We start from the raw sequence: 227,153 nt of genomic DNA on the forward strand, positions 1-227,153 counted from the left end.
CATGGGGGAAGGGGGCGTTGTCGTCGCTGTGGCTGGAGTCGCCGTCGTCCCAGACGACGACGAGGCCGAGGTCGCGGACGGGGGCGAACATGGCGGCCCGGGTGCCCACGACCGCCCGTACCGAGCCCCGGCGTACCGCGAGCCACTGCCGATAGCGCTTCTCGGGGCCGGATTCGGCGGTCAGCAAGGCGTGCCTCCCCGCGCCGAGCGTCTCGGTCAGGGCCGCGTCGACCCGTGCGGCGGACCGCCCGTCGGGGACGACGACGAGTGCGCCGCGCCCGGAGGAGAGGGTCGCCGCGACGGCCCCGGCGATCTCCGCGGGCCAGTGCGGTCCGGGCAGGGCGGTCCACACCGCGCGCGGGGCGCCGCCCTCGGCCAGGGCGCGCAGGAAGGCGGGACCCTGGCCGTACCGCTCCCAGGTGCCCGGGCCCGGGGGCGGGGGCGGGGGCAGCGGGCCCGGGGAGGGCTTGGCCTCGGCCCTGCCGTTGCGGGGCGGGACGGCGAGCTGGAGGACGTCGGCGAGGCTGCCCGCGTACCGGTCGGCGACGGCTCGGCAGAGGGCGAGCAGCTCGGGCCCGAGGACCGGCTCCGGGGAGACCACGGAGGCGAGGGCGGCCAGCGCGCCCTGGTAGTCGGAGTCGGCGCGGCGCTCGACGATGAAGCCGTCGATCAGACCGCCGCCCTCGCGCCGCCCGCCCTGGACGTTGCGCCCGCCGGCCCCGAACCGGACCCGCACCCGGACGCCCGGCTGTGCGTCGGCGTCCAGCTCCTGGGGCACCGCGTAGTCGAAGAACTGGTCGAGGTGGAGGACGCCCTTGTTGACCAGGACACGGGCGACGGGCAGCTCCTCGGCGAGGGCCGCGCCGCGCCAGGTCCGCGGCTTGGCGCGCGGCACCTTGGCCCGGCGCACGGTCTCCCGGATCAGCGCAAGCTGCTCCGGCGGCCCGGCACCCGGTTCGGCGGACTGCTCGTTCTCGCTGCTCACAGCTGCATTCCTACCAGAGGGCACCGACAGTCCGGAGAGCACGGAAGCCGTGGGGCACGGCAGCGGGGCCCGGCCACCGCGTTCGGTGTCCGGGCCCCGCAGTCACTCAGTGCCGATGCTCGTACGGCCCTTACAGACCCGCGGCCGCGCGCAGCGCGTCCACGCGGTCCGTGCGCTCCCAGGTGAAGTCCGGCAGCTCCCGGCCGAAGTGGCCGTACGCGGCGGTCTGGGCGTAGATCGGACGGAGCAGGTCGAGGTCCCGGATGATCGCGGCCGGGCGGAGGTCGAAGACCTCGCCGATCGCGTGCTCGATCTTCTCCGTGTCGATGGCGGCGGTGCCGAAGGTCTCGACGAAGAGACCGACCGGCTCGGCCTTGCCGATCGCGTACGCGACCTGGACCTCGCAGCGGGCGGCGAGACCGGCGGCCACGACGTTCTTCGCGACCCAGCGCATCGCGTACGCCGCGGAGCGGTCGACCTTGGACGGGTCCTTGCCCGAGAAGGCGCCACCACCGTGGCGGGCCATGCCCCCGTAGGTGTCGATGATGATCTTGCGGCCGGTGAGGCCCGCGTCGCCCATCGGGCCGCCGATCTCGAAGCGGCCGGTCGGGTTCACCAGGAGGCGGTAGCCCTCGGTGTCGAGCTTGATGCCGTCCTCGACGAGCTGCGCGAGGACGTGCTCGACGACGAACTCGCGGATGTCGGGCGCGAGCAGCGAGTCCAGGTCGATGTCGGAGGCGTGCTGCGAGGAGACGACCACCGTGTCGAGACGGACCGCCTTGTCACCGTCGTACTCGATGGTGACCTGGGTCTTGCCGTCGGGGCGCAGGTAGGGGATGGTCCCGTTCTTGCGCACCTCGGACAGCCGCCGGGAGAGGCGGTGGGCGATGTGGACCGGGAGCGGCATGAGCTCCGGGGTCTCGTCGCAGGCGTACCCGAACATCAGGCCCTGGTCGCCCGCACCCTGCTTGTCGAGCTCGTCCTCGTCACCCTCGACCCGCTTCTCGTACGCGGTGTCGACGCCCTGCGCGATGTCCGGCGACTGGGCGCCGATCGACACCGAGACGCCGCAGGAAGCACCGTCGAAGCCCTTTTTGGAGGAGTCGTAACCGATCTCCAGAACCTTGTTGCGCACGAGGTTGGGGATGTCGGCGTAGGCCTTGGTGGTGACCTCGCCGGCGACATGCACCAGACCGGTGGTGATCAAGGTCTCGACGGCGACACGCGAGGAGGGGTCCTCGCGCAGGAGGGCGTCGAGAATCGTGTCGCTGATCTGGTCAGCGATCTTGTCGGGGTGACCCTCGGTGACAGATTCCGAGGTGAAAAGGCGGCGGGACACATCGCTCCCTGGGGTTGCAGCGGCTGCTGGCTGATCATGGGTGGTACGTCCGAGAGCTGCGCTCGGCGCGTACCGTCGGCCAGTTTATCGGTCACTTCCGGCGATCGGGCCAGGTGTCTCGCCCTTTGGGAGGTTCGTGAGGTGCGCCACACAGAGAACCAGTAGGACAATTCACCCCGCCCGGCCGTCTTTTTCAGCGTTATGAGGCGTTTTCGCTCGGCCGAAGGGCTGAAGCGGGATTCGACTGGAACCTGACGGAAACCAGATCCCAGATCGTGTCGGCGAGGGATTCCTTGGGGCCGTACGGCACCGGGGTCTCCTGGCCGTCGGCGGCGAGGACGACCGCTTCGTTCTCCTCCGAGCCGAAGGTCTTGCGCTCCCCCACCTCGTTGACCACGAGGAGGTCGCAGCCCTTGCGGCGGAGCTTGGCCCGGCCGTTGGCCAGCACGTCGTCGGTCTCGGCGGCGAATCCGACGACGATCTGGTCCGGCCGGGCCCGCTCCCCCGCGACCTCGGCGAGGATGTCGGGGTTCCGGACCAGGGTGAGCCCGGGCGCCTCCTCGCCGTCCTTCTTCTTGATCTTGCCGGTGGCGTACTCGGAGGGGCGGAAGTCGGCCACCGCGGCCGCCATCACCACGACGTCCGCGTCGGCGGCGGCCTTCACCACGGCCTCGCGGAGCTGGACGGCGGTGCCGACCCGCAGGACGTCGGCCCCGGCCGGGTCGGGCAGCCCGGTGTTGGCCTCGATCAAGGTGACCCGGGCCCCCCTGGCCACGGCGGTGCGCGCCAGCGCGTAGCCCTGTTTGCCGGAGGAGCGGTTCCCCAGGAAGCGCACCGGGTCGAGCGGCTCGCGGGTGCCGCCGGCGCTGATCACCACATGGCGGCCCGCGAGGTCGGGCACGGGAACCCCGCGCGCCAGCACCCGGCGGCAGACCTCGAAGATCTCGCCGGGGTCGGGCAGCCGACCCTTGCCGGTGTCGACGCCGGTGAGCCGCCCGACGGCGGGCTCGATGACGACGGCGCCCCGGCGGCGCAGGGTGGCGACGTTCTCCTGGGTGGCCGGGTGCTCCCACATCTCGGTGTGCATGGCGGGGGCGAAGACCACCGGACAGCGGGCGGTCAGGAGCGTGTTGGTGAGCAGGTCGTCGGCGAGCCCGTGGGCTGCCTTGGCCAGCATGTCCGCGGTGACCGGGGCGACCACGACCAGGTCGGCTCCCTGCCCGATCCGTACGTGCGGGACCTCGTGGACGTCCTGCCAGACCTCGTCGGACACGGGGTGGCCGGAGAGTGCCGACCAGGTGGCCGCGCCCACGAAGTGCAGCGACGCGGCGGTCGGGACGACCCGTACGTCGTGGCCCGACTCGGTCAGCCGGCGCAGCAGCTCGCACGCCTTGTAGGCGGCGATGCCCCCGCTGACCCCCAGGACCACCTTCGGCTTGTCCACTGCGTCTCCCCGCACTCGGCACCGTAACGGCAACATGTGCGTCCCATGCTGCCTCACCGCGCGCGGCCCGTTCATCCGGCCCCGGACACACTCCAGGCCCGGCGGACGGGCCGCCGGGCCTGGAGTGAAGGTGCTGTGGTGCTGCTGCGTTACTGCGCGGGGCCTTCGATGGCCTCGGAGGTCAGCAGGCCCGCGTTGATCTCGCGGAGCGCGATCGACAGCGGCTTCTCGTGCACGTGGGTGTCGACGAGCGGACCGACGTACTCGAGGAGGCCTTCACCGAGCTGCGAGTAGTACGCGTTGATCTGACGGGCGCGCTTGGCCGCGTAGATCACCAGGCTGTACTTCGAGTCGGTGGCCTCGAGGAGCTCATCAATCGGCGGGTTGATGATGCCCTCGGGCGTGGTGATGGAAGAGGACACTCTCTGCCTTCCGAAGGGGGTGTAGATCAAAGATCCGAGTGATCTTGACGATCGCCGGGATCTAGGCCTGAAGCATCAAGGCTAGCAGCTCGCGTGCCACATCCTCGACGGAGGTGTTGACGAGCGTCGTATCGAACTCCGCCTCGGCGGCCAGCTCGACCTTGGCGGCGTCGAGCCGGCGCTCGATGACCTCGGGGGCCTCGGTCCCCCGGCCGGTGAGCCGGCGCACCAGCTCCTCCCAGCTCGGCGGGGCCAGGAAGACCAGACGCGCGTCGTCCATCGACTGGCGGACCAGCCGGGCGCCCTGGAGGTCGATCTCCAGCAGGACCGGCTCGCCCGCCTCCAGGCGGTCCAGCACGGCCCGGCGGGGCGTGCCGTAGCGGTTGCCCGCGAACTCGGCCCACTCCAGCAGCTCGCCGTTGGCGATGAGCTTGTCGAACTCCTCGTCGTCCACGAAGAAGTAGTGGACGCCGTTGCGCTCCCCGGGGCGCGGCTTGCGTGTCGTCGCCGACACGGAGAGCCAGACCTCGGGGTGCACGGAGCGCATATGGGCGACGACCGTGCTCTTGCCGACCCCCGAGGGGCCGGAGAGCACGGTCAGCCGCGGACGTACGTCCGGGGGTACGGGGGACGTCCCCCGGGATGTTGCAGCCATGGAGCGATTATCCAGGTTCTCAGGAGTGCCTGAGAACGTCAGGCGGGACTACCGCCGAACTCACGCTCCAGGGATGCGATCTGGTTGGAGCCAAGACCCCTGACCCGGCGGCTCTCGGAGATGCCGAGACGCTCCATGATCTGCTTGGCGCGGACCTTGCCGACGCCCGGCAGGGATTCCAGCAGTGCGGAGACCTTCATCTTCCCGATGACGTCGTTCTCCTGGCCCTGCTTGATGACCTCGTGGAGGGAGGCGCCGGAGTGCTTGAGTCGATTCTTGACCTCGGCCCGCTCCCGGCGAGCCGCGGCGGCCTTTTCGAGCGCGGCTGCGCGCTGTTCAGGGGTAAGGGGCGGAAGAGCCACGCCTACGTCACCTCGGATGTCGATCTGTCGGATACGGACCGGCGGGGAAGCTGGACGCAGCCCCACCAGGTGAGAGCCGGACACGCTGTGCTCGGCCGCTCTTCGACGGAGACTAGCGCCAAGGGCCGCTGTAGTCAGCGAGAACGGACGAAAAGTCCTGGTCAGCTGTGGCCGACCAGGATTTTCCCGACATATCGACCAGGTTTCCCGTCAGTAATTCGTCAACACGCTGTAAACGTGTCAGGGTCAGCTGCCGGATACGGCGGCGCGGACCTCGTCCGCGAACCGTTCGGCTGCTTCGCGCAGCCCTGACGCGTCCGGGCCGTGGCGCAGCACGCCCCGGCTCACGCTGGGCACCACGTTGCCCACCGCGTCGCCGAACACCGCCGGAAGATCCGCCGGGGTCGCCCCCTGGGCGCCGATGCCGGGCGCGAGCAGCGGCCCGTTGATCGCCAGGTCCACCCCCGCGTCGCGGAGCGTCGCGCCGACCACCGCGCCGACCGAGCCGAGCGGAGCCGCCCCCTCGTTCTCGGCGGCCATGTGGTCGAGCATCAGCTGGGCGAGCGAGCGGCCGTCGGCGGCCGTGGCCCGCTGGACCTCGGCGCCCTCCGGGTTGGAGGTGAGGGCGAGGACGAAGACGCCCGCGCCGGAGACGGCGGCGGCGTCCAGCGCCGGGCGCAGCGAGCCGAAGCCCAGGTACGGGGAGACGGTGACCGCGTCGGAGAAGAGCGGGGAGTCCTTGTCCAGGTAGGTCGCCGCGTAAGCGCCCATGGTGGAGCCGATGTCGCCGCGCTTGGCGTCCATCAGAACCAGGGCCCCGGCGGCGCGGGCCTCCTCGACGGCCTTCTCCAGGACGGCGATGCCGCGCGAGCCGAACCGCTCGAAGAACGCGGACTGCGGCTTGAGCACGGCGACCCGGTCGGCCAGCGCCTCCACAACGGTCCGGGTGAAGCGCTCCAGACCCGCGATGTCGTCGTTGAGGCCCCAGGAGGTGAGCAGGGACGCGTGCGGGTCGATGCCGACGCAGAGCGGCCCGCGGGTGTCCATGGCGTGGCGCAGGCGGGCGCCGAAGGGTTCGGGGGTCATAGGGCGGCCTTCTTCCGGGTCTCGGCGCCGACGGCCTCGGCGAGGGTAGCGTACGGGGAGGTGGCGAGCCGGGCGGCGAGGCCCTTGTGGATCGCGCGGGCGTAGAAGGGGCCTTCGTAGATGAAGGCGCTGTAGCCCTGGACGAGGGTGGCTCCGGCGAGGATGCGCTGCCAGGCGTCCTCGGCGGTCTCGACGCCCCCGACGCCCACCAGGGTGATCCGGTCCCCCACCCGGGCGTACAGGCGGCTCAGGACCTCCAGCGAGCGTGCCTTGAGGGGGGCGCCGGAGAGTCCGCCGGTCTCGCCCAGCAGCTCCGGGCCCGACTTCAGGCCGAGGCCCTCGCGGGCGATGGTGGTGTTGGTGGCGACGATGCCGTCCAGGCCCAGCTCCACGGCGAGGTCGGCGACGGCGTCGACGTCCTCGTCCGCGAGGTCCGGGGCGATCTTGACGAGCAGCGGGACGCGCCGGGTGGTGACGGTGCGGTCGGCGGCCTCGCGTACGGCGGTGAGCAGCGGCCGCAGCGACTCGGTGGCCTGGAGGTTGCGCAGGCCGGGGGTGTTGGGCGAGGAGACGTTGACGACCAGGTAGTCGGCGTGGGCGGCGAGGGCCTCGGTGGACTTCACGTAGTCGGCGGCGGCCTCGGCCTCGGGGACGACCTTGGTCTTGCCGATGTTGACGCCGACCGTGGTTCGGAAGACGGGGTTACGGGCGGCGAGGCGGGCGGCGACGGCGGCGGAGCCCTCGTTGTTGAAGCCCATGCGGTTGATCAGCGCGCGGTCGGCGACGAGCCGGAAGAGGCGCTTCTTGGGGTTGCCGGGCTGCGGTTCGCCGGTGACGGTGCCGATCTCGATGTGGTCGAAGCCGAGCATCGCCATGCCGTCGATCGCGACGGCGTTCTTGTCGAAGCCGGCGGCGAGGCCGAAGGGGCCGTGCATCCGCAGGCCGAGAGCCTCGGTGCGCAGCTCCTGGTAGCGGGGGGCGAGGGCGGCGGCGGCGAAGGTGCGCAGGACGGGGATCCGGGCGGCGAGGCGGATCCAGCGGAAGGCGGCGTAGTGGGCCTGCTCGGGGTCCACCCGCTTGAAGACCAGCCGGAAGAAGAGCTTGTACATGAAGAGATGTCCTTGGTGCTCGGTGTGATCGACAGGGCTCGCAAAGAGGGGGACACCGTTTCCGGTGTCCCCCTCTCGGGCGGCTAGTCGCGCGCCGCTGTCAGATGCTCGGCGTGTTCCTGGAGGGAACGGACGCCCACGTCGCCGTGGTTGAGGGCGTCGATGCCCTGGACGGCGGCGGCGAGCGCCTGGACCGTGGTCAGGCACGGCACGGAGCGGGAGACGGCCGCGGTGCGGATGTCGTAGCCGTCGAGGCGGCCGCCGGTGCCGTACGGCGTGTTGACGATGAGGTCGACCTCGCCGTCGTGGATGTGCTGGACGATCGTCTTCTCGCCGTTGGGACCGGGGCCCTCGGACTGCTTGCGCACGACGATGGCGTTGATGCCGTTGCGCTTGAGGACCTCGGCGGTGCCGGAGGTGGCCATCAGCTCGAAGCCGTGGGCGACCAGCTCGCGGGCCGGGAAGATCATCGAGCGCTTGTCCCGGTTGGCGACCGAGATGAACGCGCGGCCCTTGGTGGGCAGCGGGCCGTAGGCGCCGGCCTGCGACTTGGCGTACGCCGTGCCGAAGACCGAGTCGATGCCCATGACCTCGCCGGTGGAGCGCATCTCCGGGCCGAGGACCGTGTCGACGCCCCGGCCGTGGATGTCGCGGAAGCGCGACCACGGCATCACGGCCTCCTTGACAGAGATCGGCGCGTCCAGCGGCAGGGTGCCGCCGTCGCCGGTCTTCGGCAGCAGGCCCTCCTCGCGCAGCTCGGCGATGGTCGCGCCCAGCGAGATGCGGGCGGCGGCCTTGGCGAGCGGGACGGCGGTCGCCTTCGAGGTGAAGGGGACCGTGCGCGAGGCGCGCGGGTTGGCCTCCAGGACGTACAGGATGTCGCCGGACAGCGCGAACTGGATGTTGATCAGTCCGAGCACGCCGACGCCCTTGGCGATGCCTTCGGTGGAGGCGCGCAGCCGCTTGATGTCGAAGCCGCCGAGCGTGATCGGGGGCAGGGCGCAGGCCGAGTCGCCGGAGTGGATGCCGGCCTCCTCGATGTGCTCCATGACGCCGCCGAGGTAGAGCTCGTGGCCGTCGTAGAGGGCGTCCACGTCGATCTCGATGGCGTCGTCGAGGAAGCGGTCGACCAGGACCGGCCGGGTGGGGCTGATCTCGGTGGACTCGGAGATGTACGAGGCGAGGCGCGTCTCGTCGTACACGATCTCCATGCCGCGGCCGCCGAGGACGTAGGACGGCCGTACGAGGACGGGGTAGCCGATCTCGTCGGCGATGGCCTTGGCCTCGGCGAAGGTGGTGGCGGTGCCGTGCTTGGGCGCGGGCAGTCCGGCCTCGGCCAGGACCCGGCCGAAGGCGCCGCGGTCCTCGGCGGCGTGGATCGCCTCCGGGGAGGTGCCGACGACGGGCACGCCGTTGTCCTTGAGTGCCTGCGAGAGGCCGAGCGGGGTCTGGCCGCCGAGCTGCACGACGACACCGGCGATCGGGCCCGCCAGCGATTCGGCGTGCACGATCTCCAGGACGTCCTCCAGGGTGAGCGGCTCGAAGTAGAGCCGGTCGGAGGTGTCGTAGTCGGTGGAGACGGTCTCCGGGTTGCAGTTGACCATGACGGTCTCGAAGCCCGCGTCGCTCAGGGCGAAGGAGGCGTGCACACAGGAGTAGTCGAACTCGATGCCCTGGCCGATGCGGTTGGGGCCCGAGCCGAGGATGATCACGGCCGGCTTGGTGCGGGTCGCGACTTCGCTCTCCTCGTCGTAGGAGGAGTAGAAGTACGGCGTCTTCGCGGCGAACTCGGCGGCGCAGGTGTCGACCGTCTTGTAGACCGGGCGGATGCCGAGCGCGTGCCGGACCTCGCGGACGACGTCCTCGCGCAGCCCGCGGATCTCGCCGATCTGGGCGTCGGAGAAGCCGTGCCGCTTGGCCTCGGCGATCAGGTCGGCGTCCAGGCGCTCGGCGGAGGCCAGCTCGTCGGCGATCTCCTTGATCAGGAAGAGCTGGTCGACGAACCAGGGGTCGATCTTCGTGGCGTCGAAGACCTCCTCCTGGGTGGCTCCGGCGCGGATCGCCTGCATGACGGTGTTGATGCGGCCGTCGGTCGGGCGGACCGCCTCGGCGAGCAGCTCGGCCTTGTCGCCGACCGGGCCGGTGAAGGCGAACTGCGAGCCCTTCTTCTCCAGCGAGCGCAGGGCCTTCTGGAGGGCCTCGGTGAAGTTCCGGCCGATGGCCATGGCCTCGCCCACCGACTTCATGGTGGTGGTGAGGGTGGCGTCGGCGGAGGGGAACTTCTCGAAGGCGAAGCGGGGGGCCTTGACGACGACGTAGTCGAGGGTCGGCTCGAAGGAGGCTGGGGTCTTCTCGGTGATGTCGTTGGGGATCTCGTCCAGGGTGTAGCCGACGGCCAGCTTGGCGGCGATCTTGGCGATCGGGAAGCCGGTGGCCTTGGAGGCGAGCGCCGAGGAGCGGGAGACGCGCGGGTTCATCTCGATGACGATGACCCGGCCGTCGGTGGGGTCGATGGCGAACTGGATGTTGCAGCCGCCGGTGTCGACGCCGACCTCGCGGATGATCGCGATCCCGACGTCGCGCAGCCGCTGGTACTCGCGGTCGGTGAGCGTCATCGCCGGGGCGACGGTGATGGAGTCGCCGGTGTGGACGCCCATCGGGTCGAAGTTCTCGATGGAGCAGACGACCACGACGTTGTCGTTCTTGTCGCGCATCAGCTCCAGCTCGTACTCCTTCCAGCCGAGGATGGACTCCTCCAGGAGCACCTCGGTGGTCGGGGAGAGCGTGAGGCCCTGTCCGGCGATGCGGCGCAGCTCCTCCTCGTCGTGGGCGAAGCCGGAGCCGGCGCCGCCCATGGTGAAGGAGGGGCGGACGACGACGGGGTAGCCGCCGAGGGTGTCGACGCCGGCGATGACGTCGTCCATGGTGTGGCAGATGACCGAGCGGGCGGACTCGCCGTAGCCGATCTTCTCCTTGACGGCTGCCACGACGCCCTTGAAGAGGTCGCGGTCCTCGCCCTTGTTGATCGCCTCGACGTTGGCGCCGATGAGCTCGACGCCGTACTTCTCCAGGACACCGTTCTCGTGCATGGAGATCGCGGTGTTCAGGGCGGTCTGACCGCCGAGGGTGGGCAGGAGCGCGTCGGGGCGCTCCTTGGCGATGATCTTCTCGACGAACTCGGGGGTGATCGGCTCGACGTAGGTGGCGTCGGCGATCTCCGGGTCGGTCATGATCGTCGCCGGGTTGGAGTTCACCAGGATGACGCGCAGGCCCTCGGCCTTGAGGACGCGGCAGGCCTGGGTGCCGGAGTAGTCGAACTCGGCGGCCTGGCCGATGACGATCGGACCGGAGCCGATGACCAGGACGGACTGGATATCGGAGCGCTTAGGCACGCTGGCCCTCCATCAGGGAAACGAAGCGGTCGAAGAGGTACGCGGCGTCGTGCGGGCCGGCAGCCGCCTCGGGGTGGTACTGGACGCTGAACGCGGGCCGGTCCAGGAGCTGGAGCCCCTCGACGACCTGGTCGTTCAGGCAGACGTGGGAGACCTCGGCGCGGCCGAACTCCGTGTCGGACACCTTGTCGAGCGGGGCGTCGACGGCGAAGCCGTGGTTGTGCGCGGTGACCTCGACCTTGCCGGTCGTGCGGTCCTGCACGGGCTGGTTGATGCCGCGGTGGCCGTACTTCAGCTTGTAGGTGCCGAAGCCGAGCGCGCGGCCGAGGATCTGGTTGCCGAAGCAGATGCCGAAGAGCGGGGTGGAGCGCTCCAGCACGCCGCGCATGAGGGCGACGGGGTGGTCGGCGGTGGACGGGTCGCCGGGGCCGTTGGAGAAGAAGACGCCGTCGGGCTGGACCGCGTACACCTCTTCCAGGGTGGCGGTGGCGGGCAGGACGTGGACCTCGATGCCGCGTTCGGCCATCCGGTGCGGGGTCATGCCCTTGATGCCGAGGTCGATCGCGGCGACGGTGAACTTCTTCGTGCCGATCGCGGGGACGACGTACGCCTCCTTCGTCGCCACTTCGGCGGAGAGGTCGGCGCCGGTCATCTCGGGGGCCTGGCGGACCTTGGCGAGGAGGGTGCCCTCGTCGGGGATCGCCTCGCCGGAGAAGATCCCGACGCGCATCGCGCCGCGCTCGCGCAGGTGGCGGGTGAGGGCGCGGGTGTCGACACCGCTGATGCCGACGACGCCCTGGGCGGCCAGCTCCTCGTCCAGCGAGCGCTGCGAGCGCCAGTTGGAGGGCTTGCGGGCGGGGTCACGGACGACGTAGCCGGAGACCCAGATGCGGCCGGACTCGGGGTCCTCGTCGTTGACGCCGGTGTTGCCGACGTGCGGGGCCGTCATGACGACGACCTGGCGGTGGTACGAGGGGTCGGTCAGCGTTTCCTGGTAGCCGGTCATGCCGGTGGAGAACACCGCTTCGCCGAAGGTCTCCCCCACGGCCCCGTAGGCGCGGCCGCGGAAGGCGCGGCCGTCCTCCAGGACGAGTACGGCGGGGGTCTGTGCCCCCCGGGTGGAGAGGGTCATCGTGCGGTGCCTTCCGTCGTGGTGCTGGTGAGTTCGGTGGCGGCCGGGGTGCTGGTGAGCCGGTTGACGGCGTCGACCCAGGCCTGGTGCTCGGCGGAGCGGTCGGAGCGGAAGCCGGAGTCGATCAGCTTCTCGCCGTGCGCCCAGGTGATGATCAGCAGGCCGCCCTCGGGGAGGACCTTGCCGGCGAGCGCCTGGTCGAGGCGGGCCTCGCGCAGGGCGTCGGCCGGGATGAAGAAGTCGGCCGCTCCGGGGCGTACGACGTCCAGGCCGCGGGCGGTGAGCGTCAGCTCGGTACGGCTGCGGGTGCCGAGGCCGTGCGCGACGATCCGGTCGAGCCACTGCCCGGCGGTGGTGGAGGCGTGGTAGCGCCCCTGGAGCGTCAGCAAAGTCTCGTCGCCGGCGAAGTCCTCGGGGGTGGCCGGGAGCTCCGGCAGGTCCGACTGGAGGCTGGCGCGCCACTTCCAGCCCTGGCGCATCAGCCAGTAGACGAGGGCGATGAAGACGAACAGGCCGACCACCCAGGCGATGCGGGCGGCCCAGTCCGTCACTTCCGCCGACTTCTGCTCGGCGGCCAGGTGGTACAGGGGGGTCAGAGTTGTCACGCGAGCTTCCCGTCGACGACCGTGGCACGGCCCCGCAGGAAGGTGTGGGTGACACGGCCCGGCAGCTCACGGCCCTCGTAGGGGGTGTTGCGGCTGCGGGACGCGAAGCCCGCGGGGTCCACTGCTCCACGGTATGCCGGATCGACCAGAGTGAGGTTGGCGGGCTCACCCGCCGAGACGGGACGGCCGTGTCCTTCGAGCCGGCCGATGGCCGCGGGGCGGAACGACATGCGGTCGGCGACGCCCGCCCAGTCGATCAGACCGGTGTCCACCATCGTCTGCTGGACGACCGAGAGCGCGGTCTCCAGGCCCACCATGCCCATGGCGGCCGCGGCCCACTCGCAGTCCTTGTCCTCGTGCGGGTGCGGGGCGTGGTCGGTGGCGACGCAGTCGATCGTGCCGTCGGCCAGCGCCTCGCGCAGGGCCAGGACGTCGGCCTCGGTGCGCAGCGGCGGGTTCACCTTGTAGACCGGGTTGTAGGTGCGGACCAGCTCGTCGGTGAGGAGAAGGTGGTGCGGGGTGACCTCGGCGGTGACGTTCCAGCCCTTGGACTTGGCCCAGCGGACGATCTCCACGGAGCCGGCGGTGGAGAGGTGGCAGATGTGGACGCGGGAGCCGACGTGGGCGGCGAGGAGGACGTCGCGGGCGATGATCGACTCCTCGGCGACGGCGGGCCAGCCGCCGAGTCCCAGCTCGGCCGAGACGATGCCCTCGTTCATCTGGGCGCCCTCGGTGAGGCGGGGCTCCTGGGCGTGCTGGGCGACGACGCCGTCGAAGGCCTTCACGTACTCCAGGGCGCGGCGCATGATCACGGCGTCGTCGACGCACTTGCCGTCGTCGGAGAAGACCTTCACCCCGGCGGCCGAGTCGTGCATGGCGCCGAGCTCGGCGAGCTTCTTGCCCTCCAGGCCGACGGTGACGGCGCCGACGGGCTGCACGTCGCAGTAGCCGGACTCCTTGCCGAGCCGCCATACCTGCTCGACGACGCCGGCGGTGTCGGCGACGGGGAAGGTGTTGGCCATGGCGTGCACGGCGGTGAAGCCGCCGACGGCCGCGGCCTTGGTGCCGGTGAGGACGGTCTCGGAGTCCTCGCGGCCGGGCTCGCGCAGATGGGTGTGGAGGTCGACCAGGCCGGGCAGCAGGATCTGCCCCTCGGCCTCGATCACGGTGGCGCCCTCGGCGTCGAGGCCGGCGCCCACCTCGGCGATGGTCTCGCCGTCGATCAGGACGTCCTGCGGCTCGCCGCCGAGGATCCGCGCACCGCGGATGATGATCTTGCTCATGGTTACTTGTTCTCCTCGGTACGGGCGGGGGCGGCGGACAGCGCGGTGTCGGAGCCGCCGAGCAGCAGGTAGAGCACGGCCATGCGGATGGAGACGCCGTTGGCGACCTGCTCGACGACCGTGCAGCGGTCGGAGTCGGCGACCTCGGCGGTGATCTCCATGCCGCGGACCATCGGGCCGGGGTGCATGACGACGGCGTGTTCGGGCATCTTCGCCATCCGCTCGCCGTCCAGGCCGTAGCGGCGGGAGTATTCGCGCTCGGTCGGGAAGTAGGCGGCGTTCATCCGTTCGCGCTGCACACGCAGCATCATCACCGCGTCGGACTTCGCCAGCACGTCGTCGAGGCTGTAGCTGACGTCGCAGGGCCACTGCTCGACGCCCACGGGGACGAGGGTGGGCGGGGCCACCAGGGTGACGTGCGCGCCGAGCGTGGTGAGCAGGTGGACGTTGGAGCGGGCGACGCGGCTGTGCAGGATGTCGCCGACGATCGTGATGCGGCGGCCGTCCAGGTCGCGGCCGAGCCCGGCGTCGGGCCCGACGAGCCGGCGGCGCATGGTGAAAGCGTCCAGCAGGGCCTGGGTGGGGTGCTCGTGGGTGCCGTCACCGGCGTTGACCACGGCCCCGTCGATCCAGCCGGAGGTGGCGAGCCGGTAGGGGGCGCCGGAGGCGCCGTGCCGGATGACGACGGCGTCGGCGCCCATCGCCTCCAGGGTCAGCGCGGTGTCCTTGAGCGACTCGCCCTTGGAGACCGAGGAGCCCTTGGCGGAGAAGTTGATGACGTCGGCGGACAGCCGCTTGGCGGCCGCCTCGAAGGAGATGCGGGTCCGGGTCGAGTCCTCGAAGAAGAGGTTGACGACGGTACGGCCGCGCAGGGTGGGGAGCTTCTTGATCGGCCGGTCCGCGACCCGGGCCATCTCCTCGGCGGTGTCGAGGATCAGGACGGCGTCGTCGCGGGTGAGGTCGGCGGCCGAGATGAGGTGACGCTTCATCTGGGGTTCTCCGGGTGGCTGGAGGGGGTTTCAGGCATGCGGGCGCGCAGAAGGGCGCCGTACGTCCCCACAGGGGCGTACGGGAGGGTTCGGGCTACTGCGCGTCCGCGGGGGCGGCCTGCTTGACGCCGAGCAGCACGGCGTCGCGGCCGTCCTCCTCGGCGAGCTGGACCTTGACTGTCTCCCGCAGCGACGTGGGGAGGTTCTTGCCGACGTAGTCCGCGCGGATCGGGAGCTCCCGGTGGCCGCGGTCGACGAGGACCGCGAGCTGCACCGCGCGGGGGCGGCCGATGTCGCCGAGCGCGTCGAGGGCGGCGCGGATCGTGCGGCCGGAGAAGAGCACGTCGTCGACCAGGACGACCAGGCTGCCCTCGATCCCCTCGCCGGGGATGTCGGTGCGGGCCAGGGCGCGCGCCGGGCGCAGCCGCAGGTCGTCGCGGTACATGGTGATGTCGAGCGATCCGACCGGCGTCTTCCGGCCGGTGATCTCTTCGAGTTTGTCGGCGAGCCGACGGGCGAGGAACACGCCCCGGGTCGGGATGCCGAGCAGCACCACGTCGTCGGCGCCCTTGGCGCGTTCGACGATCTCGTGGGCGATACGGGTCAGCACACGGGCGATGTCGGGGGCCTCGAGAACGGGGCGCGCCGCGTTGCCGGTGGCGTCGTGCTGTGCGTCCATAAGAAACGGACCTCCTTCTCCGCCTCACGGGACGGATCGTTAAAGGACGTCGAATTTGCGTCATCCACGCTACCAGGGCTTGCGCCCGGCCCTGGCCCCACCCCAGGAGGTGCCGGTCCGGACCATTCGGCTTGACGCATCCAAGTAACGCTGCGTAACCTCACAGTGAGTTACCAGCCACGCGGCGGAGCCGCACACTGTTCCAGCGTCCGGGGAGCCATATGTCCAGCGAATACGCAAAACAGCTCGGGGCCAAACTCCGTGCCATCCGCACCCAGCAGGGCCTTTCCCTCCACGGCGTGGAGGAGAAGTCCCAGGGTCGCTGGAAGGCCGTCGTGGTCGGTTCGTACGAGCGCGGCGACCGAGCCGTGACCGTGCAGCGCCTCGCCGAGCTGGCGGACTTCTACGGGGTCCCGGTGCAGGAGCTGCTGCCCGGCACGACGCCCGGCGGGGCCGCCGAGCCGCCGCCGAAGCTCGTCCTGGACCTGGAACGCCTCGCCCACGTCCCGCCGGAGAAGGCCGGTCCGCTGCAGCGCTACGCGGCGACCATCCAGAGCCAGCGCGGTGACTACAACGGCAAGGTGCTCTCGATCCGCCAGGACGACCTGCGCACGCTGGCCGTGATCTACGACCAGTCGCCGTCCGTGCTGACGGAGCAGCTCATCAGCTGGGGCGTGCTGGACGCGGACGCGCGCCGCGCGGTCTCCCACGACGAGAGCTGAGCGAGCGGGGCCGGGCCCCACAGAAGAAACGTGCCGCCGGGTGGGCGGGGACCTTAGGGTTCCCGCCCACCCGGCGTCTGTGTGCCCGAGGTCGCCCCGGGTACACCGAAGGGCCCACAGCCGGTCGGCTGCGGGCCCTTCGTGGTGTGCGGCCGCATCGGGGCCGCCGGGGGCTACTGCTCCCGGCGGAGGTTCGGCTTGAGGTCCTTGAAACGGGCCAGCAGGCCGTTCACGAAGGACGGGGAGTCATCGGTGGAGAACTCCTTGGCGAGCTGGACTGCCTCGTCGATCACCACGGCGTCCGGGGTCTCGTCCATCCAGATCAGCTCGTACGCACCGAGCCGCAGGATGCTCCGGTCGACGACCGGCATACGGTCGATCTCCCAGTCCACGGCGTAGGTGACGATGAGGTCGTCGATCCGGTCCGCGTACTGCGCGTACCCCTCGACGAGCTCCATCGTGAACTCACCGACCGGCGGCTGACGGTCGTCGGTCCGCGAGTGCCGTACCCAGTCCGCGAGGACGCTCTGCACGGACTCACCGCGCTGGTCGGCCTCGAAGAGAATCTGGAAGGCGCGCTTGCGGGCCTTGTTCCGGGCGGCCACGGTTAGCTGTTCACCCGGCCGAGGTAGTCGCCCGAGCGGGTGTCGACCTTGATCTTCTCGCCGGTGGTGATGAAGAGCGGCACGCCGATCTCGTAACCGGTCTCCAGCGTGGCGGGCTTGGTGCCGCCGGTGGAGCGGTCGCCCTGGACGCCCGGGTCGGTGTGCTGGATCGTCAGCTCGACGGCGGCGGGCAGCTCGACGTAGAGCACCGCACCCTCGTACTGGGCGACGGAGGCGGTGAAGCCCTCGATCAGGAAGTTGGCGGCGTCGCCGACGGCCTTGCGGTCGACCATGAGCTGGTCGTACGTGTCCATGTCCATGAAGACGAAGTATTCGCCGTCCATGTACGAGAACTGCATGTCGCGGCGGTCAATGGTGGCCGACTCGACCTTCACGCCGGCGTTGAACGTCTTGTCGACGACCTTGCCGGAGAGCACGTTCTTGAGCTTGGTGCGCACGAAGGCAGGGCCCTTGCCGGGCTTGACGTGCTGGAACTCGACGACGGACCAGAGCTGGCCTCCGTCGAGCTTGAGCACCATGCCGTTCTTGAGGTCGTTCGTGGAAGCCACGGTTGCGGAATCTCCTGGACTGAAGCTGGTGGAACGACCGAGGATCCGCGCTAGAGCGCGAGCAGCTCCTTGGTCGTCATGGTGAGTAGCTCGGGTCCGCCGTCCGCCTCGGGGCGCACGACGAGCGTGTCATCGATCCGGACACCGCCCCGGCCCGGGAGGTGGACCCCCGGTCCGACGGTGACCGGCACACAAGCGTCCAGTTTACCCATGGCTGTCGGTGCCAGTTGCGGGTCCTCCTCGATTTCGAGCCCCACACCGTGCCCGGTGCTCGGCTGAAGGCCCTCTCCGTGCCCCGCGGACTCCAGCGGATGCCGGGCCGCACGGTCCACGTACCGGTAGGCGGCACCGGGCGCCAGGGCCTCCCTGCCTGCCCGCTGAGCGGCGAAAACAAGGTCGTACAGCTCGATCTGCCACTCGGCGGGGGCGGTGCCGATGACGAAGGTGCGGCCGATCTCGCAGCGGTAGCCGTGGTAGCTCGCGCCGAGGCGGACGGAGAGGAAATCTCCCTCCTCCACCCTGCGGTCCGAGGGCCGGTGGCGTCCCTGGCCGGAGTTGGGTCCGGTGGCCACGGAGGTGACGAAGGCGGGGCCGTCCGCGCCGTGGTCGACGAGGCGGCGCTCCAGTTCCAGGGCGAGGTGGCGTTCGGTGCGGCCGACGAGGATCGATTCGAGGAGTTCGCCCAGGGCCTGGTCGGTGATCTCGGCGGCGATCCGGAGGCAGCCGATCTCCTCCTCGTCCTTGACGATCCGCTGCTGTTCCACGGTGAAGCCCAGATCGGCCAGGGCCAGGCGCGGGGCGGACTTCCCCATGGCCCGGTGCCGGGCCACGGTCAGGTCGTGCTCCTCGACGGCGAGCGACTCCGCCCCCGACGCGGCGGCGAGACCGGCGGCGGCGACCACCGGGTCCTCGTCCGGGGCGGGCAGGAGGTCGATCCGCAGGGCCTCGTCGGGCCGCCCGTGGGCGCCTTCGCCGGCCGGGGCGCGGGGGCAGAGCAGAACGTCCTCGCCGGGGCCGAGCAGCAGCACGGCGCCGGGGGGCGCTCCGCCCGCGAGATAGCGGACGTTGGCGGGGCGGGAGACCAGGGCGGCCGCGGAACCCGCGGCGGCGCACCGGTCGCGGAGCAGCCCGCGTCGGACGGCGTGCACCTCAGACATGGTTCGAGCGTACGAGCGGGTGCGGTGGCCCGCCCGGCCAGCGCACCCACCCGGGGGCCCGTCGCTACCAGGCGGGCGGACTCGCGATGGAACGGGCCAGCACGTCGTCCAGGACACGGGCGGTGGTCTCGACGTCGTACGTGGAGTTGTCGATGATCGGGAGGCCGGAGCCGTACCAGCCGGCCATCCGGCCGTGGATCCGGGCGACCTCCTCGTCGGAGAGGCGGCGGTTGCCGCTGCGCGCCGCGTTGCGCTCCAGGACGATCTCCAGGCCGGGCAGCAGGACCACGGGCAGCAGACCGGGGCCCACATGGCGCTTCCAGCCGCCGAGGCCGACGACCGGGCGGTCGGGGAAGACGGCGTCGTCGAGGATGCAGGAGATGCCGTTGGCGAGGAAGTTGCGGGCGGCGAAGCCGCAGGTACGGCGGGCCAGCCGGTACTGGGCCTCGGAGTGGTCGTTCCAGCCGGCCTGCGGGTCGGCGAAGCCGGAGCGGACCCATTCGCGCACGTCGTCGAGGGAGACATGGGCGGTGGGCACCCGGCGGCGGGCCGCCCAGAGCTTGGCGACGGTGGTCTTGCCCGCGCCGGCCGGGCCGATGAGCAGCACGGCGAGCGTCGCGCCGCCGGTGCCGGGCTCGGCGGGGGGTGCGGGCAGCGGAACGGGGCCGCCCGGGGGCAGCTGGACGTGTCCGGTGTGTCCGACGGCCTCCCTGGCGGGGGGCGTGGGGCCGGTGCCGCTCCAGGCGGGGCCCGGGGCCTGGCCGGGTGCGGGCGAAGGCTGAACGTGTCCGGGGGCGGGAGGAGCCTGGCCGGGGGCCGGCGGGGGCGGGGCCTGGCCGGGGGGCGGAGGCGAGGGCAGTGCCTGGCCGGGGCCCGGGGGCGGCGGGGATATCGGGGGCGGGCCGGGGTGGCCGGGCTGCTGGGCCTGGTACGGCCGGCCGACGTGCCCGCTACCGGGTCCGTGGGGCGGCAGCGGGGCCCCCACTGCGTGCTGCATCCGGTGCCACTCCGTCTCGTCACTGCAACTGGCGCTGCTGGGAGGGCTACCGTACCTTCCCGGGCCGTCTCGGGGTGAACGGCCCGGGAGGGTACGAAGTGCCCGTCGGCCGCGCGGCGGGCGGACGGGAACCGCGGGGTGTCAGTCCGTCAGTTCGTCGGCCAGGGCGCGCAGGGCGAGCCGGTAGGAGCCGATGCCGAACCCGGCCACCGTGCCCGTGGCCACCGCCGCGACCACGGAGGTGTGCCGGAACTCCTCGCGGGTGTACGGGTTGGAGATGTGCACCTCGATCAGCGGGGCGGTGCGCTGGGCGGCCGCGTCCCGCATGCCGTACGAGTAGTGCGTGAAGGCGCCCGGGTTGAGAACGACCGGAATCGATCCGTCCGCCGCCTCGTGGAGCCAGCGGATCAGCTCGCCCTCGTCGTTGGTCTCCCGTACGTCGACGTCGAAGCCGAGCTCCTTGCCGAGCACGGTGCAGGTCTCGACGAGTCCGGCGTAGGAGGTGGCCCCGTAGACGTCGGGCTCGCGCGAGCCGAGCCGGCCGAGGTTGGGGCCGTTGAGGACGAGGACCCTGCGGGTCACGCGGAGACCTCCCCGTAGGCGGCGAGCAGCACGGCCGGGTCGGGGCCCTCCAGGACGGTGGGCTTGCCGATGCCGTCGAGGACGATGAAGCGCAGCAGGTCACCGCGCGACTTCTTGTCGACCTTCATGTTCTCCAGCAGCTTGGGCCACTGGTCGCCGCGGTAGGTGAGCGGCAGGCCCACCGACTCCAGGATCGTGCGGTGCCGGTCGGCGGTGGCGTCGTCGAGGCGTCCGGCGAGCCGGCCCAGCTCGGCGGCGAAGACCATGCCGATGGAGACGGCCGCGCCGTGACGCCACTTGTAGCGCTCGTTCTTCTCGATCGCGTGGCCCAGGGTGTGGCCGTAGTTGAGGATCTCGCGGAGGCCGGACTCCTTGAGGTCGCTGGAGACCACCTCGGCCTTGACCCGGATGGACCGCTCGATCAGCTCGGCGGTGTGCGGCCCGGAGGGCGTACGGGCACCCTCGGGGTCGGCCTCGACCAGGTCGAGGATGACGGGGTCGGCGATGAACCCGGCCTTGATGACCTCGGCCATGCCGGAGACGTAGTCGTGGACCGGCAGCGACTCCAGCGCGGCGAGGTCGCAGAGGACCCCGGCGGGCGGGTGGAAGGCGCCCACGAGGTTCTTGCCCTCGGCGGTGTTGATGCCGGTCTTGCCGCCGACGGCCGCGTCGACCATGCCGAGCACGGTGGTGGGGACGGCGATCCAGCGGACCCCGCGCAGCCAGCTGGCGGCGACGAATCCGGCCACGTCCGTGGTGGCCCCGCCGCCGATGCCGACGATGACGTCGGTGCGGGTGAAGCCGGTCTGGCCGAGCGCCTTCCAGCAGTAGGCGGCGACCTCGACGGTCTTGGCCTCCTCCGCGTTGGGCAGCTGGATCGCGATGGCCTCGTACCCCTGGGCGGCGAGGTCCTCGCGGACCGCCTCACCTGTCTCGGCGAGCGCCTCGGGGTGCAGGACGGCGACCCGCTTCGCGCGGTCGCCGATGAGCTGGGGCAGCTCGCCGAGGAGCTGGTGGCCGACGAGGACCTCGTACGGGTCGGAGCCCGCGGAGCCTGCGACCTGGATGCGGGTGGGGCCCTGCTGCGTCATGCCGGTGTTCTCCACGCCGGGGGCGGCTTCGCCCTCCGGCAGTTCCAGTGCGTCGATGATCGCCTGGGCGACCTCTTCGGGGGTGTTCTCGTCGGTCGCGACGACGGTACGGGCGACCTCTTCGTACAGATGGCGACGGGCGTCCATCAGCTCGCGCCACTGCCGGCGCGGATTGACCGCGAGCAGAGGACGGGCGGCGCCGAGCCCGACGCGGCGGACGGCCTCGTCCACGTCCATGGAGAGGTAGACGACCGGCCGGCCGGCCAGCAGCTCCCTGGTCGCCCCGTCCAGGACGGCTCCGCCACCGAGGGAGAGGACGCCCGGGTGCCCGGCGACGGCCGCGGCGACGGCCCGGCGCTCCAGAGCACGGAAGTGCTCCTCGCCCTCGTCGTAGAAGATCTCCGCGATCGGCTTGCCGGCCTCGGCGACGACGTCCGCGTCGGTGTCCCGGTAGGTGGTGCCGAGCCGGGCGGCGAGCAGTTCGCCGACGGTGGACTTGCCGACGCCCATCGGGCCGACGAGGACGACCAGGGGGCCGCTCATCGGATCTGGAGGTGGTCGAGGTACGACTGGACGTTGCGGCGGGTCTCGGCCACGCTGTCACCGCCGAACTTCTCCGCGACCGCGTCGGCCAGGACCAGGGCGACCATCGCCTCCGCGACGATGCCCGCCGCCGGGACGGCGCAGACGTCGGAGCGCTGGTGGTGGGCCTTGGTGGCCTCGCCGGTGGTGACGTCCACGGTGGCCAGGGCGCGCGGCACGGTCGCGATGGGCTTCATCGCGGCGCGGACGCGCAGCAGCTCGCCGGTGGTGAGGCCGCCCTCGGTGCCGCCGGAGCGCCCGGAGGTGCGCCGGATGCCCTCATCGGTGGCGACGATCTCGTCGTGCGCCTTCGAGCCGGGAACCCGGGCCAGCTCGAAGCCGTCGCCGACCTCGACGCCCTTGATGGCCTGGATGCCCATGAGGGCCGCGGCGAGCCGGGCGTCCAGGCGCCGGTCCCAGTGCACGTGCGAGCCGAGCCCGACGGGCACGCCGTACGCGAGCACCTCGACGACGCCGCCGAGGGTGTCGCCGTCCTTGTGGGCCTGGTCGATCTCGGCCACCATCGCCTCGGACGCGTCGGCGTCCAGGCAGCGGACCGGGTCGGCGTCCAGCTTCTCCACGTCGCCGGGGACCGGGACGACGCCGTACGGTGCCTTGGCCGCGGCCAGCTCGACGACATGGCTGACGATCTCGATGCCCGCGGTCTCCTTGAGGTAGGAGCGGGCGACGGTCCCGAGGGCGACGCGGGCGGCGGTCTCCCGGGCGCTGGCGCGCTCCAGGACCGGCCGGGCCTCGTCGAAGCCGTACTTCTGCATCCCCGCGAGGTCGGCGTGGCCGGGCCGGGGGCGGGTCAGCGGGGCGTTACGGGCGAGCTGGGCGAGCTCCTCGGGGTCGACCGGGTCGGCCGACATGACCTGCTCCCACTTGGGCCACTCGGTGTTGCCGACCATGACGGCGACCGGGGAGCCCATGGTGAGCCCGTGGCGTACGCCGCCGAGGAAGGTGACCTCGTCCTTCTCGAACTTCATCCGCGCGCCGCGGCCGTAGCCGAGCCGTCGCCGGGCCAGCGCCTCCGCGACCATCTCCGTGGTGATCGGGACACCGGCGGGAAGACCCTCCAGCGTCGCCACCAGTGCGGGTCCGTGCGACTCCCCCGCGGTCAGCCAGCGCAACCTGCTCAACGGTGCTCCTCATGCTCGCGCCTGAAATCCAACGGCGCCACAGGGTGCGCGGCCCTGGCCCGCCACCCCCGATCCTCCCACGAACGGAGGCACGATCCGGTCGCCGGTCCAGCAGACGGACCGGCGACGGGCGTGGACGGGACGATCAGCGGGAGGCGAGCGCGGCTTCCCCGGCCTGCCGCATGGCGGCCAGCGGCGCCGGGACCCGGCCGGTCATCTGCTCGACCTGGAGCAGTGCCTGGTGAACCAGGAGGTCGAGCCCGCCGACGACCGCCCCGCCGTGCGCGGACCAGGCGGCGGCGAGCCGGGTGGGCCACGGCTCGTACAGCACGTCGAAGAGGATGCCCGGAGCCTCGGGCACGGAGCCGGTGAAAGCGTCCGTCGCACCCGCGGGGGTGGTGGCGATGACCAGGGGTGCGCCCAGTGCCGCCGCCGCGTCCGCCCAGTCGGCGGTGATGACGTCGACCCCGAGCCGCTCGCCCCAGCCGCGCATCTCGGCGGCCCGCTCGGGGCTGCGCACGTACGCCGTGACCGGCCCGGCGCAGACCACGGCGAGCGCGGCCAGCGCGGAGGAGGCGGTGGCGCCGGCGCCGAGGACGGCGGCGGATTGCACCTTGTCGACGCCGCGTTCCCGCAGGGCGGCGACCATGCCGGGGATGTCGGTGTTGTCGCCGACCCGGCGGCCGTCCTCGGTGAACACGACCGTGTTGACGGCCTCCACGGAGGCGGCCGTCGCGCTGACCTCGTCCAGCAGCGGGATGATCGCCCGCTTGAGCGGCATGGTCAGGGACAGCCCCGCCCAGGAGGCGTCAAGACCCTCGATGAATCCGGGCAGCGCCGCCTCGTCGACCTCGAACCGGTCGTAGGACCAGGTGTCCAGGCCGAGTTCGGCGTAGGCGGCGCGGTGCAGGACCGGGGAGAGGGAGTGGGCGATGGGCGAACCGAGGACGGCGGCCCGGCGTGGCACGCTCACTGGCCGGCCTTCCCGTCCTCGTACTCCCGCCGGTTCTTCTCGTGCTCTTCGTTGGTCTCGGCGAAGACGGTCTTGTCCTCGTTGATCGAGACGAAGTAGTACCAGGGGCCCGGTGTGGGATTCATGGCCGAGTGCAGGGCGTCCGCACCCGGGTTGCTGATCGGGCCGGACGGCAGACCGATGATCTTGTACGTGTTGTACGGGTCGTCGATCTTCCGCAGATCGTCGACGGCACCGATGTCCAGCGTGCTCTGGCCCTTGATGTAGTTGACCGTGGAGTCGAATTCCAGCCGTCCGACGGTCTCCATGTTGCCCGGCTTGAGCCGGTTGTAGACGACCCGCGCGACCTTGTCGAAGTCGTGCTTGTACTTGCCCTCGACCTGCACGAGGCTCGCGACGGTGATGAGCTCCCACGGAGTCTTCAGCCCGAGCTTCTTCGCGCTGCCTTCCAGGTCGAGCTTGCCGTACTCCTTGTTCGCCCGCGAGACCATCCGCTTCAGCGCGTCCTCGGGCTTGGACCCCTTGGCGACCGGATAGGCCGCCGGATAGAGGAATCCTTCCAGCGGGTCCTTCACATCCGGGTTGTCATCGGCCCAGTCGGGCAGCCCCAGCGACTCCGCCTTCGTCTTGGCGATGTCGGCCGTGGTGCCCTTCTTGAGCTTGAGCCGCGTGTCGATCAGCTCGTAGACCTTCGCGTTACGGGTCCCTTCAGGGATCACGAGCGCGTTCTGGCTCTTCGGATCGAGCATCAGCGTGATCGCGCTGGCCGCCGACATCTCCTTGTTCAGGAGGTAGACCCCGGCCTGGAGCGACTTGCCCTTCGGGTTGTCGTTCTGCGCCGCGACGAACGCGTCGGAGGACTTGATGACGCCCTTCTTGCGAAGGATGTTCGCGATGTCGTACCCGAACGCGCCTTCGGGGATCTCGACCTCGACCTGCTCACCGCTGCCCGACCCCGCGTAGTCCGCCGGGGCGCCGAACTGCTTCTGCCAGAAGGTGTAGCCGACGTAGGCGACCCCGCCGAGGCCGCCGACCAGGACGACGGAGACCACCAGGCAGGCGCAGCCGCTGCGGCTCTTCTTCTTGCCCTTGCCGCCCCGGCGCTCTTTGCCTCCGCGGTCACGGCGCGAGGAGCGTGATCCGTCGTCGTCCGGGTCATCGTCGTCGTCGCGCGGCTCACGGTCGGCCGGGTCGTCCGCACCGGTGAAGAAAGGGTGCGTCTCCTCCTGCGGCTGATCCGGATCCCAGTCCGTCGACCCCTGCTGGTGAGGCTGCTGTTGCTGGGGCTGCTGCTCGGGCGCGGCCTCGCGGCGGCCCGGGGGCTGCGGCGGAGGGTAGGCCTCCGGCGTGCCGTAGTAGTCCTGGCCGGTGTCGTAGCCGCCGGGGTGCTGCGCGTACGGGTCCTGGGGCTCGGCCCCGTACGGCATGGCGGCCTGCTGGCCGGTGTCCCAACCGCCGTTGTACTGCGGCTGGGCACCGGGCTGCTGGGCGTACGGGTCCTGGGGCGTGCCGTACTGCTGGTGGTTCTGGTGCTGATGCTGGTGGTTCTGCTGCTGGCCGTACTGCTGATGCTGGTCGTAGGGCTGCTGCTGGTGACCCTGGTACTGCTGGTGGTTCTGGTGCTGCTGGGCGTACGGGTCCTGCGGATAGGACTGCTGCTGGTCGCCGTACTGGCCCTGGCCGTGGGCGGCCTGGCGGCCATCCCATCCCTGGTCCCCGTACAGGGGATCCTCGGGATGCCACGGTTCGGAGCCGGGGCCCCGGCCATACTCAGTCATCGATCCCCTAGAGCCGCGAGACGACGTTCCGTCTCTTCGCTTCGCTGTGCGGTTTGTTCGAACACCGCCGCATCGCGCGGAACGTTACCGTATCGCGATCAGACAACCACTTCGACGCCCTCGCCCGGGGGATTACCTGACGCCCGTTCGGACTCCAGAGCGTTCTGAAGGATCACCACAGCGGCAGCCTGGTCGATGACAGACCGGCCTTTCTTGGACTTCACGCCCGAGGCGCGCATGCCCTGGGCGGCCGTCACTGTGGTCATCCTCTCGTCCACCAGTCGCACCGGAACCGGCGCGATGGACCGGGCGAACGTCTGCGCGAACTCCCGGACCTTGGCGGCCGCCGGGCCCTCGCCACCGCCGAGGGAGCGCGGCAGGCCGAGGATGACCTCGATCGGCTCGTACTCCTCGACGATCTGGCGGAGCCGCCGGTGGGCGGCCGGGACGTCGCGTCCCGGCACGGTCTCCACCGGCGTGGCCAGGATCCCGTCGGGGTCGCACGAGGCGACCCCGATCCGGGCGTCCCCGACGTCGACGGCGAGCCGTCGGCCGCGGCGCATCGCGGTCATCCCGGTCGTCACGCCGTCTCGGTGACGAGGCGTTCGACCGCGGCGACGGCGTCGCCGATCGCGGCCGGGTTCGTGCCGCCGCCCTGGGCGACGTCCGGCTTGCCGCCGCCACCGCCGCCGAGGGTCTTGGCTGCCGTGCGCACGAGGTCACCGGCCTTGAGACCGCGCTCGCGGGCGGCCTCGTTCGTGGCGATGACGGTGAGCGGGCGGCCGTTGGCCGTGGTGAACAGGGCCACGACGGCCGCGCGGCCGCCCTGGATGCGGCCCCGCACGTCCAGGACCAGCTTGCGCAGGTCGTCGGCGGAGGTGCCGTCGGGGACCTGGCCGGTGACCAGGGCGACGCCGCGGACGTCCTTGGCGGACTCGACGAGCCCGGCGGCGGCCGCGAGGACCTTCTCCGCGCGGAACTTCTCGATCTCCTTCTCGGCGTCCTTCAGCTTGCCGAGCATGCCCGCGATCTTCTCGGGCAGCTCCTCGGCGCGGCCCTTGACCAGCTCCTGGAGCTGGGCGACGACCGTGTGCTCCTTGGCGAGGAAGTTGTACGCGTCGACCCCGACGAGGGCCTCGATGCGGCGCACGCCGGAGCCGATGGAGGACTCGCCGAGCAGCTTCACCAGACCCAGCTGGGCGGTGTTGCCGACGTGGGTGCCGCCGCACAGCTCCTTGGAGAAGTCGCCGATGGTGACGACGCGGACCCGCTCGCCGTACTTCTCACCGAACTCGGCGATGGCGCCCTGCTTCTTGGCCTCGTCGATCGACATGACCTCGGCCTGGACGTCGAGTTCGCGCGAGAGGACCTCGTTGATCCGCTGCTCCACGTCGGTGAGGACCGTGCCGGGAACGGCGGCGGGCGAACCGAAGTCGAAGCGGAAGCGGCCCGGGGAGTTCTCGGAGCCGGCCTGGGCGGCCGTCGGGCCGAGCGCGTCGCGCAGCGCCTGGTGCGTGAGGTGCGTGGCGCTGTGGGCGCGGGTGATGGCGCGGCGGCGGGTGGCGTCGATGGAGGCGAAGACAGGGGCCCCGACCGTCACCTCGCCGACCTGGACGACGCCCTTGTGGACGTGGACGCCGGGGACCGGCTTCTGGACGTCACGGATCTCGATGACGGCACCGGTGTCGAGCCGGATGCGGCCGGTGTCGGCGAGCTGGCCGCCGCCCTCGGCGTAGAAGGGGGTGCGGTCCAGGACGACCTCGACCTCGTCGCCCTCCGTGGCGGCGGGCGAGGGGACGCCGTCGACCAGCAGGCCGACGATGGTGGACTCGCCGGCGAGGCTGGCGTAACCGGTGAACTCGGTGGCGCCGGCGGTGTCGGCGACCTCGCGGTAGGCGGAGAGGTCGGCGTGACCGGTCTTCTTGGCGCGGGCGTCGGCCTTGGCCTTGTCGCGCTGCTCCTGCATGAGGCGGCGGAAGCCGTCCTCGTCCACGGAGAGCCCCTGCTCGGCGGCCATCTCCAGGGTGAGGTCGATCGGGAAGCCCCAGGTGTCGTGGAGCAGGAACGCCTTGTCCCCGGCGAGGACCTGGCCACCGGCGGCCTTGGTCTCGGTGACCGCGGTCTCCAGGATGTTGGTGCCGCCCTTGAGAGCCTTGAGGAAGGCGGCCTCCTCGGCGAGGGCGACCGTCTCGATGCGCTTGCGGTCGGTGATCAGCTCCGGGTACTGGAGCCCCATCGTGTTGATCACGACGTCCACCAACTCGTTGACGACGGAGCCGGTGGCGCCCATCAGACGCATGTTGCGGATGGCGCGGCGCATGATGCGGCGCAGCACGTAGCCGCGGCCCTCGTTGCCGGGGGTGACGCCGTCGCCGATGAGCATCACCGACGTACGGATGTGGTCGGCGACGACGCGGAGCGAGACGTCCGTGGACTTCTCGGCGCCGTAGCGGACGCCGGTCAGCTCGGTGGCCTTGTCCATGACGACGCGCAGGGTGTCGGTCTCGTACATGTTCTGTACGCCCTGGAGGATCATCGCCAGGCGTTCGAGGCCGAGACCGGTGTCGATGTTCTTGGACGGCAGGTCCCCGAGGATCGGGAAGTCCTCCTTGCCGTCGCCCGCGCCGCGCTCGTACTGCATGAAGACCAGGTTCCAGATCTCCACGTACCGCTCGTCGTTGACGGCCGGGCCGCCCTCGACGCCGAACTCGGGGCCGCGGTCGTAGTTGATCTCCGAGCAGGGGCCGCAGGGGCCGGGGACGCCCATGGACCAGAAGTTGTCCTTCTTGCCCAGGCGCTGGATGCGCTCGGCGGGGACGCCGATCTTGTCGCGCCAGATGGCCTCGGCCTCGTCGTCGTCGAGGTAGACGGTGATCCAGAGCTTCTCGGGGTCGAGGCCGTAGCCGCCGTCCTCGACGGAGTTGGTCAGGGCCTCCCAGGCGAGCTGGATGGCCCCTTCCTTGAAGTAGTCCCCGAAGGAGAAGTTGCCGCACATCTGGAAGAAGGTGCCGTGGCGGGTGGTCTTGCCGACCTCTTCGATGTCCGGCGTACGCACGCACTTCTGCACGCTGGTGACGCGCGGGGCGGGCGGCTTGACCTCGCCGAGGAAGTACGGCTTGAAGGGGACCATGCCCGCGGGGACCAGCAGCAGAGTCGGGTCGTCCGCGATGAGCGACGCCGAAGGCACGGCAGTGTGACCGCGCTCCTCGAAGAAGCTCAGCCAGCGGCGGCGAATTTCAGCCGACTCCATCAGTGGTCCTCATTCCGGTCGTTCGATGTGTAGGGAAGCTTGCGGTACGTGTTCGGGCGCGCGGCGGGTTCGGGCGCTTCGACGGCCCAGTGCCGCTGTACGGGAAGGTCCGGGTCGGCCGGGGCCTCCAGGCCGAGTGCGCCGCCCAGTTCGGCTTCGCGCCGGACCATGCCCTCGCGTACGTCGAGGGCGAAGTCCTTGAGCTTGTGACCGGTCTCGATCGCCTTGTCCGCGGCCTGCGCCGCGAGGCTTTCGGGGGTCAGCTGCTTGAGCTTGCGGTTGACCTTGGTGGTGGCCCACACACCGGCGGCTGCGCCGGCGGTGAACCAGAACGTGCGGCGGAACATCGCTCGATCAGTCCTTCTGTCCGCGGGCGTTTCGGCGTTCGCGCCTGCGTTCGCGCGCCGAGGGTACGGTCCGGCCGACGATCACCGTACGGCGGGCGGAGCCACGGCCCCGCGCCGGTTCAGGTTCGGGCTCGGTACGGCGGCCGAGCGCCTGCCGTACGCCGTAGCCGAAGGCGGCGACCTTGACGAGGGGGCCGCCGAAGGTGGAGGCGACGGTGGTGGAGAGCGCGGAGGCGTTGGAGGTGACCTCCTGGACGTCGCTCGCGATGGCGTCGACCTTGTCCAGCTGGGTCTGCGCGGAGCGCACCGTCGCCGAGGCGTCGGCCAGCAGCGGAACGGCCTGTTCGGTCACGTCCGCGACGAGTTTGGTGGTCGCCCTGAGCGTCTGGGCGAGCCTCACCAGCACCACGGCGAGGAACGAGACCAGGATCGCCCAGAAGACGGCCACGAGGATTCCGGCCACCTCTCCACCGGACACAGTGCACCGCTCTCTGCTTCTCGATCGGCCCCTTCGGGGGCTTGTCTCCATCGGTGCCGCCCGGCTGCCGCCCGCGCGCCCGATCGTCGTCCCACGAGCCTATCGCGCCGCGCATCTCCTCCCCTACCGCATTCCCCGCGGGCCGGACGGGAGTTGTCCGACGAGATTGTACGGAGAGCTTTCAAGCCAGTACGCTCCGTGTTTCATGCGACGCCTGCAGGACCCCTGCCCGAATCCCGATGATCCTGACGCCCGTCCCGTGGCGGCGCCCGGCAACCTCCCGGCCGAACTGACCAGGTTCGTGGGCCGCGAGGGCGAACTGGCCGAGCTGGAAGGGCTGCTGGAGGAGTCCCGGCTCGTCACCGTCGCCGGAGTGGCGGGCGTGGGCAAGACCCGGTGCGTCATCCGGGTCGCCGCGCTCCGGGAGAAACGGTACTGCGACGGGGTTCTGCTGGCCGAGCTGTCCACCGTACGCGATGCCGACCTGCTGGAACACGCCCTGATCGACGCCCTGGGGCTGGCCGATCACACCAGCCGGCCGCCGCGCGCCGTCCTCGTCGATCACCTCCGCGAGCGCCGGACCCTGCTGGTGATCGACGGCTTCGAGCACCTCGTCGACGCCTGCGCCGATCTCGTCACCGATCTGCTGCGCCGGGCCCCGGGTCTCCAGGTGCTGGCGGCCGGGCGCTGCCCGCTGCGGGTGGACGGGGAGCGGACGTACCCGCTCGCCCCGATGTCCGACGGGGACGCGGTGGAGCTCTTCACCGAACGGGCGCGCGGGGTGCGGCCGGGCTGGGCGCCCGCGGCGGGCGAGCGGGCGGCCGTGCTGGAGCTCTGCCACCGCCTCGACGGGATTCCGCTGGCCCTGGAGCTGGCGGCCGGGCGGCTGCGCGCCCTCTCGGTGGAGCAGGTGCTGCTGCGCCTCGACGACCGGTTCCGGCTGCTGACCGGCGGCCGTCGCGGTGTGCCGCCGCGCCATCAGACGCTGCGGACGGCGATCGGCTGGAGCCATGAGCTGTGCACGCCCGAGCAGCGGCTGCTGTGGGCGCGGCTCTCGGTGTTCGCCGGGCAGTTCGACCTGGAGGCCGCCGAGTACATCTGCGGCGGGGCGGATCTGCCGGCCGACGCGGTGCTCGATGTGCTGGACGAGCTGATCGCGCAGTCGGTGGTGGAGCGCGAGGACGGCCCGGCCGGGGCCCGCTACCGGCTGCTGGACACGGTCAGCGAGTACGGGGCGCAGTGGCTGGCGGCGGCCGGGGACGCCCAGCGGCTGCGGCGCCGACACCGGGACTGGTTCCTGGGGCTTGCGACCTGGTGCGAGCTGGACTGGTTCAGTCCGCGCCAGGCGGAGGTGGCGGCGCGGATCGACAGCGAACTGCCCAATCTTCGCCGGGCGATGGAATGTTCGATGGAGAGCCCCGACGAGGTGCATCTCGCTCAGCACCTGGCGGGCACGCTGTGGTTCTACTGGACCGGCTGCGGGCGGCTGTCCGAGGGGCGGCACTGGCTGGACCACGTCCTGGAGGAGCCGACCCCGCACGATGCCGCCCGGCTGAAGGTGCTGTGGGTGCTGGGCTATGTGGCGGTGCTCCAGGGCGACGCGGTGGGCGCGATCTCGGCGCTCCAGGAGTGCCGGGAGGAGGCCGAGAGCTGCGGGGACGCGACGGCACTGGCGTACGCGGTGCACCGCACGGGGTGTCTGGCGATCGTGACGGACGACATGGAGCGCGCCGAGGAACTGCTGCGCGAGGCGCTCGGCCGGTACCGCGAGGTCGGCGAGCTGAACAGCAACGTCCTGATGGCGCAGGTGGAGCTGGCCATGGCGGTGGCGTTCCTCGGCGATCTGGACGCGGCGGCGGTGATCTGCGACGAGGTCCGGGAGATCTGCGAGGACCACGGGGAGCGGTGGGCGCTGGCGTACGCGCTGTACGTCCTGGCGTACGCGGCGCTGCGGCGGGGGCGGCCGGCCCGGGCGCGGCAGATGCTGGGCGAGTGTCTGACGATCGGCCGGACGTTCAACGACCTGCTGGGCACGGTGCTGTCGCTGGAGCTGCTGGCGCTGGTGACGGCGGTGGAGGGGGACGCCGGGGAGGCCGCCGTGCTCCAGGGTGCGGCGGAGGGGATCTGGCCGTCGGTGGGTCTGCAGCTGTTCGGCTCGGCGTTCTACGGGCGGCCCAGGGTGGAGTGCGAGGAGCGGGTGCGCCGGGAGCTGGGGAACGCGGCGTACGAGGAGGGGCTGCGGGCGGGCCGACGGCTGGATCCGGCCACGGCGGTCGACCGGGCCCTGGCCGGTGGCGGACCGGGCGCGCCGGGGGACGCGCCGGGCGCGGGCGGGGTGCCTGCGCCGGGCGGGCCCGGGGGAACGCGAAGGCCCGCCGCCTCCCGGATGACAGGGAGGGGCGGGCCGGAGCGCTGGTGAGAGCGGCTACGCCTGGATCAGCGGGCGTAGTACTCGACGACGAGCTGCTCGTCGCAGATCACCGGGATCTCCTTGCGGTTCGGGTCCCGGTCCAGGCGGAAGGCCAGGGCCTTCAGGTTCACCTGGAGGTAGCGCGGGGTCTCACCCTCGGTGTCGTAACCACCCTCGCGGGCCACCTGGAAGGGGACCTTGGAGCGGCTGCGCTCGCGGACCTGGACGATGTCGTCCGGGCGCACGCGGAAGGACGGCTTGTCGACCTTGCCACCGTTGACCTCGATGTGGCCGTGGACGACCATCTGACGGGCCTGGTAGATGGTGCGGGCGATGCCCGAACGCAGGACCAGGGCGTCGAGACGGCGCTCGAGCTCGACGACCAGCGCCTCGCCCGTCTTGCCTTCGGCCTTCTTGGCGCGGTCGTAGGCGCGCGCCATCTGGCGCTCGCTGATGTCGTACTGCGCACGCAGGCGCTGCTTCTCCAGCAGACGGACCTTGTAGTCCGAGTTCTGCTTGCGGCCACGGCCGTGCTCGCCCGGCGGGTACGGACGAGCTTCGAAGTACTTGACAGCCTTGGGCGTCAGGGCGATGCCGAGGGCACGCGACTTCTTGACCTTGGGACGCGACTGGTTAGGCACGTTCTCCAGACCTCCGTTGTAGTTAGGTTAGACTTACCTTACTCAAGGAGATCGCATGTCTCGCCCTGGGAACACCACTCACGTCACGGACAGCACAGACAGCGGCAGCACCTCAGAGGAGGATGCTGCTACGACGGAAGGCCGATCAGATCGTGGTCAGCCGCGTCCCAGCGGGCTAGAAAACACTCGGATGCCGTCAGCAGCCGAGCGCACACGAACTCTCGTACAGAGTACCTGCTCCGCGCTGCTGGTCGTACCGGGGCTGAATCTGGCCCGCGCCGAACCCCTGGTCCCGGACAGCCGGAGCGTGGGACCCGAGGGCGATGTGTTCCTCGAATTCGCCGCGGATTCCCCGGCCGTTCGGGCCGCGACGCACGCGCAGGGCGACGAGCTGACCGCCGTGCTGGAGATCACGGACGTCGCTCCGGTCTCCGTACCGCACCGGATCCGCGGTCGCGCCTGGATCTCCGGCTGGCTCACCTCCGTCCCCGGCATCGCCGAGCCCGGGCGGATGATGCTGCGCCTGGAGTTCGGCGAGGCATACGTGGACGACCTCTGGGGCGCCGAGGACATCGAGCCGGAGGCCTTCCGAGACGCGGCCCCCGACCCGCTGGTCCTCCACGAGGCGGAGCTGCTCCAGCACCTGGCCTCCGCCCACGACGAGCAGATGCGCACGCTGTGCGGTCTGCTGGGCGAGCGGACCGCCCGGGCCCTGGCGCCGAACCAGCCGGGCGCGGTGCCCGTGGCGCTGGACCGCTTCGGGCTGCGGGTGCGCTTCATCGAGAGCAGGGACGCGTGCTTCGACGCCCGCTTCGAGTTCCCCGAGCCGGTGCGGGACGTGACCGAGCTGCGCCGCGCCATGCACACCCTCTTCGAGGCGGCCGCGTCCTGACCGGCCGGCTCGAGGACCCCTACGCCTGCTCGCCGCCCTCGCCGCCCTCGCCGACGCGGCCGAGGCGCTCGCGGACGCGCTCGACGACGTCCGCGTACCGCGCCTCGGCGCCGTAGCGGGTGGGTGTGTAGTACTGCCGGTCCCGGACCGCGTCCGGGGCGTACTGCTGGGCGGCGATGCCGCCCTGCACATCGTGCGGATAGACATAGCCCTGGGCGTGGCCGAGCTTGGCCGCGCCCTTGTAGTGACCGTCGCGCAGATGGGTCGGGACGGGTCCGGCGAGCCCTCTGCGCACGTCGTCCTGCGCGGCGGAGATCGCCAGCGTCGCCGCGTTGGACTTGGGGGCGAGCGCCAGCGCGATGGTGGCGTGGCTGAGGGTGAGCGCCGCCTCCGGGAAGCCGATCATGGCGACGGCCTGGGCGGCCGCCACCGCCGTCGGCAGCGCGGTGGGGTCCGCGAGCCCGATGTCCTCGCTGGCCGAGATCATCAGCCGCCGGGCGATGAACCGGGGGTCCTCCCCCGCCTCGATCATCCGGGCCAGATAGTGCAGTGCCGCGTCCACGTCGGACCCGCGAATGGACTTGATGAGCGCGCTGGCCACGTCGTAGTGCTGGTCGCCGTCACGGTCGTACTTCACGGCGGCCCGGTCGACGGTCGCCTCGACCGTCTCCAGCGTGATCTCCGCCTCCTGCGTGGCGATGGCGGCACCGGCCGCGGCCTCCAGCGCGGTGAGCGCCCGGCGCGCGTCGCCGCCGGCGATCCGCAGCAGGTGCGCCTCGGCGTCCTCGGGCAGGGTGACCGCCCCGCCGAGCCCCCGCTCCTCGGTCAGCGCCCGGCGCAGCAGGGAGCGCAGGTCGTCGTCGGTCAGCGGCTCCAGGGTGAGCAGCAGGGAGCGCGAGAGCAGCGGGGAGATGATCGAGAAGTACGGATTCTCCGTGGTGGCGGCGATGAGCGTCACCCAGCGGTTCTCCACGGCGGGCAGCAGGGAGTCCTGCTGGGCCTTGGAGAAGCGGTGGATCTCGTCCAGGAAGAGGACGGTCTCCTTGCCGAAGCCACCGGTGGCGCGGCGCGCGCTCTCGATGACGGCGCGGACCTCCTTGACGCCGGCGGTGATCGCGGAGAGCTCCACGAATCGCTTGTTGGTGGCCTTGCTGACCACATACGCCAGGGTCGTCTTACCGGTGCCGGGCGGGCCCCACAGGATGACGGAGGACGCCCCCGCCGGACCGCCCCCGTCGCCGACGAGGCGGCGCAGGGGCGAGCCCGGCTTCAGCAGATGCTGCTGGCCGACGACCTCGTCGAGGGTGCGGGGGCGCATCCGGACAGCGAGGGGGCTGCTGGACGGGTCCTTCTCCTGGCGGTCTTCGGCGGCTGCGGTAAAGAGGTCGGGCTCCACGTCATGAAGCCTAAGCGACCCCACTGACAGGGCCGCCTACGGGAGTGGCCCGGCGATCAGCTGGTCCAGAAGTCCCACCAGCGGGTCAGGATCAGCATGCCGATGATCCCGATCCACATCACCGGAAGCACCCAGGGGAACTCGGTGAGCCCGTTCCGCAGCCAGGCCGGGGCCGGGAGGATGCGGTGCTTGACGTTGTGCGTGGTCACGTAGCAGAACATGACGATGGTGGCGACCCAGGCGAGGCAGCACCACAGGCAGAGCGAGTTGATGTTGTACAGCGACTGGTACTGGAGCCAGGTGCAGAAGCCGACACCGAAGAGCATCCCGGCGTTCAGCCCGAGCCAGAACCAGCTCCGGTACCGGGCACCGGCGAGCAGCCCCATCCCGACCGCGATGACCATCCCGTACGTGACCAGACCCAGCATCGGGTTGGGGAACCCGAACGCGGAGGCCTGGTCGCTCTTCATGATGTTGCCGCACGCGACGACGGGGTTGAGGCTGCAGCCGGGCGTGAAGGAGGGGTCCTCCAGCAGCTTGAACTTGTCGATCGTGATGACCCAGGAGGCCAGCAGGCCGGCCGCGCCGGTGATCACCAGAAGCAGGGCGAGACCGCGTCCGGCCCCGAAGGTGCGCTTGCGGCCGCCCTCGTCCTGATCGGAGGAGAGATCGTGGTCTACCGCTGCAGTCGTCATATCGCCGTTCCGTCACCGAGTGGTCAGCCGGGCAAGGTCATTGTGCCGCAACCCCGTACCGGCCCACCGTTCGATGGACATAAAGACGTACGTCGACGAAGGCCCCGACGGTCGGACTCGGACGGCCGCGAGGCCCCGACGACCGAGGATGGACGGCTTCCCGGTGCCGGCCCGTCGAAGCGGAGCCCATGACCGGCCCCCAACGGGGTGCGCCGTCAAGGGTGAACGCACGCTCGCCGGGTTGACGGCGGACGGAAAAGCGCGGCCGCCGGGACCCCGGCGGCCGCGCTTGCTTCCTTGCTCAGCCGAGCCTCTTCGCCAGCTCCGCCGCGGCCTCCGCCAGCGGTACCGCGGTCTGCTCGCCGGACTCCATGTCCTTGAGCTGGACGACGCCCTCGGCGAGATCCCGCTCGCCCGCGACCAGGGTGTAGCGGGCGCCCGAGCGGTTGGCGCTCTTCATCGCGCCCTTCAGGCCGCGGCCGCCGAACGCGAAGTCGGCGGCGATGCCCGCGCGGCGCAGCTCGGTGACGACGCCGAACAGCACCCGGCGGGCCTCCTCGCCGAGCGGGACGGCGTAGACGCTGGTGGTGGCGGGGAGGTCGAGCTCGACACCCTCGGCCTCCAGGGCGAGGACCGTGCGGTCCACGCCGAGCGCCCAGCCGACGGACGGCAGCTCGGGGCCGCCGATCATTTCGGAGAGGCCGTCGTAGCGGCCGCCGCCGCCCACCGCGGACTGCGAGCCGAGTCCGTCGTGGACGAACTCGAAGGTCGTACGGGTGTAGTAGTCGAGGCCGCGCACCAGCTTCTCGTCGTCCTCGAAGACGACCCCGGCCGCCGTGATCAGGGCGCGGACCTCTTCGTGGTACGCCTTGCACGCGTCGCACAGGTAGTCGCGGAGCTTCGGGGCGTCGGTCAGCTGCTTCTGGACGTCGGCCCGCTTGTCGTCCAGGACGCGCAGCGGGTTGATCTCGATGCGGCGGCGGGTCTCCTCGTCGAGGTCCAGGTCGCGCAGGAAGGTCTGGAGCGCCTCGCGGTAGACCGGACGGCACTCCTTGTCGCCCAGCGAGTTCAGCAGGATGCGGAACTGGCGCAGGCCCAGCGAGCGGTACGCCTGGTCGGCGAGGATGATCAGCTCGGCGTCCAGGACCGGGTCCTCGGTGCCGATGGCCTCGGCGCCGACCTGCGAGAAGTGGCGGTAGCGGCCCGCCTGCGGGCGCTCGTAGCGGTAGTACGAGCCGGAGTACCAGAGCTTGACGGGGAGGTTGCCGGCCTTGTGGAGGTTGGCCTCCAGGGCCGCGCGCAGGACGGAGGCGGTGCCCTCGGGGCGCAGCGCCAGCTGGTCGCCGCCCTTGGTGGTGAGGGTGTACATCTCCTTGGTGACGATGTCGGTGGACTCACCGACACCGCGTGCGAACAGCTCGACGTTCTCGAAGCCGGGCGTCTCGATGTAGCCGTAGCCGGAGTCGCGCAGGGGCGCGGAGATGGCCTCGCGCACCGCCAGGAACGTCGCGGAACGGGGCGGGGTCAGGTCGTACGTGCCCTTGGGGGCCTGAAAGGTGCTCACGTGATTACGTCTCTCGTCTACAGTCCTCGGCGCGGCGCCGCGTCCAGCCCGTTCAGATACGGGTTGGTCGCGCGCTCGCGGCCGATGGTCGTCTGGGGGCCGTGGCCGGACAGCACCACGGTCGAGTCGTCGAGCGGCAGGCACACACGGGCCAGCGACTCGAGCAGCTCGGCGTGGTCGCCGCCGGGCAGGTCGGTGCGTCCGACGGAGCCGGCGAAGAGCAGGTCGCCCGAGAAGAGGACCGGCGGAATGTCCGCGGCCTCGGGCATCCCGAACGTCACCGACCCCTTCGTATGGCCGGGCGCGTGCGAGACGCCGAACTCCAGGCCGGCCAGGGTCAGCTTCGCCCCGTCGGTCAGCTCCTTGACGTCGTCCGGCTCCCCCACGGTCAGCTCGCCCATGAGCGGCATCCCGATGGAGCGGCCGAGCGCCTTCTCCGGGTCGCTCATCATGTAGCGGTCCTCGGGGTGGATCCAGGCGGGGACGTCATGGGCGCCGCAGACGGGCACGACCGAGGCGACGTGGTCGATGTGGCCGTGGGTGAGAACGACGGCGACGGGCTTGAGCCGATGCTTCTTCAGCGCTTCCTCGACGCCCTGGGCGGCCTGGTGGCCCGGGTCGATGATCACGCACTCCTCACCGGCGGCGGGGGCGACCAGATAGCAATTGGTCCCCCAGGCCCCGGCGGGGAACCCGGCAATAAGCACGATCGTCCTTAATGTTCGGCGGAGGATGCGGCCCGCAGTACAAGGATGCGGCGGATCAGAGCCTACCGGCGCTCCTCATGACACAGGTAACCCATATACGGTACGGGCAGCTCAGGCCCCCATCCGACGATCCACGACGTAACAAGGAGCCCAACCGGTGTCCAGCAGCGAACAGCGGCGGCGGCAGCTCGCCCGGGAGAAGTTCGAGCGCCAGCAGAAGCGCCGGGAGGAAGCCCGCCGCAGGACGAGGCGCATCACCGCGATCGTCGCGGCCTCGGTGGCCGTGGTCGCCGTCGTGGGCGTGAGCGCGTTCGTCGTGGCGGGCAAGGACGACGACAAGGACAAGAAGAGCGATGCGGCGGCGAGTCAGAGCCCCACTCCGGAGCCTTCGGAGAGCGAGAGCAAGGCTCCGCTCCCCGCGATGAAGATCGACAAAAAGGCGAAGTACACGATGTCGCTCACGACGAGCCAGGGTGACATCGGGTTCTCGATGGACGCGGCGAAGACCCCGCAGACCGTGAACTCCTTCAAGGCGCTCGCCGACAAGGGCTACTTCGACGACACCAAGTGCCACCGGCTGACCACCCAGGGCATCTTCGTGCTCCAGTGCGGCGACCCCAAGGGCGACGGCACCGGCGGTCCGGGCTACAACATCCCGGACGAGAACCTGGACGCGCTCGGCAAGGCGGGCGGTGACGGCACGGTCGTCTACCCGCCGGGCACGGTGGCGATGGCCAATACCGGCCAGCCGAACTCCGGCGGCAGCCAGTTCTTCCTGGTCTACAAGGAGACGAAGCTCCCGCCCACGTACACCCCGTTCGGCACGATGGACGACGCCTCGCTGAAGGCCGTCCAGAAGGTCGGCGAGGCCGGGGTCGAGGGCGGTGCGGGCGACGGCGCCCCGAAGAAGGCCGTGACGGTGGAGAAGGCGACCGTCGAGAAGAGCTGAGCCCGCGCGGCACAGCGACCGGCAGGGAGAGGGGCCTCCGCCCGGGGCGGAGGCCCCTCTCCCTGCCCGAGCGGATAATTTCAGCCGCGCTGAGTGCGGACAGCCGGGCGGCCGGTCGCCTAGATTGGCGTTGTGCAGGGCGGGCGAGGCCCGCCCCAGGAAACTGTGGACGATGCCCGGGGGGCGAACCCCCTCGCAGGCATCAGGTGGAGGAGGCGCTGTGAGCAGCGACCCGTGGGGCCGCGTCGACGAGACGGGCACCGTGTACGTGCGTACAGCCGAGGGCGAGCAGGTCGTCGGATCGTGGCAGGCCGGTTCCCCCGAGGAGGCTCTGGCCTATTTCGAGCGCAAGTACGACGGCATTGTGGTCGAGATCGGCCTCCTCGAACGGCGGGTGAAGACCACCGATCTGTCGGCCAAGGACGCGACGACGGCCATCGACCATCTGCGGCAGCAGGTCGACGAGCACCACGCGGTGGGGGACCTGGACGCGCTGCGCAAGCGGCTGGACGCGCTCGTCGCGACGGTCGAGGCGCGGCGCGAGGAGCGCAAGGCGCAGAAGGCCAAGCAGACCGACGAGGCCAAGCAGGCCAAGGAGGCGCTGGTCGCCGAGGCCGAGGAGCTGGCGCGGAGCGAGCAGTGGCGGTCGGCCGGCGAGCGGCTGCGGGCGCTGGTGGACACCTGGAAAGGTCTCCCCCGCCTCGACCGCAAGTCGGACGACGAGCTGTGGCACCGCTTCTCGCACGCCCGCTCGGCGTTCTCCAAGCGGCGCAAGGCCCACTTCGCCGCGCTGGACGCCCAGCGCGAGGAGGCCCGCAAGGCCAAGGAGAAGCTGGTCACCGAGGCCGAGTCGCTGTCCGGCTCCACGGACTGGGCCGGCACGGCGGCGCGCTACCGCGACCTGATGACCGAGTGGAAGGCGGCGGGCCGCGCCCAGCGCGAGGCCGAGGACGACCTGTGGAACCGTTTCCGCGGTGCCCAGGACGTCTTCTTCGCCGCCCGCAGCGAGGTCTTCGCGGAGCGGGACGCCGAGCAGGGCGAGAACCTCAAGCTCAAGGAGGAGCTCGCCGCCGAGGCCGAGAAGCTGGTGCCGGTGAAGGACCTGAAGGCGGCCCGCGCCGCGTTCCGGTCCATCAACGAGCGCTGGGAGGCCATCGGCCACGTACCGCGTGACGCCCGCCCGAAGGTCGAGGGCCGGATGCAGGCGGTGGAGCGCGCGCTCCTGGAGTCCGAGGAGTCCGAGTGGCGCCGGACGAACCCGGAGGCGCGGGCCCGCGCCGCGGGTCTGACCGGTCAGCTCCAGGCCGCCGTGGACAAGCTGCGCGGCCAGATCGACACCGCGCGCGCCCAGGGCAACAACGCCCGCGCGGACAAGCTGGCCAAGGAGCTGGAGGGCCGCCAGGCGCTGCTGGACCAGGCGCTGAAGGGCCTGGAGGAGTTCGGCGGCTGAGAAGCCCGACAGGAAGGCCCCGGTACGCGCTGCGTGCCGGGGCCTTTCCGTTGTCGCTGTTACGGCCTGCGGGCGGACGTGACCCGGTAGACGTCGTAGACGCCCTCCACGCCGCGTACGGCCTTCAGGACGTGGCCCAGGTGTTTGGGGTCGCCCATCTCGAAGGTGAAGCGCGAGGTGGCCACGCGGTCGCGGGACGTCTGGACGGCCGCCGACAGGATGTTGACGTGCTGGTCGGAGAGGATCCGGGTGACGTCGGAGAGCAGCCGGGAGCGGTCCAGCGCCTCGACCTGGATGGCGACCAGGAAGACGGAGGACTGGGTGGGCGCCCACTCGACGTCGAGGATGCGCTCGGGCTGCTGCGACAGCGACTCCACGTTGACGCAGTCCGCGCGGTGCACGGAGACGCCGCTGCCCCGGGTGACGAAGCCGATGATCGGGTCGCCGGGGACGGGCGTGCAGCAGCGGGCGAGCTTGACCCAGACGTCCTCGACGCCCTTGACGACGACGCCGGGGTCCGCGTTGGCGCGGCGCTTGCTGCGACCGCCGTGCGAGGGCGGGGTGGACTCGGCGATGTCCTCGTTGGCCTCGTCGTGGCCGCCGAGGGCCTGCACCAGCTTCTGGACGACGCCCGCCGCCGCGACATGACCCTCGCCGATCGCCGCGTACAGCGAGGAGATGTCGGGGTAGCGCATCTCGTGGGCGAGGGTGACCAGGGAGTCGCCGGTCAGGATGCGCTGGATCGGCAGGTTCTGCTTGCGCATGGCGCGCGCGATGGCGTCCTTGCCCTGCTCGATCGCCTCGTCGCGGCGCTCCTTGGAGAACCAGGCGCGGATCTTGTTGCGGGCGCGCGGCGACTTGACGAAGCCGAGCCAGTCCCGGGAGGGCCCGGCGCCGGCCGCCTTGGAGGTGAAGACCTCGACCAGGTCGCCGTTGTCGAGCGTCGATTCGAGCGGGACGAGCCGCCCGTTGACGCGTGCTCCTATGGTCCGGTGGCCGACCTCGGTGTGGACGGCGTACGCGAAGTCGACGGGGGTCGCGCCGGCGGGCAGCGCTATGACGTCGCCCTTCGGCGTGAAGACGAAGACCTCGTTGCGCGAGAGGTCGAAGCGCAGGGACTCCAGGAACTCGCCGGGGTCCTCGGTCTCCTTCTGCCAGTCCAGAAGCTGGCGCAGCCACGCCATGTCGTTGACCGTGTCCTGGCCGCGCCCGGTGTTCTTGGGGACGTCGGTACGGACCTTGGAGGCGCCCGCGACGGCTTCCTGCTTGTACTTCCAGTGGGCGGCGATGCCGTACTCGGCGCGGCGGTGCATGTCGAACGTACGGATCTGGAGCTCGACGGGCTTGCCGCTGGGACCGATCACCGTGGTGTGCAGCGACTGGTACATGTTGAACTTGGGCATCGCGATGTAGTCCTTGAACCGCCCGGGCACCGGGTTCCACCGGGCGTGGACGGTGCCGAGCGCCGCGTAGCAGTCGCGGACGGTGTCGACGAGGACGCGGATGCCCACCAGGTCGTAGATCTCGGCGAAGTCGCGGCCTCGCACGATCATCTTCTGGTAGACGCTGTAGTAGTGCTTGGGGCGGCCGGTGACGGTGGCCTTGATCCGGGCGGCGCGCAGGTCGGACTGGACCTCGTCGGTCACTATGGCGAGGTATTCGTCGCGCTTGGGGGCGCGCTCGGCGACGAGGCGGACGATCTCGTCGTACATCTTGGGGTAGAGGATCGCGAAGGCGAGGTCCTCCAGCTCCCACTTGATGGTGTTCATGCCCAGCCGGTGCGCCAGCGGAGCGTAGATCTCCAGCGTCTCGCGGGCCTTCTTCTCCTGCTTCTCCCGCTTGAGGTAGCGCATGGTGCGCATGTTGTGGAGGCGGTCGGCGAGCTTGATGACGAGGACCCGGGGGTCCTTGGCCATGGCGACGACCATCTTGCGTACGGTCTCGGCCTGGGCGGCCTCGCCGAACTTGACCTTGTCCAGCTTGGTCACGCCGTCGACGAGCAGGGCGACCTGGTCGCCGAAGTCGCGCTTGAGGGTGTCCAGGCCGTACTCGGTGTCCTCGACGGTGTCGTGGAGCAGGCCCGCCATCAGCGTCGCCGGGTCCATGCCCAGCTCGGCGAGGATCGTGGTGACGGCCAGCGGGTGGGTGATGTAGGGGTCGCCGCTCTTGCGCTTCTGGCCCCGGTGCCAGCGCTCGGCGACCTGGTAGGCCTTCTCGATCTGGCGGAGCGTGGCCGTCTCGATCTTGGGGTCGTTGCCCCGGACCGTACGCAGCAGGGGTTCCAGGACCGGGTTGTACGGGCTGGAGCGCTGTACGCCCAGCCGGGCGAGGCGGGCCCGCACCCGGTTGGAGGAGCCGCCGGAGCGGGAGGCGGAGCCGGTGGCGGATCCGGACTTCGCGGGGGGCGCGGGGGGCGGGGGCTTGGGCGTGGCGGGGGCCGGTTTCCTGGCCGGAGGCTGCGCGGGGCCCGTCGTCCCGGCCGGTTTCGGCGGGGCCTCGGGGGCCGCGGGCTTCACGGGAGGAGCGGCGGGCTTCGCCGCCCGGGGGCGCGCGGAATCGGCGGCCGGCTCGGCGGGCGCGGGCGCCGGCGCGTTCGAGGGCGCAGCCTTCTCCGGCGTGGCGGGGGCCGCCACGGGCTTGTCGGGCTGCGGGGCGGCGGCTGACTGGGCCTCGTCTGGCAAGAGCGCTCCTCGTGCGGATCCGGGGTACCCGGAGAGCCCATGGTATCGATCCCCCGGCGGGACCTCGCCCGGGGACAGGGGACGGGAAAGCGGGCACCGGAACAGATCCGGCGCCCGCCCTTGTATACATCGTCCGCCGCACGACGTGCGGTCCCTGAGACAGCCGACTCGTCTTCGTCAGGTCACCGGGACGGCGGGTGAGGTCCTATCGCCATTCGAGGAGCGAGGCACCCTTGATCTTGATGATCTTGTTCGCGGCCACGTTGCCCCACGGCACCTTGATGGCGCCCGTCTTGCCGCAGCCGGCCTTGTGCCACTTGTCCCGGCCCTTGCTGTCGAAGCCGAGAACCTGAATGCACGGCTTCCCGCGGGTGGCGCTCCACTGGTACACCGCCTTGTACCCCGGGCGTCCGAAGATGGAGCACTGGTCCTTGGCGGTGCTCCACTTGCCCGGAACGCCGCCGGCCTTCTTCCACTTGCTGGGGCAGGCCGCCGCGAGCCCGATCGTCGATTCCGTGGCCGTCGGCGCCGCGCTCTGAGGAGCCTTGGTCTGCGGAGCCGCGATCGCCGGGGCGGTCGCGCCCGACAGCGCCGCAGCGGACATGAGAGCCACGGCCCCCGTGGCGAGCTTGTACGAGATCTTCATGAATCGTTCCCTCGGGTATAGCTAAACCCCCTTGCGGGGGTGGTCACCCCAGAGTCAACAACCATCACTTTGTTCCCACCAGCAACATCCAAGCCAACCGAACGCGCATCTGAGACAAACGTGGACCACCTGCTCCCAAGGAAAGAAAGCAGCAGCTCAGCAGGGTGGAGAACACAGAAGAGGGCTGCGGGTCCATGACCCGCAGCCCTCTTCCTTCTTCCTCGCTACGTTGCGCCTGCTATGACTCACGCTCCCCGTCTTCAGGCAGTGGCCGGAGAACAGTCGTCAGCCACTGTGATCGCGGACGGTCGTCAGAGCGAGATCAGCGCCTCCAGCGGGGTGCCGGCGAGGCCCGGCTCCAGGCGGGCGCGGCCCGCGAGGAAGCCGAGCTCCATGAGCACCGCGACCCCCGCGACCTGGGCGCCGGCCCGCCGGATGAGGTCCAGCGAGGCCTCGGCGGTGCCGCCGGTGGCGAGGACGTCGTCGATGACCATGACCCGGTCTTCGGCGTCGAGGTCCTCGGCGTGGATCTCGATCTCCGCGCTGCCGTACTCCAGCTCGTAGGTCTGGCTCAGCGTGGCTCCGGGGAGCTTTCCGGCCTTGCGGACCGGGACGAAGCCGATACCCGCCCGGACCGCGACGGGCGCGGCCAGGATGAAGCCGCGCGCCTCCAGGCCGACGATCTTCGTGGCGCCGTGCCGTACGCACAGCTCCGCGAGGGCGTCGGTGAGCGCCGTGAAGGCGACCGGGTCCGCGAGCAGCGGGGTGATGTCCTTGAACACCACGCCCGGCTTCGGGTAGTCCGCGACATCGCGGATCCGGCTGAGCAGCAGCTCCCTGAGGGATTCGGTGGTGCTCGTCATCGCTCAGCGCTTCCCGGGGGTGCGGTGCGACCGGGGGCGGCCGATCGCCGTACCCGCGGTCTCCGCGTCGTCGCGCAGGTCCTCGGGGCCGTCATCGGGGGACTCGCCCTTGGCGGCCGCGGCGGCCCGCTTGGCCAGGACCCGCTTCTTCAGCGCCTTCATCTGCGGGTCGCGTTCCTTGAGGTCGGCGACGAGCGGCGTGGCGATGAAGATCGAAGAGTAGGCACCGGCGGCGAGACCGACGAACAGCGACAGCGAGATGTCGTTCAGCATGCCCGCGCCGAAGACACCGCCACCGATGAAGAGCAGCCCGGCCACCGGCAGCAGGGCCACCACCGTGGTGTTGATGGAGCGGACCAGGGTGCTGTTGATCGACCGGTTGGCGATCTCGCTGTACGTGAAGCGGGTCTGCTTGGTGATGTCCTTCTGGCCCTCCTTGAGGCTGTCGAAGACCACCACCGTGTCGTACAGGGAGTAACCGAGAATGGTCAGCAGACCGATCACCGTGCCCGGGGTGACCTCGAAGCCGACCAGGGCGTAGACGCCGACCGTGATGGTGATGTCGTGGATCAGCGCGATGAGGGCGGCGACGGCCATCCGCCACTCGAAGGCGATGGCCAGATAGACCACTACCAGGACCATGAAGACCCCGAGACCGGTCCACGCCTTGTTGGCGATCTGCTCACCCCAGCTGGGGCCGACCAGGTCCGCGTTGATGTCCGCGGCGGGGATGCCGAGCTCGTCGGAGAGGGTCTCCTTGATCTCGTTGGCCTTCGCGGTGTCGACCTCGGTGATCTGGATGCGCAGACCGCCGTTGCCGAGCTCCTGGACGATCGCCATGTGCCCGGAGGCCTCGGTCGCCACGTCGGTGACCTGGGCCGTGGAGATCTGGGCCTTGGTGTCGGTCGTGAAGACCGCGCCGCCCTGGAACTCGATGCCCATCTTGAGACCGCCGACCGCCACGCCGATGATGGCCGTGATGGTGATCAGGATCGAGACGCCGTACCAGATCTTCCGGTTGCGGATGAAGTCGTAGCCGACCTCGCCGCGGTAGAGCCGGGCGCCGAGATTGCCGAGTCGCGACATCTCACGCCTCCTTCGGTTCGGTGGGGGCGTTCACACGGCGCGAGCGACGCAGCGGCGGCTGGGCGCCGAGCCGCTTCGGGTCCAGTCCGGACCACGGGCCGCCCTTGGAGAAGAACTTTGTCCGACCCATGAGCGTCATGAGCGGCTTGGTGAAGAAGAACACCACGACGACGTCGAGCAGGGTGGTCAGGCCCAGCGTGAACGCGAAGCCCTGCACCTTGCCGACGGTGACGATGAAGAGCACCGCGGCCGCCAGGAACGACACGAAGTCGGAGACCAGGATGGTGCGCCGGGCACGCGGCCAGGCCCGCTCGATGGCCGGGCGGAGCGTGCGTCCCTCGCGGATCTCGTCCCGGACGCGTTCGAAGTAGACGATGAACGAGTCGGCTGTGATGCCGATGGCGACGATGGCGCCACAGACGGCCGGGAGGTTCAGCGCGAAGCCGATGGCCGGACCCAGCAAGGACATGATCGTGTACGTCAGGACACCGGAGACCAGGAGGCTCAGGAGCGCGATGAACGAGAGTCCCCGGTAGTAGACGACCAGGTAGAGGACGACCAGCGCCAGACCGATGGCACCGGCGATCAGTCCGCCCTTGAGCTGCTCGCTGCCGAGCGCGGCGGTCACCGTGGTGACGCTGACTTCCTTGAACGTGAGGGGAAGCGCGCCGTAGGACAGGATGTTGCCGAGGTCCTCGGCCGACTGCTGGGTGAAGCTGCCGGAGATCTGGGCGTTCTTGCTGAGCGCCTGGCTCACCGAGGGAGCGGAGACGACCTCGCCGTCCAGAACGATCCCGAACTGGTTCATCGGCGGCTGCTGCTGGGCGAGCCGGCCGGTGATCGTCTGGAACTTCTTGGCGCCGGCGGAGGTGAACTCCATCGACACGATCCACTGGCCCGTGCGCTGGTCGATGGCGGCCTTGGCGTCGTCGACGTCACTGCCGGAGACCTCGGCCGGGCCGAGCACGTACTTCTCGTAGGAGCCCGGGACGTTCGAGCCGCAAGCGACGATCGAGTCGCTGGGCTTGGCGCCCTGGCCCGCCTCGGTCCGCTGCTTGGGGTCGGTGCAGTCGAGCTTGGTGAACTCCTCCTGGAGCTTGGCCGTGGCCGGGTCCGCGGAGGGCGACGCCTCGGGGGACTCCGACGCCTTCGGCTTGTCGGAGGCGCCGGGGGTCGGGTCGTCCTTCGTCAGGGCGCCGGTGACCGCGCGGCCCTGGGTGGTGGCACTCGCCGAGGGGGTGGCCTCCGAACCGGTGGCCTCCTCGCCCTGGGGCTTGTCCTCGTCCGTCGCCTTGTCCTCGCCCTGGGCGGACTCGCCGGGCTTCGGGGTGCCGGAGGCCGAAGGGCTGGCGGAGTCGGAGGGCTTGGGCGCCTCGGGGCCGCTCGCCTGCACCGTCAGAACAGGCCGGAAGTAGAGCTGGGCGGTGGTACCGACCTGCTCCTGGGCCTGCTTGGAGTTCGTCCCCTTGGGGATGTTGACGATGATGTTCTTGTTGCCCTGGGTCTGGACCTCGGCCTCGGAGACGCCCAGACCGTTGACCCGCCGCTCGATGATGCCGACCGCGGTGTCCATGTTGGTCTGGTTGATCGCGTTCGGCTTGCCGGGCTGGTTCTGCGCTTCCAGCGTGATCGACGTGCCGCCGGCCAGGTCGATGCCCAGCCGGGGTGTGGTGTGCCCGGACAGGAACATCCCGCCGGCGAGCGCGACCATGACGATGAGGATCAGCGCCAGGGCACGCCCCGGCCTGCCCTGACCGACGGCCGGCCCTCGGCCCTTCTTGGGTGCTGCCACCTTCTCGTTTCTCCCTGTCCAACCGCCCCGCGCCGGGTACGCGCCCGAGCGGCCACGAAGTGTAGTGGGGACCCTGCCCCCGCAGACGACCGCACGGTCCCGGGGACGCCCCGCGCCGGTGGGCGCGCGACGTCCCCGGGATCGTGAGAACTACTTGGAGTCGGCGTCGCCGTCGGTCTTGCCCCCGCCCTTGGCGTCCTTGACGTCCTCGGTCGCCTTGACGTCCTTGGCCGTGGCGTCCTCGGTCTTCTCGGCGTCGTCGGCCGCACCGTCCTTGCCCAGGTCGATCTTGGCGACCTCGGCGTCGCCGTCACCGGTCAGCGACGAGGCGTCGTCGGGAACGACGGTGCCGTCCGTGTCCAGCTCCGGGTCGTCGCCGTGCACGATGCGGTTGTACTCCGCGTCGTCCAGGACGGCGCCGATGGCGTTCTTCGCGTAGACGGCGTGCACGCCGGGGGCGACCTCGAGGAGCACGGTGTCGTCGTGGACTTCCTTCACGGTCGCGTACATGCCCCCGATCGTGCGGACGCCGGTACCGGGCTGCATGTCGTTGCGCATCTGCGCGGCCGCCGCCTGCTTCTTCTTGGCGGAGCGGGTCATCAGGAACATGGCCCCGATGAGCACGATGAAGGGGAGAAGAGTGATGAGATCCACGGGACGGGAATTCCTTCGCACGACCGCGACTGGAATGCGGCCTCTATATACGGGGGTGGGTACACCGACCGGTTAGGGCGGCATCGGCGGAGTCTAGATGAGTCCGCATCGATGGAACAACGCCCAGCATGGCACCCAGGTTCCTGTCCGCGCGAACCTGTGACGTATCACGCCCCGAACAGACCCTGTTGTCCCTTTACGCCGTGCTGCGGCGGGACCAGTCCCAGGTGGGCCCAGGCCGCGGGGGTGGCGACCCGGCCGCGCGGGGTCCTGGCCAGCAGTCCTTCCCGTACGAGGAAGGGCTCGGCGACCTCCTCGACGGTCTCGCGCTCCTCCCCCACGGCGACCGCCAGGGTGGACAGGCCCACGGGGCCGCCGCCGAACAGCTTCAGGAGGGCGCCGAGGACGGCGCGGTCCAGCCGGTCGAGTCCGCGGGCATCGACCTCGTACACCTTGAGGGCCGCAGCGGCGATCTCCCGGTCGATCGCTCCCTCCGCCTTGACCTGGGCGTAGTCGCGGACGCGGCGGAGCAGCCGGTTGGCGATACGAGGGGTGCCCCGGGAGCGTCCGGCGATCTCGGCGGCGCCCTCCACGTCGATGGAGACGTCCAGGAGTCGGGCGGAGCGGTGGACGACGCGCTCCAGCTCGGCGGGGGCGTAGAACTCCATGTGCCCGGTGAAGCCGAAGCGGTCGCGCAGCGGGGGCGGCAGCAGTCCGGCCCGGGTGGTGGCCCCGACCAGGGTGAAGGGGGGCAGTTCCAGCGGGATCGCGGTGGCGCCGGGACCCTTGCCGACGATGACGTCGACCCGGAAGTCCTCCATCGCCATGTAGAGCATCTCCTCGGCGGGCCGGGACATGCGGTGGATCTCGTCGAGGAAGAGGACCTCACCCTCCTGGAGGGAGGAGAGGATCGCCGCGAGATCGCCGGCGTGCTGGATGGCGGGGCCCGAGGTGATGCGGATCGGGGCGTTCATCTCGGCGGCGATGATCATCGAGAGGGTGGTCTTGCCGAGGCCGGGGGCGCCGGAGAGCAGCACGTGGTCGGCGGTGGCGCCGCGGGCACGGGCCGCCTTGAGGACCAGGTCGAGCTGTTCGCGGACCTTCTCCTGGCCGACGAACTCCTCCAGGTCCTTGGGGCGCAGCGCCGCCTCGACCGCGGTGTCCTCGCCGTCCGCGTCGGCGTCGACCAGCCGGTCGTCGAAGACCGGGCCGGTCGGCTCGTCGGTCTCGGGTCCGGTCTCGTCCCAGTTCATCAAGGGCCTCTTCGGTGGTTCGGTGCCGGTCAGCGTGCGCGGTTGAGAGTCTGCAGGGCGGCCCGCAGCAGCTGGGGCACGGGGGGTGCGGTGCCCTCCGCGGCGGCTGCCTCGGCCTGCGGGGCGACGGCGTTGACGGCCTCGTCGGCCTCGCGGCTCGCGTAGCCGAGGCCGATGAGGGCGGCCTGGAGCTGATCGCGCCAGCCCGAGGTGACGGGGGTGCCGATGCCCTGCTGGCCGATGTGCGCGCCGACCGGTTCGCCGAGCCGGTCCTTGAGCTCCAGCAGCAGCTTCTGGGCGCCCTTCTTCCCGATGCCGGAGACGGCGGTCAGCGCCTTCTCGTCGCCGGTGGAGACCGCGAGCCGCAGGGCGTCGGGGCTGTGGGTGGCGAGCATCGCCTGGGCGAGCCGGGGTCCGACTCCGCTGGCCGTCTGGAGCAGCTCGAACACCTGCCGCTCGTCGTCGTTCGCAAAGCCGTACAGCGTGAGGGAGTCCTCCCGGACGACGAGGGAGGTGGCGAGCCGCGCCTCCTTGCCGACGCGCAGGTCGGCGAGGGTGTGCGGGGTGCACTGGACGGCCATGCCGATGCCGCCGACCTCGATGACGGCCGTGGTCGGGGCGAGGGCGGCCACCGGGCCGGAGACGAAGGCGATCATGCGGTGCGGCCTTTCAGCGTGCGCGGGGCGCGGGAAGCGCCGGAGGTTCGGGGTGCGGCGGACGCACCGGGCGCGGGGGCGATGCCGGAGGTACCGGTCGCGCCCGAGGTCCGGCGGGTGCCGGAGGTCCCGGGCGCGCCGGAGGTCTGGGGGGTGCCGGGCGCGCCGAGGGTGCCGGAGGTACCGGTTACGCCGGGAGCGTTGCCGGACGATCCGGGCGTACGGGATGTGCGCGGCGTGCGCGAGACGCCGGTCGCGCCGGAGGTTCGGGGGGTGCCGGAGGCCCCGGGCGCGCCGGACGTGCGGTGGGCCGCCACCGCCTGCTGGAGCCGGTTCTGCGCGGGAGCCCGCCAGATGTGGCAGATGGCGAGGGCCAGGGCGTCGGCGGCGTCGGCGGGCTTGGGCGGCGCGTCCAGCCGGAGCAGCCGGGTCACCATGGCCCCGACCTGGGCCTTCTCCGCGCGGCCCGATCCGGTGACGGCGGCCTTGACCTCGCTGGGCGTGTGCAGGGCGACCGGGATGCCCCGGCGGGCGGCGCAGAGCATGGCGATCGCGCTGGCCTGGGCGGTGCCCATCACCGTACGGACGTTGTGCTGGGCGAAGACCCGCTCCACCGCCACGTAACCCGGGGAGTACTCGTCGAGCCAGGCTTCGATGCCCCGCTCCACGGCGACGAGCCGGTCGCCCAGCTCCGCGTCGGACGGGGTGCGCACGACGCCGACGCCGAGCATGGTCAGCGGGCGGCCCGCGACCCCCTCGACCACACCGACACCGCACCGGGTCAGCCCCGGGTCAACGCCCAGAACCCGCATGGAGCCCCCCTGTTCTCGCTGCTCGCGACGCCCACTCGTTCATCTGTTCCCGCAGGCTATCGGCTCGCACCGACAAAGCCTCGCAACCACATGACGACGGGCCGACGGGGTGTCCCCGTCGGCCCGTCGTACCGTGCTGTGCCGGCCGCGCCTCAGGCGTCGACCTTCTCCATGACCTCGTCGGACACGTCGAAGTTGGCGAAGACGTTCTGCACGTCGTCGCTGTCCTCCAGCGCGTCGATGAGCTTGAAGATCTTGCGGGCGCCCTCTTCGTCCAGCTCGACCTGCATGGTCGGCAGGAAGTTGGCCTCGGCGGAGTCGTAGTCGATGCCCGCCTCCTGGAGGGCGGTGCGCACCGCGACCATGTCGGTGGCCTCGCTGACCACCTCGAAGGCCTCGCCGAGGTCGTTGACCTCCTCGGCGCCCGCGTCGAGGACCGCGCCGAGGACGTCGTCCTCGGTCAGCTCGCCCTTGGGCACGATCACGACGCCCTTGCGGTTGAACAGGTACGAGACGGAGCCCGGGTCGGCCATCGAGCCGCCGTTCCGGGTCATCGCGACACGTACGTCGGACGCGGCGCGGTTGCGGTTGTCGGTCAGACACTCGATGAGCACCGCGACACCGTTGGGGCCGTACCCCTCGTACATGATCGTCTCGTAGTCGGTACCGCCCGCTTCGAGACCGCCGCCGCGCTTGACGGCGGAATCGATGTTCTTGTTCGGGACGGAACTCTTCTTCGCCTTCTGGATGGCGTCGACGAGTGTCGGGTTGCCATCGGGGTCGACACCGCCGGAGCGGGCCGCGACCTCGATGTTCTTGATCAGCTTCGCGAAGAGCTTGCCGCGCTTGGCGTCAATCACGGCCTTCTTGTGCTTCGTCGTAGCCCATTTAGAGTGGCCGGACATCTGCCTTCTCCTTCGCGTCACCAAAATCGAGTCGAACCCGAGAGATCCTACCGGGGTCCGCTCACTTCACTGCGCGCACCATGTCCACGAACAGAGCGTGCACGCGATGATCGCCGGTCAGTTCGGGATGGAACGACGTGGCGAGGACATTTCGCTGGCGTACGGCCACGATGTGACCGCCGTGCTCGGCGATGACCTCCGCCTCGGCCCCGACGGACTCCACCCAGGGGGCGCGGATGAACACACCCTCGACGGGGCCGTCGTCGATCCCGGCGACCTCGACCGAGGCCTCGAACGACTCGTTCTGCCGGCCGAAGGCGTTGCGCCGCACGATCATGTCGATGCCGCCGACGGTCTCCTGGCCCGAGCGCGGATCGAGGATCTTCTCGGCCAGCATGATCATGCCGGCGCAGGTGCCGTAGACGGGCATCCCGGCCCGGACCCGTTCGCGCAGCGGCTCCATCATGCCGAAGAGGACCGCCAGCTTGGACATGGTGGTCGACTCGCCACCCGGGATGACCAGGCCGTCGACCTCGGCGAGCTCCTCGGGGCGCCGGACCGGCCTGGCCAGGGCGTCAGCCGAGGCCAGGGCGATCAGGTGCTCCCGTACGTCGCCCTGGAGCGCCAAGACGCCGATCACAGGGGTGTCGCTCATCAGTGGTTACCAGCCGCGGTTGGCGTAGCGCTCGGACTCGGGCAGGGTGTCGCAGTTGATGCCGACCATGGCCTCGCCCAGGTTGCGGGAGGCGTCCGCGATGACCTTCGGGTCGTCGTAGAAGGTGGTGGCCTTCACGATGGCGGCGGCGCGCTTGGCCGGGTCGCCGGACTTGAAGATGCCGGAGCCGACGAAGACGCCCTCGGCGCCGAGCTGGCGCATCAGCGCGGCGTCGGCCGGGGTGGCGACGCCACCGGCGGAGAACAGCACGACGGGCAGCTTGCCCAGCTCCGCGACCTCCTTGACCAGCTCGTAGGGAGCGCGGAGGTCCTTGGCGGCGGCGTACAGCTCGTTGTTGTCGAAGCCGCGCAGACGCGCGATCTCGTTCTTGATCTGGCGCAGGTGGCGGACGGCCTCGACGACGTTGCCGGTGCCGGCCTCGCCCTTCGAGCGGATCATGGCCGCGCCCTCGGCGATGCGGCGCAGGGCCTCGCCCAGGTTGGTGGCACCGCAGACGAAGGGGGTGGTGAAGGCGAACTTGTCGCTGTGGTTGACCTCGTCGGCCGGGGTGAGGACCTCGGACTCGTCGATGTAGTCGACGCCGAGGGACTGGAGGACCTGGGCCTCGACGAAGTGGCCGATGCGGGACTTGGCCATGACGGGGATGGAGACGGCCCCGATGATCTCCTCGATCATGTTGGGGTCGGACATCCGGGCCACGCCGCCGTCCTTGCGGATGTCGGCGGGGACCCGCTCCAGGGCCATGACGGCCACGGCGCCCGCGTCCTCGGCGATCTTCGCCTGCTCGGCGTCGACGACGTCCATGATCACGCCGCCCTTGAGCTGCTCGGCCATGCCGCGCTTGACGCGGGCGGTGCCGGTGGCGGGGGACTCGGCGGACTGCGGGGTGCTGGGAAGCGTGGACACGGGACCTCACTCGGTGAAAGACGCTGGATACTGCATCGCCGAGCAAACGCTGTGGGAGCAGGCCACAGCAAGGGCCAATGAAGAGGCCGTGGATCGTTTTGGCCTGGGATCCGCCCGTATCTCAGGTACCCGGCCGGTCCGCGAGGGCCACCGGCGGGGCGTCGTCCATCTCGAAGGCGAGCGGGAACGGGGCGTGCCCGGCCAGCCGCAGGAGCCGGACGGTGCGGTGCCGGCGCAGGGCGCGGGCGGCGCGCACGGCGTCGTTGTGGAAGCGGCGGGCCATGGGCACGCGGCGTACGGCGGCGGCCAGTTCGGTGGCGGCGTCCTCGCCGCCGGGGATCTCCTTCACCGCGTCGACCTGGGCCGTTTCGCCGAAGACGGCGCGCAGGGCGGTGCTCAGTTCGCTCTCGGCGACCTCACGGTGGTCCTCCTCGGCCTGCCGGGCTGCGTGCGCGGCCTCGTACAGGACGATCGAGGCGGCCGGGTCCAGGACACCGGAGGTGGCCAGCTCCTGGGTGACCGAGGCGCGGCGCAGCAGTTGGGCGTCGAGGGCGGCGCGGGCGGCGTCGATCCGGGAGTGCAGACGGTCGAGCCGGCCGGCGGTCCAGCTGAGGTACACGCCGATCGCGATGAGCGCGAGGACGATCCAGACGATGAGGGTTACGGTCACGGGCCCACACGCTACCGTCGCCGGCGGCCCCCGCTTCAACAGGAGGCCGCGTACCGGGGCCCGGTCCCCGCCACCGTCGGCTGCGGGCCCCCGGAGCTCAGTCCCGCGCGGGCCCCCGGAGCTAGTCCCTCGCGGGCCTCCGGGGCTCAGTCCCGCGCGAGCCCGAACCGGGCCCGCAGCCCGGAGCGTTCGTCCGCCGCGACCGAGGCGGCCCCGTCGGTCACCGTCTCGTACACCGCGAGGATGTCGGCCCCCACCGTCGCCCAGTCGAAGCGCCGTACGTGGGCCTCGCCCCGCTCCCGTAGCCCCTTGCGGCGCTCCGGGTCGCCCAGCAGCCGGATCGCGGCCTCGGCCAGCGCGTCGGCGTCCTCGTTGGCGAACAGGTCGCCCGCCGCCCCCTGGTCCAGCACCTGCGCGAAGGCGTCCAGGTCGCTGGCGAGGACCGGCGCACCGGCCGACAGCGCCTCGACCAGGATGATGCCGAAGCTCTCGCCGCCGGTGTTCGGGGCCACGTACACATCGACACTGCGCAGCAGCCGCGCCTTGTCCTCGTCGCTGACCATGCCGAGGAACTCGACGCGCTCGCGCAGCTCCTTCGGCAGCGTGGCCACCGCCTCCTCCTCGTCCCCGCGCCCGGCGACCAGCAGCCGGGCCTCGGGGTGGGCGGCGAGGATCGCGGGCAGCGCCTTCATCAGGACGGGCAGGCCCTTGCGGGGTTCGTCGATGCGGCCGATGAAGCCGAGCGTCCGGCCCTGCCATTCCGCCTTCGGCTCGGCGTCGGCGAAGAAGCCGACGTCGACGCCGTTGGGGATGACGACGGCGTCCCCGCCGAGGTGCTCGACCAGGGTGCGCCGGGCGTACTCGCTGACCGCGATCCGGGCGCTGATCTTCTCCAGCGCGGGCTGGAGGATCGGGTACGCGGCGATCATCGCCCGGGAGCGCGGGTTGGAGGTGTGGAAGGTGGCCACGATCGGGCCCTGCGCCGCCCAGCAGGCCAGCAGGCCCAGCGACGGGGAGGTGGGCTCGTGGATGTGGATCACGTCGAACGTGCCGTCGTGCAGCCAGCGCCGTACCCGGGCGGCCGACAGGAAGCCGAAGTTCAGCCGGGCGACCGAGCCGTTGTACGGGACCGGGACGGCCCGGCCCGCCGAGACGACGTAACGAGGCAGCGGGGTCTCGTCGTCGGCGGGGGCCAGCACGGAGACCTCGTGGCCGAGCCGGATCAGGTGTTCGGCGAGGTCCCGGATGTGGAACTGCACGCCGCCCGGTACGTCCCAGGAGTACGGGCAGACGATGCCGATCTTCACGTGGGTTCCCCCCGGGGATCCAGGTCGTCCAGCCAGAGCCGCTGAAGCATGTGCCAGTCCTCCGGGTGCTCGGCGATCCCGCCGGCGAAGGCGTCGGCCAGCGCCTGCGTCATCGCGGAGGTCTTCTCGGTACGGGTGCCCTCCTCGGGCACCTCGACCGCCGGGTGGACGCGGGCGCCCATCACCGGCGTGCCGTCGTACCAGAGGGTGACCGGCAGCAGCAGGGCGCCCGTCTGCTGGGCGAGCAGCGCCGGGCCCGCGGGCATCCGGGCGGTGGCGCCGAAGAACGACACCTCGACGCCGGTCGCGGACAGGTCCCGGTCCGCGACCAGGCAGACCAGGCCGCCCGCGCGCAGCCGCCGGGCCAGGGTCCCGAAGGCGGCCCCGCCGCTGTGCGGCAGGACCTCCATGCCGAGGCCCTCGCGGTAGGCGACGAACCGGTCGTAGAGCGTCGCGGGCTCCAGGCGTTCGGCGACGGTGGTGAAGGGGACCTTGAGGTGGGTGGTGACCCAGGCGCCCGCGTGGTCCCAGTTGCCCAGGTGGGGAAGGGCGATGATCACGCCCTTCCCGGCGTCCAGGCCCTCGGTCAGGTGGTGGGCGTCCTTGACGTCGATGCCCTCCCTGATCCGCTCCGGGCTCCAGGTCGGCAGCCGGAACGACTCCATCCAGTAGCGCATGTAGGAGCGCATCCCGGCCTTGGACAGCTCGGCCAGCCGCTCCGGGCCCGCGTCCGGGACGACGCGCGCCAGGTTCGACTCCAGGCGCAGCACGCTCTTGCCGCGCCGCTTCCAGACCTGGTCGGCGATGGTCCGGAAGAGGCGGGTGGCGGCGGGCTCGGGCAGCGTCTTGACCGCGCTCCAGCCCAGTCCGTACAGCCCGTCGGTGAGCCGGCCCCTCAGCGCGCTCACCGGTCGGCCTCGCTCCCCTGCCCGGCGGACCCCGCGGAATCCGTGGCGGCCGGTCCCGTGACGGCCGCCTCGGCGGCGTCCGCCTCCGCCGACTCGCGGCGTACGGTCACCACCCGCTGGATCAGCGTCACGAGGCTGCCGACGGCGACGATCCACAGCGCGATCGGGAGCAGGACGTCGATGCCGGGGACGCCGAACGTGTGCAGTCCGGCGAGACCGGCGGCGACCAGCGAGATCACCAGGCGTTCGGCGCGCTCCACGAGGCCGTTGACCGCGACCGGCAGCCCGATCGACTCGCCGCGCGCCTTGGTGTACGAGACCACCTGGCCGCTGGCCAGGCAGAAGATCGCGACGGCGCAGAGGATGTTGTCGTCACCGCTGCCCGCGTACCAGAGGGCGAAGCCGGCGAAGATCGCCCCGTCGGCGACCCGGTCCAGCGTCGAGTCGAGGAACGCGCCCCACCGGCTGGAGATCCCGGCCTGCCGCGCCATGTTGCCGTCGACGAGGTCGGAGAAGACGAAGATCGTGATGACGATCGTGCCCCAGAAGAACTCCCCCATCGGGAAAAAGACCAGCGCACCTGCCATCACTCCGGCCGTACCGATGAGAGTGACCGCGTCGGGGCTGACCCCGAGGCGGAGCAGCAGAGCGGCGAACGGTGTGAGGACACGCGTGAAGAATGCACGCGCGTACTTGTTCAGCATGGCCTTCCCGAGGGTTCGGTTCGCCGGGCGGCCCCTTCGGCCACCGGCTGGCCCATCGTAGTCACGGCCGGTCCCTTCCACCGGACGGGCACCCGCCGCCGGGTGTCACCCGGCCCGTGCCCCGCCGTGTCCGGGGCGCGGTCCATGGACGAGGGCGCCCGTGCGCGAGATATGGACGAGGCCCCGTCGCGGTGCCAAGCTCGAAGGACCGCGGGCGTCGCCGAGACCGCCGCGGCGGCCTCTCCACCCCGTGACCACCGCTGCTCCGCGCGCGGTCGCCCTCCCCCGCACCGCGCCGTCGACCGGGAGGCACGCACCATGGGCGACAAGGCACACGCACACCCCGGAGCCGCCGGAGGAGCACCGGCGGCCGTCCGCCCCTCCGCCGTACGGAACGTGGTGCTGGTCGGCCCCAGCGGATCGGGCAAGACCACCCTGGTCGAGGCCCTGGCCCTGACGGCGGGGGCGGTGAACCGGGCCGGCCGGGTCGAGGACGGGGCGACCGTCTCCGACTACGACGAGATCGAGCAGCGCCGACGGCGTTCCGTACAGCTCTCGCTGGTCCCGGTGGCCTGGGACGGGTGCAAGGTCAATCTGCTGGACACCCCCGGCTACGCGGACTTCGTCGGGGAGCTGCGGGCCGGTCTGCGCGCGGCGGACGCGGCCCTCTTCGTCGTCTCGGCGGCCCAGGAGGCGCAGTCCGTGGCGGCGACCACCCGGGCCGCCTGGGAGGAGTGCGCGCTCGTCGGCATGCCGCGCGCGATCGTCGTCACGCACCTCGACACCGCCCGTACCTCCTTCGACGACATGACCCGGATCTGCGCCGGGAACTTCGGGGGCGACGACCCCGACGCCGTACTGCCGCTGTACCTGCCCGTGCTGGGTCCCGAGAGCGCCGACGGGCACGCCCCGCTGACCGGCCTCACCGGCCTGCTGAGCCGGCGGATTCTCGACCACTCCTCGGGCGAACGCACCGAGCTGCCGCCCGCGCCCGAGCAGGAGGAACCGCTGCGGGCTGCCCGGGACCGGCTGATCGAGGGGATCATCGCCGAGAGCGAGGACGAGTCCCTCATGGACCGCTACCTCGGCGGCGAGGACATCGACGTCGCGACCCTGATCGCCGATCTGGAACGGGCCATCGCCCGGGGCTCCTTCCACCCCGTCCTCACGGCGGCCCCGGCGGCCGAGGGCGCCCGCCAGGGCATCGGCACCGTCGAACTGCTGGAGCTGATCACGCGCGGCTTCCCGACCCCGCTGGAGCGCACCCCGCCCGTCGTCACCACCCCATCGGGCGAGCCCCGCCCCGCGCCGGTCTGCGACCCGGACGGCCCGCTGGTCGCCGAGGTCGTCAAGACGTCCTCCGACCCGTACGTGGGCCGCGTCTCGCTGGTCCGCGTCTTCTCCGGCACCCTGCGCCCCGACGACTCCGTGCATCTGTGCGGCCACGGCCTGGACGCCACGGGGCACGCCCCGCGCCCCTGCCACGAGGCGGAGATCCGCGTCGGGGCGCTCACCTCTCCGTTCGGCCGCCGGCAGCACGCGCTGGACCGGTGCGTCGCGGGCGATCTGGCGTGCGTGGCCCGGCTCGGCGAGGCGGAGACCGGCGACACGCTCTCCCCGGCCGGCGACCCGGTCCTGATCGAGCCTTGGTCGACGCCGGACCCGCTGCTCCCGCTGGCCGTACGGGCGCACGGCAAGGCGGACGAGGACAAGCTGTCGCAGGGCCTGGCCCGGCTGGTCGCCGAGGACCCCACGCTGCGCCTCGAACAGAATCCGGACACCGGCCAGGTCGTCCTGTGGTGCCTGGGCGAGGCCCACCAGGAGGTGGCCCTGGAGCGGCTGCGCAGCCGTTACGGCGTCCAGGTCGACGCGGAACCGCACCGGGTGCCGCTGCGCGAGACGTTCGCCGGGCGGGCCGCCGGGCGCGGACGGCACGTCAAACAGTCCGGCGGACACGGCCAGTTCGCGATCTGCGAGATCGAGGTGGAGCCGCTGCCGCCGGGCTCCGGCATCGAGTTCGTCGACAAGGTCGTCGGCGGTGCGGTGCCGCGCCAGTTCATCCCCTCGGTGGAGAAGGGGGTGCGGGCCCAGGCCGCCAAGGGGCTGTCCGCCGGGCACCCGCTGGTCGACGTACGGGTCACGCTGCTGGACGGGAAGGCGCACTCGGTGGACTCGTCGGACGCCGCGTTCCAGACCGCCGGAGCGCTCGCGCTGCGCGAGGCCGCGGCCGCATCCCGCATCAAGCTCCTGGAGCCGGTGTGCGAGGTGAGCGTCCTGGTCCCCGACGACTACGTGGGCCCGGTGATGAGCGACCTGTCGGGGCGGCGCGGCCGGGTCGTGGGCACCGAGCAGAGCGCGGGCGGGCGCACGCTCGTACGGGCGGAGGTGCCGGAGATCGAGGTCGGCCGGTACGCGGTGGACCTGCGCTCCCTGTCGCACGGCACCGGCCGCTTCGACCGCGCGTACGCCCGGCACGAGGCGATGCCGCCGCAGATCGCCGACCGGGTCCGCGCGGAGTCGGCGGACGGGTCCCCCGGCGCGTGACCGGCGCACTGTCGCACACGCCGTCCCGTTCACGCCGGTGACCGGTGGTGGTGTGATCCGGACGATACGCTGTGGTCGCAGCTCAGAAGGTATGCCGCGTACGGTAGTTGGGCACACCGCAGGAGCAGACGTGCGGCGAGTGGGGGCGACAAGGTGGCCAACGACGGATTCGACTTCTCACCCGGGGCCCAGATCCCGATCCAGGGCGCGGGCAGTCAGACCGTGGCGACCAACGCCCTGGCCTCGGCGGCGTACCGGGACAGTCCGGTGGAGACGATCCTCGACGCCAACAGCGAGTGGCACAAATCGCAGGTGAAGCCGGGCGCCTCCAAGCTCTTCAAGTCCGACTACTTCAAGCCGAATCTCGGTGAGGCGTTCGCCCGTGCCGTCCAGGAGCGCATGCTCGGCGGCGCCCGCAAGGCGCTCATCCAGTCCTTCGGCACGGACCCGCAGACCGTGGTGGAGCACTGCCTGTCGGCGAACAACCTGCGCAAGGCCCGCGACACCCGTCTCACCCTGGTGACCGTGGTGTTCGGCGTGCTGTTCCTGCCCGGCATGCTGGCCTGGGTGATCGCCTTCCGGATCCGGGACGCGCTCAACAAGTCCAGCGACCCGGCGTTCAAGGCCGTCGGCACGGTGCTGCTGGCCGCCTTCGGCGTGGGTGCGGTGATCCTGCTGGTGAAGCTGCCGCTGGACAATTTCTGGTACCTCTACCTCCGGGGCGCGATCGTCGCCCCGGTGATCGGCTGGGTGCTCGCCAAACGGATCGCGGAGACCTCGGCCCGGGACCTGCGGGCCCGCTGGGAAGGCCTTCTCTCCGGCACCGGGGTGATCGCGAAGATCCCGGAGGCGGTGCCCAAGAACCCCAACGAGACCGCGCGCGAGGCGCTGCGTCAGGGCCTGGAGAAGCTGTCGGCCGAGCAGCAGTCGAACGCCGTCTTCTACGCCGGCCCCAAGGGCGTCCTCGGCATGGGCACCCGCTGGGGCAGCTGGCAGCTGGCCGAGGAGCTGACCCCCAAGGACCCGACGAAGGAGATCCACCAGTTCCGCAGCTGGGACCTGATCCGGATCATCCACGACCAGCTGAAGATGCTGGAGCGCGGGCCGCTGAACACCGGCGGCTTCCCGAAGCCGTCCGTGAAGCACTGGATCGTCTCGCCCATCGGGGAGAACGCCGACGCCGTCACCCGCCCCGAGGGCGAGGACGTCGCCACCTTCCAGGTGAAGCCCCACGAGATACAGCGGATCTGCAACCACCAGCAGTTCGGCAGCGGTGACCGGCACTACCTGGGCGTCCAGTTCACGCTCTGGGACGGCCAGCTGGTGATCACCATGATGATCACCGTCACCGTGCTCCACGAGACGCTGCGCATCGAGGTCACCGGACATGCGCTCGGCCCGGTGCACGGACTGTTCCTCACCAAGCCGGCGGCGAAGACGAAGACGGTGAACAAGACCGTCCGCTTCTGGGAGACCCGGGACGTCCAACTGGCGCTGGTGGACGCCAAGGAGGTCGTCCGGCTGGCCCTGCGCGCGCCCCTGACCTGGTATCCGCCGATGCTGGACTACCTGGGCGGGAAGATCGTGCTGCCCGAGCCGTTCGGACTGCGGCACGCGTGGGCGGCCAAGCCGTGGAACCACCGCTTCATGGCGGACGACGCGATGCGTGCCGCCACCCCGGTGCTGCGGGCGGTCCACTCGGCGGCGATGCGGGTCCTCGCGGAGAACGGCGTCGACACGGAGCGCTTCGACAACCGCTCGGGCATACTGAGCGGCCTCGTCCAGGACCCGGCCCCGCGCAAGGCCGACGTCTACGACGCGTAGGTACGACGCGTACGGCAGAGGCCCCCGCCGCGGCGGGGGCCTCTGCGTTCGATGTCCTAGACGGCGGCGGGCCAGGCGTCGGCCAGCATCGCCCGGGTGTCGCCCAGCAGCTGGGGCAGCACCTTCGTGTGGCCGATGACCGGCATGAAGTTGGTGTCCCCGCCCCAGCGCGGCACCAGGTGCTGGTGCAGGTGGGCGGCGATCCCGGCACCGGCGACGGAGCCCTGGTTCATACCGATGTTGAAGCCGTGCGCACCGGAGGCGGCGCGCAGCGCGACCATCGCCCGCTTGGTGAAGTCCGCCAGCTCGGCCGTCTCCGGACCGTCCAGCTCCGTGTAGTCGGCAACGTGCCGGTAGGGGACGACCATGAGGTGCCCGCCGTTGTACGGGTAGAGGTTCAGCACCGCGTAGACGTGCTCGCCGCGCGCCACCACGAGCCCGTCCTCGTCGGATTTCGCCGGAATCGAACAGAACGGACAGCCGTCCTCGGCCCCCGGGCCGCTCGGCTTGTCCTGGCCCTGGATGTACGCCATCCGATGGGGCGTCCACAGGCGCTGGAATGCGTCGGGCGTCCCCACGCCGATCTGCTGCTCCGGCTCACTCGTCATGCCGATCAGCATATTGCGTCACCCCGGCCGAGCGTGTCGCCGGGGCCGCACCGCCCGGCCGCCCACGATGCTGAGGCGATGAGCGACCGAACCACCCCCGATCCACCCGCCCGGCTGACCCGCTGGGAGCAGCGCACGGAGGTGCCGCTCTTCCTCGCGGGGCTGATCTTCCTGACGGGGTACGCGGTCCGGGTGCTGACCCCGCACGACGCCGAACCCTGGAACGACATCGCGCTGATCCTCGTCTGGTCGACCTGGCTGCTCTTCCTCGCCGACTACGCGATCCGGCTGCACCTCAGCGGCCTGGGCGCGCGCTTCCTCCGTACGCACTGGCTCGACACCGTGGTCCTGCTGCTGCCGCTGCTGCGCCCGCTGCGGATGGTCAAGGTGTACACGGCGGTCCAGCGCCGCCACGACCGGCCCCGGCTGGACCTGTACGCGCGCGTGATGGCGTACGCGGGGGTGACGGCCGTCCTGCTCGGCTTCGCCGCCTCGCTCGCGGTCTACCACCTGGAGCACCGCGCCCCGGACGCCTCGATCCGCACGTTCGGCGACGCGGTGTGGTGGGCGTGCGCGACGCTCACGACGGTCGGTTACGGGGACGCCACCCCGGTCACGTTCTGGGGGCGGGTGGTCGCGGCGGGGCTGATGGCCTGCGGTCTGGCGCTGCTGGGCGCGGTGACGGGGTCGTTCTCGTCGTGGCTGATCCAGGTGTTCACCCGGGAGGACGAGAAGCGGCCCCCGGAGCGCGGGTAGCGCTCCAGGGGCCGTACCCCGATGAGGGGATCAGACCTGTACGCGGTCCTCGACGGCCTTCGCGATCTTGGCGATGGCCTCGTCGACCGGGATGCCGTTCTCCTGCGAACCGTCGCGGTAGCGGAAGGAGACGGCGCCGTTGGCCATGTCCTCGTCACCGGCGATGATCATGAACGGGACCTTGTTCTTCTGCTGGTTGCGGATCTTCTTCTGCATCCGGTCCGAGGACGCGTCCACGTCCACCCGCAACCCCTGCTTGCGCGCCTTGGCGGCGAACTCCTGGAGGTAGGGGATGTGGGCGTCGCCGATCGGGATGCCCACGGCCTGGACCGGGGCGAGCCAGACCGGGAACGCGCCCGCGTAGTGCTCCAGGAGCACGGCGAAGAAGCGCTCGATGGAGCCGAACAGGGCACGGTGGATCATCACCGGGCGCTGCTTGGAACCGTCGGGACCGGTGTACTCCAGGTCGAACCGCTCCGGCAGGTTGAAGTCGAGCTGCACGGTCGACATCTGCCAGGTACGGCCGATGGCGTCCTTGCACTGCACGGAGATCTTCGGGCCGTAGAACGCGGCGCCGCCCGGGTCCGGGACCAGGGGCAGGCCCTGCTTCTCGGCGACCTGGCGCAGCGTCTCGGTGGCCTCTTCCCAGGTCTCGTCGGAGCCGACGTACTTCTCCGGGTCCTTGGTGGACAGCTCCAGGTAGAAGTCGGTCAGCCCGTAGTCGCGGAGCAGGTTCAGCACGAAGGTGAGCGTGCGGTCGAGCTCCTCCGCCATCTGCTCCTTGGTGCAGTAGATGTGCGCGTCGTCCTGGGTGAAGCCGCGCGAGCGGGTCAGGCCGTGCACGACGCCCGACTTCTCGTACCGGTACACCGTGCCGAACTCGAAGAGGCGCAGCGGCAGTTCGCGGTAGGAGCGGCCGCGCGCGTCGAAGATCAGGTTGTGCATCGGGCAGTTCATCGGCTTGAGGTAGTAGTCCACCCCGTCGTCGAGCTGCATGGGCGGGTACATGCCGTCGGCGTACCAGTCCAGGTGGCCGGACTGCTCGAAGAGCTTGCCCTTGGTGGCGTGCGGGCTGTAGACGAACTCGTAGCCCTCCTCCTCGTGCCGGCGGCGCGAGTAGTCCTCCATGGCCCGGCGGATGACGCCGCCCTTGGGGTGGAAGACCGCGAGGCCGGGGCCGATCTGGTCGGGGAAGGAGAAGAGGTCCAGCTCGTTGCCGAGCTTGCGGTGGTCGCGCTTGGCGGCCTCCTCCAGGAACTCCAGGTGCGCCTTCAGCTCGTCCTTGGTGGGCCAGGCGGTGCCGTAGATGCGCTGGAGCATCGGGTTCTTCTCGCTGCCGCGCCAGTACGCCGCCGCGTTGCGCATCAGCTTGAACGCCGGGATGAAACGGGTGGTGGGCAGGTGCGGACCGCGGCAGAGGTCCTTCCAGCACAGCTCGCCGGTCTTGGCGTCGAGGTTGTCGTAGATGGTCAGCTCGCCGCCGCCCACCTCGACGTCCGCGCCGTCGTCCGAGGAGGCGGAGCCCTTGATGCCGATGAGCTCCAGCTTGTACGGCTCGTTCGCGAGCTCCTCGCGGGCGTCCTCGTCGGAGACCACACGGCGGGAGAACTTCTGGCCCCGCTTCTGGATCTCCTGCATCTTCTTCTCGATGGCCTTGAGGTCCTCGGGGGTGAACGGCTTCTCGACGTCGAAGTCGTAGTAGAAGCCGTCCTTGACCGGCGGACCGATGCCGAGCTTGGCCTCGGGGAAGAGCTCCTGCACGGCCTGGGCCATGACGTGCGCGGTGGAGTGGCGCAGGATGTTGAGGCCGTCCTCGGAGGAGATCTCCACGGGCTCGACGCTCTCGCCGTCCTGGAGGACGTACGAGAGGTCCTTCAGCTCGCCGCCGATGCGCGCGGCGACGACGGTGCGCTGACCCGGGAAGAGCTCACCGGCGGTCGTGCCCGTCGTCACCACGTGCTCTTCCCGCTCGGAATCGCGTTGGATGATCACACGGACGTCTGACACCGGTCTCTCCTGTCTGAGGGGGCACCCCGGCTCGCTCGGCCAGGGAGATACGAATCGTACCGAGCCGTACGCCCCCGACGCGAACGCCTTCCGGGCGGCCCTACGCCTCCTCCCCCGCGCACGCCTCCTCGAAGAAGTCGACGTTCTCCTGGAGCGCCTTCATCAGCCGGTCCCGTTCCGCCTCGTCGACCTGGACGGGCGCGACCTGCGAGGCCCCCGTGAGCCGCCGGAAGCCGCCCCGGTTCTCCAGCCGCCCCTCCACCCGCAGCGGCAGCCCCACGAGGTGGGCGTGGCCCGCGATGCGGTACGCCTCCTCGTCCAGCTCCACGCGGACGTGCGCGACCTCGGCACCGGCCAGCACCCGCAGCCGTACGATCCCGGCGCCGCGCGGCCCGGAGCGGCGCAGCCGGACCACCGCGCCGGTGAGCCGGACCTGCACGGCGGGTTCGTCGCGGAGGTAACGGGCCCCGGCGGCACGCAGGGCGGGCAGGTCGCCCGGGGAGAACTCCACGGGCGCGGGGCGGGCCGGGCAGCCGTCCGGGGTGCCCGCGGCGGGCGCCCACCGCAGATCGATCCGGGCCCCTTCCGAGCCGCGCACCAGGGCGATCAGCGCCTCGGTCAGCTCCCGGCCGACACCCGCGGCGACCGCGCTGTCGAAGGCCTCCATGCCGCCGGTGGCCCGCTGGTAGTCCACGGCCTCCCGGGTGGCGTGCAGGGCGTGGCAGAGCTGGACGGCGACGGCGCGCCCGGAGGCGACGGGGACGTACGCGGTGAGGCTGCGGCCGCCGGCGCCGGGCCCGATCAGGGCGTCGTCGAGGGCGGCCCGGGCCTTCCGGCGGTGCCGGGCTCCGTGGTAGCCGGCCCGGCCGCGGGCCGCGAGTGCCCCGGCCATGAGGACCTGCCGGGCCGCCGACCGCAGCTCCTCGGCCTCGGTCCAGCCCGCGGCCCCGGCCGCTCCGGCCGCCGATTCGGGGACCTCGCGCCACCAGCGGATCTCGTCGCTGGGCACGGCGAGGGAGACGAGGACGTCGCGGGCGGAGGGGTCGGCGCTGCGGCCGAGGGCGAGGAGTGCCTCCTCGACCAGCTCCCCGCTGTCGGGGAAGGCCGCGCTCTCGGGCACCAGCAGGCTGGTGGCCCCGGCGGCGGATCCGGGCGGGGTCCAGCGGCCGTAGCGTCCCGGCGCTCCCCCGCGCCGCTGCCAGCCGTGCCGGCGCAGGAGGGCCCCGAGGACGGCGGGGTCGGGCAGCTCGGTGCCCGCCTCGGCGAGCGGCGGGGGCCAGGGGCGGACGGTGGGGTGCGAGCGGGCGGCGGGCAGTCCCGCCGCGCCCGTGGGCTCGTCCATCGACCGGTGCATCAGGGTCTCCCTCCGGCCCCGACCCGGGCCATGATGTCGCAGAGTGCGCGGTCGTCGAAGATCCGCGAGGTCGGGATGCGCACAGTGGTCCGGTACCGGCCCGTCACCGCGTGGCCGGCCAGGTTGGTCCAGTAGCAGCAGTGGCGCAGATCGAGGCCGCCGGGCCCGGCGCGCAGCCAGTCGTCCTGGCTTCGGGGCACGATCATCACGACCAGGATCTTGTGCACCGTCACCGGGCTGCGGGCGAGTTTGACGAGGTGGGCGTTGTCGAGGGTGAAGGAGAACGCCCCGCCCGCCGGGTGCGGCGGTATCTGGTAGGTGCATTTGAGCTGCACCTTGATGGTCACCTCGTCGTCGACGGTGTGGGTGGGGGCGCCGTGGCTGACGTGCCAGTCGATGCCGTTGTCGGGGAAGGGCTGGGACAGGGAGCATCCCGCCGCCGCCGCGACGGCGTGCAGATAGCCCACCTGCAGGGTCTCCATGCAGGCGGTGGTGGCGAGGGAGCCGCGCAGCGGCGCGTCCGGCTGCTGCGGCGGCCGGGGCCCGAAGGGCTCGGCGCGGGCGGTTCCCCCGGGGTCGGGCTGCGCGAGCGCCATGGCTCCGTGTGCCTTCCGGGCGTGCCGATCGATGGCAGGTGGTCTGCCGGTGGGTTTCGTGGGCGGGACGGATCGACGGACGTCGGCGGCAACTGCCGGACGTCTCACCTGTGTTGTCACCGCATCAGACCGCCCGCAAACGGCGTATCCGGCAAACAGCCCGGGTATCACCGATATCGGGCAGAGGAATGATTCCATCTGCCGTGCGGGTGCGAGGAGTTCGGGGATGATGCACTGGTTCGAAGGGCCGCTGGCCGCTTTTGACACGGAGACGACAGGCGTGGACGTCGAGCAGGACCGGATCGTTTCGGCCGCTCTCGTCGCGCAGGACACCGCGGGCGGTCGCGTCCGCGTCACCCGCTGGCTGGTCAATCCGGGGGTTCCGGTCCCGCCCGGGGCGACCGAGATCCACGGGCTGACCGACGATCACCTTCAGCGCAACGGACGTTGGCCCGCCCCGGTGATGGACGAGATAGCCCGGGCACTGGCGGAGAGCTGCGCGACGGGCCGGCCACTGGTCGTGATGAACGCCCCCTTCGATCTGACGTTGCTGGACCGGGAGTTGCGGCGGCACCGGGCGTCGTCCCTGACGAGGTATCTCGACGGGGTGCCGATGCGGGTGGTGGACCCGCGGGTGCTGGACAAGCATCTGGACCGCTACCGCAAGGGCCGCCGCACACTCACGGATCTGTGCGCGCGGTACGAGGTGGTGCTCGACGGGGCCCATGACGCGGCGGCCGACGCGACGGCTTCGCTGGAGCTGGTGCGGGCGGTGTGCCGGCGCTTCTCGACCCGGCTGGAGCGGCTGTCGCCGTCGGAGCTGCACACCCTGCAGGCGACGTGGCACGCGGCCCAGGCGCGCGGCCTGGAGGCCTGGTTCGCGAAGAGCGGGACGCCGGAGGCGGTGGACCCGTCGTGGCCGCTGCGCCCGGAGCTGCCCGCCGCGGCGTGACGGCGCGGGTGGCCCGGACAGGTGCCCCGGACATGCGAAAGCCGGTCCGCGTGATCGTTGCGGACCGGCTTTCCCCGGTGGGCGATACTGGGTTCGAACCAGTGACCTCTTCGGTGTGAACGAAGCGCTCTCCCACTGAGCTAATCGCCCGGGAACGGGTTGAACCATACAGGGCGTCGCGGGCTTCGTTCAAACCGCTTCCGGCCGCGTTCTACTCAGGGCGTCCCGGCCGGGAAGTGAGTATCCGAGCGCATGTACGGGCCGGGCGGCCGGGTTCACACTCCCGTACATGGAACATGTGCCCCCGCCCGCCGAGGAACTGGCCCGCCTCGACCGTGAACTGGCCGAGCTGGACGCGCGCCGGGCCCAGCTGCTGACCCGGCGCGCCTGGCTGCTCGCCGCGCTGCGACCGCCCGCGCCGACGGCCGCCCCGGGCTGGAACCCGTCGGCCTGGGGCGCGCCTCCCTCCGGCCGGCCGGGCGCTCCGGCCCAGCCGTGGGGCTACGTTCCGCCGAAGCAGCCGTCCACGCCGCGCGGTGCGCAGAACGTGCTGCTGACGCTGGGCGGTCTGCTGCTGACGATCGCGGCCATCGCGTTCACGCTGGTGAGCTGGGGCTCGATGGGGATCGGCGGCCGGTCGGCCGTGCTGGCCCTGGTGACCGTGGGGGCCCTGGCCGCCCCGGCTGTGCTGCTGCGGCGGGGCCTGACCGCGACCGCCGAGGCACTGGCCGCCCTGGCCCTGGTGCTGACGCTGCTGGACGCCTACGCGGTCCACGCGGTGGCGGCCCCGGACACGGACGGGCTCGGTTTCACCGCCGTAGCCGCCGCGGTGCTCGCGGCGCTGTGGACGGCGTACGGGCTGGCGCTGGGCAAGCTGCACCTTCCGCTGCCCGCCGCCGTGGCCCTCGCCCAGTGGCCGCTGCTGTTCGGGGCGTGGGCCGCGGGCGCACCGGCGCTGGTGGTCGGGTGGGCGCTGCTGGCCACGGCGGTGCTGGACGGGGCGATAGCGCTGTGGGGCAAGGGCACCGGGGCGCGGGTCACGGCGTGCGTCGGCGGGTCGGTGATGGCGTTCTCGGCGCTGATCGTGGGCCTGACGCTCTCCGTGACGGCCTCCGGACCGCTCGGGGCTCTGGCACCCGGTGCGCTGCTGCTGACGGCCGCCGCGGCGGCCCTGGCCGGGGCATGGCGCGCGCCGAAGGGTTTCGCGCGGGCGGGCGGTGTGGTGGCCGGTCTCGCGGTGGTGGCCGCGGTGGGCGGCGTACCGGCGGCGGCGGTGCCGGAGAGCTGGGGGGTGCTCGCGTACCTGTCGGCCGGTCTGGCGCTGACGGCGGTCGTCCGGACCGGGCTGCCGAGGGACGCGGTACTCGGGGTGCTGGTGGCGTCGGCGGCGGTGGTGGGCGGAGCCCTGACGGGGGCGCTGCCGGGGCTCGCGGCGGTGCTGCTGGGCCCGGTGACGCTGCTGTCGGACGTGTGGGCGGGATCGCCCGGGAGCTTCCGTTCCGCGCTGGACCCGACGCTGCCGTGGACGGGCCTGGCCGCGGCCCCGGTGGTGCTCGCGGTGTCGGCCGGTCTGCTGGGGGCGGCGTACCGGTGGTGGCCGTCGCTGGCCCGGATCGCCGCGCCGCTGATCGCACGGGAGGAGCCGGGGACGGCCGGTGCGGCCGCGTACGGCGCGGGTCCGGCGGGCTCGGCGGGAGCACCGGGCACCGGGACGCCGGAGGCGGGCGGAGCGGCCGTTCCGGGGACCGGTGCAGAGCCGGGCGCCGGGACCGCAGGGACAGCCGGCACGCCGGCCCCGGGCGCACCCGGAGCGGCCGCTCCCGGGGTTTCCGGAGCGCCCTGGTACGCCGGAGGCCGGGCCGGAGCGTCCTGGTACGCCGGTGGGGCGCCCGCTGCCCGCAGGCGGCCGTCCGGGGCGGCCCTGCGCGGGGCGGCCGGTGCGGGGGCCGCGGTGCTGGGCTGGGGTGCGCTGTTGCTGGCCGGAGCCGTGCTGGATGTGCCGTACGCGGTCGCGGTGGCCGGGGAGACGGTCCTGGTGGCCGGTCTGCTGGCCCTGGCCGTACGCCGCGCGGGGACCGGCCGGGGCGCGTCGGCGGCGGTGCCGGTGACCGCGCTGGTGGTGGCGTTGGCCGCGGCGGTGAGCGCCGGGCTGCTGTCGCTGGCGTCCGAGGGGGCCTCCTACGCCGTCTTCGGCGCGCTGACGGCCCTGTTCGCCGGGGCGTCCGTCCGGGCTGGAGCCGGGGTGGAGCGTGCGGTGTTCGCGGTCGCCGCCACGGTCGGGGCCACCGTGCTCTCCGGGTTCGCGGGCCGCTCCCTGGGGCTCGCCCCGCACGAGGCCGCGCCGCTGATGCTCCTGGTGCCCGCGCTGACGGTGCTGTTCGGGGCAAGGCTGCGGCGGAATCCGGTGGCGTTGCCGGTGGAGCTGACGGGCGCGCTGGGTGCGCTGGTCGCGGTGGGGCTGGCGGTGCCGGACGCGCCGTTCCTGGCCCTGGTGCTCGCGCTGTGCGGTGTGCTGGCGGCGGGTGCGGCGGTGCGGCCGGAGCGGCGCCCGGTGGCGGGTTACCTCGCGGCGGCGCTGTTCGTGCTGGCCACCTGGGTGCGGCTGGCGGCATCGGAGGTGTCGTTCCCGGAGGCGTACACGCTGCCGGTGACCGTGCCCGCGCTGGTGGTCGGTTTCCTGCGGCGGCGCAAGGATCCGGAGGCGTCGTCGTGGACGGCGTACGGGCCGGGGCTCGCGGCGACGCTGCTGCCGAGCCTGACGGTGGCCTGGACCGATCCGGACTGGCAGCGGCCGCTGCTGCTGGGCGTGGCGGCGCTGGTGGTCACGCTGCTGGGTGCCCGGTACCGCCTCCAGGCGCTGCTGCTGCTCGGCGGGTCGGTGCTGGCACTGGACGGGCTGCACGAGCTGGCGCCGTACGTGGTGCAGGTGGCCGGGGCGCTCCCCCGCTGGCTGCCGCCGGCCCTGGCCGGACTGCTGTTGCTGGTGGTGGGGGCGACATACGAGCAGCGGCTGCGCGACGCCCGCCGGCTGAAGGAGGCGCTGGGGCGGATGCGGTGAGCCGTGCCGGTCGGGGCCGCTGTCCGCAGCGGCCCCGACCGGCGGAGGGGTGCGGGGAACGCAGAGGGCCCGGGAGACGGATTCCGTCTCCCGGGCCCTCTGTCCGGGTGGGCGATACTGGGTTCGAACCAGTGACCTCTTCGGTGTGAACGAAGCGCTCTCCCACTGAGCTAATCGCCCGGGCGCACCGCAAACATTACCCCATGTCAGCGGTGCTCCTGGACCGTCCCCGGGCTACTCGCTGATCTTCCACGGCATGGTGATGCCGAACTTCCAGACGTAGATCCCGACCAGCACCGCGACGATCACGAGCCCCACCGTCGTGAGGATGATGTTGCGCCGCCGGACCTTGGGATCGAGGGCCCGCTGCGCCGCCTCGGTGACCTTGCGCTTGGTCCAGCGCAGCACCAGTTGGGCCCAGACGAACTCGGTCGCCCAGATCGCCATGCCGGCGAAGATCACCAGCCAGCCGGGGCCGGGCAGCACCAGCATGAGCACGCCCGCGACCACGACGCCGAGGCCGACGACGAAGACGCCGACCTGCCAGCTCAGGTGCAGCGTTTTCGACGCTTTGATGAAGCCCGGCGCCCGCGAGCCCAGCTCGCGTTCCTCCCGGTCCGATTCCCCCGTGGCGGATGCCGGGGGCGCCTGCTCGGCGACCCTGTTCCGCTCGTCACTCTCCGCGTTCATGGACCCAACTTACCCGACCCGCCGCGGTCACACTTTTGTCACTGGAATGGACGCACAACTCAAAGTTACACGCCGCTGAGCGAGGGACCCGAAGCATCACAAATGGGTCAGAGGGGTTTACAACGCCACCGTAGGTGGCATGTCGATTTCGCCGACGTGCGAATCCCCGAGCGCACACTGAGCGAAAGGCCCTGGCGCTTATGAACACCACGGTCAGCTGCGAGCTGCACCTGCGCCTCGTTGTGTCGAGCGAGTCCTCACTGCCTGTACCCGCGGGCCTGCGGTATGACACGGCCGATCCCTATGCCGTGCACGCCACCTTCCACACCGGAGCGGAGGAGACGGTCGAATGGGTATTCGCCCGTGACCTCCTCGCCGAGGGGCTGCACCGGCCCACCGGCACCGGAGACGTCCGCGTCTGGCCATCTCGTAGTCACGGTCAAGGCGTCGTATGCATCGCCCTGAGCTCCCCAGAGGGAGAAGCCCTGCTCGAAGCTCCGGCGCGGGCCCTGGAGTCGTTCCTGAAGAGGACCGACGCCGCGGTTCCACCCGGCACCGAGCATCGTCACTTCGATCTCGACACGGAGCTCTCCCACATCCTGGCCGAGAGCTGAGCCAGGCAGAGAGCCGCTCGACGCCGTCCGACTCGGGGCGACGGCGTCGTGACGACAACCGCATAGGGCAGACACCGGCGCCGTCGCCGCGGAATCCACCGCGGCGACGGCGCCGGTGCGTCTCACCCCTCCCGCTCCCTCCCCCGGGCGCCGGAGGGGCTCGTTCCGTTCCCGGCCGGGCCCGCACCGGCCCGGGGGCCGACGGGCCGAGCCAGTAGAGTCAGCCGCCATCGGCAGGGGCCCGCCCGCCGGAGGCCAGGGAGCGAAGCGTGCTGATCCCTCACGACACCCGGATCGCCCTCGACACGGTGGTCGATCTGATGAACACCGCGCCGGAGAGCGAGCCGCCGCCGGACGGCACCGGGGACGGACCCGAGGACGGGCTCGCCGACATCCCCGCGCTGTACGCCTTCGCGGAGCGGCACCACATCAGCGGGGTCGGCACGCTCGGCGAGAAGGACCTGGCCGCCGTGCGGGACGTACGGGACCGTTTCGCCGAGGTCTTCGCGGCGCCCGACCCCCGTACCGCGGCCGACCTGGTCAACCGGCTCGTGGCGGCGGCCGGGACCACCCCGCAGCTCACCGACCACGACGGCTACGACTGGCACGTGCACTACTTCGCGCCGGACGCCTCGATCGCCGACCATCTCGCGGCCGACTGCGGCATGGCGCTGGCCTTCATCATCGTGGCGGGCGAGCAGGAGCGGCTGCGGCGCTGCGAGGCCCCGGACTGCGGGCACGCGTTCGTCGACCTGTCGCGCAACCGCTCCCGCCGCTACTGCTCCAGCCGTACGTGCGGGAACCGGCTCCACGTCGCGGCGTACCGGGCCCGGCGCAAGGAAGCCGCGGGCTGACGCCGTCGCCGACGCCACCCCGCGTGGCGGCGCGGCGCGTCACAGCATGAAGAGGTCGTGCAGGGCGGCCATCAGCAGCAGCACCCCGATGACCGTCAGGAAGATCATCAGAGGCGGCTGGGAGAGCGCGAAGAGGCAGCCGCGGGGCTCTTCGGCGGGGCGTGCGGGGGCTTCGCCCCGGGAAGTGTCCACCATCTCGGTGTGATCATGACGCACGCGTGGACAGGTTTGCGCTCAACCGGGGTCATTCCCGCGGGAGTTCACCGTCCCGTGGCCATCGGAAATCGCTCCGGCGTACGGGTCGCCGTCAGGCATTCGGCCCGAACGGGCCCGGGCGCCCCGGCCCGCCGGGCCCGCCGGGCGCGCGGTGCCTCAGATGCCGTGCTTCTTGAGGATCGCCTCGATGTCACTGAAGTCGTCGCCGGGCGCGGCGGCCTCCTGCTTCTTCTTCGGCTTCGCCGCCGTCACCGCGGGCCCGGCCCCGGCGCCCGCGCCCGCGCCGAGCGAGGGGGCGGAGGCGCCCGGGGCGACCGCCTCGTTGCGCCCGGCCGCCCGCGCGGCCTTGCGTTCCGCGCGGGTGGTACCGCTGCGGCGCTCGATGGCGCGGGTGGTCATGAACAGCAGCCAGGAGAGGCCGAGCACCCCGAAGCCGAGCCAGACGCTCGGCTTGAAGGCGATCCCGGCGACCCACTCGACGACCCCGGTCAGCACGAGCCCGATCGGGACGAGGGAGTAGGCGGCGATCCTCGTCGCCGTGAGGAACCGCTTGCGGTACGCGGTCACCGCGGCGATGCCCAGGCCGGCCGCCGACACCGCGGAACAGATGGTCTCGGCAAGCATCACGGCCTCCAGGCGCAGGGGGTACGTCCCTTCCATCCTGCACCGACGAGCGCCGTCGGGGCCACGGCGGCGGTCCACCTCAGGGACATTTCAGGGCCGGGCTCCTCCCCAGGGGGTGGGGTCCGGTGCGGATTGGGTCGCGCCCGCCCGGCCTGGAAGACTGGCCGCATGAGCGATTCCACCCCCGCGGCACCGGTCGTCCTCGACCTCTGGTGCGATCTCGAATGCCCCGACTGCCACCGCGCCCTCGACGACGTACGCGCCCTGCGTGCGCGGTACGGGGACCGCCTCGAGATCCGGCTGCGGCACTTCCCGCTGGAGAAGCACAAGCACGCGTTCGCCGCGGCCCAGGCCGCCGAGGAGGCCGTCGAGCAGGGCCGGGGCTGGCCGTACATCGAGGCCCTGCTGTCCCGGACCGACGACCTCGGCCGCGCGGGCGAGCCGGTGCTCCTCGACGTCGCCCGCGAACTGGGCCTGGACACCGAGGAGTTCGACACGGCACTGATCGACGGCCGGCATCTGCTGATCGTCGACGCCGACCACGCCGAGGGCAAGGCGATCGGCGTCACCGGCACGCCCACCTATGTGATCGGCGACGAGCGGCTGGACGGCGGCAAGAGCCAGGAGGGGCTGCGCGAGCGGATCGAGGAGATCGTCGACCGGACCCTGGCCGCGCGGGACCGGTAGCCGATGGTCGGGGCGGGAACCGGGCGACGGCTCCGGAGGACCGCCTACAGCGCCTTGGCCAGGTTGTACCGAGTCGTCGTGTAGCCCAGGGACTCGTACAGCCGCAGGGCCGGGGTGTTGGAGGCGAAGACGTGCAGACCGAGGCGGTCCACGCGCCAGGCGCGGGTGATGTCCTCGGCGAGCAGCATGAGGGCCCGGCCGTGCCCCCGGCCCCGGTGTTCCTCGCGCACCTCGACGTCGAAGACGTATCCGGCGGTGTCGCCCGGCTCCAGCTCCCGCAGGGCCGCCCACACATGGCCGACGACGACGCCGGCCTGGAGCAGCACCCGGAAGCGCATCCCCTCGGTCGCCAGTCCGTCCGGCAGGTGGGCCGCGTGGTCGGTCTCGGACTTGAGCCGGGCCTGCTCGGGCTCGACGCCGCGGTCGATCCAGTTCTGTGCGTACGTCCGCACGGCGTCCTGCCGCCAGGCGGCGAACTCCTCCTCGCTCATGTCGCGCGAGGTGAGGCCCGCGGGCAGCGGGGCGGTGTCCGGGCCGAGGTCCTTGACCATGTTGCGGCTGCGCTCGGTGTAGCCGAGGGCGGCCGCGAGGCGCCGGGCCGGGTCGTTGTCGGCGGGGACCTCCACCCGGACTCGCGTACAGCCCCACCCCCGCAGCACCTCCTCGGCGGCGAGCGCCGCGATGACGCCCCGGCCCCGTCTGCGCCGGGACTCCTCCACGCTGAGGGAGCGCAGCACGCCGGCGGTCGGGCCGAAGGCGTCGTCGGTGCTGATCGCGACGGAGCCGACGGGCCGCCCGTTGTCGCACACGTCATAGTGGCGGGCCCGCGCGCCGTCGGCGCCCTGCTGAAGCGGCCCGGACGGCCGGAGTGTCGTCGTCATCAAAGGTTTGTATCCCCTGGACGACACCCCGTCACGCGCTTTACGGGTCGAGGTCGTCGCCGGCCCGCTCGGCGAAGATCCGCATGGCCTTCGCCGTCACCGGTCCGATCTCCGGCGTCAGCTCCCGGCCGTCGACCCGGTGCACCGCCTGGATGTCGCGGAGGGTCGAGGTCAGGAACACCTCGTCGGCCTCGGCGAGGACGTCCATCGGCAGATCGGTCTCCTCGGCCCCGGTCCACTCCACGGTCAGCGCGCGGGTGATCCCGGCGAGGCAGCCGGAGGCGACCGGCGGGGTGTGGACGCGGCCGCCCAGGACGACGAACACATTGGAACCGGTGCCTTCGCAGAGCCGGTCGGCGGTGTTGGGGAACAGCGCCTCGGAAGCGCCCCTCTCCCGCGCCCGGGCCAGGGCGACGACGTTCTCCGCGTACGAGGTGGTCTTCAGGCCCGTGAGCGCGCCGCGTTCGTTGCGGGTCCAGGGGACGGTGATCACCGCGGTGCTGTCCGGGCGGCGGCTCACCCCGTCGAGGGCGACGACGAGGCTCGTCCCGTGGTCGCCCCGGTCCGAGCCGAGCGGGGACAGCCCGCCGGTGTAGGTGATCCGCAGCCGGCCCAGGGCGACGGGGTTGGCGTCGATGACCGCGGCGACGGCGCGGCGGACCTCGTCGTGGTCCGGGTCGGGCAGTCCCAGGCCCCGGGCGGAGCGGGTGAGGCGGTCGAGGTGCCGGGTCAGCGCGAAGGGGCGCCCCTCGCTCGTACGCACCGTCTCGAAGATGCCGTCGCCCACGGTCAGTCCGTGGTCGAGCACCGAAAGCCGGGCGTCGTCGGCGTCCCGCAGTCCGCCGTTGACCCAGATCCTCATCATGCGTCCCTTCCTGTCTCCTCGAACATCCCCGACGCTACAGCGAGCAGCCGGGAGGACTTGAGTTCGGTCTCGTCCCATTCGCGCTCCGGGTCCGAACCCCAGGTGATCCCCGCGCCGGTCCCGAATCGCAGGAGCGGCGCAGGCCCGGTCCGGTCGATCCAGAACGTCCGTATGCCCACGGCGAGCGATGCGGCGCCCCGGTCGGCGTCGACCCAGCCGATCGCCCCGCAGTACGGCCCTCGCGGCCCCTGTTCCAACTCGGCGATGATCCGCAGCGCGCTGGACTTCGGCGCGCCGGTGACCGAGCCGGGCGGGAAGGCCGCCGCGAACAGCTCCGGCCAGCCCGCCCCGTCGGCCAGCCGGCCCCGGACCGTGGAGACGAGGTGGACGAGGCCCGGGTGCTTCTCCACCACGCAGAGATCGGGCACCGTCACGCTGCCGGTGGCGCAGACACGGCCCAGGTCGTTGCGGACCAGGTCCACGATCATCACGTTCTCGGCGTGGTCCTTCTCCAGGAGATCGTCCTCGGTCCGGCCGGTGCCCTTGATCGGCCCGGACTCCACCGTCCGCCCGTCGCGCCGGAGGAAGAGCTCCGGGGAGGCGGTGGCGATCTCCACACCGTGGCCGGGCAACCGGATCGTTCCCGCGTACGGGGCGGGGTTGCCGCGGGCGAGCAGGGAGGCCAGGGCGTCGACGTCGGCGGCAGCCCCGCCGCCGGGGAGCGGTGCGGACAGCACCCGGCAGAGGTTGGCCTGGTAGACGTCGCCCGCCGCGATGTGTTCACGGATCCGCCGTACGCCCGCCGTGTAGGCGTCACGGTCCAGCGAGGAGGTCCAGTCCCCGGCAGCGGGCCCGCGCCAGGCTCCGGGCACGGGAGGGGGCACCGCTTCCCTGCGTACGTCGGAGAAGCGGGCGCACACGATACGCCCCTCGAAATCGGCTGATACCGCCCAGAAACCGGACGAGTCGAGCGCCGCGGGATCGTGGGTCACATCCTGCAGACCGGAGGCTATGAGGCCGTCGAAACGGGCCAAGGGGGCGAGGTCGGACACGCGAATGAGTCTAGGACGGTGCACGGTGACCTGCGTCGGGGCCAGGACCGGCCCGGGGTCGCCGCAGCACGCTGCACAAACGCGTTTTTGTACTGGCCCAGGAATCCGCTAGAGTTCAACACGTCGCCGGGACGCGCAAGCGGAACGGGAAAGACAAGCGGACGTAGCTCAGTTGGTAGAGCGCAACCTTGCCAAGGTTGAGGTCGCCAGTTCGAACCTGGTCGTCCGCTCGCAGAAGGTGGGGGATTCTTCCCGAGCTCCCGCCCCTGGTGGAGTGGCCGAGAGGCGAGGCAACGGCCTGCAAAGCCGTCTACACGGGTTCAAATCCCGTCTCCACCTCCAAGGACGATTAGCTCAGCGGGAGAGCGCTTCCCTGACACGGAAGAGGTCACTGGTTCAATCCCAGTATCGTCCACTGATCCGCAAGGATCACCGGTCCGTAAGGATCCCCGCGCGATTAGCTCAGCGGGAGAGCGCTTCCCTGACACGGAAGAGGTCACTGGTTCAATCCCAGTATCGCGCACGCAGTACACGGGCAGTAAACGCAGGTTCACCTGCGCGATTAGCTCAGCGGGAGAGCGCTTCCCTGACACGGAAGAGGTCACTGGTTCAATCCCAGTATCGCGCACCAGCAGGAACCCCCGGCCGTCTCCACGGCCGGGGGTTCTTTCGTCGTACGGTCCATCCGCCCTTACCGCCCTGCGTGGCCCGGCGCCCGGGCCACGCAGGGAGCGGCTCGGAACGGTTCAGGACGAGAAGAGCATCCGGCCGAAGCCCTTCTGGCGGTGGTGGCCGTAGTGCCCGCCGTGCTGCGGCGCACCCCAGGCCGGGGCGTGGGCGGCAGGAGGTGCGGCCGGGTAGGCCTGCGGCGGGGCGGGGGGCGCGGGCGGAGCCTGCTGGGCCCATTGGGACTCCAGGCGGGTCAGGGACTCCAGCTCGCCGTAGTCGAGGAATATCCCCCGGCAACCGTTGCACTGCTCGATCTGAACACCGTTGCGGTTGTAGGTGTTCATCTGCGCGTGACACTTCGGACACTGCATCATCGGCTCGGCTCCTCGCCCTCGTTGTGCCGTCGCCGGAATGTCTGCCCGGCCACGGTCCGTTCACCCTACGACGCGGGACCGGCGGCCAACTCGGGCGGCAACGTAGCGATTCGGGCACAGGATTCGATCATCAGCTGCTCATGCTCGTCCGGATCCCGTTGCTCCGCGGCGCACTTGGCGAGGGCGACGGCGGCCGTCTGCACCGTGAGCGCGCGGGCGGGGACGTCCAGTGCGGGCCAGGGGTCGCCGTCGCCGGGAACGGCCGGTCCCCCGGCGGAGCGGTAGGCGTTCAGGAAGGTGGACCAGTCCTCGGGGGCCAGGAGTCCGGCCGCGTACCAGGCGGCGGGCCGGCCGAGGTCCCAGGCGGGATCGCCCACCCCCGCGTCGTCCATGTCGATGAGCAGCCAGGGCCCGTCGGGGGCGGGGTGGCGGACGAGCTGGCCGAGGTGCAGGTCCCCGTGGCACAGGGAGCCGCCCCTCCGTACGGGAGCCGGGACCTCACCCCGCGCCCAGGCGGGCAGGCCCCGCCAGCCGGCCAGCACGGACAGGGCGGCCGGGCCGCGGGGTTCGACGGCCGGGTCACGGGGCAGGGCGGTCGCGTCGGCGGGCAGGGCGGTCGCGTCACCGGTCCCGCAGCGAACAGCGGTCGCGTCGACGTGGAGGGCCGCGCGCATCCGGGCCACGGCCCGGGCCGCCTTGGCCGGACCGCGCATCGGCGGCAGTGGGAACGGGGGCTTCGTCCGGTGGAGGCGGGCGAGCAGGTCGGCGGCCTCGGCCCAGGGGGCGGCCCCGGGGTCGGCGGGGTCCACGGGCGCGCCGAGCGGCCAGAGGGTGACCGGGCGGGCGGTGGGTGCGGGGGGCTCCGGGGCGGTGAGCGGCGGGAGCAGGATGCCGGTCAGCTGCGGGGCGGCGGCCAGGGCGATCCGGGCGGCCAGCGCCTCGCGGTCGGTGTCCGCGGCATGGGCCTTCGCGACGATCGCGCCGCTGCGCACCACCGTGCCGTCGGGCCGGTCCGCGAGGACCTGCGGCGGCTCGCACACGCACGGCGTCCGGGCGGGGTGGGAGAGACGGTGCGCGAGCGTGCCCAGGTCATGGACTACTGAGGTCTGGGTGGTGGTCAACGGCTCCCCCCGGCGGCGGTCGGCCCGGCCGTGGCACCGGGCCCGCCGTGAGCGTAACGCGCGAGACGGTCCCCGCCACGGCGGTGCGCGGGGTCGGCCCGTCGGCCCTTCGGGAAGCGCCTGCCCGGTCAGCCGGGAAGCCCCGGGCCTGGACGGTCAGGGAACGTCCGGGCCCGGTCAACCGGAAGGCACCTCGGCCCGGACAGCCGGGAAGCATCCGGCCCCGGACAGCCGGAGAGCACCTCGGCTCGGACGACCGGAACATCCGGCCCCGGACAGCGCGATGCCCGGTCAGCTCCCCAGCTGACCGGACAAACGCTGCCGTCCGCCGCACCCCCGTCCCCACGGGGCTGTTGGCCGGATGCGTGGGTCCGGACCGCTCTTCCGGACCCCGGGCGCCGCTCAGCGCCCCAGCATCACCGCCACGGACGACGCCTGTGTGACCACCGCTTCCCAGCCGCCGAAGACGACCACCAGCAGGGCCGCCAGGGGAAGGACCATCGCCGTCGCCACCAACGGGTGACGGGTGCCGGACGGACGGGCGCCGAACGAGGCGTACGCCTTGCGTCCCCGCATACGGACCACCGTCCGCGTTGCCGTGTCCGCCATGGTTCCTCTCCTGACCTGATCGGGAAGCGGCAGGCGTGACCTCGGGGGACGAGTGCTTCGCCCGCCGCTTGATCTCAACATTAGGTAAGCGGCGGGCACAGGGCGTCATGCCCGCGTACCGAATGGCGGGCCTCCCGGAGGATGAGTGGTCGTCGATCGGCGTACTCCCCTGGGTGGAGACGGCCCCCCGGAGGTTGGGGTCATCCCGGAGGGGCTCCGGGGCCCGTCGGGTGCACGGCCGGTGCGGCCCGGGGGCTCGGAAGGGCGCCGGCGGGTGACTTGCGCCGGCGGGTGACTTCACTCACGTCCGCCGCTCCCCGGTGGGCGGCCGTCCCGCGCCGGGACCACCGGGACACCTCCGCCCCGTATCCGAAGCCGGTGGTCACGTCCTGGGTGGCGGCCACGCCCCGGCGTTCCCTCGGTGATCCAATCCCCCTGCCCCGGTGGCCGTTTGGGGCGACCGGTCGGCCGACGGGCCCGGATCCCCCGCGCACTGACCTCTCTTCACTTCTCCCGCCCGGCACGGACAATCGAAACCCCGGCGAGGGCGCGGCCTCTGAGCGCGCCGGGCGCGGGGTACGTAAGCTGTGCCTCGTCAGGCGGACCAGGCAGCGGGGATGGGCAGACGATGGCGATGATGCGGCTCCGGCGCGAGGACCCGCGTCTCGTCGGCTCGTTCCGGCTGCACCGGCGGCTCGGCGCGGGCGGCATGGGCGTCGTCTACCTCGGCTCCGACCGGCGCGGCCAGCGGGTCGCCCTCAAGGTGATCCGGCCCGACCTGGCGGAGGATCAGGAGTTCCGTTCGCGGTTCGCGCGCGAGGTGTCCGCCGCGCGGCGGATCCGCGGCGGCTGCACGGCCCGGCTGGTCGCCGCCGATCTGGAGGCGGACCGCCCGTGGTTCGCCACGCAGTACGTGCCCGGCCCCTCGCTGCACGACAAGGTCGCCGAGGAAGGGCCGCTGGCCGCCGCGGAGGTCGCCTCGATCGGGGCGGCGCTCTCCGAGGGCCTGGTGGCGGTGCACGAGGCGGGGGTGGTCCACCGGGACCTGAAGCCGTCGAACATCCTCCTCTCCCCCAAGGGGCCCCGCATCATCGACTTCGGCATCGCCTGGTCGACCGGGGCGAGCACGCTCACCCATGTCGGTACGGCGGTGGGGTCGCCCGGGTTCCTCGCGCCCGAGCAGGTCCGGGGCGCGGCGGTGACGCCCGCGACGGACGTGTTCTCGCTCGGCGCCACCCTGGCGTACGCGGCGATGGCCGACTCCCCGTTCGGGCACGGCAGTTCCGAGGTGATGCTGTACCGCGTGGTGCACGAGGAGGCGCAGCTGCGCGGGGTGCACGACGCGTTGGCCCCGCTGATCAGCGCCTGTCTGGCGAAGGATCCGGAGGAGCGACCGAGCACGCTGCAACTGTCCATGCGGCTCAAGGAGATCGCGGCGCGCGAGGCGCAGGGGCTGCACGAGAGCCGGCCGCCCGTCCAGCGTTCCGCCCCGGACACCGAACGGCCGACGGGGCGGATGGCCGACCCGTACGCCGATGAGCACACCCGTCGTTCGGAGGGCCCGTCCGGCTCCCGCCCCCAGCCGGGCCGACGTGGCGCGCCGGTTCGTTCGGGGCCGCAGCGCACCGGTGGCTCGCGCCCGCAGCAGGCGTCGCGCAACACGACGCGTTCGGGTGGGAAGACGGGGAAGCGGCAAGGGGCTCCGGCCGGGACGAACGGGCGCCCGGGCACGCGTTCCGGGGGCCGCACGACCTCGGCGGGGCGGCGTCCGGCCAATCCGCGGCTGCTGCGTCAGCGGCTGGTGGTGTTCGTCGTGGTGACGTTGCTGGTGGCGCTGGGCATCGCGGCGGCGCAGGGCTGCCAGGGGCCGGCGCGCGGGCTGGGCGGGAGCGAGCGGCCGGGCGACGGGATGTCGCAGGCGCAGGCCGATGGGGCGCCGGGCGGTTCCGGGTCCGGTCTCGGTTCCGCCTCCGGTGCCGCTGCCGGGTCCGCGGTCCCGGAAGCCGCGGCGTCCTGACGCCGACGCCCGGACCGGCCGGGTTCGTCCGCGTTCAGTTCTCCGGGCGTCCCGTGGCCACCGCGTAGAAGGCAACCGCGGCGGCGGCGCCCACGTTCAGTGAGTCGACGCCGTGCGCCATCGGGATGCGGACCCATTCGTCCGCGGCCATCAGGGCCCTCGTGGACAGCCCGTCGCCCTCGGCTCCGAGCATCAGCGCCACCCGTTCCAACCGGTGCGGGGCGGCCTCGTCGATGCTGGTTGCCTTGGCGTCCGGGGTGAGGGCGAGGAGCCGGAAGCCGGCCTCCCGTACCGTTTCCAGCGACTTGGGCCAGGCTTCGAGCCGGGCGTAGGGGACGGAGAAGACGGCGCCCATGGAGACCTTGACGGAGCGCCGGTAGAGCGGGTCGGCGCAGTCCGGGGAGAGCAGGACGGCGTCCATGCCCAGGGCCGCCGCGCTGCGGAAGATGGCGCCGATGTTGGTGTGGTCGTTCACCGACTCCATGACCACCACCCGGCGTGCGGTGGCGAGCAGTTCGTCGGCGGCGGGCAGTGGCTTGCGCTGCATGGAGGCGAGCGCGCCGCGGTGGACGTGGTAGCCGGTGACGCGTTCGGCCAGCTCGGGGGCGACCGCGTACACCGGGGCCGGGACCTCGTCGATGACGTCACGCATCACGTCGACCCACTTGGCCGAGAGCAGCATGGACCGCATCTCGTACCCGGTCTGCCGGGCGCGGCGGATCACCTTCTCGCCCTCGGCGATGAAGAGCCCTTCGGCGGGTTCGCGCCGTCGTCGCAGCTCGACGTCGGTCAGGCCGATGTAGTCGCTCAGCCGCGGGTCGTCGGGGTCGTCGACGGTGATGAGTTCTGCCACAGGGTGATACTGCCTTGTCCGGTGTGCGGTGCCAACGCCCGGGAGGGAGTTGTGTAACCGCGGGTTACGGGGCGGGGGCGGGCTCTTGCCTACTCGGCCGCGTCCTCGGCGGAGGCGGGCGCGGAGTCCGGGCCGACCGCGACGACGTCGCCGATGACGATCACGGCGGGCGGGCGCACGTCCTCGGCGACCGCTCGCTCCCCGACGTCCGCGAGGGTCGCGTCGACCCGGCGCTGGGCGGCGGTGGTGCCCTCCTGGACGAGGGCGACCGGGGTGGCCGGGTCCTTGCCGTGGGCGATCAGGGCGGCGGCGATGGCGCCGATCTTGTCGACGGCCATGAGGAGGACGAGGGTGCCGCGCAGCCGGGCGATCGCCGCCCAGTCGACCAGTGAACGCGGGTCCTCGGGGGCGACATGCCCGCTGACCACGGTGAACTCATGGGCGACGCCCCGGTGGGTGACCGGGATTCCGGCCGCTCCGGGGACGGAGATGGTGCTGGAGATGCCGGGGACGACCGTGCAGGGGATGCCCTCGGCAGCCAGTGCCTGGGTCTCCTCCATGCCGCGGCCGAAGACGAACGGGTCGCCGCCCTTGAGCCGGACCACGGCCTTGCCCGCCTTGGCGTGCTCGATCAGCGCCTGGTTGATCGCCTCCTGGGCCATGAACCGGCCGTACGGGATCTTCGCGGCGTCGATGACCTCGACGTGCGGCGGCAGTTCGTCGAGCAGGTCGCGGGGGCCGAGGCGGTCGGCGATGACCACGTCGGCCTCGGCGAGGAGGCGGCGGCCGCGGACGGTGATCAGGTCCGGGTCGCCGGGGCCGCCGCCGACGAGCGCGACGCCGGGGGCGCGGGTGCGGTGGTGCGGGGCGGCGATGCTGCCGTCGCGCAGACCCTCGACGATGGCGTCGCGGAGGGCGGCCGAGTGCCGGGGGTCGCGGCCCCGGGGGGTGGTGTTGAGGACGGCGACGGTGATGTTCTCGATGCGGCCGGTGGCCGGGGTCCACGCGGTGGCGGCCTCGGCGTCGTCGGACCGGACGCACCAGGTACGGGTGCGCTCGGCCTCGGCGGAGGCGGCGTCGTTGGCCGGGGTGTCGGAGGAGGCGACGAGGGCGTACCAGGTGTCGGCGAGGTCGCCGTCCTGGTAGCGGCGGCGCTCCCAGCGGATCTCCCCGGCGTCTGCCATCGCCTCGACGGAGGGCGTGGCGGAGGGGGAGATCAGGGTGATGACGGCACCGGTGGCGATGAGCTGCGGCAGCCTCCGCTGGGCGACCTGTCCGCCGCCGATGACGACGACGCGGCGGCCGTGCAGGCGCAGGCCTACGGGGTACGCGGGGTGGTCGGCGTGACCTGAGCGGTCGGCGTGGTCTGCGTGCTCGGCCATGGCGGTACGGCTCCTCGTGCGGGTGCTGCGTTGCGTGCCGCTGCGGCGGTGGAGCGGCTGTGACGTGCGGGAAGTGGGGGTGCGGGTGGGAACACGATACGGGGTGGGGGTGGGTGGGGCGCCGGGGCGGGCGGGTGTGGGCGCCTACGGCGGGCCTACGGCGGGCCTGCTCCCCTGCCCCGCCCTTCCCGAAACCGGGGCTCCGCCCCGGACCCCGCTCCTCAAGCGCCGGAGGGGCTGGAATGGGGCCGGGGCGGAGTCGGGTGTTCTACTTCTCCGTCACGCCTGCCGAGTCGAACGTCGCCACCTCGTGCATCGCCCGTGCCGCGCTCTGCACGATCGGCAGTGCCAGCAGCGCGCCGGTGCCCTCGCCCAGGCGGAGGTCGAGGTCGACCAGGGGGCGCAAGCCCAGTTTGTTGAGCGCGGCGACGTGGCCGGGCTCCGCGCTGCGGTGGCCCGCGATGCAGGCGGCCAGTGCCTCGGGGGCGATGGCGCGGGCGACCAGGGCGGCGGCCCCGGCGCTCACGCCGTCCAGGACCACCGGCGTACGCAGGGAGGCTCCGCCGAGGAGGAAGCCCGCCATCGCGGCGTGTTCCAGGCCGCCCACCGCCGCGAGCACGCCGATCGGGTCGGCCGGGTCCGGCTGGTGGAGGTCGAGGGCGCGGCGTACGACGTCGACCTTGCGGGCGTGCATCTCGTCGTTGATGCCGGTCCCCCGGCCGGTCACCTCGGCCGCGTCGATCCCCGTGTAGACGCAGATCAGCGCAGCCGACGCCGTGGTGTTCGCGATGCCCATCTCGCCGGTGAGCAGCGCCTTGTTGCCCGCCGCCACCAGGTCCCTGGCCGTCTCGATGCCGACCTCGATCGCGGCCAGGACCTCTTCGCGGGTGAGCGCGGGGCCCGTCGTGAAGTCCGCCGTACCCGGGCGCACCTTACGGGGCAGCAGACCGGGGGTCGCGGGCAGGTCCGTCGCCACGCCGACGTCCACGACGCAGACCTCCGCGCCGACCTGGGCCGCGAAGGCGTTGCAGACGGCTCCGCCGCCGAGGAAGTTCGCCACCATCTGGGCGGTGACCTCCTGCGGCCAGGCGGTGACCCCCTGGGCGTGCACCCCGTGGTCACCGGCGAAGATCGCGACGGCCGCGGGCTCCGGGATCGGCGGCGGGCACATCCGGGAGAGCCCGGACAGCTGCGCGGAGATGATCTCCAGCATGCCCAGCGCACCGGCGGGCTTCGTCATCCGCTTCTGGCGTTCCCACGCCTCGCCGAGCGCCTTCGCGTCCAGCGGGCGGATCGCGGAGATCGTCTCCTGGAGCAGATCGTGCGGCTCGGCGCCGGGCAGCGCGCGGCGGCCGTACGTCTCCTCGTGGACGACCCAGGACAGCGGGCGGCGCTTCGACCAGCCCGCCTGCATCAGCTCGGGCTCCTCGGGGAACTCGTCGACGTAACCCACGCAGAGGTAGGCCACGACCTCCAGGTGCTCGGGCAGGCCCAGCGCGCGGACCATCTCCCGCTCGTCGAAGAAGCTGACCCAGCCGACGCCGAGGCCCTCGGCGCGGGCCGCCAGCCACAGGTTCTCGACAGCGAGGGCCGAGGAGTAGGGGGCCATCTGCGGCTGGGTGTGCCGGCCCAGGGTGTGGCGGCCGCCGCGGGTCGGGTCGGCGGTCACGACGATGTTGACCGGGGTGTCGAGGATCGCCTCGATCTTCAGTTCCTTGAACTGCTTCGCCCGGCCCTTGGGCAACGACTTGGCGTAGGCGTCGCGCTGGCTCTGGGCGAGTTCGTGCATGGAGCGGCGGGTCTCCGCCGAGCGGATGACGACGAAGTCCCACGGCTGCGAGTGGCCGACGCTCGGCGCGGTGTGCGCCGCCTCCAGCACCCGGAGCAGGACCTCGTGCGGAATCGGGTCGCTGCGGAAGCCGTTGCGGATGTCCCGGCGTTCGCGCATGACCCGCAGCACCGCTTCGCGCTCGGCGTCGTCGTAACCGGGGGCGGGCGGGGTGGCCGGCTGCTCGGCCGCCTCCACGGCCTCCACCCGCTCCGGCAGTTCCTCGGGCTGCGGTGCCTCCGCCTGCTGCGGCTCCGTGGGCTGCGCTTCGGTCGCCGGCGGCTCCGGAAGGAGCTCCGGCGTCTCGATGACCTCGGGGCCGGTGCCGTCCTCGGCGTCGGGCGCGACCACGTGGGCCGCCTCGGGCTCCGTCGCTGCCACTGCGGGCTCGACAGTGGGCTCGGGGGCGGGAACCGGGGCCGCTTCCTGCTGCGGCGCGTTCTCTCCGGCCGTTGCCTCGGCCACGGGCTCGGCGGCCTCGACGGGCTGGTCGACGGGCTCTTCCGCGACGGGCTCCGGCTGCACGGGCTCCAGCTGTACAGGCTCGGGCTGTACGGGCTCGGGGGCGAGCGGCGCGGCCACCTGGTCCTCCGCCGCGGCGGCCGCCGTAACCGCCGCCTCCGGAGTCTCGGCCACTGCTGCGGCCGGGGCCGGTTCGCCGGGCTGCTCCTGCTCGGGCTGCACCACGGGCTCGGGCTGTGCCACCGGCTCGACGACGGGCTGGTCCTGCACGGGAGTCTGGGCCTCCGGGGCGCCGGCTTCCACCGGGACTGCCTCTGCCTCGGGCTCCGGGGCCACGGCAACGACCTGCTGGGCCTCCACCGGCTCCGGCGTCTCCTGCGCGGCCGGTGCGGGTACTTCCGCCGGTTCGGCCGGGGTCTCCGGCTGGGCCTCCACCGGCTCCGGGACGAGGACCGGTCCGGCGGGGGGCATCGCCACCGCGACCGGCTCGGGAACGACCGTTTCTGCCGGGACGGCCTGTGGGGCCGGCTCGGGCTGCACACCGGCAGCGGGCTGCACCGGCTGGTCCAGCTGCTCGACCGGGGCGGCCGGGACCGCCGGGGCGACCGGGGCCACCAGGACGTCCTCGGGGGCGGGCACGGCCGCCTGCTCGGCCGGCTGAACCGGCGGGGCCATCCGGACCGGCTCGGCCGCTGCCTCGGTCTGCTCGGCCTGAACCGGCTCCTCAGCAACCGCCTCGGCCTGCTCGGCCACCGCAGGCTCCGTCACCGGCTGCTCGGCCGTGACCGCCTGCTCCGGCTCCACCGCGACCGGCTCGGCTGCCGGCTGCTCCGCAACCACCGGCTCGGCCACCGGCTCCGCGCCGGGCTGCTCCGGCTGTGCCCCCCACGGGGCGCCGGCCTGCGGCGGGATCTCGCCCAGCTGCGGGCCCGGCAGGGTCGAGGGGTCCTCGGCCGGGATGTCGAAGTACTCGGGGCCGGTCGTCGGCGGGCCCGCGTGGCGGGCGGGGGCGGCGGTCCGGGTGGCCCCGGCGGGGCCCCGGTCGGCCAGGGAGCGGACGACGCCGCCCTGCGTACCGCCGCCGTACGTCGGAGGGTCGGCGGCGGCCGGGCCCCGGTGCAGGGGGCGGCGGGCGGGGGCGGGGGCGTGTGCGCCCACCGGCGCGGGGGCGGGCGCCGGGATGCGTACCCCGTTGAGGTCCACGGAGCCGGAGTCGCGGCCACCGGACTCGTGCGTGCTGTGCGTTTCCACGGCAGGGGCCGCCTGGACCTGCTGCGCGGCAACCTGCGGCTGGGGCTGCACCGGGCCGTGGTCGGCCACCGGCGGCTGCGCTGTCGCGGTCTGCGCGAGGGGCTGGCCCTGCTGCGCGGGGGCGGGGGCGGCCTGCGGGTCGCTCCAGGCGCCCTGGGAGGTCGGCATCAGCAGGAGGTCGTCGTCCTCGGGGGTGTGCTCGGAGGGGTCGAGGAAGGTGTGCGCGTCCGGGGCGGGGATGCCCGGCTGCTCCACCATGCCTGCGTTCTCCGGCAGTCCCTCGCCCGGGATCTGGCCGGTGTCAGTCATGCGTACCCCTCGCCCATCGTCAGTGCTCCTTCGGCCCTTCACCCGGGACGCCGAACCACGGCACGCCGGTGCTCGTCATCAAGAACGAGCGGGCTCGCCGCGCGGCACGAAACGCCCGCGGGCTTCCTATTCTCGCGGCCGATCGCCGCCGCGACAGGCAGTTCTGCCACGGCTCACTGTGGACTGCGCCACGTTGCGCGTCCCCCGGGTTGTGCCGTACCACAGAGCGGACCAAAACAGTCCACTTTTCCGGACATTGACGAACGAAGCGACGAACGCCCGGGCGCGGTACAACAATCGGCCAGCCTACCTCGCGTACCGGGCGTAACGGATCAGGGGGCGAGGTCCGAACGCCCTGCGGAGAGAAGGAACACGACGGACCTCTCCCGCTCGGTCCACACCTCGGTGTCCAGGTCGACGGACTGGAGCAGCGAGCACTCGACGGTGTAGCCGTTGCCGGTGAGGGCCGCGCCGAGCGCCTCGGCCTCGTCCCGGTTGGAGGCGTGCGTGACGATGCGTTCCGGCCGCCGGTCGATGACGGCCCGGGCCACCGGCACTCCCCCGCCGCCGATCCGTACGACGTCGGGTTCGGGCAGCCTTTCCAGGATGTGCGGGGCGCTGCCGCGGACGACCTGGACGGGGACGCCGAAGGCACGGGCGGCGGCCTCCGTGCGGGCGCAGGCGGCCGGGTCGGCGTCCACGGCGAGGACCGCCGCGCCGAAGCGGGCCGCCTCGACGGCGAGGGCGCCGCTGCCGGAGCCGATGTCCCAGAGCAGGTCGCCGGTGCGGGGGCCGAGGCGGGCGAGCTGGGCGGCGCGCAGCCCGGGGAACTCGCCCTCGCCGGACTCCTGCATGCGTTCGGCCCCGGCGGCCCGGTAGGCCTGGGCGGGCAGGGCCCAGCCGCGTATCCCCTGGGGGTAGGCGGGCAGGCGGCCGGCGATCCAGGCGCCGGACGCGGTGGTCTCGGGTCCGCTGCCGATGACGATCACGACGTTGGGGTCGCGCCAGGTGTGGTCGGCGGCCTTGTCGGAGGTGAGGACGGTGACGCGTTCGCGGTCGCTGCCCAGCTCCTCGCAGATGACGAAGGTGCGGTGGACGCCGTCGAGGAGAAGGGCCAGTTCGGCGGGGCCCGCACCCGGTGAGGTGAGGACGGCGACCTTGTGGTGGGCCCGGCACACGTTGACCGCGCGGCGCAGGGTGCGGGGGTGGGCGACGACGATCTGGGCGTCGTCCCAGGGCATGCCGGCCCGGGCGAAGGCGGTGGCCACGGAGGAGACGGCGGGGACGACCTCGACCTCCAGGCCGTGTTCGCGGGCGCGCAGGGTGCGGACGACGCCGAAGAAGCCGGGGTCGCCGTCGGCGAGGACCACGGCGCTGCCGCGGTGTCCGGCGATCCTGCGGGCGGCGAGGTCGACGCTGCCGAGGCGGATGCGTTCGGCGTTCGGGGGCACTTCCGGCAGGGCGAGGTGGTGTGCGGCGCCGGCGACGAGCGTGGCGGCCGAGAGCGCGGCCGTGGCCGCTCCGGGCAGTGGCGAGCCGTCCCAGCCGATCACCGTGACCCGGTCGGCCATCGTCGTCTGTCTCCTGGGGTGTCGGAGGGGTATGGCGTTCACCCGTGCGGTGCGGGGCGTTTGCCTCGCGGAGCCGGGCAGGGGTGAGAGTACCTGGTCCGGGCCAAGGGCCCGCGGGTGGCCCACGACAGGCCTTCGGGCTCTACTTCCAGTCGTTGTACGTGCCGTAGCCGCCGGCGTCCGCGAGCTGTTCGGCCACCCCTTCGAGGTCCTCGGGGAGGAGCCCCCAGACGATCAGGTCGGTCCGGATGTCGGTCCAGCCGCCGTCGGTGCCGTTCTCGGTCCGGGTGCGGGCGATACGGGCGTTGCGCAGGACGCCCTCGCTGATGCAGCCGAGCTTCTGGGCGACCTGCTGGGAGGCGGTGTTGTCGGCGGGGGTGCGCAGCTCGATGCGTTCGAAGCCCTGGTCGCGGAAGAGCCATTCGGCTATGGCGAGCACGGACTCGGTGGCGTACCCCTCGCCACGGGCCCAGGGGGCGGTGATGTAGCGGACCTCCGTGGAGCGGGTGCGCCAGTCGGTGTTCAGGAGGCGGACGCTGCCGACGAGCCGCTGGGTGAGGAACTCGGTGACGGCGAGGGCGATGCCCTGGCCGCCGGTCCGTTCGGCAGGAGCGATCCTGCGGACCCAGCGTTCGGCGTCGACCTGGGCGTAGGGGTTCGGTCCGTCCATCCACGCGACGACCGCCTCGTCGTTCATCATCTCGATGTACGCGGGGATGTCGGCCATCTCGAAGGGGCGCATCACCAACCTGTCCGTGCTGATGGAGATGGACGGAAAGGTGGTAGTCATGCGCAGCTCCATGCCGAGGACCGGGTAAAAGCACAGCATGCAGCATCGGGTCCGCCTTGTGCATGGGCGGGTCGGCACGACGGAGCCCCGCGCCTCCGGCAGGGAGATGCGGGGCTCCGTCGGCAAGTGCCGGGCAGGGGTCAGGACTTGGCGGGGGCGCCGAAGGCCGGGACGATCGAGCCCTGGTAGGTGTCCTCGATGAACTTCTTGACCTCGTCGGAGTTGAGGAGCTTCGCGAGCTTCTCGACGCGCGGGTCCTTCTCGTTGCCGTCCTTGACGGCCAGGAAGTTGGCGTACGGGTTGCCCTCCGCCTTCTCCAGGGCGATGGAGTCCTTGCCGGGCTTGAGCTTGGCCTCGATGGCGTAGTTGCCGTTGATGACGGCGGCGTCCACGTCGTTCAGGGCGCGGGGCACGGTGGCGGCCTCCAGCTCCTTGAACTCCAGGCCCTTCTTGTCGGTGATGTCGCTCAGCTTGGCGCTGGTGCCGACGCCGTCCTTGAGGGTGATGAGGCCGTTCTCGGCGAGCAGCTGGAGGGCGCGGCCGCCGTTGGTGGTGTCGTTGGGGACGGCTATGGTCTGGCCGGCCTTGATGTCCTTGAGGTCCTTGACCTTGTCGGAGTAGAGGCCGAGCGGCTCCAGGTGGACGTTGACCACCGGCACGATGGTGGTCTTCTGCTTGGCGTTGAAGTCGTCCAGGTAGGGCTTGTGCTGGAAGAAGTTGGCGTCGACCTGGCCGTTCTGGGTGGCGGTGTTCGGCAGGACGTAGTCCGTGAACTCCTTGACCTCCAGCTTGAGGCCGTCCTTGTCCGCCAGGTTCTTCTTGACGAAGTTCAGGATGTCGGCGTGCGGCGTCGGGGACGCGGCGACGACGAGGGCCTTGGAGGTGTCGGCGTTCGCGCCGGTCTCGCTCTTGGACGCCGGGTCGGAGGACGTACCGCAGGCGCTGAGGCCGAAGGCGAGGGCGGCGGTGGCGGCGGCAGCCGCGGTGATCTTGATGTTCTTGCGCACGAAAAGTGCCTCTTTCTTGTGGTGGTGCGCCCGGACAAGGAGTTCGGGCTCGGTGGGGACGGAAAGTCTTGGGGGCCGGGCCTCAGGAGACGGTGCGGCCGCGACGGGCCAGCAGCCGGACGGTGAGGTCGCCGATCAGCTGGATCACGGTGACGATGACGATCAGCAGCGCGACGGTGATCAGCATGAACTGGTTGTCGAAGCGCTGGAATCCGTAGGTGACGGCCTTGGAGCCGAGCCCTTCGCCGCCGACCGCACCGGCCATCGCGGAGTAGCCGATGAGCACGATGAGGGTGGTGGTCACGCCCGAGACGAGCGAGGGCAGGGCCTGCGGGAGGAGCACCTTGCGGACGATCGTGGGGATGGAACCGCCCATCGACTGGACCGCCTCGACGAGCCCGTGGTCGACCTCGCGGATCGCCGTCTCGACGAGCCGGGCGAAGAACGGGATGGCGCCGACGGCGAGCGGCACGATCATCGCGGTGGGGCCGATGAAGGTGCCGACGACCCAGGTGGTGAAGGGGATCAGGGCGATCAGCAGGATGATGAAGGGCAGCGAGCGGCCGATGTTCACGATCACGCCGATGACCTTGTTGACCACCGTGTTCTGGAGCAGTCCGCCCTTGTCGGTGAGGACCAGCAGAACACCGAGCGGCAGTCCGCCGACGACGGTGACCAGGGCGGACCACAGCACCATGTAGAGGGTGTCGTAGGTGCCCTGGGTCAGCAGGGGCTGCATTTCGGACCAGGTCACTTGACGGCCTCCTTGGTGATCGCGGCGGGCGTCTGCTCCGGTACGGCGGGGGCTGCGGCGGTCGCGGCGCTCTCGCCGTCGACGACCTCGGCCTGGAGGCCCTGCTCGCGCAGGAAGCCGATGGGGACGACGTTCTCCTCGAACCGGCCGGGCAGCTCGATGCGCATCCGGCCGATCTGCTTGCCGCCGACGGTGTCCATCGCGGCGCCGAGGATCGAGATGTCGATGTTGTACGTCCGCGAGAGCTGGGAGATCACCGGCTGGGAGGCCGACTCCCCCTGGAAGGTGACGTCGACGACCGTGCGGTCCGGGCCGGAGGCGGTGCCGCCGACCGGGAACAGCTCCTGGGCCAGTTCGGAGCCGGGGGTGGCGAGGAGTTCGCCGACGGTCCCGGACTCGACGATCCGGCCGCGCTGCATGAGCGCCGCGGAGTCGCAGATGGTCTTGACGACGTCCATCTCGTGGGTGATGAGCAGGACGGTGAGGCCGAGCTGCTGGTTGAGGTCGCGCAGCAGCTGGAGGATGGAGCGGGTGGTCTCGGGGTCGAGCGCGGAGGTCGCCTCGTCGGAGAGCAGCACCTGGGGGTCGCCCGCGAGGGCGCGGGCTATGCCCACGCGCTGCTTCTGGCCGCCGGAGAGCTGTCCGGGGTAGGACTTCGCCTTGTCGGCGAGCCCGACCAGGTCGAGCAGCTCCTTGGCCTTGCGGGTGCGCGCCTGGCCGGAGACGCCGAGGATCTCCAGCGGCAGTTCGATGTTGTCCAGGACGGTGCGGGAGCCCAGCAGGTTGAAGTGCTGGAAGACCATGCCGATGCGGGTGCGCGCCCGGCGCAGCTCGGCGCTCGCCCGCCGGCCGCGGCCGGCGAGGGCGGTGAGGTCCTGGCCGGCCACCGTCACGGTGCCGGAGGTGGGGCGTTCCAGGAGGTTGACGCAGCGGATGAGGGAGGACTTGCCGGCGCCGCTCTGTCCGATGACGCCGTACACCTCGCCTTCGCGGACGTGCAGGTCGACGCCGTCGAGTGCGGTGACCTCACGGTCGCGCGACTGGTAGACCTTCGTGAGGCCCGTCGTGGTGATCACAGGGGGTTTCCGTCACTGTCGAGTGCGCGGCGCGGTGTCCGCCGGGCACGGGGCATTCGTCGAGGAGACTGTTCGGGCTGGTGGGCCGGGGTACGTCTCGGCATGGCTTCGGGCGGCGATCGGCCGGGGGTCAGCGCATGCGCGGGCGGGCTCGCTCCAGGGACTGCGAACGGCACAGGCTCGGGTCTCGCTTCGGGGCGCGAGGCTCAGCGGGGGCCCTCAGAAGGCGCGCATTCGACACATACAACGAGCACCGGGCGTGCTGATCGCCTCGGTCGCAAGGGTGCGGCTGCTCGTCGTGGTCATGGGCCCAAGTAAAACAGACGTGAGGTCGCCGCGATCCCGGCTGTCCGCATAGCGGACAGTGCTGGATGGCTGGACGCTTGCCTTCCGGTTAGACCGCCCGGCCCTGTGAATACGGCTTTGACCTGGGACGACGGGCATGATGCGGGAGTGTGTCCGATGGCGCCCGGCCCCTCGGGGAGCGGAACCTTGACCGCCGGTTGTGTTCAAGGCCACCCTCGCGCGGGCGGGGTGACAGCCGCCCGTGCGGCGGGCGGGGCCGCACGCGGGCGGGCGTTCCGTCCGTAATACCCTCGACTCATGCTTGACGCCCTGACGGTCGCGGTCGCCGTGACCGCGCTCGCCCTCGCCGCCTGGTGCGGACACGCCGCCTACCGGGACCAGCCGACGAAGGACTGGCATTTCATCGGGATGGCGGTCGTCTCCGTGCTGGCGCTGGCCCAGTTGGTGGTGGGCGTCGTGCAGCTGGCGCGCGGGGAGCGGCCGGAGCAGGGCATGGCGGTGTTCATCGCCTATCTGATCGGTTCATTCGCGGCGGTGCCCGCGGCCGGCTTCCTGTCGCTGACCGAGCGGACCCGCTGGGGCTCGGTCACGGTGGCGGCGGGCGCGGTCGTGCTGGCGGTTCTGGAGGTCCGGCTCTATGACATCTGGGGAAACTGACGTGAGCGACACCGACCGCCCCGAGGTGGCCACGGCCCCGAAGCCGGCCTTCGAACTGGGCACGGGACCGGGCAGGGTCCTGGTCTGGTTCTACGGAGTGTTCACGGTCGCGGCGGCCTCACGCTCGATCGTCCAGATGATCATGGACTTCGACCGGGCGCCGCTGGCGTACGTGCTCTCGGCCGTCGCTGCCGTGGTGTACGGCTTCATCACCTACTCACTGGTGCGCGGCGGGGAGAAAGCCCGCAGGGCGGCGCTGGTGTGCTGCGCGGCGGAGCTGCTGGGCGTGCTGGTCGTCGGCGCGTGGACGCTGGCCGAGCCGGCCGCGTTCCCGGACGCGACGGTGTGGTCGGACTTCGGGATGGGCTACCTCTTCATCCCGGTGATCCTGCCGGTCACCGGGATGATCTGGCTGCGCCGCGCGAAGACGGTGGCGGTCTGAGCCCGGGGCTCCACCCGGACCGTTCCGCCGGGCCTCGCGCGGCGTCCGGTCAGGCGCTGGCCACGAAGTCCCGGTCGGCGGCGTCCTTCTCCAGCAGGATCAGCTGTACGCCGTCGGCTCCGGTGACGGCGCCCACCTGCGCGTATCCGGCCTTCCGGTAGAGCCGCAGATTGCTCTCGCTGCGGTGGCCGCTGTGCAGCCGGTAGCGGGTCGCCGCCCGCTCGGCGGTCAGTGCCGATTCGGCGGCCAGCAGCAGCCGGGCACCGAGGCCGTGGCCCTGGAGCCGGGGATGGACGCAGAGCTTCCCGATCAGGCCCGTGCCGTCGGGGTCGGTGAATCCTCGGACCGAGCCGACGACTTCATCCCCGAGCCGGGCCACGAACACCAGGTCGTCGGCGACTTCGGCGCGCAGTGAGTCGAGGGTCTGGACGAGCGGGTCGATCCGGTAGTTGTCGTACAGCTCCGCCTCGCGCTGGAAGCAGAGGTACTGAAGTCTGAAGATCTGCTCGACGTCCTGTGCCGTCGCCGCCGAGATGGTCACGCTCATGCCCATGTGTGCACGCCTCCCGCTCACCTGTCCGCCGGTTGCCTACCGCTCCCTATCCCCGCACGGATGGGGCGACAACCTCCGCAGCCAGCATTCTGCGCAGACATCCAAGGCAACGGGAACGGATCGGACCCAAACTCCCCTGTGACATACCCAACTCCCCTGCGATTTCCCGGTAGGTCGGGTCGCCGGGGTCGAGTAACGCCTCCAGCAGCCGGGGGCAGCGTCCGGGCAGCCGGGCCATCGCGGAGCGCAGCGCCCGGCGTTCGGCGGCCCCGAGCGCGGCGCGTTCCGGGCAGTCGGCCGCCCCGGCGACGGGTTCCGTTCCGGCGTACGGGCGTTCCCGCCGGACCGTGCGCCGGCCGCGGCGGGCCTCGGCCCGTACGGTGTCGCGGACCCAGCGAGCGGCGTCGGCGGGCGCTCCTGCGGCGGCCGGGCGCTCCAGCAGCCGCACCCAGACGCTCTGTTCGAGGTCGGCGGGTTCGACTCCGGCGGCCGGGGCCTCGGCCCTCGCCTCCGCGCGCACCAGGGGTTGCAGGGCGCGGACGACGAGGGCGGTGGAGGAGTCAGGGTCGAGGTCATGATCGAGAAGCGTCATGCCCCGGCGGACGTGCCGGTGGGGGCGGCCGGTTGCTCCGGTCGCGCCGCACCACCCGACCGGGGCATGCGGGGGCGTACGGCTGACGGCGCGCCCCGCGTACCGGAGGCGCGCCGCCGCGTCAGCGTTCCGTGTGGTCCGCCGCGGCGAGCAGCGCCGTGTCCGGGTGGTCGGCGAAGATGCCGTCGATGCCGGTGGCGAAGTAGGCCGCGCAGGCGCCGAACACGTCCCCGTAGGCGTTGGGGTCGGTGCCGCGCCGGAAGTCGGCGGGCAGGAAGCTGTTCTCGTTGCGCAGGGTGTACGGGTGGAGCAGCAGGCCCTTGGCGTGCGCGTCCCGTACGAGCGTGGTCGGGGTGGTGAGCCGCCCCGAGGCGTCCTTGGGGATGACCAGGTCGAGGGTGGGGCCGATGCCCTGGGCGAAGGAGGCCATCCACTTCAGTCCGGCGGGCTTCACCAGGTCGGCGACCGTGCGCGGGTCGCCCGACTCGACGAAGTCCCAGGGGCGCTCCTTGGGGCCGGACAGCAGGACGATGCGCGGGGTGTCGACGAGCCGGGCCAGGCGCTGGACCGAGCCGGGCTCGAAGGACTGGAGGATGAGCGCGGAGTTCCGGCGGTCCCGGCCGTACCGGCGCAGCAGCCGGGCGAGCGGCTCCTCCAGGCCGAGGCCGAGCTTGCGGAAGTAGGTGGGGTGCTTGGTCTCGACGTACAGCCAGACGGGCTTTCCGCGCTTGCGGCCCTCCTTCTCGGCCCAGCGCAGGACCTCCTCGAAGGTGGGGATCGTCCACCGGCCGTTGTAGAGGGTGTTGTCGGGACGGTTGCCCGGGATGCGCTCCTTGGCCCGCAGGGTCTTGAGCTCGGCGAGGGTGAAGTCCTCGGTGAACCAGCCGGTGTAGGAGACGCCGTCGATGCTCTTGGTGGCCTTGCGGCCGGCGAACTCGGGGTGGTCGGCGACGTCGGTGGTGCCGGTGATGTCGTTCTCGTGACGGCAGACGAGATGGCCGTCCTTGGTCGGCACGAGGTCCTGCTCGACGATGTGCGCGCCCATGTCGAGGGCCAGCTGGTAGGAGCCGAGGGTGTGCTCGGGGCGGTAGCCGCTGGCCCCGCGGTGGCCGATCACCGTGGGTACGGGCAGATCGCGCAGCGAGCCGTGGCCGCCCGTGCCGTGGCCGCGGCCCTGCTCGGCGGCCTGGGCGGCGGCGGGCAGGCCGAGGGCCGCGGTGCCGAGGACCGCGGCGCCCAGAAGGGTCCGCCGGCCAGGGGTCTTCCGCGCACGCTCCGTCATGAATACTCCTCGCTCGGTGATGTCCGGGACCGGTCCAGCGAGGCCCGATCGTAGGCTGGGAGACGTAAGAGAGGACGGACCTTCGGCCAACGTGGCGGAAACACAGGTCAACACCGCGTATCCGCTCCGTGAACCCGATGTGCGATCAGCCCATACCCGCGAGTATCGTCCTCACCTGCACCGACCATCATCCGTCGGCACCGGCCACCGCCCGTGGGACCCGTTCCCGCGCGGCCGGCCCGGCCACGACACCGGAGGAACCGTTGTCCCGTCTCACGGTCATCAAGGCAGTGCTCGGACCGATTCTGCGCCTGATGTTCCGCCCCCAGGTGGAGGGCGCCGAGAACATTCCCGGGACCGGTCCGGTGATCCTCGCGGGCAACCACCTGACGTTCATCGACTCAATGGTCATGCCGATCTGTGTCGACCGGCCGGTGTTCTACATCGGCAAGGACGAGTACGTCACGGGCAAGGGGCTCAAGGGCCGGCTGATGGCCTGGTTCTTCACCGGCTGCGGCATGATCCCGGTGGACCGGGACGGCGGCCGGGGCGGCGTCGCGGCGCTGATGACGGGCCGCCGGGTGCTGGAGGAGGGCCAGGCCTTCGCGATCTACCCCGAGGGCACCCGCTCCCCCGACGGCCGGCTCTACCGGGGCCGTACGGGCATCGCGCGGCTGACGCTGATGACGGGCGCTCCGGTGATCCCGTTCGCGATGATCGGCACCGACAAACTGCAGCCGGGCGGCGCGGGTCTGCCCCGGCCGGGCAAGGTCACGGTGCGCTTCGGGGAGCCGATGGAGTTCTCGCGCTACGAGGGCATGGACCGCGACCGCTATGTGCTGCGGGCGGTGACGGACTCGGTGATGGCCGAGGTGATGCGGCTGTCCGGCCAGGAGTACGTGGACATGTACGCGACGAAGGCGAAGGCGGCCTGATTCCACGGGCCGTGCAGACGTGAGAAGGGCCCGCACCCCGGGGTGGGGTGCGGGCCCTTCGTCGTACACCCTTACGGGTGCTCGATGCCGTCCTCCAGCTTCTGGCCCCGGAGCAGGAACCAGGCGGCGACGGCCGCCGCCAGCAGGACCGCCGCGCCGACGCCCGCGGCCGACCGCAGTCCGTCGACGAACGCCTCCTGGGCCGCCGAGACCAGCGGCCCCGCCTGCGCGGCGGGCAGCGCCGCGGCCGATTCGACCGCACCGCCCAGCGACTCGTGCGCGGCCGACTCGACGTCGGCGGGGATGCCGGCCGGGGTCGGGAAGCCCCGGTAGACACCGGTGACGATGGAGCCGAGCAGGGCGATGCCGAGGGCGGCGCCCAGTTCGTACGCGGTCTCGGAGACGGCGGACGCGGAGCCCGCCTGCTCCTTCGGGACGCTGGAGAGGATGACGTCGGCGGTGACGGTGAAGGCGAAGCCCGCGCCGACGCCGACGACCAGCAGCATCGCGCCGAGCAGCGGATAGCCGGTGTGCTGGTCGAGCAGGGTCACACTGCCGAGGGCCAGACCGACCGCGGCCAGGCCGCCCGAGACGACGGAGCGGACCGAGAAGCGGCGGGCCGCGAATCCGGCCAGCAGACCGGCGGTCACCGCGCCGATCGCGGCGGGCAGTTCGGCGAGTCCGGCCTCCAGCGGGCCGCGGCCCTGGACCAGTTGCAGGAACTGGGAGAGGAAGAAGACCAGGCCCGACAGGCCGAGGATGGTCAGCAGGTCGGCGAGGACCGCGCCGGAGAAGCCCCGGTGGTGGAAGAGCCGCATGTCCAGCAGGGGTGCGGGCAGCCGCAGTTGCCTGCGGACGAACCAGGTCAGCGCGCCGACGCCGACGACGGCGGCCACGGCCGAGTCCCAGCTCACTCCGTGCGAGGCCGTCTCCTTGATGGCGTAGACGACACCGATCATGCCGACCAGGGAGAGCCCGACGCTGAGCATGTCCCACGGGCCGGGGGCCGGGTTCTTGGACTCGGGGATCAGCTTGATGCCGACGACCACGAGGACCGCCATCACGGGCAGGTTGATGAGGAAGACCGAGCCCCACCAGAAGTGTTCCAGGAGGAATCCGCCGACGACCGGGCCGACGGCCGCGCCCGCCGAGGCCATGGCGCCCCAGATCCCGATGGCGAGGCTGCGCTCGCGCGGGTCGTGGAAGAGGTTGCGGATCAGGGCGAGCGTGGACGGCATCAGGGTGGCGCCCGCGACACCGAGGAGCGCCCGGGCCACGATCATCATCTCGGGCGAGGTCGCGTACGCGTTGAGCACGGAGACCGCGCCGAAAGCCACGGCACCGATCAGCAGCAACTTCTTGCGGCCGATGCGGTCGCCGAGGCTGCCCATCGAGACGAGCAGGCCGGCGATGACGAAGGAGTAGACGTCACCGATCCAGAGCAGCTGGTTCCCGGTGGGCTCCAGGTCCTCGCTGAGGAACGGGGTGGCGAGACCGAGGACGGTGGCGTCCACGGCCACCAGCAGCACGGCGAGGACGAGGACGGCGAGCGCGATCCACCGCCCGGGGCGGCGTACCGCGTCCGTGGTGTCCGGGTTCTTCTCGGTGCTGATCATTGCTCCACGCTCCGGCGTGCTCCGCCGAGCAGCAGCTCGACGATCATGTACTGGAAATCCTGTGCGGCGACCCGGCCCGCCTGGATGGACCAGGCTCCGGTGCCGACGAGGCCGTAGAGGGCCTCGGTCAGCCAGGCGGGGGTGAGGTCGATACGGAACTCGCCGCGTTCCTGGCCGCGGCGGAAGAAGGCGGAGACGCGGGCGTCGGCCCGGTTCCAGCCCTCGTTGACCTCGTCGCCCTCGAAGAGCTGGTTCTCGTTGACGAGGAAGGACATCAGCCCGGCGCTGGGCTCGACGGCCGCGATGAGGCGGCGCAGCCCCTCCTCCGAGGTGCCCTCGTCGAGCCGGGCGGTGTCCAGGGCCGCCTCGAACTCCTGGAGGCCGAGGTTCTCCAGCGCCTTCACCAGGGCGTCGCGCCCGGCGAAGTGGCGGTGGAGGGTGGCCCGGCCGATACCCGCCGCCTTGGCGACCTCGTCCATGGTGGCGGTCGATTTACGGGTCAGCAGGGCGGCGGCGCTGCGCAGCACCTGCTCACGGTCGAGTGTCATGAGACGACCATAACCCATGTGAGACATTTTTGTCTCATCGAAGAGCGTGCGGGCTCACCCGGGGGCGAACCGGGCGCGGCGGGGTGGGACCGGGAAACAAAAAAGTGGCCGGAGGAAGAACCTCTCCTGGCCACTCTCAACTTATAGCGCATGGGGGGCCTTGCGGCAAGGCCCCCCAAATGCCGCAGAATCGTCCGCCGTAGCCGGGACGGGACGCCGCCCCCGTAACCACCCGCAGATCGGAACTGACGACGTGACACCCCTGACCACCAGCGCGTTCGACCTCCCCGACCGGCTCTCCCCCAAGGCCGACCCGGCGCTGATCGCCGAGGACGAGCAGCACTTCGCGGCGATCGCCCACTGCCTGGACCAGTCGGTCGCCGAGCTGACCGACCGGCTCGCGGCCGAGCGCCGGACGCCCGGCGGGGCGAGCCGGGCCGCGATGGACCGGGACGTGGAGATCCACCGGCTGACCGCCCGGCTGCGCACCCTGCGCCGGTTCGGCCTCGACCTGTGCCTCGGGCGCATGGTCCCCGCGGACGGCTCCGGTGCGCTGTACGTGGGACGGCTCGGCCTCACCGACAGCACGGGCCGCCGGCTGCTGGTCGACTGGCGCTCCCCCGCCGCCGAGCCGTTCTTCGGGGCCACCCACGGCGACCCGATGGGCCTGGTGAGCCGCCGACGCTACCGGTGGACCGGCGGCCGGGTCGGCGACTACTGGGACGAGGTGTTCGCGCCTGAGGGGCTCGCCGGGCATGCCGCGCTGGACGACCGGTCCGCGTTCATCGCGAGTCTGGGCTCCGCCCGGTCGGCCCGGATGCGCGATGTGCTGGGCACCATCCAGGCCGACCAGGACGCCGTCATCCGGGCGGGCTCCCGGGGCGTGCTCGTCGTCGACGGCGGGCCCGGCACGGGGAAGACCGTCGTCGCCCTGCACCGCTCCGCCTATCTGCTGTACGCCGATCCGCGCCTGGGCCACCGCCGCGGCGGCGTGCTGTTCGTCGGGCCCAACGAGCCCTATCTCGGGTACGTCGCCGATGTCCTGCCGAGCCTCGGCGAGGAGGGGGTGCAGACGTGCACCCTGCGGGACCTGGTCGCCGAGGGCGCGGCGGCGGGGCCCGAGAGCGATCCGGAGGTGGCCCGGCTGAAGGCGTCGGCGGAGCTGGTGGCGGCGGTCGAGCCGGCCGTCCGGTTCTACGAGGAGCCGCCCGCCGAGGGCGTACGGGTGGAGACGCACTGGTCCGACGTCTGGCTGAGCGCCGCCGACTGGGCCTCGGCCTTCGGGGCGCCGGACCCGGGCACGCCGCACAACCAGGCGCGCGACCAGGTCTGGGAGGAGCTGCTCACGACCCTGGTGGACAAGCACGAGGGCGATGCGCCCGAGGAGCACCTGCGCGCCTCGCTGCGGCGGAACCGGGAGCTGTTCGCCCTCTTCGACCGCGCCTGGCCGCTGATCGAGGCGGCCGACCTGGTCGCCGACCTCTGGTCCGTACCCGCGTATCTGCGTAAGTGCGCCCCCTGGCTGACCGCCGAGGAGGTCCGGCGGCTGCGGCGGGCGGACGCTCAGGCCTGGACGGAGTCCGACCTGCCGATCCTGGACGCGGCACGGCTGCGGCTCGGCGATCCGGAGGCGTCCCGGCGCCGGCGCCGCCACGAGGCGGCGGCCGCCGCCGAGCGGGAGCAGATGGACCGGGTCGTCGAGAGTCTGCTCGCCGACGAGACGCTGGCCGACGCCGATGCGGACGGCGAGGGGGCGCTGGTGATGCTGCGCGGGGAGGATCTGCGGGAGTCCCTGGCCACCGCCGACCGGCCGAGCGGGGTGGAGCCGGATGTGCTGGCCGGGCCGTTCGCTCACATCGTCGTGGACGAGGCCCAGGAACTGACCGACGCCCAGTGGCAGATGCTGATCCGGCGCTGCCCGTCCCGTAGCTTCACCGTCGTCGGGGACCGGGCGCAGGCCCGGAACGGGTTCCCCGAGACCTGGCGGGAGCGGCTTGAACGGGTCGGTCTCGACCGGATCACCCTGGCCTCGCTGACCGTCAACTACCGCACGCCGGAGGAGATCATGGCGGAGGCGGCGCCGGTGGTCCGGGCCGCGCTCCCGGACGCCAATGTGCCGGTCTCCGTCCGCAGCAGCGGCATCCCGGTCGCCCACGGCTCCGTCGACGACCTGGACACCGTTCTCGCCGACCGGCTCGCCGCGCACAAGGACGGGACCGCCTGTGTCATCGGCGCCCCGGACTTCCGGCCGACGGCCCGGGTGCGGTCGCTGACCCCGGAGCTGTCGAAGGGCCTGGAGTTCGACCTGGTCGTGCTCGTCGACCCGGAGACGTTCGGCGAGGGCGTCCGGGGAGCGGTGGACCGGTATGTGGCGATGACCCGGGCGACCCGGGAACTCGTGATCCTCACGCGTCCCTGAGGCCGCCGGGCCGGGTCGGCGGCACGGCTCGGCAGGCCGCCGGGCCGGGTCGGCGTCAGTGCCAGGGCAGCCCGGCGCGGTGCCGCCAGTACGCCTCCGGCTCCTCGACCAGGGCGTCGAGGCTCGCCCGCTGCTCGTCGTCCAGATCGACGACGGCGGCGTGCAGATTGCCGGAGAGCTGGGCGGCCGTGGCGGCGCCGGAGAGCACGACGCCCGCCCAGGGCTGGTGCAGGACGAGCGCCAGGGCTACGGCGTCGCCGCCCACCCCCGCGTCGGCGGCGATCTCCTGGAACACGGCGGGGGCCTCGTCCCCGGCGAGCCGCCCGTTGGCCATGCCCTCCTTGACGATCACGGTGAGCCCGGCGTCGTGGGCCTCGGCGAGCGCGGGCGCGGCCGAGGTCTCCAGGGCGTTGTAGGTGGCCTGGACCGTACGGAAGAGGGGCTCGCCGTCGACCGTGACGGCGAGGGCGGCCCGGATCGCGTCGGCCTGGGCGGGCCCGCTGGTGGAGAGGCCGACGGTGACGCCGTCGGCGGCCAGGGCGGCCAGCCGGTCGAGCAGTTCCTTGTCGGTGAGCGCCGGGCTGTCCGGGGTGACCGAGTGGACCTGGTAGAGGCTGAGCCGGCCCCCGAGGAGCTCGCGGGTCTCGGCGTACTGGCGCTCGAAGGTGGCGAGGCTGTGGTCCTTGACCTCGTGGTGCTCGGCCTCGACGCTCCAGTCGGCGGTGTAGGTGTAGCCCCATTTGGAGCCGACGACGAGGTCGGTGAACGAGGGCCGGGCGTCCAGCCACTCGGCGAGGAACTCCTCGGCGCGGCCGTAGGAGCGGGCGGTGTCGACGTACCGGACGCCCTGCGCGTAGGCGGCGTCCAGGAGCTCGTGGGTACGGGCGCGCAGGGCGTCGGGGTCGCGGTCGGCGGGCAGGTCGCGGTCCCGATGGAGGTTGATGTAGCCGGGCCTCCCTACAGCGGCCAGGCCGAGTCCGATGTGGGCGGTCGGGGTCGTCGCGGCGGCCAGGGCGGCGAAGGGCATCGCGGGCTCCTCGGGGTCGGGTTTCGGTTACTCCTACCCCGGTGAACGTAGCTCGCGACACCCTTCGTGGACCTCTTACGACACCGCCACCACCTGCTGCCCTTACCGGCGGGCAGTCGCCCAGGCGTGCTGGACCGCCAGGTCTTCCTTCACCTCGGCGAGCTGCACGGCGACGGCGGAGGGGGCCGTCCCGCCCCGGCCGTCGCGGGAGGCGAGGGCGCCCCGCACGTTGAGGACCGTGCGGACCTCGGGGGTGAGGTGCTCGGAGATCTTCGCGAACTGCTCGTCGGTGAGCTGGTCCAGCTCGATGCCGTGCTGCTCGCACTCCTTGACGCAGGCGCCGGCCACCTCGTGCGCCACCCGGAAGGGGACACCCTGCTTGACCAGCCACTCCGCGATGTCGGTGGCGAGGGAGAAGCCCGCCGGGGCCAGCTCCTCCATCCGCTCGCGGTTGACGGTGAGGGTGGCCATCATGCCGGTGAAGGCGGGGAGCAGGACTTCCAGCTGGTCGCAGGAGTCGAAGACGGGCTCCTTGTCCTCCTGGAGGTCCCGGTTGTACGCCAGCGGGAGCGCCTTGAGCGTGGCGAGGAGGCCGGTCAGATTGCCGATGAGGCGGCCGGACTTGCCCCGGGCCAGCTCGGCGATGTCCGGGTTCTTCTTCTGCGGCATGATCGAGGAGCCGGTGGAGAAGGCGTCGTGGAGGGTGACGAAGGAGAACTCCTTCGTGTTCCAGATGATGACCTCCTCCGCGATCCGGGAGAGGTTGACGCCGATCATCGCGGTGATGAAGGCGAACTCCGCGACGAAGTCCCGTGAGGCGGTGCCGTCGATGGAGTTGGCGACCGACCCGTGCTCGAAGCCCAGGTCGGCGGCGACCGCCTGCGGGTCGAGCCCGAGCGAGGAACCGGCGAGCGCCCCGGAGCCGTACGGGGAGACGGCGGTGCGCTCGTCCCACTGACGCAGCCGCTCGGCGTCCCGGGACAGGGACTGCACATGGGCGAGCACGTGGTGGGCGAAGAGGACGGGCTGGGCGTGCTGGAGGTGGGTCCGGCCCGGCATCGCGACGTCCGCGTTGGCCTCGGCGAGGCCGACCAGCGCGCTCTGGAGGTCGGCGATCAGGCCGCCGATGATCCGGGCGTGGTCGCGCAGGTACATCCGGAACAGCGTGGCGATCTGGTCGTTCCTGGACCGGCCGGCCCGCAGCTTGCCGCCGAGGTCGGGGCCGAGACGCTCCAGGAGTCCGCGCTCCAGGGCGGTGTGGACGTCCTCGTCGGCGATGGTGCCGGTGAACGAGCCGTCCGCGACGTCGGCTTCGAGCTGGTCGAGGCCCTCCTGCATCCGGGTCAGCTCGTCCTCGGTGAGCAGGCCCGCCTTGTTCAGGACACGGGCGTGGGCGCGGGAGCCGGCGATGTCGTACGGGGCGAGCCGCCAGTCGAAGTGGACGGAGGCGGACAGCTTGGCCAGCGCCTCGGCCGGTCCGTCGGCGAACCGCGCGCCCCAGAGCCGGACGTCACCGTTGTTGCTGCTCACTGCGTGCTCCTCAAGAACGAAGGCCCAGGTAAAGACATAAGCGAAGGCAGGGTGCGGATATGCGGCCGCCTCCCCGCCGCGTGACGTCGGGGAGGCGGCTGTACAACGAGAGGGAGTCAGGCGAGGTCGCGCTTGGCCGCGATCTTCGAGGAGAGACCGAAGATCTCGATGAAGCCCTGTGCCTTCGACTGGTCGAAGGTGTCGCCCGAGTCGTAGGTGGCGAGGTTGAAGTCGTACAGCGACTCCTCGGACTTCCGGCCGGTGACGACGGCGCGGCCGCCGTGCAGGGTCATCCGGATGTCGCCGGTGACGTGCTGGTTGGCCTCGTTGATGAAGCCGTCCAGGGCCCGCTTCAGCGGGGAGAACCACAGGCCGTCGTAGACCATCTCGCCCCACCGCTGCTCGACCTGCCGCTTGTAGCGGGCCAGCTCGCGCTCGACGGTGACGTTCTCCAGCTCCTGGTGGGCGGTGATCAGCGCGATCGCGCCGGGCGCCTCGTACACCTCACGGGACTTGATGCCCACGAGCCGGTCCTCGACCATGTCGATCCGGCCGATGCCCTGGGCGCCGGCCCGCTCGTTGAGCTGCTGGATCGCCTGGAGGACGGTGACGGGGCGGCCGTCGATGGCGACCGGGACACCCTCCTTGAAGGAGATGACGACCTCGTCCGCCTCACGCTGGAGGGCCGGGTTCTCGGTGTACTCGTAGATGTCCTCGATCGGCGCGTTCCAGATGTCCTCCAGGAAGCCCGTCTCGACGGCCCGCCCGAAGACGTTCTGGTCGATGGAGTACGGCGACTTCTTGGTGGTCGCGATCGGGAGGTTCTTCTCCTCGCAGAAGGCGATCGCCTTGTCCCGGGTCATCGCGTAGTCCCGGACCGGGGCGATGCACTTCAGGTCGGGGCCGAGCGCGGAGATGCCGGCCTCGAACCGGACCTGGTCGTTGCCCTTGCCGGTGCAGCCGTGGGCGACGATCCCGGCGTTGTGCTTGTGGGCGGCGGCGACGAGGTGCTTGACGATGGTCGGCCGGGAGAGGGCCGAGACCAGCGGGTAGCGGTCCATGTAGAGGGCGTTGGCCTTGATCGCCGGGAGGCAGTACTCCTCGGCGAACTCGTCCTTGGCGTCCGCGACCTCGGCTTCGACGGCACCGCAGGCGAGCGCGCGCTTGCGGATGACGTCCAGGTCCTCGCCGCCCTGGCCGACGTCCACGGCAACGGCGATGACCTCGGCGCCCGTCTCCTCGGCGATCCAGCCGATGGCGACGGAGGTGTCCAGGCCGCCCGAGTAGGCGAGTACGACGCGCTCGGTCACGGGTTTCTCCTTACGGTGCAATCACTGATGGGTATAACTATGCGGTCCTCCGTATTGTTTGTCAAAGCGGCAGGTCAGAGGGGCGCTCTTGACTGCATGGCGGAGAAATTCCGGCACTTTCGGTCCGGAGGGCACCTAGCATCGGCAGCCGAGCACGGGGAGCGGGGAGGGGCAGTGGTGGACGGCAGTTGCGGGCGGCGGGGCTGCAGAGGCGCCCGGCCCCCGGGTACCGGTGACGCCCCGCCCGAGGAACGCCGCCGGGCCGAACGGGGCGGGCCCGCCGGAAGTGCGCCGCTGGGCCGTACGGAGCAGGTCCGGTGGGGCCTCGGCCCCGGTCGCCGTACGGTCCGGAGCATGCGCAGATCACTGGTGACCGCCGCCGTTCTCCTCGCCCTGGCCGGCTCCCTCGGGGCCGCCCCCGCCTCCGACGCACCGCCCCTGCCGGACCGGCTGGCGGACACGGGCGGCGGCACGCAGCTGATCACCGCCGAGGCCCCGGACGCCGGGTCCACCACCGGCACGGTGACCTGGTGGGAGCGGCGCGGGGGCCGGTGGGCGGAGGCGGGGTCCGCGCCCGCGCGGTTCGGGGCGAACGGGCTGGCCGAGGGGGCGACCCGGGAGCAGGGCACCAGCACCACGCCGACCGGGCTGTACGACCTGCCGTACGCCTTCGGCATCGAGGACGCCCCGGCGGGGACGACGTATCCGTACCGGAAGGTGGACGACGACTCCTGGTGGTGCCAGGACAACGACTCGGTCGCGTACAACCGCTGGGTGGAACCGCGGCCCTCCCACTGCCGGGCGGCGGAGGCCGAGCACCTGGTCTCCTACGGCACGCAGTACGCCCGGGCGCTGGTGATCGGCTTCAACTACGAGCAGCCGGTGCGCAATCGGGGCGCGGGGATCTTCCTGCATGTGAACGGGCGCGGGGCGACGGCGGGTTGTGTGTCCGTACCCGCCGACGCCATGGCGGAGATCCTGGCCTGGGCGGAGCCGGAGCGGCGGCCGCACATCGCGGTCGGGACCTCGTCGGGCCCGACCGCGATCACGCGCTACTGAACGGAGCGGCTCAGCGGTCGTTCTGAGCGAGCCTCAGCAGATGGTCGGCCAGCGCCTGACCGCCGTGCGCGTCGCGGCTGATGAGCATCAGGGTGTCGTCGCCCGCGATGGTGCCGAGGATGTCGTGCAGTTCGGCCTGGTCGATGGCCGAGGCGAGGAACTGGGCGGCGCCCGGCGGCGTACGGAGCACCACGAGGTTGGCCGACGCCTCGGCCGAGATGAGCAGTTCGGCCGAGAGCCTGCGCATCCGCTCCTCCTTGGCCGAGCCGCCCAGCGGGGCTTGCGGGGTGCGGAATCCGCCCTCGCTGGGCACCGCGTAGATCAGCTCGCCGCCGGTGTTGCGGATCTTCACGGCGCCCAGCTCGTCGAGGTCGCGGGAGAGCGTCGCCTGGGTGACGCTCAGCCCGTCGTCGGCGAGGAGCTTGGCCAGCTGGCTCTGCGAGCGGACCGGCTGCCGGTTCAGGATGTCCACGATCCGGCGGTGGCGGGCGGTGCGGGTCTGCGGCACGGACGGCCCGCCGTGCTCGGATTCCTGCGCCTCGGTCATCGTCGTCGCCTCATTCTCCGGAGGGTCATGCTCCGGATCGTCCGTCCCCGTGTGCCGCGTCGAGAGCGCCCGGCAGGATCTCCAGGAACGCGTCCACCTCCGCGTCACCGATGATCAGCGGCGGCATGAGCCGTACGACATCGGGGGCGGGCGCGTTCACCAGGAGGCCGGCTCCCTGGGCCGCCTGCTGCACCTGCGGTGCGAGGGGTCCGGTGAGCACGATACCCAGCAGCAGGCCGCTGCCGCGGACATGGGATACCAGCGGGTGTCCCAGCGCCTCCACACCGTCGCGGATCTTCTCGCCGAGCCGCTTGACGTTGTCGAGCGTGCCGTCGGCCGCGAGGGTGTCGATGACGGCGAGTCCGGCGGCGCAGGCGACCGGGTTGCCGCCGAACGTCGTGCCGTGGTGCCCCGGCTTCAGCAGGTCGGCGGCCGGGCCGAAGGCGACCGTGGCGCCGATCGGCAGACCGCCGCCGAGGCCCTTGGCGAGCGTGACGATGTCCGGCTCGACGCCCTGGTGGGCCTGGTGCTCGAACCACTGGCCGCAGCGGCCGATGCCGGTCTGCACCTCGTCGAGGACGAGGAGCGTCCCGGTCGCCCGGGTGATCTCCCGGGCGGCCTCCAGATAGCCCTTGGGCGGGACGACGACACCGTTCTCGCCCTGCATCGGCTCGATGACGACCAGTGCGGTGTCGGTGGTGACGGCCGCGCGCAGGGCGTCCACGTCCCCGTACGGAACATGGGTGACATCACCGGGGAGCGGGCGGAACGGCTCCTGCTTCGCCGGCTGGCCGGTCAGCGCGAGCGCGCCCATCGTCCGGCCGTGGAAGCCGCCGTCGGTCGCGACCATGTGGGTGCGCCCGGTGAGCCGGCCGATCTTGAACGCGGCCTCGTTGGCCTCCGCACCGGAGTTGGCGAAGAAGACCCGGCCCTGACGGCCGAAGAGCTGGAGCAGCCGCTCCGCGAGGGCGACCGGCGGCTCGGCGATGAACAGGTTCGACACATGGCCGAGGGAGGCGATCTGGGTGGAGACGGCCTCGACGACGGCCGGGTGGGCGTGGCCGAGGGCGTTGACCGCGATGCCGCCGACGAAGTCGAGGTAGCGGGTGCCGTCCTCGCCCCAGACATGGGCGCCCTCGCCGCGGACGAGGGACAGGCGGGGGGTGCCGTAGTTGTCCATCAGCGCGCCCTGCCACCGCGCGGTGAGTCCGGTCGTGGTTCCGGTGCCGGTTGTCATGATTCCCCCAGTTCAGGACCCGTGTGTACGTCGATGGGGGCGTCCGGCACGACCATGGTGCCGATGCCCTCGTCGGTGAAGATCTCCAGCAGGATCGAGTGCTGGACGCGTCCGTCGATGACGCGGGCGGTCTCGACGCCGTTGCGCACGGCGTGCAGACAGCCCTGCATCTTGGGAACCATGCCGCTGGACAGCTCGGGCAGCAGCTTCTCCAGCTCGCTCGCGGTGAGCCGGCTGATGACGTCGTCGCTGTGGGGCCAGTCCTCGTACAGCCCCTCGACGTCGGTGAGGACCATCAGCGTCTCGGCGTTCAGCGCGGCGGCGAGCGCGGCGGCCGCGGTGTCGGCGTTGACGTTGTAGACGTGGTGGTCGTCGGCGGAGCGGGCGATGGAGGAGATGACCGGGATGCGGCCGTCGTCCAGGAGCGCCTGGATGGCCCCGGTGTCGATGGCGGTGATCTCGCCGACCCGGCCGATGTCGACGGTTTCGCCGTCGATGGTGGGCCGGTGCTGGGTGGCGGTGATGGTGTGGGCGTCCTCGCCGGTCATGCCGACGGCGAGCGGGCCGTGCTGGTTGAGGAGGCCGACCAGTTCGCGCTGGACCTGTCCGGCGAGCACCATCCGGACGACGTCCATCGCCTCGGGGGTGGTGACCCGCAGCCCGGCCTTGAACTCGCTGACCAGGCCCTGTTTGTCGAGCTGGGCGCTGATCTGGGGGCCTCCGCCGTGCACGACGACGGGCTTGAGGCCGGCGTGCCGCAGGAAGACGACGTCCTGGGCGAAGGCGGCCTTCAGCTCCTCGTCGATCATGGCGTTGCCGCCGAACTTGATGACGACGGTCTTGCCGTGGTGCCGGGTCAGCCAGGGCAGCGCCTCGATGAGGGTCTGCGCCTTCGGGAGTGCGGTGTGCTTCCGCGCGGCGCTCATGAGCTGTACGCGCTGTTCTCGTGGACGTAGTCCGCGGTGAGATCGTTGGCCCAGATGACGGCGGACTCCGTGCCCGCGGCGAGGTCGGCGGTGACCTTGACCTGCCGGTAGCGCATGTCGACCAGGTCGCGGTCCTCGCCGACGCCGCCGTTCTTGCAGACCCAGACGTCGTTGATGGCGACGTTGAGCTGGTCCGGCTCGAAGGCGGCCTTCGTGGTGCCGATCGCGGAGAGGACCCGGCCCCAGTTGGGGTCCTCGCCGTGGATGGCGCACTTGAGGAGGTTGTTACGGGCGATGGACCGGCCGACCTCGACGGCGTCGTCCTCGGTGGCCGCGTTGATCACCTCGATCCGGATGTCCTTGGAGGCGCCCTCGGCGTCGCCGATGAGCTGCCGGGCGAGGTCGTCGCAGACGGCCCGTACGGCCTCGGCGAACACGCCCTGCTCCGGGGTGATGCCGCTGGCGCCGGAGGCGAGGAGCAGCACGGTGTCGTTGGTGGACATGCAGCCGTCGGAGTCGACCCGGTCGAAGGTGGTGCGGGTGGCGTCGCGGAGGGCGGCGTCCAGTGCGGGGGCTTCCACATCCGCGTCGGTGGTGAGCACGACGAGCATGGTGGCGAGGCCGGGGGCGAGCATGCCCGCGCCCTTGGCCATGCCGCCGACGGTCCAGCCGTCGCCGCCCGCGACGGCCGTCTTGTGGACGGTGTCGGTGGTCTTGATGGCGATGGCGGCCTTCTCACCGCCGTGCTCGCTGAGGGCGGCGGCGGCCTGCTCGATGCCGGGAAGCAGCTTGTCCATGGGGAGCAGGATGCCGATGAGCCCGGTGGAGGCGACGGCGACCTCGCCCGCGCTGTGGCCGTCCAGCACCTCGGCGGCCTTCTCGGCGGTGGCGTGGGTGTCCTGGAAGCCCTGGGGTCCCGTACAGGCGTTGGCGCCACCGGAGTTGAGGACGACGGCGGTGACCTCGCCGCCCTTGAGGACCTGCTCGGACCAGAGGACGGGGGCGGCCTTGACGCGGTTGGAGGTGAAGACGCCCGCGGCGGCGCGGCGCGGCCCGTTGTTGACCACGAGGGCCAGGTCCGGGTTGCCGCTCTCCTTGATTCCCGCGGCGATGCCCGCCGCGGAGAACCCTTGTGCTGCCGTGACGCTCACGGTGCCACTCCGATCGTCGAAAGACCTGTGTCCTCGGGGAGTCCGAGGGCGATGTTCATGCTCTGGAGGGCGCCGCCCGCGGTGCCCTTGGCGAGATTGTCGATGGCGCAGACGACCACGATCCGTCCGGCGGCCGGGTCGTGCGCGACCTGGATCTGTACGGCGTTGGAGCCGTACACCGCGGCGGTGGCGGGCCACTGCCCCTCGGGCAGGAGCCCGGCGAACGGCTCGTCCGCGAACGCCTTCTCGTACACCGCGCGCAGGCTCTTAGCGCTCACTCCGGGCTTCGCCTTCGCGCTGCACGTGGCGAGGATGCCCCGGGGCATGGGGGCGAGGGTGGGCGTGAAGGAGACGGTGACCGGCTGTCCGGCGGCGGCGCTGAGGTTCTGGATCATCTCGGGCGTGTGGCGGTGCCCGCCGCCGACGCCGTACGGGGTCATGTTGCCCATGACCTCGGAGCCGAGGAGATGCGGCTTGGCCGCCTTGCCCGCACCCGAGGTGCCCGACGCGGCGACGATGACGGCCTCCGGCTCGGCGATACCGGCCTCGTACACGGGGAAGAGCGCGAGGGACACGGCGGTCGGGTAGCACCCCGGCACCGCGATCCGCTTCGACCCGGCGAGCGCGGCGCGTCCGCCCGGGAGCTCGGGCAGCCCGTAGGGCCAGGTCCCGGCATGCGGGGACCCGTAGAAGGCCTCCCAGTCCCCCGCGTCCTTGAGCCGGAAGTCGGCCCCCATGTCGACGACGAGGACCTCGTCCCCGAGCTGCTCGGCGACGGCGGCGGACTGCCCGTGCGGGAGGGCGAGGAAGACGACGTCGTGCCCGGCGAGCACCTCGGCGGTGGTGGGCTCCAGCACCCGGTCGGCCAGGGGCCGCAGGTGCGGCTGGAGCGAACCGAGCGTCTGCCCGGCGTTGGAGTGCCCGGTGAGAGCGCCGATCTCGACCTCCGGGTGCGCCAGCAGAAGACGGAGCAGCTCACCGCCGGCGTATCCGCTCGCCCCTGCCACTGCTGCTCGCACCACCATCGGTAACCCTCCTGATCGATGGCATGACTATACGCAAGCATGCAGTTTTATGCAAAGAGTGGACGGGGCCGGGCTGCGGGTGCGGTGGCCGGGCGCCATGCCGGCGAGGGCGACCGTACGCGTCGTCGGGGCGGCCGGGCTGACCGGTCTGCTGGTGACGGCCGCGATATTCGCGCTCGCCTGGCCCCTCTTCACCCGGATGCGGAACCGGCGTGCCTGGTACCAGTACGTCGAGGACCCCTGCCCTGCACGACCCCACCGATCTGGCACTGGTCGCCCTCTGCGCGCTCCCCCTCTTCCTCCTGCTGCTCGGCATCGGCGGCGCGGCCCTGCAGTCGGTGTGCTCGCGGGCGGTGGCGGCGGAGACCGGCGGGCCGCCGGGTACGGCGGGGACAGGGCCGGAGCCGCTGCGGGCACGGGTGCGTCCGGTGCTCTTCGTGTACGCGCTGCGCGGACTGATCGTCTGGCCGCTGCCGATCGCCGTCGCGGCCTGGGCGGACTCCCTCACCGGTTACCACCTCGACACGCCTCTGCCCCTGGAACGCGGATCGTGGCCCTACGCCCTCGTCTCGGCCTCCCCCGCCGTCGCCCTGGGCGTCGCCGTCCTGCTCCGCCTCGCCCTCTCCCTCGCTCCGGCCGCCGCCGCGGACGGGCTCGGCCCGTGGGCGGCCGTGCGCCGCTCCTGGTCGCTGGCATGGACGCGTACGGGGGCGCCGCGCGTACTGGTCCTCGCTCTGCCACTCGCCGCGGTCGCGGCCGGGGTGCTCCGCCTCGCGGTACAGGCCGCCCTGCCGCTGAGGCCCGTCGTCGGCGAGCTGCTCGAACCGGCCACGGGCAACTTCTTCGCCGCGTACTACGCGGGCATTCTCGCGCCCGTCGTCGTCGGTGTCCTGGTCACCGCCGCCCTCGTCCTCCCGGTGGCGTGCACGGCCTTCGCGGTGCTCCACGGCAGGCTGCGGCCGCCGGTCCGGAGGGGATGAGGACGATACTGGTCGTAGCAGTCGCCCGCCCCCGAACCGGCGTCCCGCCGGGGCGGTCCGGCGAGGCCCGGCTGCACCGGATGCGTCGACGCCTTTGAGGGGAGCCGTTCATGACCACGGCGAAAGACCTGTTCATCATCGCGATGGACCCCGCACCGGAGCACACGGTGGGGCAGGGCGATCTGTCGCTCGCCCTTGCCGGTGCCGAACTGCTCGACCTCCTCGACGCGGGCACCATCACCGTGGACGGCGACCTCGTCGTACCGGGCGGATCGTCGGTGCCGGACGACCGGCTGCTCGCCGCGGCTGCCGCGGGGATCACCCGGCAACCGCCCCACGAGCGGATCGAGGACTGGCTGTGGCGCCGGGGCCGGGACCTCGCGGCCGCCTACCAGGACGCGCTGGAGGAGGACGGCGAGCTCACGCGGAAGCGGAGCGGCCTGCTGCCGTTCGGCCCGAAGGAGGTGGAGCTGGTGGACACGCCCGCCCGCCGCCGGGCCGTGGCCCGCCGGGACGAGGGGGACCCCGTCCTCGCCTCCCTCGCGTCGGCCGTGGGCCTCGGCGACGAGCCGTCGGACGACGCCGAACCGAGTCTCGGTGACGAGACGGTGACCACCGTGGTCGCCACCGTCCATGAAGCGGTGATGGAGTTGGAGGCCGTACGGCAGCGGCGGACCATCGAGAACACCGCCTTCGCCAACGTCTGGCGCGGCCCCTGAGCCGGCACCCGGCCTCCCCCGGTTTGACCTTGACACGGTGACAAGCTCTTCACTGCTTGCCGAGGAGGTGGTCTCGATGACGGTCACGGGACAGGGTACGGACGAGGCACGGGCGCTCCGGGCGCTCCGGGCGCTGCGGGACGAGCGTTCGTCGGTGCGGCTGGGCGCCGCTCTGGCGATCGGCTCGACGCCGGATCAGCGCTTCGTCGGCCCGCTGGTCGAACGGTGCGCGGTCGAGCCGGAGTTCCTCGTCCGCGACATGCTGACGTGGGCGCTCACCCGCCACCCGGTCGCCGCCACACTGCCCCTGCTGCTCCGGGAAGTCCGCTCGGAGCGTGCGCAGGCGCGGAGCCAGGCGCTGCACACCCTGTCCAAGGTCGGGGACCCGCGGGCATGGCCCGTGATCACCCGGGCGCTCCTGACCGACGCCGACGACGAGGTCGCCCGGACCGCCTGGCGGACGGCCGTCGTGCTCGTACCGGAAGGGGAGGAGGCCGCGTTGGCCGCGGTGCTGGTGACACAGCTCGGGCGGGGCGGGCAGGAGACACAGCTGAGCCTCAGCAGGGCACTGGTCGATCTGGGGAGCACGGTGGTGCCGGCCCTGGACACCGCGAAGCGGGCCCCCGACCCGGACGTACGGGCGCACGCGCTCGCCACCGAGCGGCTGCGGGACGACCCGGACACCGGCTTCGCCTTCGCCTTGGAGGAGGCGAAGCGCGTGGTGGCCCTGGGCGGGGCGGGCAGCAACGAGGGAGGGTCGTAGCGCGTGCTGATCGGTGAGGTCGCGCGGCGGTCCGGCGTCAGCGCCCGCATGCTCCGGCACTACGAGTCGCTCGGTCTGGTGCGGCCCTCGGGCCGCACCGGGTCCGGCTACCGGGAGTATTCCGGCGAGGACGTCCGGCGCATCTTCCATATCGAGAGCCTGCGGGCGGTGGGGCTGTCGCTGCGGGAGATCGGCCGCGCGCTCGACGATCCCGGCTTCACCCCCGCGGACCTGGTCGACGACCTCATCCGCCGGACGCGCGAACGTATCGCCGCCGAGACCGAGTTGCTCACCCGGCTGGACCGGGTCCACGCCACGGGTCCGGCCGGCTGGGAGGACGTCCTCCAGGTCCTCGCGGTGCTGCGGGCCCTGGGGTCCCCGAGCGCCGGAGCCCGTCAGCGCGCGGCCCTGGCCCCGGTCGACGAGGTTCCGGTGGAGGCCCTGGTCGAGGCGGCGCTCGACGAGAGGGACCCGGTCGTGGCCGGGGCCCTGCGCTGGGCCCTGGCCCGGTCCGACGGCAGTGCGGCCCTCCTGGCCGAAGGGCTCGGCTCGCCGGTGCCGGAGGTGCGGGAACGTGCCGTGCGTTCCCTCACCGAACTGCCCGGCGACGAGGCCGTCGCGCTGCTGCGGGACGCGCTGGCGCACCCTGATGCCGTGGTCCGGAACCGGGCGGCGCTGGCGCTCGGGGCCCAGGGCGAGGCCGCCGCGACCCCGGTGCTGGTCGACATGATCGTCGCGGGAAGCAACGACACGGACGCGGCCGACGCGCTGAGCGTGCTGGCCGGCGACGCCGCCGCCGCGGACCGCATCGCGTCCCTCCTCGTCGGCCGCATCGGCGACGGGACCACCAAGCCGCCCGCGCGCGGGCGGCTCACCCAGGCGCTGGCCGGCATCCCGGGCGCCACGGCCTCACGCGCCCTCGCGGACCTGGTGGGCGACGCCGACCGTGCCGTCGCGCTGACCGCCACCTACCTCCTCCGGCTGCGCGGGGACGGGTGAGGGTTCCCGGGACGGCCGGTCCAGCAGCAGCGGGATCGCCAGGACGGGCAGCAGCCAGAGGAACACGATGAGGCGGAAGCCGTAGAGCTGGCCCAGGTTGGGGTGGCCGGCCTGGTTGAGGAGGCCCGCCGCACCCGCCGCGAGGGCGAGGGGCAGCACCACCGAGCGCCGCCTCAGCAGCGCCCAGGCCGAGAGCGCGAGCAGGACGGGGAGGACGGGGGAGGCGGCCTGGCGGCGCAGCCACGCCGACCAGAAGACCCCCTCCTGTACGAAGAACTCGGGCCAGGGGTTGGGCAGATCGGGCCGCTGGTAGTGGTGCGTCAGCAGGTCCTGGGCGCTGTCCCGGCCCATGGGCCACCCCAGCAGATGCGCCCCGACGTAGACGCACACCGTCAGGCCGGCGCAGAGTGCGGCCGCCCGGAGTACGGGCGTGAACTGCCGCCGATTGCGGCGGAGCCATCCGGCCCACAGGAGGAGGGCTCCCGCGAGAGCGGCTGCCAGCAGCAGTGCCTGCGAATAGCGGACGAAGAACATCGAGGCGAGGCCGCCGGCAACGAGCGCCGCGCCCGAGCGGGGTCCCGCTGCGGCCGCCCAGGCCCCCGCCCCCGGCCCTCCGCCCGTGCCGGATGCCCCGTCCGTACGGGGCCGGTCCCGCAGCAGCAGGACACAGCCGAGGACCACCGCCGTGCCCAGCGCCAGGGAGAGGCCGTCGCTCAGGGGGTTCATGGCGACGGTGCCGGTGGGCAGGGCGAGGTACAGCGCCTGCCCGGCCAGACCGGCGCGCCGGGAAGCGCTCGCCGCGCGGAGGGTGAGCAGAACGCAGACACTGCCCGCGAGCGCGATGACGAGCCCGGCCAGCCAGAGGCCCCAGGTGATGCCGAAGGCGGCGACGAAGGGGACCAGGAACAGCGGATAGCCGGGCCTGGCCTCGAAGATGGCCATGAACCGCTGATTGGCGAACGGCGCGGTCATCCCTGACGTGTTGCCGTGGCGCGACCAGTACGCGACCGAGTTGTCCAGCCGGCGGACGCACTGCTCCTCCGACTCCCCCACGGTCTTCCTGTTGGTCCAGGGGACGGGGCTCAGGGACGCGTGCTGCCCGCTGGCGCAGGAGTAGGCGATGGCCCGGCGGCCCGCTTCCTCGCGGCTCTCGCCGCTGAGGCTCAGGGCGTAGGAGAGGTAGTTCTTGGTGTCGGGCGAGGCCCGGCCGGTGACCGCTGTCAGATGGAGTCCGGCGAAGGAGACGGCGATGAGCAGCATCCCGATGAGGCCCAGGTGCTGTTTCTTGCGGATGTTCGGCATCGGACGGGCGCTCCCCTGCGTACGGCGGTTGCCTCATCAACGAGAGAACCGGCGCAGGGTGGCGTTCCGGGGCGGTTTGCGGCGTGGTTTCCGGGAGTCGGCGCGCGGGCCGGGACACGGCGTTTCCCGGGAGTCGGCGCGCGTGCCGGTCCCGGCGGGCTCGGTGCCCGCTACCGGCCGCGCGGCTTTCCGCGCTTGCCGCTCTGGCCGCCGGCCCGGCCGCCCGGTGAGGGCTTCCTGCCCGCCGCGGGCTTGTGCCGGGCACCGCCCTGCCCGCCGCCCGTACCGGCCCGCTTGCCCTTGGCCTTCTCCTTGGCCTTGGCGGTGGGGCGCTGCGGGGTGGCCGCACGGCCCCGGGTGCTGTTGACGGTGCGGCCCCGGACGATCCCGATGAACTCCTCCACCAGGTCGGGGGCTTCATCCGCCTGGGGCCACGAAAGGGCGACACGGGACTCGGGGGTCTCCGGGACCGGGCGGTAGGTGAGGTCCTTACGGTGGTGCAGCCGGGCCAGGGACTGCGGGACGAGGAGGACGCCGACGCCCGCCGCGACCAGCTCGATCGCGTCCGCAGTGGTGGCCGGGCGCTCGACGGCGGGGCGCCCGGGCAGGGTCTCCCAGTCGAGGACGTCGTCCAGCGGGTGCAGCACGATCTCGTCGGCCAGCTCGGCGAGCGACACCTCTTCGGCGGCGGTCGCCACGTGGTCCTTGGGGATCACCACGACGGTCGTCTCGGTGTAGAGGGGGATCGCGGCCAGGATGTCCCGGTCGACCGGCAGCCGTACGAGACCGGCGTCGGCGCCGCCGTCCGCCAGGAGGCCGGGGGCGTCGGCGGCGGTGGCCTGGACGAGCTCCAGGGGGGTGCCGGGCAGCCGCTCGTGCCAGACCCTCACCCACTTGGTGGGCGTCACGCCGGGGACGTACGCGAGCCGGAAGGATGAGGGGATGTCCGAGCCTGTCACGGAACCAGGCTACCGGTCGGTGGTCGGAGGTATGTCCCATGGTCGATACCCTGGACCCATGACGTCGCACAAGACCGCCCAGACCATGAAGCCCGCCACGGCGGCGAAGAAGCTGGGTGTGTACCTCCAGGCCACGCCCGCCGAGTTCCAGGAGGGTGCCGTCTCCCGCACCGAGCTCAACGCCCTCCAGACCGACCCGCCCGCCTGGCTGGTGGAGCTGCGCCGCACCGGCCCGCACCCCCGCCCGGTCGTCGCCGCGAAGCTCGGCGTCTCCATCGCGGGGCTCGCCCGCGGCGGGGTCACCGAGGCGCTCACCACCGAGCAGATCGACGCGCTGAAGGACGAGATGCCCGAGTGGCTCGAGAAGGAGCGCGCCACGCAGGCCGAGGTGCGCAAGGAGGCCGCTCGCATCAAGGAGCGGAACGCCGAGCGGGCCGCGCGCTCCGACGATCAGGAGTAGGTCCCCGGGCCTCCCGTCAGGGCGTCCGGCTCGCGCGTCAGGGCCTGCGGCCCCGGCCCTGCGGAAACTCCCCCAGGCTCACCGCACGGTGGATCGTGGCGGCCAGTTCGCGCGCGTCCTCGGTGAAGGTGTCCACCCGGATCTTCCGCGCGTCGCGCAGTTCGACGGCGAAGCCGAAGCCCATCCCCCGGGCCTCGGCCAGCGGGCGTCCGTCCTCGGCCGAGGCGGATCCGATCCGCTCGATGTCGCTCCAGGGGATCAGCGTGGTGGTTCCCGCGACCCGGTGGGTCAGACCGCGCTCGTGGACGTCGAAGCACTGTTCCCGGGTACGGAGTGCCTGCGTCAGGCGCCAGATTCCGAGTCCGAGACCGACCAGCCCCACCCCGAGGAGCAGGCCCGCCAGTTCGGGGGCGCCGTCGGTGGTTCCGATCGAGGCGATGGTCACCGGCACGCCGAAGGCGAGACCGACGATTCCGGTGACCAGCAGGGCCCCGGCAAGGCGTAGCCGTCTGCTGCCGTCGGTGCGGTGTTCGCGGACGAATCCGCCGAGTTCCCGTGCGGCTTCGGTGCGTCGCATCGCCGCTCCCCCCGTCGTGGACACCTCAAATACTGCCCGATCGCGGGGGCGGGCACCACGGAAACGGCCGGAGCCATGCCACGGGCCCGTGGCCGGTCCGCCCCGCCGACGCGTACGTCGGTGGCGCGGCCCTGCCACGGGCCCGTCGGATACCGCTCGGGTCTGGCGGTCGGGTCAGAGAGCGCCGGACTCGGCGATGGTGACCTTGGCGCTGGTGCGGCCGCTGCCGGAGCCGAGGGCCTCGATCTTGCGGACGAGCTTCATGCTGTCCTCGTCGGCGACCTCCCCGAAGACCACGTGCTTGCCGTCCAGCCACGGGGTGAGCACCGTGGTGATGAAGAACTGCGAACCGTTGGTGTTAGGGCCGGCGTTGGCCATCGAGAGCAAACCCACACGGTCGTGCTTGAGCTTGAAGTTCTCATCGGCGAACTTCTCGCCGTAGATGCTCTTGCCGCCGGTGCCGTCGCCGCGGGTGAAGTCACCGCCCTGGAGCATGAAGTCCGTGATGACGCGGTGGAAGGACGAGCCGGCGTAGCCGAAGCCCTTCTCGCCGGTGGCGAGCGCGCGGAAGTTCTCCGTCGTCTTGGGGACGACGTCGTCGAACAGGTTGAACGTGATCCGCCCCGCGGGGGCGTCGTCGATGGTGATGTCGAAGTAGACCTTGGTTGTCATGGTGACATCCTCACATTCCTGGCAACCGCAGGTGAAACCCGGGTTGGTTCGGCACGTCGGATGTCCGGATTCCGCTCACCCTCCGGCGGCTCCCCGGTGGGCCGCGTAAACGGCGTTCACCAGGGCGGTCTTGCGCGGGTCGTCGGCGAGCCGGGAGCCCATCCGGTTCATGACGTAGCCGAGGGCGATGGAGGCATCCGGGTCGGCCAGGCCGCAGGAACCGCCCGCGCCGTCGTGGCCCAGCGCCCTCGGGTCGGGGCCGTAGGAGCGGTTCTCGCCGCTCAGCCAGAAGCCGAGGGCGATCTCGGTCTCGTGCGGGAAGCCGTCGCCGAGGACGAGGTCGCGGCAGGCCCCCTGTCCTTCCCCGGCGCGGGCGGCCGCCTTCCCGGAGAGGATCCGGCGGCCGTCGAGGCTGCCGCGTCCGGCCAGGATCCCGTAGAGCGCGGCGACCGCCCGGGCGGTGCCGTGGCCGTTGGCGGCGGGGATCTCCGCCGCGCGCCAGGCGGGGGTGTTGGCGGCGGCCCGGCCGGTGGGCGGGTTGAGCAGGGAGGCGACGGCGACCGGTGTCATCCGGTCCAGGAGGGCTGCCTGGGCGGCCCGGTCGGGGCGTTCCTGGACCAGTTCGGCGAGGCGGTGGGTCTCGCTCTCCGGGAGGCCGAAGGTGAAGTCGATGCCCAGCGGTCCGGTGATCTCCTGGCGGAGGAACGCCCCGGGCCGCAGTCCGGTGATCCGGCGGACCACTTCGCCGACGAGGAATCCGTAGCTGATCGCGTGGTAGCCGGAGCGGGTTCCGGGCTCCCACCAGGGGGCGGTGGCGGCGAGCCGGGCGCAGGCCGTCTCCCAGTCGTACAGCTCCTTGAGGGTGAGCGGGGTGTCGGGGCCGGCCACTCCGGAGCGGTGCGAGAGGAGGTGGCGTACGAGGACGGATTCCTTACCGTTCGCGGCGAACTCCGGCCAGTAGCGGGCGACCGGGGCGTCGAGGTCGAGCAGTCCCCGGTCGGCCAGGACATGGGCGCAGAGCGCGGTCGGGCCCTTGCCGGTGGACCAGACGTTGACGAGGGTGTCCCGTTCCCAGGGGCGGGTGCGGGCCGCGTCCGCCCAGCCGCCCCAGAGGTCCACCACCGTGGCGCCGTCGACGAGAACGGTGACCGCCGCGCCCAGTTCGCCGCGCTCGGTGAAGTTCTCCTCGAAGGCGGCCCGGACCCCGGCGAACCGGTCGTCGCAGTGGCCGTGGATCTGCGGCACGGAGCCTCCCTCGTCGCGGGCGGGCGTCCGGAGGCGGAACCGGGCGCCTCACGCAACGTACCGACTGGTCGGACCGGAGGGAAGGGCCGGTGTCCGGGAGCGGCGAAGGTCCCGGTTGCCGCTGCGCGGATCAGCGGATGCCCGACTCCAGGCTCAGGCTCCAGCGGCCCGGCAGGCCCGTCAGGGTGATCGTCGACAGCGGGCGGACGTCGACGTTCCAGTACGTGGCGGGCGGGGCGTTCAGGGCGTAGACGAGGGCCGCCCGGATCACGGCGGGCTCGGCGACCGCGACGACGAGGGCGTCGTCGGCGGGGCGGGTGTCCAGCCAGCCGCCCACGCGCCCGATGAAGCCGAGCATCGACTCGCCGCCGTGCGGGGCGCTGCGCGGGTCGGCGAGCCAGAGGTCGACGGCGGCCGGTTCCCGGGCGGTGACCTCGCCCAGGGTCATTCCCCGCCAGCGGCCCATCTCCCAGTCGCGCAGGGCCGGTTGGGCCATCGGCGCGAAGCCGAGGGCGTCCCCGGTGGCGCGGCTGCGCGGGGTGGGCGAGCAGTAACGCAGCTCGGCGGCGCCGAGCGGGACGAGCGTGTGGGCGACGATCTGCACCTCGTGCCAGCCGGCCTGGTCGAGCGGCCGGTCGTCGTCGAAGCGTTCGGTGAGCCGGGAGGAGGTGCGCGCCGCTGCGACCAGGGTGACCCGAAGCGTCATGGCGGGATCGTGGTGCCGAACGCCTGTTTGGTCAAGAGGGCCTGTGCGCCGGGCGTCGCGTTCAGCTCTCCAGGAGGCTGTCGAAAGCTGTACGGAGACGGCGGACGCCCTCCGCGATCTCAGCCGCGCCGGAGACCCCGGCGAAGCTCAGGCGGACGTGTCCGGCCGGGGGTTCGGCGCAGAAGTAGGGGCGGCCGGGGGCGACGGCGACCGAGGCGCGCAGCGCGGCCGAGACGACGGCCGGCTCGTCGGCGCCCGCTCCCGCGCCGCCGCCCGGGAGCCGGAGCCAGAGACTGCCGCCGCCCGCCGGGAGGTGCGGCAGCGTGAGTTCCGGCAGTTCGCTGCCGAGGGCGGCCGCCATGGCCGTACGGCGGCGCCCCAGCTCGGCGGAGACGGCGGCCAGATGGCGTCCCCAGGACGGGGAGCCGACGAGTTCCAGCGCGGCTTCCTGAAGCGGCCGGGGTACGAAGAAGCTGTCGACGACCTGGATGGCCCGCAGGCGCTCCAGCACCGGGCCTCGGGCGGCCAGGGCACCGACCCGGAGGCTGGGCGAGGTGGCCTTGGTCAGCGAGCAGACGTGGACGACGGTCCCGTCGGGGTCGTCGGCGGCCAGCGGTGCGGGGAGCGGTCCTGAGTCGTCGTGGACGAGCCGGCGGGCGAAGTCGTCCTCGACCACGAAGGCCCCGGCCGCCCGGGCGATGGCCAGGACCTCGGGGCGGCGGGCGGGCGCGAGGGTGGCTCCGGTGGGGTTCTGGAAGAGGGGCTGGGAGACGAAGACCCGGGCGCCGGTGGCCCGGAACGCGTCGGCGAGCAGCTCGGGGCGGACCCCGTCGGCGTCCATCGGCACGGGGACGGGGCGCAGTCCGGTGGCGCGGGCGGCGGCGAGCATCCCCGGGTAGGTGGGCGACTCGACGAGGACCGGGGCGCCGGGCGGGGCGAGGGCGCGCAGGGCGGTGGCCAGGGCGCCTTGGCCGCCCGCGGTGATCAGGACGTCGGCGGCGCTGACGGCGGGGCCGATCTCGCGGGCGAACCAGGACCGCAGCTCGGGCAGCCCGTCCGTGGGAGGACGGCTCCAGGCGCCCGGCCGGCGGCCCGCCCGGGCCAGGGCGGCGGAGAGCGCCCGTTCGGGCTGGAGCGAGGCGTGGAGGTAGCCGCCGTTGAACTCGATGACGCCGGGCGGCGGAGCGGCGAGGGTGACCAGCACCCCGGAGGCGTCGACCGTACGGGGCACCACCTCGGGCCCGCCGTCGCCGCTCAGCGACACCTCCTGCCAGGACGTGTCGCCCGGGGCGGGGAGCGCGGCGCGGGGCTCCGCCCGGAACGCGCCGGAGCCGGGGCGGGTGGTGACGAGCCCCTCGGCGGCGAGCTGGGCGATGGCGCGGGAGACAGTGACGGGGCTGACCCGGAACCGTTCGACGAGTGCGCGGCTGGATGGCAGCTTTCCACCGGGTGAGTAGCGGTTGAGCTCGGCCCGCAGGGAAGTGACCAGTTCGGCGACGCTGCTACGCTCTTGCATGAGAGCACAGGATAGCGCTACCCCGTTTTCAGCGATAGCGGTCGCCGATCCGGCGGCCACCCCGCACCCCACTTCGGCGGCCACTTCTTCGGCCGTTCCTCCGGTCGGCCCTCCGGCGACTCCTTCGACCGGCCGGAGCGGCACCGTGCTCGCCGGGCTCGGCGTCGTGGCGTTCTCGCTCACCTTTCCGGCCACGGCCTGGGGCCTGGAGAGCTTCGGCCCCTGGTCCCTGGTGGCACTGCGCAGCGTGCTCGCCGCTCTGGTCGCCGGCGGGGTGCTGCTGGCCGCCCGCGTCCCGCTGCCCGCGCGCCGGCACTGGGCCGGGCTCGCGGTGGTCGGGGGCGGGGTGGTGGTGGGCTTCCCGCTGCTGACGACGCTGGCCCTGCAGACCTCCACCACCTCGCACGCGGCCGTCGTCGTGGGTCTGCTGCCGCTGACCACGGCGGTGCTGGGATCCCTGCGTACCGGCGAGCGGCCCTCGCGCGGGTTCTGGATCGCGGCCCTCGCCGGGGCGGCCGTGGTGATCGCCTTCACCCTTCAGCAGAGCGGCGGCGCCCTGACGACCGGCGATCTGTATCTGTTCGGCGCTCTGCTGGTCTGCGCGGCCGGATACACCGAGGGCGGCCGGCTGGCCCGGGTGATGCCGGGGTGGCAGGTGATCGGCTGGGCGCTGGTCCTGTGCCTGCCGCTCGCGGTGGCGGGCAGCCTGGTGGCTCTGCCGCTCGAACCCGTGCACCTGAACGCCCACGGCGTCCTTGGCCTGGTCTGGGTCGCCGCCGGATCGACCTTCCTCGGGCTGTACGTGTGGTACCGGGGGATGGCGGCGATCGGGGTGGCCCGTGCCAGCCAGCTCCAGCTCGCCCAGCCGCTGCTGACGCTCGTGTGGTCCTTCCTCCTGCTCGGCGAGGAGCTGTCGGCGGCGGCTCCGGTCGCGGCGGTGGCCGTACTCGTCTGCATCGCCGCCACCCAGCGGGCCGGCCGTCGTGCGGGCCGGCGGTCCAGGTCCGCACGGTCAGGACGGGAAGCCAGGACCGCACGGTCATAGACTTGTCGACACGGACACCATCTCCCCCTGTGAGGAGGTCGCTCCCGATGGAGGCGCACACGGGCGACCGGCTGCTGATGCACGGCAGGACCGTGGGACAGCACGACCGGGTCGCCGAAATCATCGAGGTGCTCGGTGACGGGGGCGCTCCCCCGTACCGGCTCCGCTTCGACGACGGCCATGAACACCTGATGTCACCGGGTCCCGACAGCGTCGTCCAGCACAGGGAGGCGCCGAAGGACGAGCAGGCGCGGTAGCAGCGCCGGGGGCCGGGACCGTGCGGAAGGATCCCGGCCCCCGGCGTCGGCGGCTCGGCCCGGGAGCCGTTCCCGGCGGCTCGGCCCGCGAACCGCCCTGGTGGGCTCAGCCCGGGAACGGGCCCCGGCGGTGGGAACGGGCGCGCCCCCGGTCCGGGTAGAGCCGGATCCGGTCCGAGTAGTGGTCGGCCACCACGCGTCGCATCGCGCCGATCCGGTCCGCCATCACGCTCTTCCCGGAGAAGAAGACATGACCGCCCGCCTCCTCGTGGTCCCGGGCGAGGGTGAGGTGGCGGGAGAGTTCCGCCGGATCCTGCCAGGCGTCCGCCTGGGCCGGGTCACCGGCCTTGTACAGCGCCTCGCCCACGTACAGCTCGACGCCCGTGCCCCGGACGGTCGCGCTCCACCAGGCGAGGACCTTGGCGTAGTCGGCGGCGGTCTGGCCGATGTGCCAGTAGATCTGCGGGCAGATGTAGTCGATCCACCCCTCCCTGACCCACTTGCGGGTGTCGGCGTGCAGGTCGTCGTACGTCTGCACGCCCGCCCGTGTGTCCGACCCCAGCGGATCGGTTTCCTTGTTGCGCCAGACCGCGAAGGGGCTGATGCCGAAGCGGACGTGCGGCTTGATCGCCCGGATCCGCTCGCCGGTCTCACGTACGAGCCGGTCGATGTTGTCGCGCCGCCAGGCCGCCCGGTCGGCGAAGCCGCCGCCGTACCGCTCGAACTCGGCGTCGTCGTCGAAGGTCTGCCCGGCCACCGGATACGGGTAGAAGTAGTCGTCCCAGTGCACGGCGTCGATGTCGTAGCGGCGTACGGCGTCGAGCATCGCGTCCTGGACGAAGCGGCGGACCTCCGGCAGCCCCGGGTTGTAGTAGAGCTTCCCGCCGTACGGCACGACCCAGTCCGGGTGCTTCCGCGCCGGGTGGGAGGCGGTCAGGCGGGACGGGTCCGTGTGGTTCGCCACCCGGTACGGGTTGAACCAGGCGTGCAGCTCCAGGCTCCGGTCGTGCGCCGCGCGCACCGCCGTGCCGAGCGGGTCCCAGCCCGGGTCCTTGCCCTGGGTGCCGGTGAGGCAGTCGGCCCACGGCTCGTACGGCGAGGGCCACAGGGCGTCGGCGGTCGGCCGGACCTGGAACACGGCCGTGTTGAGCCGCAACTCCACCGCCCGGTCCAGATAGGCGAACAGCTCCGCCTCCTGCTTCGCCGCGGTGAGGCCCGGCTTCGAGGGCCAGTCGATGTTGGCGACGGTGGCGATCCACATGCCCCGCACCTCCCCCGCCGCCTCCGGAAGCCCGCCGGCCTTCCGTCTCCCCGACGGGGAGGCGACCGCATCACCGGCGGTCGTCATCGCCGCCAGCAGTCCGGCCGCGCTCAGCACGAACGCCCTTCTCGCCACACCTGTGCGCCGCATCCCGGCCCACCTCTCTCCGCCGTGTCCCGCACCCGACTCCAATGGCTCTACGTAACCGCATCATGCCCATCCGTAGCCGCTGTGACCCGCGGGACGTTCGCGTCGGCATTCGGAGTAACGTCGTGGGGTCGAGGCGGGCACCGGAATCACACGGGACCCTGCGATACGGAGAACAGCGAAAGGCACGAGGTGACGGACCTTATGGCCGACATTGCACGCGTCGGAGTGGTGGGCTGTGGCCAGATGGGCGCAGGTATCGCGGAGGTGTGCGCGCGCAGCGGCCTCGAAGTGAAGGTCGCCGAGACCACCGGCGAAGCGCTGGAGATCGGCCGCACCCGTCTGCACAACTCCCTTTCGAAGGCCGCCGAACGCGGCAAGATCACGGCGGAGGAGCGGGACGAGACCCTCGGCCGGCTGAGCTTCACGACCGACCTGGGGGAGTTCGCCGACCGCGATCTCGTGATCGAGGCCGTCGTGGAGAACGAGCAGGTCAAGACGGAGATCTTCCAGGTGCTCGACCAGGTGGTGACCCGGCAGGACGCGATCCTGGCCTCCAACACCTCCTCGATCCCGCTGGTGAAGCTGGCCGTCGCCACCTCGCGCCCGGACCGGGTCATCGGCATCCACTTCTTCAACCCGGCACCGGTGCAGAAGCTCGTCGAGCTGATCCCGGCGCTGACCACGTCGGACGAGACGATCAAGCGCGCCGAGGCCGTCGTGCAGGACGTGCTCGGCAAGCACCCGATCCGCGCCCAGGACCGGTCCGGCTTCGTCGTGAACGCGCTGCTGATCCCGTACCTGCTCTCCGCGATCCGGATGTTCGAGTCGGGCATCGCCAGCCGCGAGGACATCGACAACGGCATGGAGATGGGCTGCGCCCACCCGATGGGTCCTCTCAAGCTGGCCGACCTGATCGGCCTGGACACCGTGGCCTCGGTCGCGGACTCGATGTACGCCGAGTACAAGGAGCCGCTGTACGCCGCTCCCCCGCTGCTCCAGCGCATGGTGGACGCGGGGCGCCTCGGCCGGAAGAGCGGCTCGGGCTTCTACGCCTACTGACCGTCCCGGAGGCGGGTCCGGCGCTCACGCAGCCGGGCCCGCCTCAGCACTTTTCCGGGGTCAGGACCGTACGGCCGGGGCGTCGATCACCGTGCGGCGCCGCCCGAGTCGGGGCCGACGTAGATCTCCGCCCCGTCGGATCCCCAGACGCGCGTGTACCCGCCGCTCGGGGCCGACACCACGAGGTCTCCCTCCTCCAGCGAGACCATCCCGTCCGTCCTCTCGGCGAACCACTCCACGGTGAGGGTCTCGCCCGGCTTCAGGGAAACCTCTTCCGCCGTGGGCTCGAACACCACGGTCATGTCACGGTCGGCCCGGACGAGGAATCGCATTTTCCTCCTCGGAGGTTGTCGCCTGCAGAGGCTCCGTCGCGGGGCGCGAGTCAGCCCAGCCTCAGGTGGTGCAGCATCAGCAGGGCGGCCGCCATGTTCGCGGCGGGCACCTCGCCCCGGGCGATCATGTCCGGGACCACCTTGAGGGGTATCCACTCGCGGCGCGACGACTCGAAGGCGTCCTGCGGCTGGCCGGTCCAGTGTGCCTCGTCGGACCAGTAGAGGTGGTGGCGGGCGTCGGTCAGGCCGTTAGACGGTTCCACGGTGAGCAGGGGGCGTAGCTCGCCGGGGCGCCAGCCGGTCTCCTCCTCCATCTCGCGGGCCGCCGCCGCCGCGATGTCCTCGCCGTCCTCGACGACGCCCGCGGCCAGCTCCCACCCCCAGCTGTCGGTGATGAACCGGTGCCGCCAGAGCAGCAGCACCTCGTTGGCCTCGTTGACGACGGTGGCGGCCGCGACGGGGCGCAGCCGGATGACGAAGTGGTCGAGGTGGCTGCCGTCGGGGAGTTCGACATCCGCCAGATTCACCCGGAACCAAGGGTTCTGATACACATTCTGTTCGCTTAAGTTCGTCCACTGCACGGTTCTGCCGCCTTTCGACATGTTGGGGTCAACATGCCAGCAGGCTCGGCTGTCAGGGGGAACAAACGGCGGGGCGTCGGTGGAGCTCACAGAGGCACGCGGAGCGCCTCGTCGATGAGGTCGGTGGTTCCCACGGCGTCGGCGCAGCCGCTCGCGGCCAGCTCGCCTCGGACCTGCCGCAGCCGGTCGCGCAGCCGCTGGGACTCCATTCCCCGGGCCCGTACGGCCATTTCGGCAGCTGTGGCGGCCGCGCGGTCGGCCTCGCCCTGGAGCAGCTCGATATGGCTGAGCATCGCGAGCCGGTGCACGCGCCCCCGGTCGTGCGCCGGGGCGCGCACCGCGGAGGCCGCGTGCTCCCGGGCGGCGGGCAGATCGCCGAGACCGATCAGCGCCTCGGCCACCTGGACGTCGACCAGGCCCGGCTGGACGTACCCGGTCTCGTCCGGCTCCCGGCCCGTATGGATCCGGCCCGCCTGCGCCTCGGCCCGTCCGATGCAGGCACGAGCGCTCGCCGCGTCGCCGAGCCGGGCGTACGCCTTGGCCTGCATGGCGTGCAGATCGGCGGCGAGGGCCGGGGTGATGTGGCCGCCGGCGGCCCGCAGCGCGGCCTCGGCGAACGCGATGGAGCGGCGGTAGTCGCCGAGGAACAGCGACTGGGTGACCAGCAGGGCGATCACATAGCCGCCGAGCCCCCGGTCCCCGCTGGACTTGGCGAGCCGCAGCGCCTGGTGGAAGTAGCGCTGGGCGAGGCCGTGGGCGTCGGAGTCGTAGGCGCAGATGCCCGCCACCGCGACCAGTCCCGCCGTCGCCCGGTGCAGGCTGCGGCCGAGCGCGTCGCTGTGGCCGCCGCGCAGCAGCGGGGCGGCCTCGGCGTTGAGGAAGCGGACGATCCGGGACCTGGTCGCGATGCCGCCCGCCTTGCGGTACATCTGCTCGTAGTGGTCGCGGGCCGCCTTGAGCACCGCTATGTCGGAGGCGCTCACCCGGCCGGGGCCGGGACGGGAGACGTCGGTGTCCTCCGGGGGGTTCTCCCACTCCCAGACCGGCATCACCGCCGAGGTCCCCGTGACGGCGGGGACGGTGGTCAGGTGCGGGCGCTGCTGTTCGTCGGAGCGCCACAGCGCGGTGGCCCGCTCGACGAAGCCGGAGAGGGAGGCGCTCCCGGCGCCGCCGTCCGGCGCCGCGGATGCGGCCGACGCGCCCATCCCGATGTCGTCGAGCCCGACGGGCCGGCCGAGCCGTCCGCCCAGCACCTCGCAGATCAGGTCGGGCACCTGGCCGCGCGGGCGCTGGCCCTTGAGCCAGCGGGAGACGGCGGTGTGTTCGTACCGCAGGTTCAGCCCGCGGGACCGGCCCGCCCGGTTGACGTGTCCGGCGAGGCCCGCCCGGGAGACACCGGACTCCTCGATCAACGATTCGAGCAGGACATTGGGCTCCATCGTCCCCCCAGGTGCGTGTCGCAATGAGCCTAGTGGAGCACGATTCACACGGGGTGTGAACGGAATGCCCGAACCCTCCTGCTGTGCGCTCTGCCGCGCGGGACCCCGGCTCGGTTGAATGAACTCCCTCGCAAGAGGCGGCCGGGTCGTCGGCTCCCCCTCGTAACGGCCTACGACCCGCACCCGCGCCGTCCGCGCTGCTACCTGCCCGACACTCCGAGGCAGTGCGGACGGCGCCCGGACCGCACGGCCCACTGACCGACGACGAAGGAGGGTGGCTGCGGAACGGCGGCCGGAACCGCGTTTCCTCCCGGTTCCCGCTCCGGATCCGGCGTGTGGTCCCTCCGCCGATCGGCGGGACGGAGAAGGGGCGTATCCGGTGGCCGGATACGCCCCTTCTCAACGCCCAGGGGGTGTCACGCACGCCCAGGGGGTGTCACGCCCCGCGCAGCACCGCGCCCGTACGCTCGGCGGCCAGGGCCACCGCGCTGTCGCGGGCGGCCGACGCCTCCTCGACGGTCAGCGTGCGGTCGGCGGCGCGGAAGCGCAGCGCGTACGCCAGGGACTTGTTGCCCCCGCCGATCTGCTCGCCGGTGAAGACGTCGAACAGCCGCAGCGATTCGAGGAGTTCACCCGCGCCCTCGCGCAGCGCCCGCTCCACGTCGGCGGCCGGGACGTCCCCGGCGACGACGAGCGCGACGTCCTGGGTCGCCACCGGGAAGGTGGAGATCCGGGGCGCCTGGAGCGCTCCGTCGACGGCCTGTTCCAGGACGTCCAGCTCGACCTCCGCGGCGCAGGTCCGCTCGGGCAGGTGGAGCGCCTTGATCACCCGCGGGTGCAGTTCGCCCGCGTGTCCGAAGAGGGTCTCCTCGCCGTTCACGTTGACGTACAGCGCGGCGCAGCGGCCCGGGTGCCACGGGGCGTGCTGGTCGGCGCGGACGATGACCTCGACGCCTGCCTCGGCCGCGATGGACCGGGCGGCCTCGATCGCGTCCGCCCAGGTCGCCGGGGTGCCCTTGCCCCACCAGCCGGCCTGCTCGCGGGCGCCCGCGAGGACGACGGCGGCGCGGCGCGGCTGACGCGGCAGGGCCGCGTTCAGACCGGCGACCTCCTCGTCGGTGGGGCGGCGGTCGACGGGCAGCCGGACGGCCTGCTTCTCCTCGCCCGTCGGCCGGAAGACCAGACCCGTCTCGAAGAGCGCCAGGTCGTGGTTGCCGCGGCCGTCGTTGCGGCGCAGGGCGCCGAGGAGGCCCGGCAGCAGCGTGGTGCGCAGCGCCGGCTCCTCGTCGGAGAGCGGGTTGACCAGCTTGACCGTACGGCGGCGCGCGTCGTCCGCCTCCAGGCCGAGCTGGTCGAGGACCGCGTCGCCGATGAACGGGTAGCTCAGCGCCTCGACGTAACCGGCTCCGGCCAGCACTCGGCCGATGCGGCGGTGCAGCCGCTGCCGTTCGGTGAGACCGCGCCCGGAGGGGGGCGTGGGCAGCGTGGAGGGCAGGTTCTCGTAGCCCTCCAGCCGGATGACCTCTTCGGCGAGGTCGTTCGGCTCGTTCAGGTCGGGACGCCAGGACGGGACGGTGACGATCAGCTCGTCCTGCCCGTAGACGTCGCAGCCGACCTCCTGGAGGCGGCGGACGACGGTCTCACGGCCGTACTCCACACCGGCCACCTTGTCCGGGTGGTTCGCCGGCATGGCGATGGTGCGCGGCGCGTGGGGCGAGGTGATCTCGGTGACCCCGGCCTCGGCGGTGCCGCCCGCGAGGAGGACCAGCAGGTCCACCGTGCGCTGCGCCGCTGCTGCGGCGGCCTGCGGGTCGACGCCGCGCTCGAAGCGCTTGGACGCCTCGGAGGACAGCTTGTGGCGGCGCGCGGTGCGGGCGATCGAGATCGCGTCGAAGTGCGCGGCCTCGATGACGACCTCGGTGGTGAGGGCGTGCTCGCCGTCCGCGTCGGCGATCTCGGTGTTGGCGCCGCCCATGACGCCCGCGAGGCCGATGGGGCCCCGGTTGTCGGTGATGACCAGGTCCTCGGCGTCCAGCACGCGCACGGTGCCGTCCAGGGTGGTGAGCTTCTCGCCCTGGGTGGCGCGGCGCACGCCGATCGGCCCGTCGACCCGGTTGCGGTCGTAGGCGTGCAGCGGCTGGCCGAGCTCCAGCATCACGTAGTTGGTGATGTCGACGGCCAGCGAGATCGACCGCATCCCGGCCTTCTGGAGGCGGCGCTGCATCCAGATCGGGGAGCGGGCCTCGGGCTGGAGACCGGTGACGGTGCGGGCGGTGAACCGGTCGCAGCCGATCGGGTCGGAGATCTGCACCGGGTAGCCGTACGCGTTGGGCGCGGGCACGTCCAGCAGCGCCGGGTCGCGCAGCGGCAGCCCGTAGGCGGTGGCGGTCTCGCGGGCGACACCGCGCATCGAGAGGCAGTAGCCCCGGTCCGGGGTGACGGCGATGTCGAGGACCTCGTCGACGAGCTGGAGCAGCTCGATCGCGTCGGTGCCGACCTCGTGCTCCGGCGGCAGCACGATGATGCCGTGCGTGCCGTCGTCGCCCATGCCGAGCTCGTCGGTGGAGCAGATCATGCCGTGCGAGGTCTTGCCGTACGTCTTGCGGGCGGCGATCGCGAAGTCGCCGGGCAGGACGGCGCCCGGGAGGACCACGACGACCTTGTCGCCGACCGAGAAGTTACGGGCGCCGCAGACGATCTCCTGCGGCTCGCCGGTGCCGTTGGCGGTGCCGACGTCGACGGTGCAGAAGCGGATGGGCTTCTTGAAGCCCTCCAGCTCCTCGATGGTCAGGACCTGTCCGACGACCAGGGGGCCCTTGAGGCCCGCGCCGATCTGCTCGACGGTCTCGACCTCCAGGCCGACGGAGACGAGCTTGGCCTGGACGTCACGGCCGGTCTCCGTCTCCGGCAGGTCGACGTACTCCCGCAGCCAGGAAAGCGGGACGCGCATCAGATCTCCATCCCGAACGGCCGGGTGAACCGGACGTCACCCTCGACCATGTCTCGCATGTCTTCGACGTTGTGGCGGAACATCAGCATCCGTTCGATGCCGAACCCGAAGGCGAATCCGCTGTACTTCTGGGGGTCGACGCCACAGGCGGTGAGCACCTTGGGGTTGACCATGCCGCAGCCGCCCAGCTCGATCCAGCCCTCGCTGCCGCAGGTGCGGCAGGGGCGGTCGGGGTTGCCGACGGACTCGCCGCGGCAGACGTAGCAGACCATGTCCATCTCGGCGGACGGCTCGGTGAACGGGAAGAAGTTCGGCCGCAGCCGGGTCTTCATGTCCGGCCCGAAGAGCGCCTGGACCATGTGGTCGAGGGTGCCCTTGAGGTCGGCCATGGTGAGGCCCTCGTCGACGGCGAGCAGCTCGATCTGGTGGAAGACCGGGGTGTGCGTGGCGTCCAGCTCGTCGGTGCGGTAGACCCGGCCGGGGCAGACCACGTAGACGGGGGGCTTGCGCTCCAGCAGCGAGCGCGCCTGGACCGGGGAGGTGTGCGTACGCAGCACGACGCCGGACTCGTCGCCCTCGGTGGCCTTGCCGTCGGGCGTGGTGCCCTGGACGAAGAAGGTGTCCTGCATCTGGCGGGCCGGGTGGTCGGGCACGAAGTTCAGGGCGTCGAAGTTGAACCACTCCGCCTCGACCTCGGGGCCCTCGGCGACCTCGTAGCCCATGGCCACGAAGACGTCCGCGACGCGCTCCATGATCGTCGTCAGCGGGTGGCGGGCGCCGGCCGGGGTGCGGTCGTAGGGCAGCGTGACGTCCACGGCCTCCTCGACGAGCACCCGGGCGTCGCGCTCGGCCTCCAGCTCGGCCTGGCGGGCGGCCAGGGCCTTGGAGACGGCGCCGCGGGCCTGGCCCACGCGCTTGCCCGCCTCGGCCTTGGCCTGCGGGGGCAGGGCGCCGATCTCGCGGTTGGCGAGGGACAGCGGCGAGGTACCTCCGGTGTGCGCGGTCTTCGCCTGGGCGAGCGCGTCGAGGTCACCGGCGGCGGCGAAGGCGGCGAACGCCTCGTCCCGCAGGCGCTCGATCTCTTCCGGTTTCAGTGCCTCGACCTCGACTGGGTCGTACGACTTGTTCGGTGCCGACATCTCTTCCCGTGCTTCCGATTGGCTGATGGCGCGACCCGGCCGGAGACCGTTGGACGCAAAGGTGCCAAAGGTCGAGTCTACGGGCCGCAGGACGGTCGGGGCGCCCGTGGGGCCGCTCAGCCCTCCCGTCGCCCACCACCACCCTGCCTGATTGCTGCGCAAACCCCTCTACTTCAGATAGGCGGGCATGCTCACGGGCAGAATAAATCGGAACTCGGCTCCGCCGCCGGGTCCCCGGTCGACGGTGATGGTGCCGCCGTGGGCCTCGACGATGCCCTTGACGATGTAGAGGCCCAGGCCCGTGCCGCCGCGCTTGCTGCCCCGCCAGAAGCGGGTGAAGACGCGGCTCATCGACTCCTCGGGGATGCCGGGGCCTTCGTCGCTCACGGTGACAGCCGTTCCCGTCTCGTCGTCGGCGCCCGGCGCGGGTGCCGGGGCGATCTCAATGGTGACGGTTCCCTCGCCGTGGCGCACCGCGTTTTCCAGGAGGTTGCCGAGGACCTGGTCGACCTTGTCCGGGTCGGCCCACAGGTCGGGCAGCGGTCCTCGGGTGCGGACGAGGAAGCGTTCGGCGGCCTGGCCGCCGGTGATGAGCGCCTGGATGTGCCGGGCCACGGCGGCGGAGATGTCGACGGGCTGGCGGCGCAGCTCCAGGCGTCCGGAGTCGATGCGGGAGATGTCGAGCAGTTCGGCGATGAGCCGGGTGACCCGGCCGGCGTCGGCGTCGACGGTCTCCAGCATCAGCCGCTTCTGGTCGTCGGTGAACCTCTCCCACTTGGCGAGCAGCGTGGCGGTGAACCCTTTGACGGAGGTCAGCGGGGAGCGCAGCTCGTGGGCGACGGTCGCGATCAGTTCGGCGTGGCTGCGTTCGGTACGCCGACGGGCCTCGGTCCCCCGCAGGCAGACCACGACCCGGCGCACCGGCCCGGTCGGGTGCTCCCGTACGTAACGGGCGGAGACCAGCACCTCGCGGCCGCCGGGCAGCAGCAGATTGCGCTCGGGCTGGCCGTTGCGGGTGGCCAGACCGCCGTACGGGTCGGTCAGCGGCCACCAGCGCTTGCCCTTGAGGTCCTCCAGCGGAAGGACGGCCTCCAGCGGCCGGCCGATCGCGTCGGCGCGGGGGGTGGCGGTGATCCGGGCGGCGGCGGTGTTGAAGCAGATGACGTGTCCGTGCTCGTCGGCGACGACGAGACCGTCGGGAAGGTCGTCCGGGTCAAGGCCCGCTCCGAGGGAGTCCGGACCGGCCGCAGGACCGGCCGGCGCCTCGGCCGCGGCGCGCACGGCGGTGGTGCGCGCCGGTCGCGGCGAACTCATGCCGACAGCCATCTTCCCGTACCCCACCTCTCGAACCGGTGCAGTGGGCCCCCGAGTTCGTCACCCTACTAGTCGTCGGTGAACCGGCGACACCCTGTGGGGGCGCGGAGGGGAGTGCGCCGGTGGGAGGGGGCGCGGGAATGGCCGGGATCGGATGGCAGGGCCGCGAGGACGGCGCTGGGTTACGCGTCGGGGGCGCGCCGCGGACGCTGCGCGCGGGCCGAGGCGTAGAGGCAGACGGCGGCGGCGGTGGCGAGGTTGAGGCTCTCCGCCTTGCCGTGGATGGGGACGCGGACGACGGCGTCGGCGAGCGCGCGGGTCTCCTCGGGGAGCCCCCAGGCCTCGTTGCCGAAGACCCAGGCGGTGGGGCCGCCCATCGTGCCCGCGTCCAGTTCGTCGTCCAGGTCGTCGGCCCCGGCCCCGTCGGCGGCGAGGATCCGCACCCCGGCGTCGCGCAGGCCCTGGACGGCTTGGTCGACGGGGACGCCGACGGCGACGGGGAGGTGGAAGAGCGAACCGACCGAGGCGCGTACGGACTTGGGGTTGTAGAGGTCGACGGAGGCGTCGGTCAGGATGACCGCGTCCGCGCCCGCGGCGTCCGCGCAGCGCAGTACCGTACCGGCGTTCCCGGGGTCGCGGACGTTGGCCAGAACGGCCACCAGGGTGGGCCGGGCGTCCAGGATCTCCTGGAACGGGGAGTCCAGGAAGCGGCAGACGCCGATGAGGCCCTGCGGGGTGACGGTCTGGGAGACGTCGGCGAGGACGTCGGTGTCGGCCAGGTGGACCCGGGCGCCCGCCGTGTGGGCGGCCTCGACGATGTCGGCGTACCGGTCGGCGGCCTCGGGGGTAGCGAACAGTTCGATGAGGGTCGGCTCACCGTCCCCGCCGCGGTGGGCGGCGGCCTCGCGTACGGCCTGGGGCCCCTCGGCGATGAACCTGCGCTCCTTGCCCCGGAAGTTGCGGCGGGCCAGCCGGCGGGCGGCGGCGACGCGCGGGGAGCGCGGGGAGATCAGTTCGGGGGTGCCCATGGTCGGCGGCGAGCCTCTCTGCGTACGGCGGTGGGGGTCAGCGGCAACGCACCGGACCCGCAGGCGGCGTGCGCCTGCGGGTCCGGTTCACGTACCTGGAAGGTGGGGCCTGGATCAGGCGGCCTTCGGGGCGTTGACGTCGCTCGGGAGGGCCTTCTGGGCGACCTCGACGAGGGCGGCGAACGCGTTGGCGTCGTTGACCGCGAGCTCGGCCAGGATCTTGCGGTCCACCTCGATGTTGGCGGCCTTCAGACCCTGGATGAGGCGGTTGTACGTCATGCCGTTCTGGCGGGCAGCGGCGTTGATGCGCTGGATCCACAGCTGACGGAAGTCGCCCTTGCGCTTCTTGCGGTCGTTGTAGTTGTAGACCAGGGAGTGGGTGACCTGCTCCTTGGCCTTGCGGTACAGACGCGAGCGCTGACCGCGGTAGCCGCTGGCGGCTTCGAGGATTGCCCGGCGCTTCTTGTGGGCGTTGACTGCCCGCTTGACGCGTGCCACTTGTTAACTCCTTGTAGCGGGGCCGTGGGTGTCTTCACACGGCCCGGAAACGAATTGGTCCCGGTGTGATCGAGGTCGTGCCTCCGGGGCGAACCGGAGGCCGGGCCTCACTTGCCGAGAAGCTTCTTGATCTTCTTGGCGTCGGCCGGAGCCACGACGACCGTGCCGGTCAGCGAGCGGGTCTTCTTGGACGACTTGTGCTCGAGCAGGTGGCGCTTGCCGGCCCTCTCGCGGAGCACCTTGCCGGAGCCGGTGATCTTGAAGCGCTTGCTGGCACCGCTGTGCGTCTTGTTCTTCGGCATCGCGCCGTTCTCTCCTCGTCAGTGGCGCCCCTCACGGTGCGGAGCACCGGACTGCAGGGGCGTCAGATCTCTATGGGATTCCGGGATGACCCGGGGGCGCCTGGGTGGCGGCCCCCGAAGGTCACGCCTCGGAAGGTGTCTCGGCCGGAGCCTCGGCCGCGTCGGCCGGGGCCTCGGCGGTCTCGCCCTCGGACGGTGCGTCGGTCGTGCCCTGACGCTCCGCCTTACGGGCGGCCTGGGCCTCACGGGCTTCGGCCATGGCTTCGGTCTTCTTCTTGTGCGGGCCCAGAACCATGATCATGTTCCGGCCGTCCTGCTTCGGGTTGGACTCGATGAAGCCCAGGTCCTCGACGTCCGAAGCGAGACGCTGGAGCAGTCGGAAGCCCAGCTCAGGGCGGGACTGCTCACGACCACGGAACATGATCGTGATCTTGACCTTGTCGCCCTGCTTGAGGAACCGGACGACATGACCCTTCTTGGTGTCATAGTCGTGCGGGTCGATCTTCGGCCGGAGCTTCATCTCCTTGATGACCGTGTGCGCCTGGTTCTTGCGCGCCTCACGGGCCTTCATGGCCGACTCGTACTTGAACTTCCCGTAGTCCATGAGCTTGCACACGGGCGGACGGGCTGTCGCCGCCACCTCGACCAGGTCGAGGTCGTACTCCTGTGCGAGTTCCAGGGCCTTGGCAAGCGGAACAATCCCGACCTGCTCGCCGCTGGGACCGACAAGTCGGACCTCGGGAACGCGAATCCGGTCGTTGATGCGGGGCTCGGCGCTGATGGATCCTCCTCGGTAGCACCACGCGACCGCCTGGCGGACAGCCGCGTAACGTCTTGTAACGTCAAGACCAACCGCGCCGGAAGCGCAAAAATGCCCCGGACGGGACACAAGGCGAGGCTCCAGGAACTACCGGAACACCGCCGCGGTGAACCGCGGGGCTATCGGGCGGGCCCATCGTCCGTACGGAACGATGGTCGCCGCCTGACCGGTGACCCGCCGTCCTGAACGGACAGCCAGGTGGGAGATCGGAGCCTCCACTTGTGGGCCGGGCACATAGATGTCCGGCCGGTCGTTCCTCCAGACTACCGCACGATCCCCGGGGCCCGCACCACGGAGACCGGAGGGACGCCCGCGGGCAGGAGGGCGGTGGCCTGGCCTTATCGTGTGGGCATGAGCGACGCGACCCCCAGCAGTGAGAACCCCGGCTTCGACGACATGGCCCGCGACATCGCGGAGGTCCCCGCGGTCGAGGTGATCGTGACGGTCGCCGTCAACCTGATGAGCGCGGCCGCCGTGAAGCTCGGCCTCACCGAGGAGGGCGAGCAGCACAAGGACCTCGACGAGGCCCGCAAGCTGGTCCAGGCGCTGGCCGGACTGCTGGACGCGAGCGCCACGGAGATCAGCACCTTCCACGCCTCACCTCTGCGCGACGGCCTGAAGTCGCTCCAGCTCGCCTTCCGTGAGGCCTCGCTGGTGCCGGACGAGCCCGGCCACGGCCCCGGCGAGAAGTACACCGGTCCTGTCTACGGCTAGCCGCACCCCTCCCCCGTACGCCAAGGAGCCCGCCGTCCCCCGTGGGGCGGCGGGCTCCCGCGCGTGCGCGCCGGGACCGTTCGCGGGCCCTCAGATGGCGTCCTCGGTCTCCTCGGGCAGGACGTTGGGGAAGGGGTGGGTGAGCCGGTGGGCGTAGGCAGCGATCGCTCCGCCGACCAGCGGCGCGACGATGAACAGCCAGAGCTGGGAGAGGGCCGCGCCGCCCGCGAAGAGCGCCGGGCCGAAGCTGCGCGCCGGGTTGACCGAGGTGCCGGTCAGCGGGATGCCCACCAGGTGGATCGCCGCGAGCGCCAGGCCGATGGGCAGCCCGTCGAAGCCGGTGACCGCGACCTTGTGGGTGACCGCCAGGACCACGTAGACGAGCAGGAACGTCAGCACGACCTCGGCGAGGAACGCGCCGCCGATGTTGATGCCGACGGCCGACCGGTCGTCGTAGCCGTTCGTGCCGAACTCGCCGCTGGTCTCCAGACCGGGGATCTGCTTCGCCAGCAGGAACAGCAGGGCGGCTCCGACGATCGCGCCGAGGAACTGGGCCACCCAGCGCTCGACGGCCGTACGGAGGTCGATGCGGCCGGCCATGAGCATGCCCAGCGTCACCGCCGGGTTGACATGGCAGCCGGAGATCGGGCCGAGCGCGTAGGCCAGCGCGAGGAGGGTGAAGCCGAAGGTGAGGGCGATGCCCACCGTGCCGAGGTATTCGACGGCGACCACCGCGGACCCCACGGCGAAGAACACCAGCAGCAAAGTGCCGAGAAACTCTGACGCCACGATCCGCTTCTGCATGGAACCACCTCGCGATGTCGTCCGATAGGTCGGATTCATCCGATTTTCCCGACAATTCTCACGGCGGCGCGCGGTTCGCGCTCGTCGGGCCGGTGCCGACCCGACGATCAAGGGGCGATCAGCGGGCGAAGAGGGGCTCTCCCGGCATGGTCGTCCCGGCGGGGAGGAGGGCGAGGTCCAGGCCGCTGACCAGCCGGGCCCGCAGCACCTCGCTGGCCGAGAGGGCCTGCGCGATACGGCGGGCCGCATCGGCGGGCACCGCGTCCGGGGCGAGGACGAGCGCGAGGGTGCCGTCCGCGGTGCCGGGGCCGAGGTGGGCGCGGACCACGGCGGGGTCGGCGGCCACGGTCTCCCGGACGGCTTCGATGACGGCGGGGTCCTGGAGCGGGTCGGTGCTGGTGCGGTTCTCGGCCAGTGCCAGGAGCGCCTGCCCGCTCAGCTCGAAGGCGACGGGCCCGGCGAGGTCCAGCACGACGGTGTCGGCCTTCTCGTGGGCGGCGGCCTGGAGGGCCTGGTGCAGCGGTACGGCGACGGGGCGCGCCTCGGGGTCCCAGAGCGCCAGCGAGGCGGTGGAGGTGAAGGCGGGGAGCGCCCGCCGGTCGCCCGCCTTCAGGGTGGGGACGGCCATGTCGCTGGTCTTCTCGCGCCGGAGTCCGTTCTCGTCCTCCTCGACCTCGCCGAGAACGGCGACGACGGGGACGAGGAGCCGGGCGTCCCGCAGGGCGGTGAGAACCGGGCCGACGGCGCTGCGGTCCCGGGACCAGGCGTCGAGCGCGCTGGTCAGGGCCGGGGACGCCGAGCCGTCGTCGTCGGAGAAACCGGGGTCCGGAATGTTCTTGAGCTCCACGGGACGAGGGTAGTGCCTGGCGTCCGGGGGCCTGCCCGCAGGTGTCGCGGCGCCCGTGCTCGATCGCGGCGGCCGGGCCCGGCGTACGCCGAAGGGGTGAGCGGTGCTCAACGGCGGGCGGGGGCGTTCCGGCCGCGCCACAGGACGACGGCGGCCGCCAGCAGCGCCGCGCCGAGGCCGCCGGCGAGCGGGGCGGCCCAGTTGGCCGTCCCGTCGGCGGTACGGGGCGGGGTCGGGCCGGCGCCGAAGTACCGCCCCCGGTGTCCGGCCGGGGCGGCCTTGGCGTCCAGGTCCGCGGGGCGCAGCCGGGCGCCCGCCTCGATGGCCTCCGCCGGGTCGACGATGCCGTAGCCGCGGGCGTCGTCGCGGCCCTGGGCGGGGGCGTCGCGGGCGGTGTCGGCAAGGAGCTTCTTGATCTGGGCCGGGGAGAGACCGGGGTAGGCGGCCCGGACGAGGGCGACCGCGCCGGAGACGAACGCGGCGGCGGCGGAGGTGCCCCACTCGATGTAGTAGTGCCCGTCGGGGTTGGCGACCACGATGTCGACGCCGGGGGCGCTGACGGTGGCGTACCAGCGGCGGGTGGAGAACGAGGCGTGGGTGCCGTACTCGTCGACGGCGGCGACCGCGATCACGCCCGGGTAGGCGGCGGGGTAGGAGATCCGGTCCCCCTTCTCGCCGCCGTTGCCCGCCGACGCGACCACGGGGACGCCCTTGGACAGGGCGTACTGGATGGCCGCGTCCTCGCCGGGGTCGGGGTGGGCGGACTTGCTGTCGTCGCCCAGGGAGAGGTTGATGACGTCGGCGCCGTTGTCGGCGGCCCAGCGGATCCCGTCGGCGAGGGCGGCGCCCCGGGACTTGCGGGCCTTGGCACGGGCCGGGTCCTTGGATTCGAGGATGACCCGGACCGGCAGGATCCGGGCTTCGGGGGCGATGCCGAGGATGCCGTCGGTGCGGCCGGGGCCGTTGCCGCGTCCGGCGATGATGCCGGCCATGGCGGTGCCGTGCAGGGCCCAGGAGGAGTCGCCGCGGGCGGCGCCGAAGCCGACGAGGTCCTTGCCGGGGAGCACCTGGCCGGTGAGGTCGGGGTGGGCGTCGTCGACCCCGGTGTCCAGGACGGCGACGGTGACGCCGTCGCCCCGGGTGGTCTGCCAGGCCCGGTCCGTGTGCAGGGCGTCCAGGGCCCACTGCTGATCGCGGATGGCGTCGGCGTGGGCGGGCGCGGCGGCGGTGAGGGCGAGGACGGCGGCGGCGCAGACCGCGGCGAGGGCGCGGCGGGGTCGTCGGGTCATCCGGGCTGCTCCGTGAGTTCGGCGACGGCTGTGCGCAGTCCGCGCTCCACGCGGTCCGCGACGCCCTTCGCCTCGTGGCCGAGCCCGGCCTGGGCGATGTCCGTCCCGGCGCCGGAGGCCATGGCGTCGGCGGCGGGCTGCGGTTCGGCGACGGCGCGGCCGTCCGCGAAACCGGAGACGGAGAGGACGACGACCGGGATCTCGGTGAGCGGGTTGACCGTCCAGCTGGCGCGCTGCCCGTTGCCGAAGGAGGCCGCGGGGGTGCCCTCGGGGGCGTACGTACGGGGCATGAGGTCCTTGCGCGCGCCGAGCTTCTGCTCGGTGAACCGGGTGCGCAGGGCCTGCATGCCGGAGGCGTCGGCCTCGGTGAAGACGAGACCGACGGTGGTGACGGCGGAGCGGGTGGCGTCGGTGTAGGTGGCGCGCACCATCCGCTCGCAGCCGACGGACCGGAGCGTGGTCAGGAGCAGCGGGTCGAGCCCGTCCTTGCAGGTGCTGTCGGCGGCGACGGCGACCCGGTTCCAGGTGCGGTGGGTGCCGCCGGGGCCCGCGCCCCGGCCCTTCAGGGTGCGCGGGAACAGCGTGTCGGCGGGGACGCTGTGCCAGGCGGCACGGGCGGCGGTGTACGGGCTCTTGGCGGTCCCGGCCGAGGAGTCGCCGGTCAGCCAGGCGCCGGTGGCGGCCCCGCCGATGAGCCCGAGGCCGAGCACGACACAGGCGGCGGCCGCGGCCGTACGCCACCGCTGCCGGGGCCGGACGGGGCGCAGCCGGGTGGTGGTCTCGACGGGCGTCTCCGGGAAGGCGTAACGGACGGGGGCCCGATAGCCACCGGGGGGCTGCGGAACGGCCCCCGGCGCGGGCGTCAGATCGACGGCTCCGACGGGCCTGCGGCGGGTGACGGGGTGTGGGGTGGGAGTGACCGGGGTGGGGTGGGTGGCGGGCGGGGCGGGGTACGCGGGGCGCGTGGTGGGCGGGGCCGGGCTCGCGGCGGGCGGCACGGGCGCCGGGCCCTGCGCGGCGGGCGGGCCCGGGCGTGTGACGGGCGCGGGGTTCGCGGCACGCGCGGAGGACGCGGGGCTCGCCACGGGCGCCGGGCCCTGCGCGGGGCGCGCGGCGGGTGGGGCGGGCGAGGGAGCCGCCTGTCGGCGCGATGCGCCTTGCTGGGTGAAGGCCGCCGGTGGGCCGCAGCGGTCCGACGCGGCCGACGGGGCGGACGGCGCGGTGGGAGCCTCCGAGGCGGAGGCCGACGTGCGGGACTGCCCTGCCGGGCTCGTCGGGCCGGGGGGCGAGGGCCGCCGGGCCGTCGGCGCGGACGTTCCCTGCGGAACCGAACCGGCAGGGGGCGCGGAAGCGGGAGCCGACGGGGCCGAGGTCGCGGAAACCGGAGGGGCCGCCGAGGCGGGGCCCGGGGGCACCGGGGCCGAGGCGACGGGGGCCGGGGGCGTGACGGGCCGGGGTGGTGTCGGGGGCTTCGCGGGCGGGGTGGCCGGGCGGGGCGGGACGGGAGCGCGCTGCGCTTCGGTACTCATCCGGCCCCCTGCTGACACATCCTCGTACCGACCACGGATCACCGCCGCTGACAGGCCCGTTGGTGCTCGCGTGCAGGTCACTCTACGGGCTGCGGACGGGCCGCGGGGAACGGGACTCCCCGCCGGTGGAGGATCTGTCCCGATCGTCCCCCTACCCAGCCGTAGCGGCTCTCTGGCAAGCTGCGGCCATGACTGCCCGCGCCGCTGACCGGACCCGCTACAACCGGGCCACCGCCCATCTCGACGCCCCGATCGCGATCGTGGATCTGGAGGCGTTCGACGCCAACGCCGACGATCTGGTGCGACGGGCGGCGGGGAAGCCGGTCCGGGTGGCGAGCAAGTCGGTGCGGTGCCGGGCCCTGCTGGAGCGGGTGCTCGCGCGGCCCGGGTTCGCCGGGGTCATGTCGTACACGCTGGCGGAGTCGCTGTGGCTGGCGCGGGCCGGGTTCGAGGACGTCCTGCTCGCCTACCCGTCGGCCGACCGGGGCGCCTTCGCCGAGCTGGCCGCCGATCCGAAGCTGGCCGCGGCGGTGACCGTGATGGTGGACGACCACTCCCAGCTGGAGCTGATCGACGCCTCCCGAGCCGGTGGGCGCCAGGAGATCCGGGTCTGCCTGGAGCTGGACACCTCGCTGCGGATGCTGGGCGGCCGGGTGCGGATCGGGGCGCTGCGTTCGCCGCTGCGCTCCCCCGCCCAGCTCGCCGAACTGGCCCGCTCGGTGGCGCGCAGGCCTGGCTTCCGGCTGGTGGGTCTGATGGCGTACGAGGGCCATGTCGCCGGGGTCGGGGACGCGGTCGCCGGGCGGCCGCTGCGGTCCCGGGCGATCCGGCTGATGCAGGCCGCCGCCCGCAAGGAGCTCGCGGTGCGCCGGGCCGAGGTGGTACGGGCGGTCCGGGCGGTCACGCCGGAGCTGGAGTTCGTCAACGGCGGCGGCACCGGCAGCGTGCAGCACACGGCGGCCGAGAGCGCGGTGACGGAGATCGCCGCCGGTTCGGGGCTGTACGTGCCCCGGCTGTTCGACAACTACACGTCGTTCACCGCCCGCCCGGCGGCCCTGTTCGCGCAGCCCGTGGTGCGCCGGCCCGGGGTGGGCGTGGTGACGGTCCTCGGGGGCGGCTATCCGGCGTCCGGTGCGGCCGGCGCGGACCGCTCGCCGGTGCCGTATCTGCCGGAGGGGCTGCGCTACGACCCGCAGGAGGGCGCGGGCGAGGTGCAGACGCCGCTGCTGGGCTCCCCCGCCGACGATCTGCTGATCGGTGACAAGGTCTGGTTCCGGCACGCCAAGGCCGGGGAGCTGTGCGAGCGCTTCGACACGCTGCACCTGATCGAGGGCGACCGGGTCACGGCGAGCGTTCCCACGTACCGGGGCGAGGGGCAGACCTTCCTCTGACCCGGAGGACGCGCGGGTTCGGCGGGCTCAGGGGCTGATCGACGCGCCCACGCCTCCGCTCGTCGCGCTGTCGCCGAGGGGGCGGATGCCCCGGGTGATCGTGTCCATCAGCGAGAGCGGCAGCTCGGCGACGTCCGCGTCGAAGGCGAGCCGGACGATGACGGGGGTGCCGCTGCCCACGGAGGAGGCGAAGGCGACGGACTGCACGTATCCGCCGGGCCCCTTGCCGGTGGTGACCTGCCAGCGCACCAGGTAGCCGGCCCGTCCGGCGACGGAGAGCTGCTCGGCCTTGAGCACCTTGTGCGCGGTGATGCCGCCGTGGTTGCGGCGGCCGAGGCTGTCCTCCTCGTAGGCCAGGTCGGCGGCGGTGACGATATCGGCCTCGGCCAGGGCCTCGGGGTCGGTCTCGGCGCTCCGGGTGGTGTGGGTGGTGACCGTGCCGTGGTAGCAGAAGGACGAGCCGCCGGGGCAGTCGTAGGACTGGACGGTACGGATGGTGGGGACGTCGGACGAGCTGCTCCTCGGCTTCTCCCAGCCCTGGGGCACCGGCACCGTGACCCCGTTGAGCTGGTCGACGAGGACAGCCGGGTTCTCGTCCGGGGCGAGCTCGTCGGAGGCCGTGGCGGTGGCCGAGGGGGTGGTGACGGGGGCCGACGTCGAGGTGGTCGTCGCCGGGGCCGCCGGCGTACCGCCCTCGTCGCGGCCGAGCAGGATCGCGCCGGTGACGGCCGCGCCCAGGACCAGCACCCCGGAGAGCGTGAGCGCCAGGATCTTCGTCCGGTTGCCGCTTCCGGCTCCGTCGTGCGGGCCGCGCTGGTGCGGGAGCGGAAGCGACGGCGGAAGCGACGGCGGACCGAACCCGGCAGGACCGAACTCCCCCGCGCCGGACTGTGCCGGTCCGCCCTCCGCCGGGCCGAACCCCGCCGGACCGGACGCGGCAGGACCGGACGCGGCCGGTCCGAACTCCCCCGGGCCGATCCCCGCCGCGCCGGACTGCGCCGGTGCGGGCGACTGGTGCGGTGCGGCACGTTCGGCGGCGAGCGTGCGGGTGTGCGCGGTCCAGGCCGTGCCGTCCCACCAGCGCTCCAGGCCGGGTGCACCCGTGTCCGGATACCAGCCGGGCGGCGTCGCGTAGCTCATGCCCACACTCTAAAGTCCGCCTCCGACACGCTCACGAGAGTCCCGGGTTCAGCTGTCGCGGCCCGTCAGGGACAGCAGATCGCGGGCCGGGCCCGTGGGGCGGTGGCCGCCGGGCCAGACGGCCCGCAGCTGGCGGCGCAGCCGTACGCCCGCGACCGGGACCTTGACCAGGCGGCGGGAGGACAGCTCCTCGCCCAGGGCCAGTTCGCTCAGGACGCAGGGGCCCGCGCCGCTCTCGGCCGCGCCCTTGACCGCCGTGGTGGAGGAGAGTTCCAGCAGCGGCTGGGCGAGGCCGCCGTGCACGGCGAGAGCGGCGTCCAGGACCTGGCGGGTGCCGGAGCCGTGTTCGCGCAGGATCAGCGGGGTGGCGGCGAGTTCGCCGGGCAGCAGCGGGGTGCGGCGGCGGGCCCAGGGGTGGGTGGGGGCGACCGTGACGACGAGGCGGTCGTGGGCGATGACGGTGCCGTCGAGGCCCTCCGGTATCGACAGGCCCTCGACGAAGGCGAGGTCGGCCTCGCCGGTGACCAGGCGGCGGGCGACGGCCGCCGAATTGCCGACGAGGAGCGAGACCGCGGTGTCGGGGCGCTCCCCGCGCAGCGCGATCAGCCACCCCGGCAGCAGGTATTCGGCGATGGTCATGCTGGCGGCGACCCGCAGCCGGGAGTCGCGGCGGTCGCGCAGGGCCTGTGTGCCCGCGTCGAAGGCCTCGGCCGCCTCGACGACCCGACGCGCCCAGTCGGTGACCAGCGCGCCCGCGTCGGTGAGCCGGGAGCCGCGCGGGGAACGGTCCAGCAGGGTGACGCCGAGCTGCCGCTCCATGGACCGGACGCGGCTGGAGGCGGCGGGCTGGGTGATGCCGACGTCCCGGGCGGCCCGGCCGAGACTGCCGTGCCGGGCGACGGCGAGCAGCAGTTCCAGCGCCCCGAGGTCGGGAACCCGGTGGGCGAGGGGGATGGGGGGTGTCTGGGGTTCGTCGCCGGTCATAAAGTCAGCTTATGGCCTCATAGGAACGCGGTCTCTGGTGGGGGGAGAAGCGCCCGCGAAGAATCGTGGCATGGCCATCTTTCCGCAGACCCAGGCATCGCTTCAGCCGTTCTCCGACCCCACGCTCCCCCGGACGGCGGTTCCGACGCGGCTGCCGTCCCTGCGGCACATCGGCCCGAACTGGTACGCGAGCGTGATGGGCACCGCGATCGTCGCGTCCGCCGGCGCGGCCCTCCCGGTGGACGTTCCCGGGCTGCGCACGGCCTGCACGCTGGTGTGGGCGCTGTCGGCCGTGCTGCTCCTGGCCGTCCTCACCGCGCGGGCCGGGCACTGGATCCACCACCGCGACCAGGCCCGCGCCCACCTCCTGGACCCGGCGGTCGCCCCGTTCTACGGCTGTCTGGCGATGGCACTGATGGCCGTCGGCGGGGCCACCCTGACGGTGGGCGTGGACGTGGTGGGCGCGCGGGCGGCGGTCGCGGTGGACGTGGTGCTGTTCGCGGCGGGTACGGCGGTGGGGCTGGCCGCCGCCGTCGTGGTGCCGTATCTGATGGTCGTACGCCACCGTCCCGCGCCCGGGACCGCGTCGCCGGTCTGGCTGCTGCCGCTGGTCGCGCCGATGGTGTCGGCCTCGCAGGGGGCGCTGCTGGTGCCGCACCTGGGGCCCGGGCAGGGGCGCGAGGCGCTGCTGCTGGCCTGCTACGCGATGTTCGGCCTGTCGCTGCTGGCCACGCTGGTGGTGCTGCCGCTGGTCTTCTCGCGGCTGGTCCACCACGGTCTGCTGCCGCTCGCACTGACCCCGACGCTGTTTCTGGTGCTGGGGCCGCTCGGCCAGTCGACGACCGCCGTCAACCAGCTGGCCGATGTCGCCCCGGGGGCGGTCGCGGCCCCCTACGCCTCGGCGTTCGGCGCGTTCGCCGTCCTGTACGGGGTGCCGGTGATGGGCTTCGCGCTGCTGTGGCTGGCCCTGGCGGCCGCGATGGTGGTGCGGGCCGCCCGGAACGGGATGGGGTTCGCGATGACGTGGTGGGCGTTCACCTTCCCCGTCGGTACGTGTGTGACGGGGGCGGCGGGTCTGGCCCGGCACACCGGCCTGGACGCGCTGGCCTGGCTCGCGGTGGCGCTGTATGTGTTCCTGGTCGTGGCGTGGGCGGCGGCCGGGACGCGGACGGTGCGCGGGGTGCTCAGCGGAGCGCTGACGGCAGCGCCCGTGCCGCCTCGGCCAGCGACGGCCCGTACCAGGTGAGCAGCCGCCCGTCGACGAGTGCGGCGGGCAGGGCGGGGAAGGCCTCGGGCCCGTCGTCGGCGGTGAAGCGGTAGGGCTCGTCGGGCAGCACGACCAGCTCGGCCCCCGAGGCGTTCAGCTCGTCGACGGGGATGCGGGGGTAGCGCTCGGGGTGGTCGGCGTACACGTTGCGGACGCCGAGGCGGGAGAGGAGGTCCCCGGCGAAGGTGTCGTGGCCGAGCACCATCCAGGGCCTGCGCCAGATCGGTACGACGGCGGGGCGCGGGCTTGCGACGGGCGCGGGCAGGGCGGCCCAGGCGGCCTCCGCCTCGTCCAGCCAGCGGGGCCGGGCGAGCCCGCAGCCGTCGACGAGGACGCGGTGGAGTTCGGCGAGGGCCTGGTCCAGGGTGCGGACCTCGGTGACCAGGACGTCGAGCCCGGCGGCGCGGAGGGCGTCGAGGTCGGGGGCCCGGTTCTCCTCCTCGTTGGCGATCACGAGGTCGGGGGCGAGGGCGGCGATCGCGGCCACGTCCGGGTTCTTCGTGCCGCCGATCCGGGCGGCGGCGAGGTCCGCGGGATGGGTGCACCAGTCGGTGACGCCGACGAGCAGCCCGGGGGCGCTCACGGCGACGGCCTCGGTGAGCGAGGGGACCAGCGAGACGACGCGCACGGGCACTCCAGCCTCCAGGACGCTCAGCGGCGCGAGTCGAAGGTGGCATCGATGTGCTCGGCCACCGAGACGACCAGGAGCTTGGTGGCGGGCACGGTGGCGCGCCAGCGGTGGCGGACCCCGCCGGAGAGGAACAGGGTGTCGCCGCTCTCCAGCCGGTGCACCTGGCCCTCCGCCTCGACGTCGACGGCGCCCGCGACGACGTACATCAGCTCGTCGTTGCGGTGCTGGAACTCGCGCCCCAGGTCCGGTTCGCCGGAGAACTCCAGGGCGCTGAGCTGGTGGCGGCCGCGCACCAGGCGGCGTACGCCCTCGCCCTCCTCGCCCCGGACGACGTCCACGGCGCGGGCGGAGTCGGCGGCGGCGTGGAGCTTCTTGGTGGTGGTCTCCAGCGCTTCGGCGACCCGGTCGAGGGAGCGCGCGCTGGGGCGGGCCCGTTCGTTCTCGATCTGGCTGAGGAAGGGCACGGAGAGCCCGCTGCGCTCGGCGACCGCGGCCAGCGTGAGGCCGAGGGTTCTGCGTCGGCGCCGGACCGCGGCGCCCACCCGCGGTGTGTCCTTGTCGTCCATGTCCGAGCTCCCTCCCGCACCCGCCCATCCTCGCGGTTGCCAGCACCTTACGCACATGGTTGCGCACGACGTCCGGAAAACGACCTCCGGAAAGCCGGAAAGGGGTGGCCCGCCCGAAGGCGGCGCCACCCCTTTCCTGCCGGTGTTCTCGTGCCCGTGGGCCCTACTGGGGCGCCATGGTGTCCGCGATGCCCGGGTTGTCGTCCATCCAGGCCTTCACGGCTTCCTCCTCACGGCCCGCGCCGCGCTTCTGGATCTCGTTCTCCAGGCCGCCGAGCTGCTTCTCGGTGAGCTTGAAGTCCTTGAACCACTTGGTCAGCTGCGGGTACTGCTCCGGGAACGCCTTGGAGGCGATGGTGTGCAGCCGGTCGCCCTCACCGAACACCTTCTGCGGGTCCTTCAGCTTGGTGAGCTCGTACTCGTTGTACGACCAGTGCGGAGTCCACAGCAGGACGGCGATGGGCTCCTTCTTGGCGTACGCGCGCTTCAGCTCGGCCAGCATGCCGGGCGTGGAGGAGTCGACGACCTTGTACTCGCCGTCCAGGCCGTACTTCGGCAGGACGTTCTCCTTGAGGTTCTCCATGACGGCGGTGCCGGGCTCGATGCCGACGATCCGCCCCTTGAAGTCGGAGCCCTTGCCCTTCAGGTCCTCCAGCGACTTGACGTCCTTGACGTAGTCGGGGACCGCGACCTCCACGGAGGTGGGCCCGTACCAGGAGCCGATGTCCGTCAGCTTGTCCTTGTACTTGTCCCAGTAATTCTTCTGGGTGTACGGCAGCCAGCCGTCGAACTGGACGTCGATCTGGCCGCGCGACATCGCCGCGTACATGGGGCCGATCTCGAACTGCTTGAGGTTGATCTTGTAGCCGCGCTCCTCCAGGACCGCCTTCCACAGGTACGTGGCGGCGATGTCCTCCTCCCAGGGGAACCAGGCGACCTCGACCGGGCGCTTGCGCTCGTCGTCACCGCTCACGGCCTGGGCGGCCTTCGGGGCGGGGGCCCACTTGTCGACGACACCGGAGTTGGCCTTCAGCCAGGTGCGGACGGCTTCCTGCTCCTTGCCGGATCCGGCCTTCTGGATCTCGGCCTCCAGGCTGGTGAGCTGCTTCTCGGTCATCTTGAAGCTCTTCAGCCACTTGGCGACCTCGGGGTTCTCCTGCGAGAAGCCCTTGCGCGCCAGGGTGTGGATGCCGTCGCCCTTGCCCCACAGACCCTTGGGGTCCTTGAGCTTGGTGAGGTCGAAGTCGTTGTAGGCCCAGTGCGGCGACCAGAGCGGAACGACGATCGGTTCCTTCTTGGCGTACGCGCGCTTCAGCTCGGCCAGCATGGACGGCGTGGAGCCGTCGATGAGCTTGTACTCCTTGTCCAGGCCGTAACCCGGCAGCAGCTTGTCCTTGAGCAGGCCCATCTCGCCGGCGCTCGGCTCGATGCCGACGATACGGCCCTTGAACTCGGAGGCCCGGCCCTTCAGGTCCTCCATCGTCTTGACGTCCTTCATGTACGCCGGGACGGCCAGCTCCAGCGAGGTGGGGGCGTACCAGGAGCCCATGTCCTCCAGGCGGTCCTGGTACTTCTTCCAGTAGCTGGCGTGGGTGACCGGCAGCCAGGAGTCGGTCTGGAAGTCGATCTGCCCGTTGGCCATGCCGGTGTACAGCGCGCCGGCCTCGTACTGCTTGACGTCGACCTCGAAGCCGCGCTGCTCCAGCATCTCCTTCCAGAGGAACGTGGAGGCGATGCCCTCGTCCCACGGGATGTAGCCGATGGAGATCTTCTTGCCGTCGCCGACCTGCGCGCTCTTGCCGGCGGTGTCGTTCTTGGAGCCGCCGAAGACGCTCATGCCGCCCGCCACGAGGGCAAGGGCGACGATGGCGGCGACCGCGACCACGGGCTGCGGGCGGTAGGTCCAGATCTTCCAGCCCTCGGCCATCGCACGGGCCTTGACGACCGCGCGGCGGCCCAGCGGGGAGACCACGGTGCCGAGCGCGCCGGTCATCCGGTCCAGGTACATGGCGAGGATGACGATGGAGATGCCCGCCTCGAAGCCGAGGCCGACGTCGACGTTGCCGATGGCGCGGTAGACGGAGCCGCCGAGGCCGCCGCCGCCGACCATGCCCGCGATGACGACCATGGACAGGCCGAGCATGATGACCTGGTTGATTCCGGCCATGATCGTGGGCAGGGCGAGGGGCAGCTGGACGCGCAGCAGGGTGTTGCGCGAGGTGGTGCCGAAGGCCTCGGCCGCCTCGACGAGCTCACCGTCGACCTGCCGGATACCGAGCTCGGTCATCCGGACGCCCGGGGGCAGCGCGAAGATGATCGTGGCGATGATGCCGGGGACCACGCCGACGCCGAAGAAGATGACGCCGGGGATCAGGTAGACCATGGCGGGCATGGTCTGCATGAAGTCCAGGACCGGGCGGACCACCGCGCTGACCGTCTTGGACCGGGAGGCCCAGATGCCCAGCGGTACGGCGATGACCAGGGTGACGAGGGTCGCGACGAGCACCAGGGTGAGGGTGTCCATCGCCTCGTCCCACAGTTCGACGGAGTCGATGAGGGCGAATCCGACGAAGGTGAGCAGGGCGGCGGGCAGGCCGCGCAGCCACCAGGCGATGACGGCGACGATGCCCGCGAACAGCAGCGGTGCGGGGGCGGACAGGACGGCGGCTATGCCGTCGAACATGCCGCTGACGATCGAGCTGATGGCGTCGAAGAGCCAGACGAGGTGGGTCTGCAGCCAGTCGACCGCGGAGTCGACCCATTCGCCGAGGGGGAGCCTAAACACCGGCCACCTTCTTCACGTCGGCGTTCTTCACGTCGGCCTTCTTGATGTCGGCCGTGGGCTCGGTGTCGCGGGGGGCCTCGGCCGGGGTCATCGGCTCGCCGAGGACGGCGAGCAGCCGGGAGCTGGGGACGACGCCGACGAGCTTGCCCTTGGCGTCGGTGACGGCGACCGGGTCCGGGCTCTGCGAGCACGGCGTGAACAGGTCGATGATCGGGGTGTCCTCGGCGACCGTGGCGGGGGCGGCGGCGAGCACGTCCTGCGGGGTGCGCAGTTCCGTGCCGTCCGCGGCCCTGCCGCCCATCACGGTGTGCGGCTCGGCCATGATCGCGCCGGCGGTGAGCACCCGGGAGCGGTCGACGTCCTGGGTGAACGAGGCGACGTAGTCGTTGGCCGGGGTGACGAGGATGTCCTCGGCGCTGCCGAGCTGGACGATCTTCCCGTCGCGCATGACGGCGATCCGGTCGCCGAGGCGCATGGCCTCGTTGAGGTCGTGCGTGATGAAGACGATGGTCTTCTTCAGGCGCTTCTGGAGCTCCAGGAGCTGGTCCTGCATGTCACGGCGGATCAGCGGGTCGAGCGCGCTGAAGGACTCGTCCATGAGCAGCAGGTCGGCGTCGGTCGCCAGGGCGCGGGCGAGGCCCACGCGCTGCTGCATACCGCCGGACAGCTCGTCGGGCCAGGACTTCTCCCAGCCTTCGAGGCCCGTGAGCCGCAGAGCCTCGGCGGCGCGCACCTCACGCTCCTCGCGCGGGACGCCCTGGACCTCCAGGCCGTACGCGGCGTTCTCCAGGACGCTCCGGTGGGGGAAGAGCGCGAAGTGCTGGAACACCATGCTGATCTTGGTGGAGCGGACGCTCCGCAGCTCGCGGGGGCTCAGGGCGGTCAGGTCCTGACCGTCGAAGAGCACCCGGCCCGCGGTGGGGTCGAGGAGACCGTTGAGCATCCGCAGCAGGGTGGACTTGCCCGAGCCGGACAACCCCATGACGACGAAGATCTGACCCGGCTCGACGGTGAACGAGGCGTCGATCACCGCAGCGGTCGTTCCTTCGGCGCGCAGCTCGTCGCGGTCCGAGCCGCTCTCGAGCTTCCGCACGGCTTCATCGGGTCGTCTGCCGAACACTTTGTACAAGTGCTCGGCCTGCAGCCTGGACACATACACCTCACGCGTTGAACCGAAAAACGGTCTGCCACCCCCTCCGGCAGACCGTGGAGCGATGCGGGCTCTGTCCGCGTGGCACATGCACTAGTTGAAAATGCGACGTGGTCCGCTCCGGTGGCGCGCCTGCCCGCACTTACACAACCCAAACGCGACCGTGACCCAGGTCACTGACCTGCAACGGAGCGCGGGTAAGCGGTTACTTTCAGCGACTGTCGGTGTCGTGGGGCATCATCGGGTCTGTGACGCGACGCCTGATGCTCCTCGACACCGCTTCCCTGTACTTCCGCGCCTACTTCGGGGTGCCCGATTCGGTGCGCGCGCCGGACGGGACGCCCGTGAACGCCGTGCGCGGCCTCCTCGACTTCATCGGCCGCCTGGTGCACGACCACCGGCCGGACGAGCTGGTCGCCTGCTGGGACAACGACTGGCGTCCGCAGTGGCGGGTCGACCTGATCCCGACCTACAAGGCGCACCGGGTCGCCGAGGAGACGCCCGCCGGGCAGACGGACGAGGAGGAGATCCCCGACACGCTGTCGCCGCAGGTCCCGATCATCGAGGACGTGCTGGCGGCGCTCGGGATCGCCCGGGTCGGCGTCACGCCGTACGAGGCGGACGACATCATCGGCACGCTCACGGCGCGGGCGAAGGGCCCGGTCGACATCGTCACGGGAGACCGCGATCTGTATCAGCTGGTGGACGACGCCCGCCAGGTGCGCGTGCTCTACCCGCTCAAGGGCGTCGGCACGCTCCAGCTGACCGACGAGGCGTGGCTGCGTGAGAAGTACGGTGTGGACGGCGCGGGGTACGTGGATCTGGCGCTGCTGCGCGGCGACCCGAGCGACGGGCTCCCGGGCGTCCCGGGCATCGGCGAGAAGACGGCGGCGAAGCTGCTGGACGCGTACGGCGATCTCGACGGGATCATGGCGGCGGTGGACGACCCGAGGGCGAAGCTGACCCCGTCGCAGCGCAAGCGGCTGGACGAGTCGCGCGCCTATGTCGCCGTCGCGCCGAAGGTGGTCCGGGTGGCCGGGGATGTCCCGCTGCCCGACTTCGATCCGGCGCTGCCGGGCGAGCCACTCGATCCGGCCGCCCTGGAGGCGCTGGCGGAGCAGTGGGGGCTGAGCGGGGCGATCCAGCGCCTGCTGACCGTCCTTCAGCGCTGAGGGGTCGACCGGAGCCTCGGCCGAGGTGTTAACTTAGGCATACCTAAGTCTTCGAACCAGGGAGTACCTCGTGGCAGAGCGGCCGGCCCGGCAGGGACCCAAGGCCCAGGGGGCGCAGGTCGTGCGCACCGAGCAGATCACCCCGCACATGGTGCGGGTGGTCCTCGGCGGCGAGGGGCTCGCGGACTTCTCCCTCTCCGGCTTCACCGACCACTACATCAAGCTGTGCTTCGCGCCCGAGGGCGCGGACTACGCGCACCCGTTCGACATGGCGGCCATCCGGGAGTCCTACCCGCGCGAGCTGTGGCCCACCACCCGTACGTACACGGTACGTTCGTGGGACCCGGCCGCCCGGGAGATGGCCGTGGACTTCGTCGTGCACGGCGACGAGGGCCTGGCGGGACCGTGGGCCCAGCGGGCGCAGGTGGGCGAGCAGGTGACGTTCCTCGGCCCCGGCGGCGGTTACGGCCCCGACGCCTCGGCGGACTGGCATCTGCTGGTAGGCGACGAGAGCGCGCTGCCGGCGATCGCGGCGGCGCTGGAGCAGATGCCCGCGGGCGCGCTGGTGCACGCCTTCGTCGAGGTGCCGGACGCCTCGGAGGAGCAGAAGATCGTGACGCCCGACGGGGTGGCCGTGACCTGGCTGCACCGCGGGGACCGGCCCGTCGGCGAGCTGCTGACCGCCGCCGTGAAGGGGTTGGACTTCCCCGAGGGCGAGGTCCAGGCGTTCGTGCACGGGGAGGCGGGCTTCGTGAAGGAGATCCGCCGCTATCTCCGCGTGGAGCGGCAGATCCCGCTGCCGCAGCTGTCGATCTCGGGCTACTGGCGCCTCGGCCAGAACGACGACGCGTGGCGCGCGGTGAAGCGCGAGTGGAACGAGCAGGTGGAGCGCGAGCAGGAGAGCGGCACGCAGGCCGCGTAGCGGCTGCTTGCCGGGTTGCCCGGGGCGCCTGACCCACCGGGGGCCTCCGGGTCGCCTGAGCGCCGGGGTCCCCGGCCGGGGCCGCCTGGCGCCCTCACCGCGGGCCGGCCCGGCCGCAGGCGCACAGCCCCGGCTGCCGAACCTCTTGGCCGCCGGGTCGTCCGGTCCTGCGGCGGGCCTGACCGCGAGCTCACCTGGTTGCACGACGAGCAGATCCCGGACCCCGCCCGCCGCACATCGCGGCGGGCGGGGTCCGTTCGATCGGGGGCGCGACCGGGCGCCCGACGCGCCGGGCTTCAGTCGCCCGCAGCGCCCGCCTCCCCGCCACCGGAGCCCCCCGGACCTCCCGGCTCGACCGGCTCGACCGGCCCGGACAGATGCTCCGGCGACTCGAAGCGCCGGAACGACACGTCGATGTGCGCCAGCCTCCGCAGCGCGCCGAACATCGCCTCGCCCAGCACGGTCCCCACCACGACGCTCTCGACCAGGTCCTCGCGCGCCACCCGCCGCTGCACGTAGTCGAGGTCGGCGCGGGCGATCGGCTCCGCCGCGTCCGCGTAGACGTCCAGCAGGTCGATGTACCCGCCGTGCCCGGCCCTGCGCAGCGCGCACAGCACCCCCGCCAGCGATTCCGCGGCGGCGCCCCGCTCGTCCGCCTGCCAGCCGCGCCGCCGCACCAGTTCGGCGACCTCCTCGCGCGCGTCCTCCAGGTCGGGCCCCGCCGCCTCCCCGCCGGTCGGTGTGACGCGGTCCGCCGCGGCCCCGAGCACCTTGTGCACCGGCTGCCCGGGGTCGTCCATGGCCCGCAGGACCTCGCCGATGGCCGCGAGCGGGAGGCCGCCGACATCCAGCAGCGCCCGGATCAGCCGCAGCCTGCGCTCGTGCCCGGGGCCGTAATGCGCCTGGTTCGGGCTGGTCAACTCGCCTGCGGGCAGCAGCCCTTCACGTAGGTAGTACTTGATCGTCGGCACCGGAACCCCGGACCTGCGACTCAGTTCACCGATGCGCACCGCGTGTTCGCCCTTCCGCCCTTGCCAGAAACCGCCCCCATCATAGATAGTCCCCCTATCGGATAGCAGACAGTACGGCTATCCATAATGATCGCGTCACCACCGCATCACCACAGGGGGTCTTCCATGCCCTCATGGCGTTCCTGGCATCGCCCATTAGTCGTCTTCTCCGCCGCGATGGCCGCTCCCGCCGTCATCTCCGCCGTCGGCCTCGTGGTCGACGACCGGGTTCTGGTGGGGGCGCCGATCTGGGCGAAGCCGTTCAAGTTCAGCGTGTCCTTCGTCGTGTACTGCCTGACGCTGGCCTGGATGCTGACGCTCCTCACCCGCGGGCCACGGACCGGCCGGTGGGCGGGGCACGTCGTCGTGCTGACGGGGCTGATCGAGATGGTGATCATCACCGTGCAGGTCGTCCGGGGGAAGCGCAGCCACTTCAACACCGCGACCGCCTTCGACTCGGCGCTGTGGAACGCGATGGGGATGACCATCGTCGTGCTGTGGGCGGCCACCCTGGTGATCGCGGTCCTGCTGCTGCGCACCCGTATCACCGACCGTGCGACGGCCCTCGCCGTCCGGGGCGGACTGCTGATCGCCCTGGCCGGCGCGGGACTCGGGTTCCTGATGACGCTGCCGAGCGAGACCCCGCAGGCCGCCGGGAATGTCGACGCCGCCGACACGATGGGCGCGCACTCCGTGGGCGTACCGGACGGCGGCCCGTCCATGCCCCTGACCGGCTGGTCCACGACCGGCGGCGATCTGCGGGCCCCGCACTTCGTGGGCATGCACGCACTTCAGCTGCTGCCGCTCCTCCTCATGGCGCTGGTGCTCCTCGCACCCCGCTTCGTCCGGCTGCGCGACGCCGGGGTGCGGCTGCGTCTCGTCCGGGTCGCCGTCGGCGGTTACGCGGCGCTCCTCGCGCTCATCACCTGGCAGGCGCTCCGCGGCCAGCCCCTGATCCACCCCGACGGGGCCACGCTCGCCGCCGCCGGAGCGATCCTCGCGGCGGTGGCGTACGGCACCTGGAGGGCACTGCGCCCGACCGCCCCCGCCCGCCCGTCCCGTACCGCCGCCGAACAGGAGCCTGTGGCATGACCGGTGCACTCTTCGAGATCACGTTCTATCTGGCCGCCCCGTTCTGGCTGCTGATGATCTTCGCTCCCACCTGGTCCGGCACCGCCCGCGTCGCCGCGTCCCCGCTGACCGTGCTGCCGGTGCTCGCCGTCTACACCGTCCTGGCCGTCCCGGTCTTCCCGGAACTGTGGACGGCGGTGAGCAGCCCGGACATCGGCACCTTCCGCGATCTGACGGCGCTGGCCGGCGGAGCGGGGGCCGTCTGGGCGCAGGTGATCGCCTGGGATCTCCTGCTCGGCCAGTGGATGTACCTCCAGAGCCGGAAGCTGGGGCTCTCACCGCTGCTGATGGGCCCGCTCCTGGTGCTGACGATCCTGCTGTCGCCGTTCGGGCTGCTGATCTTCCTCGCGGTCCGCACCATCCGTCTGCGGCGGCGCGAAACGCTGGCCGCCTGAGTCACGCGTCTCCCGGGCCCGGTCTGGGAAGATCGCGGAGATCCGACCAATCCGCACGGCCGCCGGCTCCGAACCATTTCCGGAACCAGCGATCGCCCCGGGAGGAAACCCGCGTGAACGAAGCCGTACACATCAGTGGGGTGCCCTCCCCCGGTCCCGATCTCCAGGAACTCCTGGTGCGGGTCGCGCGGGGTGACCAGGACGCGTTCGCCTCGGTGTACGACGCGGTGAGCGGGCCCGTCCTCGGCCTGGTGCGCAGTGTCCTCCGCGACCCGGCGCAGTCGGAGGAGGTGGCGCAGGAGGTGCTGGTGGAGGTGTGGCGCACCGCGCCCCGCTTCCAGGCATCCCGGGGCAGCGCGATGAACTGGGTGCTGACCCTGGCCCACCACCGGGCTGTCGACCGGGTCCGCTCCGCCGAGGCGGCCGCCGCCCGGGAGCACAAGGCGGCGCTTCTGGATCGGACGCCCGCCTTCGACGAGGTGTCCGAACAGGTCGAGACCCGGTTGGAGAGAGAGCAGGTAAGGCGCTGTATGCGCACGCTGTCCGAGCTGCAACGGGAGTCGGTGACCCTGGCGTACTACCAGGGCCTGACCTACCGTGAGGTTTCCGAACTTCTCGCCGTGCCGCTGGGCACCATCAAGACACGACTCCGCGACGGCCTGATCCGGCTGCGCGACTGCCTGGGGGTGAGCGCATGAGCACGGCCGAACTGCACACGCTGACCGGGGCCTATGCCCTGCATGCGCTGCCGGAGTCCGAACAGCGGGCGTTCGAGCGGCATCTGGAGGACTGCGAGGCCTGCACCCAGGAGGTGCGGGAGCTGTCGGCGACCGCCGCCCGGCTCGGTCTCGCCGTCGCCGAGCCCCCACCGCGCGAGCTGCGCGACCGGGTGCTGCGGGACATCACGACCGTACGCCAGGAGGCTCCGTCGCACGGCCGGCGCGAGCGGTCCGGCGGCGGCGGACGCACCGGCCGGTGGTACGCCTACGCGCTCGCCGCCTGCGTCGCGGCGGCCGCCGCGTTCGGCGGGGTCGCGGTCTGGCAGAACCAGCTGGCCCAGGACGCGCAGCAGGAGGCGAACCAGGCGCAGCGGCAGAACGAGCAGGTGGCGCAGGTGCTTTCGGCCTCCGACGCCAAGACCTCGTCGGGCGAGCTGACAGGCGGGGCCCGCGGCACCGTCGTCGTCTCGCAGAGCCAGAACCGCGCGGTGTTCCTGGCCTCGGGGATGGCTCCGCCGCCGAGCGGCAAGGTCTACCAGCTCTGGTACAACGACGAGGGCACGATGCGCTCGGCCGGACTGATGGACCCCAAGGCGGGCGACGACGCCGTCCTGCTGGACGGGCCGGTGGACCAGGCGTCCGGGATGGGCATCACGGTCGAGCCCGCCGGGGGCTCCGCCGAACCGACCTCGGATCCGGTGGCGCTGATGGACTTCCCGACCGCCTGACGTCTCACCGATGAGTACCGCAAGGGAGCGCCCGTTCCATGAGTAGTGTCGCGGTGGTGCTGTTCACCTCCGACCTGCGTCTGCACGACAATCCGGTGCTGCGTGCCGCCTTGCGGGACGCGGACGAGGTCGTCCCGCTGTTCGTGCGGGACGACGCCGTCCACCGGGCCGGGTTCGACGCGCCCAACCGGCTGGCGTTCCTCGCGGACTGCCTGGCGGACCTGGACGCCGGACTCCGTGACCGCGACGGCAGACTGATCGTCCGCCGGGGCGGGACGGCCCGCGAGGTGAAACGGGTCGTCGAGGAGACCGGGGCTCAATCCGTGCACATCGCCGCCGGGGTCAGCGGGTACGCGGCACAGCGCGAGGAACGCGTCCGGGAGGCCCTCGCGGGCACCGGCTGCGATCTGCGCGTCCATGACGCGGTGGTCACCGCGCTCCCTCCGGGCCGGGTGGTCCCGACAGGCGGCAAGGACCACTTCGCGGTGTTCACCCCGTACTTCCGCCGTTGGGAGGCGGAGGGAGTACGGGGCACACTGACCGCTCCCCGCACGGTCCGGGTGCCCGACGGCGTGTCCGGCGACGCGCTCCCGGACCGGGACACCATCAAGAACCTCTCCCCCGGCCTCGCACGGGGCGGCGAGAAGGCGGGCCGCAAGCTGGTGGCGTCCTGGCTGCACGGCCCCATGGCCGACTACGAGGACGGCCACGACGACCTCGCCGGCGACGCGACCTCCCGGCTCTCCCCCCATCTGCACTTCGGTACGGTCTCCGCCGCCGAACTGGCCAACCGGGCACGCGAGAAGGGCGGCCCCGGCGGTGAGGCGTTCGTGCGGCAGCTGGCCTGGCGCGACTTCCACCACCAGGTCCTCGCGGCCCGCCACGACGCCTCCTGGTCCGACTACCGGCCGCGCCACGACCGCTGGCGCTCCGACGCGGACGAGATCGACGCCTGGAAGACGGGGCTCACCGGCTTTCCGCTGGTGGACGCGGCGATGCGGCAGCTCGCGCACGAGGGCTGGATGCACAACCGGGGCCGGATGCTGGCCGCGAGCTTCCTCACGAAGACGCTGTACGTGGACTGGCGGGTGGGCGCCCGGCACTTCCTGGACCTGCTGGTCGACGGGGACATGGCGAACAACCAGCTCAACTGGCAGTGGGTGGCGGGCACCGGCACGGACACCCGCCCCAACCGGATCCTCAACCCGGTGGTCCAGGGCAAGCGCTTCGACCCGGACGGCGCCTACGTACGGCGGTGGGTGCCGGAGCTGGCGGAGGTGAAGGGGTCCGCGATCCACGAGCCCTGGAAGCTGGCGGGCCCGGACCGGGCGGGCATCGGCTATCCCGACCCGGTGGTGGACCTGGCCGAGGCGCGGTCCCGCTTCGAACGCGCGCGTGGCCTGGGCTGACCCGTACGACCACCCGGAAGGGGCCTGTTCCGCGCGGCTGCGGAACAGGCCCCTTCCGGGTTCTCACACCCGGCGTGGCGGCCTCGGAAAGAAGCCGCTCGTCCGGGCCATGTAGGCGTCGAAGCCCGGCCGGTCGGCCATATGACGCTCCAGCAGGGCCGCGCCGCTGCCCTTGGTCAGCAGGAAGCTCATCACCAGCGGGGCGACGACGGTGGCGGCAGCGGCGGCCGGCGCCTGGCAGACGAAGAGGAAGAGGCCCCACCAGACGCAGAAGTCGCCGAAGTAGTTCGGATGGCGGGTCCAGGACCACAGCCCCCGGTCCATGATCTTCCCCTTGTTGGCGGGGTCGGCCTTGAACCGGGCGAGCTGGGCGTCACCGATCGCCTCGAAGGCCAGCCCGACCGCCCACAGCAGCACCCCCGCCCAGGCCCACCAGGCGAGCGGCGCGGTGAGGTACTGCGCGGCCTGGACCGGGAGCGAGACGAGCCAGACCAGCGCGCCCTGGAGGAGATACACCTTGCGCAGAGCGTACAGCTGAGGGTTCCCGGGGGCCTTGGCCAGCATCTTCTCGTAACGCGGGTCCTCTCCGTGGCCCTTCCCGCGCCGCCCGATGTGGATCGCGAGGCGCAGCCCCCAGATCACGGTCAGCGCGGTGACGAGCAGTCGGCGGGCGTCGTCGCCCTCGCCCGCCGAGAGGCCGTAGGAGACCAGCGCGACGGCGGCGAACCCGATGCCCCAGGCGACGTCGACGATCCGGTGCACGCCCTTCTTCAGGGCGACGGCGAAGGTGACGAGCATGACGCCGAGTGCGGCGACGGCCGCGCCCGCGAGCCCGCTCGCGAACGCGGCCCAGGCGAAGCCGCTCACCGCTTCTCCTCCGGCCCGTCCGGTGCGTACCAGTCGCGCCGGGTGGCGGGCATCGCGGCGGAGCCGACCGCGTCGGGCCGTACGGACAGGATCTGGTCGACGCCCATCCGCCGCTCCTCGAACGCGAGGGCGCCGCCGACGAGATAGAGCCGCCACACCCGCGCGGTCTCCTCCCCCACCATGGCGACGAACTCCGCCCAGCGCTCCTCCAGGGTGCGCCGCCACGCCTCCACCGTCCACACGTAGTGCTCGCGCAGGGATTCGACGTCGCGGACCTCCAGCCCCGATCCCTCCAACAGGGCGACGGTGTCGCCGAGCGGCCGCATGTGCATGTCGGGGGCGATGTAGGACTCGATGAACGCGCCGCCGCCGGGGGCGGTCGTACCGCGTGACATCTGCTGGACCATGGCCCGGCCCTGCGGCCGGAGCACGTCGTGCAGGATCCGGGTGAACGCCGGATACTCGGCGTCCCCGACGTGCTCGCCCATCTCGATGGTGGAGACGGCGTCGTACACGCCCCGGGTCCCGGGCCGCTCCGCGATGTCCCGGTAGTCGATGTTCAGCACCTCGACGAGCTCACCGAGTCCACGGCTTTCGACCTGCTTCCGTACGTACGCGGCCTGTTCGGCGGCGAGGGTGACGGCGGTGACGCGGACGCCGTGGCGCTCGGCCGCGTACAGGGTCAGCGAACCCCAGCCGCAGCCGATGTCCAGCAGCCGTGCGCCGGGCCGCAGTCCGAGCTTGCGGCAGATCAGCTCCAGCTTGTCGCGCTGGGCGTCGGCCGGGCCGTAGTCGGGTGCGTCGCTGGTCCAGTAGCCGCAGGAGTACGCCATCGTCTCGTCGAGCAGCAGGGCGTAGAAGGCGTTGGACAGGTCGTAGTGGTGGCTGATCGCCGCCCGGTCCCGGGCCTTGCTGTGCAGTTCCCCGCGCAGTCCCGCGCGGGCGGCGGGCACCGGCGGCCGGGGGCCGACCGCGCCGAGGCGCAGGGCGAGGCCGGCCGCCTTGACGCGGTCGGCGAGGGCGGGGGCGGGGGCGGTGAGGCCGCGTTCGCGGACGGCGCGGCGCATGGCGCGCAGCCCGTCGCCGAGGTCGGCGTCGAGATCGATGTCCCCGGTGATGTAGGCCTCGGCGAGGCCGAGTTCGCCCGGCTCCCACAGCAGGCGGCGCAGCGCTCTGCGGGTCCGCACATGGACGGTGGGGGCGTCCTGCGGCCCGGTCTCGCTGCCGTCCCACATCCGTACCCGGACCGGCAGTCCGCCGCCGAGGAACCGCTCGATCAGCGGTTCGACACGCTGGGCGGCCCCGGTCGGGGTGCGCCGGGCGGGCGGCCTGGTGGCGGAGGTGGTCACGCGGTCTCCTCACGGGTCAGCAGCATTTGCTGCACATCGAGATAGCCGGAGCGGAAGCCCGCTTCGGAGTAGGCGAGGTAGAAGGTCCACATCCGGCGGAAGACGGCGTCGAAGCCGAGGGCGTCGACCTCGGCGGTCCGCTCGGTGAACCGTTCCCGCCACAGCCGGAGCGTCTCGGCGTAGTGCGCGCCGAACCGGATGCGCTGGGTGGTGCGCAGCCGGGTGTGGCCGGTGGTGATCCGCTCGACGGCCTCGGTGGAGGGCAGCAGTCCGCCGGGGAAGATGTACTTACTGATCCAGGTGTACGTGGAGCGACTGACGCGCAGTCGGTCGTCGGGCATGGTGATGGCCTGGAGGGCGACCCGGCCGCCGGGGGCGAGCAGCCGGTCGAGCGTCTGGAAGTAGACCGGCCAGAACTCCTCGCCGACCGCCTCGATCATCTCGACGCTGACGATGGCGTCGTAGTCGCCCGTGACATGGCGGTAGTCGCTCAGCCGTACCTCGACGCGGTCCTCGAACCCGGCTTCGCGGATGCGGACCCGGGCCAGTTCACGCTGTTCGGCGGAGAGGGTGACGGTGGTGACCCGGGCGCCGCGGGCGGCCGCGCGGATGGCCAGTTCGCCCCAGCCGGTGCCGATCTCCAGCAGCCGGGTGCCGTCGGTGACCCCGGCGGCGTCGAGCAGCCGGTCGATCTTGCGGTGCTGGGCGGCGGGCAGCAGGTCCTGTTCGGCGGGGAAGCCGCGGAAGACGGCGGAGGAGTAGGAGAGCGTCTCGTCCAGGAAGAGGGCGAACAGCTCGTTGGACAGGTCGTAGTGGTGGCTGATGTTGTCCCGGGAGCCCTCCGGGGTGTTCATCTGCGCGGCGGGCCTGCGCAGATGCCAGATGCCGCGCAGGCGTTGCAGGGAGCGGGGGACGAGGTCGGCGGCGTTGTCGGCGAGGACGGTCAGCACGGCGACGAGGTCGGGTGCGTCCCACTCGCCGGCCATGTAGGACTCGCCGAAGCCGATGAGTCCGCTCGCCCCGATCCGCCGGAAGAAGGCGTCGGGGTCGCGGATGTCCATGAGCGGCCCGCCGAGGCCGATGTCGCCTTGGCCCGCGAGCCGGGCGCGCAGGGGGAGCCCGCCGAGCGCGTGGCGGACGATGCGTTCGGCGACGGCGGTCCGGGCGCGGGAGACCCGGGGCAGGGTGACGATGTCGGGCCAGCGTTCCGGGTCGGTCCCGGGGGTGTGCTCTGCCGGCAGCGCCGAGGTGGGAGCGGTCACTGCATGCCTTCCTGTGTGCGGTGCGGGGGACGGGGTTGCACGGGGAGTCCGCGCAGATAGAGCCGGATTCCGTGCAGGCGGATCGCGGCGGAGACGAGGACGGTGGAGAGGGGGTGGCGCAGGGCGAGGCGCACCAGCTCCCGGGAGGTGGCCGGGCGGCGGGCGCCCCGTACGGTCGCGGTGAACGGGCGCGCCCCCTCACGCTCCAGGTGGACGCTCAGGTCGAGCCGGGACCCGGGCTCGGGCAGCCGCATCCGGTAGCCGCCGTCCACGGGGAAGAACGGCGAGACGTAGAACTCCTTGCCGGTCGCGGCACGGTCATTCCCGTCGGGGCGCAGGAGGTAGCCGTGCCGCCCGCCGTACGTGTTGTGCACCTCGGCGACGACGCAGAGGGGACTGCCGTCGGCGCGGTGGCACCAGTAGACGGTGATCGGGTTGAAGACGTACCCGAACACCCGGGCCTGGGTGAGCATGGTGACGGTGCCGTCGCCCAGCTCCACGCCCCGGGCCCGCAGGAAACGGTCGAGACCGGCCCGGATGGTGGGGGCGGTGCCGCCGAAGTGGTCACGGGGGTCGAACCGGGCCAGCGGTCGCAGGGCGCGCGGCAGCTCGGGCGGCCGGTCGGGGTCGATCAGCCACAGATAGGTCCGGTGCCGGAACGCGTACTTCGTCGGCCTGTTCCGTACGTGCGTGATGGTGCACGGGTAGAGGGCGCTCACCACCTCACCCCCAGGGCGGCGGCGGCCTCGACCCCCGAACGGCAGCCGTCCTCGTGGAAGCCCCAGCCGTGATACGCCCCCGCGTAGGCGGTCACGGGGCCGGACAGGGTGTGCAGCCGGGTCTGCGCCGCGACCGACTCCGGGGTGTAGACGGGGTGCTGGTAGACCATGCGGGCGCGGACGGTGTCCGGGTCGACCCGGTCGGCGCCGTTCAGCGTGACGACGAAGGCGTCCGGGGCGTCGAGCCGCTGGAGCCGGTTCATGTCGTAGCTGACGGTCACCCGGTCGGCGTCGGCGGCGCACGAGGGCATCAGGTAGTTCCAGGACGCCCTGGCCCCTCGGGCGCGCGGCAGCAGCGTGGTGTCCGTGTGCAGCAGGGTCGGGTTGCGGGAGTACCGGAAGACGCCGAGCGTGCTGCGTTCGGCCTCGGTCGGGTCGGCGAGCATCCGCAGCGCCTGGTCGGGGTGGGTGGCGATGACGACGGAGTCGTACGGGGTGGTCGTGCCGTCCTCGGTGGTGATGTCGACGCCCTCCGCGTGCCGGGTGACGGCGCGGACCGGGGTCGCGGTGTGCACGGCGGCGAGCTGCTTGACGACTCGGTCGACGTAACTGCGCGACCCGCCGGTGACGGTGCGCCAGACCGGGGAGTTCCCGATGGTGAGCATGCCGTGGTGGTCGAGGAAGCGGAAGAGATAGCGAGCCGGGTAGCGCAGGGCGGTGACCGGGTCGCAGGACCAGACGGCGGAGACCATGGGCGTCAGGAAGTGGGCGTGGAAGTACGGCGAGAAGCGCCCGCGCCGGGCGAACTCCCCCAGCGTCATCCCGCTCGCCCCGCTCTCCGGCAGCGCCAGCAGGGCCCGGGCGGCACGGTGGAAGCGCGGCACCTCGGCGAGCATCCGCAGATAGGGGCCGCGCACGGCGGAGCGCGGCTGCGCGAAGAGCCCGGCGGGGCCACGGGCTCCGGCGTACTCCAGACCGCAGCCCTCACAGCGTACGGACATCGACATCTCGGACTCCTGGGTGTCGACGCCCAGTTCGTCGAAGAGCCGCAGGAGGTTCGGGTACGTCCGCCGGTTGTGCACGATGAACCCGGAGTCGACCCGGTGGACCCGGCCGTCGGACGCCGCCAGCTCATGGGTGTGGGCGTGACCGCCGACGCGGTCGTCCGCCTCGTAGAGCGTCACCTCATGAGCGTCGCGGAGAACGTGGGCGGCGGTCAGTCCCGCCACTCCGGCCCCCACCACGGCCGTGCGCCGCCGTTCCCCTGCCATTCCGGCTCCCTCCGGTTCTTCCGCCTGGTCGGAACGCTGCTGGAGCGCCCCTCACGTGCCATTCGTGGCCGGTGGCCGAACGGATTGGTCGATCACCGGATCTGCTCCGAACGGGTGAATGAGGAGTCCGGGACCAATCCGCCGGCCGCCCCGGCGCCGAACCCCCTGTGTCAGGACAGACCCCTCTCAACACGACCCTCCCGATCCAGGAGAAACGCCATGAACACGCTCCTCTTCCGCCGCGCAGCCGTCGCCGTGTCCGCAGCAGCCGTGCTGCCGCTGGCGCTGACCGCCTGCTCGTCGGACGACTCCTCCAAGGACTCGGCAGCCGGCTCCACGCCCAGCGCCTCCGCGCCGGCGAGCCCCTCGGCCGACGACTCGGCGACCATGAACGAGCCGTTCGGCCCGGCCTGTTCCTCGGTGCCGAAGGAAGGCGCGGGCTCGTTCGACGGCATGGCGAAGGACCCGGTCGCGACGGCCGCCTCGAACAACGAGGAGCTGTCGACGCTGGTGGCCGCCGTGAAGCAGGCCGGCCTGGTCGACACGCTCAACAACGCCGAGAACATCACGGTGTTCGCCCCGACCAACGACGCCTTCGCGAAGATCCCGAAGGCCGACCTGGACGCGCTGCTGGCGAACAAGGCCGAGCTCACCAAGGTCCTCACCTACCACGTGGTGGGCGAGAAGCTGACGCCGCAGCAGCTGGAGAAGGGGTCCTTCGACACCCTGGAGAAGAGCAAGCTGACGACGGCCGGCTCGGGCACGGAGTACACCGTGAACGACAACTCGAAGGTCGTCTGCGGCAATGTCCCGACCGCCAACGCGACGGTCTACATCGTCGACACGGTCCTGATGCCCCCGAAGTAGTCCTCCACCGACTCCCCCATCGACGAGGGGCGGGCAGCCGCGGTGCACGCGGGTGCCCGCCCCTCGTCGTACCCGGGAAAAACCCCGCCCGAAATGTACACATAAGCGCCGGATAAGCGCACTATGGAGGTATGGGTGCCTGCCGCACCCATCCGCACAGCGGCAGGGCCCGCAGGACCGAAGGAGACGAAAACTCATGAGCAACGTCTCACACGCGAGGAGCGACTTGTCGGGCCACCCCGACGCCTCCGAAATGCGTGCACGGTACGACCGCGTGATGGGCGGCCGCGATGTGGCGCTGGTGGACGCGCCGGTCTTCCTCGTCGGCCTCTACTGCGCCGTCTCCCCGTGGGTGCTCCACTTCACGGCGAGCCAGCCTGCCCTGGTCACGCACAACCTGGTGATGGGGATCGCCATCGCGGTACTGGCTCTCGGCTTCACCGTGATGCCCGAGCGCATGTACGGCCTGAGTTGGGCGATGTGCGCCATCGGGGCGTGGATCATCGTGTCGACCTGGGTGGTGGGCAGCAGCCCGGACGCGGGAATCATGATCAACAACATCATCGTCGGCGGACTGACGGTGCTCTTGGGCATGGTCTGCGCGGGAGCAGCGACGAGGATGCGCAGCACGTGACGGACGAGCACGAGGCGCACCCCCTACGACCCCGCTCCTCACGTCGGCCTGGGGCTCTCAGCCCCTCCGGCGCTTGAGGAGCGGGGCCCGGGGCAGCGCCCCACCTTCCAGCCCCTCCGGCGCTTGAGGAGCGGGGTCCGGGGCAGCGCCCCGGTTTCGGGAAGGGGCGGGTAGGGGAAAAAGCCCGCCGCAGGCGCCCCGCTCCCCCGCCACGCCAACCGCTCACCCCACCGAGCTGTACGCCACAACCCCCCGCAACACCGCATCCACCGCCTTCCGCGCACTCTTCGCCACCCCGGACGCCCCCTCCCCCGCATCCCGAGGCGCCGCCGCGGCCACCTGCCCCAGCACGTCGATCACCTGCTTGCACCACCGCACGAAGTCCCCCGCCGGCATCTCCGCCTCGCGCAGCACCTCGTCCAGCGTCCGGCCGGAGGCCCACATGTAGACCGCCCAGGCGAAGCCGAGATCGGGCTCACGCTGCCCGACCCCTTCCGTCTGGTTGATCTTGAAGTCCTCCTCCAGGGCGTCCAGCCGCCCCCAGATCCGCACCATCTCGCCCATGGCGACCTTGGCAGGACCGGCCGGCAGCTTCGGCGCGACCGCGTCATCCGCCTGCCGCGCCTCGTAGACCAGAGCCGAGACACACGCGGCGAGTTCGGCAGGGTTGAGCCCCTCCCACACACCCTCCCGCAGACACTCGCTGGCGAGCAGGTCTAGCTCCCCGTACAGCCGCGCCAGCCGCCGCCCGTTGGCGGTGACCTCGTTGCCCCGGAGGTAGTCCAGCTCGGTGAGGAGCGCGACGATCCGGTCGAAGGTCCGGGCGATCGTGTTCGTCCGCCCCTCGATCCGCTTCTCCAGCTGCCGGGTGTCCCGCTGCAGCCGGTGGTAGCGCTCGGCCCACCGCGCGTGGTCCTCCCGCTCGTCGCACCCGTGGCACGGGTGGGCGCGCAGCTCGGTCCGCAGCCGGGCGATCTCCCGGTCGTCGGCGGCCGGCGCCCGCCCCTTGCGGTGCCGGTCGGGCACGATGTGCCCGGCCTTGGACCGCAGCGCGGAGGCCAGATCCCGCCGGGACTGCGGCGAGCGCGGGTTGAACGACTTCGGGACGCGCATCCGCTCCAGCGCCTCCACCGGCACCGGGAAGTCCATCGAGGCCAGCCGCTTGACCTGCCGCTCGGCGGTCAGCACCAGCGGCCGAGGCCCGTCGTGGTGGTCGAAGCCGCGATGCCCGTTGGCCCGCCCTGCGGGCAGCCCCGGGTCCAGCACCAGCGCGAGACCCGCGAACTTCCCCGTCGGTACGTGGATGACATCGCCCGGCTTCAGCTTCTCCAGGGACGAGGCCGCAGCCGCCCGCCGCTGCGCCGCACCCTGCTTGGCCAGCTCCGTCTCGCGGTCCTTGAGGTCGCGCCGCAGGCGCGCGTACTCCTCGAAGTCCCCGAGGTGGCAGGTCATGCCCTCCTTGTAGCCCTCCAGGCCCTCTTCGTTGCGCTGCACCTGCCGGGAGATCCCGACCACCGACTTGTCGGCCTGGAACTGGGCGAACGAGGTCTCCAGCAGCTCCCGCGACCTGTGCCGCCCGAACTGCTGCACCAGGTTGACCGCCATGTTGTACGAGGGGCGGAAGCTGGAGCGCAGCGGATACGTCCGCGTCCCCGCGAGGCCGGCCAGCGCCGTCGGGTCGAGGCCGCGCTGCCACAGGACCACCGCGTGGCCCTCGACGTCGATGCCGCGGCGTCCGGCCCGGCCGGTGAGCTGGGTGTACTCGCCGGGGGTGATGTCGGCGTGCTGCTCGCCGTTCCACTTGACGAGCTTCTCCAGCACCACCGAGCGCGCGGGCATGTTGATGCCGAGCGCCAGGGTCTCGGTGGCGAAGACAGCCTTGACCAGCCCCCGGACGAACAGCTCCTCGACGACCTCCTTGAACGTCGGCAGCATGCCCGCGTGGTGGGCGGCGATGCCCCGCTCCAGGCCTTCGAGCCATTCGTAGTAGCCCAGGACGTGGAGGTCCTCGCCGGGGATGGACGCGGTCCGCTCCTCGACGATCTCGCGGACCAGCCGGCGGTTGTCCTCGTCGTTGAGCCGGAGTCCCGCGTACAGACACTGCTGGACGGCGGCCTCGCAGCCCGCCCGGCTGAAGATGAACGTGATCGCGGGGAGCAGCCCCTCGTTGTCCAGCCGGTCGATGACCTCGGGCCTGCCGGGCGTCCAGATCCGGCCGCGCTGACGCCGCTCGCGCTCGCGGTCGGCCTCGCGCACCATCTTGCCCCGGCGGCGGTCACGCGGGTTGTAGGTGTTCTGGCTCTCCTGCCGGGCGAGCCGGACCAGGTCCGGGTTGACCTCGCGGCGTCCGGCGCCCCGGCCCCCGTGGTCGGTGCCCTCCTCGAAGAGGTCGTACATCCGGCGTCCGGCCATCACGTGCTGCCACAGCGGCACAGGACGGTGCTCGGAGACGATGACCTCGGTGTCGCCGCGCACGGTGTCCAGCCAATCGCCGAACTCCTCCGCGTTGGACACGGTCGCCGACAGGGAGACCAGCGTCACCGACTCCGGCAGGTGGATGATCACCTCCTCCCACACCGCGCCCCGGAAGCGGTCGGAGAGGTAGTGGACCTCGTCCATGACCACATAGCCGAGGCCGGAGAGTGACTGGGAGCCCGCGTAGAGCATGTTCCGCAGGACCTCGGTGGTCATCACGACCACCGGCGCCTCGGAGTTGACGCTGTTGTCGCCGGTCAGCAGACCGACCTTGTCCGCGCCGTACCGCTTGACCAGGTCGGCGTACTTCTGGTTCGAGAGCGCCTTGATCGGCGTGGTGTAGAAGCATTTGCGGCCCTGCTCCAGGGCCAGGTGCACGGCGAACTCGCCGACGATCGTCTTGCCCGACCCGGTGGGCGCCGCGACCAGCACCCCCTTGCCCGCCTCCAGGGCCTTGCAGGCCTCGATCTGGAACGGGTCCAGGCCGAAGTCGTACATCTCCCGGAAGGGCCCGAGGGCCGTCGCCATCTCGGCCGCACGGGCGCGGGATGCCTGGTATCGCTCAGCTGGTGAGAGGTCCTCTGTCATCTTGGCTACGAGCCTACCCGTCACCTCCGACAGTCAGCCCGATCTTTAAATCCCCTTGGGCTTCCACCCGCTCGGCGCCGGTCAGGGCCCGGTGAGCACCCGCACGGCCCCCGGTACACAGGTGGCGGTGAGCGGCAGCGCACCCATCGGTTCGCCGTCCGCGTACGCCGTGACACCGGCTGCCACCAGCTCGATCGAGGAGACCCGGTGCACGGTGACGGCGGGGTGGTCCAGATGCGTGCCCCTGTAGACCTTCGGGAAGACCTTGAGCAACTCGGTGCGGGTGCACTCCCCCACCACGGTCACGTCGAAGAGCCCGTCGTCCATCTCCGCGTCGGCGCAGATCCGCATGCCCCCGCCGTACGTGGTCCCGTTGCCCACCGCGATGAGCGTCGCCTCGATCTCGCGGACCTCTCCCGCGTCGAGCCGGATCCGGTACGGGATCGGCTTGAAGGCGGCCAGTTCGGCGAGGATCGCGAGGTCGTACTTGAACCGGCCGCCGACGAAGCGCATCCGGTTGCCCCGGTCGTTCACCCGGGAGTCGAAGCCGGAGGCGAGGACGGAGCCGAACCAGCGGTCCCCGACCCGTCCCAGGTCGATCTCGCGATGGCCGCCGTCCTTGAGGGCCCGTGCGGCCAGCCGTCCGGCGTCGGCCGGGTCGCGGATCGGCAGCCCCAGCGCGCGGGCGAAGTCGTTGCCGGTGCCGACGGCGACGACCCCAAGCGGGGTGGCGGTCCCGGCGACGGCCTGGAGGGCGAGGGACATCAGCCCGTCCCCGCCCACGGCTATCAGTGCCCCGGTCCCCGCCGCGACGGCCTCGCGGGCGCGGCGCAGGGCATCCTCGGCGTCCTCGCCCAGCACCGTACGGACGGAGAATCCGGCGTCCCGCAACGCGGAAGCGGCCGGCTGCGCGGCGTGCGCGCCCCGGCCGCGTCCCGCGGTGGGATTGACGAAGAGGGTGATCTCGCTGGTCACCCGCCGGACCCTACAAGGTCAGGTGATGTCGTCGTAACCGTTCAGCCGGTGCGATCCGGGTCCGTCCGCCTCACCGGTGTTCTGGCCGGGCAGCGCGGGGCGGGAGGACGAGGAGACGTTCTCCACGCGGCCGACGGGCTCGGGCGTCAGATCGAGTTCCGAGGCTTCGTCGTCGCTGAGCTCGGCGTCGGGGTTGTTGCGGTTGCGGCGCTTGTCGTTGAGCAGCGAGAAGCCGGTGGCGATGAAGTAGAGGACGGCGAGCGGCCCGGCGAGGAGCAGCATCGAGATGGGCTCGCCGCCAGGGGTGGCGATGGCCGCGAAGGCGGTGAGACCGACGACCATGCCGCGCCACCAGCCCAGCATCCGCTTGCCGGAGACCACACCCGTCATGTTCAGCGCGACGAGGAGCAGCGGCAGCTCGAAGGCGAGCCCGAAGACGATCACCATGCGGACGAGCAGGTCCAGATAGCTGTCGAGCCCGATCTGGTTCTGTACGTCGTCCGGGCTGAAGCCGAGCATGATCTCGGCGGTCTGCGGCAGGATCGCGTAGGCGAGGTAGCCGCCGGACAGGAAGAGCGGTGCGCCGACGACGGCGAAGGCGTAGGCGTAACGCTTCTCGCCCTTGTGCAGCCCCGGGGCGATGAAGGCCCAGAGCTGGTAGAGCCAGACCGGGGTCGCCAGCAGCACACCGGACATCAGCGCGACCTTGAGCGCGTTGGTGAACGGTCCGATCAGCGTGTCGGTCTTCAGCAGGGCGCAGGACTTGCCGTCGACGGTGGTGACCACACCGTTCTTGCAGCCGACGGACTCCTGGATGGGGGCCAGAAGGAACTCGTAGATCTCCTTCTGGTAGAACGCCGCGACGATCATCACCACGACGATCGCCAGCACGGCCTTCAGCAGCCGGTTACGCAGCTCACGCAGGTGATCGAGGAGAGGCATCCGCCCCTCGTCGTCCTTCTCCTGCTTGCGGGCAGACTTGAGCAACCCACTTCCCTCGTCTCGTGCGGCGGCTGTCGGCGGAGCGCGTCGGCGGTCAGCTCTGGGTGGTGGGCTTGGCCTCGTTGACCGGGCGGGAGCTGGTGACGTCTCCCGGCGCGGCCTGGATGGTGCGCGCGGTGGTGGACTGCGGCGGGACCGTGTCGTCGACGGTCTCCGTGGTGGGCGCCGCGGTCGCCGCGTCGTCCTTCTTCATGGCCTTGGCCTCGCTCTTGAGGATGCGGGCCGACTTGCCGAGCGAGCGCGCCATGTCGGGGAGCTTCTTGGCACCGAAGAGCAACAGGATGACAGCGATGATCAGAACGATCTCGAGGGGCTTCAGATTGCCGATCATGTGCGACTTCCTTCTCACTGAGGCGGCTGGGGGGTGGGCTCGCTACCCGTTCGACCGGGCATACGTCCGATCGTTGCGCTTGGCAGCGATCGTAACCCGCAGGGGTAAACGCGAGGCAATGCCCGTGCGTACTCCGGCTTGCGGCCCCGCACCTCCCTGCCTGGGCCGACCCATGCAGCGTACCCCCCTGTGCCGTGGGGCATCAGGCCCCCGGCGCGCTAGCGCAGGCCGTCACCGGTGGCCGCGAGCCGGGTGGCGGCCCGCTCCAGGTCCTCCGAGGCCCGGTTGATGCGCTCGGTGGTGTCGGTGACCTGCCGGCCGAGGCGCTGGGCCTCGACGAAGACCTTGATGCCGAGCACGCCGAGCACGGCGATGCCCAGGAATCCGAGGGCGATGGCGAGCATGGGCCAGAACATAGGGGGTGCCTCTTCCTACGAGCTTCCCGCGGGCTTGCGGCGGGCGGGGCGCTACAGGGCGGTGTGGAGGCGCAGGGTCCGTACGCCGCCGCCGGTGAGCAGTTCGATGATGCGCTCCCCGGCGGGCTTGCGGACCGAGGCGCCGCACTCGGGGCAGGTGAAGGTGTAGAAGGTGGTGCGGCGGGTGGCGCCGATCGCGAGGCGCAGTGCGGCGGCGGCCAGTTCGAAGCGCCCCCGGCAGTCGGGGCAGGCGGCGCGGAAGCGGACGGCGGCGGGGACCGGCACGGGGACGGGACCGGCGGCGGACCGGGGCGCCGGGCGTATCCCGGTGCCGGGTGGGGCCTCCGGGCGGACTCCGGCGGCGGCCGGGAACAGGAGCGTCCGGTTCATCGTCGTCTCCCTCCCCCGGGCCCTCAGACCGCGTCCTCGTAGGCGGCGAGCGCCTCGCGGGCGGCCTCGCGGGCGCTGTCCGCGAGTTCCGGCGGGGCGACGATGCGGCCGTCGCCGCCGAGCCGCAGGGCGAGCCGGCGCAGCGAGGCCGGGTCGGGGGTGCGCAGGGTGATGCGCAGGCCGCCGTCGGGCAGTTCCTCGGCGCGGTCGTGCGGGTAGTACTCGGCGACCCAGCGGCCGCCGGTGCCGACCTCGATCACGACTTCCGGGTCCTCGGCGGCGGGCTGGACCAGACCGGCGGACAGGTCGCGCAGTTCCAGCTCGGGCGGGGCGGCGGGGGCGTCGAGGAGGCGGATCTCGGCGACGCGGTCGAGCCGGAAGGTCCGGCGGGCCTCGGAGAGCCGGCACCAGCCCTCCATGTAGGTGTGGCCGACGGCGAAGAGCCGGATCGGGTCGACCTCGCGCTCGGTGAGTTCGTCGCGCGCGGGCGAGTAGTAGCGCAGCCAGAGCCGGCGGCGCTCGGAGATGGCCCGGTCGACGTCGGCGAAGACGCCGCCCTCCGCCTCGAAGGTCACCGAGAGCCGGGAGCTGGCGGCGCCGGACTCGCCGGCGGCCGTCTCGAGCTTGGCGGTGGCGCGGACGAGGGCGTCCCGGTCGCTCTCGCGCAGGCCGGGCAGGGTGGCGACGGCGCGGGCGGCGACGAGCAGCGCGGTGGCCTCGTCGGCGGCGAGCCGGAGCGGCTCGGCGACGTCGTCCGGGTTGTGCCACCAGATGCGGTCGCCGTCGGTGTCGATGTCGAGGAGGTCGCCGCCGCGGAAGCTGGTGCCGCACATGGGCAGGACGTCGAGGTCGGAGATCAGCTCGTCCTCGGTGATCCCGAAGGCCCGCGCCACGTCCTGGACGTGGGCGCCGGGGCGCTCGCGCAGATACGTCACCAGGGACAGCATGCGGCGGGTCTGGTCGATCGCGTTCGTGGCCATCGTGTCGGCTCCCCTAGTCCTTGGCCACGGCTCGGAGCCGGTCCACCACATCGGCCCGCAGGTCGGCGGGCTCCTCCACGACGACGTCCGGGCCGAACTCGACGAGCCAGGCGTCGAGGCCGTGTCCGTACGGGATCTCCAGCTCGTCCCAGCCGTCGCCCCGGTCCCGTACGGCGGTGGCGCGGGAGCGCAGCGGGTAGCCGGCTCCGGCGCGGAGCCTGATCCGGGCGGTCCGGGTCGCGGTCTCGCCGGCCCAGCTCTCGACGGTCTCGCGGACCGTGACCACGTCGGGCACCTCGGCGCTGAAGGCTCCGGCGCGGGAGCGGACCTTGCCGGTGATGCGGGAGAGCCGGAAGACGCGTTCGGCGCCCCGCTCGCGGTCCCAGCCGGCCAGATACCAGTGGCCGCGCCAGCATTCGAGGGTCCAGGGTTCGACCTGGCGCTGCTCGGCGCGGGCGGAGTTGGCCTTCCGGTAGTCGAAGGTGACGGGGCGGCGGTCGCGGCAGGCGAGCATCAGGGGCTCGAAGGCGGCCTCGTGGACGGGGATGCGGGGTTCGAGGGCGCTGTGGACCTCGTAGTCGTCCTCGGCCTCGGGCATTCCCGCGGCGCGCAGCTTCTGCAGGGCGCCGCTGGCGGCCCCGGCGAGGCGGGCCTGCTGCCAGACCTTGGCGGCGAGGCCGAGGGCGGCGGCCTCCTCGGCGTCCAGGGTGATGGGGGGCAGCCGGTTGCTGTCGCGGCGGGCGAGGTAGCCGGTGTCGCCGTCGAGATTCTCGACGGTCTCGATGACGAGTCCGAGCTCGCGCAGATCGTCCTTGTCGCGCTCGAACATCCGGTTGAAGGAGTCGTCCGAGCCCGCCTCGAGGTAGGCCTCGATGGATCCGCGGAGTTCACGCTTGCTCAGGGGGCGCCGGGTCCCCAGCAGGCACAGCGCGAGGTTCATCAACCGCTCGGCCTTGGCAATCGCCATCGACGCCCTTTCTCCGGTGCTCTACGACGGTCGACCGTACCGCCCCGGGGTGTGGGGATCCAAAGCCGGGCCGTTGTCCGGAGCGCGGTGGGGGCCTCCGGACAGCACCGAGGGCCCCCGCCGCGCGGCGGGGGCCCTCAGGCGTACAGCGGAACGGGATCAGGCCGCGACGAGGTCGCAGACGAAGATCAGCGTCTCGCCGGGGGCGATCTTGCCGCCGGCGCCGCGGTCGCCGTAGGCGAGGTGGGCGGGAATGGTCAGCTGGCGACGGCCGCCGACCTTCATGCCCTGCACGCCCTTGTCCCAGCCGGAGATGACCTGGCCGGCACCGAGCTGGAACTGCAGCGGGGTGCCGCGGTTCCAGGAGGCGTCGAACTCCTCACCGGTGGAGAAGGAGACGCCCACGTAGTGGACGGAGACGGTCTGGCCCGCCTGGGCCACCGGGCCGTCGCCCTCCCAGATGTCCTTGATCTCCAGATCGGCCGGCGGCTCGCCGCCCGGGAAGTCGACCTCGGGCTTCTCGATGCTCACTGAACTGCTCCTAAAAGAATCTTGGGGAAAACCCCACAAGTCTTGCACGAGTCGCCCCGTCGCCCGGACCGTACCGAGAGGTGTCTCAGACCGTGCCGAGGATGTCGACGACGAAGACCAGGTTGTTCTTGGCGAGCTGGTTGGAGGGGTCGGCTCCGTAGGCCTGGTTCGGCGGGATCGTCAGCAGGACGCGGTCGCCGACGTTCTTGCCGACCAGACCCTTGTCCCAGCCCTGGATGACGCCGCCGACGCCGATCGGGAAGGCGCTCGCGCCACCGTGGTCCCAGGAGGAGTCGAACTTCTTGCCGTCCTCCCACTTCACCCCGGTGTACTGGACGACGAGGCCCTCGCCGGCCTTGACGGCGGCGCCGTCGCCCTTGATGAGCACCTGCTCCTTGAGGTCCTTCGGGGCCTTCTCGCCCTTGGGGATGGTGATGGTCGCGGCCTTCTGCGACGCGGCCTTCACCTCGGGCATCCCGGCCTCACTGGCGGCCTGGTCCCCCTTGACCTCACCCTTCTTGTCGACCTTCTTGGCGTTGACGATGTCGACGACCCAGACCAGCGGGTCGGTGGGCTTGATCCCGGACTGCGGGTTCAGCTGCTCGCCGACGATCGCCTCGGCCGTCCCTTCGACCTGGACCCGGCTGCCGACCTTGTGGCCGGTCAGCGCGTCCGCGACCTTGGTCGGCAGCATCTGGCCCTGCGTGCCGACCTCCTGCACGACCTGGGCGCGGGGGGCCTTCGGGTCGGCGCCCTGCCGCTGGGCCCAGGTGGAGCCGAGGGCCTCGATGTTTCCGGCGAAGTCCAGACGGACGATGTCGCCCTTCTTGACCTCGGCGCCGTCACCGGTCGAGACGTCGCTCGCGACGACCTTGTCGGAGACCTTGGCGTCCTTGGCGATCTCGATCTTGGGCTCGGCGCCGAACTTCCCGGAGACCTTGGCGACGGGATCCGAGTTCTTCGGGGCGGCGTCGTCCTTGGAATCGGAACCGCAGGCGGCGGTGATCAGCAGAGCGGGCACGGCCAGGACGGCGGCGACACGCCGGGCAGTTTTCGTGGGGATCATCAGTCCAACTCGCGTAGGGGGCTCCGGGCACTCCCGCCACTCTACGACTTCGCCCCAGCTGCATCACGAGTACCGACACGGCTGTACGCCGGGGCGACCGGCCCCGGCGTACAATGTGTCCCTTTTCCTGCGAGTCCCACGGGTTCCGCGAGTCCCGTGGGCTCCGCGCGGGCGGACCGGTCACATGCCGGCGATGAGCTTCTCCACCCGTTCGTCCACGGACCGGAACGGGTCCTTGCACAGCACCGTGCGCTGCGCCTGGTCGTTGAGCTTGAGGTGGACCCAGTCGACGGTGAAGTCCCTCCGCTGCTCCTGGGCCCTGCGGATGAAGTCGCCGCGCAGCCGCGCCCGGGTGGTCTGCGGGGGCACCGACTTGCCCTCGAAGATCTTCAGGTCGTTGCAGATGCGGGCCGTCTGCCCCTTCTTCTCCAGGAGGTAGAAGAGACCGCGGCGACGGTGGATGTCGTGGTAGGCGAGGTCTATCTGGGCGACCCGCGGGTTCGACATGGTCATGTTGTGCTTGGCCCGGTACCGCTCGATGAGCTTGTACTTCATGACCCAGTCGATCTCGGTGTCGATCCGGTCGAGGTCCTGGGCCTCGATCGCGTCCAGGGCGCGGCCCCACAGCTCCAGGACCTGGTCGACGGTGCCGGTGCGGATGCCCCGGCGCTCGACGAAGTCCACGGCCTTCTCGTAGTACTCCCGCTGGACCTCGATGGCCGAGGCCTCCCGGCCGCTGGCCAGGCGCACCTTGCGCTGTCCGGTGAGATCGTGGCTGACCTCGCGGATCGCCCGGATCGGGTTCTCCAGGGTCAGGTCGCGCATCACCGTGCCCGCCTCGATCATGCGGAGCACCAGGTCGGTGGCGCCGACCTTGAGCAGCATGGTCGTCTCGGACATGTTCGAGTCACCGACGATGACGTGGAGGCGGCGGTACCGCTCGGCGTCGGCGTGCGGTTCGTCACGGGTGTTGATGATCGGCCGGGAGCGGGTCGTCGCGGAGCTGACGCCCTCCCAGATGTGCTCGGCACGCTGGCTGACGCAGTAGACCGCGCCACGCGGGGTCTGGAGCACCTTGCCGGCGCCGCAGATCAGCTGCCTGGTGACGAGGAACGGGATGAGGATGTCCGCGAGCCGGGAGAATTCTCCGTGCCGGGCCACGAGGTAGTTCTCGTGGCATCCGTAGGAGTTTCCCGCCGAGTCGGTGTTGTTCTTGAAGAGATAGACGTCGCCCGCGATTCCCTCCTCGTGCAGGCGGCGTTCGGCGTCGACGAGCAGGCCTTCGAGAATGCGCTCGCCGGCCTTGTCGTGGGTGACCAGTTCGGTCACGTTGTCGCATTCCGGGGTTGCGTATTCCGGATGCGATCCCACGTCGAGGTAGAGGCGGGCGCCGTTCCGCAGGAAGACGTTGCTGCTGCGGCCCCATGACACAACACGGCGGAAGAGGTAGCGCGCCACTTCGTCAGGTGACAGTCGGCGCTGTCCCCTGAACGTGCACGTGACGCCGTACTCGTTCTCCAGCCCGAAAATGCGGCGGTCCATGACTGAACATTACGCCTTATGGCCCGAGCTGAAACCGGGTTCGACGGCACCGTTTCGATCATTTTCCGATCCCGTCACGACGGCAGCCGTACGGGCGGGAGCTGCGAGGACCCTTCCGGTGGCCAGCAGGACGATCAGAGCCGCCACTCCCCCGGCCCCCGCGACGGCGAAGCTCCAGGCGGTCGAGCCGAGTTCGACGGCCGGTCCGGCGACGGCGGTGCCGGCCGCGGCGCCTACGCCGAACGTGGTGACGAGCCAGGAGAACGCCTCGGTCACCGTGCCGCGCGGGGCGTGCCGGTCGACGACGATGAAGGAGCAGGCGATGGCCGGGGCGAGGAAGACGCCGGCGAGGGCGGCGAAGGCGGTCATGACGGGCACGGAAGGGGTGAGCGTCAGCGGCAGATAGCCCAGCGCCAGCAGTCCGACGATGACCCGCAGCCGCTTCTCGGGGGCGCCGGCCCACTGCCGCGCCCCGTATGCCAGTCCGCCGATCAGCGCGCCGAGGCCGAGCGCGGCCATCAGCCAGCCGTACACCGACTCGCGCCCGTGGTCGTCGGCGTACGCCACCCCGGCCACGGTGATGGAGCCCAGCGCGAGGCCGACGAAGAAGAACGCGCCGAGGAGCGCGAGGAGTCCGGGCGAGCGCAGGGCGCCGAGCCAGTGCGCCTCGCGGGGCGCGGAGCGCCAGGTGCGGGAGGGCTCGGACAGGACGACCGAGAGGGCGCCGAGGACGCCGATGGCGTTGATGACGAGCAGCGCGGCGGCCGGGGACCAGAGCGAGACGAGCAGCGTCACCAGGAGCGGCCCGACGGTGAACATGATCTCCTGCGCCACGGCGTCCATGGCGTAGGCCCGGTGCACCTGCCCCTCGCCCTTGAGGACGCTGGGCCACAGGGCCCGCAGGCCGCCCTCCAGGGGCGGGGTGGCGACTCCGGCGACGATGACGGCGAGGTAGGCCAGCGGGAGAGAGCCGAGGCCGGCGAGGGCCAGCAGGGACATGCCGAGCGCGGAGAGCACGGCGGCCGGGAGCTGGACGCGCGGCTGCCCGTAGAGGTCCACCGCCCGGCCGAGCAGCGGCTGCCCGACGGCGGTGGCCAGGCCGTACGCGGCGGCGAGCGCGCCGGCCAGGGTGTAGCTGCCGCCCTCCGCCCGGGTGAACAGCACGATCGCGATGTGGGCGGTGCCGTTGGGCAGCCGCCCCACCAGGGTGCCCGTCAGCAGCCGGGCGGCATGCCGCGCCCGGAGGATGTCCAGATATCCTGCGGCCATTCCCGCCCCTCTCCGCCCCGGCCGACCGTGCGCCCACCGAAGTGTTACGTATAACGTCGAGGTTCATACGTACCATGTGCGCAGTTCGCGGGTCCACCCCGCGGCGTACGGAGACGTCCCGCACGGAGGCACGAGTGACCAGCGCGCAGCAGCCCGTCCCCGCCCGGCCCACCAGTCGTGACGTGGCCCGTGCGGCGGGTGTCTCCCAGGCGACGGTCTCCCTGGTGCTCGGCGGGAAGTGGCCGGGCCGGGTGTCGGAGGTCACGGCCCAGCGGGTGAGGGAGGCCGCGGCGGAGCTCGACTACCGGCCCAATCTGGCGGCCCGCAGCCTGCGGCTCGGCCGCACCAGGACGGCGCTGCTGGTGGTCCCGGCGCTCACCAACGAGTTCTTCGCCCGGGTGTACGCGGGGGCCGCGGCGCTCGCCGCCGAGCACGACTTCGGCGTGGTGCTCTACCCGTCGCCGGACGGCACGGGCCCGGCCCGGGACCCCTTCGCCTCGGCCCGGGCCGCGCTCGACGGGGTGATCGCGTCCTCGATGGCCGCCGATGCGCTGGACGCGCTGCACGGGGCGGATCTGCCGCTCGTGATGCTGGACAGCGACCCCTCGGGCACCGGGCCCGCCGCCCATGTGAACCTCGACATCGCGGACGGGATGCGGCAGGTGACGGACCACCTGCTGGGGCTCGGCCACCGTCGTTTCCTGCATCTGGCGTCCGCCGTGGACACCTGGACGTTCGCGGTGCGCGCCGAGGCGCTGCACGACGCGCTGGGCGCGGCGGGTGACGCGACGGTGCGTACGGTACGGGCTCCGCTGGACGTGGGGGCGGGGCGCGAAGCGGCCGAACAGGCTCTGGCGGCCGCCGGGGAGCGGCCCACCGCGATCGTCTGCGACGACGACATCCTGGCCGCCGGGGCCTGCAAGGCGGCGCGCAGGCTCGGGCTGCGGGTGCCGGACGAGCTGTCGGTGACCGGGTTCGACGATCTGGCGCTGGCCACCGCGCTGGAGCCGGAGCTGACCACCGTGCGGCTGCCGGCGGAGCAGGTCGGGGAGCGGGGCATGGAGGCGCTCCTCGCCGTGCTGGACGGCCGGCCCGCCGGGCAGGGCGGTCTGCCGGTCCAGCTCGTCGTACGCGGCTCCACGGCGCCCCCGCCCGCCGCCCGGGCATGACCGTGCCCCCGAGCCGGGACCCGGGGGCACGGTCGAGCGTCGCTCGGCTACTGGTCGGTCTCCTCCGTGGAGCCGGACGCGCCGCCGGTGTCCGTACCGGTGGAGTCGTTGTCCTCGTCGTCGGACGGGGCGTCCGTGGGCGTGCTGGCGGCGGATTCCGTCTCCAGAAGCCGGGCCAGCTGACGGCCGACGATCCGCTTGAACTTGCGCTGCTGGGGGCGGGTGCGGTCCAGGACCGCGACCTCCAGACGCTCCGCGGGGATCTCCCGCTCGCCGCCGCCCGGCTCTCGCGAGAGCGCTTGGACGGCCAGCTTGAGCGCCTCGGCCAGCGTCATGCCGTCGCGGTGGCGCTGGTCCAGGAAGCTGCTGATCTGCTCGGCGTTGCCGCCGACCGCGACCGAGCCGTGCTCGTCCACGATCGAACCGTCGTGCGGCAGCCGGTAGATCTGGTCGCCCTCGGGTTCGCTGCCGACCTCGGCGACGACCAGCTCCACCTCGTACGGCTTCTCGGCCGCGCTGGAGAAGATGGTGCCGAGCGTCTGGGCGTAGACGTTGGCCAGCCCGCGGGCCGTCACATCGTCCCGGTCGTAGGTGTATCCGCGCAGATCGGCGTAGCGCACACCGCCGATGCGGAGGTTCTCGTACTCGTTGTACTTGCCGGCGGCGGCGAAGCCGATCCGGTCGTAGATCTCGCTGAACTTGTGGAGCGCGCGGGACGGGTTCTCGCCGACGAACACAATGCCGTCGGCGTACTGCAGCACAACGAGGCTGCGACCACGGGCGATGCCCTTGCGGGCGTATTCCGCCCGGTCGGCCATGGCCTGCTGGGGTGAGACATAGAACGGCGTCGACACCGGCTATCCGTCCCTTCCTGTCAGTGACGAGTGCATCGGAAAAAGGCTCGGAGTCCGGATCAGAGCAGCGCGGCGCGCGGGCCGTCGGGCTGCTCGAGTCGGCGCTCCAGGATGGAGCGCGCGATCTCGGAGGACTCCTGGTCGGTCAGCCTCCGGAAGCCTTCGTCGGTGATGACGGTGACGATCGGATAGATGCGGCGGGCCACGTCCGGGCCGCCGGTCGCCGAGTCGTCGTCCGCAGCGTCGTACAGCGCCTGCACGACCAGGGTGAGCGCCTGCTCCTGCGTCAGGTCCTCGCGGTAGAGCTTCTTCATCGAGCCGCGAGCGAAGATCGACCCGGAGCCGGTGGCGGCGTAGCCGGTCTCCTCGGAGCGGCCGCCGGTGACGTCGTAGGAGAAGATGCGGCCCTTCTCCCGGTCGATGTCGTAGCCCGCGAAGAGGGGAACCACGGCGAGGCCCTGCATGGCCATGGCGAGGTTGGAGCGGATCATGGTGGAGAGCCGGTTGGCCTTGCCCTCCAGGGAGAGCTGGGCGCCCTCGACCTTCTCGAAGTGCTCCAGCTCCAGCTGGAACAGCTTGACCATCTCCACGGCCAGTCCGGCGGTGCCCGCGATGCCCACCGCGGAGTACTCGTCGGCCGGGAAGACCTTCTCGATGTCGCGCTGGGCGATCATGTTGCCCATGGTGGCGCGCCGGTCGCCGGCCAGGACCACGCCGCCGGGGAAGGACGCGGCGACGATGGTCGTCCCGTGCGGCGCCTCGATCGCCCCCTGGAGCGGCGGCAGGCTGCGGTTGCCCGGGAGCATCTCGGGCGACTGGTCGGACAGGAAGTCCATGAACGAGGACGAACCCGGCGTCAGGAAGGCAGCTGGTAGACGCCCGGTGCTACGAGTGTTGGCTTCCACGCGTTTCCCTCCAGGTATGCGATGGCCCTGCGCAAGAGAGTCAGGATCATCCCCCAACTTGCCGATGGCCGAATTGCCGTTGAAGCAACTTGTGCCACGGACCCTACCCGCCCCGCGGGAGTGATCCACATGTTCGGCGGGGGATATCCGCGCCGATCCGGCGGCCCGTCGGCCGGGCCCCGTTCGGCGGGCGGGGTGACGGCCTGCGCCGTCACCCCGCTTCCTACCGATTCCTATCGAGCGTTCACACTCGTGAACTACTCGCCACCCTTTTGGACGAAGGACCTCACGAAGTCCTCGGCGTTCTCTTCGAGCACGTCGTCGATCTCGTCCAGCACCGAGTCGACGTCGTCGCTCAGCTTCTCCTGTCGCTCCGCAAGGTCCTCGGACGCCTGCGCGTCCTGCGCCTGCTCCTCGACCTCCTCGGTGGAACGTGTCGCCTTCTGCTGTCCGCCGCCGGTGTCCTTGGTCGCCATGTAGCTCACCCCGCTCGGTTCGAAGCAATCGAAGCTCTTGATCAGACCCTACCCACCGGGTCCGACATTTGGCCCGGTAGTTGATGCAAGCCCGTGCCTCAGGTGATTGATTCCCAGCCCGGAGGCCTTTCAGCCGCCCGACAGCGTCCGGACCAGCTCCTCCGCCGTACGGCAGCGGTCGAGCAGATCCTTCACGTGCTCCTTGGTCCCGCGCAGCGGCTCCAGGGTGGGCACCCGCTGCAGGGAGTCGCGGTCCGGCAGGTCGAAGATCACCGAGTCCCAGGAGGCCGCCGCCACGTCGTCGGCGTACTGCTCCAGACAGCGGCCGCGGAAGTAGGCCCTGGTGTCCTCCGGAGGCGCCGTACGGGCCTTGGTGACCTGGTCCTCGTTCAGGAGGCGCTTCATCTTCCCGCGGGCCGCCAGACGGTTGTAGAGGCCCTTGTCGGGCCGTACGTCCGCGTACTGGAGGTCCACCAGATGCAGCCGGGGGGCGTCCCAGTCCAGCGCGTCGCGGCGGCGGTAGCCCTCCATCAGCTCCCGCTTGGCGATCCAGTCCAGCTCGCCCGACAGGCTCATCGGATCGGTCTCGAGCCGGTTGAGGGTGTCCTCCCAGCGGGTCAGGATGTCCTTGGTCTGCTCGTCGGCGTCGGCGCCGTACCGCTCGTCGACGTACTTGCGGGCCAGCTCGAAGTACTCCATCTGGAGCTGGACCGCGGTGAGTGTCCGGCCGCTGCGGAGCGTGATCAGCTGCCGCAGGTCCGGGTCGTGGGAGACCTGGTGCAGGGTGCGCACGGGCTGGTCGACGGCCAGGTCGACGTTGATGAAGGCGTCCTCGATCATCGACAGCACCAGGGACGTGGTGCCGAGCTTGAGATACGTGGAGATCTCCGAGAGGTTGGCATCGCCGATGATCACATGGAGCCGGCGGTACTTCTCGGCGTCGGAGTGGGGCTCGTCCCGGGTGTTGATGATGGGGCGCTTGAGCGTCGTCTCCAGGCCGACCTCAACCTCGAAGTAGTCGGCGCGCTGGCTGATCTGGAAGCCGTGCTCGTGGCCGTCCTGGCCGATGCCGACCCGGCCCGCGCCCGTGACAACCTGGCGCGAGACGAAGAACGGCGTCAGATGGCGCACGATGTCCGAGAACGGCGTCTCCCGCTGCATGAGGTAGTTCTCGTGCGTGCCGTAGGAGGCGCCCTTGTTGTCGGTGTTGTTCTTGTAGAGGTGGATCGGCTGGGCGCCGGGGATGGCGGCCGCCCGCTCGGCGGCCTCCGCCATGATCCGTTCGCCGGCCTTGTCCCAGAGCACCGCGTCGCGCGGATTGGTGATCTCCGGGGAGCTGTATTCGGGGTGCGCGTGGTCGACGTAGAGCCGGGCGCCGTTGGTGAGGATGACATTGGCCAGGCCGATGTCCTCGTCGGTGAGCTGGCTGGAGTCGGCGGTCTCACGGGCGAGATCGAAGCCTCGCGCGTCACGCAGCGGGTTCTCCTCCTCGAAGTCCCAGCGGGCACGTCGCGCCCGGTGCATCGCCGCCGCGTAGGCGTTGACGATCTGGGACGAGGTGAGCATGGCATTGGCGTTGGGGTGACCGGGGACGGAGATCCCGTACTCCGTCTCGATGCCCATTACTCGCCGTACGGTCATGCGGCCCTCCTTGCCCGGCGTCGGCCCCTCCCGGAGCGACGCTCACGTACCGCTGCTGTGTCCGGTGCGTCTGTGCGGTGCCCGTCACCGCACTGCGCGACTCGGCGGTACCGCAGAGCCTAGAGCGCCTCTGCGCCGGTGGGGAGATCAATTACGAGTTTGCTCCGGCATGGCCGGAACTGGGAATGAAACCGGCTGCGGAGGCCCCTGGGGCCTTCCGCAGCCGGTCCGGGTATTACAGGTACTGGCCGGTATTGGCCACCGTGTCGATGGAGCGTCCGGTGTCCGCGCCCTGCTTTCCGGTGACGAGCGTGCGGATGAAGACGATCCGCTCACCCTTCTTACCGGAAATCCTGGCCCAGTCGTCCGGGTTGGTGGTGTTCGGCAGGTCCTCGTTCTCCTTGAACTCGTCCACACAGGCCTGCAGGAGATGAGCGACCCGCAGCCCCTTCTGGCCCTGTTCCAGGAATGCCTTGATGGCCATTTTCTTTGCCCGGTCGACGATGTTCTGAATCATCGCGCCGGAGTTGAAGTCCTTGAAGTACAGGACTTCCTTGTCGCCGTTGGCGTACGTGACCTCGAGGAAGCGGTTCTCCTCGGACTCCGTGTACATCCGCTCCACGACCGACTGGATCATGGCGTGGGCGGCGGCCTCGCGCGAGCCGGTGTGCTCGGAGAGGTCGTCCGCGTGCAGCGGGAGCGACGGGGTCAGGTACTTCGCGAAGATGTCCTTCGCCGCCTCGGCGTCCGGACGCTCGATCTTGATCTTCACATCGAGCCGGCCGGGCCGCAGGATGGCGGGGTCGATCATGTCCTCGCGGTTGGAGGCGCCGATGACGATGACGTTCTCCAGGCCCTCCACCCCGTCGATCTCGGCGAGCAGCTGCGGGACGATGGTGTTCTCCACGTCCGAGCTGACGCCGCTGCCGCGGGTGCGGAAGAGGGACTCCATCTCGTCGAAGAAGACGATGACGGGGGTGCCCTCGCTCGCCTTCTCCCTCGCCCGCTGGAAGACCAGGCGGATGTGCCGCTCGGTCTCGCCGACGTACTTGTTGAGCAGCTCGGGGCCCTTGATATTGAGGAAGTAGCTCTTCCCCGCGGGCTGCCCGGTCACCTCGGCGACCTTCTTGGCGAGCGAATTGGCGACGGCCTTGGCGATGAGCGTCTTGCCACAGCCGGGCGGGCCGTAGAGCAGGATGCCCTTCGGCGGGCGAAGCTCGTGCTCCTTGAAGAGGTCGGGGTGCAGGTACGGAAGCTCGACCGCGTCGCGGATCAGCTCGATCTGGTCGCCCAGGCCGCCGATCTTGTCGTAGTCGATGTCCGGGACCTCTTCGAGGACGAGCTCCTCGACCTCGCTCTTGGGGACCACCTCGTAGACGTAGCCGGACCTGGAGTCGAGCAGCAGGGCGTCGCCGGAGCGGATGGTGATGTCCAGCAGCGGCTCGGCGAGCCGCACCACCCTCTCCTCGTCGGTGTGCCCGACCACCAGGGCACGCTCGCCGTCCTCGAGGATCTCCTTGAGGGTGACGATGTCCCCGGCCCGCTCGAACTCCATGGCCTCGACCACGTTGAGCGCTTCGTTGAGCATGACCTCCTGGCCACGCCGCAGGTCCTCGAGCTCGACACTGGGGCTGACGTTCACCCGGAGCTTGCGGCCCCCGGTGAAGATGTCGCAGGTGCCGTCCTCGTTGGCCTGCAGGAAGACGCCGAAGCCGGCCGGCGGCTGCGCGAGCCGGTCGACCTCTTCCTTGAGGGCCACGATCTGGTCACGCGCCTCACGGAGCGTGTTGGCGAGCCGCTCGTTCTGAGCGGACACGCCTGCCAGATTCGTCTGCAACTCGACGATCCGCTCTTCGAGAATCCTCGTATGACGCGGAGAGTCGGCGAGCTTACGTCGCAGGACGGCGATTTCCTGCTCGAGATAGGCAACCTGGCCGGCTGGGTCCTCGGACCCTCGCGCGGGCCGGGAGCCGCGGTTGATGTCGTCGTCGTGGGCTGCCACGGTCCTCACCTCCTCCATGGGGAGCTGGACGCTTCCTGACCCTACCTGGGTGGGTGGTGATTGAAACCCCTAGATCACAAAGACTGCGGGGCGTGTCCGATCTTCACCCTTGCGCTCTCCCTCACGTCAAGGGAATACCCACCCTTCGGCACCGGAAAGCCGCCGGTTGTATCGTCGAACTGTTCAACACCCGTCAGGGCTGGCTCCAATTGGTTCGGATACGCAGGAACGGCAGGACACATGACCGTGCAGCAGGACTCGCCGGGCGACAGTGACACGCAGGACCTGGAGGTCTGGATCGACCAGGACCTCTGTACGGGGGACGGCATCTGTGTGCAGTACGCCCCCGATGTCTTCGAGCTGGACATCGACGGCCTGGCGTATGTGAAGAGCTCGGACGACGAGCTGCTGCAGGACCCGGGGGCGACCACTCCGGTGCCGCTGCCGCTCCTCCAGGACGTCGTCGATTCGGCCAAGGAGTGCCCCGGCGACTGCATCCACGTGCGGCGCGTCAAGGACAACGTCGAGGTGTACGGGCCGGACGCCGAGTAGTCGTCCGGGGGCGAGCCCCAAGGGCGTACAGGCGGCGCTCAGACGCTGCGGGCGAGCTCCCCGGAGCTGCGGACGAACGCCTGCCCCTTCCACCGCCAGGAGGCCTGTTCCTCCTGGTCGGGGCAGCAGCGGGGCACCTCCAGCGAGGAGTAGCCGAGGAGGGTCGCCGAGACGACGCCGTCGCGTACGGCGAAGTCCCCGACGGTCTTCTTGTCAGCGGGGTCCACCAGGGTCGCCACGACCCGGGGTGCGGCCCCGCTCGCCTGTGTCAGGACGTAGATGCCGCCGGGCGGGGTCCCCGATCCGGCGGCGCAGTGCACCACGGCGACGGTTTCCGGCCGCCCGTCGCCGTCGAGGTCTCCGGGGGCCTGTTTCGCGACGGTCGTCCCGGCGCCGCCGCACTGCAGCGGGAAGTCGACTCCGGCCGGGTCAGGGGCGGGCACGGGAGCGCCGTGCTGCGTGGTGGTCCGCTGCTCGGAGGCCGTGGCGGTCGCCGTGGCCGTACGGGGCTGGAGCAGCCCGGCCAGCGCGACGACGCCCGCCATCGCCGCGGCCGTGGCGAGCCAGTGCATCGGCTTGGCGGCGGTGTGGGCGAGGTCCGGGAGCGCGGAGGTCTGCACGCGGTATGTCTCCTGATGGTTCCTGGGAGCCCGGTGGAGGGCTGGGAACACCCCGAGGGGTTGCCCGGCATCGTGCCACACCTCACACCCGGGTGGAACGCCGGGGTCAACGAAAAGGCGCCGCCGCGCCGTTCTCCGGTCGGTCGGGGAACTGCGCGGCGGCGCCGGTGCGTTGTGAGGGTCAGCCGCGGTCGGTGGCGGAGCCTCCGCGGCTCTGGCTGCCCGGGCCCTCGTAGTCCTCGCCGTAGGCCCCCTTGGAGGGGCGGCGTCGGCGCAGCGGCGGCTCGACGCCGTCCGCGAGACGGCGGGCGGTGACCAGGAAGCCGGTGTGGCCGATCATCCGGTGGTCGGGGCGGACGGCGAGGCCCTCCACGTGCCAGTTGCGGATCATCGACTCCCAGGGCTGCGGTTCGGCGAAGCAGCCGATCTCGCGGATGGACTCGACGGTGCGCGAGAGCTGGGTGGTGGTGGCGACGTAGGCGCAGAGGATGCCGCCGGGCACCAGGGCCTTGGAGACGGCCTCCAGGCACTCCCAGGGGGCGAGCATGTCCAGCACGACGCGGTCGACGTCGGTGTCGGAGAGGTTGTCCTGGAGGTCTCCGACGGTCAGCTGCCAGGCGGGGTGCGGCGAGCCGAAGTAGCGCTCGACGTTCTGCTGGGCGATCTCGGCGAAGTCCTCGCGGCGCTCGTAGGAGTGCAGCATGCCCTGCTCACCGATGGCGCGCAGCAGGAAGGTGGAGAGCGATCCGGATCCGACCCCCGCCTCCACGACGCGGGCGCCGGGGAAGATGTCGGCGAAGGCCAGGATCTGGCCCGCGTCCTTGGGGTAGACCACGGCGGCGCCGCGGGGCATGGACAGGACGTAGTCGGGGAGCAGGGGGCGCAGCGCGAGGTAGGCGACGTTTCCCGTGGTGCGGACAACACTGCCCTCGGGAGCACCGATCAGCTCGTCGTGCTGGAAAGAACCCTTGTGGGTGTGGAAGTTCTTTCCGGCTTCGAGCGTGAAGGTGTAGTGGCGTCCCTTGGGGTCGGTGAGCTGTACCTGGTCCCCGACCTTGAAGGGCCCACGTCGGCGGGCGGCACCGGTCGGTTCAGACATGTGACCAGCCTACCGGTGATTCCGGGGCCTCCTGCCGCCGCTCCCCCGCCGGGAGAGGGCTCAGGCGCCGGGGCGGGCCATGGCCTTGACGAAGGCGCGCTCCACGTCGGCGGTGGAGAGGACGCCGTAGATCTCGCCGGTCTCCTCGACGACCAGGTACTCGGTGGCGGGGGTCGCCTTGAGCCGGTCCAGGAGGGCTTCGCCGGCCAGTTCGGCGGGGACCTTCATGCCGTCGGTGAGGTCTTGGGCGAGGCCGCTGACGGCGACCCAGGGGCGGCGGTGCTCGGGGACGCCGACGATGGCGGCCTCGCGGACGACGCCCTTGGGGTTGCCCTGTCCGTCGACGACGACCAGGGCGCGGGCGCCGGCCTCGTTGGCCCGGCGCAGCGCTTCGGAGAGCGGGGTGGCGGACTCGACGGGGACGGCGCGGCGGGTCAGGGTGCGGGCCCTCAGGTCGGGCAGGTGCTCGCGGAGGCGGGCCATGCGCAGGCTGTTCCCGGCGCCGGTCCAGATGATGCCGGCGAGGATCGCGGCGAGCAGCGCGTCCATGACGGTCTCGACGCCGCCGATGTCCTGGGCGGTGCCGCCGAGGGCTCCGGTGTGGGTGAGCAGCGGCAGTCCGACGAGGACGGTGACGGCGAGGCCCCGGCCGACCCAGGCGGCGGCGATGGTGCCGCTCATGGGCTTGCCGGTGATCTTCCAGACGACGGCGCGGAGCATCCGGCCGCCGTCCAGCGGCAGCCCGGGCAGCAGGTTGAAAGCGGCCACGATGAGGTTGGAGATCATCAGGCCCGCGAGCAGGACGCCGGGGACGGTGCCGGGCTCGACGAGCTGCATCGCGCCGTAGAAGACGCCGCCGAGTACCAGGGACAGGAGCGGTCCGACGAAGGCGAGGACGAACTCCCGGCCGGGGGTCTCCGTCTCCTTCTCGATCTCCGAGACGCCGCCGAAGAACTGGAGCTGGATGCGGCGGACCGGGAGTTTGTAGCGCAGGGCGGCGACCGTGTGGGCCAGTTCGTGGACGAGCACGGAGGCGTAGAAGGCGATGGCGAAGAACAGGGCGACGAGGTAGCGGGCGCCGCCCAGCTCGGGCAGCACGCGGTCGAGCTGGCCGCCGAAGACCCAGGTGATGAGGGCGGCGACGACGAACCAGCTGGGGGCGACGTAGACGGGCACGCCGAAGGGGCGGCCCATGAGCAGGCCGCCGCCCGGCTCCGCGGGGCGTTTCGGTTTGCCGTTGTCCGGGTCGGTGCCGGGGGCCGTTCCCCCTGCGCCGGGCTGCGGCCGCCCGCTGTCGCCGCTGTCGTCCACGGGGTCCCTTCGGTTCGGTGCGTGGTCTGTGCCACGATCATGCAGTGTGCGAGGGTCTGCCGTCGATGGTATGCCGCTCGGTGTCAGTGGCGGGCCGTAGGGTCTTGAGACATGACCTCCGTGCCGCGGCCGCCTCAGCCGCCTTCGTCCCTGTCGCCGTCGCGGGCGAGCGATTTCATGCAGTGTCCTCTGCTCTACCGCTTCCGGGTCATCGACAAGCTGCCGGAGAAGCCCAGCGAGGCGGCTACCCGCGGCACGCTGGTCCATGCGGTGCTGGAGCGGCTCTTCGACGTCCCGGCGGCCGACCGTACGGCGCCCCGGGCGCGGGCGCTGATCCCCGGCCAGTGGGACCGGCTGCTGGAGTCGAAGCCGGAGCTGAGCGATCTGTTCGCCGAGGACGCCGAGGGTGAGCGCCTGACGCGTTGGCTGGGCGAGGCGGAGCGGCTGGTGGACCGGTGGTTCTCGCTGGAGGACCCGACGCGCCTTGAGCCGGCCGAGCGCGAGATGTTCGTCGAGACGGAGCTGGAGTCGGGGCTGCGGCTGCGCGGGGTGATCGACCGGGTGGACATCGCGCCGAGCGGTGAGGTCCGGATCGTCGACTACAAGACGGGCAAGGCGCCGCGGCCGGAGTATTCCGACGGGCCGCTGTTCCAGATGACGTTCTACGCGCTGGTGATCTGGCGGCTGAAGGGCGTGGTGCCGCGCCGCCTCCAGCTGGTCTATCTGGGCAGCGGGGACGTCATGACGTACGACCCGGTGGTGGCGGACCTGGAGCGGGTGGAGCGCAAGCTGCTGGCGCTGTGGGACGCGATCAGGCTGGCGACGGAGACCGGCGACTGGCGGCCCCGGCCGACGAAGCTGTGCGGCTGGTGCGACCACCAGGCGGTGTGTCCGGAATTCGGCGGGACTCCCCCGGTCTATCCGCTGTCGGTCCGCCCGGCGGGCCCGGGAGAGGATGACCAGGGCAGAATGGGACCGGTCCGGGCCGAGGCCGGCCGAGCCGTGGCCCTTGAGGGCCCTTAAGGAGTTCCTGTGGCGATCCGCGTCCTTCTGGTCGACGACCAGCCTCTGCTGCGCACCGGTTTCCGGATGATCCTGGAGGCGGAAGGCGATCTGGCGGTGGTCGGCGAGGCCGGTGACGGTCTGCAGGCCATCGATCAGGTGCGGGCGCTGCAGCCCGATGTGGTGCTGATGGACATCCGGATGCCGCGGATGGACGGGGTGGAGGCGACCCGTCAGATCACCGGCCCCGGGAAGGACGGCCCGGCGAAGGTGCTCGTTCTGACGACCTTCGATCTCGACGAGTACGTGGTGGAGGCGCTGCGCGCGGGGGCGAGCGGCTTCCTGCTGAAGGACGCCCCCGCGGCCGAGCTGGTGCAGGCGATCCGGGTGGTGGCGGCGGGCGAGGCGATGCTCGCGCCGAGCATCACGCGCCGGCTGCTGGACAAGTACGCGGACCATCTGCCGTCCGGCGAGGAGCCGGTGCCGGACGCCCTGCACACGCTGACGGACCGTGAGGTCGAGGTGCTGAAGCTGGTGGCGCGGGGGCTGTCGAACGCGGAGATCGCGGCGGAGCTGTTCGTCAGTGAGACAACGGTCAAGACGCATGTGGGCCATGTGCTCACGAAGCTCGGGCTGCGCGACCGGGTACAGGCCGCGGTATACGCGTACGAGAGCGGGCTGGTGCGCCCCGGCGCGCAGTAGCCCGGTTCGGCGCTCGCGCGAGGAAGTTCGCCCAGCACGACGCCGTCCGGCCCGCACCTCTCCTGTCGCGAGGAGGGTGCGGGCCGGACGGCGTCTGCGGTCGGGGCTCAGGCGCTGGGCCGGTTGAGCTCCCAGAGCTGGAGCTCGGAGGTGGCGCTGACGGAGCGCTCCACTCCGGCGATCCCGTCGCGGGAGGCGATGTACTGCTTGCCCTGCCAGATCGGGAGCACCGGCACATCGGTGGCGACGATGTCCTGGAGCTTCTCGTAGGTGGCGGCGGCTGCGGTGCGGTCGGCCTCGCGGCGGGACTGCGGGATGAGGACCTTCTCCGCCTCGGGCGACCGGTAGGGCGAGTTGAGGAAGTTGTTGGCGTCCAGGAAGGGCGCGGTGTAGTTGTCCGGGTCCGGGAAGTCGGGGAACCAGCCCATGCCGTAGGCCGCGTAGTCGCCGCGCTTCTGCTCGGGGCGGTACTTCGACCACTCCTTGCCCTGGACGGAGACGTCGAAGAGGCCCGACTTGTTCAGCTGCTGCTGGATGGCCTTGAACTCGGCGGCGGTGGCCGGGCCGTAGTGGTCGTTGGTGTAGTGCAGGGTGAACTTCACCGGCGTCTTGGTCCCGGCGTCGCGGAGGATCGCCGCGGCCTTGGCGGTGCTGGGCTCGCCGTACTTGTTGAAGAAGGCGTTGGTGTGCCCGGCGATGCTGGACGGGATCAGCGAGTAGAGGGGTTCGGCGGTGGTGCCGTACACCTTGCCCGCGATCTGGCCCCGGTCGATGATCTGCGCCATGGCCTGCCGGACGGGCTTGTCGACCACGGGGTCCTTGGTGTTGAACCCGAGGTAGCTGATGGCCAGTCCGGGCAGCTCGGTGAGGTCGATGCCCTCCTTCGGCTCCACCAGCATGTCCTGGGCCTGCTCGGGCGACATCGCCCGGGTCATCAGGTGGATCTTCTCCTCGTCGAGCGCCTTGCCCATGGCCTCGGCGTCGGGGAAGAGGTCCATCTCGACCTTGTCGTTGAGGACCTTCAGCTCGCCCTTGTACGAGGGGTTCTTCTCGAAGGCGATCTTGGCGACCCGGCCGTTCTCGACCTCGGGCTTCATGGTGTACGGCCCGGAGCCGTCGACCTGGAAGCCGGTGCGCGCCTCGTTCGCCGGGTACTGCGCCTTCGGGACGATGCCCGCGGCGGGGGTGGCGAGCTTGTACGGGAAGGTCGCGTCGGGCGTGTTCAGGTGGAAGATCACCTGGTCCTCGCCCTTGGTCTCGATCATGTCGATGTTGTCGAGCAGGCCGACCGGCCCGCTGTCCGCCTGAATGTCGATGACACGCTGGATGGAGTGCTTCACGTCCTCGGCGGTGACGGGCGTCCCGTCGGCGAAGGTGAGGCCCGCCCGCAGGGTGCAGCGGTAGCTCTCGTTCGCGGTGTCGGTGAAGGTGCAGCTGCGGGCGGCCTCGGGCACCGGCTCGCCACCGCCGTTGGGCACGGTGGTCAGGGTCTGCACGGTCTGCCGCAGGACGTTCCAGACGCCCGCGTCGTAGGCGATGGCCGGGTCGAGGGGCGCGGGGTTCTCCTTGGAGGCCACGAGCTGGTCCGTGGTGCCGACGACGATGGCGCCCTTGCCACCGGCGCCGCTGTCCGCGCTGCCGCAGGCGGCCAGCACGGGGGCGAGCAGGCCGACCACGGCCGGCAGCACCAGGGTCTTGCGGTTCATCTGGACGTTCTCCCTCATCCCGGCGGGTGAGGAATCCAAGTTAGTAGCCGTGGGTGAGCCCTCCGACCGCCCGACGAACGGTCCGCGCTCCCCCGGCACCCAGCGCGGCGGACATACGATCATCATTACGGACAGCTCACCCGTTTCGGTGGGGCGCCGGGGACTCGCGAGTGAGCAAGGTCACCCGTCCGACCTCTTCACAGAATCACCCTGCGAATGATCTACATCCACGGAACACTGCCGGAAAACACACGAAGGGGAGCAGGAAATCCACCGTTCGTTCACAAACGCGTGCTCGATCCGGTGATCAGCCCGCGGAGGAAGGCGAGGTCGACCTCTTCGAGGGAGCCGACGACCACGCGTCCGGCCGCCGGGGCGATGGGGGCGACGGACGGCACGGCGACGACCCGGCAGCCGGCGGCCTCGGCGGCGGCCACTCCGGTCGCGGTGTCCTCGATGACCGCGCAGCGCCAGGGGTCGGCGCCGAAGCCCGCGGCGGCGGTGAGGTAGGGCTCGGGGTGCGGCTTGGTCCGGGTGACCTCGTCCCCGGCGACCGTGAGCGCGAAGTGGTGACGGCCCACGGATTCCAGCACCCGGTCGATGATCCGGCGGTGGGAGGCCGAGACGAGTGCGGTGGGCACCTCGTACACGGCCAGCTCGGCGAGCAGCCGCTCGGCACCCGGCATCAGCGGCACACCCCGGCTGATGCGGTTCTCGAATCCGTCGTTGAGTAGCACCGTCAGCTCGTCCAGCCGGATGTCGGCGCCGGTGACGTCGATGAGGTAGCCGGCACTGCGCGACATCGGGCCGCCGACGACCACATCCCGCCAGGACTCGTCCAGGCGGTGTCCGAGGCCGGCGAAGACCTCCTTCTCGACGTCCCACCAGAAACCCTCGGTATCGACCAGGGTTCCGTCCATGTCGAGAAGGACCGCCTGCAGGGCGGCCTCTTCGGCCGTGCGGGTCAAGGACGCGGGGACCGTACTGGTCATCCGGCACACCTTCCGTAAGGGACGAGAAGGCCGGCCGCCATTCCCAGAAGTGGGAAGGCGACCGGCCTGCGCTGGACCGACCAGTGTACGACGTGTCGCCCCGCGGTGCGCGGCAGGCGCGTGAGCGCGGGGCGAAGTGCGTCCTACCGGGCGTTGAAGTACTTCGCCTCGGGGTGGTGGATGACGATGGCGTCGGTGGACTGCTCCGGGTGGAGCTGGAACTCCTCGGAGAGGTGCACGCCGATCCGCTCCGGCTGGAGCAGGTCGGCGATCTTGGTCCGGTCCTCCAGGTCCGGGCACGCCCCGTAACCGAGCGAGAACCGCGCGCCGCGGTACTTCAGCGCGAACATGTCCTCGACGTCGTCCGGGTCCTCCCCGCCGAAGCCCAGCTCGCTGCGGACCCGGGCGTGCCAGTACTCGGCGAGGGCTTCCGCGAGCTGGACGGAGAGGCCGTGCAGCTCCAGGTAGTCGCGGTAGGAGTTGGCGGCGAACAGCTCGGCGGTGGCCTCGCCGATCCGGGAGCCGACGGTGACGATCTGGAGGCCGATGACGTCCCTCTCGCCGGACTCCTCGGGGCGGAAGAAGTCGGCGAGGCAGAGGCGGCGGCCGCGGCGCTGGCGCGGGAAGGTGAAGCGGGTGCGCTCGGAGCCGTCCTCGTGGAGGAGGATCAGGTCCTCGCCCTTGGAGACGCAGGGGAAGTAGCCGTAGACGACGGCGGCTTCCAGGAGGTTGTTGGACTGGAGGTGGTCGAGCCAGCCGCGCAGGTGCGGGCGTCCCTCGGTCTCCGCCAGCTCCTCGTACGTCGGTCCGTCGCCGGTCCTGGCCTGCTTGAGGCCCCACTGGCCCTTGAACAGGGCGCCCTCGTCGAGCCAGGAGGCGTATTCCTTGAGCGGGATGCCCTTGATGACGCGGGTACCGCGGAAGGGCGGCTCGGGGATCGGGTTGGTGATGGAGACGTCCGAGCGCACCGAACCCTCGGGCTCCTTGACCTCCAGGACGGCGGTGTCGATGTTCTTCTTGGGTACCCGGCGCTGCTTCAGCTCGGGCAGGGCCGCGCCCGGCACGCCGCGCTTGACGCCGATGAGGGCGTCCATGAGGCGCAGCCCCTCGAAGGCGTCGCGGGCGTAGCGGACCTCACCCTCGTAGATCTCGTGCAGGTCCTGCTCGACGTAGGCCCGAGTGAGCGCGGCGCCGCCGAGGATGACCGGGAAGTCGGCGGCCATCTTGCGCTGGTTGAGCTCCTGGAGGTTCTCCTTCATGATCACGGTCGACTTCACCAGGAGACCTGACATGCCGATGACGTCGGCGCGGTGTTCCTCGGCGGCTTCGAGGATCGCGGAGACGGGCTGCTTGATGCCGAGGTTGACGACGTTGTAGCCGTTGTTGGAGAGGATGATGTCGACGAGGTTCTTGCCGATGTCGTGGACGTCGCCGCGGACGGTGGCGAGCACGATGGTGCCCTTGCCCTCGTCGTCGGACTTCTCCATGTGCGGCTCCAGGTGGGCCACCGCGCTCTTCATGACCTCGGCGGACTGGAGAACGAACGGCAGCTGCATCTGGCCGGAGCCGAACAGCTCGCCGACGACCTTCATGCCTTCCAGCAGGGTGTTGTTGACGATGTCGAGGGCGGGGGTGTCCTGGAGGGCCTCGTCGAGGTCGGCCTCCAGGCCGTTCTTCTCGCCGTCGATGATGCGGCGCTGCAGCCGCTCGTCGAGCGGGAGGGCCATCAGCTCCTCGGCCTTGCCCGCCTTCATCGACTTCATGTTGACGCCCTCGAACAGCTCCATGAGCTTCTGGAGGGGGTCGTAGCCCTCGGCGCGGCGGTCGTAGATCAGGTCGAGGGCGACCTTGACCTGCTCCTCCTCCAGCCGGGCGATCGGCAGGATCTTCGAGGCGTGCACGATCGCGGAGTCCAGGCCCGCCTTGACGCACTCGTCGAGGAAGACGGAGTTCAGCACGACACGGGCGGCCGGGTTGAGGCCGAAGGAGATGTTGGAGAGGCCCAGCGTGGTCTGGACGTCGGGGTGGCGCTGCTTCAGCTCGCGGATGGCCCCGATGGTGGCGATGCCGTCGCCGCGGGACTCCTCCTGGCCGGTGCAGATGGTGAAGGTCAGGGTGTCGATGAGGATGTCCGACTCGCGGATGCCCCAGTTGGTGGTCAGGTCCTCGATCAGCCGCTCGGCGATGGCGACCTTGTGCTCGATCGTGCGGGCCTGGCCCTCCTCGTCGATGGTCAGGGCGATCAGGGCGGCGCCGTGCTCGGCGGCCAGGGCGCTGACCTGCGCGAAGCGGGACTCGGGGCCGCCGCCGTCCTCGAAGTTCACCGAGTTCAGCACGGCCCGGCCGCCGAGCTTCTCCAGCCCGGCGCGCAGGACGGGCAGCTCGGTGGAGTCCAGCACGATCGGCAGGGTGGAGGCGGTCGCGAAGCGGCCGGCCAGCTCGGTCATGTCGGCGACGCCGTCGCGGCCCACGTAGTCGACGCAGAGGTCGAGCATGTGCGCGCCCTCGCGGATCTGGTCGCGGGCCATCTCCACGCAGTCGTCCCAGCGGGCCTCCAGCATGGCCTCGCGGAACTTCTTGGAGCCGTTGGCGTTGGTGCGCTCCCCGATGGCCAGATAGGCGGTGTCCTGGCGGAAGGGGATGTGCTGGTAGAGGGAGGCGGCGCCGGGCTCGGGGCGCGGGTCGCGCTCGGTCGGGGTCAGCTCGCGGGCCCGCTCGACGACGACCCGCAGGTGCTCGGGGGTCGTACCGCAGCAGCCTCCGATGAGGGAGAGGCCGTAGTCCCGGACGAAGTGCTCCTGGGAGTCGGCGAGACCCTCGGGGCCGAGCGGGAAGTGCGCGCCGTCCTTGGTCAGGACGGGCAGGCCGGCGTTGGGCATGCACATCAGGGGCGTACGGGAGTGGCGGGCGAGGTAGCGCAGGTGCTCGCTCATCTCGTCCGGGCCGGTCGAGCAGTTCAGCCCGATCAGGTCGATGCCCAGCGGCTCCAGGGCGGTCAGGGCCGCGCCGATCTCGGAGCCGAGGAGCATGACGCCCGTGGTCTCGAAGGCGAGGGAGCAGATCAGCGGCACCTGGAGGCCGAGGGCGTCCATCGCGCGGCGGGCGCCGATGATGCTGGCCTTGGTCTGCAGGAGGTCCTGGGTGGTCTCGACGATCAGCGCGTCCGAGCCGCCCGCGAGGAGGCCCTCGGCGTTCTGCTGGTAGCCGTCGCGCAGGATGTCGTACGTGGTGTGGCCGAGCGAGGGCAGCTTGGTGCCGGGGCCGATCGAACCGAGGACCCAGCGCTGGCGGCCGTCCTTCGCGCCGAACTCGTCGGCGACCTCGCGGGCGATCCGGGCGCCGGACTCGGAGAGCTCGAAGATCCGGTCGGCGATCTCGTACTCGTTGGCGGCGGAGTGGTTCGCGCCGAAGGTGTTGGTCTCGACGCAGTCGACGCCGACCGCGAAGTACTCCTCGTGGACCGAGCGCACGATGTCGGGCCGGGTGAGGTTGAGGATCTCGTTGCAGCCTTCGAGGTTCTCGAAGTCCTCCAGCGTGGGGTCCTGTGCCTGGAGCATGGTGCCCATCGCCCCGTCGGCCACCACCACGCGGGTGGCGAGTGCCTCTCGGAGTGCTTCTGCGCGGGTCCGGCTGTCGGCGGCGGATGTCGGCAACGAGGCCATGGATGATCTCCCAGGGATGCGACGGCTGTCGGCTTTGCGTCCTTCTTGGGGAAGGCGCACTCCGTCAGCGTAGCCGGACACCTCGACGCGTGGTCGGTTCGTCCATGAGGCGGACTGCATGCTGTGCGGGTGCGGGCGCGCCGGGCCGCCGGGAGGAGACTTTCCCCGGAGTCCGGCACAGGTCGGCATCGACCGATAGTGTTCAGCATTGTCGAACCGAGGTGGAGGAGTACGGCGCGATGGCCAAGAACATCCAGTCGCTGGAGCGGGCGGCCGCGATGCTGCGTCTGCTGGCGGGCGGCGAGCGCCGGCTCGGGCTCTCCGACATCGCCTCCTCGCTGGGGCTGGCCAAGGGCACCGCGCACGGCATTCTGCGCACCCTTCAGCTGGAGGGCTTCGTCGAGCAGGACGCGGCGTCGGGCCGCTATCAGCTGGGCGCGGAGCTGCTGCGGCTCGGCAACAGCTATCTGGACGTGCACGAGCTGCGGGCGCGCGCCCTGGTCTGGACCGACGACCTGGCCCGCTCCAGCGGCGAGAGCGTCCACCTCGGGGTGCTGCACCAGCACGGCGTACTGATCGTCCACCACGTCTTCCGGCCCGACGACAGCCGCCAGGTGCTGGAGGTGGGGGCGATGCAGCCGCTGCACTCCACGGCGCTGGGCAAGGTGCTGTCCGCGTACGACCCGGTGGCGCACAGCGAGGTCATGGAGGCGGAGCGCCGCTCCTTCACCGGGCGCACCGTCACCGAGGCCGACGCGTTCGAGTCGATGCTCGACCTGATCCGGGCCCAGGGCTGGGCGGCCGACGCCGAGGAGACCTGGGAGGGCGTCGCCGCCGTGGCCGCCCCCGTGCACGACCGGCGCAGGATGCCGGTGGGTGCGGTCGCCGTGACCGGCGCGGTGGAGCGCGTGGCCCCGGGCGGCACGCTGCGCCCCGAGCTGATCGCGGCCGTACGGGACTGCGCCCGCGCGGTCTCCCGGGATCTGGGCGCCGGGCGCTTCTGAGGCTCGGCCCGCCCGCACCCGCCACTCCGGCCCGGCACACGCCCGGCTCGGCCCGCACCCTCCGGCTCAGCCCGGCGCGTCCGGGCCCGGCCCGCCCATGCACCGCCACATCCGACACCGGCCGGTAACGATCCCGTCGCACACCGAGTCGTGGACCACAGAACCCTTGACGCTTCCTTCACTTCGGGGAAACACTGCCGTTCAACGGTCGGCATTGTCGAACGCCTAACGGCAATACGCGTTAGGGTGTGACAGTGCCAAGGGCCGGTCAAGCCCTTACAGATGGGCTGCCCACGCTTCGTGGATACCCATCTGGGGCGCGGAACACCGGCGGGACCGGTGATCCGCTCTCCCCTGGACGAAGGACAAAGGAGTCGCGGGTGTCCAGCTCCGACATTTTCATCGGCGAGACCATAGGTACCGCCGTACTCATCCTGCTCGGCGGCGGTGTCTGTGCCGCCGTCACGCTGAAGAGCTCGAAGGCCCGGAACGCGGGCTGGCTGGCCATCACCTTCGGGTGGGGCTTCGCCGTGCTGACCGGCGCCTACCTCGCCGGCGGCGTATCGGGCGCCCACCTCAACCCCGCGGTCACGATCGGCCTGGCCATCCAGGGCGGCACGGAGTGGGGCGACGTCCCCCTCTACCTCGGTTCGCAGCTGCTCGGCGCGATGATCGGCGCCCTGCTGGTCTGGGCGGTCTACTACGGCCAGTTCCACGCCCACCTGACCGACCCGGAGATCGTCGGCACCAAGTCCACCGACGAGGGCATGGTCGACCAGACCGCCGCCCCGAAGGCGGGCCCGGTGCTCGGGATCTTCTCCACCGGTCCCGAGATCCGCAACGGCGTGCAGAACGTCGTCACCGAGATCATCGCGACGACCGTGCTGGTCCTGGCGATCCTCACCCAGGGCCTCAACGACGGGGGCAACGGCATCGGCGTGCTCGGCGCGCTGATCACCGCCCTGGTCGTCGTCGGTATCGGCCTCTCGCTCGGCGGCCCGACCGGCTACGCCATCAACCCGGTCCGCGACCTCGGTCCGCGCATCGTGCACGCCCTGCTGCCGCTGCCGAACAAGGGTGGTTCGGACTGGGGCTACGCGTGGGTACCCATCGTGGGTCCGCTCGTCGGGGGCGCACTCGCCGGCGGGCTCTACAACCTCGCCTTCGCCTAGCCGCTCGCCCATCACCTCACAGACTTCCGGGAGCACACCGTGACCGACGCACACACCACCGGCACCCATGGCACCGGGCCGTTCATCGCGGCCATCGACCAGGGCACCACCTCCAGCCGCTGCATCGTCTTCGACAAGGACGGCCGGATCGTCTCCGTCGACCAGAAGGAGCACGAGCAGATCTTCCCGAAGCCGGGCTGGGTCGAGCACGACGCGACCGAGATCTGGGAGAACGTCCAGGAGGTCGTCGCCGGGGCCATCGTCAAGGCCGGCATCACCTCCGCCGACGTCAAGGCGATCGGCATCACCAACCAGCGCGAGACCACGCTGATGTGGGACAAGAACACCGGTGAGCCGGTGCACAACGCCCTGGTCTGGCAGGACACCCGCACCGACGCGCTCTGCAAGGAGCTCGGCCGCAACGTGGGCCAGGACCGGTTCCGCCGCGAGACCGGGCTGCCGCTCGCCTCGTACTTCGCGGGCCCCAAGGTGCGCTGGCTGCTCGACAACGTCGAGGGGCTGCGCGAGCGCGCCGAGCGCGGCGACATCCTCTTCGGCACCATGGACTCCTGGGTCATCTGGAACCTCACCGGCGGCACCGACGGCGGCGTCCACGTCACCGACGTCACCAACGCCTCGCGCACCCTCCTGATGAACCTGCACCGGATGGAGTGGGACGAGAAGATCCTCTCCTCCATCGGCATCCCGGCCGAGGTACTCCCCGAGATCCGCTCCTCGGCCGAGGTCTACGGCAATGCCAAGGGCGGCATCCTGGACGGCGTCCCGGTCGCCTCCGCACTCGGTGACCAGCAGGCGGCACTGTTCGGCCAGACCTGTTTCGCCGAGGGCGAGGCCAAGTCCACGTACGGCACCGGCACCTTCATGCTGATGAACACCGGCTCCACCCCGGTGAACTCGTACAACGGGCTGCTCACCACCGTCGGCTACCAGATCGGCGACCAGCCCCCGGTGTACGCGCTGGAGGGCTCCATCGCGGTCACCGGTTCGCTGGTGCAGTGGATGCGCGATCAGATGGGCCTGATCAAGTCGGCCGCCGAGATCGAGACGCTGGCCTCCTCGGTCGAGGACAACGGCGGCGCGTACTTCGTGCCCGCCTTCTCGGGCCTGTTCGCCCCCTACTGGCGCCCCGACGCCCGTGGCGTCATCACCGGTCTCACCCGTTACGTCACCAAGGCGCACATCGCCCGTGCCGTCCTGGAGGCCACCGCCTGGCAGACCCGCGAGATCAGCGACGCCATGACGAAGGACTCCGGCGTCGAGCTGACCGCGCTCAAGGTCGACGGCGGCATGACGTCCAACAACCTGCTGATGCAGACGCTCGCCGACTTCCTGGACGCGCCGGTGGTGCGCCCGATGGTCGCCGAGACCACCTGCCTCGGCGCCGCCTACGCCGCCGGTCTCGCCGTCGGCTTCTGGCCGGACACCGACGCGCTGCGCGCCAACTGGCGCCGGGCCGCCGAGTGGACACCCCGCATGGACGCGGACACCCGTGCCCGCGAGTACAAGAGCTGGCTCAAGGCCGTCGAACGGACCATGGGCTGGGTCGAGGACGAAGAAAGCTGACGAGGAGCATCACCATGACCACCCTGCAGAGCGTTCCCGCCCTCGGAACGCACCCGGCCTCCGGCTCGCTGCCGAGCCGCGCCGAGACCCGGGACCAGCTGTCCCGGGCCACGTACGACCTCCTGGTCATCGGCGGCGGCATCCTGGGCATCTCCACCGCCTGGCATGCCGCGCAGTCCGGGCTGCGGGTGGCTCTGGTGGACGCCGGCGACTTCGCCGGCGCCACCTCCTCCGCCTCCTCCAAGCTCCTCCACGGCGGTCTGCGCTACCTCCAGACCGGTGCGGTGAAGCTGGTCGCGGAGAACCACTTCGAGCGGCGCGCGGTCTCCCGCGAGGTGGCCCCGCACCTGGCCAACCCGCTCACCTTCTACCTGCCCGTCTACAAGGGCGGCCCGCACGGCGCGGCCAAGCTCGGCGCGGGCGTCTTCGCCTACTCCGCGCTCTCCGCGTTCGGCGACGGCGTCGGCCACGTCATCTCCCCGGCCAAGGCCCAGCGCGATGTGCCCGAGCTGCGCACGGACGACCTGAAGGCGGTCGCGGTCTACCGCGACGACCAGATGAACGACGCCCGCATGGCGCTGATGACGGTCCGCGCGGCCGTCGACGCGGGCGCGGTCGTCCTCAACCACGCGGCCGTCACCGGGCTGCGCTTCACCCGGGGCCGGGTCACCGGCGCCGAGCTGAAGGACAGCACCGACGGCACCGAGTTCGGTGTCGACGCCCGGCTCGTGCTCAACGCCACCGGCCCCTGGGTCGACCACCTCCGGAAGATGGAGGACCCGAACGCGGCCCCCTCCATCCGCCTCTCCAAGGGCGCGCACCTGGTCCTCAAGCGGACCCGGCCGTGGCGGGCGGCGCTGGCCACCCCGATCGACAAGTACCGCATCACGTTCGCGCTGCCGTGGGAGGACATGCTGCTCCTCGGCACGACGGACGAGGAGTACGAGGGCGATCCGGCGGACGTCTCGGTGACCGAGGCCGACACCGCGCAGATCCTCGACGAGGCGGCGTTCTCGATCAAGGACCAGCAGCTCTCGCGCGATCTGATCACCTACTCGTTCGCCGGTCTGCGGGTGCTGCCCGGCGGTCCGGGTGACACCTCCAAGGCCAAGCGCGAGACGGTCGTCACCGAAGGCCGCGGCGGGATGCTGTCGGTCGCGGGCGGCAAGTGGACGACCTTCCGCCACATCGGCCGTACGGTCATGAACAAGCTGGCCGCCCTGCCCGGGCACCCGCTGGCCGAGGACATGGAGCCGATGAGCCGGCTGCCGCGGAAGCTGCCGCTCCCCGGTATCGCCAACCCGAACGCGGTCGCCCACCGGCTGCTCATCGACGGCCCCGCCCCCGGCCCGCGCATGGCCCCGGACACCGCCCGGCACCTGGCCACGCACTACGGCTCGCTCGCCTTCGACATCGCCCGGCTGGCGAACGAGAACCCGGAGCTGGCCGAGCGCGTCCACCCGGACGCCCCGGAGATCTGGGCGCAGGTCGCCTACGCCCGGGACCACGAGTGGGCCGAGACGGCGGACGACGTGCTGCGCCGCCGGACCACGCTGACCATCCGGGGCCTGGCGACGGACGACGTCCGCGAGGGCGTCGAGAAGCTGCTGGCCGACCGCGACTGACCCACCGGACCCACCCCCCACGGGTACGGGAACGGGGGCGGCTTCCTCACGGGAGCCGCCCCCGTTCCCGTACCCGCAGGACACCGGCCGGGTGCCACACTCCCGCCATACGCGTGCAACGTGCCGCGGGGACAGTGGAGTTCATGCGATTCTCCGTGCTCTCCCTGATCGGTCACGATCCGCACCCGCTGACCGGTGACCTGCCCGCAGCCGCCGATCGGTTCGAAGAAGTGATCGATACGGCCTCGGTGGCGGAGAGGCTCGGCTTCGACGCCTACTCCGTCGGCGAACGGCACGCGGGCGCCTTTCTCTCCTCCAGCCCGAACGTGGTGCTGGGCGCCATCGCGGCCCGGACGAGCGCCATCCGGCTGCTGACCGGTGTGACGGTCGTCGCGATCCTCGATCCGGTCCGGGTGGCGGAGGACTTCGCGACGCTCGACCAGATCTCCCGGGGCCGGGTCGAACTGGTCGTCGGCAAGGGCGCGGAGGCGGGCCACTTCGACCTGTTCGGTCTGGAGGAGGAACGGCAGTGGGACCTCCAGAAGGAGAAGTACGAGCTGCTGCGCCGGCTCTGGACCGAGGAAGGCGTCGACTGGGAGGGCGAGTTCCGGCCGCCGCTGAAGAACGTGACGACCGTGCCGCGTCCGTACGACGGTCTCCCCCGGATCTGGCACGGCTCGGCCACCAGCCTCAACTCCCCGGAGCTGGCGGCCAAACACGGCGATCCGCTGTTCACCGCGAACGCCATCCAGCCCCGTGAGGCGTACGCGAAGCTCATCGCCCACTACCGCGAGCGGTTCGAGGCGTACGGGCACGATCCGGCGGACGCGAAGGTCGCGGCGGGATCGGGCGGGCTGCTCATCGCGGACAGCTCGCAGGCGGCCGTCACGCGGTACAAGGAGCTGTACGAGGCGCGGGTGCGGCAGACGTTCAAGCCGCATCTGGCGGGCAAGGCCGGCTACAACACGCCCTTCCGCACGATCGAGGAGGCGATCGAGGGCGGCCCGCAGCTGATCGGCAGTCCGCAGCAGATCATCGACAAGATCCTCGGCTGGCACGAGGTGTACCGCCACGATCTCCAGTCGATCACCGTGGACGGCTTCGGGCTGGGCCGTCCTGAGCAGGTGGAGACGCTCCAGCGGTTCGCGGAGGAGATCGCCCCGGTGGTGCGGCGGGAGGCGCCGTCCTCGCTGCGGGACTGATCGAACAGTGTTCACCCGGCCGTGCAAGGGGGCTGCGGCCGGGGGCCCGGGAAGCCGTAAGGTTGCTCCGTACGAATGGAGACATCGGAAGGAGGCCCGGGTGATCGAGCTCGAGTCGGTGCCCGAGCTGGTCGACCCGGTCATGGTGGCCGCGTTCGAAGGCTGGAACGACGCCGGGGACGCCGCCTCCACAGCGGTCGGTCATCTGGACCGGGAGTGGAAGGGCGAGGTGTTCGCGGCGCTGGACGCCGAGGACTACTACGACTTCCAGGTCAACCGGCCCACCGTGTGGCTGGACGGCAACACACGGAAGATCACCTGGCCGACGACACGGCTGTCCGTGGTGCGGGTGGGCGGCGAGAAGCCCCGCGACCTGGTCCTGGTGCGCGGGATCGAACCGTCGATGCGCTGGCGGTCGTTCTGCAACGAGATCCTCGGCTTCGCCCATGAGCTGGGCGTCGAAATGGTCGTCATCCTGGGCGCGTTGCTCGGTGACACCCCGCACACCCGGCCGGTGCCGGTGAGCGGGGTCACCTCCGACGCGGACCTGGCGCGGACGATGGACCTGGAGGAGACGCGGTACGAGGGCCCCACGGGCATCGTCGGAGTCCTCCAGGAGGCGTGCACGCACGCCGGGGTGCCCGCGGTCAGCCTGTGGGCTGCGGTCCCGCACTACGTGTCGCAGCCGCCGAACCCGAAGGCGACGCTGGCCCTGCTGAACCGTCTTGAGGACCTGATCGGGCTGCGCATCCCGCTGGGCGAACTGCCCGAGGACGCGCGCGCCTGGCAGCTCGGGGTCGACCAGCTGGCCTCGGAGGACAGCGAGGTCGCGGAGTACGTGCAGACGCTGGAGGAGGCGCGGGACACCGCGGAGCTGCCCGAGGCGTCCGGCGAGGCGATCGCCCGCGAGTTCGAGCGGTATCTGCGGCGGCGGGACGGCGGTCCCGGGCAGGGGCCGGGCGGCCACGCCACGGAGACCGGGGACGTCTCCTATCTGCGCGATCCGTCCAGCGGCCGCACCCGCCCGCCGAAGCCGCCGCGCCCGGAGACGGGACGCGGGAAGGCCTCCGACGACAAGGAGGCCAGGGGGTCTGACGACGCGTCGGGGTCCGACGGCGAGGAAGGCTCCGGCGGCCGTCCCGAGGAGGACGGCGAGAGCTGAGGGATGAACGACGGGGCGCCGCACGGGAGATGATCCCGCGCGGCGCCCCTGTTCCTGAGGGTCCCGGTGCGGCTCAGGCGCAGTGGAACTTCGCCGCCGCCCAGTCGCCGTGGTCCCCCGTCTTGGACCCGTTGGTGTCGGTGACCTTCAGCCGTACCTGGCGTACGCCGTCGAGCTTCACGTCCACCGGCACGGTCGCCGAGGCGCCGGTCAGCTTCGGTGAGGTCCACAGCACCTTGCCGTCACCCTCCACGGAGAACGCGACCTCTCCGTAGCCGTCGATCTCGTCGTCGATCCCGACGTCGGCCGTGAACGCCGTGCAGCGGCCGCCGAGATGGACGGCGATGTCGGAGTCGGCGTGGGTGCCGATCCCCTTCTCGTACGTCTTCCCCGCGAGCGTCAGCGTCTTCCCGTCGTCGGCACCCGACTCCCCGTTGGAGCGGTCGCGTTCGGCGGGGCCGTAGCCGTTGGTCTCGGAGAGCCAGACCAGATCGCTCGCCCAGGCCTCGCCCTCGGGGGCCGGTGGCAGGACGGACACGGCGAGCCGCTGCTGACTCGTGCGGGTCTCCCCGGCGGTCCGGTATCGGGCAAGCGCCGTCAGCCGGGTCTCGCGCACCTCGGCGTCCTTCGCCGGGGTGAGCGCCACCTCGACCCGGCGGGTGGCACCGGCCGGGATGCGGCCCGGGACCTTCGCAGTGGCGGTCTGCCAGCCCTCGGGGACCTGGAGGGAGACCGTGGTGTCGGTGAGGTCGGACCGGCCCGCGGTCACGTCGACCTGGACCGTGCCGGGGGTGCCCGCTCCGGCCTCCTGGCCCGTGGGGGCGGTGAGGGCGGCGGCCGCCGAGGCCTTCTTGCCGCCGACCGCGCTGGTGCCCAGGAGCTTGACCGTGAACTTCTTCGCGGTGCTCAGGGGCGCCGTCTTCACGTGCACCACGCCGCCCCGGTCGTCACGGTCGTACCACCAGCCCTGGCGGGCCTTGTCGTACGCGGCCTTCGAGGTCAGCTCCGGCAGCGTCCGGTCCAGCTTCACCGCGCGCGGCTCGGAGCCGGTGTGGACGGTGAACTCGTAGGGGCGGGCGGTCTGTTTGCCGGTGAAGCTGCCCTTGCTCTCGTTGATCGTGACGGAGACGTCGCCCGCGCCGTGCTTCGGGGCCCGGACGTCGGCGCGCTGGGTGGCGTACTTCCCGTCGCGGTGCCGGCGGGTGACGCCGTCGTCCTCGTAGAGGGTGAAGGAGGTGTTCCCCTGCGGGTAGACGTCCCAGGCCAGCGGGGAGTCGGCGGTGCGGTCACGGTACGAGCGGATGCCCGGCCACATCGGGACGGCCGCGCCCGCCTTCACGAAGAGCGGCAGGGTGTCGAGCGGGGCGCTGTAGGAGTCGATGGTGGTGGGGCCCTCGTAGGTGCGGCCGCTCCAGTAGTCGATCCAGGTGCCCTGGGGGAGGTAGATGTCCTTGCGCTCGGTGGTGTCCTGGTAGACGGGCGCCACGAGGAAGTGCTCGCCGGAGAGGAACTCGTACTTCGCGGCCTCCGTCGACGCCTTCGGGTCGTCGGGGTATTCGAGGACCAGCGGGCGGACCATGCCCACTCCGGTCTTGGTGGCCTCGTGGGCGTAGCTGTACTGGTAGGGCAGCAGCGACTCCTTGAGCTTGAGGTAGTCGCGGTTGACCGAGGTGTACGGCTCGCCGTAGCGGAAGGGCTGCTTGTCCATGGGGGCCCAGCCGTCCATGGTCATCGTGGTGCCGAGGAACATCTTCCACTGGAGGTCGCGGGTGTACGTCTTGGCGCTGCCGCCGAAGATCCCGTCGACGTCACCGGTGGTGTAGGCGAGACCGGACATGGTGGCGCCCGCGTAGGTGGGGATCTGCCAGCGGATGTACTCCCAGGTGCCGGACTGGTCGCCGGACCACTGGACTCCGCAGCGCTGTGCGCCCGCCCAGCTCTCGGGGGCCCAGGTGAAGCCGCGGGCGTCGCTGTGGTCCTCGATGCCCTGGTAGGCGTCCTTGCAGGCGTCGAGGGCGAACTTGTAGCCGGGGCCGACCCAGGCGACGTCCAGCTTGGCGACCCGCTGGCCGGCCTTGACCTGGGCTTCGAGGTTCTCGATGCCGTCCTCGGTCCACAGGCCCAGCTCCATCTTGCGGTCCTTCAGCCCTTGGGCGGTCTCCTCCAGGTCCTCGTAGCCGCAGCCGTAGCCGTCGTTGACGAGCATCCAGCCGTTGGGCATGTCGTTCTCGACGTAACCGTCGGCGACCTTCAGCGAGTCCAGGGTGCGGCGCTCGCCCCGGTTGGCGTTGTGGAGGTAGCAGTCGGCATCACCGATCTCCATGCCGTAGACGGGCGGCAGGAAGGGTTTGCCGGTGAGGTCGGTGTACTGCCCGATGACGTCCTTGGCGGCGTCGGCCCCCTCGCCCGCGAAGTAGTAGGCGTCGAAGCGCTGTTCCTTCGCACTGGTCGTCACCGGGTCGGTGAACGCGTAGGTGCCCGGGGCATAGGTGTTGCGGAAGACGCCGTAGCCGGCCGACGAGAGGTAGAACGGCACGGAGTTGGGGTGGCCTCCGTCGTCCCAGTTGTAGTCGACGGCGACCTCGACGGTCTTGTCGCGGTGGGTGGTGTTGCCGCGGCCGTTCTGCATCCCGGCCCCGTAGAACTGCTCACCGGCGCCCCGGGCCAGCGTCTGGACGGTCTTCTCGCCGGTCCAGCTGAGGCCCTTCGTCTCGGACCAGATGCGGCTGCCGTCCGCCCGGTGCAGGGCGAAGCGCAGCGGCTTCTTGTAGGCCCGCAGGGTGACCTCGCCCGTCGACAGCTCGTAGCGGTCGCCGCGCTCCTTCCAGCGGGTCCGGGGCGGCTCGCCCTGCGGCAGGACGATGTCGTCGCCGGTGGGGTCGGTGAACTTCCCGTCGGGGGCGAGCTCGATGCGGAAGGTCTCGTCCGAGACGAAGCTGACCCGGGCCTCGGCCTGCCCGGCGGTCAGCCGGTAGACCGCTCCGTCCGCGCGGAAGCCGGTCACGTCCCCGACGGTGGTGGTCTCCGTGCTCTCCGGCGGGGCCTCGTCGGCGTGGGCCCCGCCGGGCCCCGAGAGGGCTGCGAGCAGCCCGAGCAGTGCAGCAACCACTGCCGCTCTCATGCGCGTTGATGTTTGCATAGAAGGCTTTTAGCGCAACTTCGAGCACATGACCATGGACAAAAAGGAACCGGCCCCGAACTTCGTAGAGAAGTCCGAGGCCGGTTCAAGCCATCGGGCGGGCGGGGGAACCGCCTACAGCGCGACCCCCAGCAGGGCGTCGACCGTACGCGAGACGAGGCCGGGCGCGCCCTCGTCGGTGCCGCCCTCCGCGCCCTGGAGCGCGGCCCAGCGGTCCACCGCGGCGAGCGCGGCGGGGCTGTCCAGATCGTCGGCGAGGGCTGCGCGGACCTCCTCGACCAGCGCGTCGGCGGACGGCCCGTCGGGGCGCGAGACGGCCGCCCGCCAGCGCGCGAGGCGCTCGACGGCGTCGGCCAGCACCTGGTCGGTCCACTCCCAGTCGGAGCGGTAGTGGCGGGAGAGCAGCGCGAGCCGGATGGCCGCCGGGTCCACGCCGTCGCGGCGCAGCGCAGAGACGAAGACCAGGTTGCCGCGCGACTTGGACATCTTCTCGCCGTCCAGGCCCACCATGCCCGCGTGGACGTAGGCCTGGGCGAAGGGGTGCTCGCCGGTCAGCGCCTGGGCGTGCGACGCGCCCATCTCGTGGTGCGGGAAGGCGAGGTCCGAGCCGCCGCCCTGGATGTCGAAGCCCATGCCGAGGTGGTCCAGCGCGATGGCGACGCACTCGATGTGCCAGCCCGGGCGGCCGTCGCCCAGGGAGGCCCCGTCCCAGCTCGGCTCGCCCGGGCGGGCGGCCATCCAGAGCATCGGGTCGAGGGGGTTCTTCTTTCCGGGGCGCTCCGGGTCGCCGCCGCGCTCGGCGGAGAGCAGGCGCATCGCCTCGGCGTCGAGGCCGGAGACCTCGCCGAAGTGCGGGTCGGCGTCGACGGAGAAGTAGGTGTCGCCGTCCAGGTCGTAGGCGGCGCCCGCGTCCCGGAGGCGTTCGACGAGGGGCACGATGCCCGGTATGGCCTCGACCGCTCCGATGTAGTGCCGCGGGGGCAGCATCCGCAGGGCGGTCATGTCCTCGCGGAAGAGTGCCGTCTCGCGCTCCGCGAGCTCGGTCCAGTCCTGACCGTCGCGCACGGCCCGCTCCAGCAGCGGATCGTCCACGTCGGTCACGTTCTGGACGTAGTGAACCTGCCGCTTGGTGTCGAGCCACACGCGCTGAACGAGGTCGAACGCGTTGTAGGTCGCCGCATGACCCATGTGGGTCGCGTCGTACGGCGTGATGCCGCAGACGTAGATGCGGGCGACGGGACCGGGGTCAAGGGTGATCCGTCCGCCGGTCGCGGTGTCGTGGATCCGAAGGTCGCGGCCCTTGCCGGGCAGGGCGGGGACCTCAGAAGCGGGCCAGGCATGCATGTCATGAGCGTAACCGGACGTTGCTTCCGGATACGAACCGGCTCCGCAAACCTGTCCGAAGAGGCCCTCTTGCGTGCAACGCCCGGCAGGGGCTAGAGCGCAGGGCGCCGACTACACCGGGGGCCAGGGAATCGGCGGCCACTGGCCGCTCGGCTTCGGGTGCACGGCACTCTTGAGCAGCCCGTCGACCCGCTCCCGCAGGGCCTCCAGCTCGGCCGGGGTGATGAGTTCGGCCATCCGGGTGGCGAGGCCGGCGCCCGGCGCCAGCTCGGCGGCGAGCCGGCCCAGTACCGCCAGGGCCTCCTCGGTGAGCGGTTCGCCCGCCCAGCCCCAGAGCAGGGTCCGCAGCTTGTCGTCGGCGTTGAAGGTGACCCCGTGGTCGATGCCGAAGAGCCGCCCGCCGGACGCGGGCAGCAGATGGCCGCCCTTGCGGTCGCCGTTGTTGATCACCGCGTCCAGCACCGCGAGCCGCCGCAGCCGAGGGTCGTCCGCGTGCACCAGCAGCGCGGTTCTCCCCTCCCCCACGTCCGCGAAGCCCACGGCCTTCCACCCGTCGCCCGGCTCCTCGCCCTCGACGAGCGCCAGCAGCTCCGGGGCGTCCTCACCGTCCTCGGGCCCGTCGATCCAGAGCTGGACCATGCCTTGCCCGTACGGCCCGTCCCGCAGCACGGTCGGCGGCACGAGGTCCCAGCCGGTCACCCGGGAGATCTCGTACGCGGCGACCTCCCGCTGGGCGAGGGTGCCGTCCGGGAAGTCCCAGAGCGGCTGCTCCCCCGCGACCGGCTTGTAGGCGCAGGTGCGCTCCTCGCCGTCGTACGCCACCGTGCAGTGCAGCACCGCGTTGGACGCCCCGCCGACCTGCCCGAGGACGGTGAGCGTGCCCTCGGTGAGCAGGGTGAGCAGCTGGGGGTCGGTCAGGCTCCGCGACGGTATCCGTTCTGGCGCGGGCATACGTGTCCTTCCGGATCGAGCGGCAGGCTGCACAGCGGGCACGGCGGGCGGCCGGCGTTGACGACGTCCAGGGCCCGCTTGGCGAAGGCCCGGGCCTGGCCGCCGCTGAGCCGGACGCGGAGCATCGGCGGGCCGTTCTCCTCGTCCTGGAGGAGCTTCTCCTCGGCCTCCGCGAGGTCGTCCTCGGAGTCGGCGTCGAGCTCGACGAGGGCCTGCGCCTCGACGATCATGCGCTGTTCCTCGCCGTCCCAGGCCAGGGCCATGGTGCCGACCCGGAACTCCTCCTCGACGGGCACGTCGAGCGGGGCGGTGTCGGCGACGTCGGTGGGCGCCACGGCGGGCACCGGGGAGTTGCCGCCGGTGCGGCGTACGACCTCGTCGAGCAGTTCGTCGATCCGCTCGGCGAGCGCGGCGACCTGGGTCTTCTCCAGGGCCACGCTGGTGACCCGGCCCTGGGAGGACGCCTGCAGGAAAAACGTACGGCGGCCAGGCAGCCCGACCGTACCGGCCACGAATCGGTCCGGTGGGTCGTAGAGGAACACCTGACGGGACACGTCCTGCTCCCTTGAGCTTCGATGGTGGTTGGCGGCGCTACGGCGCGTCCACCCTACTGCCCGGAGCGATCACGGCGCGCCCGCGCCGCCCCCGACCGTCGCGTCCGCCGAACCGTCACCGGCGGGGGACGCGGCGGCGTCCGCGCCGACGGCGTGTTCGCGGGGCGCCAGGGAGTCGAGGTCGCCGGTGTCGCCGAGCCTGAGGAGGAAGGGCCGCAGCCGGGTGTAGCGGATCGCGGTGACCGAACAGGGGTCGACGTGGATGCGCTGGAAGAGGTCCAGGTGCATGCCCAGGGCGTCGGCGACGAGGGACTTGATGATGTCGCCGTGCGAGCACATGACGTACGTGGCGTCCTCGCCGTGCTCCGCCTCGACGCGCTCGTTCCAGTCGCGGACGGCGTCGACGGCGCGGGCCTGCATGGCACGCATGGACTCACCGCCGGGGAAGGCCGCGGCGGAGGGGTGCTGCTGGACGACCGACATCAGCGGCTCGTCGGCGAGTTCGGCGAGCTTCCGGCCCGACCAGTGGCCGTAGTCGCACTCGCTGATCCGGTCCTCGGTGTGCAGGGGCAGATCCGGGCGCGCGTCGAGGAGCGGCTGGAGCGTCTGCCGGCAGCGCTCCAGGGGGCTGCTGACGGCGAGGACCGGGACGACGGCGGCGAGCCGGCCGGGCAGGGCCGCGGCCTGTGCGGCGCCGCGTTCGTCGAGAAGGACGCCGGGGGTGCGGCCCGCGAGCACCCCGGCGGTGTTGGCGGTGGACCGTCCGTGGCGTACGAGGATCAGCGTGGGCATACCCGCCAGCGTACGTCCGAGGTGCGTGGGGACGGGTTCACGGGGAAGAATGCCCGCCGTGATCGTGGACTGTGCCATCTACCGGGACGGGCGCCGCACCGAACGGCCCGACGACTTCTCCGACGCCCTGGACGAGGCGCGGGCCTCGCACGACGCGTTCCTGTGGATCGGGCTGCACGAGCCGACGGAGGAGGAGTTCGACCTCGTACGGGACGAGTTCGGGCTGCACCCGCTGGCCGTCGAGGACGCGCTGCGGGCACACCAGCGGCCCAAGCTGGAGGTGTACGACGACTCCCTGTTCGTGGTGCTCAAGCCGATCGTCTACGAGCCCGAGAGCGACACCGTCAGCGCCGACGAACTGATGGTCTTCATAGGGGACGCGTTCGTGGTGACGGTCCGGCACGGCGAGGGCGCCCCGCTGGCGGCCGTGCGCAAGCGGCTGGAGGCCGAGCCCGAGGTCCTGAAGCACGGCCCGACGGCGGTGCTGTACGCGGTCAGCGACGCGGTCGTGGACCACTACATGGACGTGGCCGGCGAGCTCCAGGTGGACCTGGAGGAGCTGGAGGCGCAGGTCTTCGCGCCGACCGGCTCCGGTGACTCGAAGAACACCGCCGCCCGGATCTACACCTTCAAACGGCAGGTGCTGGAGTTCCGCCGGGCGGCCGGTCCGCTGACGGCGCCGATGGCCCGGCTCTCGGCCGCGGGCGTGCCGTTCGTCCACGAGCACGCGCAGCCGTTCTTCCGGGACGTGGCCGACCACCTGACCCGCGCCAACGAGCAGGTGGAGGGGCTGGACCGGCTGCTCTCGGACATCCTGTCGGCGCATCTGGCGCAGATGGGGGTGCGGCAGAACGACGACATGCGCAAGATCTCCGCCTGGGCGGCGATGGCCGCCGTGCCGACGATGGTGGCGGGCATCTACGGGATGAACTTCGACCACATGCCGGAGCTGCACTGGCCGTGGACGTACCCGGCGGTGGTCGCGCTGATGGGCTTCGCGGTGTACGGGCTGTACCGGCTGTTCAAGCGGCGCGGCTGGCTCTAGCGGCCCGGGGCACCGGGCCGCCAGGGCCTCAGGCGTACTCGTGCTCGGGCACCGCGGGGCTGCCGAGCGCGTTGCGCCGCTCCGGCATCTCCAGGGTCACCATGCGCCGCCAGCCGACCAGGCGCTCGTACGCGTACACCGCGTGGATGCCCGCGGCGAGGACGGCGGCCTTGGGGCGGGACCAGCCGAGGATGCGGCCCATGTTGGCCATCACGGCGAGGCTGACGTCGCGGTAGACACGGATCTCGGCCAGGGCGCACTCGCGCATGATCTGCTGGATGGTGCGGCCGTGCCCCTCGCGGGCGAGGGCGAGCAGTTCCTCGTGGCAGTAGGCGAGGTGGTTGTCCTCGTCGTTGGAGATCATCTTCACCGCGCGGCCGATGTCGGGGTGGTCGGCGAAGTGCCGGCGCAGCAGCTCCATCTGCTCCGATGCGCGCTGCTCGGTGATCCGGCTGTGGGCCAGATAGGTGATGATGTCGCGCTCGGTGAGCCGCTCCTCGCCGCGCAGCCGGGAGTGCGCGAGGCCGATGCCCTGCTGTTCCAGGAGCATCGTGTAGTCGGTCTCCGGGGGGACCTCGACGGGCGGCAGTCCGCGCTTCTTCAGAAGGGCGTTGAAGATCCGGCCGTGCTTGTCCTCGTCGGCGCCGTGCCGGACGATCCTGGGGGCCAGCTCACGGCGGCCCTCCGGGACGAGGGCGGCGATACGGGCGTTCTCCCAGCCGCCCTGGGCCTCGCCGCTCGCGGCGATGGAACAGAAGAGCCGGTAGGACTCGTCGTTGTCCAGGATCTCCTGGAACAGGGTCTGCGCAGAGAGCATGAGGGCCACCTCCGTACCCGATTTCCGCGGAGCCCAGGCCCGCGGAGCGGTGTTCCGCAGAACGAGTCAAATGGGCTACGGGGCGGTCGGCAACCGGAGCGGTCACGCACCGCGCACGGCGGCGGTCGGGGGCGCCCACGGCCGGCACGCCCGCCGGGACGGCGTAACCCTTGGGCGCGTCGCGCGTTGTTCCTGCTGACGGCCGTGGCGGGGAAGACCCCCGAGCCCCCACCACGGCCGTAGTGCTGCCCGTAGGTCTTACGCGAGGCCTGAGCGCTCCAGGGCGTCCGTGCCGGCGCGCAGAGCGGTGAGCCGCTCCTCCAGGGTGAAGCCGGCCGGGGCGAGGTTGAGCGTGGTGACCCCGGCGGCCGCGTAGGCCTGCATGCGGTCGGCGATCCGCTCGACGGGGCCGAGCAGCGCGGTCTGGTCGATCAGCTGGTGCGGAACGGCGGCGGCGGCCCCGGCCTTGTCCCCGTCCAGGTACTTGTCCTGGATCTCGGCGGCCTCCTTCTCGTACCCCATGCGCTGGGCGAGCTGGTTGTAGAAGTTCTGCTTCCGGCTGCCCATCCCGCCGACGTACAGGGCGGTGTACGGGCGGAACATGTCGGCGAGGCCCATCACGTCGTCGCCGACGGCGAGCGGCAGCGTCGGGCTGACGTCGAAGCCCTCCATGGTCTTGCCGGCCTTCTCGCGGCCCGCGCGCAGCGGCTGGATCGCGGTCTCCTCCAGGTGCTCGGCGGAGGGGAAGATCAGCAGGGCGCCGTCGGCGATCTCACCGGTCTGCTCCAGGTTCCTGGGGCCGATCGCGGCGATGTAGAGCGGGATGTGCTCGCGCTGCGGGTGCACGGTGAGCTTGATCGGCTTGCCCGGGCCGTCGGGGAGCGGCAGCGTCCAGTGCGCGCCCTCGTAACTCACACGCTCGCGGGTCATCGCCTTGCGGACGATCTCCACGTACTCGCGGGTGCGGGCCAGCGGCTTGTCGAACTTGACGCCGTACCAGCCCTCGGAGACCTGCGGGCCCGAGACGCCGAGGCCGAGCCGGAAACGGCCGCCGGAGAGCGAGTCGAGGGTGGCGGCGGTCATCGCCGTCATGGTGGGCTGCCGGGCCGGGATCTGCATGATGGCGGAGCCGACGTCGATCGACTCGGTCTGGGCCGCGACCCAGGTCAGCACGGTCGGGGCGTCGGAGCCGTACGCCTCGGCCGCCCAGCAGACGTCGTAGCCGAGCCGGTCGGCCTCCTGTGCGACGGCGAGGTTGTCGCCGTCCATGCCGGCGCCCCAGTAACCGAGATTGATGCCGAGCCGCATAGCCGCTCCCCTTACTGATCAGTAACGTCCCTTTCTCCGGACTCTAGCGCGGGCGGCGGCGATCCGGCAGGCCCGGCGGACCTCGGGTTGTCCACAGCCCCTGCACCCCGTGGGGCCATGGCCAGTAATCTCAGCGCCCATGGAGCAGAGGCATCTCGGCCGTACCGGCCTTCGCGTGTCCCGGATCGGGCTCGGCACCCTCACCTGGGGCCGCGACACGGACGAGCACGACGCCGCCGACCAGCTGAAGGCCTTCTGGGACGCGGGCGGCACCCTGGTGGACACCGCCGATGTGTACGGGGGCGGCGAGGCCGAGTATCTGCTCGGGCGGCTCGTCGGCAGCCTCATCCCACGTGAGGACCTGGTCATCGCCACGAAGGCCGGAAACGTCCCCGACCCCTATCGCCGCGTCAACGCCTCGCGCGGACATCTCCTCGCCGCCCTGGACGCCTCCCTGGAGCGGCTCGGCACGGATTACGTGGACCTGTGGCAGGTCCACGCCTTCGACCCGGCGACCCCGCTGGAGGAGACCCTTCAGGCGGTGGACCTGGCCGTCTCCTCGGGCCGCGCGCGCTACGCGGGCGTGTCGGACTTCTGCGGCTGGCAGCTGGCGAAGGCGGCCACCTGGCAGCTCGCCGCGCCCGGGGTGCGCACCCGGCTGGCCAGTACGCAGATGGAGTACTCGCTGCTCCAGCGGGGCATCGAGCGCGAGGTGCTGCCCGCCGCGCTGGACCTCGGGATCGGGCTGCTGCCGTCCTCCCCGCTGGGGCGCGGGGTGCTCACCGGCAAGTACCGCCAGGGCACCCCGTCCGACTCACGGGGCGCGTCCGAGCGCCTCGCCCCGTTCGTCGAGCCGTATCTCGACGACGCGGCGGCCCGGGTCGTGGACGCGGTGGCGACGGCGGCGGACGGCCTGGCGACGAGCCCGCTCCAGGTGGCGCTCGCCTGGGTCCGGGACCGGCCGGGGGTGGCCGCGCCGATCCTCGGTGCGCGCAACGCCGGGCAGCTCGCGGAGGCTTTGTCGGTGGAGGCGCTTAGTCTTCCCTACGAGATCTGCCAGGCGCTCGACGATGTGTCGGCGCCCGTGCACCGCTATCCCGATCAGGACTGGAGCACGCTGTGACTGCGCTTCCCGGGGAGACCCCCGGCACCGGCGGCACGGACACCCCGCAGGACGCCGTGTCCCCGCCGGACGAGGCCGGGGCCCCGGAGCCCACGGCGGACGCCGACCCCGCGAGCGACGCGGCCGGGGCCGCCGAGGTGGTCGACCCCGCGAGCACGGAGGCCGCCGAGCCCGACGCCGGGGCCGAGGCTGAGGCCGCGAGCACCGAGGGCGCCCCTGAGGCCGAGGCCGCGAACGCCGACACCGAGGCCGCGCGCACCGACGCCGCCTCGCCCGCCCCCGAGCTCTCGGAGGCGCAGGCCGAGCTGGCCGCCCAGCGCGAGCTGCGGGAGCGCATCGAGCAGCGCAAGGCGGCGAAGGCCGCGCCCATCGCCGCCGGTGCGGGTCTGAGCGGCACCGCCGCCGATCTGCTCGCGGCCGTCCGGGCCGTGGAGAGCGGTGAGAAGACGGGCTCCGCGTTCTTCGCGTCGCCCGCCCCGGCACAGGCCCCCCGGCGCCCCGCCCCGGCCGCCGCCCAGCCGCCCCGGACCCCCGTGCCCCAGGCCGCCCCCGCCCCGCAGAGCGCCTCGCCGGAGGCCCTGGAAGCGGTGCGTGCGGTGCTCGTGGAGGGCGGGGCCCCCGAGGCGCTGGCCCGCCCGGCCGTCGGCGCGCTGGGCGAGCAGGCGGGCGGGCTGCTGCGCACCGACCCCTGGCAGCTGCTGGCCTTGCCCGGCGTGCGCCCGGAACAGGCCGACGGCTTCGCCCGGGCCCTGCTGGGTGCCGACTGCGGCCCGGACGACGGCCGCCGGACGGCGGCGCTGGTCGGCTGGGTGCTGGAGCGCGCCGCCCTCCAGGGCCACACGGCCCTGGACGCCGGAGACGTCCGGGCGGCGCTCGCCGAGCGTGCGGTGAGCGACCCGGACGCGGCGGTGCGCGAGGCCGTCGAGGAAGGTGTCGCCCTGCTCTTCCAGGAGGGCGGGGACGAGGAGCCGGAGGAGACCGAGGCGGACGCGGAGGGAACGGATGAGGGCGGCCTCGCCCCGGACGCCGATACGCCCCGGGAGCCGGTCCGGGTCCTGCTGGGCCTGGACCGCTACGCCCTGGCCGAGGAGAGTCTCGCCGACGGCCTGGCCCGGCTGGTCAACACCTGCGAGAAGGCCGCCGACTGGGCGGAGGCCGCTGCCGCCGCCCCGAGCCCGTCGGCCGCCGAGCTGATCCGTACGACGGCCGCCGCCGGACTGGTCGCGCACAGCGGCGGTGAGGCGGCGCGGGCCGAGCCCGCCGCGCTGATCGCCGCGGCACGGGGTCTGGGGCTGCGGGCCTTCGGCGCCGCCCACAGCGAGGACGGGCGGCGGCGGCTGGCGGAGGCCACCGGCGATCCGGACACGGCGGTCACGCTGGCCGGTCTGCTGTCCGGTGCCCAGGGCCCCGGCCGGGACGAGGACGGGGCGCTCGCCCTGGACCTGCTGGTCGTACTGGACGCCCCGCAGCTGGACGTGGAGGGCGCGGCGGTCCTGGTCGAGGCGCTGGCCGACGGTGCCCGGCTGGTGCTGAGCGGTGACCCGGGTGTGCTGGGCTCGGCGGGCGCCGGGCGGGTGTTCGCCGATGTGCTGGCCGCCCGCACCTGCCCGCAGGTCGTCTCCCGCACCCCCGACCCCGGCCCGATCGGCGAGCTGGTCTCCGGCATCGGCATCGGCGAGCTGAATCAGGTCGACGCCCCGGGCAAGGAGGTGGTGATCGTCCCCGTCCGGGACGCGGGCGAGGCCGTCCACCGCACCGTGCAGCTGGTCGCCGACTCGGTACCCCGGGCCTTCTCCATCCCCGCCGACGAGACCCAGGTGATCACGGTGGGCCATGGCGGTGCCGCCGGGACCAGGGTGCTGAACGAGGCGCTGAAGCAGCGGCTCAACCCGGGCCCCGGCCGGTTCGGCGGTTTCGACCCGGGCGACCGGGTGGTCCATGTGCCCGCTCCCGGCCGTGCCGTGCCCGGGGTGGTGCGCTCGGCCGACGCCGAGGGGCTGCATCTGGACTGCGGGGGCGTCCCCGTCGTCGTACCGCAGGAGCGGGTGGAGTCGTCGGTGCGGCACGGCTGGGCCCTCAGCGCCCACCAGGCGGCCGGGATGCGCTGGCCCGCCGCGGTGGTCGTGCTGCCGGGCGACGCGGCGCAGGGGCTGAGCCGGCCGTGGGTGTACACCGCGTTCGGCCGGGGCGAGCGGCATCTGTCCGTGGTGCACGGGGTGGACCAGGCGCTCCCCCGCGCGGTGGCGCAGGTCCCGGCCCAGGAGCGGACGACCCGGCTGCGCCCGCTGCTGGAGGCGCTCCCGACGCCCGACGCGGCTTCCTGAGCGGCACCCGGCCCGGACAGCGGTGGGCCCCGGCGCGATGCGCGCCGGGGCCCACCGTCACGTCCGGTGCGGGGCGGGAACAGGCTCCGGTCAGGCGCCGCCCGCCGCCGGTCCGGCGAAGTCCTCGTCCGGCTCGTCCTCCTCGTCGAAGACCGCGCTGACGTCGAAGCGGCAGACCACCAGTTCGGGATCGGCGTCCTCGAAGGGGGCGCCGAGCCACTCCCCCGGTTCCGGCGCCGTTTCCCCGGCCGAGACCCAGAGGGTGGAGTCGCCCTCCTCCAGACCGAACTCCTTGTGCCGGGAGGCGATCTCGTCCGGTTCGTACTCGCCGAAGAGCACGCCGAGCGCGGCGTGGACGCTGGTGCCGACCACCGGGGTGGTGTCCTCGGCTCCCGGACCCGCGTCGACGTCGGCGAGGCGCTGGGCCTGGGCGAGGAGACGCTGGGGCTCGGCGACCACGTAGTCGCGGCGGATCAGGACACTGAGCGCGCTGGGCTCCGCGGGACCGGCGTAGGGAGGCAGGGAGTCGTCCGCGCCGGGGATCTCGAAGGGGGTGACTTCGTCGTAGCGGTCGTAGAGGAGTTCGTCGTAGACCTCGGCGGCAGCGGCCAGGGCGTTGAACGCGTCGTAGACGGCGGGGTCGTCGTCCCCGGTACGGCGTTCGACCGCGTCGAGGTGACGGTCGATCGCGGCTTTGACCGCCTCGGCGGCGGCACGTACCTCGGCAGCGGTGGGCTGCGCAGCATCAGACATAGTGCAGACGCTATCCGTAGCGGGGCTGTGCCCGCACAATAGATGCGATGCCGGAATACGAATTCATCGACGTGTACGTGCCGCGCGGGGTCTCCCGCAAGGATGCGGCCCGACTCCTGACCGACCACGCCGAGTACGGACACTGGGAGCTGGACCGCCTGACGCTCCGCAGGGACGGCAGCCGCAGAGTGCGGCTGCGCCGACGGATCATCCGTCAGCTGCGGGCGACCTGGTGACGTGGAGCGGGCCCCGCGGTGGCGGGGCCCGCTCTCTTCCGTGCGGTGTGCCGCGCTGGACGCGCCCGGATCAGGCGGCGCTGCGCGAGCGGCGGTAGAGAACCGATCCGGCACCGGCGAACAGCAGTCCGGCGCTGGCCGGGATGAGCAGTTCGAGCCCGTCACCACCGGTCTGTGCGAGCTGCTCGCGGGGAACGTTCCGGGTCTCGGGGGCGTTCGGCTCGGGCGGCTGGCTGACCGGCGGGTCGACCGGCTTCTCCGGGGTGACCGGGGGCTTCTCCGGCTGCTCGGGCGGCGGGGGCGGAACCTCGGCGTCGTTGGAGCAGCCGTTGCCGAAGACGGGGTTCAGCAGTCCGCCGATGGTGACGCTGTTCCCGCAGAGGTTCACGGGGATGTCGATCGGCGCCTGGATCGCGTTGCCGGAGAGGATGCCGGGCGAGCCCTGGGCGACCCCTTCCGCCGTGGCGCCGCCGCCCGGGGCCCGGTGACGGCCCGTGCCGGGCTCGGAGGTGCGGTCCGAGGCCGTGGTGTCGCCGGCCTGGGCGCCGTTCCCGGAGCCGCCGGGGACCGAGCGGTCCTGGGCCCCGCCGGACCGGTCGGACGCGGACCGGTCGGACTGCGCGGACCGGTCGGATCCTGCTGATCCGTTTCCGCAGTCGTTTCCGCTGGCGGGGTTGAGCAGTCCGCCGACGCTGACGGAGTTTCCGCAGACGTTGACCGGGATGTCGATCGGGACCTGGACCGAGTTGCCGGACAGCACGCCCGGCGAGCCGGAGGCGGTGCTCGCCGCTCCGGAGTCGGCGTGGGCGTATCCACCGCTCAGCGCGAGCACTCCGCCCGCAGCCGCCATGGTGATCAGGCCTTTACGAGTGACCTGTCGCATAGGTTCGTTTCCTGCCTTCTGGCTTCCGAAAAACCCCCGGACATGACCGTGCGGGAGCCGAATGCCGAACGGTCCCGGAGTGCATGGAGTGCACTCCGGGACCGGTCGAGCTCAAACCCTTACGGGTTGACGTTCAACGATCAGGCGTTGACGCAGGTGTTGCCGAAGGCGGGGTTCAGCAGACCGATCACGGAGACCGTGTTGCCGCACACGTTGACCGGCACGTGGACCGGAACCTGGACGACGTTGCCGGAGAGCACGCCGGGGCTGCCGATGGCCGCACCCTGGGCGCCCGCGTCGGCGGAAGCCATGCCCGCACCCGCGAGAACGAGGCCACCGGTGGCAGCCGCAACTGCGACGACCTTCTTGATCATGATTCCTCCTAGTTGGAAAATGCGGTCCCAGCCGCGGACCGCAAACCTTGTAACGAGGAGGAATTCGCGGGGCTACGTGTGAACGGCTCGTTTCACCCGTTCGGACATGTTCGCACGGGTGGCCGAATCAGCGGTGATCCGACGGCGAATCGGTCATGGACCGGTCAGGAGTGGTCGATGAACCGGTCGAGCACCCGCACGCCGAACTGGAGCCCGTCGACCGGGACCCGCTCGTCGACGCCGTGGAACATCCCGGCGAAGTCCAGCTCCGGCGGCAGCTTCAGCGGGGCGAAGCCGAAGCCCCGGATGCCCAGGTCGTCGAAGGACTTGGCGTCGGTGCCGGCCGAGAGCATGTACGGCACGGCCCGGGCGATCGGGTCCTCGGCGACCAGCGCGGTCTGCATGGCGTCGACCAGCGCCCCGTCGAACGTGGTCTCCAGGGCCTTGTCCGCGTGCACGTCCTCGCGCCGGACGTTGGGGCCGAGGATCCGGTCCAGGTCGGCGAGGAACTCCTCCTCGTACCCCGGCAGGTACCGGCCGTCGACGTGGGCGGTGGCCTGGCCCGGGATGACGTTGACCTTGTAGCCGGCGCCGAGCTGGGTGGGGTTGGCGGTGTTCTGGAGGGAGGCGCCGATGAGCTTGGCGATGCCGCCGAGCTTGGCGAGCGTCTCGTCCATGTTCTCCGGATCCAGCTCGGTGCCGAGCGCGTCGGAGAGCTCGTCCAGGAAGTGCCGCAGCGTCTTGGTGACCCGCACCGGGAACTTGTGCCGGCCCAGCCGCCCGACCGCCTCGGACAGCTCGGTGATGGCGTTGTCCTTGTGGATCATCGAGCCGTGTCCGGCGGTGCCGTCCACGGTCAGCTTCATCCAGTGCATGCCCTTCTGGGCGGTCTCCACCAGATACAGCCGCAGGTTCTCGTTGACGGTGAAGGAGAAGCCGCCGACCTCGCTGATCGCCTCGGTGACGCCCTCGAAGAGACCCGGGTGGTTGTCCACGAGGTAGCGGGCCCCGTACGTGCCGCCCGCCTCCTCGTCCGCGAGGAAGGCGAGCACGATGTCGCGCGGGGGCTTGCGGCCGCTGCGCATCCGCTCCCGGACGACCGCGAGGGTCATCGCGTCCATGTCCTTCATGTCGACCGCGCCCCGGCCCCAGACGCAGCCGTCCGCGATCTCCCCGGAGAACGGGTCGTGCGTCCAGTCCGCCGCGTTGGCCGGGACGACGTCGGTGTGCCCGTGGATGAGGAGCGCCGGGCGCGAGGGGTCCTCGCCCTCGATCCGGGCGACGGTGGAGGCGCGCCCCTTGTGCGACTCGAAGATCTGCGGCTCCAGGCCGACCTCCGCGAGCTTCTCCGCGACGTACTCGGCGGCGAGCCGCTCGCCGGGGCCCGAGTGGTCGCCGTAGTTGCTGGTGTCGATCCGGATCAGGTCACGACAGAGGTCGACGACCTCCTGCTCGGCCCTGCCGGTACCGGCCTTGCCCGTGCTGCTCTCGCTCACGCTGGTTCCCTCCACGGTCGCTGGTGCTCCTCCCCATCCTCCCGCGCCCACGGCGTACACCCAAGGCCGCACACCCCCCGTCACGCACCGTTCACAGCCATCCGGGCGTGATCGAGCACCCCCGAATGTTTGCTATGGTTTTCCACGTCGGAACGGGCACGGCCCGCGAGACAGACACCTTGTCCGGGTGGCGGAATGGCAGACGCGCTAGCTTGAGGTGCTAGTGCCCTTTATCGGGCGTGGGGGTTCAAGTCCCCCCTCGGACACCAGCAGGAGCCCCACTTCGGTGGGGCTCTTTTGCGTCACCGGGCGATCACGGAGAGGGGCGAGGATGCGGGGTCGCAGGAAGCCGCCCGCCGCCCCTCTTCCCCAGCGGGACGGGATCGATGCCGTACGGGTGCGGCTGCCGGAGGATCCCGAAGGGCTCTGGGCCACCGTCGGAGAGCATCTGGCCGACCGGTACGGCGGGGCGATCGGGGCGGACCGGGTGGCCGGGATGCTGGCTGCCGGGCGGTTCGTGGACGCCGATGGGGTCGCCGTGCGGGGCTCGGAGCCGTATGCCGCCGGGCGGTATCTCTGGTTCCACCGGGACTTCCCGCCCGAGGTGCCGGTGCCCTTCCCGGTCGGGGTGGTGTACCGGGACGAGCGGATCGTGGTCGCGGACAAGCCGCACTTCCTGGCGACGATGCCCCGGGGGCGGCACATCACCGAGACCGCGGTGGCCCGGCTGCGGCGGGAGCTGGAGCTGCCCGCCCTCCAGCCCGCGCACCGGCTGGACCGGCTGACGGCGGGGCTGGTGCTGTTCGTCGTGCGGCCGGAGGACCGGGGTGCGTACCAGACGTTGTTCCGGGACCGGCGGGTGCGGAAGGAGTACGAGGCGGTGGCCCCGTACGACCCCGGCGTGACGCTCCCCCGGACCGTACGCAGCAGGATCGTGAAGGAGCGCGGGGTGCTCGCCGCCCGGGAGGAGCCGGGCGAGGCGAACAGCGAGAGCCGGGTGGAGCTGGTGGAGCACCGGGGCGGGGTCGGGCGGTACCGGCTGCTGCCGGCGACCGGGCGGACGCATCAGCTGCGGGTCCATATGAACGCCCTGGGGCTGCCGATCGTCCACGATCCGCTGTATCCGGTGGTGGTGCCGGAGGCAGCGGTGGAGGACTGGGACCGGCCCTTGCAGTTGCTGGCCCGGGTGCTGGCGTTCACCGATCCGGTCGGCGGGGAGCCGCGTCGCTTCGCGAGTGCGCTGCGACTCTCCGCCTGGCCGGATCGGTGACGTACGCGCTCAGTGGCCGCGCTTGATCCACTCGTCGAGCTGCGGGGCCTCCGCGCCGATGGTGGTGGGGTCGCCGTGGCCGGTGCGGACCTTGGTGTCGCCCGGGAGCGTGAGCAGCCGGTCCCGGATCGAGTCGATGATCGTGGGGAACGACGAGAAGGACCGGCCGGTGGCGCCGGGGCCGCCCTGGAAGAGGGTGTCGCCGGTGAAGACGGTACCCAGCTCGGGGGCGTACAGGCAGACCGCGCCGGGGGCGTGGCCCGGGGTGTGCAGGACCGTGAGCGTGGTGCCCGCCACGGTGAGTTCCTGGCCGTCGGTGAGGGCGCCGTCGGGGGTGTGCTCCGGGTGGGTCTGCAGCCAGAGCGGCAGGTCGTCCGGGTGGAGCAGGATCGGGGCGCCGGTGGCCGCGGCGAGGGCGGGGGCGGCGTCGATGTGGTCGTTGTGCGCGTGGGTGCAGACGATGGCGCGCAGCGTACGGCCGCCGAGCGCGGCCTCGATGGCGGCGGCGTCGTGGGCGGCGTCGATGACGATCGCCTCGGTGTCGTCGCCGACGATCCAGACGTTGTTGTCGACGTCCCATTCGCCGCCGTCGAGGGCGAAGGTGCCGGAGGTGACCAGGTGGTCGATGCGGGCGGTCATCAGAAGACCACCACCGAGCGGAGGACGTCGCCGTCGTGCATGCGGGCGAAGGCCTGCTCGATGTCGCCGAGTCCGATGGTCTCGGTGACGAAGGCGGCGAGGTCGAGGCGGCCCTGCTGGTGGAGGTCGACGAGCATCGGGAAGTCGCGGGAGGGCAGACAGTCGCCGTACCAGGAGGACTTGAGGGAGCCGCCGCGGCCGAAGACGTCCAGGAGCGGCAGTTCGAGCTTCATGTCGGGGGTGGGGACGCCGACGAGGACGACCGTTCCGGCGAGGTCGCGGGCGTAGAAGGCCTGTTCGTACGTCTCCGGGCGGCCGACGGCCTCGATGACGACGTCGGCGCCGTTGCCGTCGGTGAGGGCGCGGATCGCCTCGACGGGGTCGCTGGTGCGGGAGTTGACGGTGTGGGTGGCGCCCATCCTCTTCGTCGTCTCCAGCTTGCGGTCGTCGATGTCGACCGCGATGATCTTCGCCGCGCCGGCCAGCCGGGCCCCGGCGATCGCCGCGTCGCCGACGCCGCCGCAGCCGATGACGGCGACCGAGTCGCCGCGGCCGACCTGGCCGGTGTTGATGGCGGCGCCGATGCCCGCCATGACGCCGCAGCCGAGGAGTCCGGCGACCTCGGGGGCGACCTCGGGGTCGACCTTGGTGCACTGGCCCGAGGCGACGAGGGTCTTCTCCGCGAAGGCACCGATGCCGAGGGCGGGCGACAGCTCCGTGCCGTCGAGCAGCGTCATCTTCTGCTTCGCGTTGTGGGTGTCGAAGCAGTACCAGGGGCGGCCGCGCAGACAGGCACGGCACTGCCCGCACACCGCACGCCAGTTGAGGATGACGAAGTCGCCGGGGGCGACGTCCGTGACACCCTCGCCGACCGACTCCACGACGCCCGCCGCCTCATGGCCGAGGAGGAAGGGGAACTCGTCGTTGATGCCGCCCTGCTTGTAGTGCAGGTCGGTGTGGCAGACGCCGCACGCCTGGATCTTCACGACGGCCTCGCCGGGGCCGGGGTCCGGGATGACGATCGTCTCGACCCTGACCGGCTCGTTCTTGCCCGGTGCGATGACCGCTTGCACCTGCTGTGCCATAACCGTGCTCTCCCTGCTCCCGCGCTTCGCGAAGATCGATCGCGGACCACCGTACGCCTTGGGAGGGCTGCTACGGAGCGAGGACGTCCAGTTCGTGCAGGGCGCCGACCGCGATCTCCTTCGTGATCCGCTCGGCAGCCTCCGGGTCGCCCTCGCGGACCGCTTCGGCGAGCCGGACGTGCAGGGTGACGGCGGCCGGGTCGGGGTCCTCGAACATCACCTGGTGGTGGGTGCGGCCCGCGAGGACCTCGGCGACGACGTCCCCGAGGCGGGCGAACATCTCGTTGCCGGAGGCGTTGAGGACGATGCGGTGGAAGGCGATGTCGTGTTCGAGGTAGCCCTCCAGCTGCTGGCCGCGCGAGGTGGCGACCATGCCGAGGGCCCGTTCGGTGAGCTCGGCGCACTGTTCGGCGGTGGCGTGGCGGGCGGCGGGGCCCGCCGCGACCGGCTCGATGGCGGAGCGCAGCACGGTGAGGGAGCGCAGCTGGCGGGGGCGGTCGGCGCCGGCCAGGCGCCAGCGGATGACCTGGGGGTCGTACACGTTCCAGGTCTCGGTGGGGCGGACCGTCACACCGACGCGGCGGCGGGACTCGACCAGGTGCATCGATTCCAGGACCCGGATGACTTCGCGGATCACCGTGCGGGAGACGTCGAAGCGCTGGGCGAGCTCGTCGGTGCGCAGCACGCTGCCGGGCGGGCACTGGCCGGAGGAGATCTCCAGACCCAGGGTGTCCAGCACATGTGTATGCAGCCCCTGGCTCTGTGTGGTCATGGGTCAAGCCTACGGGGCGACCCCCGGGAATAATAAGTACGACGTTTACGTCACAGGGTCTTGAATAAGTCGTATCTAATAGGTTTCAGTAGCGCGACGGACCGATGTCGAAGAAGACAGCGAGACACCCCCATGAGCACCGCACCCCGCATGAGCACCCCCCACGTCGTCGTGGTGATGGGCGTAGCAGGAACCGGCAAGACCACGATCGGTCCCCTGCTCGCCGCCGAACTCGGCGTTCCGTACGCCGAGGG

At 71.8% G+C, this 227,153-nt stretch carries 207 protein-coding genes, 8 tRNA genes and 2 pseudogenes (2 of these 217 only partly in view); 61 read left to right on the plus strand and 156 right to left on the minus strand.

What is annotated here, in order from left to right:
• The 14 genes from WQO_RS05100 to pyrR form a co-directional block, all read right to left on the minus strand.
• Positions 1-985 carry the start of a primosomal protein N' gene (locus WQO_RS05100; protein ID WP_010057354.1) on the minus strand. The gene continues 1,160 nt to the left of window position 1, outside the view, so 985 of the gene's 2,145 nt are visible here — the first part of the coding sequence; its start codon is at positions 983-985; its stop codon lies off the left edge, out of view.
• Between the two features lie 130 nt (positions 986-1,115).
• Positions 1,116-2,324 (minus strand): methionine adenosyltransferase, encoded by a 1,209-nt coding sequence (gene metK, locus WQO_RS05105; RefSeq protein ID WP_010057353.1) that lies wholly within the window; start codon positions 2,322-2,324, stop codon positions 1,116-1,118.
• A gap of 199 nt (positions 2,325-2,523) precedes the next feature.
• Entirely contained in the window at positions 2,524-3,768 is a 1,245-nt protein-coding gene (coaBC, locus tag WQO_RS05110; protein ID WP_010057352.1) for a bifunctional phosphopantothenoylcysteine decarboxylase/phosphopantothenate--cysteine ligase CoaBC, read from the minus strand.
• A 149-nt stretch (positions 3,769-3,917) separates the two neighbouring features.
• Positions 3,918-4,190 (minus strand): DNA-directed RNA polymerase subunit omega, encoded by a 273-nt coding sequence (gene rpoZ / locus WQO_RS05115; RefSeq protein ID WP_003970369.1) that lies wholly within the window; start codon positions 4,188-4,190, stop codon positions 3,918-3,920.
• 61 nt (positions 4,191-4,251) lie between these two features.
• Complete coding sequence (gmk, locus tag WQO_RS05120; protein ID WP_023608339.1) at positions 4,252-4,845, minus strand: guanylate kinase; 594 nt, start codon at positions 4,843-4,845, stop codon at positions 4,252-4,254.
• Between the two features lie 38 nt (positions 4,846-4,883).
• Positions 4,884-5,207: an integration host factor gene (locus WQO_RS05125; RefSeq protein WP_003970367.1), complete on the minus strand. Its 324-nt coding sequence runs from the start codon at positions 5,205-5,207 to the stop codon at positions 4,884-4,886.
• 246 nt (positions 5,208-5,453) lie between these two features.
• On the minus strand, positions 5,454-6,293 hold the full coding sequence (gene pyrF / locus WQO_RS05130) for an orotidine-5'-phosphate decarboxylase (protein WP_010057349.1): 840 nt from the start codon (positions 6,291-6,293) through the stop codon (positions 5,454-5,456).
• On the minus strand, positions 6,290-7,402 hold the full coding sequence (locus WQO_RS05135; protein ID WP_010057348.1) for a quinone-dependent dihydroorotate dehydrogenase: 1,113 nt from the start codon (positions 7,400-7,402) through the stop codon (positions 6,290-6,292). The genes pyrF and WQO_RS05135 overlap by 4 nt, the downstream gene beginning before the upstream one ends.
• An 83-nt stretch (positions 7,403-7,485) precedes the next feature.
• Positions 7,486-10,794: a carbamoyl-phosphate synthase large subunit gene (gene carB / locus WQO_RS05140; RefSeq protein WP_010057346.1), complete on the minus strand. Its 3,309-nt coding sequence runs from the start codon at positions 10,792-10,794 to the stop codon at positions 7,486-7,488.
• Positions 10,787-11,926, minus strand: coding sequence for a glutamine-hydrolyzing carbamoyl-phosphate synthase small subunit (gene carA / locus WQO_RS05145; protein ID WP_010057345.1), 1,140 nt, complete (start codon positions 11,924-11,926; stop codon positions 10,787-10,789). Before carA ends, carB begins: the two co-directional genes overlap by 8 nt.
• The gene (locus WQO_RS05150; RefSeq protein ID WP_010057343.1) at positions 11,923-12,531 is read right to left on the minus strand and encodes a PH-like domain-containing protein; all 609 of its coding nucleotides are present in this window, start codon (positions 12,529-12,531) and stop codon (positions 11,923-11,925) included. Before WQO_RS05150 ends, carA begins: the two co-directional genes overlap by 4 nt.
• Positions 12,528-13,814, minus strand: a complete 1,287-nt coding sequence (locus WQO_RS05155) for a dihydroorotase (protein WP_010057341.1) — start codon at positions 13,812-13,814, stop codon at positions 12,528-12,530. The genes WQO_RS05150 and WQO_RS05155 overlap by 4 nt, the downstream gene beginning before the upstream one ends.
• Positions 13,815-13,816: 2 nt before the next feature.
• Positions 13,817-14,803, minus strand: coding sequence for an aspartate carbamoyltransferase catalytic subunit (locus tag WQO_RS05160; RefSeq protein WP_006123178.1), 987 nt, complete (start codon positions 14,801-14,803; stop codon positions 13,817-13,819).
• A 94-nt stretch (positions 14,804-14,897) separates the two neighbouring features.
• Positions 14,898-15,482: a bifunctional pyr operon transcriptional regulator/uracil phosphoribosyltransferase PyrR gene (gene pyrR / locus WQO_RS05165; protein WP_010057338.1), complete on the minus strand. Its 585-nt coding sequence runs from the start codon at positions 15,480-15,482 to the stop codon at positions 14,898-14,900.
• Positions 15,483-15,703: 221 nt separating this feature from the next.
• Here pyrR and bldD point away from each other — a divergent pair, with 221 nt between their 5' ends.
• Entirely contained in the window at positions 15,704-16,204 is a 501-nt protein-coding gene (gene bldD, locus WQO_RS05170) for a transcriptional regulator BldD (RefSeq protein WP_006123181.1), read from the plus strand.
• A gap of 173 nt (positions 16,205-16,377) precedes the next feature.
• Here bldD and nusB read toward each other — a convergent pair whose 3' ends face one another.
• From nusB to WQO_RS05235, 13 genes are all read right to left on the minus strand, one after another.
• Positions 16,378-16,809: a transcription antitermination factor NusB gene (gene nusB, locus WQO_RS05175; protein WP_010057335.1), complete on the minus strand. Its 432-nt coding sequence runs from the start codon at positions 16,807-16,809 to the stop codon at positions 16,378-16,380.
• Between the two features lie 2 nt (positions 16,810-16,811).
• The gene (gene efp, locus WQO_RS05180) at positions 16,812-17,378 is read right to left on the minus strand and encodes an elongation factor P (protein ID WP_010057334.1); all 567 of its coding nucleotides are present in this window, start codon (positions 17,376-17,378) and stop codon (positions 16,812-16,814) included.
• A 50-nt stretch (positions 17,379-17,428) separates the two neighbouring features.
• The gene (locus WQO_RS05185) at positions 17,429-18,535 is read right to left on the minus strand and encodes a M24 family metallopeptidase (RefSeq protein WP_010057331.1); all 1,107 of its coding nucleotides are present in this window, start codon (positions 18,533-18,535) and stop codon (positions 17,429-17,431) included.
• Positions 18,536-18,599: 64 nt separating this feature from the next.
• Complete coding sequence (locus WQO_RS05190; RefSeq protein WP_029181986.1) at positions 18,600-19,532, minus strand: AAA family ATPase; 933 nt, start codon at positions 19,530-19,532, stop codon at positions 18,600-18,602.
• A gap of 141 nt (positions 19,533-19,673) precedes the next feature.
• The gene (locus WQO_RS05195; protein ID WP_010057329.1) at positions 19,674-20,114 is read right to left on the minus strand and encodes a type II 3-dehydroquinate dehydratase; all 441 of its coding nucleotides are present in this window, start codon (positions 20,112-20,114) and stop codon (positions 19,674-19,676) included.
• Entirely contained in the window at positions 20,111-21,748 is a 1,638-nt protein-coding gene (gene aroB / locus WQO_RS05200; RefSeq protein ID WP_010057328.1) for a 3-dehydroquinate synthase, read from the minus strand. Before aroB ends, WQO_RS05195 begins: the two co-directional genes overlap by 4 nt.
• Entirely contained in the window at positions 21,745-22,929 is a 1,185-nt protein-coding gene (aroC, locus tag WQO_RS05205; RefSeq protein WP_010057325.1) for a chorismate synthase, read from the minus strand. The genes aroB and aroC overlap by 4 nt, the downstream gene beginning before the upstream one ends.
• A 145-nt stretch (positions 22,930-23,074) precedes the next feature.
• Positions 23,075-23,902, minus strand: a complete 828-nt coding sequence (locus tag WQO_RS05210) for a shikimate dehydrogenase (protein ID WP_058953881.1) — start codon at positions 23,900-23,902, stop codon at positions 23,075-23,077.
• Positions 23,899-25,680, minus strand: coding sequence for an endolytic transglycosylase MltG (gene mltG, locus WQO_RS05215; protein WP_010057322.1), 1,782 nt, complete (start codon positions 25,678-25,680; stop codon positions 23,899-23,901). Before mltG ends, WQO_RS05210 begins: the two co-directional genes overlap by 4 nt.
• A gap of 98 nt (positions 25,681-25,778) precedes the next feature.
• Positions 25,779-26,252 carry a Holliday junction resolvase RuvX gene (ruvX, locus tag WQO_RS05220; protein ID WP_030712595.1) on the minus strand — a complete coding sequence of 158 codons (474 nt, stop codon included), beginning with the start codon at positions 26,250-26,252 and terminating at the stop codon, positions 25,779-25,781.
• 8 nt (positions 26,253-26,260) lie between these two features.
• Positions 26,261-28,930, minus strand: a complete 2,670-nt coding sequence (gene alaS / locus WQO_RS05225; protein ID WP_010057320.1) for an alanine--tRNA ligase — start codon at positions 28,928-28,930, stop codon at positions 26,261-26,263.
• Positions 28,930-29,277 (minus strand): DUF6167 family protein, encoded by a 348-nt coding sequence (locus WQO_RS05230; RefSeq protein WP_010057316.1) that lies wholly within the window; start codon positions 29,275-29,277, stop codon positions 28,930-28,932. Before WQO_RS05230 ends, alaS begins: the two co-directional genes overlap by 1 nt.
• Before the next feature lie 7 nt (positions 29,278-29,284).
• Positions 29,285-29,740: a DUF948 domain-containing protein gene (locus tag WQO_RS05235; RefSeq protein WP_010057314.1), complete on the minus strand. Its 456-nt coding sequence runs from the start codon at positions 29,738-29,740 to the stop codon at positions 29,285-29,287.
• Positions 29,741-29,960: 220 nt separating this feature from the next.
• Between WQO_RS05235 and WQO_RS05240 the strand changes: the two genes are divergently transcribed.
• Positions 29,961-32,174, plus strand: coding sequence for an ATP-binding protein (locus WQO_RS05240; protein WP_029181983.1), 2,214 nt, complete (start codon positions 29,961-29,963; stop codon positions 32,172-32,174).
• Between the two features lie 17 nt (positions 32,175-32,191).
• Here WQO_RS05240 and rpsD read toward each other — a convergent pair whose 3' ends face one another.
• Positions 32,192-32,806 carry a 30S ribosomal protein S4 gene (rpsD, locus tag WQO_RS05245; protein WP_006123201.1) on the minus strand — a complete coding sequence of 205 codons (615 nt, stop codon included), beginning with the start codon at positions 32,804-32,806 and terminating at the stop codon, positions 32,192-32,194.
• 190 nt (positions 32,807-32,996) lie between these two features.
• Between rpsD and WQO_RS05250 the strand changes: the two genes are divergently transcribed.
• The gene (locus tag WQO_RS05250; RefSeq protein ID WP_010057310.1) at positions 32,997-33,698 is read left to right on the plus strand and encodes a DUF2470 domain-containing protein; all 702 of its coding nucleotides are present in this window, start codon (positions 32,997-32,999) and stop codon (positions 33,696-33,698) included.
• Positions 33,699-33,717: 19 nt separating this feature from the next.
• Here the strand turns inward: WQO_RS05250 and WQO_RS05255 are convergent, their stop codons facing one another.
• The 4 genes from WQO_RS05255 to WQO_RS05270 all read right to left on the minus strand — a co-directional run bounded on the left by WQO_RS05255 (position 33,718) and on the right by WQO_RS05270 (position 38,060).
• Positions 33,718-35,094: a replication-associated recombination protein A gene (locus tag WQO_RS05255; protein WP_010057308.1), complete on the minus strand. Its 1,377-nt coding sequence runs from the start codon at positions 35,092-35,094 to the stop codon at positions 33,718-33,720.
• A gap of 56 nt (positions 35,095-35,150) precedes the next feature.
• Positions 35,151-35,789, minus strand: a complete 639-nt coding sequence (locus WQO_RS05260; protein WP_010057307.1) for a vitamin K epoxide reductase family protein — start codon at positions 35,787-35,789, stop codon at positions 35,151-35,153.
• Positions 35,790-36,090: 301 nt separating this feature from the next.
• Positions 36,091-37,353: a histidine--tRNA ligase gene (gene hisS, locus WQO_RS05265; RefSeq protein WP_010057306.1), complete on the minus strand. Its 1,263-nt coding sequence runs from the start codon at positions 37,351-37,353 to the stop codon at positions 36,091-36,093.
• 17 nt (positions 37,354-37,370) lie between these two features.
• Positions 37,371-38,060, minus strand: a complete 690-nt coding sequence (locus WQO_RS05270) for an MBL fold metallo-hydrolase (protein ID WP_010057305.1) — start codon at positions 38,058-38,060, stop codon at positions 37,371-37,373.
• Positions 38,061-38,217: 157 nt separating this feature from the next.
• Here WQO_RS05270 and WQO_RS05275 point away from each other — a divergent pair, with 157 nt between their 5' ends.
• Both WQO_RS05275 and WQO_RS05280 read left to right on the plus strand, forming a co-directional pair.
• On the plus strand, positions 38,218-39,009 hold the full coding sequence (locus WQO_RS05275; RefSeq protein ID WP_010057303.1) for a peptidylprolyl isomerase: 792 nt from the start codon (positions 38,218-38,220) through the stop codon (positions 39,007-39,009).
• Between the two features lie 220 nt (positions 39,010-39,229).
• Positions 39,230-40,459 carry a DUF349 domain-containing protein gene (locus WQO_RS05280; RefSeq protein ID WP_010057302.1) on the plus strand — a complete coding sequence of 410 codons (1,230 nt, stop codon included), beginning with the start codon at positions 39,230-39,232 and terminating at the stop codon, positions 40,457-40,459.
• A 59-nt stretch (positions 40,460-40,518) separates the two neighbouring features.
• Here WQO_RS05280 and WQO_RS05285 read toward each other — a convergent pair whose 3' ends face one another.
• The 16 genes and pseudogenes from WQO_RS05285 to pgsA form a co-directional block, all read right to left on the minus strand.
• On the minus strand, positions 40,519-43,140 hold the full coding sequence (locus tag WQO_RS05285; RefSeq protein WP_010057301.1) for a RelA/SpoT family protein: 2,622 nt from the start codon (positions 43,138-43,140) through the stop codon (positions 40,519-40,521).
• 205 nt (positions 43,141-43,345) lie between these two features.
• Positions 43,346-43,786 (minus strand): hypothetical protein, encoded by a 441-nt coding sequence (locus WQO_RS05290; protein WP_010057300.1) that lies wholly within the window; start codon positions 43,784-43,786, stop codon positions 43,346-43,348.
• A gap of 311 nt (positions 43,787-44,097) precedes the next feature.
• Positions 44,098-44,649 carry an adenine phosphoribosyltransferase gene (locus tag WQO_RS05295; protein ID WP_010057299.1) on the minus strand — a complete coding sequence of 184 codons (552 nt, stop codon included), beginning with the start codon at positions 44,647-44,649 and terminating at the stop codon, positions 44,098-44,100.
• Between the two features lie 3 nt (positions 44,650-44,652).
• On the minus strand, positions 44,653-45,735 hold the full coding sequence (secF, locus tag WQO_RS05300; RefSeq protein ID WP_010057296.1) for a protein translocase subunit SecF: 1,083 nt from the start codon (positions 45,733-45,735) through the stop codon (positions 44,653-44,655).
• Between the two features lies 1 nt (position 45,736).
• Positions 45,737-47,527 carry a protein translocase subunit SecD gene (gene secD / locus WQO_RS05305; protein WP_058953882.1) on the minus strand — a complete coding sequence of 597 codons (1,791 nt, stop codon included), beginning with the start codon at positions 47,525-47,527 and terminating at the stop codon, positions 45,737-45,739.
• 150 nt (positions 47,528-47,677) lie between these two features.
• Complete coding sequence (yajC, locus tag WQO_RS05310) at positions 47,678-48,181, minus strand: preprotein translocase subunit YajC (RefSeq protein WP_010057294.1); 504 nt, start codon at positions 48,179-48,181, stop codon at positions 47,678-47,680.
• A gap of 167 nt (positions 48,182-48,348) precedes the next feature.
• A complete protein-coding gene (gene ruvB, locus WQO_RS05315) occupies positions 48,349-49,434 on the minus strand; it encodes a Holliday junction branch migration DNA helicase RuvB (protein WP_010057293.1) in 1,086 nt (361 codons plus the stop codon).
• 29 nt (positions 49,435-49,463) lie between these two features.
• Positions 49,464-50,090, minus strand: coding sequence for a Holliday junction branch migration protein RuvA (gene ruvA, locus WQO_RS05320; protein WP_010057292.1), 627 nt, complete (start codon positions 50,088-50,090; stop codon positions 49,464-49,466).
• 224 nt (positions 50,091-50,314) lie between these two features.
• A pseudogene (gene ruvC / locus WQO_RS34780) lies at positions 50,315-50,902 on the minus strand (crossover junction endodeoxyribonuclease RuvC); the annotation flags it as partial.
• Positions 50,903-51,054: 152 nt separating this feature from the next.
• Positions 51,055-51,807 carry a YebC/PmpR family DNA-binding transcriptional regulator gene (locus WQO_RS05330; RefSeq protein WP_010057288.1) on the minus strand — a complete coding sequence of 251 codons (753 nt, stop codon included), beginning with the start codon at positions 51,805-51,807 and terminating at the stop codon, positions 51,055-51,057.
• Positions 51,808-51,868: 61 nt separating this feature from the next.
• Positions 51,869-52,462, minus strand: a complete 594-nt coding sequence (gene pdxT, locus WQO_RS05335) for a pyridoxal 5'-phosphate synthase glutaminase subunit PdxT (protein WP_010057287.1) — start codon at positions 52,460-52,462, stop codon at positions 51,869-51,871.
• 6 nt (positions 52,463-52,468) lie between these two features.
• The gene (pdxS, locus tag WQO_RS05340) at positions 52,469-53,389 is read right to left on the minus strand and encodes a pyridoxal 5'-phosphate synthase lyase subunit PdxS (protein WP_003970325.1); all 921 of its coding nucleotides are present in this window, start codon (positions 53,387-53,389) and stop codon (positions 52,469-52,471) included.
• Positions 53,390-53,510: 121 nt separating this feature from the next.
• Positions 53,511-54,059, minus strand: a complete 549-nt coding sequence (locus WQO_RS05345; protein ID WP_010057286.1) for a hypothetical protein — start codon at positions 54,057-54,059, stop codon at positions 53,511-53,513.
• Between the two features lie 146 nt (positions 54,060-54,205).
• Complete coding sequence (locus WQO_RS05350; protein WP_010057285.1) at positions 54,206-55,366, minus strand: glycosyltransferase family 4 protein; 1,161 nt, start codon at positions 55,364-55,366, stop codon at positions 54,206-54,208.
• The gene (locus tag WQO_RS05355) at positions 55,363-56,274 is read right to left on the minus strand and encodes a phosphatidylinositol mannoside acyltransferase (RefSeq protein WP_010057283.1); all 912 of its coding nucleotides are present in this window, start codon (positions 56,272-56,274) and stop codon (positions 55,363-55,365) included. The genes WQO_RS05350 and WQO_RS05355 overlap by 4 nt, the downstream gene beginning before the upstream one ends.
• Positions 56,271-56,978 carry a phosphatidylinositol phosphate synthase gene (gene pgsA, locus WQO_RS05360; RefSeq protein ID WP_010057280.1) on the minus strand — a complete coding sequence of 236 codons (708 nt, stop codon included), beginning with the start codon at positions 56,976-56,978 and terminating at the stop codon, positions 56,271-56,273. Before pgsA ends, WQO_RS05355 begins: the two co-directional genes overlap by 4 nt.
• Positions 56,979-57,296: 318 nt before the next feature.
• Here pgsA and WQO_RS05365 point away from each other — a divergent pair, with 318 nt between their 5' ends.
• Entirely contained in the window at positions 57,297-59,522 is a 2,226-nt protein-coding gene (locus WQO_RS05365) for an elongation factor G-like protein EF-G2 (protein ID WP_010057279.1), read from the plus strand.
• Between the two features lie 153 nt (positions 59,523-59,675).
• Positions 59,676-61,346 carry a hypothetical protein gene (locus WQO_RS05370; RefSeq protein ID WP_010057278.1) on the plus strand — a complete coding sequence of 557 codons (1,671 nt, stop codon included), beginning with the start codon at positions 59,676-59,678 and terminating at the stop codon, positions 61,344-61,346.
• Between the two features lie 56 nt (positions 61,347-61,402).
• On the opposite strand, the gene WQO_RS05375 is transcribed toward WQO_RS05370, so the two are convergent.
• Positions 61,403-61,966, minus strand: a complete 564-nt coding sequence (locus WQO_RS05375) for an HIT family protein (RefSeq protein WP_010057277.1) — start codon at positions 61,964-61,966, stop codon at positions 61,403-61,405.
• Between the two features lie 66 nt (positions 61,967-62,032).
• On the opposite strand from WQO_RS05375, the gene WQO_RS05380 reads away from it, so the two are divergent.
• Positions 62,033-62,710, plus strand: coding sequence for a potassium channel family protein (locus WQO_RS05380; RefSeq protein WP_010057276.1), 678 nt, complete (start codon positions 62,033-62,035; stop codon positions 62,708-62,710).
• Between the two features lie 30 nt (positions 62,711-62,740).
• On the opposite strand, the gene thrS is transcribed toward WQO_RS05380, so the two are convergent.
• The 3 genes from thrS to WQO_RS05395 all read right to left on the minus strand — a co-directional run bounded on the left by thrS (position 62,741) and on the right by WQO_RS05395 (position 66,667).
• Entirely contained in the window at positions 62,741-64,717 is a 1,977-nt protein-coding gene (gene thrS, locus WQO_RS05385; protein ID WP_010057275.1) for a threonine--tRNA ligase, read from the minus strand.
• A 100-nt stretch (positions 64,718-64,817) separates the two neighbouring features.
• A complete protein-coding gene (locus WQO_RS05390) occupies positions 64,818-66,071 on the minus strand; it encodes a hypothetical protein (RefSeq protein WP_010057271.1) in 1,254 nt (417 codons plus the stop codon).
• Positions 66,071-66,667 carry a DUF4365 domain-containing protein gene (locus WQO_RS05395; RefSeq protein WP_010057269.1) on the minus strand — a complete coding sequence of 199 codons (597 nt, stop codon included), beginning with the start codon at positions 66,665-66,667 and terminating at the stop codon, positions 66,071-66,073. Before WQO_RS05395 ends, WQO_RS05390 begins: the two co-directional genes overlap by 1 nt.
• Positions 66,668-66,893: 226 nt before the next feature.
• Between WQO_RS05395 and WQO_RS05400 the strand changes: the two genes are divergently transcribed.
• Positions 66,894-67,619: a 3'-5' exonuclease gene (locus WQO_RS05400; protein ID WP_010057267.1), complete on the plus strand. Its 726-nt coding sequence runs from the start codon at positions 66,894-66,896 to the stop codon at positions 67,617-67,619.
• A 78-nt stretch (positions 67,620-67,697) separates the two neighbouring features.
• On the opposite strand, the gene WQO_RS05405 is transcribed toward WQO_RS05400, so the two are convergent.
• Positions 67,698-67,769 (minus strand) — tRNA-Val (locus tag WQO_RS05405).
• Between the two features lie 139 nt (positions 67,770-67,908).
• Here WQO_RS05405 and WQO_RS05410 point away from each other — a divergent pair.
• On the plus strand, positions 67,909-70,677 hold the full coding sequence (locus WQO_RS05410) for an SCO7613 C-terminal domain-containing membrane protein (protein ID WP_010057266.1): 2,769 nt from the start codon (positions 67,909-67,911) through the stop codon (positions 70,675-70,677).
• Between the two features lie 108 nt (positions 70,678-70,785).
• Here WQO_RS05410 and WQO_RS05415 read toward each other — a convergent pair.
• Positions 70,786-70,857: transfer RNA gene (locus WQO_RS05415), tRNA-Val, on the minus strand.
• Positions 70,858-70,911: 54 nt separating this feature from the next.
• Positions 70,912-71,367, minus strand: a complete 456-nt coding sequence (locus WQO_RS05420; protein ID WP_010057265.1) for a TIGR02611 family protein — start codon at positions 71,365-71,367, stop codon at positions 70,912-70,914.
• Positions 71,368-71,567: 200 nt separating this feature from the next.
• Here WQO_RS05420 and WQO_RS05425 point away from each other — a divergent pair, with 200 nt between their 5' ends.
• A complete protein-coding gene (locus WQO_RS05425) occupies positions 71,568-71,981 on the plus strand; it encodes an SsgA family sporulation/cell division regulator (protein WP_003959770.1) in 414 nt (137 codons plus the stop codon).
• Positions 71,982-72,250: 269 nt separating this feature from the next.
• Positions 72,251-72,835 (plus strand): CGNR zinc finger domain-containing protein, encoded by a 585-nt coding sequence (locus WQO_RS05430; protein ID WP_010057261.1) that lies wholly within the window; start codon positions 72,251-72,253, stop codon positions 72,833-72,835.
• 39 nt (positions 72,836-72,874) lie between these two features.
• Here WQO_RS05430 and WQO_RS36345 read toward each other — a convergent pair whose 3' ends face one another.
• A complete protein-coding gene (locus WQO_RS36345; RefSeq protein ID WP_010057260.1) occupies positions 72,875-73,030 on the minus strand; it encodes a hypothetical protein in 156 nt (51 codons plus the stop codon).
• A gap of 177 nt (positions 73,031-73,207) precedes the next feature.
• Entirely contained in the window at positions 73,208-73,675 is a 468-nt protein-coding gene (locus WQO_RS05435) for a hypothetical protein (RefSeq protein WP_010057258.1), read from the minus strand.
• A gap of 168 nt (positions 73,676-73,843) precedes the next feature.
• Between WQO_RS05435 and WQO_RS05440 the strand changes: the two genes are divergently transcribed.
• The gene (locus tag WQO_RS05440) at positions 73,844-74,362 is read left to right on the plus strand and encodes a DsbA family protein (RefSeq protein ID WP_010057257.1); all 519 of its coding nucleotides are present in this window, start codon (positions 73,844-73,846) and stop codon (positions 74,360-74,362) included.
• Between the two features lie 44 nt (positions 74,363-74,406).
• On the opposite strand, the gene WQO_RS05445 is transcribed toward WQO_RS05440, so the two are convergent.
• The 3 genes from WQO_RS05445 to WQO_RS05455 are packed head-to-tail and all read right to left on the minus strand — an operon-like array spanning position 74,407 to position 77,160.
• Positions 74,407-75,243 (minus strand): GNAT family N-acetyltransferase, encoded by an 837-nt coding sequence (locus WQO_RS05445; RefSeq protein WP_010057256.1) that lies wholly within the window; start codon positions 75,241-75,243, stop codon positions 74,407-74,409.
• Positions 75,244-75,283: 40 nt separating this feature from the next.
• Entirely contained in the window at positions 75,284-76,105 is an 822-nt protein-coding gene (locus WQO_RS05450) for an aminotransferase class IV (protein ID WP_010057255.1), read from the minus strand.
• Positions 76,105-77,160, minus strand: coding sequence for a chorismate-binding protein (locus WQO_RS05455; RefSeq protein ID WP_010057254.1), 1,056 nt, complete (start codon positions 77,158-77,160; stop codon positions 76,105-76,107). The genes WQO_RS05450 and WQO_RS05455 overlap by 1 nt, the downstream gene beginning before the upstream one ends.
• Positions 77,161-77,317: 157 nt before the next feature.
• Here WQO_RS05455 and WQO_RS05460 point away from each other — a divergent pair.
• From WQO_RS05460 to WQO_RS05480, 5 genes are all read left to right on the plus strand, one after another.
• Positions 77,318-77,390: transfer RNA gene (locus tag WQO_RS05460), tRNA-Gly, on the plus strand.
• A 38-nt stretch (positions 77,391-77,428) separates the two neighbouring features.
• Positions 77,429-77,502: transfer RNA gene (locus tag WQO_RS05465), tRNA-Cys, on the plus strand.
• A gap of 1 nt (position 77,503) precedes the next feature.
• A tRNA-Val gene (locus tag WQO_RS05470) sits at positions 77,504-77,575 on the plus strand.
• Between the two features lie 36 nt (positions 77,576-77,611).
• Positions 77,612-77,683: transfer RNA gene (locus WQO_RS05475), tRNA-Val, on the plus strand.
• 33 nt (positions 77,684-77,716) lie between these two features.
• Positions 77,717-77,791, plus strand: a tRNA-Val gene (locus WQO_RS05480).
• Positions 77,792-77,906: 115 nt separating this feature from the next.
• Here WQO_RS05480 and WQO_RS05485 read toward each other — a convergent pair.
• The 3 genes from WQO_RS05485 to WQO_RS05495 form a co-directional block, all read right to left on the minus strand.
• Positions 77,907-78,203 carry a TFIIB-type zinc ribbon-containing protein gene (locus tag WQO_RS05485; RefSeq protein ID WP_010057253.1) on the minus strand — a complete coding sequence of 99 codons (297 nt, stop codon included), beginning with the start codon at positions 78,201-78,203 and terminating at the stop codon, positions 77,907-77,909.
• Between the two features lie 65 nt (positions 78,204-78,268).
• Entirely contained in the window at positions 78,269-79,324 is a 1,056-nt protein-coding gene (locus tag WQO_RS05490; RefSeq protein ID WP_029181982.1) for a phosphotransferase, read from the minus strand.
• A gap of 402 nt (positions 79,325-79,726) precedes the next feature.
• The gene (locus WQO_RS05495; protein WP_010057250.1) at positions 79,727-79,933 is read right to left on the minus strand and encodes a hypothetical protein; all 207 of its coding nucleotides are present in this window, start codon (positions 79,931-79,933) and stop codon (positions 79,727-79,729) included.
• A gap of 628 nt (positions 79,934-80,561) precedes the next feature.
• On the opposite strand from WQO_RS05495, the gene WQO_RS05500 reads away from it, so the two are divergent.
• Positions 80,562-81,950: a serine/threonine protein kinase gene (locus WQO_RS05500; protein WP_010057249.1), complete on the plus strand. Its 1,389-nt coding sequence runs from the start codon at positions 80,562-80,564 to the stop codon at positions 81,948-81,950.
• 34 nt (positions 81,951-81,984) lie between these two features.
• Here the strand turns inward: WQO_RS05500 and WQO_RS05505 are convergent, their stop codons facing one another.
• The 8 genes from WQO_RS05505 to WQO_RS05540 all read right to left on the minus strand — a co-directional run bounded on the left by WQO_RS05505 (position 81,985) and on the right by WQO_RS05540 (position 93,233).
• The gene (locus WQO_RS05505; protein ID WP_010057248.1) at positions 81,985-82,803 is read right to left on the minus strand and encodes a TrmH family RNA methyltransferase; all 819 of its coding nucleotides are present in this window, start codon (positions 82,801-82,803) and stop codon (positions 81,985-81,987) included.
• Between the two features lie 89 nt (positions 82,804-82,892).
• Entirely contained in the window at positions 82,893-84,185 is a 1,293-nt protein-coding gene (gene cobA, locus WQO_RS05510; RefSeq protein ID WP_010057247.1) for a uroporphyrinogen-III C-methyltransferase, read from the minus strand.
• A gap of 268 nt (positions 84,186-84,453) precedes the next feature.
• Positions 84,454-88,035: a nicotinate-nucleotide--dimethylbenzimidazole phosphoribosyltransferase gene (cobT, locus tag WQO_RS05515; protein ID WP_058953883.1), complete on the minus strand. Its 3,582-nt coding sequence runs from the start codon at positions 88,033-88,035 to the stop codon at positions 84,454-84,456.
• Between the two features lie 332 nt (positions 88,036-88,367).
• A complete protein-coding gene (gene cbiE, locus WQO_RS05520) occupies positions 88,368-89,606 on the minus strand; it encodes a precorrin-6y C5,15-methyltransferase (decarboxylating) subunit CbiE (protein WP_010057242.1) in 1,239 nt (412 codons plus the stop codon).
• 142 nt (positions 89,607-89,748) lie between these two features.
• Positions 89,749-90,435, minus strand: a complete 687-nt coding sequence (locus WQO_RS05525) for a GNAT family N-acetyltransferase (RefSeq protein ID WP_010057241.1) — start codon at positions 90,433-90,435, stop codon at positions 89,749-89,751.
• 101 nt (positions 90,436-90,536) lie between these two features.
• Positions 90,537-91,403: a MetQ/NlpA family ABC transporter substrate-binding protein gene (locus tag WQO_RS05530; RefSeq protein WP_010057240.1), complete on the minus strand. Its 867-nt coding sequence runs from the start codon at positions 91,401-91,403 to the stop codon at positions 90,537-90,539.
• An 82-nt stretch (positions 91,404-91,485) separates the two neighbouring features.
• Entirely contained in the window at positions 91,486-92,157 is a 672-nt protein-coding gene (locus WQO_RS05535) for a methionine ABC transporter permease (protein WP_010057239.1), read from the minus strand.
• The gene (locus tag WQO_RS05540; protein WP_010057238.1) at positions 92,154-93,233 is read right to left on the minus strand and encodes a methionine ABC transporter ATP-binding protein; all 1,080 of its coding nucleotides are present in this window, start codon (positions 93,231-93,233) and stop codon (positions 92,154-92,156) included. Before WQO_RS05540 ends, WQO_RS05535 begins: the two co-directional genes overlap by 4 nt.
• Before the next feature lie 603 nt (positions 93,234-93,836).
• On the opposite strand from WQO_RS05540, the gene WQO_RS05545 reads away from it, so the two are divergent.
• Complete coding sequence (locus WQO_RS05545; RefSeq protein ID WP_003970287.1) at positions 93,837-94,196, plus strand: hypothetical protein; 360 nt, start codon at positions 93,837-93,839, stop codon at positions 94,194-94,196.
• 1 nt (position 94,197) lies between these two features.
• On the plus strand, positions 94,198-94,638 hold the full coding sequence (locus WQO_RS05550) for a hypothetical protein (protein ID WP_010057237.1): 441 nt from the start codon (positions 94,198-94,200) through the stop codon (positions 94,636-94,638).
• 49 nt (positions 94,639-94,687) lie between these two features.
• On the opposite strand, the gene WQO_RS05555 is transcribed toward WQO_RS05550, so the two are convergent.
• The 3 genes from WQO_RS05555 to WQO_RS05565 form a co-directional block, all read right to left on the minus strand.
• Positions 94,688-95,191: a GNAT family N-acetyltransferase gene (locus WQO_RS05555; RefSeq protein WP_010057236.1), complete on the minus strand. Its 504-nt coding sequence runs from the start codon at positions 95,189-95,191 to the stop codon at positions 94,688-94,690.
• Positions 95,192-95,237: 46 nt separating this feature from the next.
• Positions 95,238-95,783 (minus strand): sigma-70 family RNA polymerase sigma factor, encoded by a 546-nt coding sequence (locus tag WQO_RS05560; protein ID WP_010057235.1) that lies wholly within the window; start codon positions 95,781-95,783, stop codon positions 95,238-95,240.
• 121 nt (positions 95,784-95,904) lie between these two features.
• Entirely contained in the window at positions 95,905-97,065 is a 1,161-nt protein-coding gene (locus WQO_RS05565; protein WP_010057232.1) for a glycerophosphodiester phosphodiesterase, read from the minus strand.
• A gap of 263 nt (positions 97,066-97,328) precedes the next feature.
• Here WQO_RS05565 and WQO_RS05570 point away from each other — a divergent pair, with 263 nt between their 5' ends.
• Positions 97,329-98,000, plus strand: coding sequence for a lysophospholipid acyltransferase family protein (locus tag WQO_RS05570; protein WP_006123280.1), 672 nt, complete (start codon positions 97,329-97,331; stop codon positions 97,998-98,000).
• Positions 98,001-98,071: 71 nt separating this feature from the next.
• Here the strand turns inward: WQO_RS05570 and WQO_RS05575 are convergent, their stop codons facing one another.
• Positions 98,072-99,616 (minus strand): MFS transporter, encoded by a 1,545-nt coding sequence (locus WQO_RS05575; RefSeq protein ID WP_010057231.1) that lies wholly within the window; start codon positions 99,614-99,616, stop codon positions 98,072-98,074.
• Complete coding sequence (locus WQO_RS05580) at positions 99,613-100,164, minus strand: TetR/AcrR family transcriptional regulator (protein ID WP_010057230.1); 552 nt, start codon at positions 100,162-100,164, stop codon at positions 99,613-99,615. Before WQO_RS05580 ends, WQO_RS05575 begins: the two co-directional genes overlap by 4 nt.
• Before the next feature lie 253 nt (positions 100,165-100,417).
• Here WQO_RS05580 and helR point away from each other — a divergent pair, with 253 nt between their 5' ends.
• A complete protein-coding gene (gene helR / locus WQO_RS05585) occupies positions 100,418-102,583 on the plus strand; it encodes an RNA polymerase recycling motor ATPase HelR (RefSeq protein ID WP_010057228.1) in 2,166 nt (721 codons plus the stop codon).
• A gap of 55 nt (positions 102,584-102,638) precedes the next feature.
• Here the strand turns inward: helR and WQO_RS05590 are convergent, their stop codons facing one another.
• The 3 genes from WQO_RS05590 to WQO_RS05600 all read right to left on the minus strand — a co-directional run bounded on the left by WQO_RS05590 (position 102,639) and on the right by WQO_RS05600 (position 106,450).
• Positions 102,639-103,610 carry an aldo/keto reductase gene (locus tag WQO_RS05590; protein WP_010057226.1) on the minus strand — a complete coding sequence of 324 codons (972 nt, stop codon included), beginning with the start codon at positions 103,608-103,610 and terminating at the stop codon, positions 102,639-102,641.
• Between the two features lie 102 nt (positions 103,611-103,712).
• Positions 103,713-105,140 (minus strand): argininosuccinate lyase, encoded by a 1,428-nt coding sequence (gene argH / locus WQO_RS05595; RefSeq protein ID WP_010057224.1) that lies wholly within the window; start codon positions 105,138-105,140, stop codon positions 103,713-103,715.
• A 116-nt stretch (positions 105,141-105,256) separates the two neighbouring features.
• Positions 105,257-106,450: an argininosuccinate synthase gene (locus tag WQO_RS05600; protein ID WP_010057223.1), complete on the minus strand. Its 1,194-nt coding sequence runs from the start codon at positions 106,448-106,450 to the stop codon at positions 105,257-105,259.
• 354 nt (positions 106,451-106,804) lie between these two features.
• On the opposite strand from WQO_RS05600, the gene WQO_RS05605 reads away from it, so the two are divergent.
• Complete coding sequence (locus WQO_RS05605; RefSeq protein WP_029181981.1) at positions 106,805-107,509, plus strand: L,D-transpeptidase family protein; 705 nt, start codon at positions 106,805-106,807, stop codon at positions 107,507-107,509.
• Between the two features lie 10 nt (positions 107,510-107,519).
• On the opposite strand, the gene WQO_RS05610 is transcribed toward WQO_RS05605, so the two are convergent.
• From WQO_RS05610 to argC, 5 genes are read right to left on the minus strand one after another with little or no spacing between them, the layout of a single operon-like run.
• Positions 107,520-108,056, minus strand: a complete 537-nt coding sequence (locus tag WQO_RS05610) for an arginine repressor (RefSeq protein ID WP_010057221.1) — start codon at positions 108,054-108,056, stop codon at positions 107,520-107,522.
• 25 nt (positions 108,057-108,081) lie between these two features.
• Positions 108,082-109,293 (minus strand): acetylornithine transaminase, encoded by a 1,212-nt coding sequence (locus WQO_RS05615; RefSeq protein WP_010057219.1) that lies wholly within the window; start codon positions 109,291-109,293, stop codon positions 108,082-108,084.
• Entirely contained in the window at positions 109,290-110,219 is a 930-nt protein-coding gene (argB, locus tag WQO_RS05620; RefSeq protein ID WP_010057218.1) for an acetylglutamate kinase, read from the minus strand. The genes WQO_RS05615 and argB overlap by 4 nt, the downstream gene beginning before the upstream one ends.
• Positions 110,216-111,370, minus strand: a complete 1,155-nt coding sequence (gene argJ / locus WQO_RS05625; RefSeq protein WP_010057216.1) for a bifunctional glutamate N-acetyltransferase/amino-acid acetyltransferase ArgJ — start codon at positions 111,368-111,370, stop codon at positions 110,216-110,218. Before argJ ends, argB begins: the two co-directional genes overlap by 4 nt.
• Complete coding sequence (gene argC / locus WQO_RS05630) at positions 111,367-112,395, minus strand: N-acetyl-gamma-glutamyl-phosphate reductase (RefSeq protein ID WP_010057214.1); 1,029 nt, start codon at positions 112,393-112,395, stop codon at positions 111,367-111,369. Before argC ends, argJ begins: the two co-directional genes overlap by 4 nt.
• Before the next feature lie 212 nt (positions 112,396-112,607).
• Here argC and WQO_RS35620 point away from each other — a divergent pair, with 212 nt between their 5' ends.
• The 4 genes from WQO_RS35620 (at position 112,608) to WQO_RS05650 (ending at position 115,856) form a co-directional block, all read left to right on the plus strand.
• The gene (locus tag WQO_RS35620) at positions 112,608-113,375 is read left to right on the plus strand and encodes a hypothetical protein (protein WP_010057213.1); all 768 of its coding nucleotides are present in this window, start codon (positions 112,608-112,610) and stop codon (positions 113,373-113,375) included.
• Positions 113,376-113,485: 110 nt separating this feature from the next.
• Complete coding sequence (locus WQO_RS05640) at positions 113,486-114,094, plus strand: GOLPH3/VPS74 family protein (RefSeq protein WP_010057212.1); 609 nt, start codon at positions 113,486-113,488, stop codon at positions 114,092-114,094.
• A 76-nt stretch (positions 114,095-114,170) separates the two neighbouring features.
• On the plus strand, positions 114,171-114,857 hold the full coding sequence (locus WQO_RS05645; RefSeq protein ID WP_010057211.1) for a HEAT repeat domain-containing protein: 687 nt from the start codon (positions 114,171-114,173) through the stop codon (positions 114,855-114,857).
• A gap of 3 nt (positions 114,858-114,860) precedes the next feature.
• Positions 114,861-115,856: a MerR family transcriptional regulator gene (locus WQO_RS05650; protein WP_010057210.1), complete on the plus strand. Its 996-nt coding sequence runs from the start codon at positions 114,861-114,863 to the stop codon at positions 115,854-115,856.
• Here WQO_RS05650 and WQO_RS05655 read toward each other — a convergent pair.
• Together WQO_RS05655 and WQO_RS05660 are read right to left on the minus strand one after the other, a co-directional pair.
• Positions 115,767-117,158, minus strand: a complete 1,392-nt coding sequence (locus tag WQO_RS05655) for a hypothetical protein (protein ID WP_010057209.1) — start codon at positions 117,156-117,158, stop codon at positions 115,767-115,769. The two genes, WQO_RS05650 and WQO_RS05655, sit on opposite strands and share 90 nt — an antisense overlap.
• A gap of 170 nt (positions 117,159-117,328) precedes the next feature.
• Positions 117,329-118,117, minus strand: a complete 789-nt coding sequence (locus WQO_RS05660) for a LysR family transcriptional regulator substrate-binding protein (RefSeq protein ID WP_010057208.1) — start codon at positions 118,115-118,117, stop codon at positions 117,329-117,331.
• A gap of 58 nt (positions 118,118-118,175) precedes the next feature.
• Here WQO_RS05660 and WQO_RS05665 point away from each other — a divergent pair, with 58 nt between their 5' ends.
• Complete coding sequence (locus WQO_RS05665) at positions 118,176-118,577, plus strand: DUF5997 family protein (protein WP_010057206.1); 402 nt, start codon at positions 118,176-118,178, stop codon at positions 118,575-118,577.
• A 37-nt stretch (positions 118,578-118,614) separates the two neighbouring features.
• Here WQO_RS05665 and WQO_RS05670 read toward each other — a convergent pair whose 3' ends face one another.
• The 5 genes from WQO_RS05670 to WQO_RS05690 all read right to left on the minus strand — a co-directional run bounded on the left by WQO_RS05670 (position 118,615) and on the right by WQO_RS05690 (position 123,293).
• Positions 118,615-119,154 carry a hypothetical protein gene (locus WQO_RS05670; RefSeq protein ID WP_010057205.1) on the minus strand — a complete coding sequence of 180 codons (540 nt, stop codon included), beginning with the start codon at positions 119,152-119,154 and terminating at the stop codon, positions 118,615-118,617.
• 174 nt (positions 119,155-119,328) lie between these two features.
• Entirely contained in the window at positions 119,329-119,826 is a 498-nt protein-coding gene (locus WQO_RS05675) for a peptidylprolyl isomerase (protein WP_010057204.1), read from the minus strand.
• Between the two features lie 75 nt (positions 119,827-119,901).
• Entirely contained in the window at positions 119,902-121,071 is a 1,170-nt protein-coding gene (locus WQO_RS05680; protein WP_010057203.1) for an EstA family serine hydrolase, read from the minus strand.
• Positions 121,072-121,201: 130 nt separating this feature from the next.
• The gene (locus WQO_RS05685) at positions 121,202-121,777 is read right to left on the minus strand and encodes a histidine phosphatase family protein (RefSeq protein WP_010057202.1); all 576 of its coding nucleotides are present in this window, start codon (positions 121,775-121,777) and stop codon (positions 121,202-121,204) included.
• 61 nt (positions 121,778-121,838) lie between these two features.
• Entirely contained in the window at positions 121,839-123,293 is a 1,455-nt protein-coding gene (locus WQO_RS05690) for an aminotransferase-like domain-containing protein (RefSeq protein WP_010057201.1), read from the minus strand.
• Between WQO_RS05690 and WQO_RS05695 the strand changes: the two genes are divergently transcribed.
• Together WQO_RS05695 and WQO_RS05700 are read left to right on the plus strand one after the other, a co-directional pair.
• Positions 123,292-124,338: a DMT family transporter gene (locus WQO_RS05695; protein WP_029181980.1), complete on the plus strand. Its 1,047-nt coding sequence runs from the start codon at positions 123,292-123,294 to the stop codon at positions 124,336-124,338. The two genes, WQO_RS05690 and WQO_RS05695, sit on opposite strands and share 2 nt — an antisense overlap.
• A gap of 47 nt (positions 124,339-124,385) precedes the next feature.
• Positions 124,386-124,595: a DUF1918 domain-containing protein gene (locus WQO_RS05700; RefSeq protein ID WP_010057199.1), complete on the plus strand. Its 210-nt coding sequence runs from the start codon at positions 124,386-124,388 to the stop codon at positions 124,593-124,595.
• 106 nt (positions 124,596-124,701) lie between these two features.
• Here the strand turns inward: WQO_RS05700 and WQO_RS05705 are convergent, their stop codons facing one another.
• The gene (locus WQO_RS05705; protein ID WP_193407169.1) at positions 124,702-126,006 is read right to left on the minus strand and encodes a glycoside hydrolase family 10-like protein; all 1,305 of its coding nucleotides are present in this window, start codon (positions 126,004-126,006) and stop codon (positions 124,702-124,704) included.
• Between the two features lie 201 nt (positions 126,007-126,207).
• On the opposite strand from WQO_RS05705, the gene WQO_RS05710 reads away from it, so the two are divergent.
• Positions 126,208-127,065, plus strand: a complete 858-nt coding sequence (locus WQO_RS05710) for a 3-hydroxybutyryl-CoA dehydrogenase (protein WP_010057197.1) — start codon at positions 126,208-126,210, stop codon at positions 127,063-127,065.
• An 86-nt stretch (positions 127,066-127,151) separates the two neighbouring features.
• Here the strand turns inward: WQO_RS05710 and WQO_RS05715 are convergent, their stop codons facing one another.
• The 10 genes from WQO_RS05715 to infC form a co-directional block, all read right to left on the minus strand.
• Positions 127,152-127,397, minus strand: a complete 246-nt coding sequence (locus WQO_RS05715) for a hypothetical protein (RefSeq protein WP_010057195.1) — start codon at positions 127,395-127,397, stop codon at positions 127,152-127,154.
• Positions 127,398-127,447: 50 nt separating this feature from the next.
• A complete protein-coding gene (locus tag WQO_RS05720) occupies positions 127,448-127,978 on the minus strand; it encodes an NUDIX domain-containing protein (protein WP_010057193.1) in 531 nt (176 codons plus the stop codon).
• Between the two features lie 86 nt (positions 127,979-128,064).
• A complete protein-coding gene (locus tag WQO_RS05725; protein ID WP_010057192.1) occupies positions 128,065-129,417 on the minus strand; it encodes a hypothetical protein in 1,353 nt (450 codons plus the stop codon).
• 436 nt (positions 129,418-129,853) lie between these two features.
• Positions 129,854-132,367, minus strand: a complete 2,514-nt coding sequence (gene pheT, locus WQO_RS05730) for a phenylalanine--tRNA ligase subunit beta (protein ID WP_010057191.1) — start codon at positions 132,365-132,367, stop codon at positions 129,854-129,856.
• Complete coding sequence (gene pheS / locus WQO_RS05735) at positions 132,367-133,506, minus strand: phenylalanine--tRNA ligase subunit alpha (RefSeq protein WP_010057190.1); 1,140 nt, start codon at positions 133,504-133,506, stop codon at positions 132,367-132,369. Before pheS ends, pheT begins: the two co-directional genes overlap by 1 nt.
• A gap of 168 nt (positions 133,507-133,674) precedes the next feature.
• The gene (locus WQO_RS05740) at positions 133,675-134,832 is read right to left on the minus strand and encodes a sensor histidine kinase (protein ID WP_029181979.1); all 1,158 of its coding nucleotides are present in this window, start codon (positions 134,830-134,832) and stop codon (positions 133,675-133,677) included.
• A 170-nt stretch (positions 134,833-135,002) separates the two neighbouring features.
• Positions 135,003-135,848, minus strand: a complete 846-nt coding sequence (locus WQO_RS05745; RefSeq protein ID WP_010057188.1) for a TrmH family RNA methyltransferase — start codon at positions 135,846-135,848, stop codon at positions 135,003-135,005.
• Positions 135,849-135,962: 114 nt separating this feature from the next.
• Positions 135,963-136,346 (minus strand): 50S ribosomal protein L20, encoded by a 384-nt coding sequence (gene rplT / locus WQO_RS05750; protein ID WP_003970214.1) that lies wholly within the window; start codon positions 136,344-136,346, stop codon positions 135,963-135,965.
• Between the two features lie 107 nt (positions 136,347-136,453).
• On the minus strand, positions 136,454-136,648 hold the full coding sequence (gene rpmI / locus WQO_RS05755; RefSeq protein WP_003970213.1) for a 50S ribosomal protein L35: 195 nt from the start codon (positions 136,646-136,648) through the stop codon (positions 136,454-136,456).
• A gap of 121 nt (positions 136,649-136,769) precedes the next feature.
• Entirely contained in the window at positions 136,770-137,429 is a 660-nt protein-coding gene (gene infC, locus WQO_RS05760; protein ID WP_073824593.1) for a translation initiation factor IF-3, read from the minus strand.
• A 390-nt stretch (positions 137,430-137,819) separates the two neighbouring features.
• Here infC and WQO_RS05765 point away from each other — a divergent pair, with 390 nt between their 5' ends.
• Complete coding sequence (locus tag WQO_RS05765; protein ID WP_010057174.1) at positions 137,820-138,182, plus strand: DUF1844 domain-containing protein; 363 nt, start codon at positions 137,820-137,822, stop codon at positions 138,180-138,182.
• Positions 138,183-138,272: 90 nt separating this feature from the next.
• On the opposite strand, the gene WQO_RS05770 is transcribed toward WQO_RS05765, so the two are convergent.
• The 4 genes from WQO_RS05770 to WQO_RS05785 form a co-directional block, all read right to left on the minus strand.
• Positions 138,273-138,986 (minus strand): MIP family channel protein, encoded by a 714-nt coding sequence (locus tag WQO_RS05770; RefSeq protein ID WP_010057173.1) that lies wholly within the window; start codon positions 138,984-138,986, stop codon positions 138,273-138,275.
• Between the two features lie 118 nt (positions 138,987-139,104).
• Positions 139,105-139,833 (minus strand): SseB family protein, encoded by a 729-nt coding sequence (locus WQO_RS05775; RefSeq protein ID WP_010057172.1) that lies wholly within the window; start codon positions 139,831-139,833, stop codon positions 139,105-139,107.
• Positions 139,834-139,940: 107 nt separating this feature from the next.
• The gene (gene mycP, locus WQO_RS05780; protein ID WP_010057171.1) at positions 139,941-141,122 is read right to left on the minus strand and encodes a type VII secretion-associated serine protease mycosin; all 1,182 of its coding nucleotides are present in this window, start codon (positions 141,120-141,122) and stop codon (positions 139,941-139,943) included.
• Positions 141,119-141,988 (minus strand): hypothetical protein, encoded by an 870-nt coding sequence (locus tag WQO_RS05785; protein ID WP_058954201.1) that lies wholly within the window; start codon positions 141,986-141,988, stop codon positions 141,119-141,121. The genes mycP and WQO_RS05785 overlap by 4 nt, the downstream gene beginning before the upstream one ends.
• 851 nt (positions 141,989-142,839) lie before the next feature.
• Here WQO_RS05785 and WQO_RS05795 point away from each other — a divergent pair.
• Positions 142,840-144,042, plus strand: a complete 1,203-nt coding sequence (locus tag WQO_RS05795) for an amino acid deaminase/aldolase (protein ID WP_010057165.1) — start codon at positions 142,840-142,842, stop codon at positions 144,040-144,042.
• Between the two features lie 27 nt (positions 144,043-144,069).
• Here WQO_RS05795 and WQO_RS05800 read toward each other — a convergent pair whose 3' ends face one another.
• Positions 144,070-145,182, minus strand: a complete 1,113-nt coding sequence (locus tag WQO_RS05800; RefSeq protein WP_010057164.1) for a DUF2510 domain-containing protein — start codon at positions 145,180-145,182, stop codon at positions 144,070-144,072.
• Between the two features lie 48 nt (positions 145,183-145,230).
• Entirely contained in the window at positions 145,231-146,166 is a 936-nt protein-coding gene (locus WQO_RS05805) for a LysR family transcriptional regulator (protein ID WP_010057163.1), read from the minus strand.
• A 70-nt stretch (positions 146,167-146,236) separates the two neighbouring features.
• On the opposite strand from WQO_RS05805, the gene WQO_RS05810 reads away from it, so the two are divergent.
• A complete protein-coding gene (locus WQO_RS05810; RefSeq protein WP_010057162.1) occupies positions 146,237-147,412 on the plus strand; it encodes a TDT family transporter in 1,176 nt (391 codons plus the stop codon).
• Here WQO_RS05810 and WQO_RS05815 read toward each other — a convergent pair.
• From WQO_RS05815 to WQO_RS05830, 4 genes are all read right to left on the minus strand, one after another.
• Positions 147,351-148,061 (minus strand): helical backbone metal receptor, encoded by a 711-nt coding sequence (locus WQO_RS05815; protein ID WP_010057161.1) that lies wholly within the window; start codon positions 148,059-148,061, stop codon positions 147,351-147,353. The two genes, WQO_RS05810 and WQO_RS05815, sit on opposite strands and share 62 nt — an antisense overlap.
• Positions 148,062-148,084: 23 nt before the next feature.
• Complete coding sequence (locus WQO_RS05820) at positions 148,085-148,630, minus strand: helix-turn-helix domain-containing protein (RefSeq protein ID WP_010057158.1); 546 nt, start codon at positions 148,628-148,630, stop codon at positions 148,085-148,087.
• Positions 148,631-148,793: 163 nt separating this feature from the next.
• Positions 148,794-151,415, minus strand: a complete 2,622-nt coding sequence (locus tag WQO_RS05825) for an ABC transporter permease/substrate binding protein (RefSeq protein WP_010057157.1) — start codon at positions 151,413-151,415, stop codon at positions 148,794-148,796.
• A complete protein-coding gene (locus tag WQO_RS05830) occupies positions 151,408-152,508 on the minus strand; it encodes a quaternary amine ABC transporter ATP-binding protein (RefSeq protein ID WP_010057156.1) in 1,101 nt (366 codons plus the stop codon). Before WQO_RS05830 ends, WQO_RS05825 begins: the two co-directional genes overlap by 8 nt.
• A 320-nt stretch (positions 152,509-152,828) precedes the next feature.
• Between WQO_RS05830 and WQO_RS05835 the strand changes: the two genes are divergently transcribed.
• Both WQO_RS05835 and WQO_RS05840 read left to right on the plus strand, forming a co-directional pair.
• A complete protein-coding gene (locus tag WQO_RS05835) occupies positions 152,829-153,737 on the plus strand; it encodes a 5'-3' exonuclease (RefSeq protein ID WP_010057155.1) in 909 nt (302 codons plus the stop codon).
• A 70-nt stretch (positions 153,738-153,807) separates the two neighbouring features.
• The gene (locus tag WQO_RS05840) at positions 153,808-154,659 is read left to right on the plus strand and encodes a siderophore-interacting protein (protein WP_010057154.1); all 852 of its coding nucleotides are present in this window, start codon (positions 153,808-153,810) and stop codon (positions 154,657-154,659) included.
• 296 nt (positions 154,660-154,955) lie between these two features.
• Here WQO_RS05840 and WQO_RS05845 read toward each other — a convergent pair whose 3' ends face one another.
• On the minus strand, positions 154,956-155,669 hold the full coding sequence (locus WQO_RS05845) for a MerR family transcriptional regulator (RefSeq protein ID WP_029181977.1): 714 nt from the start codon (positions 155,667-155,669) through the stop codon (positions 154,956-154,958).
• Between the two features lie 177 nt (positions 155,670-155,846).
• Between WQO_RS05845 and WQO_RS05850 the strand changes: the two genes are divergently transcribed.
• The 5 genes from WQO_RS05850 (at position 155,847) to WQO_RS05870 (ending at position 160,051) form a co-directional block, all read left to right on the plus strand.
• Positions 155,847-156,761: a hypothetical protein gene (locus WQO_RS05850; RefSeq protein ID WP_010057151.1), complete on the plus strand. Its 915-nt coding sequence runs from the start codon at positions 155,847-155,849 to the stop codon at positions 156,759-156,761.
• A complete protein-coding gene (locus tag WQO_RS05855; protein WP_010057149.1) occupies positions 156,758-157,195 on the plus strand; it encodes an ABA4-like family protein in 438 nt (145 codons plus the stop codon). Before WQO_RS05850 ends, WQO_RS05855 begins: the two co-directional genes overlap by 4 nt.
• A gap of 113 nt (positions 157,196-157,308) precedes the next feature.
• A complete protein-coding gene (locus WQO_RS05860) occupies positions 157,309-157,893 on the plus strand; it encodes a sigma-70 family RNA polymerase sigma factor (protein WP_010057148.1) in 585 nt (194 codons plus the stop codon).
• The gene (locus WQO_RS05865) at positions 157,890-158,642 is read left to right on the plus strand and encodes an anti-sigma factor (RefSeq protein ID WP_010057147.1); all 753 of its coding nucleotides are present in this window, start codon (positions 157,890-157,892) and stop codon (positions 158,640-158,642) included. Before WQO_RS05860 ends, WQO_RS05865 begins: the two co-directional genes overlap by 4 nt.
• A gap of 38 nt (positions 158,643-158,680) precedes the next feature.
• The gene (locus tag WQO_RS05870; protein ID WP_032747690.1) at positions 158,681-160,051 is read left to right on the plus strand and encodes a cryptochrome/photolyase family protein; all 1,371 of its coding nucleotides are present in this window, start codon (positions 158,681-158,683) and stop codon (positions 160,049-160,051) included.
• Between the two features lie 63 nt (positions 160,052-160,114).
• Here WQO_RS05870 and WQO_RS05875 read toward each other — a convergent pair whose 3' ends face one another.
• Genes WQO_RS05875 through WQO_RS05895 form a run of 5 tightly spaced genes read right to left on the minus strand, consistent with a single transcriptional unit; the run spans position 160,115 to position 165,519 of the window.
• Entirely contained in the window at positions 160,115-160,918 is an 804-nt protein-coding gene (locus WQO_RS05875; RefSeq protein WP_010057145.1) for a DUF1295 domain-containing protein, read from the minus strand.
• Complete coding sequence (locus tag WQO_RS05880; protein WP_010057144.1) at positions 160,915-162,267, minus strand: SAM-dependent methyltransferase; 1,353 nt, start codon at positions 162,265-162,267, stop codon at positions 160,915-160,917. The genes WQO_RS05875 and WQO_RS05880 overlap by 4 nt, the downstream gene beginning before the upstream one ends.
• On the minus strand, positions 162,264-163,529 hold the full coding sequence (locus WQO_RS05885) for an SAM-dependent methyltransferase (RefSeq protein WP_010057143.1): 1,266 nt from the start codon (positions 163,527-163,529) through the stop codon (positions 162,264-162,266). Before WQO_RS05885 ends, WQO_RS05880 begins: the two co-directional genes overlap by 4 nt.
• On the minus strand, positions 163,526-164,251 hold the full coding sequence (locus tag WQO_RS05890) for a DUF1365 domain-containing protein (protein WP_079055529.1): 726 nt from the start codon (positions 164,249-164,251) through the stop codon (positions 163,526-163,528). The genes WQO_RS05885 and WQO_RS05890 overlap by 4 nt, the downstream gene beginning before the upstream one ends.
• Positions 164,245-165,519: an NAD(P)/FAD-dependent oxidoreductase gene (locus WQO_RS05895; RefSeq protein ID WP_010057140.1), complete on the minus strand. Its 1,275-nt coding sequence runs from the start codon at positions 165,517-165,519 to the stop codon at positions 164,245-164,247. Before WQO_RS05895 ends, WQO_RS05890 begins: the two co-directional genes overlap by 7 nt.
• Positions 165,520-165,738: 219 nt before the next feature.
• Between WQO_RS05895 and WQO_RS05900 the strand changes: the two genes are divergently transcribed.
• On the plus strand, positions 165,739-166,386 hold the full coding sequence (locus tag WQO_RS05900; RefSeq protein ID WP_010057138.1) for a fasciclin domain-containing protein: 648 nt from the start codon (positions 165,739-165,741) through the stop codon (positions 166,384-166,386).
• A 196-nt stretch (positions 166,387-166,582) separates the two neighbouring features.
• Positions 166,583-167,020: an SPW repeat protein gene (locus WQO_RS05905; protein WP_010057137.1), complete on the plus strand. Its 438-nt coding sequence runs from the start codon at positions 166,583-166,585 to the stop codon at positions 167,018-167,020.
• A gap of 222 nt (positions 167,021-167,242) precedes the next feature.
• Here WQO_RS05905 and WQO_RS05910 read toward each other — a convergent pair whose 3' ends face one another.
• The 12 genes from WQO_RS05910 to WQO_RS05965 form a co-directional block, all read right to left on the minus strand.
• Entirely contained in the window at positions 167,243-170,083 is a 2,841-nt protein-coding gene (locus tag WQO_RS05910) for a DEAD/DEAH box helicase (protein ID WP_029181976.1), read from the minus strand.
• Positions 170,084-170,164: 81 nt separating this feature from the next.
• The gene (locus WQO_RS05915) at positions 170,165-171,058 is read right to left on the minus strand and encodes a diacylglycerol kinase (RefSeq protein ID WP_010057135.1); all 894 of its coding nucleotides are present in this window, start codon (positions 171,056-171,058) and stop codon (positions 170,165-170,167) included.
• An 18-nt stretch (positions 171,059-171,076) separates the two neighbouring features.
• A complete protein-coding gene (gene tatC / locus WQO_RS05920; RefSeq protein ID WP_010057134.1) occupies positions 171,077-172,045 on the minus strand; it encodes a twin-arginine translocase subunit TatC in 969 nt (322 codons plus the stop codon).
• Positions 172,046-172,094: 49 nt separating this feature from the next.
• Positions 172,095-172,391 carry a Sec-independent protein translocase subunit TatA gene (gene tatA / locus WQO_RS05925; RefSeq protein ID WP_010057133.1) on the minus strand — a complete coding sequence of 99 codons (297 nt, stop codon included), beginning with the start codon at positions 172,389-172,391 and terminating at the stop codon, positions 172,095-172,097.
• 218 nt (positions 172,392-172,609) lie between these two features.
• Positions 172,610-172,807, minus strand: a complete 198-nt coding sequence (locus WQO_RS05930; protein ID WP_006123367.1) for a hypothetical protein — start codon at positions 172,805-172,807, stop codon at positions 172,610-172,612.
• 51 nt (positions 172,808-172,858) lie between these two features.
• Positions 172,859-173,197 (minus strand): hypothetical protein, encoded by a 339-nt coding sequence (locus WQO_RS05935; protein ID WP_010057132.1) that lies wholly within the window; start codon positions 173,195-173,197, stop codon positions 172,859-172,861.
• A gap of 23 nt (positions 173,198-173,220) precedes the next feature.
• Entirely contained in the window at positions 173,221-174,177 is a 957-nt protein-coding gene (locus WQO_RS05940; RefSeq protein ID WP_010057130.1) for a helix-turn-helix transcriptional regulator, read from the minus strand.
• 13 nt (positions 174,178-174,190) lie between these two features.
• Positions 174,191-175,144 carry a helix-turn-helix transcriptional regulator gene (locus tag WQO_RS05945; RefSeq protein ID WP_058953885.1) on the minus strand — a complete coding sequence of 318 codons (954 nt, stop codon included), beginning with the start codon at positions 175,142-175,144 and terminating at the stop codon, positions 174,191-174,193.
• A gap of 159 nt (positions 175,145-175,303) precedes the next feature.
• Positions 175,304-175,675, minus strand: a complete 372-nt coding sequence (locus WQO_RS05950; protein WP_006123371.1) for an FKBP-type peptidyl-prolyl cis-trans isomerase — start codon at positions 175,673-175,675, stop codon at positions 175,304-175,306.
• Between the two features lie 85 nt (positions 175,676-175,760).
• Entirely contained in the window at positions 175,761-176,741 is a 981-nt protein-coding gene (locus WQO_RS05955; RefSeq protein ID WP_010057127.1) for an FKBP-type peptidyl-prolyl cis-trans isomerase, read from the minus strand.
• A 180-nt stretch (positions 176,742-176,921) separates the two neighbouring features.
• Positions 176,922-178,283 carry a Pup--protein ligase gene (gene pafA / locus WQO_RS05960; RefSeq protein ID WP_010057126.1) on the minus strand — a complete coding sequence of 454 codons (1,362 nt, stop codon included), beginning with the start codon at positions 178,281-178,283 and terminating at the stop codon, positions 176,922-176,924.
• Between the two features lie 9 nt (positions 178,284-178,292).
• On the minus strand, positions 178,293-179,552 hold the full coding sequence (locus WQO_RS05965) for an MFS transporter (protein WP_010057125.1): 1,260 nt from the start codon (positions 179,550-179,552) through the stop codon (positions 178,293-178,295).
• A 134-nt stretch (positions 179,553-179,686) separates the two neighbouring features.
• Here WQO_RS05965 and WQO_RS05970 point away from each other — a divergent pair, with 134 nt between their 5' ends.
• Positions 179,687-180,721 carry a LacI family DNA-binding transcriptional regulator gene (locus tag WQO_RS05970; protein WP_010057124.1) on the plus strand — a complete coding sequence of 345 codons (1,035 nt, stop codon included), beginning with the start codon at positions 179,687-179,689 and terminating at the stop codon, positions 180,719-180,721.
• A 47-nt stretch (positions 180,722-180,768) separates the two neighbouring features.
• Here the strand turns inward: WQO_RS05970 and prcA are convergent, their stop codons facing one another.
• From prcA to arc, 6 genes and pseudogenes are all read right to left on the minus strand, one after another.
• The gene (gene prcA / locus WQO_RS05975; RefSeq protein ID WP_010057123.1) at positions 180,769-181,575 is read right to left on the minus strand and encodes a proteasome subunit alpha; all 807 of its coding nucleotides are present in this window, start codon (positions 181,573-181,575) and stop codon (positions 180,769-180,771) included.
• A 59-nt stretch (positions 181,576-181,634) separates the two neighbouring features.
• On the minus strand, positions 181,635-182,480 hold the full coding sequence (gene prcB / locus WQO_RS05980) for a proteasome subunit beta (protein ID WP_010057122.1): 846 nt from the start codon (positions 182,478-182,480) through the stop codon (positions 181,635-181,637).
• Positions 182,432-182,624: pseudogene (locus tag WQO_RS36705) on the minus strand (endonuclease domain-containing protein); the annotation flags it as partial. The gene prcB and the pseudogene WQO_RS36705, both read right to left, overlap by 49 nt.
• Before the next feature lie 113 nt (positions 182,625-182,737).
• Positions 182,738-182,956, minus strand: coding sequence for a ubiquitin-like protein Pup (locus WQO_RS05985; RefSeq protein ID WP_010057120.1), 219 nt, complete (start codon positions 182,954-182,956; stop codon positions 182,738-182,740).
• Positions 182,957-183,085: 129 nt separating this feature from the next.
• The gene (dop, locus tag WQO_RS05990; RefSeq protein WP_010057119.1) at positions 183,086-184,597 is read right to left on the minus strand and encodes a depupylase/deamidase Dop; all 1,512 of its coding nucleotides are present in this window, start codon (positions 184,595-184,597) and stop codon (positions 183,086-183,088) included.
• Positions 184,598-184,832: 235 nt separating this feature from the next.
• Entirely contained in the window at positions 184,833-186,599 is a 1,767-nt protein-coding gene (gene arc, locus WQO_RS05995; protein ID WP_010057117.1) for a proteasome ATPase, read from the minus strand.
• 240 nt (positions 186,600-186,839) lie between these two features.
• Here arc and WQO_RS06000 point away from each other — a divergent pair, with 240 nt between their 5' ends.
• On the plus strand, positions 186,840-187,151 hold the full coding sequence (locus WQO_RS06000) for a ferredoxin (RefSeq protein ID WP_006123384.1): 312 nt from the start codon (positions 186,840-186,842) through the stop codon (positions 187,149-187,151).
• Positions 187,152-187,189: 38 nt separating this feature from the next.
• Here WQO_RS06000 and WQO_RS06005 read toward each other — a convergent pair whose 3' ends face one another.
• The 3 genes from WQO_RS06005 to WQO_RS06015 form a co-directional block, all read right to left on the minus strand.
• A complete protein-coding gene (locus WQO_RS06005; RefSeq protein ID WP_058953886.1) occupies positions 187,190-187,771 on the minus strand; it encodes a hypothetical protein in 582 nt (193 codons plus the stop codon).
• A gap of 181 nt (positions 187,772-187,952) precedes the next feature.
• A complete protein-coding gene (locus tag WQO_RS06010) occupies positions 187,953-188,870 on the minus strand; it encodes a tRNA (adenine-N1)-methyltransferase (protein WP_010057114.1) in 918 nt (305 codons plus the stop codon).
• 60 nt (positions 188,871-188,930) lie between these two features.
• Positions 188,931-190,181 carry a site-2 protease family protein gene (locus WQO_RS06015; RefSeq protein ID WP_010057113.1) on the minus strand — a complete coding sequence of 417 codons (1,251 nt, stop codon included), beginning with the start codon at positions 190,179-190,181 and terminating at the stop codon, positions 188,931-188,933.
• 177 nt (positions 190,182-190,358) lie between these two features.
• On the opposite strand from WQO_RS06015, the gene WQO_RS06020 reads away from it, so the two are divergent.
• Positions 190,359-191,204: a RecB family exonuclease gene (locus WQO_RS06020; protein WP_010057112.1), complete on the plus strand. Its 846-nt coding sequence runs from the start codon at positions 190,359-190,361 to the stop codon at positions 191,202-191,204.
• 9 nt (positions 191,205-191,213) lie between these two features.
• Positions 191,214-191,885 carry a response regulator gene (locus WQO_RS06025; protein WP_006123389.1) on the plus strand — a complete coding sequence of 224 codons (672 nt, stop codon included), beginning with the start codon at positions 191,214-191,216 and terminating at the stop codon, positions 191,883-191,885.
• Between the two features lie 107 nt (positions 191,886-191,992).
• On the opposite strand, the gene WQO_RS06030 is transcribed toward WQO_RS06025, so the two are convergent.
• The 3 genes from WQO_RS06030 to metH all read right to left on the minus strand — a co-directional run bounded on the left by WQO_RS06030 (position 191,993) and on the right by metH (position 198,245).
• Positions 191,993-193,591, minus strand: a complete 1,599-nt coding sequence (locus WQO_RS06030) for an ABC transporter substrate-binding protein (RefSeq protein WP_010057111.1) — start codon at positions 193,589-193,591, stop codon at positions 191,993-191,995.
• 281 nt (positions 193,592-193,872) lie between these two features.
• Positions 193,873-194,583: an HAD family hydrolase gene (locus WQO_RS06035; protein WP_010057110.1), complete on the minus strand. Its 711-nt coding sequence runs from the start codon at positions 194,581-194,583 to the stop codon at positions 193,873-193,875.
• Between the two features lie 143 nt (positions 194,584-194,726).
• Positions 194,727-198,245 carry a methionine synthase gene (gene metH / locus WQO_RS06040; protein WP_010057108.1) on the minus strand — a complete coding sequence of 1,173 codons (3,519 nt, stop codon included), beginning with the start codon at positions 198,243-198,245 and terminating at the stop codon, positions 194,727-194,729.
• 239 nt (positions 198,246-198,484) lie between these two features.
• Between metH and WQO_RS06045 the strand changes: the two genes are divergently transcribed.
• The 6 genes from WQO_RS06045 (at position 198,485) to WQO_RS06070 (ending at position 205,994) form a co-directional block, all read left to right on the plus strand.
• On the plus strand, positions 198,485-199,249 hold the full coding sequence (locus tag WQO_RS06045; RefSeq protein WP_006123393.1) for an IclR family transcriptional regulator: 765 nt from the start codon (positions 198,485-198,487) through the stop codon (positions 199,247-199,249).
• Positions 199,250-199,629: 380 nt separating this feature from the next.
• Positions 199,630-200,421, plus strand: a complete 792-nt coding sequence (locus WQO_RS06050) for an MIP/aquaporin family protein (protein ID WP_010057105.1) — start codon at positions 199,630-199,632, stop codon at positions 200,419-200,421.
• A gap of 39 nt (positions 200,422-200,460) precedes the next feature.
• On the plus strand, positions 200,461-202,005 hold the full coding sequence (gene glpK, locus WQO_RS06055; RefSeq protein WP_010057104.1) for a glycerol kinase GlpK: 1,545 nt from the start codon (positions 200,461-200,463) through the stop codon (positions 202,003-202,005).
• Between the two features lie 14 nt (positions 202,006-202,019).
• Positions 202,020-203,630: a glycerol-3-phosphate dehydrogenase/oxidase gene (locus WQO_RS06060; RefSeq protein ID WP_010057102.1), complete on the plus strand. Its 1,611-nt coding sequence runs from the start codon at positions 202,020-202,022 to the stop codon at positions 203,628-203,630.
• A 143-nt stretch (positions 203,631-203,773) separates the two neighbouring features.
• Positions 203,774-204,832 carry an LLM class flavin-dependent oxidoreductase gene (locus tag WQO_RS06065; protein WP_010057101.1) on the plus strand — a complete coding sequence of 353 codons (1,059 nt, stop codon included), beginning with the start codon at positions 203,774-203,776 and terminating at the stop codon, positions 204,830-204,832.
• Between the two features lie 100 nt (positions 204,833-204,932).
• Positions 204,933-205,994, plus strand: a complete 1,062-nt coding sequence (locus tag WQO_RS06070; RefSeq protein WP_010057100.1) for a PAC2 family protein — start codon at positions 204,933-204,935, stop codon at positions 205,992-205,994.
• 73 nt (positions 205,995-206,067) lie between these two features.
• Here the strand turns inward: WQO_RS06070 and WQO_RS06075 are convergent, their stop codons facing one another.
• From WQO_RS06075 to WQO_RS06095, 5 genes are all read right to left on the minus strand, one after another.
• Positions 206,068-209,133 (minus strand): NPCBM/NEW2 domain-containing protein, encoded by a 3,066-nt coding sequence (locus WQO_RS06075; protein WP_029181974.1) that lies wholly within the window; start codon positions 209,131-209,133, stop codon positions 206,068-206,070.
• A 114-nt stretch (positions 209,134-209,247) separates the two neighbouring features.
• Positions 209,248-210,477 (minus strand): cysteine--1-D-myo-inosityl 2-amino-2-deoxy-alpha-D-glucopyranoside ligase, encoded by a 1,230-nt coding sequence (gene mshC, locus WQO_RS06080; RefSeq protein ID WP_010057098.1) that lies wholly within the window; start codon positions 210,475-210,477, stop codon positions 209,248-209,250.
• Positions 210,478-210,588: 111 nt separating this feature from the next.
• Positions 210,589-211,428 (minus strand): SCO1664 family protein, encoded by an 840-nt coding sequence (locus tag WQO_RS06085; protein WP_010057096.1) that lies wholly within the window; start codon positions 211,426-211,428, stop codon positions 210,589-210,591.
• Complete coding sequence (locus WQO_RS06090; protein ID WP_010057095.1) at positions 211,392-211,982, minus strand: DUF3090 domain-containing protein; 591 nt, start codon at positions 211,980-211,982, stop codon at positions 211,392-211,394. The genes WQO_RS06085 and WQO_RS06090 overlap by 37 nt, the downstream gene beginning before the upstream one ends.
• A gap of 69 nt (positions 211,983-212,051) precedes the next feature.
• The gene (locus WQO_RS06095; RefSeq protein WP_010057094.1) at positions 212,052-212,774 is read right to left on the minus strand and encodes a histidine phosphatase family protein; all 723 of its coding nucleotides are present in this window, start codon (positions 212,772-212,774) and stop codon (positions 212,052-212,054) included.
• A 49-nt stretch (positions 212,775-212,823) separates the two neighbouring features.
• On the opposite strand from WQO_RS06095, the gene corA reads away from it, so the two are divergent.
• On the plus strand, positions 212,824-213,819 hold the full coding sequence (corA, locus tag WQO_RS06100; protein WP_010057093.1) for a magnesium/cobalt transporter CorA: 996 nt from the start codon (positions 212,824-212,826) through the stop codon (positions 213,817-213,819).
• Positions 213,820-213,847: 28 nt separating this feature from the next.
• Here corA and WQO_RS06105 read toward each other — a convergent pair whose 3' ends face one another.
• Positions 213,848-214,636 carry a hypothetical protein gene (locus tag WQO_RS06105; RefSeq protein ID WP_010057092.1) on the minus strand — a complete coding sequence of 263 codons (789 nt, stop codon included), beginning with the start codon at positions 214,634-214,636 and terminating at the stop codon, positions 213,848-213,850.
• Positions 214,637-214,894: 258 nt separating this feature from the next.
• Complete coding sequence (locus WQO_RS06110) at positions 214,895-215,944, minus strand: LLM class F420-dependent oxidoreductase (RefSeq protein ID WP_010057091.1); 1,050 nt, start codon at positions 215,942-215,944, stop codon at positions 214,895-214,897.
• Between the two features lie 139 nt (positions 215,945-216,083).
• On the opposite strand from WQO_RS06110, the gene WQO_RS06115 reads away from it, so the two are divergent.
• The gene (locus tag WQO_RS06115) at positions 216,084-217,067 is read left to right on the plus strand and encodes an aldo/keto reductase (RefSeq protein ID WP_010057090.1); all 984 of its coding nucleotides are present in this window, start codon (positions 216,084-216,086) and stop codon (positions 217,065-217,067) included.
• Positions 217,064-219,391, plus strand: a complete 2,328-nt coding sequence (locus tag WQO_RS06120; protein WP_010057089.1) for a helix-hairpin-helix domain-containing protein — start codon at positions 217,064-217,066, stop codon at positions 219,389-219,391. Before WQO_RS06115 ends, WQO_RS06120 begins: the two co-directional genes overlap by 4 nt.
• A gap of 90 nt (positions 219,392-219,481) precedes the next feature.
• Here the strand turns inward: WQO_RS06120 and WQO_RS06125 are convergent, their stop codons facing one another.
• Entirely contained in the window at positions 219,482-220,144 is a 663-nt protein-coding gene (locus WQO_RS06125) for a hypothetical protein (RefSeq protein ID WP_010057087.1), read from the minus strand.
• 47 nt (positions 220,145-220,191) lie between these two features.
• Here WQO_RS06125 and WQO_RS06130 point away from each other — a divergent pair, with 47 nt between their 5' ends.
• A complete protein-coding gene (locus WQO_RS06130) occupies positions 220,192-220,380 on the plus strand; it encodes a DUF5703 family protein (protein WP_006123409.1) in 189 nt (62 codons plus the stop codon).
• A 70-nt stretch (positions 220,381-220,450) separates the two neighbouring features.
• Here WQO_RS06130 and WQO_RS37215 read toward each other — a convergent pair whose 3' ends face one another.
• From WQO_RS37215 to WQO_RS06145, 3 genes are all read right to left on the minus strand, one after another.
• Positions 220,451-221,263 carry a chaplin gene (locus WQO_RS37215; RefSeq protein ID WP_010057086.1) on the minus strand — a complete coding sequence of 271 codons (813 nt, stop codon included), beginning with the start codon at positions 221,261-221,263 and terminating at the stop codon, positions 220,451-220,453.
• Positions 221,264-221,403: 140 nt separating this feature from the next.
• Positions 221,404-221,637 (minus strand): chaplin ChpH, encoded by a 234-nt coding sequence (gene chpH, locus WQO_RS06140; RefSeq protein ID WP_006123411.1) that lies wholly within the window; start codon positions 221,635-221,637, stop codon positions 221,404-221,406.
• 164 nt (positions 221,638-221,801) lie between these two features.
• On the minus strand, positions 221,802-223,133 hold the full coding sequence (locus WQO_RS06145; RefSeq protein WP_006123412.1) for a M20/M25/M40 family metallo-hydrolase: 1,332 nt from the start codon (positions 223,131-223,133) through the stop codon (positions 221,802-221,804).
• Positions 223,134-223,314: 181 nt separating this feature from the next.
• Here WQO_RS06145 and WQO_RS06150 point away from each other — a divergent pair.
• Together WQO_RS06150 and WQO_RS06155 are read left to right on the plus strand one after the other, a co-directional pair.
• Positions 223,315-223,402 (plus strand) — tRNA-Leu (locus WQO_RS06150).
• Positions 223,403-223,464: 62 nt separating this feature from the next.
• Positions 223,465-224,403: a pseudouridine synthase gene (locus tag WQO_RS06155; RefSeq protein ID WP_010057085.1), complete on the plus strand. Its 939-nt coding sequence runs from the start codon at positions 223,465-223,467 to the stop codon at positions 224,401-224,403.
• A gap of 9 nt (positions 224,404-224,412) precedes the next feature.
• Here the strand turns inward: WQO_RS06155 and WQO_RS06160 are convergent, their stop codons facing one another.
• The 3 genes from WQO_RS06160 to WQO_RS06170 all read right to left on the minus strand — a co-directional run bounded on the left by WQO_RS06160 (position 224,413) and on the right by WQO_RS06170 (position 226,899).
• Positions 224,413-225,042, minus strand: a complete 630-nt coding sequence (locus WQO_RS06160; RefSeq protein ID WP_010057084.1) for an MBL fold metallo-hydrolase — start codon at positions 225,040-225,042, stop codon at positions 224,413-224,415.
• Complete coding sequence (locus WQO_RS06165) at positions 225,042-226,127, minus strand: S-(hydroxymethyl)mycothiol dehydrogenase (RefSeq protein WP_010057082.1); 1,086 nt, start codon at positions 226,125-226,127, stop codon at positions 225,042-225,044. Before WQO_RS06165 ends, WQO_RS06160 begins: the two co-directional genes overlap by 1 nt.
• A 70-nt stretch (positions 226,128-226,197) precedes the next feature.
• Positions 226,198-226,899, minus strand: a complete 702-nt coding sequence (locus WQO_RS06170) for a FadR/GntR family transcriptional regulator (protein ID WP_058953887.1) — start codon at positions 226,897-226,899, stop codon at positions 226,198-226,200.
• Positions 226,900-227,049: 150 nt separating this feature from the next.
• On the opposite strand from WQO_RS06170, the gene WQO_RS06175 reads away from it, so the two are divergent.
• Positions 227,050-227,153 carry the start of a gluconokinase gene (locus WQO_RS06175; RefSeq protein WP_029181973.1) on the plus strand. It continues 406 nt past the right edge of the window, so the window shows 104 of its 510 coding nt (coding positions 1-104); the start codon lies at positions 227,050-227,052; its stop codon lies off the right edge, out of view.

This window comes from Streptomyces globisporus C-1027, assembly GCF_000261345.2.
GTDB lineage: Bacteria > Actinomycetota > Actinomycetes > Streptomycetales > Streptomycetaceae > Streptomyces > Streptomyces pakalii.

Coding starts and splice junctions, on each gene's coding strand:
- WQO_RS05390 (WP_010057271.1), bottom strand. CDS start 66,071: ATGCACCGGTCGATGGACGAGCCCACGGGCGCGGCGGGACTGCCCGCC.
- pafA (WP_010057126.1), bottom strand. CDS start 178,283: ATGGACCGCCGCATTTTCGGGCTGGAGAACGAGTACGGCGTCACGTGC.
- WQO_RS06020 (WP_010057112.1), top strand. CDS start 190,359: ATGCAGTGTCCTCTGCTCTACCGCTTCCGGGTCATCGACAAGCTGCCG.
- WQO_RS05450 (WP_010057255.1), bottom strand. CDS start 76,105: ATGAGGATCTGGGTCAACGGCGGACTGCGGGACGCCGACGACGCCCGG.
- corA (WP_010057093.1), top strand. CDS start 212,824: ATGCCCGCCGTGATCGTGGACTGTGCCATCTACCGGGACGGGCGCCGC.
- WQO_RS06060 (WP_010057102.1), top strand. CDS start 202,020: ATGACCACCCTGCAGAGCGTTCCCGCCCTCGGAACGCACCCGGCCTCC.
- WQO_RS05375 (WP_010057277.1), bottom strand. CDS start 61,966: ATGCTGATCGGCATGACGAGTGAGCCGGAGCAGCAGATCGGCGTGGGG.
- bldD (WP_006123181.1), top strand. CDS start 15,704: ATGTCCAGCGAATACGCAAAACAGCTCGGGGCCAAACTCCGTGCCATC.
- WQO_RS05935 (WP_010057132.1), bottom strand. CDS start 173,197: ATGAACCGGACGCTCCTGTTCCCGGCCGCCGCCGGAGTCCGCCCGGAG.
- WQO_RS05615 (WP_010057219.1), bottom strand. CDS start 109,293: ATGACAACCGGCACCGGAACCACGACCGGACTCACCGCGCGGTGGCAG.
- gmk (WP_023608339.1), bottom strand. CDS start 4,845: ATGGCTGCAACATCCCGGGGGACGTCCCCCGTACCCCCGGACGTACGT.
- WQO_RS05930 (WP_006123367.1), bottom strand. CDS start 172,807: ATGTTCTGGCCCATGCTCGCCATCGCCCTCGGATTCCTGGGCATCGCC.
- WQO_RS05590 (WP_010057226.1), bottom strand. CDS start 103,610: ATGCCCTTCGCCGCCCTGGCCGCCGCGACGACCCCGACCGCCCACATC.
- WQO_RS05580 (WP_010057230.1), bottom strand. CDS start 100,164: ATGACACTCGACCGTGAGCAGGTGCTGCGCAGCGCCGCCGCCCTGCTG.
- WQO_RS06165 (WP_010057082.1), bottom strand. CDS start 226,127: ATGGCACAGCAGGTGCAAGCGGTCATCGCACCGGGCAAGAACGAGCCG.
- metH (WP_010057108.1), bottom strand. CDS start 198,245: ATGGCCTCGTTGCCGACATCCGCCGCCGACAGCCGGACCCGCGCAGAA.
- WQO_RS05945 (WP_058953885.1), bottom strand. CDS start 175,144: ATGGCGATTGCCAAGGCCGAGCGGTTGATGAACCTCGCGCTGTGCCTG.
- pdxT (WP_010057287.1), bottom strand. CDS start 52,462: ATGAGCGACACCCCTGTGATCGGCGTCTTGGCGCTCCAGGGCGACGTA.
- WQO_RS05185 (WP_010057331.1), bottom strand. CDS start 18,535: ATGTCTGAGGTGCACGCCGTCCGACGCGGGCTGCTCCGCGACCGGTGC.
- WQO_RS05500 (WP_010057249.1), top strand. CDS start 80,562: ATGGCGATGATGCGGCTCCGGCGCGAGGACCCGCGTCTCGTCGGCTCG.
- WQO_RS06030 (WP_010057111.1), bottom strand. CDS start 193,591: ATGAACCGCAAGACCCTGGTGCTGCCGGCCGTGGTCGGCCTGCTCGCC.
- WQO_RS05765 (WP_010057174.1), top strand. CDS start 137,820: ATGAGCGACGCGACCCCCAGCAGTGAGAACCCCGGCTTCGACGACATG.
- WQO_RS05810 (WP_010057162.1), top strand. CDS start 146,237: ATGGCCATCTTTCCGCAGACCCAGGCATCGCTTCAGCCGTTCTCCGAC.
- WQO_RS05725 (WP_010057192.1), bottom strand. CDS start 129,417: ATGGAGCCCAATGTCCTGCTCGAATCGTTGATCGAGGAGTCCGGTGTC.
- WQO_RS05985 (WP_010057120.1), bottom strand. CDS start 182,956: ATGGCGACCAAGGACACCGGCGGCGGACAGCAGAAGGCGACACGTTCC.
- WQO_RS06075 (WP_029181974.1), bottom strand. CDS start 209,133: ATGCAAACATCAACGCGCATGAGAGCGGCAGTGGTTGCTGCACTGCTC.
- WQO_RS05965 (WP_010057125.1), bottom strand. CDS start 179,552: ATGGCCGCAGGATATCTGGACATCCTCCGGGCGCGGCATGCCGCCCGG.
- WQO_RS06105 (WP_010057092.1), bottom strand. CDS start 214,636: ATGCTCTCTGCGCAGACCCTGTTCCAGGAGATCCTGGACAACGACGAG.
- ruvX (WP_030712595.1), bottom strand. CDS start 26,252: ATGACCGCGATGCGCCGCGGCCGACGGCTCGCCGTCGACGTCGGGGAC.
- WQO_RS05380 (WP_010057276.1), top strand. CDS start 62,033: ATGAGCGACCGAACCACCCCCGATCCACCCGCCCGGCTGACCCGCTGG.
- WQO_RS05895 (WP_010057140.1), bottom strand. CDS start 165,519: ATGGCAGGGGAACGGCGGCGCACGGCCGTGGTGGGGGCCGGAGTGGCG.
- WQO_RS05435 (WP_010057258.1), bottom strand. CDS start 73,675: ATGCTTGCCGAGACCATCTGTTCCGCGGTGTCGGCGGCCGGCCTGGGC.
- WQO_RS06170 (WP_058953887.1), bottom strand. CDS start 226,899: ATGACCACACAGAGCCAGGGGCTGCATACACATGTGCTGGACACCCTG.
- WQO_RS05525 (WP_010057241.1), bottom strand. CDS start 90,435: ATGCTGTGCTTTTACCCGGTCCTCGGCATGGAGCTGCGCATGACTACC.
- argC (WP_010057214.1), bottom strand. CDS start 112,395: ATGGTGGTGCGAGCAGCAGTGGCAGGGGCGAGCGGATACGCCGGCGGT.
- WQO_RS05420 (WP_010057265.1), bottom strand. CDS start 71,367: ATGAACGCGGAGAGTGACGAGCGGAACAGGGTCGCCGAGCAGGCGCCC.
- WQO_RS05240 (WP_029181983.1), top strand. CDS start 29,961: ATGCGACGCCTGCAGGACCCCTGCCCGAATCCCGATGATCCTGACGCC.
- mycP (WP_010057171.1), bottom strand. CDS start 141,122: ATGACCCGACGACCCCGCCGCGCCCTCGCCGCGGTCTGCGCCGCCGCC.
- WQO_RS05155 (WP_010057341.1), bottom strand. CDS start 13,814: ATGAGCAAGATCATCATCCGCGGTGCGCGGATCCTCGGCGGCGAGCCG.
- WQO_RS05870 (WP_032747690.1), top strand. CDS start 158,681: ATGAGTAGTGTCGCGGTGGTGCTGTTCACCTCCGACCTGCGTCTGCAC.
- pheS (WP_010057190.1), bottom strand. CDS start 133,506: ATGTCGGCACCGAACAAGTCGTACGACCCAGTCGAGGTCGAGGCACTG.
- WQO_RS05610 (WP_010057221.1), bottom strand. CDS start 108,056: ATGACCGAGGCGCAGGAATCCGAGCACGGCGGGCCGTCCGTGCCGCAG.
- tatA (WP_010057133.1), bottom strand. CDS start 172,391: ATGATCGGCAATCTGAAGCCCCTCGAGATCGTTCTGATCATCGCTGTC.
- carA (WP_010057345.1), bottom strand. CDS start 11,926: ATGACCCTCTCCACCCGGGGGGCACAGACCCCCGCCGTACTCGTCCTG.
- WQO_RS05575 (WP_010057231.1), bottom strand. CDS start 99,616: ATGATCAGCACCGAGAAGAACCCGGACACCACGGACGCGGTACGCCGC.
- cobA (WP_010057247.1), bottom strand. CDS start 84,185: ATGGCCGAGCACGCAGACCACGCCGACCGCTCAGGTCACGCCGACCAC.
- WQO_RS06010 (WP_010057114.1), bottom strand. CDS start 188,870: ATGTCTGAACCGACCGGTGCCGCCCGCCGACGTGGGCCCTTCAAGGTC.
- aroB (WP_010057328.1), bottom strand. CDS start 21,748: ATGAGCGGCCCCCTGGTCGTCCTCGTCGGCCCGATGGGCGTCGGCAAG.
- WQO_RS05670 (WP_010057205.1), bottom strand. CDS start 119,154: ATGCGACGCACCGAAGCCGCACGGGAACTCGGCGGATTCGTCCGCGAA.
- WQO_RS37215 (WP_010057086.1), bottom strand. CDS start 221,263: ATGCGACAGGTCACTCGTAAAGGCCTGATCACCATGGCGGCTGCGGGC.
- WQO_RS05260 (WP_010057307.1), bottom strand. CDS start 35,789: ATGACGACTGCAGCGGTAGACCACGATCTCTCCTCCGATCAGGACGAG.
- WQO_RS05805 (WP_010057163.1), bottom strand. CDS start 146,166: ATGACCGGCGACGAACCCCAGACACCCCCCATCCCCCTCGCCCACCGG.
- WQO_RS05955 (WP_010057127.1), bottom strand. CDS start 176,741: ATGATCCCCACGAAAACTGCCCGGCGTGTCGCCGCCGTCCTGGCCGTG.
- WQO_RS05690 (WP_010057201.1), bottom strand. CDS start 123,293: ATGCAAGAGCGTAGCAGCGTCGCCGAACTGGTCACTTCCCTGCGGGCC.
- pgsA (WP_010057280.1), bottom strand. CDS start 56,978: ATGCTGAACAAGTACGCGCGTGCATTCTTCACGCGTGTCCTCACACCG.
- WQO_RS05835 (WP_010057155.1), top strand. CDS start 152,829: ATGCTCCTCGACACCGCTTCCCTGTACTTCCGCGCCTACTTCGGGGTG.
- WQO_RS06095 (WP_010057094.1), bottom strand. CDS start 212,774: ATGCCCACGCTGATCCTCGTACGCCACGGACGGTCCACCGCCAACACC.
- WQO_RS05745 (WP_010057188.1), bottom strand. CDS start 135,848: ATGGGCACCCCCGAACTGATCTCCCCGCGCTCCCCGCGCGTCGCCGCC.
- WQO_RS05695 (WP_029181980.1), top strand. CDS start 123,292: ATGAGAGCACAGGATAGCGCTACCCCGTTTTCAGCGATAGCGGTCGCC.
- WQO_RS05135 (WP_010057348.1), bottom strand. CDS start 7,402: ATGTACAAGCTCTTCTTCCGGCTGGTCTTCAAGCGGGTGGACCCCGAG.
- secF (WP_010057296.1), bottom strand. CDS start 45,735: ATGTCGCGACTCGGCAATCTCGGCGCCCGGCTCTACCGCGGCGAGGTC.
- WQO_RS05900 (WP_010057138.1), top strand. CDS start 165,739: ATGAACACGCTCCTCTTCCGCCGCGCAGCCGTCGCCGTGTCCGCAGCA.
- pyrR (WP_010057338.1), bottom strand. CDS start 15,482: ATGGACGCACAGCACGACGCCACCGGCAACGCGGCGCGCCCCGTTCTC.
- cobT (WP_058953883.1), bottom strand. CDS start 88,035: ATGACTGACACCGGCCAGATCCCGGGCGAGGGACTGCCGGAGAACGCA.
- WQO_RS05655 (WP_010057209.1), bottom strand. CDS start 117,158: ATGCCGAACATCCGCAAGAAACAGCACCTGGGCCTCATCGGGATGCTG.
- dop (WP_010057119.1), bottom strand. CDS start 184,597: ATGACCGTACGGCGAGTAATGGGCATCGAGACGGAGTACGGGATCTCC.
- WQO_RS05685 (WP_010057202.1), bottom strand. CDS start 121,777: ATGACGCTTCGGGTCACCCTGGTCGCAGCGGCGCGCACCTCCTCCCGG.
- WQO_RS06000 (WP_006123384.1), top strand. CDS start 186,840: ATGACCGTGCAGCAGGACTCGCCGGGCGACAGTGACACGCAGGACCTG.
- WQO_RS05665 (WP_010057206.1), top strand. CDS start 118,176: ATGACGTCGCACAAGACCGCCCAGACCATGAAGCCCGCCACGGCGGCG.
- WQO_RS06155 (WP_010057085.1), top strand. CDS start 223,465: ATGCGGGGTCGCAGGAAGCCGCCCGCCGCCCCTCTTCCCCAGCGGGAC.
- WQO_RS06125 (WP_010057087.1), bottom strand. CDS start 220,144: ATGTCTGATGCTGCGCAGCCCACCGCTGCCGAGGTACGTGCCGCCGCC.
- WQO_RS05715 (WP_010057195.1), bottom strand. CDS start 127,397: ATGCGATTCCTCGTCCGGGCCGACCGTGACATGACCGTGGTGTTCGAG.
- mshC (WP_010057098.1), bottom strand. CDS start 210,477: ATGCATGCCTGGCCCGCTTCTGAGGTCCCCGCCCTGCCCGGCAAGGGC.
- WQO_RS06065 (WP_010057101.1), top strand. CDS start 203,774: ATGCGATTCTCCGTGCTCTCCCTGATCGGTCACGATCCGCACCCGCTG.
- WQO_RS05330 (WP_010057288.1), bottom strand. CDS start 51,807: ATGTCCGGCCACTCTAAATGGGCTACGACGAAGCACAAGAAGGCCGTG.
- WQO_RS06130 (WP_006123409.1), top strand. CDS start 220,192: ATGCCGGAATACGAATTCATCGACGTGTACGTGCCGCGCGGGGTCTCC.
- pyrF (WP_010057349.1), bottom strand. CDS start 6,293: ATGACCCCCGAACCCTTCGGCGCCCGCCTGCGCCACGCCATGGACACC.
- WQO_RS05795 (WP_010057165.1), top strand. CDS start 142,840: ATGACTGCCCGCGCCGCTGACCGGACCCGCTACAACCGGGCCACCGCC.
- WQO_RS05565 (WP_010057232.1), bottom strand. CDS start 97,065: ATGACGGAGCGTGCGCGGAAGACCCCTGGCCGGCGGACCCTTCTGGGC.
- WQO_RS06045 (WP_006123393.1), top strand. CDS start 198,485: ATGGCCAAGAACATCCAGTCGCTGGAGCGGGCGGCCGCGATGCTGCGT.
- WQO_RS05400 (WP_010057267.1), top strand. CDS start 66,894: ATGATGCACTGGTTCGAAGGGCCGCTGGCCGCTTTTGACACGGAGACG.
- WQO_RS05850 (WP_010057151.1), top strand. CDS start 155,847: ATGGCCGCTCCCGCCGTCATCTCCGCCGTCGGCCTCGTGGTCGACGAC.
- WQO_RS05190 (WP_029181986.1), bottom strand. CDS start 19,532: ATGCAGCACGCAGTGGGGGCCCCGCTGCCGCCCCACGGACCCGGTAGC.
- WQO_RS05855 (WP_010057149.1), top strand. CDS start 156,758: ATGACCGGTGCACTCTTCGAGATCACGTTCTATCTGGCCGCCCCGTTC.
- cbiE (WP_010057242.1), bottom strand. CDS start 89,606: ATGGCCGACCGGGTCACGGTGATCGGCTGGGACGGCTCGCCACTGCCC.
- argB (WP_010057218.1), bottom strand. CDS start 110,219: ATGAGCGCCGCGCGGAAGCACACCGCACTCCCGAAGGCGCAGACCCTC.
- WQO_RS05800 (WP_010057164.1), bottom strand. CDS start 145,182: ATGAGCTACGCGACGCCGCCCGGCTGGTATCCGGACACGGGTGCACCC.
- WQO_RS05645 (WP_010057211.1), top strand. CDS start 114,171: ATGACGGTCACGGGACAGGGTACGGACGAGGCACGGGCGCTCCGGGCG.
- WQO_RS05440 (WP_010057257.1), top strand. CDS start 73,844: ATGAGCGATTCCACCCCCGCGGCACCGGTCGTCCTCGACCTCTGGTGC.
- WQO_RS05700 (WP_010057199.1), top strand. CDS start 124,386: ATGGAGGCGCACACGGGCGACCGGCTGCTGATGCACGGCAGGACCGTG.
- WQO_RS05710 (WP_010057197.1), top strand. CDS start 126,208: ATGGCCGACATTGCACGCGTCGGAGTGGTGGGCTGTGGCCAGATGGGC.
- pheT (WP_010057191.1), bottom strand. CDS start 132,367: ATGCGCGTCCCGCTTTCCTGGCTGCGGGAGTACGTCGACCTGCCGGAG.
- WQO_RS05250 (WP_010057310.1), top strand. CDS start 32,997: ATGCCGTCAGCAGCCGAGCGCACACGAACTCTCGTACAGAGTACCTGC.
- WQO_RS05495 (WP_010057250.1), bottom strand. CDS start 79,933: ATGGCGGACACGGCAACGCGGACGGTGGTCCGTATGCGGGGACGCAAG.
- WQO_RS05365 (WP_010057279.1), top strand. CDS start 57,297: ATGGGCGACAAGGCACACGCACACCCCGGAGCCGCCGGAGGAGCACCG.
- mltG (WP_010057322.1), bottom strand. CDS start 25,680: ATGACTGAGTATGGCCGGGGCCCCGGCTCCGAACCGTGGCATCCCGAG.
- WQO_RS06035 (WP_010057110.1), bottom strand. CDS start 194,583: ATGACCAGTACGGTCCCCGCGTCCTTGACCCGCACGGCCGAAGAGGCC.
- WQO_RS05910 (WP_029181976.1), bottom strand. CDS start 170,083: ATGACAGAGGACCTCTCACCAGCTGAGCGATACCAGGCATCCCGCGCC.
- WQO_RS05425 (WP_003959770.1), top strand. CDS start 71,568: ATGAACACCACGGTCAGCTGCGAGCTGCACCTGCGCCTCGTTGTGTCG.
- WQO_RS05640 (WP_010057212.1), top strand. CDS start 113,486: ATGACCACGGCGAAAGACCTGTTCATCATCGCGATGGACCCCGCACCG.
- WQO_RS05230 (WP_010057316.1), bottom strand. CDS start 29,277: ATGTTCCGCCGCACGTTCTGGTTCACCGCCGGCGCAGCCGCCGGTGTG.
- alaS (WP_010057320.1), bottom strand. CDS start 28,930: ATGGAGTCGGCTGAAATTCGCCGCCGCTGGCTGAGCTTCTTCGAGGAG.
- WQO_RS05445 (WP_010057256.1), bottom strand. CDS start 75,243: ATGACGACGACACTCCGGCCGTCCGGGCCGCTTCAGCAGGGCGCCGAC.
- WQO_RS05905 (WP_010057137.1), top strand. CDS start 166,583: ATGAGCAACGTCTCACACGCGAGGAGCGACTTGTCGGGCCACCCCGAC.
- WQO_RS05395 (WP_010057269.1), bottom strand. CDS start 66,667: ATGGCGCTCGCGCAGCCCGACCCCGGGGGAACCGCCCGCGCCGAGCCC.
- WQO_RS05675 (WP_010057204.1), bottom strand. CDS start 119,826: ATGACAACCAAGGTCTACTTCGACATCACCATCGACGACGCCCCCGCG.
- WQO_RS05545 (WP_003970287.1), top strand. CDS start 93,837: ATGCTTGACGCCCTGACGGTCGCGGTCGCCGTGACCGCGCTCGCCCTC.
- WQO_RS36345 (WP_010057260.1), bottom strand. CDS start 73,030: ATGGTGGACACTTCCCGGGGCGAAGCCCCCGCACGCCCCGCCGAAGAG.
- WQO_RS05740 (WP_029181979.1), bottom strand. CDS start 134,832: ATGGCTGTCGGCATGAGTTCGCCGCGACCGGCGCGCACCACCGCCGTG.
- WQO_RS06115 (WP_010057090.1), top strand. CDS start 216,084: ATGGAGCAGAGGCATCTCGGCCGTACCGGCCTTCGCGTGTCCCGGATC.
- WQO_RS05705 (WP_193407169.1), bottom strand. CDS start 126,006: ATGCGGCGCACAGGTGTGGCGAGAAGGGCGTTCGTGCTGAGCGCGGCC.
- WQO_RS05770 (WP_010057173.1), bottom strand. CDS start 138,986: ATGCAGAAGCGGATCGTGGCGTCAGAGTTTCTCGGCACTTTGCTGCTG.
- WQO_RS06160 (WP_010057084.1), bottom strand. CDS start 225,042: ATGACCGCCCGCATCGACCACCTGGTCACCTCCGGCACCTTCGCCCTC.
- WQO_RS06110 (WP_010057091.1), bottom strand. CDS start 215,944: ATGCGGCTCGGCATCAATCTCGGTTACTGGGGCGCCGGCATGGACGGC.
- rpmI (WP_003970213.1), bottom strand. CDS start 136,648: ATGCCGAAGAACAAGACGCACAGCGGTGCCAGCAAGCGCTTCAAGATC.
- WQO_RS05555 (WP_010057236.1), bottom strand. CDS start 95,191: ATGGGCATGAGCGTGACCATCTCGGCGGCGACGGCACAGGACGTCGAG.
- WQO_RS05295 (WP_010057299.1), bottom strand. CDS start 44,649: ATGACGAGCACCACCGAATCCCTCAGGGAGCTGCTGCTCAGCCGGATC.
- ruvB (WP_010057293.1), bottom strand. CDS start 49,434: ATGAACTGGGACGAGACCGGACCCGAGACCGACGAGCCGACCGGCCCG.
- WQO_RS05865 (WP_010057147.1), top strand. CDS start 157,890: ATGAGCACGGCCGAACTGCACACGCTGACCGGGGCCTATGCCCTGCAT.
- WQO_RS05560 (WP_010057235.1), bottom strand. CDS start 95,783: ATGACGCTTCTCGATCATGACCTCGACCCTGACTCCTCCACCGCCCTC.
- WQO_RS05605 (WP_029181981.1), top strand. CDS start 106,805: ATGCGCAGATCACTGGTGACCGCCGCCGTTCTCCTCGCCCTGGCCGGC.
- WQO_RS05160 (WP_006123178.1), bottom strand. CDS start 14,803: ATGAAGCGTCACCTCATCTCGGCCGCCGACCTCACCCGCGACGACGCC.
- ruvA (WP_010057292.1), bottom strand. CDS start 50,090: ATGATCGCCTTCGTCTCCGGCCCGGTGGCCGCCCTCGCCCCGACCACG.
- WQO_RS05820 (WP_010057158.1), bottom strand. CDS start 148,630: ATGGACGACAAGGACACACCGCGGGTGGGCGCCGCGGTCCGGCGCCGA.
- WQO_RS05940 (WP_010057130.1), bottom strand. CDS start 174,177: ATGGCCACGAACGCGATCGACCAGACCCGCCGCATGCTGTCCCTGGTG.
- WQO_RS05410 (WP_010057266.1), top strand. CDS start 67,909: ATGGAACATGTGCCCCCGCCCGCCGAGGAACTGGCCCGCCTCGACCGT.
- WQO_RS05485 (WP_010057253.1), bottom strand. CDS start 78,203: ATGATGCAGTGTCCGAAGTGTCACGCGCAGATGAACACCTACAACCGC.
- WQO_RS06085 (WP_010057096.1), bottom strand. CDS start 211,428: ATGCCCGCGCCAGAACGGATACCGTCGCGGAGCCTGACCGACCCCCAG.
- chpH (WP_006123411.1), bottom strand. CDS start 221,637: ATGATCAAGAAGGTCGTCGCAGTTGCGGCTGCCACCGGTGGCCTCGTT.
- WQO_RS05290 (WP_010057300.1), bottom strand. CDS start 43,786: ATGAAGATCTCGTACAAGCTCGCCACGGGGGCCGTGGCTCTCATGTCC.